The sequence below is a fragment of the Halomonas sp. KM007 genome (assembly GCF_050709225.1).
Classification (GTDB): domain Bacteria; phylum Pseudomonadota; class Gammaproteobacteria; order Pseudomonadales; family Halomonadaceae; genus Vreelandella; species Vreelandella hamiltonii.
The window spans coordinates 1,085,815-1,312,741 of record NZ_CP136131.1 but is presented as its reverse complement, the minus strand read 5'-3'; the positions used below and the strand labels follow the sequence as shown (position 1 = coordinate 1,312,741).

The 226,927-nt window shown below is 61.6% G+C and carries 204 protein-coding genes, 10 tRNA genes and 2 pseudogenes (2 of these 216 running past the window's edge); 124 read left to right on the top strand and 92 right to left on the bottom strand.

Annotated features, from left to right (window positions below):
- The 3 genes in view from radA to mnmH are tightly spaced (at most 58 nt apart) and all read left to right on the top strand, a layout consistent with a single transcriptional unit that may run on beyond the window.
- Positions 1-1,057, top strand: the 3' portion of a protein-coding gene (gene radA / locus RVM27_RS06100) for a DNA repair protein RadA (RefSeq protein ID WP_498957578.1). Its footprint begins 317 nt before the window's first position; only the last 1,057 of its 1,374 coding nucleotides appear in the window; its start codon lies off the left edge, out of view; it ends in the stop codon at positions 1,055-1,057.
- Positions 1,058-1,115: 58 nt separating this feature from the next.
- Positions 1,116-2,153 (top strand): selenide, water dikinase SelD, encoded by a 1,038-nt coding sequence (gene selD / locus RVM27_RS06095; protein WP_039182732.1) that lies wholly within the window; start codon positions 1,116-1,118, stop codon positions 2,151-2,153.
- Complete coding sequence (mnmH, locus tag RVM27_RS06090; protein ID WP_498957577.1) at positions 2,150-3,238, top strand: tRNA 2-selenouridine(34) synthase MnmH; 1,089 nt, start codon at positions 2,150-2,152, stop codon at positions 3,236-3,238. Before selD ends, mnmH begins: the two co-directional genes overlap by 4 nt.
- Before the next feature lie 16 nt (positions 3,239-3,254).
- On the opposite strand, the gene RVM27_RS06085 is transcribed toward mnmH, so the two are convergent.
- Positions 3,255-3,947 (bottom strand): type 1 glutamine amidotransferase, encoded by a 693-nt coding sequence (locus RVM27_RS06085; RefSeq protein ID WP_498957576.1) that lies wholly within the window; start codon positions 3,945-3,947, stop codon positions 3,255-3,257.
- Positions 3,948-4,102: 155 nt separating this feature from the next.
- Here RVM27_RS06085 and RVM27_RS06080 point away from each other — a divergent pair, with 155 nt between their 5' ends.
- Positions 4,103-4,705: a YjaG family protein gene (locus RVM27_RS06080; RefSeq protein WP_039182743.1), complete on the top strand. Its 603-nt coding sequence runs from the start codon at positions 4,103-4,105 to the stop codon at positions 4,703-4,705.
- A gap of 29 nt (positions 4,706-4,734) precedes the next feature.
- Here the strand turns inward: RVM27_RS06080 and RVM27_RS06075 are convergent, their stop codons facing one another.
- Genes RVM27_RS06075 through hisB form a run of 5 tightly spaced genes read right to left on the bottom strand, consistent with a single transcriptional unit; the run spans position 4,735 to position 8,066 of the window.
- Positions 4,735-5,241 (bottom strand): hypothetical protein, encoded by a 507-nt coding sequence (locus RVM27_RS06075; protein WP_287804551.1) that lies wholly within the window; start codon positions 5,239-5,241, stop codon positions 4,735-4,737.
- A gap of 9 nt (positions 5,242-5,250) precedes the next feature.
- Positions 5,251-6,024, bottom strand: coding sequence for an imidazole glycerol phosphate synthase subunit HisF (gene hisF / locus RVM27_RS06070; protein WP_081136412.1), 774 nt, complete (start codon positions 6,022-6,024; stop codon positions 5,251-5,253).
- Complete coding sequence (hisA, locus tag RVM27_RS06065; protein ID WP_016916062.1) at positions 6,021-6,767, bottom strand: 1-(5-phosphoribosyl)-5-[(5-phosphoribosylamino)methylideneamino]imidazole-4-carboxamide isomerase; 747 nt, start codon at positions 6,765-6,767, stop codon at positions 6,021-6,023. Before hisA ends, hisF begins: the two co-directional genes overlap by 4 nt.
- A gap of 11 nt (positions 6,768-6,778) precedes the next feature.
- The gene (hisH, locus tag RVM27_RS06060) at positions 6,779-7,420 is read right to left on the bottom strand and encodes an imidazole glycerol phosphate synthase subunit HisH (RefSeq protein WP_016916063.1); all 642 of its coding nucleotides are present in this window, start codon (positions 7,418-7,420) and stop codon (positions 6,779-6,781) included.
- Between the two features lie 52 nt (positions 7,421-7,472).
- Positions 7,473-8,066 carry an imidazoleglycerol-phosphate dehydratase gene (gene hisB, locus RVM27_RS06055; RefSeq protein ID WP_498940078.1) on the bottom strand — a complete coding sequence of 198 codons (594 nt, stop codon included), beginning with the start codon at positions 8,064-8,066 and terminating at the stop codon, positions 7,473-7,475.
- 173 nt (positions 8,067-8,239) lie between these two features.
- Here hisB and RVM27_RS06050 point away from each other — a divergent pair, with 173 nt between their 5' ends.
- The 9 genes from RVM27_RS06050 (at position 8,240) to RVM27_RS06010 (ending at position 15,114) form a co-directional block, all read left to right on the top strand.
- Positions 8,240-8,722, top strand: coding sequence for an acetyl-CoA sensor PanZ family protein (locus tag RVM27_RS06050; protein ID WP_096923338.1), 483 nt, complete (start codon positions 8,240-8,242; stop codon positions 8,720-8,722).
- Positions 8,722-11,055, top strand: a complete 2,334-nt coding sequence (locus RVM27_RS06045) for an AsmA family protein (protein WP_287804545.1) — start codon at positions 8,722-8,724, stop codon at positions 11,053-11,055. The genes RVM27_RS06050 and RVM27_RS06045 overlap by 1 nt, the downstream gene beginning before the upstream one ends.
- Before the next feature lie 96 nt (positions 11,056-11,151).
- Positions 11,152-12,249, top strand: a complete 1,098-nt coding sequence (mutY, locus tag RVM27_RS06040; RefSeq protein ID WP_498940080.1) for an A/G-specific adenine glycosylase — start codon at positions 11,152-11,154, stop codon at positions 12,247-12,249.
- Positions 12,250-12,293: 44 nt separating this feature from the next.
- Positions 12,294-12,569, top strand: coding sequence for an oxidative damage protection protein (locus RVM27_RS06035; protein ID WP_039182763.1), 276 nt, complete (start codon positions 12,294-12,296; stop codon positions 12,567-12,569).
- Between the two features lie 154 nt (positions 12,570-12,723).
- A tRNA-Phe gene (locus tag RVM27_RS06030) sits at positions 12,724-12,799 on the top strand.
- A gap of 6 nt (positions 12,800-12,805) precedes the next feature.
- Positions 12,806-12,880: transfer RNA gene (locus RVM27_RS06025), tRNA-Gln, on the top strand.
- Between the two features lie 72 nt (positions 12,881-12,952).
- Positions 12,953-13,028: transfer RNA gene (locus RVM27_RS06020), tRNA-Thr, on the top strand.
- Between the two features lie 300 nt (positions 13,029-13,328).
- Positions 13,329-14,309 carry an ectoine hydroxylase gene (gene thpD, locus RVM27_RS06015; protein ID WP_287808363.1) on the top strand — a complete coding sequence of 327 codons (981 nt, stop codon included), beginning with the start codon at positions 13,329-13,331 and terminating at the stop codon, positions 14,307-14,309.
- Positions 14,310-14,448: 139 nt separating this feature from the next.
- Positions 14,449-15,114, top strand: a complete 666-nt coding sequence (locus RVM27_RS06010) for a fumarylacetoacetate hydrolase family protein (protein ID WP_039182787.1) — start codon at positions 14,449-14,451, stop codon at positions 15,112-15,114.
- Positions 15,115-15,225: 111 nt separating this feature from the next.
- Here the strand turns inward: RVM27_RS06010 and speA are convergent, their stop codons facing one another.
- Together speA and RVM27_RS06000 are read right to left on the bottom strand one after the other, a co-directional pair.
- Positions 15,226-17,136 carry a biosynthetic arginine decarboxylase gene (gene speA, locus RVM27_RS06005; protein ID WP_371317415.1) on the bottom strand — a complete coding sequence of 637 codons (1,911 nt, stop codon included), beginning with the start codon at positions 17,134-17,136 and terminating at the stop codon, positions 15,226-15,228.
- A gap of 8 nt (positions 17,137-17,144) precedes the next feature.
- On the bottom strand, positions 17,145-18,101 hold the full coding sequence (locus tag RVM27_RS06000; protein WP_096921507.1) for a homoserine kinase: 957 nt from the start codon (positions 18,099-18,101) through the stop codon (positions 17,145-17,147).
- Between the two features lie 173 nt (positions 18,102-18,274).
- On the opposite strand from RVM27_RS06000, the gene polA reads away from it, so the two are divergent.
- Positions 18,275-21,040: a DNA polymerase I gene (gene polA / locus RVM27_RS05995; RefSeq protein WP_498275206.1), complete on the top strand. Its 2,766-nt coding sequence runs from the start codon at positions 18,275-18,277 to the stop codon at positions 21,038-21,040.
- A 100-nt stretch (positions 21,041-21,140) separates the two neighbouring features.
- On the opposite strand, the gene RVM27_RS05990 is transcribed toward polA, so the two are convergent.
- Positions 21,141-22,166: a Fe(3+) ABC transporter substrate-binding protein gene (locus tag RVM27_RS05990; protein WP_039182799.1), complete on the bottom strand. Its 1,026-nt coding sequence runs from the start codon at positions 22,164-22,166 to the stop codon at positions 21,141-21,143.
- A 215-nt stretch (positions 22,167-22,381) separates the two neighbouring features.
- Between RVM27_RS05990 and RVM27_RS05985 the strand changes: the two genes are divergently transcribed.
- The gene (locus RVM27_RS05985; RefSeq protein WP_498275207.1) at positions 22,382-23,479 is read left to right on the top strand and encodes an ABC transporter ATP-binding protein; all 1,098 of its coding nucleotides are present in this window, start codon (positions 22,382-22,384) and stop codon (positions 23,477-23,479) included.
- A 25-nt stretch (positions 23,480-23,504) separates the two neighbouring features.
- Here RVM27_RS05985 and RVM27_RS05980 read toward each other — a convergent pair whose 3' ends face one another.
- On the bottom strand, positions 23,505-25,205 hold the full coding sequence (locus RVM27_RS05980; protein WP_498275208.1) for an ABC transporter permease: 1,701 nt from the start codon (positions 25,203-25,205) through the stop codon (positions 23,505-23,507).
- A 254-nt stretch (positions 25,206-25,459) separates the two neighbouring features.
- Entirely contained in the window at positions 25,460-26,770 is a 1,311-nt protein-coding gene (gene hisD, locus RVM27_RS05975) for a histidinol dehydrogenase family protein (protein ID WP_498957575.1), read from the bottom strand.
- Positions 26,771-27,000: 230 nt separating this feature from the next.
- Here hisD and RVM27_RS05970 point away from each other — a divergent pair, with 230 nt between their 5' ends.
- Both RVM27_RS05970 and RVM27_RS05965 read left to right on the top strand, forming a co-directional pair.
- Complete coding sequence (locus RVM27_RS05970; RefSeq protein WP_498940105.1) at positions 27,001-27,264, top strand: class I SAM-dependent methyltransferase; 264 nt, start codon at positions 27,001-27,003, stop codon at positions 27,262-27,264.
- 88 nt (positions 27,265-27,352) lie between these two features.
- Entirely contained in the window at positions 27,353-28,381 is a 1,029-nt protein-coding gene (locus RVM27_RS05965; protein WP_039182815.1) for a LacI family DNA-binding transcriptional regulator, read from the top strand.
- Between the two features lie 45 nt (positions 28,382-28,426).
- Here RVM27_RS05965 and RVM27_RS05960 read toward each other — a convergent pair whose 3' ends face one another.
- From RVM27_RS05960 to dctP, 3 genes are all read right to left on the bottom strand, one after another.
- On the bottom strand, positions 28,427-29,758 hold the full coding sequence (locus RVM27_RS05960; RefSeq protein ID WP_144979458.1) for a TRAP transporter large permease: 1,332 nt from the start codon (positions 29,756-29,758) through the stop codon (positions 28,427-28,429).
- On the bottom strand, positions 29,755-30,258 hold the full coding sequence (locus RVM27_RS05955) for a TRAP transporter small permease subunit (RefSeq protein ID WP_039182820.1): 504 nt from the start codon (positions 30,256-30,258) through the stop codon (positions 29,755-29,757). Before RVM27_RS05955 ends, RVM27_RS05960 begins: the two co-directional genes overlap by 4 nt.
- Before the next feature lie 63 nt (positions 30,259-30,321).
- The gene (dctP, locus tag RVM27_RS05950) at positions 30,322-31,425 is read right to left on the bottom strand and encodes a type 2 periplasmic-binding domain-containing protein (RefSeq protein ID WP_498940108.1); all 1,104 of its coding nucleotides are present in this window, start codon (positions 31,423-31,425) and stop codon (positions 30,322-30,324) included.
- Positions 31,426-31,756: 331 nt separating this feature from the next.
- Between dctP and RVM27_RS05945 the strand changes: the two genes are divergently transcribed.
- Together RVM27_RS05945 and RVM27_RS05940 are read left to right on the top strand one after the other, a co-directional pair.
- Positions 31,757-33,967 carry a tRNA(Met) cytidine acetyltransferase TmcA gene (locus RVM27_RS05945; protein WP_498957574.1) on the top strand — a complete coding sequence of 737 codons (2,211 nt, stop codon included), beginning with the start codon at positions 31,757-31,759 and terminating at the stop codon, positions 33,965-33,967.
- A 27-nt stretch (positions 33,968-33,994) separates the two neighbouring features.
- Positions 33,995-35,482: an aminoacyl-histidine dipeptidase gene (locus RVM27_RS05940; RefSeq protein ID WP_189463897.1), complete on the top strand. Its 1,488-nt coding sequence runs from the start codon at positions 33,995-33,997 to the stop codon at positions 35,480-35,482.
- Between the two features lie 93 nt (positions 35,483-35,575).
- On the opposite strand, the gene RVM27_RS05935 is transcribed toward RVM27_RS05940, so the two are convergent.
- Both RVM27_RS05935 and RVM27_RS05930 read right to left on the bottom strand, forming a co-directional pair.
- Entirely contained in the window at positions 35,576-36,052 is a 477-nt protein-coding gene (locus RVM27_RS05935) for a Dps family protein (RefSeq protein ID WP_287805498.1), read from the bottom strand.
- A gap of 185 nt (positions 36,053-36,237) precedes the next feature.
- Positions 36,238-37,368 carry a glycerate kinase gene (locus RVM27_RS05930; protein WP_498957573.1) on the bottom strand — a complete coding sequence of 377 codons (1,131 nt, stop codon included), beginning with the start codon at positions 37,366-37,368 and terminating at the stop codon, positions 36,238-36,240.
- A gap of 117 nt (positions 37,369-37,485) precedes the next feature.
- Between RVM27_RS05930 and RVM27_RS05925 the strand changes: the two genes are divergently transcribed.
- From RVM27_RS05925 to RVM27_RS05910, 4 genes are all read left to right on the top strand, one after another.
- On the top strand, positions 37,486-38,046 hold the full coding sequence (locus tag RVM27_RS05925; RefSeq protein WP_287805502.1) for a hypothetical protein: 561 nt from the start codon (positions 37,486-37,488) through the stop codon (positions 38,044-38,046).
- Positions 38,043-38,408, top strand: coding sequence for a lipoprotein (locus RVM27_RS05920; RefSeq protein WP_081136383.1), 366 nt, complete (start codon positions 38,043-38,045; stop codon positions 38,406-38,408). The genes RVM27_RS05925 and RVM27_RS05920 overlap by 4 nt, the downstream gene beginning before the upstream one ends.
- A gap of 29 nt (positions 38,409-38,437) precedes the next feature.
- Positions 38,438-39,079, top strand: a complete 642-nt coding sequence (locus RVM27_RS05915; RefSeq protein ID WP_287805577.1) for a DUF1007 family protein — start codon at positions 38,438-38,440, stop codon at positions 39,077-39,079.
- 61 nt (positions 39,080-39,140) lie between these two features.
- On the top strand, positions 39,141-40,160 hold the full coding sequence (locus RVM27_RS05910) for a nickel/cobalt transporter (protein WP_498957572.1): 1,020 nt from the start codon (positions 39,141-39,143) through the stop codon (positions 40,158-40,160).
- A gap of 6 nt (positions 40,161-40,166) precedes the next feature.
- Here the strand turns inward: RVM27_RS05910 and RVM27_RS05905 are convergent, their stop codons facing one another.
- A complete protein-coding gene (locus tag RVM27_RS05905) occupies positions 40,167-40,586 on the bottom strand; it encodes an HIT domain-containing protein (RefSeq protein ID WP_287805510.1) in 420 nt (139 codons plus the stop codon).
- A gap of 153 nt (positions 40,587-40,739) precedes the next feature.
- On the opposite strand from RVM27_RS05905, the gene RVM27_RS05900 reads away from it, so the two are divergent.
- Entirely contained in the window at positions 40,740-40,871 is a 132-nt protein-coding gene (locus tag RVM27_RS05900; protein ID WP_039182850.1) for an entericidin A/B family lipoprotein, read from the top strand.
- A gap of 94 nt (positions 40,872-40,965) precedes the next feature.
- Positions 40,966-41,316, top strand: a complete 351-nt coding sequence (locus tag RVM27_RS05895; protein ID WP_498957570.1) for an I78 family peptidase inhibitor — start codon at positions 40,966-40,968, stop codon at positions 41,314-41,316.
- Here RVM27_RS05895 and RVM27_RS05890 read toward each other — a convergent pair.
- Positions 41,313-41,918 (bottom strand): LysE family translocator, encoded by a 606-nt coding sequence (locus tag RVM27_RS05890; protein ID WP_287805514.1) that lies wholly within the window; start codon positions 41,916-41,918, stop codon positions 41,313-41,315. The genes RVM27_RS05895 and RVM27_RS05890 overlap by 4 nt on opposite strands.
- A 95-nt stretch (positions 41,919-42,013) precedes the next feature.
- Between RVM27_RS05890 and RVM27_RS05885 the strand changes: the two genes are divergently transcribed.
- The gene (locus tag RVM27_RS05885) at positions 42,014-43,402 is read left to right on the top strand and encodes an aminotransferase-like domain-containing protein (RefSeq protein WP_498957569.1); all 1,389 of its coding nucleotides are present in this window, start codon (positions 42,014-42,016) and stop codon (positions 43,400-43,402) included.
- 24 nt (positions 43,403-43,426) lie between these two features.
- Here RVM27_RS05885 and RVM27_RS05880 read toward each other — a convergent pair whose 3' ends face one another.
- The 7 genes from RVM27_RS05880 to RVM27_RS05850 form a co-directional block, all read right to left on the bottom strand.
- Entirely contained in the window at positions 43,427-44,431 is a 1,005-nt protein-coding gene (locus RVM27_RS05880; RefSeq protein ID WP_498957568.1) for an ion transporter, read from the bottom strand.
- Between the two features lie 33 nt (positions 44,432-44,464).
- Positions 44,465-44,983 carry an acyl-CoA thioesterase gene (locus RVM27_RS05875; RefSeq protein WP_039182865.1) on the bottom strand — a complete coding sequence of 173 codons (519 nt, stop codon included), beginning with the start codon at positions 44,981-44,983 and terminating at the stop codon, positions 44,465-44,467.
- A gap of 86 nt (positions 44,984-45,069) precedes the next feature.
- Complete coding sequence (locus tag RVM27_RS05870; RefSeq protein WP_039182868.1) at positions 45,070-46,380, bottom strand: short-chain fatty acid transporter; 1,311 nt, start codon at positions 46,378-46,380, stop codon at positions 45,070-45,072.
- Positions 46,381-46,532: 152 nt separating this feature from the next.
- The gene (locus RVM27_RS05865; RefSeq protein WP_498957567.1) at positions 46,533-47,837 is read right to left on the bottom strand and encodes an MATE family efflux transporter; all 1,305 of its coding nucleotides are present in this window, start codon (positions 47,835-47,837) and stop codon (positions 46,533-46,535) included.
- Between the two features lie 3 nt (positions 47,838-47,840).
- Positions 47,841-48,089 (bottom strand): YfhL family 4Fe-4S dicluster ferredoxin, encoded by a 249-nt coding sequence (locus tag RVM27_RS05860; RefSeq protein WP_096921490.1) that lies wholly within the window; start codon positions 48,087-48,089, stop codon positions 47,841-47,843.
- 72 nt (positions 48,090-48,161) lie between these two features.
- On the bottom strand, positions 48,162-48,656 hold the full coding sequence (gene coaD, locus RVM27_RS05855; protein ID WP_039182878.1) for a pantetheine-phosphate adenylyltransferase: 495 nt from the start codon (positions 48,654-48,656) through the stop codon (positions 48,162-48,164).
- Positions 48,653-50,536, bottom strand: coding sequence for a beta-ketoacyl synthase (locus RVM27_RS05850; protein ID WP_039182882.1), 1,884 nt, complete (start codon positions 50,534-50,536; stop codon positions 48,653-48,655). Before RVM27_RS05850 ends, coaD begins: the two co-directional genes overlap by 4 nt.
- A 218-nt stretch (positions 50,537-50,754) precedes the next feature.
- On the opposite strand from RVM27_RS05850, the gene trmB reads away from it, so the two are divergent.
- The 6 genes from trmB (at position 50,755) to RVM27_RS05820 (ending at position 57,748) form a co-directional block, all read left to right on the top strand.
- A complete protein-coding gene (trmB, locus tag RVM27_RS05845) occupies positions 50,755-51,420 on the top strand; it encodes a tRNA (guanine(46)-N(7))-methyltransferase TrmB (RefSeq protein ID WP_287805528.1) in 666 nt (221 codons plus the stop codon).
- Positions 51,417-51,746 (top strand): DMT family transporter, encoded by a 330-nt coding sequence (locus RVM27_RS05840; protein ID WP_039182888.1) that lies wholly within the window; start codon positions 51,417-51,419, stop codon positions 51,744-51,746. The genes trmB and RVM27_RS05840 overlap by 4 nt, the downstream gene beginning before the upstream one ends.
- An 11-nt stretch (positions 51,747-51,757) precedes the next feature.
- Positions 51,758-53,236, top strand: a complete 1,479-nt coding sequence (dacB, locus tag RVM27_RS05835; protein WP_498957566.1) for a D-alanyl-D-alanine carboxypeptidase/D-alanyl-D-alanine-endopeptidase — start codon at positions 51,758-51,760, stop codon at positions 53,234-53,236.
- Between the two features lie 25 nt (positions 53,237-53,261).
- The gene (locus RVM27_RS05830) at positions 53,262-53,633 is read left to right on the top strand and encodes a diacylglycerol kinase (protein WP_016916107.1); all 372 of its coding nucleotides are present in this window, start codon (positions 53,262-53,264) and stop codon (positions 53,631-53,633) included.
- A 110-nt stretch (positions 53,634-53,743) separates the two neighbouring features.
- On the top strand, positions 53,744-56,710 hold the full coding sequence (glnE, locus tag RVM27_RS05825; RefSeq protein ID WP_498957565.1) for a bifunctional [glutamate--ammonia ligase]-adenylyl-L-tyrosine phosphorylase/[glutamate--ammonia-ligase] adenylyltransferase: 2,967 nt from the start codon (positions 53,744-53,746) through the stop codon (positions 56,708-56,710).
- A 144-nt stretch (positions 56,711-56,854) separates the two neighbouring features.
- Entirely contained in the window at positions 56,855-57,748 is an 894-nt protein-coding gene (locus tag RVM27_RS05820) for an AEC family transporter (RefSeq protein ID WP_039182898.1), read from the top strand.
- Positions 57,749-57,776: 28 nt separating this feature from the next.
- Here the strand turns inward: RVM27_RS05820 and RVM27_RS05815 are convergent, their stop codons facing one another.
- Positions 57,777-58,160, bottom strand: coding sequence for a hypothetical protein (locus RVM27_RS05815; RefSeq protein ID WP_498957564.1), 384 nt, complete (start codon positions 58,158-58,160; stop codon positions 57,777-57,779).
- A 207-nt stretch (positions 58,161-58,367) separates the two neighbouring features.
- Between RVM27_RS05815 and RVM27_RS05810 the strand changes: the two genes are divergently transcribed.
- Complete coding sequence (locus RVM27_RS05810; protein ID WP_498957563.1) at positions 58,368-59,990, top strand: BCCT family transporter; 1,623 nt, start codon at positions 58,368-58,370, stop codon at positions 59,988-59,990.
- A gap of 44 nt (positions 59,991-60,034) precedes the next feature.
- The gene (locus RVM27_RS05805) at positions 60,035-60,181 is read left to right on the top strand and encodes a hypothetical protein (protein ID WP_016916112.1); all 147 of its coding nucleotides are present in this window, start codon (positions 60,035-60,037) and stop codon (positions 60,179-60,181) included.
- A 148-nt stretch (positions 60,182-60,329) separates the two neighbouring features.
- On the opposite strand, the gene RVM27_RS05800 is transcribed toward RVM27_RS05805, so the two are convergent.
- Positions 60,330-60,515, bottom strand: a complete 186-nt coding sequence (locus RVM27_RS05800) for a diguanylate cyclase domain-containing protein (RefSeq protein ID WP_287805580.1) — start codon at positions 60,513-60,515, stop codon at positions 60,330-60,332.
- Between the two features lie 74 nt (positions 60,516-60,589).
- On the opposite strand from RVM27_RS05800, the gene RVM27_RS05795 reads away from it, so the two are divergent.
- From RVM27_RS05795 to RVM27_RS05785, 3 genes are all read left to right on the top strand, one after another.
- The gene (locus RVM27_RS05795; RefSeq protein ID WP_287805543.1) at positions 60,590-61,936 is read left to right on the top strand and encodes an MFS transporter; all 1,347 of its coding nucleotides are present in this window, start codon (positions 60,590-60,592) and stop codon (positions 61,934-61,936) included.
- A gap of 16 nt (positions 61,937-61,952) precedes the next feature.
- On the top strand, positions 61,953-62,468 hold the full coding sequence (locus RVM27_RS05790; protein WP_096921480.1) for a retropepsin-like aspartic protease family protein: 516 nt from the start codon (positions 61,953-61,955) through the stop codon (positions 62,466-62,468).
- Positions 62,469-62,539: 71 nt separating this feature from the next.
- Entirely contained in the window at positions 62,540-62,719 is a 180-nt protein-coding gene (locus RVM27_RS05785) for a PLDc N-terminal domain-containing protein (RefSeq protein ID WP_039181690.1), read from the top strand.
- Positions 62,720-62,814: 95 nt separating this feature from the next.
- On the opposite strand, the gene RVM27_RS05780 is transcribed toward RVM27_RS05785, so the two are convergent.
- On the bottom strand, positions 62,815-62,946 hold the full coding sequence (locus RVM27_RS05780) for a hypothetical protein (protein ID WP_016916118.1): 132 nt from the start codon (positions 62,944-62,946) through the stop codon (positions 62,815-62,817).
- A 227-nt stretch (positions 62,947-63,173) separates the two neighbouring features.
- Between RVM27_RS05780 and RVM27_RS05775 the strand changes: the two genes are divergently transcribed.
- Both RVM27_RS05775 and RVM27_RS05770 read left to right on the top strand, forming a co-directional pair.
- The gene (locus tag RVM27_RS05775) at positions 63,174-63,932 is read left to right on the top strand and encodes a winged helix-turn-helix domain-containing protein (protein WP_016916119.1); all 759 of its coding nucleotides are present in this window, start codon (positions 63,174-63,176) and stop codon (positions 63,930-63,932) included.
- A 17-nt stretch (positions 63,933-63,949) separates the two neighbouring features.
- Complete coding sequence (locus RVM27_RS05770) at positions 63,950-65,572, top strand: ATP-binding protein (RefSeq protein ID WP_287805549.1); 1,623 nt, start codon at positions 63,950-63,952, stop codon at positions 65,570-65,572.
- Here RVM27_RS05770 and RVM27_RS05765 read toward each other — a convergent pair.
- Complete coding sequence (locus tag RVM27_RS05765) at positions 65,544-66,473, bottom strand: LysR family transcriptional regulator (RefSeq protein WP_287805550.1); 930 nt, start codon at positions 66,471-66,473, stop codon at positions 65,544-65,546. The genes RVM27_RS05770 and RVM27_RS05765 overlap by 29 nt on opposite strands.
- Before the next feature lie 99 nt (positions 66,474-66,572).
- Here RVM27_RS05765 and metE point away from each other — a divergent pair, with 99 nt between their 5' ends.
- Positions 66,573-68,870 (top strand): 5-methyltetrahydropteroyltriglutamate--homocysteine S-methyltransferase, encoded by a 2,298-nt coding sequence (metE, locus tag RVM27_RS05760; RefSeq protein ID WP_287805553.1) that lies wholly within the window; start codon positions 66,573-66,575, stop codon positions 68,868-68,870.
- Positions 68,871-68,919: 49 nt separating this feature from the next.
- On the opposite strand, the gene ppk1 is transcribed toward metE, so the two are convergent.
- Positions 68,920-71,130: a polyphosphate kinase gene (gene ppk1 / locus RVM27_RS05755; protein WP_498957562.1), complete on the bottom strand. Its 2,211-nt coding sequence runs from the start codon at positions 71,128-71,130 to the stop codon at positions 68,920-68,922.
- 115 nt (positions 71,131-71,245) lie between these two features.
- Entirely contained in the window at positions 71,246-72,253 is a 1,008-nt protein-coding gene (hemB, locus tag RVM27_RS05750; protein ID WP_016916124.1) for a porphobilinogen synthase, read from the bottom strand.
- Positions 72,254-72,438: 185 nt separating this feature from the next.
- On the opposite strand from hemB, the gene elbB reads away from it, so the two are divergent.
- Positions 72,439-73,098 carry an isoprenoid biosynthesis glyoxalase ElbB gene (gene elbB, locus RVM27_RS05745; RefSeq protein ID WP_498957561.1) on the top strand — a complete coding sequence of 220 codons (660 nt, stop codon included), beginning with the start codon at positions 72,439-72,441 and terminating at the stop codon, positions 73,096-73,098.
- 84 nt (positions 73,099-73,182) lie between these two features.
- Here elbB and tatC read toward each other — a convergent pair whose 3' ends face one another.
- The 13 genes from tatC to RVM27_RS05680 form a co-directional block, all read right to left on the bottom strand.
- Positions 73,183-73,974, bottom strand: coding sequence for a twin-arginine translocase subunit TatC (gene tatC, locus RVM27_RS05740; RefSeq protein WP_144979492.1), 792 nt, complete (start codon positions 73,972-73,974; stop codon positions 73,183-73,185).
- Entirely contained in the window at positions 73,971-74,387 is a 417-nt protein-coding gene (gene tatB, locus RVM27_RS05735) for a Sec-independent protein translocase protein TatB (RefSeq protein ID WP_039181667.1), read from the bottom strand. The genes tatC and tatB overlap by 4 nt, the downstream gene beginning before the upstream one ends.
- 3 nt (positions 74,388-74,390) lie before the next feature.
- Positions 74,391-74,672, bottom strand: a complete 282-nt coding sequence (gene tatA, locus RVM27_RS05730) for a Sec-independent protein translocase subunit TatA (RefSeq protein ID WP_039181664.1) — start codon at positions 74,670-74,672, stop codon at positions 74,391-74,393.
- 24 nt (positions 74,673-74,696) lie between these two features.
- The gene (locus tag RVM27_RS05725) at positions 74,697-75,050 is read right to left on the bottom strand and encodes a phosphoribosyl-ATP diphosphatase (RefSeq protein WP_287805562.1); all 354 of its coding nucleotides are present in this window, start codon (positions 75,048-75,050) and stop codon (positions 74,697-74,699) included.
- A 54-nt stretch (positions 75,051-75,104) separates the two neighbouring features.
- Complete coding sequence (gene ubiB / locus RVM27_RS05720) at positions 75,105-76,727, bottom strand: ubiquinone biosynthesis regulatory protein kinase UbiB (protein ID WP_096921474.1); 1,623 nt, start codon at positions 76,725-76,727, stop codon at positions 75,105-75,107.
- Positions 76,724-77,386, bottom strand: a complete 663-nt coding sequence (locus RVM27_RS05715) for a ubiquinone biosynthesis accessory factor UbiJ (RefSeq protein ID WP_498940158.1) — start codon at positions 77,384-77,386, stop codon at positions 76,724-76,726. Before RVM27_RS05715 ends, ubiB begins: the two co-directional genes overlap by 4 nt.
- A gap of 37 nt (positions 77,387-77,423) precedes the next feature.
- Positions 77,424-78,179, bottom strand: coding sequence for a class I SAM-dependent methyltransferase (gene ubiE / locus RVM27_RS05710; RefSeq protein WP_498957560.1), 756 nt, complete (start codon positions 78,177-78,179; stop codon positions 77,424-77,426).
- A 121-nt stretch (positions 78,180-78,300) separates the two neighbouring features.
- Positions 78,301-78,729: a gamma-butyrobetaine hydroxylase family protein gene (locus RVM27_RS05705; protein ID WP_498957753.1), complete on the bottom strand. Its 429-nt coding sequence runs from the start codon at positions 78,727-78,729 to the stop codon at positions 78,301-78,303.
- A gap of 86 nt (positions 78,730-78,815) precedes the next feature.
- The gene (hslU, locus tag RVM27_RS05700; protein WP_039181655.1) at positions 78,816-80,138 is read right to left on the bottom strand and encodes an ATP-dependent protease ATPase subunit HslU; all 1,323 of its coding nucleotides are present in this window, start codon (positions 80,136-80,138) and stop codon (positions 78,816-78,818) included.
- A gap of 9 nt (positions 80,139-80,147) precedes the next feature.
- Entirely contained in the window at positions 80,148-80,681 is a 534-nt protein-coding gene (hslV, locus tag RVM27_RS05695; protein ID WP_039181652.1) for an ATP-dependent protease subunit HslV, read from the bottom strand.
- 168 nt (positions 80,682-80,849) lie between these two features.
- Positions 80,850-81,632: an SPOR domain-containing protein gene (locus RVM27_RS05690; RefSeq protein ID WP_287805570.1), complete on the bottom strand. Its 783-nt coding sequence runs from the start codon at positions 81,630-81,632 to the stop codon at positions 80,850-80,852.
- Positions 81,633-81,635: 3 nt separating this feature from the next.
- Positions 81,636-83,321, bottom strand: coding sequence for an arginine--tRNA ligase (gene argS, locus RVM27_RS05685; protein WP_039181646.1), 1,686 nt, complete (start codon positions 83,319-83,321; stop codon positions 81,636-81,638).
- Between the two features lie 144 nt (positions 83,322-83,465).
- A complete protein-coding gene (locus RVM27_RS05680) occupies positions 83,466-85,721 on the bottom strand; it encodes a primosomal protein N' (RefSeq protein WP_287805574.1) in 2,256 nt (751 codons plus the stop codon).
- Positions 85,722-85,865: 144 nt separating this feature from the next.
- Here RVM27_RS05680 and rpmE point away from each other — a divergent pair, with 144 nt between their 5' ends.
- Positions 85,866-86,081: a 50S ribosomal protein L31 gene (rpmE, locus tag RVM27_RS05675; RefSeq protein ID WP_016916139.1), complete on the top strand. Its 216-nt coding sequence runs from the start codon at positions 85,866-85,868 to the stop codon at positions 86,079-86,081.
- Positions 86,082-86,529: 448 nt separating this feature from the next.
- Positions 86,530-87,801: a malic enzyme family protein gene (locus tag RVM27_RS05670; protein ID WP_498957559.1), complete on the top strand. Its 1,272-nt coding sequence runs from the start codon at positions 86,530-86,532 to the stop codon at positions 87,799-87,801.
- A 105-nt stretch (positions 87,802-87,906) separates the two neighbouring features.
- On the opposite strand, the gene RVM27_RS05665 is transcribed toward RVM27_RS05670, so the two are convergent.
- Positions 87,907-88,728 (bottom strand): acyl-CoA thioesterase, encoded by an 822-nt coding sequence (locus RVM27_RS05665; protein WP_287805132.1) that lies wholly within the window; start codon positions 88,726-88,728, stop codon positions 87,907-87,909.
- Positions 88,729-88,858: 130 nt separating this feature from the next.
- Here RVM27_RS05665 and tadA point away from each other — a divergent pair, with 130 nt between their 5' ends.
- Complete coding sequence (gene tadA, locus RVM27_RS05660; protein WP_498957558.1) at positions 88,859-89,290, top strand: nucleoside deaminase; 432 nt, start codon at positions 88,859-88,861, stop codon at positions 89,288-89,290.
- 14 nt (positions 89,291-89,304) lie between these two features.
- On the opposite strand, the gene mltF is transcribed toward tadA, so the two are convergent.
- Positions 89,305-90,771: a membrane-bound lytic murein transglycosylase MltF gene (gene mltF, locus RVM27_RS05655; protein ID WP_498957557.1), complete on the bottom strand. Its 1,467-nt coding sequence runs from the start codon at positions 90,769-90,771 to the stop codon at positions 89,305-89,307.
- Between the two features lie 175 nt (positions 90,772-90,946).
- Between mltF and purL the strand changes: the two genes are divergently transcribed.
- The 8 genes from purL (at position 90,947) to nadA (ending at position 101,073) form a co-directional block, all read left to right on the top strand.
- Positions 90,947-94,873, top strand: a complete 3,927-nt coding sequence (gene purL, locus RVM27_RS05650; protein ID WP_287805128.1) for a phosphoribosylformylglycinamidine synthase — start codon at positions 90,947-90,949, stop codon at positions 94,871-94,873.
- Between the two features lie 30 nt (positions 94,874-94,903).
- Positions 94,904-96,721, top strand: coding sequence for a DEAD/DEAH box helicase (radD, locus tag RVM27_RS05645; protein WP_498940171.1), 1,818 nt, complete (start codon positions 94,904-94,906; stop codon positions 96,719-96,721).
- A gap of 48 nt (positions 96,722-96,769) precedes the next feature.
- Positions 96,770-97,714: a segregation and condensation protein A gene (locus RVM27_RS05640; RefSeq protein ID WP_498957556.1), complete on the top strand. Its 945-nt coding sequence runs from the start codon at positions 96,770-96,772 to the stop codon at positions 97,712-97,714.
- The gene (gene scpB / locus RVM27_RS05635) at positions 97,711-98,499 is read left to right on the top strand and encodes an SMC-Scp complex subunit ScpB (protein ID WP_287805122.1); all 789 of its coding nucleotides are present in this window, start codon (positions 97,711-97,713) and stop codon (positions 98,497-98,499) included. Before RVM27_RS05640 ends, scpB begins: the two co-directional genes overlap by 4 nt.
- On the top strand, positions 98,486-99,355 hold the full coding sequence (gene rluB / locus RVM27_RS05630; RefSeq protein WP_016916149.1) for a 23S rRNA pseudouridine(2605) synthase RluB: 870 nt from the start codon (positions 98,486-98,488) through the stop codon (positions 99,353-99,355). Before scpB ends, rluB begins: the two co-directional genes overlap by 14 nt.
- Positions 99,356-99,470: 115 nt before the next feature.
- Positions 99,471-99,546: transfer RNA gene (locus tag RVM27_RS05625), tRNA-Lys, on the top strand.
- Between the two features lie 85 nt (positions 99,547-99,631).
- Positions 99,632-99,707, top strand: a tRNA-Lys gene (locus RVM27_RS05620).
- Between the two features lie 337 nt (positions 99,708-100,044).
- Entirely contained in the window at positions 100,045-101,073 is a 1,029-nt protein-coding gene (gene nadA / locus RVM27_RS05615) for a quinolinate synthase (RefSeq protein ID WP_498940173.1), read from the top strand.
- Positions 101,074-101,149: 76 nt separating this feature from the next.
- Here nadA and RVM27_RS05610 read toward each other — a convergent pair whose 3' ends face one another.
- Positions 101,150-102,610, bottom strand: coding sequence for a M48 family metalloprotease (locus RVM27_RS05610; RefSeq protein WP_287805118.1), 1,461 nt, complete (start codon positions 102,608-102,610; stop codon positions 101,150-101,152).
- A gap of 215 nt (positions 102,611-102,825) precedes the next feature.
- Between RVM27_RS05610 and RVM27_RS05605 the strand changes: the two genes are divergently transcribed.
- Complete coding sequence (locus tag RVM27_RS05605) at positions 102,826-103,104, top strand: sulfurtransferase TusA family protein (protein WP_096921464.1); 279 nt, start codon at positions 102,826-102,828, stop codon at positions 103,102-103,104.
- Complete coding sequence (locus RVM27_RS05600) at positions 103,101-104,201, top strand: AI-2E family transporter (RefSeq protein ID WP_287805115.1); 1,101 nt, start codon at positions 103,101-103,103, stop codon at positions 104,199-104,201. Before RVM27_RS05605 ends, RVM27_RS05600 begins: the two co-directional genes overlap by 4 nt.
- A 66-nt stretch (positions 104,202-104,267) precedes the next feature.
- On the opposite strand, the gene RVM27_RS05595 is transcribed toward RVM27_RS05600, so the two are convergent.
- Complete coding sequence (locus RVM27_RS05595) at positions 104,268-104,741, bottom strand: peroxiredoxin (protein ID WP_498957555.1); 474 nt, start codon at positions 104,739-104,741, stop codon at positions 104,268-104,270.
- Between the two features lie 269 nt (positions 104,742-105,010).
- On the opposite strand from RVM27_RS05595, the gene dapA reads away from it, so the two are divergent.
- From dapA to purC, 3 genes are all read left to right on the top strand, one after another.
- Positions 105,011-105,895, top strand: coding sequence for a 4-hydroxy-tetrahydrodipicolinate synthase (gene dapA / locus RVM27_RS05590; RefSeq protein ID WP_287805112.1), 885 nt, complete (start codon positions 105,011-105,013; stop codon positions 105,893-105,895).
- Positions 105,896-105,978: 83 nt separating this feature from the next.
- Positions 105,979-106,959 carry a lipoprotein, NlpB gene (locus RVM27_RS05585; RefSeq protein WP_498957554.1) on the top strand — a complete coding sequence of 327 codons (981 nt, stop codon included), beginning with the start codon at positions 105,979-105,981 and terminating at the stop codon, positions 106,957-106,959.
- A gap of 31 nt (positions 106,960-106,990) precedes the next feature.
- The gene (gene purC / locus RVM27_RS05580) at positions 106,991-107,707 is read left to right on the top strand and encodes a phosphoribosylaminoimidazolesuccinocarboxamide synthase (protein WP_498957553.1); all 717 of its coding nucleotides are present in this window, start codon (positions 106,991-106,993) and stop codon (positions 107,705-107,707) included.
- Positions 107,708-107,747: 40 nt separating this feature from the next.
- Here purC and tsaA read toward each other — a convergent pair whose 3' ends face one another.
- Entirely contained in the window at positions 107,748-108,488 is a 741-nt protein-coding gene (gene tsaA / locus RVM27_RS05575) for a tRNA (N6-threonylcarbamoyladenosine(37)-N6)-methyltransferase (protein ID WP_498957552.1), read from the bottom strand.
- Between the two features lie 191 nt (positions 108,489-108,679).
- Here tsaA and RVM27_RS05570 point away from each other — a divergent pair, with 191 nt between their 5' ends.
- The gene (locus tag RVM27_RS05570; RefSeq protein ID WP_287805106.1) at positions 108,680-109,210 is read left to right on the top strand and encodes a GNAT family N-acetyltransferase; all 531 of its coding nucleotides are present in this window, start codon (positions 108,680-108,682) and stop codon (positions 109,208-109,210) included.
- A gap of 3 nt (positions 109,211-109,213) precedes the next feature.
- On the opposite strand, the gene nadC is transcribed toward RVM27_RS05570, so the two are convergent.
- Entirely contained in the window at positions 109,214-110,068 is an 855-nt protein-coding gene (nadC, locus tag RVM27_RS05565) for a carboxylating nicotinate-nucleotide diphosphorylase (protein WP_287805104.1), read from the bottom strand.
- A gap of 83 nt (positions 110,069-110,151) precedes the next feature.
- Here nadC and ampD point away from each other — a divergent pair, with 83 nt between their 5' ends.
- From ampD to RVM27_RS05530, 7 genes are all read left to right on the top strand, one after another.
- Complete coding sequence (gene ampD, locus RVM27_RS05560) at positions 110,152-110,748, top strand: N-acetylmuramoyl-L-alanine amidase (protein WP_498940182.1); 597 nt, start codon at positions 110,152-110,154, stop codon at positions 110,746-110,748.
- Positions 110,749-111,122: 374 nt separating this feature from the next.
- Positions 111,123-113,795, top strand: a complete 2,673-nt coding sequence (gene aceE / locus RVM27_RS05555; protein WP_498957551.1) for a pyruvate dehydrogenase (acetyl-transferring), homodimeric type — start codon at positions 111,123-111,125, stop codon at positions 113,793-113,795.
- A 58-nt stretch (positions 113,796-113,853) separates the two neighbouring features.
- Positions 113,854-115,848, top strand: a complete 1,995-nt coding sequence (gene aceF / locus RVM27_RS05550) for a pyruvate dehydrogenase complex dihydrolipoyllysine-residue acetyltransferase (protein ID WP_498957550.1) — start codon at positions 113,854-113,856, stop codon at positions 115,846-115,848.
- 247 nt (positions 115,849-116,095) lie between these two features.
- Entirely contained in the window at positions 116,096-116,749 is a 654-nt protein-coding gene (gene adk / locus RVM27_RS05545) for an adenylate kinase (protein ID WP_081136315.1), read from the top strand.
- A gap of 114 nt (positions 116,750-116,863) precedes the next feature.
- Entirely contained in the window at positions 116,864-117,568 is a 705-nt protein-coding gene (gene tsaB / locus RVM27_RS05540; RefSeq protein WP_498957549.1) for a tRNA threonylcarbamoyladenosine biosynthesis protein TsaB, read from the top strand.
- A complete protein-coding gene (locus RVM27_RS05535) occupies positions 117,565-118,275 on the top strand; it encodes a class I SAM-dependent methyltransferase (protein WP_081136312.1) in 711 nt (236 codons plus the stop codon). The genes tsaB and RVM27_RS05535 overlap by 4 nt, the downstream gene beginning before the upstream one ends.
- Before the next feature lie 37 nt (positions 118,276-118,312).
- On the top strand, positions 118,313-119,434 hold the full coding sequence (locus RVM27_RS05530; RefSeq protein WP_498957548.1) for a phospholipase D-like domain-containing protein: 1,122 nt from the start codon (positions 118,313-118,315) through the stop codon (positions 119,432-119,434).
- Between the two features lie 3 nt (positions 119,435-119,437).
- On the opposite strand, the gene RVM27_RS05525 is transcribed toward RVM27_RS05530, so the two are convergent.
- Complete coding sequence (locus RVM27_RS05525) at positions 119,438-120,112, bottom strand: YecA/YgfB family protein (protein WP_081136309.1); 675 nt, start codon at positions 120,110-120,112, stop codon at positions 119,438-119,440.
- 58 nt (positions 120,113-120,170) lie between these two features.
- Here RVM27_RS05525 and RVM27_RS05520 point away from each other — a divergent pair, with 58 nt between their 5' ends.
- From RVM27_RS05520 to RVM27_RS05510, 3 genes are all read left to right on the top strand, one after another.
- On the top strand, positions 120,171-120,707 hold the full coding sequence (locus tag RVM27_RS05520) for a SprT family zinc-dependent metalloprotease (RefSeq protein ID WP_081136307.1): 537 nt from the start codon (positions 120,171-120,173) through the stop codon (positions 120,705-120,707).
- Positions 120,708-120,888: 181 nt separating this feature from the next.
- Positions 120,889-122,838, top strand: coding sequence for an acetate--CoA ligase (acs, locus tag RVM27_RS05515; RefSeq protein WP_498957547.1), 1,950 nt, complete (start codon positions 120,889-120,891; stop codon positions 122,836-122,838).
- Between the two features lie 267 nt (positions 122,839-123,105).
- Positions 123,106-123,768, top strand: coding sequence for a LuxR C-terminal-related transcriptional regulator (locus RVM27_RS05510; protein ID WP_016916171.1), 663 nt, complete (start codon positions 123,106-123,108; stop codon positions 123,766-123,768).
- An 84-nt stretch (positions 123,769-123,852) separates the two neighbouring features.
- Here the strand turns inward: RVM27_RS05510 and RVM27_RS05505 are convergent, their stop codons facing one another.
- The 4 genes from RVM27_RS05505 to RVM27_RS05490 all read right to left on the bottom strand — a co-directional run bounded on the left by RVM27_RS05505 (position 123,853) and on the right by RVM27_RS05490 (position 130,573).
- Positions 123,853-127,794 (bottom strand): hybrid sensor histidine kinase/response regulator, encoded by a 3,942-nt coding sequence (locus RVM27_RS05505; protein WP_498957546.1) that lies wholly within the window; start codon positions 127,792-127,794, stop codon positions 123,853-123,855.
- Positions 127,795-127,884: 90 nt separating this feature from the next.
- Positions 127,885-128,412, bottom strand: coding sequence for a hypothetical protein (locus tag RVM27_RS05500; RefSeq protein ID WP_096921454.1), 528 nt, complete (start codon positions 128,410-128,412; stop codon positions 127,885-127,887).
- 97 nt (positions 128,413-128,509) lie between these two features.
- Positions 128,510-130,306: a sodium:solute symporter family protein gene (locus RVM27_RS05495; protein ID WP_498957545.1), complete on the bottom strand. Its 1,797-nt coding sequence runs from the start codon at positions 130,304-130,306 to the stop codon at positions 128,510-128,512.
- A 6-nt stretch (positions 130,307-130,312) separates the two neighbouring features.
- A complete protein-coding gene (locus tag RVM27_RS05490; protein WP_039181551.1) occupies positions 130,313-130,573 on the bottom strand; it encodes a DUF4212 domain-containing protein in 261 nt (86 codons plus the stop codon).
- A 619-nt stretch (positions 130,574-131,192) separates the two neighbouring features.
- On the opposite strand from RVM27_RS05490, the gene RVM27_RS05485 reads away from it, so the two are divergent.
- The 3 genes from RVM27_RS05485 (at position 131,193) to ttcA (ending at position 134,696) form a co-directional block, all read left to right on the top strand.
- Positions 131,193-133,028: a DUF294 nucleotidyltransferase-like domain-containing protein gene (locus tag RVM27_RS05485; protein WP_287805068.1), complete on the top strand. Its 1,836-nt coding sequence runs from the start codon at positions 131,193-131,195 to the stop codon at positions 133,026-133,028.
- A 59-nt stretch (positions 133,029-133,087) separates the two neighbouring features.
- Positions 133,088-133,669: a 3'-5' exonuclease family protein gene (locus RVM27_RS05480; RefSeq protein WP_287805066.1), complete on the top strand. Its 582-nt coding sequence runs from the start codon at positions 133,088-133,090 to the stop codon at positions 133,667-133,669.
- A gap of 115 nt (positions 133,670-133,784) precedes the next feature.
- Positions 133,785-134,696, top strand: coding sequence for a tRNA 2-thiocytidine(32) synthetase TtcA (ttcA, locus tag RVM27_RS05475; RefSeq protein ID WP_039181541.1), 912 nt, complete (start codon positions 133,785-133,787; stop codon positions 134,694-134,696).
- Here ttcA and fnr read toward each other — a convergent pair.
- From fnr to ccoN, 11 genes are all read right to left on the bottom strand, one after another.
- On the bottom strand, positions 134,683-135,435 hold the full coding sequence (gene fnr / locus RVM27_RS05470) for an FNR family transcription factor (protein WP_498957544.1): 753 nt from the start codon (positions 135,433-135,435) through the stop codon (positions 134,683-134,685). The two genes, ttcA and fnr, sit on opposite strands and share 14 nt — an antisense overlap.
- A 60-nt stretch (positions 135,436-135,495) precedes the next feature.
- Complete coding sequence (gene hemN, locus RVM27_RS05465) at positions 135,496-136,920, bottom strand: oxygen-independent coproporphyrinogen III oxidase (RefSeq protein WP_498957543.1); 1,425 nt, start codon at positions 136,918-136,920, stop codon at positions 135,496-135,498.
- A gap of 110 nt (positions 136,921-137,030) precedes the next feature.
- A complete protein-coding gene (locus RVM27_RS05460) occupies positions 137,031-137,729 on the bottom strand; it encodes a sulfite exporter TauE/SafE family protein (protein ID WP_498957542.1) in 699 nt (232 codons plus the stop codon).
- Entirely contained in the window at positions 137,726-137,944 is a 219-nt protein-coding gene (gene ccoS / locus RVM27_RS05455; RefSeq protein WP_498957541.1) for a cbb3-type cytochrome oxidase assembly protein, read from the bottom strand. The genes RVM27_RS05460 and ccoS overlap by 4 nt, the downstream gene beginning before the upstream one ends.
- Entirely contained in the window at positions 137,941-140,394 is a 2,454-nt protein-coding gene (locus RVM27_RS05450) for a heavy metal translocating P-type ATPase (protein WP_498957540.1), read from the bottom strand. The genes ccoS and RVM27_RS05450 overlap by 4 nt, the downstream gene beginning before the upstream one ends.
- Positions 140,391-140,912 (bottom strand): FixH family protein, encoded by a 522-nt coding sequence (locus tag RVM27_RS05445; RefSeq protein ID WP_096921449.1) that lies wholly within the window; start codon positions 140,910-140,912, stop codon positions 140,391-140,393. The genes RVM27_RS05450 and RVM27_RS05445 overlap by 4 nt, the downstream gene beginning before the upstream one ends.
- A gap of 6 nt (positions 140,913-140,918) precedes the next feature.
- The gene (gene ccoG / locus RVM27_RS05440; protein WP_498957539.1) at positions 140,919-142,355 is read right to left on the bottom strand and encodes an RdxA/RdxB/FixG family protein; all 1,437 of its coding nucleotides are present in this window, start codon (positions 142,353-142,355) and stop codon (positions 140,919-140,921) included.
- 223 nt (positions 142,356-142,578) lie between these two features.
- Positions 142,579-143,508 (bottom strand): cytochrome c family protein, encoded by a 930-nt coding sequence (gene ccoP, locus RVM27_RS05435; protein WP_498957538.1) that lies wholly within the window; start codon positions 143,506-143,508, stop codon positions 142,579-142,581.
- Positions 143,505-143,729: a CcoQ/FixQ family Cbb3-type cytochrome c oxidase assembly chaperone gene (locus RVM27_RS05430; protein WP_039181513.1), complete on the bottom strand. Its 225-nt coding sequence runs from the start codon at positions 143,727-143,729 to the stop codon at positions 143,505-143,507. The genes ccoP and RVM27_RS05430 overlap by 4 nt, the downstream gene beginning before the upstream one ends.
- Positions 143,730-143,732: 3 nt before the next feature.
- Positions 143,733-144,341 (bottom strand): cytochrome-c oxidase, cbb3-type subunit II, encoded by a 609-nt coding sequence (ccoO, locus tag RVM27_RS05425; RefSeq protein WP_016916188.1) that lies wholly within the window; start codon positions 144,339-144,341, stop codon positions 143,733-143,735.
- Positions 144,342-144,360: 19 nt separating this feature from the next.
- A complete protein-coding gene (ccoN, locus tag RVM27_RS05420) occupies positions 144,361-145,785 on the bottom strand; it encodes a cytochrome-c oxidase, cbb3-type subunit I (protein ID WP_039181509.1) in 1,425 nt (474 codons plus the stop codon).
- A 177-nt stretch (positions 145,786-145,962) separates the two neighbouring features.
- Here ccoN and RVM27_RS05415 point away from each other — a divergent pair, with 177 nt between their 5' ends.
- The 6 genes from RVM27_RS05415 (at position 145,963) to RVM27_RS05390 (ending at position 147,370) form a co-directional block, all read left to right on the top strand.
- Positions 145,963-146,718, top strand: a complete 756-nt coding sequence (locus RVM27_RS05415) for an alpha/beta fold hydrolase (RefSeq protein WP_498957536.1) — start codon at positions 145,963-145,965, stop codon at positions 146,716-146,718.
- 70 nt (positions 146,719-146,788) lie between these two features.
- A tRNA-Val gene (locus RVM27_RS05410) sits at positions 146,789-146,864 on the top strand.
- 45 nt (positions 146,865-146,909) lie between these two features.
- Positions 146,910-146,986 (top strand) — tRNA-Asp (locus tag RVM27_RS05405).
- A 36-nt stretch (positions 146,987-147,022) separates the two neighbouring features.
- Positions 147,023-147,099: transfer RNA gene (locus tag RVM27_RS05400), tRNA-Asp, on the top strand.
- Positions 147,100-147,146: 47 nt separating this feature from the next.
- A tRNA-Val gene (locus tag RVM27_RS05395) sits at positions 147,147-147,222 on the top strand.
- A gap of 71 nt (positions 147,223-147,293) precedes the next feature.
- Positions 147,294-147,370, top strand: a tRNA-Asp gene (locus RVM27_RS05390).
- 167 nt (positions 147,371-147,537) lie between these two features.
- Here RVM27_RS05390 and RVM27_RS05385 read toward each other — a convergent pair.
- The 4 genes from RVM27_RS05385 to glcD form a co-directional block, all read right to left on the bottom strand.
- Positions 147,538-147,939, bottom strand: coding sequence for a heme-binding protein (locus RVM27_RS05385; protein WP_039175367.1), 402 nt, complete (start codon positions 147,937-147,939; stop codon positions 147,538-147,540).
- An 81-nt stretch (positions 147,940-148,020) separates the two neighbouring features.
- Complete coding sequence (glcF, locus tag RVM27_RS05380) at positions 148,021-149,253, bottom strand: glycolate oxidase subunit GlcF (RefSeq protein WP_144979582.1); 1,233 nt, start codon at positions 149,251-149,253, stop codon at positions 148,021-148,023.
- 14 nt (positions 149,254-149,267) lie between these two features.
- Entirely contained in the window at positions 149,268-150,365 is a 1,098-nt protein-coding gene (glcE, locus tag RVM27_RS05375) for a glycolate oxidase subunit GlcE (protein WP_096921445.1), read from the bottom strand.
- A gap of 17 nt (positions 150,366-150,382) precedes the next feature.
- Positions 150,383-151,882, bottom strand: coding sequence for an FAD-binding oxidoreductase (glcD, locus tag RVM27_RS05370; protein ID WP_498274749.1), 1,500 nt, complete (start codon positions 151,880-151,882; stop codon positions 150,383-150,385).
- A gap of 212 nt (positions 151,883-152,094) precedes the next feature.
- Here glcD and glcC point away from each other — a divergent pair, with 212 nt between their 5' ends.
- Positions 152,095-152,871, top strand: coding sequence for a transcriptional regulator GlcC (gene glcC / locus RVM27_RS05365; RefSeq protein ID WP_096921444.1), 777 nt, complete (start codon positions 152,095-152,097; stop codon positions 152,869-152,871).
- 48 nt (positions 152,872-152,919) lie between these two features.
- On the top strand, positions 152,920-153,444 hold the full coding sequence (locus RVM27_RS05360; protein WP_498957535.1) for a gamma carbonic anhydrase family protein: 525 nt from the start codon (positions 152,920-152,922) through the stop codon (positions 153,442-153,444).
- Between the two features lie 78 nt (positions 153,445-153,522).
- On the opposite strand, the gene RVM27_RS05355 is transcribed toward RVM27_RS05360, so the two are convergent.
- Positions 153,523-155,214 (bottom strand): L-lactate permease, encoded by a 1,692-nt coding sequence (locus tag RVM27_RS05355; RefSeq protein WP_287808654.1) that lies wholly within the window; start codon positions 155,212-155,214, stop codon positions 153,523-153,525.
- Between the two features lie 375 nt (positions 155,215-155,589).
- Here RVM27_RS05355 and RVM27_RS05350 point away from each other — a divergent pair, with 375 nt between their 5' ends.
- From RVM27_RS05350 to RVM27_RS05340, 3 genes are all read left to right on the top strand, one after another.
- The gene (locus RVM27_RS05350; protein ID WP_287808656.1) at positions 155,590-156,285 is read left to right on the top strand and encodes a glutathione S-transferase N-terminal domain-containing protein; all 696 of its coding nucleotides are present in this window, start codon (positions 155,590-155,592) and stop codon (positions 156,283-156,285) included.
- 88 nt (positions 156,286-156,373) lie between these two features.
- Positions 156,374-157,063 carry a glutathione binding-like protein gene (locus RVM27_RS05345; RefSeq protein ID WP_039175401.1) on the top strand — a complete coding sequence of 230 codons (690 nt, stop codon included), beginning with the start codon at positions 156,374-156,376 and terminating at the stop codon, positions 157,061-157,063.
- 177 nt (positions 157,064-157,240) lie between these two features.
- The gene (locus RVM27_RS05340) at positions 157,241-157,597 is read left to right on the top strand and encodes a phasin family protein (RefSeq protein ID WP_016916200.1); all 357 of its coding nucleotides are present in this window, start codon (positions 157,241-157,243) and stop codon (positions 157,595-157,597) included.
- 62 nt (positions 157,598-157,659) lie between these two features.
- Here RVM27_RS05340 and uraD read toward each other — a convergent pair whose 3' ends face one another.
- On the bottom strand, positions 157,660-158,202 hold the full coding sequence (gene uraD, locus RVM27_RS05335) for a 2-oxo-4-hydroxy-4-carboxy-5-ureidoimidazoline decarboxylase (RefSeq protein ID WP_287808657.1): 543 nt from the start codon (positions 158,200-158,202) through the stop codon (positions 157,660-157,662).
- 124 nt (positions 158,203-158,326) lie between these two features.
- Between uraD and uraH the strand changes: the two genes are divergently transcribed.
- From uraH to RVM27_RS05320, 3 genes are read left to right on the top strand one after another with little or no spacing between them, the layout of a single operon-like run.
- Positions 158,327-158,680 carry a hydroxyisourate hydrolase gene (gene uraH, locus RVM27_RS05330; protein ID WP_081136265.1) on the top strand — a complete coding sequence of 118 codons (354 nt, stop codon included), beginning with the start codon at positions 158,327-158,329 and terminating at the stop codon, positions 158,678-158,680.
- Between the two features lie 11 nt (positions 158,681-158,691).
- Positions 158,692-159,891: a urate hydroxylase PuuD gene (locus RVM27_RS05325; protein ID WP_287808658.1), complete on the top strand. Its 1,200-nt coding sequence runs from the start codon at positions 158,692-158,694 to the stop codon at positions 159,889-159,891.
- 24 nt (positions 159,892-159,915) lie between these two features.
- Positions 159,916-160,632 (top strand): GntR family transcriptional regulator, encoded by a 717-nt coding sequence (locus tag RVM27_RS05320; RefSeq protein WP_498957534.1) that lies wholly within the window; start codon positions 159,916-159,918, stop codon positions 160,630-160,632.
- Positions 160,633-160,775: 143 nt separating this feature from the next.
- On the opposite strand, the pseudogene RVM27_RS05315 reads toward RVM27_RS05320, so the two are convergent.
- The 3 genes and pseudogenes from RVM27_RS05315 to RVM27_RS05305 form a co-directional block, all read right to left on the bottom strand.
- Positions 160,776-161,123 (bottom strand): annotated as a pseudogene (locus RVM27_RS05315) (cytosine permease); the annotation flags it as partial.
- 64 nt (positions 161,124-161,187) lie between these two features.
- The gene (locus RVM27_RS05310; protein WP_498957533.1) at positions 161,188-162,558 is read right to left on the bottom strand and encodes an NCS1 family transporter; all 1,371 of its coding nucleotides are present in this window, start codon (positions 162,556-162,558) and stop codon (positions 161,188-161,190) included.
- Between the two features lie 160 nt (positions 162,559-162,718).
- Positions 162,719-163,477: an aspartate/glutamate racemase family protein gene (locus tag RVM27_RS05305; RefSeq protein ID WP_498957532.1), complete on the bottom strand. Its 759-nt coding sequence runs from the start codon at positions 163,475-163,477 to the stop codon at positions 162,719-162,721.
- A gap of 262 nt (positions 163,478-163,739) precedes the next feature.
- Between RVM27_RS05305 and puuE the strand changes: the two genes are divergently transcribed.
- The 21 genes and pseudogenes from puuE (at position 163,740) to RVM27_RS05200 (ending at position 186,707) form a co-directional block, all read left to right on the top strand.
- Positions 163,740-164,666: a polysaccharide deacetylase family protein gene (puuE, locus tag RVM27_RS05300; RefSeq protein WP_498957531.1), complete on the top strand. Its 927-nt coding sequence runs from the start codon at positions 163,740-163,742 to the stop codon at positions 164,664-164,666.
- Positions 164,667-164,688: 22 nt separating this feature from the next.
- Positions 164,689-165,567 carry a MurR/RpiR family transcriptional regulator gene (locus RVM27_RS05295; RefSeq protein ID WP_016916209.1) on the top strand — a complete coding sequence of 293 codons (879 nt, stop codon included), beginning with the start codon at positions 164,689-164,691 and terminating at the stop codon, positions 165,565-165,567.
- Positions 165,568-165,826: 259 nt separating this feature from the next.
- Positions 165,827-166,297, top strand: a pseudogene (locus RVM27_RS05290) (amino acid ABC transporter ATP-binding protein); the annotation flags it as partial.
- A 201-nt stretch (positions 166,298-166,498) separates the two neighbouring features.
- The gene (locus RVM27_RS05285) at positions 166,499-167,329 is read left to right on the top strand and encodes a bifunctional allantoicase/(S)-ureidoglycine aminohydrolase (RefSeq protein WP_498957530.1); all 831 of its coding nucleotides are present in this window, start codon (positions 166,499-166,501) and stop codon (positions 167,327-167,329) included.
- A 43-nt stretch (positions 167,330-167,372) separates the two neighbouring features.
- Complete coding sequence (locus tag RVM27_RS05280) at positions 167,373-167,864, top strand: ureidoglycolate lyase (RefSeq protein WP_081136249.1); 492 nt, start codon at positions 167,373-167,375, stop codon at positions 167,862-167,864.
- A 98-nt stretch (positions 167,865-167,962) separates the two neighbouring features.
- Positions 167,963-169,447: a pyruvate kinase gene (pyk, locus tag RVM27_RS05275; RefSeq protein ID WP_189462543.1), complete on the top strand. Its 1,485-nt coding sequence runs from the start codon at positions 167,963-167,965 to the stop codon at positions 169,445-169,447.
- A 4-nt stretch (positions 169,448-169,451) separates the two neighbouring features.
- Positions 169,452-170,219 (top strand): molybdate ABC transporter substrate-binding protein, encoded by a 768-nt coding sequence (gene modA / locus RVM27_RS05270; protein ID WP_287808666.1) that lies wholly within the window; start codon positions 169,452-169,454, stop codon positions 170,217-170,219.
- Entirely contained in the window at positions 170,219-170,887 is a 669-nt protein-coding gene (gene modB, locus RVM27_RS05265; RefSeq protein ID WP_016916218.1) for a molybdate ABC transporter permease subunit, read from the top strand. Before modA ends, modB begins: the two co-directional genes overlap by 1 nt.
- Positions 170,880-171,986, top strand: coding sequence for an ABC transporter ATP-binding protein (locus RVM27_RS05260; RefSeq protein WP_287808667.1), 1,107 nt, complete (start codon positions 170,880-170,882; stop codon positions 171,984-171,986). Before modB ends, RVM27_RS05260 begins: the two co-directional genes overlap by 8 nt.
- 16 nt (positions 171,987-172,002) lie before the next feature.
- Complete coding sequence (locus RVM27_RS05255; RefSeq protein ID WP_287808669.1) at positions 172,003-172,524, top strand: DUF192 domain-containing protein; 522 nt, start codon at positions 172,003-172,005, stop codon at positions 172,522-172,524.
- Positions 172,525-172,720: 196 nt separating this feature from the next.
- Positions 172,721-173,731, top strand: a complete 1,011-nt coding sequence (locus RVM27_RS05250) for a DctP family TRAP transporter solute-binding subunit (RefSeq protein ID WP_096921426.1) — start codon at positions 172,721-172,723, stop codon at positions 173,729-173,731.
- Between the two features lie 56 nt (positions 173,732-173,787).
- A complete protein-coding gene (locus RVM27_RS05245; RefSeq protein WP_287808671.1) occupies positions 173,788-174,267 on the top strand; it encodes a TRAP transporter small permease in 480 nt (159 codons plus the stop codon).
- The gene (locus RVM27_RS05240) at positions 174,257-175,558 is read left to right on the top strand and encodes a TRAP transporter large permease (RefSeq protein WP_039175444.1); all 1,302 of its coding nucleotides are present in this window, start codon (positions 174,257-174,259) and stop codon (positions 175,556-175,558) included. Before RVM27_RS05245 ends, RVM27_RS05240 begins: the two co-directional genes overlap by 11 nt.
- A gap of 463 nt (positions 175,559-176,021) precedes the next feature.
- Positions 176,022-177,002 carry a TAXI family TRAP transporter solute-binding subunit gene (locus RVM27_RS05235; RefSeq protein ID WP_096921424.1) on the top strand — a complete coding sequence of 327 codons (981 nt, stop codon included), beginning with the start codon at positions 176,022-176,024 and terminating at the stop codon, positions 177,000-177,002.
- 132 nt (positions 177,003-177,134) lie between these two features.
- Positions 177,135-179,732, top strand: a complete 2,598-nt coding sequence (locus RVM27_RS05230) for a TRAP transporter permease (RefSeq protein ID WP_498940302.1) — start codon at positions 177,135-177,137, stop codon at positions 179,730-179,732.
- Between the two features lie 13 nt (positions 179,733-179,745).
- Positions 179,746-180,174 carry a universal stress protein gene (locus RVM27_RS05225; protein ID WP_039175450.1) on the top strand — a complete coding sequence of 143 codons (429 nt, stop codon included), beginning with the start codon at positions 179,746-179,748 and terminating at the stop codon, positions 180,172-180,174.
- Between the two features lie 285 nt (positions 180,175-180,459).
- On the top strand, positions 180,460-181,275 hold the full coding sequence (locus tag RVM27_RS05220) for a DUF2189 domain-containing protein (RefSeq protein ID WP_498940303.1): 816 nt from the start codon (positions 180,460-180,462) through the stop codon (positions 181,273-181,275).
- A 194-nt stretch (positions 181,276-181,469) separates the two neighbouring features.
- On the top strand, positions 181,470-181,976 hold the full coding sequence (locus RVM27_RS05215; protein ID WP_498941693.1) for a putative pterin-binding protein: 507 nt from the start codon (positions 181,470-181,472) through the stop codon (positions 181,974-181,976).
- Positions 181,963-184,209: an ATP-binding protein gene (locus tag RVM27_RS05210; protein ID WP_498940305.1), complete on the top strand. Its 2,247-nt coding sequence runs from the start codon at positions 181,963-181,965 to the stop codon at positions 184,207-184,209. The genes RVM27_RS05215 and RVM27_RS05210 overlap by 14 nt, the downstream gene beginning before the upstream one ends.
- Entirely contained in the window at positions 184,166-185,347 is a 1,182-nt protein-coding gene (gene nosP, locus RVM27_RS05205) for a nitric oxide-sensing protein NosP (RefSeq protein ID WP_498940307.1), read from the top strand. Before RVM27_RS05210 ends, nosP begins: the two co-directional genes overlap by 44 nt.
- Positions 185,325-186,707 (top strand): hybrid sensor histidine kinase/response regulator, encoded by a 1,383-nt coding sequence (locus RVM27_RS05200; protein ID WP_218314385.1) that lies wholly within the window; start codon positions 185,325-185,327, stop codon positions 186,705-186,707. Before nosP ends, RVM27_RS05200 begins: the two co-directional genes overlap by 23 nt.
- Before the next feature lie 11 nt (positions 186,708-186,718).
- Here RVM27_RS05200 and RVM27_RS05195 read toward each other — a convergent pair whose 3' ends face one another.
- Positions 186,719-187,438 carry a response regulator gene (locus RVM27_RS05195; protein ID WP_218314386.1) on the bottom strand — a complete coding sequence of 240 codons (720 nt, stop codon included), beginning with the start codon at positions 187,436-187,438 and terminating at the stop codon, positions 186,719-186,721.
- A gap of 117 nt (positions 187,439-187,555) precedes the next feature.
- On the opposite strand from RVM27_RS05195, the gene exaC reads away from it, so the two are divergent.
- Complete coding sequence (gene exaC / locus RVM27_RS05190; RefSeq protein WP_498940309.1) at positions 187,556-189,076, top strand: aldehyde dehydrogenase family protein; 1,521 nt, start codon at positions 187,556-187,558, stop codon at positions 189,074-189,076.
- 122 nt (positions 189,077-189,198) lie between these two features.
- The gene (gene adhP, locus RVM27_RS05185) at positions 189,199-190,227 is read left to right on the top strand and encodes an alcohol dehydrogenase AdhP (RefSeq protein ID WP_287808681.1); all 1,029 of its coding nucleotides are present in this window, start codon (positions 189,199-189,201) and stop codon (positions 190,225-190,227) included.
- 71 nt (positions 190,228-190,298) lie between these two features.
- Here the strand turns inward: adhP and dauA are convergent, their stop codons facing one another.
- The 3 genes from dauA to RVM27_RS05170 all read right to left on the bottom strand — a co-directional run bounded on the left by dauA (position 190,299) and on the right by RVM27_RS05170 (position 194,818).
- Positions 190,299-192,035 carry a SulP family inorganic anion transporter gene (gene dauA, locus RVM27_RS05180; RefSeq protein WP_498957529.1) on the bottom strand — a complete coding sequence of 579 codons (1,737 nt, stop codon included), beginning with the start codon at positions 192,033-192,035 and terminating at the stop codon, positions 190,299-190,301.
- A 159-nt stretch (positions 192,036-192,194) separates the two neighbouring features.
- Positions 192,195-194,243 (bottom strand): choline BCCT transporter BetT, encoded by a 2,049-nt coding sequence (betT, locus tag RVM27_RS05175; RefSeq protein WP_287808683.1) that lies wholly within the window; start codon positions 194,241-194,243, stop codon positions 192,195-192,197.
- A gap of 188 nt (positions 194,244-194,431) precedes the next feature.
- Positions 194,432-194,818 carry a hypothetical protein gene (locus tag RVM27_RS05170; protein ID WP_096921413.1) on the bottom strand — a complete coding sequence of 129 codons (387 nt, stop codon included), beginning with the start codon at positions 194,816-194,818 and terminating at the stop codon, positions 194,432-194,434.
- Between the two features lie 158 nt (positions 194,819-194,976).
- On the opposite strand from RVM27_RS05170, the gene RVM27_RS05165 reads away from it, so the two are divergent.
- From RVM27_RS05165 to RVM27_RS05150, 4 genes are all read left to right on the top strand, one after another.
- The gene (locus RVM27_RS05165) at positions 194,977-195,231 is read left to right on the top strand and encodes a hypothetical protein (RefSeq protein ID WP_498940313.1); all 255 of its coding nucleotides are present in this window, start codon (positions 194,977-194,979) and stop codon (positions 195,229-195,231) included.
- 205 nt (positions 195,232-195,436) lie between these two features.
- Positions 195,437-197,188, top strand: a complete 1,752-nt coding sequence (locus RVM27_RS05160; protein ID WP_498940315.1) for an acyl-CoA synthetase family protein — start codon at positions 195,437-195,439, stop codon at positions 197,186-197,188.
- A gap of 35 nt (positions 197,189-197,223) precedes the next feature.
- Positions 197,224-198,120 carry a bile acid:sodium symporter family protein gene (locus tag RVM27_RS05155; RefSeq protein WP_287808686.1) on the top strand — a complete coding sequence of 299 codons (897 nt, stop codon included), beginning with the start codon at positions 197,224-197,226 and terminating at the stop codon, positions 198,118-198,120.
- Between the two features lie 154 nt (positions 198,121-198,274).
- Positions 198,275-198,841, top strand: coding sequence for a Bug family tripartite tricarboxylate transporter substrate binding protein (locus tag RVM27_RS05150; RefSeq protein WP_498940317.1), 567 nt, complete (start codon positions 198,275-198,277; stop codon positions 198,839-198,841).
- Between the two features lie 107 nt (positions 198,842-198,948).
- Here the strand turns inward: RVM27_RS05150 and RVM27_RS05145 are convergent, their stop codons facing one another.
- From RVM27_RS05145 to RVM27_RS05130, 4 genes are read right to left on the bottom strand one after another with little or no spacing between them, the layout of a single operon-like run.
- The gene (locus RVM27_RS05145; RefSeq protein WP_016916247.1) at positions 198,949-199,653 is read right to left on the bottom strand and encodes a response regulator; all 705 of its coding nucleotides are present in this window, start codon (positions 199,651-199,653) and stop codon (positions 198,949-198,951) included.
- Positions 199,654-199,666: 13 nt separating this feature from the next.
- The gene (locus RVM27_RS05140) at positions 199,667-201,097 is read right to left on the bottom strand and encodes a sensor histidine kinase family protein (protein WP_498957528.1); all 1,431 of its coding nucleotides are present in this window, start codon (positions 201,095-201,097) and stop codon (positions 199,667-199,669) included.
- On the bottom strand, positions 201,094-204,195 hold the full coding sequence (locus tag RVM27_RS05135) for an efflux RND transporter permease subunit (RefSeq protein ID WP_498957527.1): 3,102 nt from the start codon (positions 204,193-204,195) through the stop codon (positions 201,094-201,096). The genes RVM27_RS05140 and RVM27_RS05135 overlap by 4 nt, the downstream gene beginning before the upstream one ends.
- A complete protein-coding gene (locus RVM27_RS05130; RefSeq protein ID WP_287808694.1) occupies positions 204,192-205,397 on the bottom strand; it encodes an efflux RND transporter periplasmic adaptor subunit in 1,206 nt (401 codons plus the stop codon). The genes RVM27_RS05135 and RVM27_RS05130 overlap by 4 nt, the downstream gene beginning before the upstream one ends.
- A gap of 191 nt (positions 205,398-205,588) precedes the next feature.
- On the opposite strand from RVM27_RS05130, the gene RVM27_RS05125 reads away from it, so the two are divergent.
- Positions 205,589-206,191, top strand: coding sequence for a TetR/AcrR family transcriptional regulator (locus tag RVM27_RS05125; RefSeq protein ID WP_287808695.1), 603 nt, complete (start codon positions 205,589-205,591; stop codon positions 206,189-206,191).
- Here RVM27_RS05125 and RVM27_RS05120 read toward each other — a convergent pair.
- On the bottom strand, positions 206,188-206,406 hold the full coding sequence (locus RVM27_RS05120) for a hypothetical protein (RefSeq protein WP_498940323.1): 219 nt from the start codon (positions 206,404-206,406) through the stop codon (positions 206,188-206,190). The genes RVM27_RS05125 and RVM27_RS05120 overlap by 4 nt on opposite strands.
- Positions 206,407-206,473: 67 nt before the next feature.
- Positions 206,474-206,668 (bottom strand): hypothetical protein, encoded by a 195-nt coding sequence (locus RVM27_RS05115; RefSeq protein ID WP_498940325.1) that lies wholly within the window; start codon positions 206,666-206,668, stop codon positions 206,474-206,476.
- 23 nt (positions 206,669-206,691) lie between these two features.
- On the opposite strand from RVM27_RS05115, the gene RVM27_RS05110 reads away from it, so the two are divergent.
- Entirely contained in the window at positions 206,692-207,576 is an 885-nt protein-coding gene (locus tag RVM27_RS05110; protein WP_498940326.1) for an alpha/beta fold hydrolase, read from the top strand.
- A gap of 108 nt (positions 207,577-207,684) precedes the next feature.
- The gene (locus RVM27_RS05105; protein WP_498957526.1) at positions 207,685-209,868 is read left to right on the top strand and encodes an OsmC domain/YcaO domain-containing protein; all 2,184 of its coding nucleotides are present in this window, start codon (positions 207,685-207,687) and stop codon (positions 209,866-209,868) included.
- A gap of 166 nt (positions 209,869-210,034) precedes the next feature.
- Here the strand turns inward: RVM27_RS05105 and RVM27_RS05100 are convergent, their stop codons facing one another.
- The 4 genes from RVM27_RS05100 to RVM27_RS05085 form a co-directional block, all read right to left on the bottom strand.
- Complete coding sequence (locus RVM27_RS05100) at positions 210,035-211,264, bottom strand: nucleoside recognition domain-containing protein (RefSeq protein WP_498957525.1); 1,230 nt, start codon at positions 211,262-211,264, stop codon at positions 210,035-210,037.
- A 72-nt stretch (positions 211,265-211,336) separates the two neighbouring features.
- Positions 211,337-212,269 carry a LysO family transporter gene (locus RVM27_RS05095; protein ID WP_096921398.1) on the bottom strand — a complete coding sequence of 311 codons (933 nt, stop codon included), beginning with the start codon at positions 212,267-212,269 and terminating at the stop codon, positions 211,337-211,339.
- A complete protein-coding gene (locus RVM27_RS05090) occupies positions 212,270-212,986 on the bottom strand; it encodes a hypothetical protein (protein WP_498940334.1) in 717 nt (238 codons plus the stop codon).
- A 127-nt stretch (positions 212,987-213,113) separates the two neighbouring features.
- Positions 213,114-214,049: a 2-hydroxyacid dehydrogenase gene (locus tag RVM27_RS05085; RefSeq protein ID WP_498957524.1), complete on the bottom strand. Its 936-nt coding sequence runs from the start codon at positions 214,047-214,049 to the stop codon at positions 213,114-213,116.
- A 296-nt stretch (positions 214,050-214,345) separates the two neighbouring features.
- Here RVM27_RS05085 and doeA point away from each other — a divergent pair, with 296 nt between their 5' ends.
- The 7 genes from doeA to RVM27_RS05050 all read left to right on the top strand — a co-directional run bounded on the left by doeA (position 214,346) and on the right by RVM27_RS05050 (position 221,791).
- Positions 214,346-215,545, top strand: a complete 1,200-nt coding sequence (doeA, locus tag RVM27_RS05080; RefSeq protein ID WP_081136191.1) for an ectoine hydrolase DoeA — start codon at positions 214,346-214,348, stop codon at positions 215,543-215,545.
- 27 nt (positions 215,546-215,572) lie between these two features.
- Positions 215,573-216,604 carry a N(2)-acetyl-L-2,4-diaminobutanoate deacetylase DoeB gene (gene doeB / locus RVM27_RS05075; protein WP_498957523.1) on the top strand — a complete coding sequence of 344 codons (1,032 nt, stop codon included), beginning with the start codon at positions 215,573-215,575 and terminating at the stop codon, positions 216,602-216,604.
- A gap of 8 nt (positions 216,605-216,612) precedes the next feature.
- Entirely contained in the window at positions 216,613-217,089 is a 477-nt protein-coding gene (locus RVM27_RS05070) for an Lrp/AsnC family transcriptional regulator (RefSeq protein ID WP_498957522.1), read from the top strand.
- A gap of 167 nt (positions 217,090-217,256) precedes the next feature.
- Positions 217,257-218,753 carry an NAD-dependent succinate-semialdehyde dehydrogenase gene (locus RVM27_RS05065; RefSeq protein ID WP_498957521.1) on the top strand — a complete coding sequence of 499 codons (1,497 nt, stop codon included), beginning with the start codon at positions 217,257-217,259 and terminating at the stop codon, positions 218,751-218,753.
- Between the two features lie 185 nt (positions 218,754-218,938).
- Positions 218,939-220,372, top strand: a complete 1,434-nt coding sequence (locus RVM27_RS05060) for an aspartate aminotransferase family protein (RefSeq protein WP_498957520.1) — start codon at positions 218,939-218,941, stop codon at positions 220,370-220,372.
- Between the two features lie 549 nt (positions 220,373-220,921).
- Complete coding sequence (locus RVM27_RS05055) at positions 220,922-221,272, top strand: putative quinol monooxygenase (protein WP_498957519.1); 351 nt, start codon at positions 220,922-220,924, stop codon at positions 221,270-221,272.
- A 51-nt stretch (positions 221,273-221,323) separates the two neighbouring features.
- Positions 221,324-221,791 carry an S-ribosylhomocysteine lyase gene (locus RVM27_RS05050; protein WP_081136182.1) on the top strand — a complete coding sequence of 156 codons (468 nt, stop codon included), beginning with the start codon at positions 221,324-221,326 and terminating at the stop codon, positions 221,789-221,791.
- 77 nt (positions 221,792-221,868) lie between these two features.
- On the opposite strand, the gene RVM27_RS05045 is transcribed toward RVM27_RS05050, so the two are convergent.
- From RVM27_RS05045 to RVM27_RS05035, 3 genes are all read right to left on the bottom strand, one after another.
- On the bottom strand, positions 221,869-222,705 hold the full coding sequence (locus RVM27_RS05045; protein WP_218314427.1) for a DUF3037 domain-containing protein: 837 nt from the start codon (positions 222,703-222,705) through the stop codon (positions 221,869-221,871).
- On the bottom strand, positions 222,702-223,448 hold the full coding sequence (locus RVM27_RS05040) for a HipA family kinase (protein ID WP_100732353.1): 747 nt from the start codon (positions 223,446-223,448) through the stop codon (positions 222,702-222,704). The genes RVM27_RS05045 and RVM27_RS05040 overlap by 4 nt, the downstream gene beginning before the upstream one ends.
- A 313-nt stretch (positions 223,449-223,761) precedes the next feature.
- Positions 223,762-223,995 (bottom strand): hypothetical protein, encoded by a 234-nt coding sequence (locus RVM27_RS05035; protein WP_498957518.1) that lies wholly within the window; start codon positions 223,993-223,995, stop codon positions 223,762-223,764.
- Positions 223,996-224,282: 287 nt separating this feature from the next.
- Between RVM27_RS05035 and RVM27_RS05030 the strand changes: the two genes are divergently transcribed.
- Together RVM27_RS05030 and RVM27_RS05025 are read left to right on the top strand one after the other, a co-directional pair.
- Positions 224,283-225,662: an IS1380 family transposase gene (locus tag RVM27_RS05030; RefSeq protein WP_498957517.1), complete on the top strand. Its 1,380-nt coding sequence runs from the start codon at positions 224,283-224,285 to the stop codon at positions 225,660-225,662.
- 236 nt (positions 225,663-225,898) lie between these two features.
- Positions 225,899-226,927: the beginning of a TonB-dependent receptor gene (locus RVM27_RS05025; RefSeq protein WP_498957516.1), read on the top strand. Its footprint extends 1,317 nt past the window's final position; the window shows 1,029 of its 2,346 coding nt (coding positions 1-1,029); the start codon lies at positions 225,899-225,901; its stop codon lies beyond the right edge, outside the window.

The following is a 226,927-nucleotide window of genomic DNA, read 5'->3' as shown; positions in this document are numbered from 1 at the left end:
AGGCAAGTCGACGCTGCTGCTGCAAACGGCCTGCAAGCTGGCTCAGCAACGCCGCATCCTCTATGTGACCGGCGAGGAGTCGCTTTCCCAGGTCGCCATGCGAGCGCATCGCCTGCAGCTTCCCACCAACGGCTTGAAAATGTTGGCGGAAACTAGCGTCGAGACCATTCTGGCCGTTGCCGAGCGTGAAAAGCCCGAGATTCTGGTCATCGACTCCATTCAGACCATGCACCTGGAGGATATCAGCTCGGCGCCCGGCGGCGTGGCGCAGGTGCGCGAGTCTGCCGCAGCGCTGACCCGTTTTGCCAAGCAGACGAACACCGTGCTGCTGCTGGTGGGGCATGTCACCAAGGATGGCACCCTGGCAGGCCCCAAGGTGCTCGAGCACATGATCGATGCCTCGCTACTGCTGGAGGGCGGGGCGGACTCGCGTTTTCGCACCCTGCGTGGCCAGAAGAACCGCTTCGGCGCGGTGAACGAGCTGGGCGTGTTCGCCATGCTGGAGCAGGGCTTGAAGGAAGTGAAAAACCCCAGTGCCATCTTCCTGTCGCGCCAGGAAGAGCAGGCTCCCGGCAGCCTGGTGATGGTGGTATGGGAAGGCACGCGGCCGATACTGGTGGAAGTGCAGGCGCTGGTCGATGAGTCAGCCCTGGGGAACCCGCGCCGGGTCGCCGTCGGGGTCGATCAGAATCGCCTGGCGATGCTGTTGGCGGTATTGAACCGGCATGGTGGGCTATTCACCGGTGACCAGGACGTGTTCTTGAACGTGGTGGGCGGGGTCAAGGTGCTGGAAACCAGTGCCGACCTGGCGGTGCTGCTGGCGGTAGTGTCGAGCCTGCAAAACCGTGCGCTGCCCAAGGAGCTGGTCGTGTTTGGCGAAGTGGGGCTTTCCGGCGAGATTCGCCCCGTGCCCAGCGGGCAGGAGCGTATTACCGAGGCGGCCAAGCATGGCTTCTTGCGCGCCATCGTGCCGCGCGCCAATGCGCCAAAGCAGTCGCCCAAGGGTATGGAGGTCATCCCGGTCGACAAGCTTAGCGATGCCCTTGAGGCGTTGTGACATGGACTATGCTGGATAGCAGAAACGCCAGCCCCGAGCACAGCAAAGGAGAGTCACCATGAGTTCGATTCGATTGACCCAGTACAGCCATGGAGCAGGCTGCGGCTGCAAGATTGCCCCAGACGTGCTGGACGGCATTCTGGCCAAGGCGGGCCCCGCCGCGGGGCATCAGCGCCTGATCGTGGGCAACCAGGGGCGAGAAGACGCCGCGGTGTACGACCTGGGCGATGGGCGGGGCATGATTGCCACCACCGATTTCTTCATGCCCATCGTCGATGACCCCTTCGATTTTGGACGCATTGCGGCCACCAACGCCATCAGTGATGTCTACGCCATGGGCGGCACGCCGGTGATGGCGCTGGGCATTCTGGGCTGGCCACTCGACAAGCTCGCGCCCGAAATAGCCGGAGACGTCGTGGCCGGAGCACAGGCGGTATGCCGCGAGCTGGGCATTGCGCTGGCGGGCGGGCACTCCATCGATGCTCCAGAGCCGATCTTTGGCCTGGCCGTCAATGGCCTGGTGTCGCTTGATCAGCTAAAGCTCAATAGCCAGGCCAAGCCCGGTGACCTGCTGTATCTCACCAAGCCGTTGGGCGTGGGTCTGTTGACCACCGCTGAAAAGCGCGGCCTGCTGGAAGCAGGGCACCAGGGGCTTGCCCGTGAAACCATGCTCAAGCCCAACACCATTGGCGTCGCGCTGGCCGGTGTCAAAGGAGTGAACGCCATGACCGACGTGACCGGCTTCGGGTTGGCAGGCCATCTGGCGGAAATGTGCAGCGCCAGTGGCGTGAAGGCCCACGTGGACTTTCGCCGCTTGCCGCGCCTGGCCGAGGCCGAAGGCTACCGCCGCCAGGGAGCCGTTCCCGGTGGCACCCAGCGCAATCAGCAGGCGCTGGGCAGCGCCCTGCCCGCCATGGACGAAGCCCACTGGCAGTGGCTATGCGACCCGCAAACCTCGGGAGGGCTGCTGCTGAGTGTCGATCCCGCCTGGCAGGACGACGTGGAGCGCATTGGTCGCGAGCACGGCGTCACGCTGGAACCGTTTGGCGAGATGCAGCCTGCCAAGGGCAACGCCGTGATCCAGGTGGTCGGATGACGCTGCCCACGCTGCCTGCTTCTTTGGAGCTGGTGGCGCGTAATACGCCCTTGATCGATGTGCGTGCGCCGGTGGAGTTCGCCCAGGGCAGCCTGCCGGGAGCGGTGAACCTGCCGCTGATGGACGATGAAGAGCGCCGCCAGGTTGGCATTGCCTATAAACAGCAGGGCCAGCAGGCGGCGATTGCGCTGGGTGAACGGCTGGTCAGCGGTGCGGTGAAGCAGTCCCGGGTGCTGGCCTGGCAGGCTCACCTGGCGCGTTATCCTGATGCACTGATCTACTGCTACCGTGGCGGATTGCGCTCCCAAATCAGTCAGCAGTGGCTGGCCGAGGCGGGCCTGCTGCGGCCCCGCATCGAAGGTGGCTGGAAAGCACTGCGGCAAAGGCTCTGCCAGCGCATCGACGAGGCCGCCCACCAGCCGCTGCTGGTGGTGTCTGGCCTGACGGGCTGCGCCAAGACGCCGTTGATCAACCAGTTGCCAAATGGCATCGACCTGGAGGCGTGCGCCCAACACAAGGGTTCCGCGTTTGGGCGTCAGCCGGAGGAGCCCGCCACGCAGATCGATTTTGAGCATGCGCTGGCCCAGCGGCTGATTGGCCAGCCAGGCAAGCTGGTGATGGAGGACGAGTCGCGGCAGATCGGCAATGCCAATATCCCGTTGCCGCTATGGCAGGCACTGCAACAAGCGCCGCGCATCCGCATTGAAATGCCGCTGGACTGGCGGTTGGACCAGCTGCGCCGGGACTATATCGAAGCGCTGGAGAGAGGCTATACGGCCCGCTTTGGCCCCGATGAGGGGCGTCAGCGCATGCAGCGACAGCTCGCAAGCGCCCTGGAACGGCTGGCCAAGCGGCTGGGGCATGCACGGCTACAGCGTTTGCAGCGGCTGCAGGCCATGGCGTTTCGTGCCCACGAGGCGGGCGACGTCCAGGCTCACGAGGCGTGGCTGGCCCCGCTGCTCACCGAGTATTACGACCCGCTCTATCGTTACCACCTGGAGAAGCAGCAGAGCCACCGGCCGCCCGAACTGCACGTGGGGGACTGGGAAAGCTGCCTGGCCGCCGCTCGGCAGTGGAGTGCCTAGCGGCGGCCGATACGCATCAGAGGCTTTTGGGCCACTGGGTCATGACCCGGTCCAGCAGCGGTGCCAGACGCTGAAAGCGCTTGGGATCTGCCTGTATCTGATCGCCGGTTTGCAGGAAGCGCCCGGCGGAAGGGCTCCTGGCCGTGGGGAGCGCCTCGGCATTCAGCAAGGAAGCCGCGCTGGCCTGGGTCATTTCGAGATGGCATAGCAGCGCCACCACGCGACCAGCATCCCAACTGAACCCCTGGAGGGGCGCCGCCGCACTGCCGCCCAGGGGCAGCGCGCCGTCAGGCAGGCTAAATACCAGGCGATGCCACATGAAGGCATCGAACTGCTCGGGCAGGTCAAAGGTGCTCTCTGGCGCCAGGGTGACAGGGTGCCAGCCGGTTTCGGGGTAGGTGCCGGGGGCGATGACGGCGCCCAGGGCTTCGGCGATCCATAGCGCCCCCAGGCCAATGCCCATGACGGGCTTTTGGCCATCGAGGTAGCGGTGGATGAGCTTGCGCTCTGCCTTTTGCCAGGCAGGCGGGGCGCTGAACAGCGCGTCGGGGCCGCTCAGCACGATGAGCGCGTCGCACTCACCAGGGCGCGGGGTCAGCTCCCCTGCGTATAGATGAAAAACGGTGTAACTATGGCCCATGCTCTCCAGCCAGTCTTGCAGGCGAGCGGGTCCATGGTCAGGGCCGTGCTGTAGCAGATGAATATGCATGGTAATCTCCTCGCCGGCCGCACACATCAAGCGCGGCGGAGCTTGCCCGCCGCGAGTGTGGGACGATAACGTATCGCGTCCACTTCACCAATACCGTTTATCAATACCGTTTCATCAATACCCTCTTCATCAACACAGTGACCCAGGACATCAGCATGGTGGCAAAACCCACAGGATTCTATCAGCGTCTGCAACTGCTGCCGCTGCCCGCCCAGCAAGCCTTCATGGCGGCCTTGTGCGAGCGGCTGCTACCCAACTACGCCCTCTACGAGCAAACCACGGGCCACGGTGATGGGCATACCCTGCGTACCGTGCTGAGCCTGGTGTGGGAGCGCTTGAGCGTGCCCAATGCCAGTATCGACTTTGCCCGTCAGGCGGAAAAGCTGGCGGAGTGCGAGCCACCGGCCAACGATGACAGTTTCGGGGCGCGCCGCGCGCTGGACGCCGTGGTCTCGATCTCGGCGCTGCTGGATACCTTGCAGGGTGAGTCGCCGGAAGCGGTGCTGGACGTGAGCCGCACTTCCCGGGCAGGAGTGCGGGCATTCATCGAGCTGACCGAGGGAGAGGTGGATGCACAGGCGCTGGCGCTGATCATCCGCGACCACCCGCTGATGGCCGATGAAAACGACTTTCAGGATGCGGTGCTGGAAGCCGTCAGCGAGCCGCTCACCAAAGCGGCGCTAAAAGAGATTCGCCTGCTGGGGCGCAACAACGGCATCAGCAACCTGGGGCTTTCGCTGGAAGAGGGCGACGAGTAGCCGCCCTTGGGTCTTGCGAACGAACGGCCTTAAAAACGGACGCCCGCTGTGATCATCATGCCCGCCGTGCCGAACACGATCAGGTCCGACTCGACGCGCCCCCACTGAATGCCCACGCTGGGCAGCAGGGCGGGGGCGATTTCGTAGCGGTTGAAGGGGATCTTGTCGCGGAACTCATCCTTGTAGCCCCGCAGCAGCCCGCCGGTGAGCTTGGCGCGCACGTTGATGTTGTCGCCCAACTGCCCTAGCGGAAACTCCCGCCCAGCGTAGAAGTACCAGGTGGGCTGGTCGAAGGAGTTCTTGAACCAGGCGGCACCCGCCAGCCAGCGGTCAGGGTTGTGCAGCTCGACACTCACCAGATCCTGCTGGTTGGTGTGCTCCGGGTCGGGGCTGAAGTGCCGGGTCAACAGGCTGGTTTGCACCAGCGTGTGGTCCAGCTCGAAGGCCGGTGGCCAGTCAGGCATAGAAAAGGCCGAGGCAGATGCGCTCAGCCAGATCATTGCCAGGCCACCTAACCAGGTGCAGGTACGGGGCATGTCACTCTCCTAAAGGCGCATCTCGATGCCGCGCTCGGCCATGTAACGCTTGGCCTCGGGAATCGTGTGCTCGCCAAAATGGAAAATGCTGGCGGCCAATACCGCATCCGCACCGCCTTTCAATACGCCGTCCACCAGATGGTCTAGGTTGCCGACGCCACCCGAGGCAATCACCGGCACGCTGACGGCCTCGGAAATGGCGTGGGTCACGCCCAGATCGAACCCGATTTTGGTGCCGTCGCGGTCCATGCTGGTCAGCAGTAGCTCGCCTGCGCCGAACTCGACCATTTTCCTGGCCCACTCGACGGCATCCAGGCCCGTCGGACGGCGCCCACCGTGGGTGAAGATTTCCCAGCGGTCGGGTTCGCCCTCCTGAGAAACCTTCTTGGCGTCGATGGCCACCACGATGCACTGGCTGCCAAACCGGTCGGCGGCTTCCCGCACGAACTCCGGGTTGGTCACGGCGGCGGTGTTGATCGACACCTTGTCGGCGCCCGCGTTGAGCATGGTGCGAATATCGTCGCAGGTGCGAATGCCACCCCCCACGGTCAGCGGGATGAACACCTCGCCAGCGATCCGCTCGACCATGTCCACGGTGGTGGCGCGGTCTTCGTGGCTGGCGGTGATGTCGAGGAAGGTGATTTCGTCGGCGCCTTGCTGGTTGTAGCGCTGGGCGATCTCCACCGGGTCACCGGCATCGCGGATACCGACGAAGTTCACGCCCTTCACCACGCGCCCGGCATCGACATCCAGGCAGGGAATAATGCGCTTGGCCAGGCTCATGCACGGCCTCCGCTCAGCTCGTCGCTCAGGCGCTGGGCCTCGGCGACATCCAGGCTGCCTTCGTAGATGGCGCGTCCGGTAATCGCCCCCAGAATGCCGCTGTCGGCCACGTCGCACAGCGCGCGAATGTCATCCAGGTTGGTGACGCCACCCGAGGCGATCACCGGCAGGCCGCCTTCGCGGGCCAGCGCCGCGGTGGCTTCCACGTTCACGCCCTGCATCATGCCGTCGCGGGCGATGTCGGTGTAGACGATGCTGGAGACGCCATCGTTGGCGAAGCGCTTGGCAAGCTCGGTAGCCTTCACGGTGGACACCTCGGCCCAGCCGTCGGTGGCCACGAAGCCATCCTTGGCATCCAGGCCCACGATGATGTGGCCCGGGAAGGCGCGGCACATTTCACCGACGAATTCCGGCTCCTTGACCGCCTTGGTACCGATGATCACGTAAGAGACCCCGGCGTTCAGGTAGTGCTCGATGGTGTCCGCCGAGCGGATGCCACCGCCGATCTGAATGGGCAGGTTCGGGTAGGCGCGGGCAATGGCTGTCACCGCGTCGCCATTGACCGGTTTGCCTTCGAAAGCGCCGTTCAGGTCCACCAGATGCAAGCGACGCGCACCGGCTTCTACCCAGCGCGCGGCCATGGCCACCGGGTCGTCGCCGTAGGAAGTGGCTTCGTCCATGCGGCCCTGCTTCAAGCGCACACACTGGCCGTCTTTGAGATCAATCGCGGGAATTACCAACATAGTGAAACCTCTCAGGGCGTCCAGGTGACAAAATTTTCCAGCAGGCGAAGGCCTGCGCGGGAGCTTTTTTCCGGGTGAAACTGCACCGCGAAGGTAGCATCGCGGCCAATCGCCACGTGGGCGCTGACGCGACCGTAGTCCGTCGTGCCGAATACCTGGGCATCGTCGGCGGCATTCACGTAGTAGCTGTGCACGAAATAGAAGTGTTCGCGGTCATCGATGCCGGCCCACAGCGGGTGGTCATGATGCTGGGCGACCAGGTTCCAGCCCATGTGCGGCACTTTCAAACGCTGCTCCTGGGCATCGCGCATGTCCGCCGGGAAGCGGTCGACGCTGCCCTGGAAGAAGCCCAGGCAGTCCACGCCGCCATTCTCTTCGCTGCGCTCCATCAGCATTTGCTGACCCACGCAGATACCCAGCAGCGGCTTGGCCTGGCGGGTCAGAATCTCCTCCACCAGCCCGCGCAGCTCGGTACGCTCCAGCTCGCCCACGCAGTCGCGGATGGCCCCCTGGCCAGGCAGCACCACGCGGGTCGCGCCCAGAATGCGCCGAGGGTCACGGGTAATGATCACGTTCTCATGGGTGACGTGTTCGAGCGCCTTGGCGACCGAGTGCAGGTTGCCCATTCCATAATCGATCACGGCAATGGTCATGAAGCGCTCCTTGTCGAGGTCATCGAGCGATGGCTGATCGCTGCGTTAGGCATTACAGGCACCCTTTGGTGGAGGGCATCTGCCCGGCCATGCGGGGGTCTTCCGACACGGCGATGCGCAGGGCGCGGCCAAAGGCCTTGAAGATGGTTTCTGCCTGGTGGTGGGCGTTGAAGCCCTTGATGTTGTCGATGTGCAGCGTCACCCGAGCATGGTTCACGAAGCCCTGGAAGAACTCCCAGAACAGCTGGGTGTCCATGCTGCCGATGGTATCGCGGGTAAATTCCACGTTCATGAAGAGGCCGGGACGCCCGGAGAAGTCGATGACCACCCGTGAGAGCGCTTCGTCCAGCGGCACGTAGGCGTGGCCGTAACGGTAAATGCCGCGCTTGTCGCCAATCGCCTCATGAAAGGCCTGGCCCAGGGTGATGCCCAGGTCTTCGACGGTGTGGTGGTCGTCGATATGCAGGTCGCCCTTGGCGTCGATATCGAGGTCGACCATTCCGTGCCGAGCCACCTGGTCAAGCATATGGTCCAAGAACGGAACGCCCGTGTGGCAGCGAAGACGGCCTTCACCATCAAGGTTGACGCTGACCGTGATCTGCGTTTCGTTGGTGTCACGGCTAACCGTGGCAATACGCGCTGACATGTTGCATCTCCTGCGCCGAGGCGCACTCTGAGGAATAATCGGCGGGCGGCGGCTGCGGCCAAAACAAGCATTATAGAGAATCGGCCCCCCCATCCGCTACAATGCGTGAAATGTCGCCGCCAATTGCGGCGCTCAAACAGCAGCCTGGCTGCATTGGCAACGAGGATTTCACCATGCCGGTGACACTGCAATACGTCGACCAGGCCCGATGGGACGCCGATGAGCAAGTGCGTATCGACCTCGTGCGTATCTATGAAGACGCACCGCAAGAGCGCATGCCACCCCCCAGGGTCTTGCCCTTCATAGAGCAGCATTTACAAGGGCAGCACGTGTTTGCCTGCGCCCTGTTCAACGACCGCCTGCTGGGAGCCGTGGCGGTGCAGGAGGGCGATGACCGCGCCTGGTGGCTATCCGAGCTGTGCGTGCGCAAGACCACGCGGCGGCGTGGCGTGGGCTCACGGCTGATGGCGCTGATGGGCGAACAGGCCAAGGAAGAGGGCCGCGTACTGCGTATTGCCACCACCACGCTGCCGCTGGCCGACCGCGTGCTGCTATCCAAATTGGGCTATCGGCCCATCGCCGATGCCGAGCCAACGGAACCGGGCCTCCCGGCCACCAGTGATTTTGTAGAGCTAGACCCCCAAGGGAAAGGTTAATGAAACAGCTACTCCGTATTTTACTGGCGGCCATCGGCATTCTTGCCATTGCCGCCGTCGCTGCCGTGGTCTACGTCACCACCTTTCTGGACCCGGAAGACTTCAAGCCCCGGCTGACCGCCGTGGTGGAAGAGCAGACAGGGCTCAATCTGGCGCTGGAAGGCCCGATCAGCTGGTCGTTCTACCCGCGTATCGGTGTCAGCGTCGAGCAGGCCCGTGCCTGGCTGCCCGAACAGTCGGTGGACGAGTCTGCTTTCGCGGCGATCAACCGGGCCGAGGTGAGCGTGGCCTTCGCGCCGCTGCTACGGGGTGAAATCGCCGTGGATGGCCTGACGCTCGACGGCATGCGCCTGAACCTGGTGAAAAACGCCGAAGGCGAGGGCAACTGGGAGCCGCTGCTGGAGCGCCTCTCCGAACACAGCAACGAGTCCGCCGAAACCGTGCTGGCACCTGCAAGCGCAGGCCCCAATGCCGATGCGGGCAACCTCTCGGTGGTGCTGAACATCGCCAGCGTAGAAGTCAAAGGGGCGGATATTCGCTACCGCGACGAACAGAGCCAGGCCCTGTGGCGGGTACAGCCGCTGAACATTTCAGGCACCAACGTCAATCCGGTGCGCTCCTTCCCGCTCAAGGCCATGTTCACGCTCTCCCGGCACAACCGCCTGGATGCCGAAGTGCTGGAGCGCACGCCGGACATGACCAGCGAGGTCAACCTGGAAACTCGCCTGCGCCTTGGCCTGCAGGATGAGCAGATCACTCTGGAAAATACCCAGCTCACCACGCAGACCCGCCCAGGCGCCAACAGCGAGCCCCAGCAGCTCAGCCTGAAAGCGTCTGAAATCGTGGCGCGCATGGGCGAGCAGCAGCTCAGCATTCGCCAGGGCGTGCTGGATGCCGGCCTGCGCCATGCCGACAACTGGCAGGGAAGCCTGGCCCTTTCGCTGGCGTTCGGCCTGGAAGGCGACCTGGCCGCTCAGACCGCCCAGTTGAAGGACCTGCAACTGACCGGGCCGGATGGCCTGCGGGTCAGCGGCCACCTCAACCTCGAACAGCTGCTGGAAGCGCCCCAGTACAGCGGCCAGCTCACCGCAGCCCCCTTTACCCTGCGGCCCTGGATCTCGCGCACCGGCGCAACGCTCAATACCACCAGCGAAGCGGCGCTGAGCGACGTGGCCCTGACCAGCCCGGTCGAAGGTGATCTCTCGCGCATCGCCTTGCCACGCCTGTCGTTGGTCATCGATGACAGCACCTTTACCGGCGACGTGAGTGCTGCTCTGGATGGCAGCCAATTGAGTTTCAACCTGGACGGTGACCAGCTCAACCTGGACCACTACCTGCCGCGGCCTGTCGCCCCCGAGCAAGCCAGCCGGGGCCTGCTGCGCAGCGCCTTTGCCCAGGCCGAAGAAGCCCTGCTGCCCCAGGAGTGGCTCAGCGGCCTGACCCTGCAGGGTGATCTCAGCGTCGGCGAGCTGCAGTTGGCGGGCATGACCTTCAACGACACCCAGCTGGCGCTGCGCGGTGACGAGGGCAACCATCGCCTGACCGGCTTCGAATCGCGTTTCTATGGCGGCGAACTCAACGCCACCGGCGCGCTGGACGCCACCGACAGCGTGATGACCTGGCAATTCGCGCCGCGCATCAGCAATGTGCAAGTGGCCCCGTTGATCGAAACCTTCAGTGACGAAGAGGCCCCGCTGCGCGGCCGGTTCAATCTGGAAGGCGACTTGACGACCCAGGGCAACAGCCGTCAGGTGCTGCTCAGCAACCTCAACGGCGAGCTGGATGCCCGGCTGAACGAAGGCACTATCCTGCGTACCAATATCTCCCGTGAGATGTGCGAGCTGGCGGCGCTGCTGGAAGGCCAGGGCACCACCCGTGAGTGGCATCCCGATACGCGCTTCGAGCGCTTCGACGCCACGTTCCAGGTACGCAACGGCGTCGTGCACAGCGATGACTTGTCGATCACTCTGCCGGGTATCGAAGTGCAAGGCGAAGGCGAGCTCAACCTGACCTCTCAGGACTTCATGACGCTGGCCAATGCGCGGCTGGTCGATACCGCCGACGCCGCCTGCCAGGTGAACCCGCGCCTGGAGCAGCTGCCGCTGCCCATCCGCTGTGAAGGCCACCTGGGGGATGATAAAGCCGAATGGTGCCGCTTCGACCGCACCGCGTTCCAGGCCAGCGTGGTGGATTTGCTGCGCACTGAAGCGGGCGGCCGTCTGGAAGAAGAGCTCGAAGAGCGCCTGGGCACCACCATCGAGCGCATCGACGAGCGCCTGGGCGAGGGCGCGGGCCAGGAGCTGCGCGAAGGTATTCGCCGCCTGTTCAATTGATACGCCTGCCTTCCTATAGAGAAGGAGGCACCACCCCCTGCATGCGCCGGCCTTACCGCCGGCGCTTTTTTCATGGCAAGCACTTCAGGAGTGACCATGGCCGAGATGCCTACGCCGTGCCTGGCGGCCGATGAGTTTCAACACCGTCTACTGCGCTGGTTCGACCAGTATGGCCGCCACGACCTGCCCTGGCAGTCACCCCGCAGCGCCTACCGCGTCTGGGTGTCGGAAATCATGCTGCAGCAAACCCAGGTGGCCACGGTAATTCCCTACTTCGAACGTTTCATGGAGCGCTTCCCCACGCTGGAGGCCCTGGCCTGCGCCCCCCAGGATGAAGTGCTGCACCTCTGGACAGGGCTGGGCTACTACGCCCGCGCCCGCAACCTGCACAAGGCGGCCCAGCTGGCGCTGGCCGAGCATGGCGGCGAGCTGCCCACCCAGAGCGTCGATACGCTGATGACGCTGCCCGGCATCGGCCGTTCCACTGCCGGGGCGATCATTGCCCAAAGCACCGGCCAGCAGGCCGCCATTCTGGATGGCAACGTCAAGCGTTCGCTGACACGGCTGCACGCCGTGGCGGGCTGGCCCGGCCAGCCTGCGGTAGAGCGCTCCCTGTGGGCGCTGGCCGAGTACTTCACCCCCACCACGCGGTTGGCCGACTACACCCAGGCGGTGATGGACTTTGGCGCCACGCTGTGCAAACGCAGCAAGCCCGACTGCTCCATCTGCCCGTTCAACGACGTCTGCCGCGCCTACGCCCAAGGCGAGCCGCAGCGCTTCCCGGAATCGAAGCCCAAAAAAGTTACCCCCACCCGTGAAACCCTCATGCTGATGCTGCAGGACCCCCAAGGGCGCGTGTGGCTGGAACAACGCCCGCCCAGCGGCCTGTGGGGCGGGCTCTGGAGCCTGCCGCAGTTCGAGCGCCACGGCGAGCTGAACCACTGGCTGGAGGATAACGTCGTTGCCGCCCGGCGCCTGGCGCCGCTGCCCGCCTTTACGCATACCTTCAGCCACTTCAAGCTTTTGATCACCCCGCAGCCGGTGAGCTGTGAACGGCTCACCGGAGTACGCGAAAATGGCCTATGGTATGACGTTCACCAGCCACCTGCGTTAGGCTTGGCGGCACCCGTCAAATCGCTGCTGAGCCAGCTGGCGCCGTTTGACCTCGACCCAGCACCGGGGCCAGCGCGCTGACCACTGGCACGATTTTCATTAGGCATCCGCCCAGGAGCTATTCCATGAGCAACACCGTTTTTTGCCGCAAGTACCAAAAAGAGCTGCCCGCGCTACCTTTCCCCCCGCTGCCCGGCAAGCAGGGCCAGGAAATACAGGCCACGGTGTCACAGCCCGCCTGGCAAGAGTGGCAGGCCCTGCAAACCCGCCTGATCAATGAAAAGCACTTGAACATGCTCGACCCCGAAGCACGCGCCTACCTGATGGAGCAGATGGAACGCTTCCTGAACAACGAAGCCACCGACCAAGCCGAAGGGTACGTGCCCCCCAGCCAGGCATAAGCCCCCGCCAGGGTACCGCCGTTACCCGCAAAGGGCGCAGGTGTGGCCGTGGCTCACGCGGCCCAATGTGCCCTAAGCATGTGACGAGAAAGAAAGTTTCACAAAGGTGTTGACGAAAACCGAAGCTTTTGGTTTAATACGCACCGTTGGCAAGGGCCAGATAGCTCAGTTGGTAGAGCAGGGGATTGAAAATCCCCGTGTCGGCGGTTCGATTCCGTCTCTGGCCACCACAACGTTGGGGTATCGCCAAGTGGTAAGGCACCGGTTTTTGGTATCGGCATTCCCAGGTTCGAATCCTGGTACCCCAGCCATTGCCAACAAGATTTCTTGTTGATTGGCTAGCTTAACGGCAAATCAATCAAATTTTCAAGAAAACGCGACGCGCCGACATAGCTCAGTTGGTAGAGCAACTGACTTGTAATCAGTAGGTCCCGGGTTCGACTCCTGGTGTCGGCACCACTAAAAGTGGTTTAAAAGCAAAGCGTTAGAGAACATGATCAAGCCGCCCTTCGGGGCGGCTTTTTCGTTACGATGTTTATCAAACATTGAAATTCGCCCGTAGTCCGCTGTGCGCAGGGTGGTTGCTGCGGTGGGCCTCAACGGGGTGTCCATGAGCATGAAAAAAATGTCATAACGCACGTTATGAGCGGGGTTCCCAAGGGTTGCAAGCCGTCATGCGTGGGCTAGGCTTCTCCCTGCACTGTGTTTCTGAATGAGACACGTTTTAACTGAAATTTAATCATACAAGGAGTGGATTAGATGACAGTCGGCAATACACCTCTCAAAAACCTGACGGCCCACAAGCAGTACAGCGACATGGCAGATACCCCTTCTGCCAGCAATACGCGAGTGGACCTCTATCCTACTCGGCTGGCCACTGCGCCGGCATCATTGACCCAGGCACGCCGTGACGACGTGGTCAAAGGGCGTGCGCTCCCGGGGCCGCTTACCCAGGCGCAGCTGGATGAGTTCGAGCGCAAGGGCTATCTGTTTATTCCAGACCTGATCCATGGCGACGAGCTGGATGCGCTTCGCGATGAAATCGAGTCGTTGATGAGCAACGATGCTTACCGCGAGCGGGAGTTCAGCATCACCGAGCCGGAAAGCCAGGAGATTCGTTCGCTGTTCGCCGTGCACCATCTCTCTTCCCGTCTGGGGGCGCTGGCCAGCGACGAGCGGCTGGCAGGGGCGGCACGTCAGATCATCGGTGACGACCCTTACGTGCATCAGTCGCGTATCAACTACAAGCCTGGCTTTGCAGGCAAGGGGTTCAACTGGCACTCGGATTTCGAGACCTGGCACGCCGAAGACGGTATGCCCAACATGCATGCGGTCAGTGCGTCGCTGATTCTCACCGATAACCACGAGTTCAACGGCCCGCTGATGCTGATTCCAGGGTCGCACAAAGAGTTCGTGCCCTGCCTTGGTGAAACACCCGAGGATAACCACAAAAGCTCGTTGAAAGCCCAGGAGGTCGGGGTGCCAAGCCCGGAGGCACTGCGTTACATGGTCGACCAGTACGGCATCGAAGCGCCGAAGGGGCGAGCAGGGGGCTTGCTGCTGTTCGATTGCAACACCCTGCACGCTTCCAATGCGAACCTGTCACCGGACCCGCGCAGCAATGTCTTTTTCGTGTTCAATCGGCCGGACAACCGCTGCGGTGCGCCGTTTGCCGCCCCCAAACAGCGCCCAGCGTTTCTGGCCCATGGGCCTGACCAGCCTTGGCAGCCGGGCGTTTAAACGTTTACGTGCTTTGGGAACATAAGCCAGGGTGCAAGAAAAGCAGCGGGAAGGTTGTGGAACAAGCGCAAGGGTGAGGTAGACTAGTGCGCCTGTCGTTGCGAATGCGGCACGCATAATGAGAAGGAGAATACCCGCCATGCGTTTTGTTCCACAGTTTACCGATGGCCAGGAGTTTCCCCACGCGCTGGGCAAAGTCGTGTGTGTAGGCCGCAACTACGCCGACCACGCGAAGGAACTGGACAACCCGGTTCCCAGTGAACCGCTGCTGTTCATCAAGCCGGCCACCAGCGTGGTGGATTTGACCAAGCCGCTGGACCCGCCGTTTTCACGCGGTGAAGTGCATTATGAAGTCGAGCTGGCGCTGCTGGTAGGGGAAACCCTGACCCACGCCACTCAGGATGAAGCGGAGCGTGCCATTGCCGGGATCGGCCTGGCGATGGATTTGACGCTGCGCGATGTGCAAACCACGTTGAAAGAGAAAGGCCATCCTTGGGAAATCGCCAAGGCCTTTGATGGGGCTTGCCCGCTGTCACCGTTCCTGCCGTTGAGCCGCGTGCCCAACTGGAACGCGCTGAGCTTCACGCTGGAAATCGACGGCGAGGAGCGCCAGCACGGCGAAGGCTCGGACATGATCTTTGCGATCCCGACGCTGGTCGCGGAAATGAGCCGTCATTTCACCCTGGAGCCCGGCGATGTCATCCTGACCGGCACGCCTGCTGGGGTGGGTGAGCTGACTCGCGGCGCATCACTGCGCTTCACGCTCACCGGCGGGCTGGAGATCAACACCAGCGTGGTCGAATAAACGACCCCATCGGCTGAGCGTCAAAAGCCCCCGCTGCTCTGGGCAGCGGGGGCTTTTTTTATGCTGGAATGTCAGGCGAGAAGGGGGCTCCTGCCCCCTTACCCCAGAGCGTTACTCCAGGTAAGTGTAGCCTTCCAGCCCTTCGGTCAGGCTGGCGGCAAAGTGCGCCTGCTCTTCGGCCGAGAAGCCGCTGGTCACCAGCTGTTCGGTCAGCTTCTGCTTCAGGACGCGGGCATCGAAATTGACGTAAGCCAGCACGTCCGCCACGGTGTCGCCTGCCTGCGGGTTGGAGAGTACCCACTCGCCGTCGGCGCCCAGCGCGGCATCCACCGAGTCGGTATCGCCGAACAGGTTGTGCAGGTCGCCGAGAATCTCCTGGTAGGCACCCACCAGGAAAAAGCCCAGCCAGCGCTCGTCATCGTTGGCCCATTCCGGCAGCGGTAGCGTGCTCTCGACGCCCTGGCCGTCCACGTAGCTGTCAATGCGGCCGTCGGAGTCACAGGTGATGTCCTGAATCACCGCGCGGCGAGTGGGCGCCTTGTCCAGCCCGCTGAGTGGCAGCACCGGGAAAATCTGCTCGATCCCCCAGACATCCGGCACCGACTGGAACAGCGAGAAATTGACGAACAGCTTGTCGGCCAGTTTCTCGGCCAGCTCGTCCATGATTTCCCGGTGGGCACGGTTGCGGGTATCGAGCTTGCCCCGCAGGCGCGCGCAGGCAGCCATGTAGAGGCGTTCGCCTTCGGCGCGGGCGCTGATGCTGCTCAAGCCCAGTACGAAACGATCCTGAAGCTCGCTGACGGCTTGCAGCAGGTCGTGCCAGGCTTCGACCAGCACCCTGGGCTCCTGGTGTTCGGCCAACTGGTCCAGCACGCGCCACAGCTCATCCACCTGGGGGTCGTCGGTAACGCTGCGCACCGGCGGCGTGTGGTCGATACGCTCTTCACCGATCACGTTGGTGATCAGCACCGCATGGTGAGCGGTCAACGAGCGGCCGGATTCACTGATCAGGTGCGGCTGTGGCAAGTCGGCTTCCTGGCACAGCTGAGCGAAGGCGCTGACCACGTTGCGCGCGTACTCCTGCATGGAGTAGTTGGCCGAGCAGTAGCTGCGCGAGCGGGTGCCTTCGTAGTCGATCCCCAGGCCGCCACCCACGTCCACGGTGTCGATGGGGGCGCCCAGCGCCATCAGGTTCTGGTAGAAGCGCGCACATTCGCGCAGGCCGCGCTGAATGTCGCGGATGTTGGCGATCTGGGAGCCCAGGTGGAAGTGCACCAGCTGCAGGCTGGCCAGGGCGTCCTGGGCGCGCAGGGTGTCCACGACTTCCAGGATCTGGCTGGCGGTGAGGCCAAACTTGGACTTTTCGCCACCGGTGTTCTGCCACTTGCCTTTGCCTACCGAGGCCAGGCGCGCGCGCAGGCCGATGCGCGGCGTCACGTCCAGCTCCCGAGCTTCTTCCAGAATCAGATCCAGCTCGGAGAGTTTTTCCACCACCAGATAGACGCGGTGGCCCAGCTTCTCGCCCAACAGCGCCAGACGCACGTATTCACGGTCTTTATAGCCGTTGCAGACGATCAGCGACGAACCGCCGTCGGAGAGCGCCAGGACGGCCAGCAGCTCGGGCTTGCTGCCCGCTTCCAGCCCCACGCGACCGTTGCCACGCTCCGAGGTGGCCAGAATCTCTTCGACCACGCGGCGCTGCTGGTTGACCTTGATCGGGTACACTGCCGTGTAGCCGCCTTCATAGGCCACATCCTGCATGGCGGCGTCGAAGGCGCCACACAGCTGCTCGACGCGGTCGTGAAGAATGTCGCTGAAGCGTACCAGCACCGGTAAGCGCAGGCCGGCCTGCTGCAGCTGGCGAACCAGCGCGCTGATCGGCAGGGCAGGGCCTTCGGCATCGCTGCCCAGGGGGCGCACCAGCGCCTGGCCGTGGTCATCGACATCGAAGTAACCGCTGCCCCACTGGTCCATGTTCCAGGTACGACGGGCGCGTACGGCGGGGCTGCTGGTTGCGGCCATGTCACTCATCAGGAAGCCTCCGGGATAGGGAGTGCCCCCAGCGCGATGCGTGCCTTGAGGATCACGCGGAAACGCTCGGGGTCGTGGGGGGTAAGGTCATGGGCAGGCGGATCCACATACACCACCAGCAGGCGCGACAGCCAGTAGCGCAACGCCGTCAAGCGCAGCATGGTGGGCCACAGGGCCCGCTCGGTGTCGGTCAGTGGGCGGCGTGCCTGGTAGGCGCTCAAAATCGCCTGATAGCGCTCGGCGTTCAGGCTGCCGTCCTCGTTGGAGGCCCAGTCGTTGATGACGATGGCCAGGTCGAACAGCAGGTCGCCGGTGCAGCCATTGTAGAAGTCGATGATGCCGCCCAGGCGGTCGCCTTCATACAGGGTGTTGTCACGGAACAGGTCACCGTGCAGCGCCCCTTGGGGCAGCGCGCCATACTGGCTGAACGCGGTCTCGAAATCATCGACCTCGTTTTTCATCAGGGTCTGGTCGTCGGGGCTGATGTAGGTCAGCACCTTGTGATGCACGGCGCGCAGCCAGTGCAGATCGCGGGGGTTGGGACGATGCCCCGGAAAATGCTGCGAGACCTTGTGCATACGCCCCAGCGCGCTGCCCAGCGCCTGGCACTGGACCAGGTTGGGGGCGGTGGGGTGCTTGCCGGGCAAGCGCGGGAACAGCAGGGCCGGTTTGCCCGCCAGGCTGTGCAGCGCCACCCCTTCGCGGTCATGAATGGTGCCCGGTACGGGCAGGCCGTGTTCATCCAGGTAGTCCAGCAGCTCGACAAAGAACGGCAGCTCTTCGTGCTCGCCTTGTTCGAACAGCGTGAGCACCATCTCGCGGCGCTCGGTGGTCACGAAAAACGTCGAGTTTTCCGTGCCGCCTGCCACGCCCTGAAGGGACACCAGGCTGCCAACATCGAATTTTTCCAGAAACGCGGCGACCTGTGCGTCGCTCAGCGGAGTAAATACAGCCATGAGAATCTCGCCCAGGTTGCTAAGCCGGTCATTGTAGCGGCTTGGCGCGTCAGTTGGCAGCGCTGTGAACGGTGAAGGGTCGCTTTCGCAGTGCTTTTCTGCAGTCGCGCCGCCGAACGCGTATCATTGAAGAATAGACGCTCTTACTGTTCTGCTGACTATGGAATCTGGTTATGGCCCGTGCCCCTATCGTGCTAGTTGATGGCTCTTCGTACCTTTACCGTGCGTTCCACGCGCTGCCGCCGCTGACGAACTCCAACGGCCAGCCCACGGGCGCCGTGAAAGGCGTGCTGAACATGCTCAAGCGGCTGATCAAGGACTACCCCGATAGCCCCATGGCGGTGGTCTTCGATGCGCCAGGCAAGACGTTTCGCGACGACATGTACAGCGATTACAAGTCCCACCGCCCGCCGATGCCCGATGACCTGCGTAGCCAGATCGAACCGCTACACGCCTGCGTGAAAGCGCTGGGGCTACCACTGCTGTGCATCGAAGGCGTCGAAGCCGACGATGTCATCGGCACGCTGGCGCATCACGCCACCCAGGCCGGGCGCGACGCGGTGATCTCCACCGGCGACAAGGACATGGCCCAGCTGGTGAACCGCCATATCACGCTGGTCAATACCATGAAGGAAGAGACCTTGGATGAGGCCGGTGTCGAGGAGAAGTTTGGGCTGCCGCCTGCGCTGATCATCGACTTCCTTGCGCTGATGGGCGACAAGGTGGACAACATTCCTGGCGTGCCCGGCGTAGGAGAAAAAACCGCCATTGGCCTGCTGCAAGGCATGGGTGGCGGGCTGGAGACCATCTATGGCGACCTGGAACGAGTCACCACGCTGGGCTTTCGAGGAGCCAAGACACTCCCCAAGAAACTGGAAGAGCACCGCGAACAGGCGTTTCTCTCCTATCGGCTGGCCACCATCAAGGTCGACTGCGACCTGCCCGTAGGGCTGGACGACCTGGAGATCGCCCACCCGGATCGGGAAGCGCTGGTGGCGCTCTACAAGGAGATGGAGTTCAAGCAGTGGCTGGCGGAGCTGCTGGAGGGCAAGGACGAGGGCGTGGACGACGTCAGCGGCGGCCAGCCAGCCCCGCAGGCCGAGCAGGTGGCGTCGGGCACGGCCCCTGGCCCACGCCACGACCACGTGATCACCGAGCAGGCCGAGCTGGACGCGTGGCTTGAGCGGCTGCGCAGCGCCGAGCGCTTCTGCTTCGACCTGGAAACCACCAGCCTCAACTACATGGACGCCGAGATCGTCGGGGTCGGCCTGGCGCTGGAACCCGGTGAAGCAGCCTATATCCCGCTGGCCCACGACTATCTGGATGCGCCTGCCCAGCTCGACCGCCGCAGCGTTCTCGAGGCGCTCAAGCCGCTGCTGGAAGATCCCGGCAAAACCAAGATCGGCCAGAACCTCAAGTACGATATTTCCGTATTGGCCAACGTGGATATTCACGTCACGGGGCCGTTTGCCGATACCATGCTGGCGTCCTACGTGCTCAACTCCACCGCGACCCGCCACGACATGGACTCGCTGGCCCTCAAGTACCTGGGGGAAAAGACCATCTCCTTCGAGGAGATTGCCGGGAAAGGCGCCAAGCAGCTCACCTTCAACCAGATAGCTCTGGAACAGGCCGCGCCCTACGCCTGCGAAGACGTGGACATTACCCTGCGCCTGCAGCAGACGCTGCGCCCGCAGGTCGAGCAGGAAGGCCGCCTGGCCGAGGTGCTCGATCATCTGGAGCTGCCGCTGATCAAGGTGCTGTCGCGGATCGAGCGTAACGGGGTGGCGCTGGATGCCGAGCGCCTGCACCAGCAGAGCCAGCAGCTGGAGCAGCGTATTCGCGAGCTTGAAAGTGAAGCCTTCGAGCTGGCGGGCCGCGAGTTCAATCTGGGGTCCCCCAAGCAGCTGGGCCAGATTCTGTTCGAAGAGCAGAAGATTCCGGTCATCAAGAAAACGCCCAAGGGCGCGCCTTCCACCGCCGAAGCTGTGCTGGAAGAGCTGGCGCTGGACTACCCCTTGCCCAAGGTGATCATGCAGCACCGTGGCCTGGCCAAGCTGAAGTCCACCTATACCGACAAGCTGCCGCGCCTGTTGAACAAGAAAACTGGCCGCGTGCACACCAGCTATCACCAGGCGGTGACCGCCACCGGGCGGCTCTCCTCGTCGGACCCGAACCTGCAGAACATCCCGATTCGTACCGAAGAGGGACGCAAGATTCGCCAGGCCTTCGTGGCCCGCCCCGGGTATCGCATCGTGGCCGCGGACTACTCGCAGATCGAGCTGCGCATCATGGCCCACCTTTCGGAAGACAAGGGGCTGCTGGAAGCCTTCGAACAGGGCCGCGACATTCATACCGCCACCGCCGCCGAAGTGTTTGGCACCGCGCTGGACAAGGTCACCGCCGACCAGCGCCGCAGTGCCAAGGCGATCAACTTCGGTCTGATCTATGGCATGAGCGCCTGGGGGCTGTCGCGTCAGCTGCATCTCGAACGCCAGCAGGCACAGACCTACATCGACCGCTACTTTGACCGTTACCCTGGCGTTGCCCGCTACATGGACCGCATTCGCAGTCAGGCCGCCGACAACGGCTTCGTCGAGACCGTCATGGGGCGGCGGCTCTACCTGCCCGAGATCCACTCGCAGAACCGCAACCGCCGCCAGGGGGCCGAGCGCACCGCAATCAACGCGCCCATGCAGGGCACGGCGGCAGACATCATCAAGCAGGCGATGATCGACGTGGATGCGTGGCTGGCGGAAGGCGCGTTCGATGCCCTGATGGTCATGCAGGTGCACGACGAACTGGTGTTCGAGGTGGCTGAAGCTCAGGTAGACGCGTTCATCGAGGAGGTTAGTGCACGGATGCAGTCGGCGGCCACACTGAGCGTACCGCTGATCGTGGAAGCCCAGAGCGGCGCCAACTGGGACGAAGCACACTAAAGTAAGAAGCGTACCAGGCGCCGTTCAAACCCTGGCTGACTGGCCATCCACAAAAAACCCCACCTTGCGGTGGGGTTTTGCATACTGCTTGGGTCAGCGCTTAGCGCCAGTTGACGCGGTCAAAAATGCGCACGGCTTCCGGGTTGTTGTTACCCAGCTCGCTGATGTTCACTTCGTCGCGCTGGAAGTCGCCCCAGGACTCCAGAACCGGGTTCTTCTTCACGCCATCGACCACCGGGAACTCGTAGTTACGCTCGGCCAGCACTTCCTGGGCCTGGTCGGAAGCCAGGAACTCGAGGAAGCGGATGCCGTTCTCGGCGTTCTGCGCGTTGGCGACCAGACCTGCACCACCCACGTTGATGTGCGTGCCGCGATCATCCTGGTTCGGGAAGATCACGCCCACTTTACGGGCGGCTTCGCGGTCGGAAGCTTCGCTGGAGTGCAGCAGACGAACATAGTAGTAGTGGTTGGCCACGCCCAGCTCGCATTCGCCGCTGGCCACGCCCAGAATCTGGTCGGTATCACCGCCTTCCGGGTTGCGCGCCAGGTTGTTGACCACGCCCTGTGCCCACTCTTGCGCTTCTTCCGCACCGTGGTGCTCGATCATCGAGGCCAGCAGAGACTGGTTGTAGATGTTGTTGGAAGAGCGGATACAGATCTTGCCTTCGAACTGCGGGTCGGCCAGGTCTTCATAAGTAGCGATCTGGCTCGGGTCGAAGTTCTCACGGTTGTAGAAAATCACCCGTGCGCGCTGGCTGAAGCCAAACCACATGCCTTCGGGATGACGCATGGACTCCGGCAGGCGCTCGTTCAGCACGTCGGAATCCACGGCCTGGAACAGGCCATCCTGCTCGGCACGCCACAGGTTGCCGGCATCCACGGTCAGCATGACGTCGGCAGGGCTGGCCACGCCTTCACGCTGCATACGCTCCATCAACTGATTGGCGTCGCCTTCCAGCACATTCACCTTGATACCCGTTTCTTCGGTGAACGCGTTGTACAGAATCTCGTCTGAGTCGTAGTGGCGAGCGGAGTAGATGTTGACCTCGTTGGCCAGTGTGCTGCTGGCAAATGCCGAGCCAGCCATGACGGCGGCAACAGAGACTGCAAGACGTGCCTTTTTCATAACATACACCCTAAATGTTTATGATAATAAGTTGCATTGGCAAACTGCGCCTATTGAAACGTCTTGTTCCATGGACGTCAAGCGAAATGCTAATGACACGCAACACTTTTTGTGCATGTACGTGCATCTGCCGCCAATAGAAAATAGAATGCAAATAACTTTCAACCGTGTTCGCAGTCAGGCATCTGCGCTGCGCACTAACCATGGGTGAACGAATGACGGCAACGGTGTCATTTTCAGAGGTGGCAGCACCGGCGGCGGCGCTGTCGCTGCGGGGTGTCGAGCACACGTTTGCAGCCAACAAGGTGGTCAAGGGCATCGACCTGGAGATCGGCCAGGGCGAAGTGGTGTGCCTGCTGGGCCCTTCCGGCTGCGGCAAGACCACCCTGCTGCGTATCGCGGCAGGCCTGGAGGTGGTGCAGGAAGGCGAGGTCAGCCTGGACGGGCAGGCCATCGCGGCCCCTGGCAAGCGCCATGTGCCGCCCGAAAAGCGCAACGTGGGCCTGGCGTTCCAGGATTCGGCGCTGTTTCCCCATCTGAGCGTGCTGGAAAACGTCACCTTTGGTCTGAAACAGCTGCCCTCCAGCCAGCGCCGCGCGCGTGCTTTGGAGCTGTTGGACCAGCTGGGCATGGCCGCCTATGCCGAGACTTACCCGCACATGCTGTCGGGAGGCCAGCAGCAGCGTGTCGCGCTGGCCCGCGCGCTGGCGCCTACGCCGCGGCTGATGCTGCTGGACGAGCCCTTTTCCAGCCTGGATGCCCGGCTGCGGGATCGTATCCGAGACGACACGCTGCACGTGTTGAAGAAGCTGGGTTCGGCCACGCTGCTGGTGACCCACGACCCGGAAGAGGCGATGTTCATGGCGGACCGCATCGCACTGATGCGCGATGGCCAGATCGTCCAGACCGGCACGCCTCGCGAGCTTTACTGTGCGCCCATCGACCCCTTCGTGGTGACCTTCTTTGGTGAGGTCAACGAGCTGGCGGGAGTGGTGCAAGGCGGGCGAGTGCAGACCCCCGTGGGCGCGGTGGATGCCAGCTGGCTGCCGGAAGGCAGTGACGTGCAGGTGATGATTCGCCCCGAGGCGCTGCGCATTCAGGAGCGAGACCTGCCAGCCGAAGCGCACAGCCATAGCCACGTGGTCATGGCCAAGCTGCTGGGCCGCACCAGCCTGATCCACCTGTGTGCCCATGGCAACGATGGCCAGGAAGCGCACCTGCATGCCCGGGTACCTGGGGTGTTCCTGCCCCAGGAGGGCCAGCCCATCGACATCGATCTGGACCACTCCCAGGTCTTCATCTTCCCACGCTGAGGCGCGGGAAGACGTGTGTTTGAACTTACTCGGCCTGGCTGCCGGGGCGCGCTCGGCGCATGGCCAGGCTGAGGAGAATCACTGGTAGAATCCCCACCACCACGATGGTCAGCGAGGCCGTGGAGGCCTCCGCCAGCCGCTCGTCCGACGCCAGGTTATGGGCGCGAACCGCCAGCGTATCGAAGTTGAACGGCCGCAGGATGATGGTGGCCGGCAGCTCCTTCATGGCATCGACGAAGACCAGAATCCCCGCCGCCAACAGGCTGCTGCGCATCAGGGGCGTATGAATGCGTCGCAGCGTGCCCCCTGCGGTTTGGCCCAGGGTGCGCGAGGCGGCATCCATGCTGGGGGTGACCTTGCCCAGGCTGGCTTCCACGGCATTGAACGACACCGCCAGAAAGCGCACCACGTAGGCGTAGATCAGAATGAAGGCCGTGCCGCTGAAGACCAGCCCGATAATCTTGCCGTAGTTGGCGTGCAGCCAGGAGTTGAGGGTGTGGTCCAGCCAGGCAAAGGGAATCAGAATGCCGACCGCCACCACGGAGCCCGGAATGGCATAGCCCATGGCCGCAATGCGGGTGAACAGGCGTGCACTGGGTGAGTTGTTGAGGCGTACGCCATAGCTCAGAAGCACCGCCAGCCCCACCGCAATCAGGGCTGCAATGGCCGACAGCGAGAGGCTGTTCAGGGCAAAGCCGATGAAGCGCGTGCCGAACAGGCTGTCGCCAATCCGAATCGCCATGTTCAAGAGCAGGCCGCTGGGCAGCAGGAAGCCGATGGTGATGGGCAGCAGGCAGGCCAGAAACGCGCCGGTGGCCTGCCAGCCGCGCAGACGGTACTCGGGCAACTGCTGGTAACGACTGGAGGTATGGAAGTAGCGCCGCTTGCCCCGCGACCAGCGCTCCAGCAGTACCAGCACGATCACGAAGGTCAGCAGGCAGGCCGCCAGCTGTGCGGCCGCCACCGGCTCGCCCAGTCCGAACCAGGTGCGGTAGATACCAGTGGTGAAGGTATCCACGCCAAAGAATTGCACCGCCCCGAACTCATTGAGGGTTTCCATCAGCACCAGCGACACGCCGCCCACCAGCGCAGGCCGCGCCAGGGGCAGGGCCACGGTGCCAAACAGGTGCCAAGGCCCGCGCCCCAGCGTGCGTCCCACGTCCAGCACGCACACCGACTGCTCCAGAAACGAAGCCCTGGCCAGCAGGTAGACATAGGGGTAGAGCACGAAGGTGATCAGCGTGATGGCGCCCCCCAACGAACGAATGTTGGGAAAGTAGTAGTCGCCCACTCGCCAGTCGAACCACTCCCGCAGCATGCTCTGCAGCGGCCCGGCCACCTGCAGGAAATCCGTGTAGGCATAGGCGATCACGTAGGTGGGAACGGCCAGCGGCAGCAGCAGCGCCCACTCGAAGATGCGCTTGCCGGGAAAGCGGCACATGACCACCAGCCAGGCGGTTCCCGTGCCAATCACCAAGGTACCGAGGCCTACCCACAGCACCAGCCAGAAGGTATTGCTGAGATAGCGGGGCAGGACGGTGCTGGCCAGGTGCTGCCAGATGCCGTCGGTGGGCAGCACGATATGGCCCAGAACCACCAGAATCGGCAGTGCCACGGTCAGCGCGATGAGAAACAGCGCAATAGACCAGGGGGTGAGCGACAGCGCAAAGCGTGAAGCGACCCCTGACAGCAGAGCCGATGATGAGCGGCGAGCGGGCGTGGACACGTCGTGATCTCCTTGGACGAGAGGCTGCGTGGCTCGTCAATGCGAAAAAATAGCGGTTGCAAATAGTATCACCTGCGCCGATGGGGTGCAGCTCATCGGCCGCCCATTAAAAAACCCTGCCCGTGGGGCAGGGTCGAGGCGTGTACCCGTGGGGCTCCGTCAGTGGGCGGTCCAGCCGCCGTTCACCATCAGCGCGCTGCCGGTGACCAGCGCCTGCATGCCGTCCAGCCTGAAGCCGGGGGCCTGGGGCAGGGTCATGCGTCCACCGCCGAGGCGTAGGGCACCTCCTGTTTGCCATAGCGGCGCACGCGCTCGTTGGCCTGTTCGGCGTGGCCTGCAAAGCCTTCCAGAATGCAGAGTCGTGAGCAGTAGCTGCCGATCTCAGCCGAGGCTTCATCGGTCAATACCCGCTGATAGGTGCAAGTCTTCAGGAACTTGCCCACCCACAGGCCACCCGTGTAGCGTGCTGCCTTTTTGGTGGGCAGCGTGTGGTTGGTGCCAATCACCTTGTCCCCATAGGCGACGTTGGTGCGCGGGCCGAGGAACAGCGCGCCGTAGTTGGTCATGCTCTCCAGGTAGAAATCCGGGTCTTCGGTCATGACCTGAACGTGCTCGTAAGCCATCTCGTTGGCCACTTGCAGCATTTCCTCGTGGCTGTCACAGACGATGATTTCTCCATGGCTCTCCCAGGCCTGGCGCGCGATATCGGCGGTAGGCAGTTTCTGCAGCAATTCCTCGATGGCCGCCAGGGTGTCCCGGGCCAGCGCTTCGGAATTGGTCAGCAGGGCGGCGGGGGAGGTCGGGCCATGCTCTGCCTGCCCCAGCAGGTCGGTGGCGCACAGCAAGCCGTCCACGCTCTCGTCGGCAATCACCAGCGTCTCGGTGGGGCCCGCGAACAGGTCGATGCCGACACGGCCATATAGCTGGCGCTTGGCCTCGGCGACGAACGCATTGCCAGGACCCACCAGCATGTCCACTGGCGCGATGGAGTCGCTGCCGATGGCCATGGCGCCCACGGCCTGAACGCCGCCGAGTACCAGAATCTCATCCGCGCCTGCCAGGTGCATGGCTGCCACGATGGCGGGGTGGGGCTTGCCCTTGTAGGGCGGCGCCGCCGCGATGACGCGTTTCACCCCGGCGACCTTGGCCGTCAGGACGCTCATGTGGGCAGACGCCACCATGGGGTAGGAACCCCCGGGGATATAGCAGCCCACCGCGTTCATCGGCAGATGTTTGTGGCCAAGGATGACGCCGGGGCGGGTTTCGATCTCGACCGGCTGCATGGAGGCCAGCTGCGCCTCGGCAAAGCGACGTATCTGGGCCTGGGCAAAGCGGATGTCATCCAGATCACGCTCGGACACTTCGCTCATGGCCTGAGCAATCTCGGCTTCGCTCAAGCGGAAGTTGTCCGGTGACCAGCCATCGAACTTTTCCGACAGCTCGCGAATGGCGGCGTCGCCTCGGGTCTGGATGTCGGCCAGCGTACGCTCGACGGTTTCGCGTACCTGGCGGTCCGCTTCGGCGCGGGTTTCGAGGGAAGCACCGGCTTTGAGGTGGCGAATCATGACGCTCTCCTGAAAAGGATTGTTATTGGGTAGAGTCAGTTGGGTAGGGTCAGCATGATGGAGCAGAATAAGGCTAGGGCCTGTTGCATACGAATGCAAACAATTTTGGAGCATGCTATGTTGAACCGGATGCTGGTCTTGCAGGCCCTATTTGAAATGCGCCTGCCAGGGCGGGTTGCGCCATGGATTCAGCAGGGCAAGAACAATAAAATCACATGAGGTGAGTGGTCATGAGTACACAGGTAGCCGTCATTGGCGCGGGATTGATTGGGCGTGGTTGGGCAATCGTCTTTGCCCGAGCGGGCGTCACGGTAAGGCTTCATGACGTGGACGAGCAGCAGCTGACGCTGGCCAAGGGGCTCGTGATGGCGTCGCTGTTCGACCTGCAGGACGCCGGATTGATCGACCAGCCGGTGTCGTGGACTACGCCTGGCGCAGGAGCGTCGCGAGATATTGTCGGAAGCACAGCTGGCCGAACGCCAGGCCTGGCGTGACCGCCGCCTGATGGCGCTGATGGCCCATCAGCGTCAACACGCCTAGCGCGGCGGGTGCCGGGGCCTTGCGACCAACCAGAGGATGAGCATGAAAAAACGGCCCGTGACGTCACGGCAAGTGGCAGAACTGGCGGGGGTGTCGCAGTCGGCGGTCAGTCGCTGTTTCTCTCCCCACGCCAGCATTGCCCCCCAGACCCGGGAAAAGGTATTGGCGGCGGCCCAGCAGTTGGGCTACCGCCCCAATGCCATCGCCCGCTCCTTGATTACGCGTTCGTCGCGCACCATTGCGGTCGTCATGACCCAACTGGACAACCCGTTCTACGCCCAGATGCTGGAGTATGCCGCGCGGCGGTTTCAGCAGCATGGTTATCACCTGCTGCTGTTCATGAGCAGCAACGAGCAGCAGACGGCGGGCGTCATGGCAGACATTCTGCAGAGCCAGGCAGACGGCATTCTGATGCTGGCAGCGACGCTTTCCTCTTCGCTGGCCAGCGAGTGTCTCGCTCGGGGGATTCCGGTGGTGTTGATCAACCGTACGGTGGCCTTCGAGGGAGTCAGCCAGGTCGCCAGCGATAACTACCGTGGAGGCTATTGGGTGGGGGAGTTTCTGGTCTCTGGCGGTTATCGGCGCATCGCGCTGGTGGCCGGGCTTGCCGACTCTTCTACCAGCAGCCAGCGGCGTGATGGCTTCATGGCGGCACTGGCGGCGCAGGGTGTCAGCTGTTGGGGGGAGGCATGCGGCGACTATGACTTCGCGGCGGCCCAGGCGGCGACCCGCAAGCTGTTCGAGGCGGCGCCCTACCCGGATGCAGTCTTTGCTGCCAATGATCATATGGCCATTGCGGTGATCGATACGCTCAGCGGCGAGCTAGGGCTGCGGGTGCCTGAGGACGTGGCGGTGGTGGGGTTCGACGATATCCCCATGGCGGCCTGGCCGAGCTATCGGCTCACCACGGTTCAACAGCCGGTCGAGCCCATGGTGGACGAGGCGGTGGCTCTGCTGCTGGCGCAAATCGCCAGTGGGCAGGTAGCGGGGGAGCGGAAAGTATTGCCGGTGACGCCCATCGTAAGGGCCAGCGCCCCGGCAACGGGGCGTGGTGTTGCGTCATCTTCATGAAGTTTGCCGCCTTGCCCGGCAAGGCGGCAACGCGAGGGCGTCAGCTTAGCCCAGCAGCATGCGTGGCAGGCCGGTGACCAGCCACGGGAAGAACGACATCAATACGCACGCCAGCAGGATCAGCGCCACGAAGGGAACGACCGCTTTGTAAAGGTCGACGATCTCCACCCCAGGCGGTGAAACCCCTTTCAGATAGAAGAGCGCATAGCCAAACGGTGGCGTGAGGAAGGAGGTTTGCAGCACCACGGCCACCATCACCACGAACCACAGCGGATCGACGCCCATTTGCTGAACGATGGGCAGCATGATCGGGAAGCTGAGCAGGACGATGCCCGTCCAGTCCAGGAACATGCCCAGAATGAACACCAGAAACAGCATCATGATCAGCGCGCCGGTGGTGCCGCCCGGCATGGCCAGCAGCAGGTCCTGAATCACCTGCATGCCGCCACCCCGTGAGAACACCCCGGTGAAGGCCGTCGCGCCCACCAGCACCAGCATGACCATGGTAGTGGTCTTGCCTGCTTCCAGCAGCGTCTTGAAGCAGGTGGAGACCCGGCGGTCACCAAAGATCAAAAACAGGATAAAGGCAATGAACACGCCGATGGCCGAGGCCTCGGTAGCGGTGGCCACGCCGGTGAAAAGCGCGCCGAGTACCCCGAGGATCAGCGACATGGGCGGCACCACGTACTTGCCCAGCATGATCAGCAGTTGCCGAGTGCTGACTTCCGCGCGCTCTTCCTTGGGTACCGGAGGGCCATAGGAGGGCTTGAAGTAGCAGATCAGCAGTACGTAGAGCGCGTACATCACCCCCAGCATCAGCCCGGGAATCATCGCCCCTGCAAACAGGGCGCCTACCGATACCGGCGAGTAGCTGGCCATCAGGATCAGCATGATGCTGGGCGGAATCAGGATGCCCAGACAGCCGCTGGCCATGATGACCCCGGTGCTCAGCTCCTTGTTGTAGCCATACTTGAGCATCGGTACCAGCGCAATCATGCCCATGACGGCAATGGAGGCGCCCACGATACCGGTGGTGGCGGCCAGCAGGACAGAGACGATGACCACGGTCAGTGCCAGCCCGCCCCGCAGGTTGGCCAGCAGCAGGCGCATGGCATCGAACATCTTTTCGGTGACCCCGGAATCGTTGAGAAACCGTGCCATCAGGACGAACAGCGGTATGGCAACCAGCACATAGTTGTCCATGGCGTTGCCGAAGATGTTGTTGATCAGGGTGCCCAGCACCCGCTCGCCAGGGCCGAGAAAAGCGCCGATGACGGCAACGCCGCCGAGCACGAAGGCCAGAGGGTGGCCCATGAACAGGCCGATCAGCAGCCCGCCAAACATCACCAGCGCCAGCAGTTCAGGACTCAGGTTCATGCTGATTTCTCCTCGCGCAACTGCATGATGGCCCGCAGTACGATGGCAATGGCTTGCAGCAGGATGAGGGCAGCCGCCACCACGATAACGCCTTTGATCGGGTAGACGGGAATCGACACCATGCCGTAGGTGGTTTCACCCCGGGTATAGGAGCGTTCGAAGAAGCGCCAGCCGTAGGTCAGCAGCATCCAGATGAAGGGAACGAAGAAAATCACGTAGGCCACGACTTCGATCAGGGCCTGACGCTTGCGTGACAGCAAACGTTTCAACACGTCGACCTCGACATGGGCGTGGTGGCGCAAGCCGTAGGCAGCCATCAGCATGAAGTGGGCACCAAACAGCATCTTGGTAACATCGAACGCCCAGTCGCTGGGGCGGCCGAAGAAAAAGCGTGACGCAATGTCGTACAGGACGATGAGGGTAATGATGGCAATCAATGGCGCGATCAATCGCCCAAACAGCTCATTGATTGCATCGATCGCCTTGGCAATCGCATTCATGGAAGATCTCCGCGGTCAGCACACAAAACCGCCCCGGGCAGCCCGGGGCGGTGCAGAAACGCCTTACAGGCAGGCTTCGATCTCTTCCAGTGAGGGCAGGTTATCCATGGTGCGGCTCATGTTGAAAGGAGCCGAGACGTCACGCCATTTGGCGTAGTCTTCCAGGTAGGTCACCATGGAGTGGTAGACCTTGGCGTGGTCGCTGTTTTCACAGGCGCCGCGCACGATGACCTCGTTGGTGATCTCCTGAATACGGGCCAGGTCTTCGTCAGAGAACTGGTTGATGGTGATGCCTGCATCGATGAACCTTTGGGTGGCATCGGTGGACTCACGCTCGGACCAGGCCAGCGACCAGGCCATGGTGGCGTCGGCGGCGATACGCAGCTTCTGCTGGGTCTCTTCCGACAGCGCGTTCCAGGCGTCGAGGTTGATCATGACACCGAAGACGCTGGCGGACTGGTGCCAGCCAGGCGTGGCCCAGTAGTCGGCCACTTCGGCAAAGCCTGCGTTGTAATCCACGCCGGGGGTGGCGAACTCACCGGCATCGATCACGCCACGTTCGATGGCCTGATAGACTTCGCCACCGGCCAGGGTTACCTGAGAGCCACCCAGGGCTTCCAGCACGCGGCCCTGGTCACGGCCAGAGAGACGCAGACGCTTGCCTTCCAGGTCGGCAATGCTTTCGATGGGCGTACGGCCCATGAAGCCGGACTCGTTGTTGAGCGCGGCATAGGGCAGGTACATCATGTTGTACTGGCCGTAAATCTCTTCGTACAGTTCACGGCCGCCCCACTGCTGAATCCAGTTGATGTAGTCAACGGCGTTGAACAGACTGGTGGTGGTGGCCAGCGGCGAGAACGCGGGGTTCAAGCCTGCCCAATAGCCTGGCCAGTCACCGGCGGCTTCGATACTGCCGGTTTCGGTGGCATCGAACACTTCCGTGCCGGGCATCAGCGTACCGCCCGCGCGGAAGTTGATCTGTACTTCGTCTCCCGCCAGCTGGTTGACCAGCTCGGCCCAGTGCTGATCGAGCTTGATCAGGTCGAGGTTTTCGGGCCAGGTGGAGGTCATGGTCCACTGCTCTTGTGCTTGAGCAGTCGTGGTGAGAGCGGCAAATGCGACACCAGCGGCAAGGCTGGTCAAGGCAAATTTTGTAGTCTTTTTCATTATCAATTTCCTGGTACTTTGGCGGTTGGCGTTATTAGTGTTGATTACCTGAAAGCAGGAAAGCACAGCGAGTAGGGCTGACGTTTACGTAAAGTAAAAGCGGCCAAGGCTGTACCGCTAAGCTAGCACACTCCCCCCGCTGCGGCGCAATATCAGAGTTTACAGGAAGTTAACGCACGCCATGAAACATCGATTGATCTAAAAATTGTTTAAAAACATTTGGTTAGATCATTATTTAAACGGTTGGACAGGTCTGGATGGCGCGTTGAAGCGTTGAAAATGTGTGCCTTGTTGTACCAAAGTTGTAAGCAATCGACCCTTGAGGAGCGTGATGAGCGAAGCAAGTGATGACCGCCGCATATCACTACTGGTGGGCCATGCGCGGCGCTGGCAACGCCGCCGTTGGCGGGGGCTCGTGTGGCTCAGTGGGCCTGCCGAGCACGCTCGCCGACTGGCGCTCACGCTGTGGCACGCCCAGCCGTGGCAAGCGCCATTGTGGGTGGGCGACCCGCAGGAAGCTCCCGTGTCGCCTTGCCTGCCCGCAGCCAAAGCGCGCACGCGACTGGGGGCCGAGCATCAGCTGATCGTCATGGACGTCAGCGGCCGTGACGGGCTGGACCCGGATGCCCTGGGCGCGCTGGCCGGCACGCTGACGGCGGGCGGCATACTGCTGCTGGTGACCCCCGAGCCATGGGGCGAGCGCCCCGACCCGAACTACGCACGCTTTGCCGACCACCCCTGGCACTGGACCGCGCTGAGCAGCTTTTACCTGGCACGCTTGGCACGCCAACTGGGTGCTTCGCCCCAGGTGGTGCGCTGGCCGGTGGCTGGCCCGCTGGTGCTTTCCAGGCTGCCCGCCGGGCAGCCCTCGCCACGCCGCCCTGAAGACCCCGCCTGCCTGACGCCCGATCAGGCCCGTGCGGTCACGGCCCTGAGCAAGCTCAAGCGTCGTCGCCCGCTGGTCATCACGGCCGACCGAGGGCGCGGGAAAAGCGCGGCGCTGGGCATTGCCTGTGCGCGCTTGCTGCAGCAGGGGAGCTACCCGCAGTTGTTGGTCACCGCCCCCAGGGCCAGCGCGGTGGACAGCCTGTTCGAGCGTGTCATGGCGCTGTGCCCTGAGGCGCAGCGCCGCGGCCACGAGATGCAGCTGCCTGCCACGGAAAGCTCGCTGTGCTTCTTGCCGCCAGACGTGCTCGATACCCAGCTGGCTCAGGGCACGTTGGGAGGCAGCGGGGCGCTGCTGCTGGTGGATGAGGCCGCAGCACTCCCGGCGGCCATGCTGGCCCGCTGGCTGGCCGCGTTCCCGCGTATGGCCTTTGCCACGACGGTGCATGGTTACGAGGGCTCTGGCCGGGGCTTTGCGCTGCGTTTTCGGGAGGTGCTCGAGCGCCAGACGCCCCAGTGGCGGGAGCTGACCCTGGAAACCCCGATTCGCTGGGCAGCCAATGACCCTCTGGAAAGCGTCATTCAACAGGCGCTGCTGCTGAACGCGCCGCTGCCTGAGACCCACGCGCATGGCCTCATCGACGCGCAGACCCTCAGCGTGAGCCAGGCACAGCTAGCCGCCAACGAACCGCTGCTGGAGCAGCTGTTTGGCCTGCTGGTGCAGTCGCACTATCGCACCACCCCCAGCGACTTGCGCCAGCTGATGGATGGCCCCGGCACGCAGCTGCGCATGGTGATGGCAAGCCAGGGGCATGCCTCGGCTGCTTCCACGGGGGCCACCGAGGCGGCGCCGCTGGCAGTGTTGGTCACTCGGGAGGAGGGCGGCTTTGACCCGGCGCTGGCCGAACAGGTGGCGCTGGGCCAACGGCGGCCCCAGGGGCATTTGCTGGCCCAGTCCCTGGCGGCTCACGGGGGCCATCGCGAGGCGTTGACCGCCCGCTGGCGCAGGGTGGTGCGCATTGCAGCTCACCCCGAGCGGCGTCGCGAAGGGCTGGGGCGCAGGCTGTTGGCAGCCGATATGGCCAGCGCAGCAGAGCAGGGCGTGGCGCTGTATGGTGCTACCTTCGGGGCAGAGGCGGGGCTGCTGTCATTCTGGCTGGCCCTTGGGTTCACGCCGGTACGTCTGGGCGTGACGCGGGAAGCCGCCACGGGGGAGTATGCCATCATGGTCGCCAAGCCGTTGAACGAGACCGGCCAGGCCGCATTGCAGAGTATGCAGCAAGGTTTTGTGGCGTCTTTGCAGGGGCTATTGGCCTTCGAGCTACGCGATTTGCCCGCGCCGGTGGTAGCGCTGCTGCTGTCCGAGCTGCCTGAACGGCCGCTGAGTGCCGTGGAGCGACAAACGATCCACGACGTGGCCTATGCCCATCGCGACCCCGCCCTGGCGCGGGCTGCCTTGCAGGCGCTGGGGCGAGAGGCCAGCCGTGCGCCGCTGGGAGAGGCTCGGCTAGCGCATCAGCAGCTGGTGGCCTGGGCCTATCAGAATCAGCCGCTGGCCGATGCCCCGCGCGAAGCCACGCAGCAACTGCGCCGAGTGACACAGCAGCTGATGACCGCGTCGGTGCTTTTCTCGGATGGGCAGGAGCGGTTAAAGTAGCCCGGTTATCGATGACGAAGAGTTTCCATGAACGCACATCTAGAAGCGCTCGCGCCCACGTTGGTGTGGCAGCATTTTCGCACGCTGTGTAATACCCCTCGGCCATCGGGCCATGAGGCAGCGCTGGTCGCCAAGCTGGAAGCCTGGGCCGATGGCCTGGGGCTTGCCCATGACCGGGATGCCTTCGGCAACCTGCGTATCCGTAAGCCCGCATCACCGGGGTGTGAGGCAGCGCCGGGCATCATCCTGCAGGGGCACCTGGACATGGTGGCGCAGGCCAACGCTGGCCAGGCCCACGATTTCACGCGGGACCCCATTCGTACGGTGGTCAAGGAGGGGTGGCTGCACGCTGAAGGCACCACGTTGGGGGCCGACAACGGCATGGGCGTGGCTGCCATTCTGGCCGTGCTGGAGGACCCGGAACTGACCCACGGGCCGCTGGAAGCGCTGTTCACCCTGGAGGAAGAAACCTCCATGGGCGGGGCGCTCAATCTGGCCGAGCAGTGGCTCGAGGGCTCACTGCTGCTCAACCTCGATAGTGAAGACCGTGGCCAGGTCTACATCGGCTGCGCGGGCGGTGCCGACGTGGTGGTGGATGCCCAGCTGCCTGGTGCTGCGCTGCAGCCCGATGAGCAGGTCATCTCGCTCTCCTTGACCGGCCTCAAGGGCGGTCATTCGGGCATGGATATCGACAAGCCGCTGGGCAATGCCAACCGACTGCTGGTACGCGTGCTGTGGGCGCTGGAAGCCTTCGATGCGCGGCTGGTGAGCTATCAGGGCGGCACCCTGCGTAATGCCATTCCCCGTGAAGCCTTTGCCCAGGTGGCGCTGCCCGCCGACGATGTCGAGGCCGCGCTGGCCACGGTGGAAACCCTCGCCAGAACGCTCAAGGCGGAGCTGGGCAGCGGTGACCCTGGCCTGGTGCTGACGGCTACGCAAGCGGCCCCTGCCGAGGCCGAACCGCTGACCCGCGACGCCAGCGCCATGCTGCTGGCCGCCTTGCATGCGGCTCCTTGTGGGGTCGAGCGGATGAGCGCCGATGTGCCGGGAGTGGTCGAAACCTCCAACAATCTTGGCGTGCTGAGCGTTGAGCAGGGACGTTTTCACCTCTGTGCACTGGTGCGCTCGCTGCACGACAGCGCAGCGATGGCCATGGCCGGGCGCTTCCAGGCGCTGTTCGGGCTGATGGGCGCCCGCGTAAAGGTCGAAAATGGTTACCCAGGCTGGGCACCCAACCCGGAAAGCCCGCTGCTGGCCACCTTCAATACTCGCCATGCGGCGCTGATGGGGCATGCTCCGGAGGTGAAGGTCATTCATGCCGGGCTGGAGTGCGGGATTCTGGGCAGCAAGTACCCTCATCTGGACATGATCTCGTTCGGGCCCTTGATTCGCGGGGCTCACTCACCGGACGAGCGCGTCGAAATCGCTTCCGTGGCGGAGTTCTGGGCCATGCTGCGTGACCTGATCGAAACCCTGGCCAGGCAAACTGCCGACTCGGCCAGTCGCCAGGTCTGATCAGCCATGCCCGCCCAGCGACATTGGCGGGCAACAAAAACGGCACCGCAAGGGTGCCGTGGGTGGTGTCTCGGCGGTGCGCCGTCGAGAGGCCTACTTGCCCAGGTAGGCGTTGAGCATCCAGACGGTCTTTTCCTGCTCGCGAATGTAATCGCCCGCCTGAGCAGCGGTACCTTCGTCGTCGGCGTCCGAGGCCAGCGACAGCAGCTCGCGCTGCAGCTCGATCAATGTCTGATATCCGCTGAGCACGCCTTTGACGCAAGTTTTGCCGTCGTGGACGTCCTTGTCTTCCTGAATGCGCGACAGGGCGATGTAGTCGCTGTAGGCGTGGACAGGCTTGTGCCCCAGGGTCAGGATGCGTTCGGCGACTTCGTCCACTTTGGTCAGCAGGTCGGTATAGAACTCTTCGAACTTGGCATGCAGCTCGAAAAAGTCGTTACCTTTGACGTTCCAGTGGTAGCCCCGCACGTTCATGTAGAAAATCTGGTAGTTGGCCAGTAGATGATTCAGCTTTTCCGCAAGCTGGCTGGCGCTGCCTTCGTGTAGGCCAATGCTGTTGGTATCTTCCATTGTCTGCTCCTCCATCGTTTCGTTTTTTCCAGCTTAAGGCCCTGGTTGGCCAATGCAAAACAGGTTTTTTGCATCGCCACCATAGCGGCCTGCCATGACCGGCGGTGAGCTGGCGACGGCTGACTCATCGCAACTTATTCAAGAGATGTTGGCGACCCGGCGATTTTTCAAGGGGGACGCCGCCGTCAATGGGCCAGCCACAGCCGGGCTATGCTGTCGCAGCGGTCGCTGAGCAGTTCAGCGGTACGCGGCAGGGCGTCTTCCAGGCCCATGGGGCCATCGGCCAGGGCAAAGGCGGCGGTGACGCCTTCATTCAAGCAGGCCTGCCAGCCATCCCCCAGGCTGCCCGCCAGCACGATGACCGGCTTACCCAGGCGCTGGGCGGCACGGGCCACGCCAATCGGGGTCTTTCCAGAGAGACTCTGGCCATCCAGGCGGCCTTCTCCGGTGATCACCAGATCCGCCTTGGCCAGCAGGCTGCTCACCTGGGCCTGCTGCATGATCATGTCGATACCCGGCGAGAGTCTGGCGTTCAAGAAGCTGCTGGCGGCAAAGCCCATGCCGCCCGCGGCACCCGCGCCTGGCATGTCTCGGTCATCGCGACCCAGGGCTTCTGCGGCGAGCGTGGCAAAGTGCCCCAAAGCGCGGTCGAGGGTGGCCACGTCGTCGGGGCTGGCCCCCTTTTGCGGCCCGAACACGGCGCTGGCACCGCGCTCACCGAGCAGCGGGTTATCCACGTCCACGGCGGCCGTGACGTCCAGGCTGGCCAGCCTCGGGTCCAGGGTGGAGAGGTCCAGCGTGGCCAGCTGCTGCAGGGCAGCCCCGCCGGGAGGCAGCGGCTGGCCATGCTGGTCGAGCAGCCTGGCCCCCAGCGCCTGAAGCATGCCGGCGCCCGCATCGTTGGTGGCGCTACCGCCCAACAGGAGCAGGGCCTGGGTGGCACCGGCGTCCAGGGCCGCCAGGAACAGTTCGCCTACGCCATGGGTGCTGGTGTGCAGGGCGTTGCGCTCGTCGCTGTTCACGTGCTGCAAGCCGCTGGCTTCTGCCAGCTCGATAAATGCGGTACGCTGCTCGCCAAGCCAGCCCCAGCGGGCCTGGCGGGGTCTGCCCAGGGCATCTTGAACGGTGAGCGTGCGACACTCTGCCTGAGTGGCTGCCATCAAGGCATCCAGGCTGCCCTCGCCGCCATCGGCCAGCGGGCAGAGGTGCGTGATGGCCGAGGGTGCCGCCCGTGTAATGCCGTGTGCCATGGCCTGGGCCGCTTGTTCGGCGCTCAGGGCATCCTTAAAACTATCCGGGCAAAGCAGTACATTCATCGCACAACCTCCTTGAAACGTTGTCTCAGCGTATTGTCGTTCTTTTTCGTGTTAGCCAGCGAGCTTAGCGTGCTGCTGGACCGCACACCAGTCGCACAAAGGGCAAGAGGAATTCACATGAAGGTTATCCCGATCAGCATGACCTGCCTGCTGGCCTTGGCCGGCTGCCAGACAGTGCCAGACCGCTTGCCCCAGGCCGAGCCTGGGCCTGCTGCGGCCTGTGCATTCCCGGTCCATCAGGCAGCCGACTCCCTGGCGGCGGTCACTCGTGCTGTCGATGTGCTGGAAGCGTGGGGCTTTAGCCTGGACGCCACCGACACTCGGCTTAGCCTGGTGAGCGCCTCCCGCGAGCGCGAGCTGGTGGGATATTATGACCGTTATGATTATTACTCCCCCTACGGCAGCGGCTTCCGGCTGTTTGGCGGGGTGGGCGTGGGTCGCGGCTCCAGCATCGGCCTGGGCGTGGGCGGGCGTTTTGGTGCGGGCGTCGGTCAAACGCCCACGGAAGTGGAGCGTGTATCGGTGCTGGTCAGTGACGCGCAGCTACGCCTGTCTCGGGACATTCGCCGTTTCGATCACTTCGGTGAGCAGCGCGAGGCCTACAGCGCCAGTAACGATGACTTTTGCGGACGCTTTCAAACAGCCTTTCAACAGGCCCAGGGGCAGGGGGGCTTATGAGCCGTTTCATCAAGTGGGGAGCCGCGCTGGTCACACTGCTGTGGCTGGCCGGATGTGCAACGACGCAGCCGCTGGAAAGCCGCGATTTGCACTACCGTGCCGATACCGAGCAGACGTTCCGTGAGGCCGTCGCGATGATGATCGAACAGGGGTATGTGGTGCGCCATGCCGATATGTCCCTGGGGCGGGCGGAAGCGGTGCTGGCCCGCTGGCCCGGCTACCGGTTGCAGCTTCAAGTGAGCGAATCGGGCGGCGGCACGCGGGTGCGGGTATCTGCGCTCAGCGGCAGTCAGCCGATTCCCCCCTATGTGCTGGACCCGTGGCTGGTGGAGTTACAAAGCAGATTAGGAGAGTTACCGTGACGTGGAAAACAGCCAACCGCTGGAGGTGGATGAAAGGGGTAGCCTTGGGCATGGGGCTTGGGCTGGCCAGTGGTAACGTATGGGCGCACCCCCATGGCTGGATCGATCTCAGCATGCGCGTGATCACCAACGAGGCGGGTGAGGCCACTGGCGTGCATCAAACCTGGCGCATGGATCCGTTTTACAGCCTGGTGGTGTTCGAGGAGCTGCAGCAGGTGCCCGGCGCGTCGCTGGAAGAGGGCCTGGACCAGCTGGGCAGCGATATCCGCGACAATCTGGTGCCCCAGCACTACTTTACCGAGCTGCGTATCAACCGCGAGCGGCTGGCCTTTGGCGAGGTGACGGAGTATACCGCCATGGAGCGGGATGGCCGTTTAACCTTCATGTTCATACTGCCCCTGGAGAGCCCTCAGCCGTTGCAAGGCAACGTGCTGGAGTACCAGGTCTTTGACCCTACCTATTACATCGAAGTGGTGCATGAGGCCGATAACGATGGCCCCAGCAAGGGGGCGCTGGTGTTGAATGGCGAGCCCGCCTGCGAGCTGAGCATCATCGCGGCCGATCCAGACCCCGAACTGGTGCTGCAGGCAGCCCTGCTGGACGTGGACGAAGAGGGTGAGCCGGGCCTGGGGCGCCACTTTGCCGAGACCGGCAGGGTGGATTGCCGCTGACGCAGACGTCTGCTATCGTATGTCAGTTTGTTACTTTATATCTTTTTGCCGTGGAGGGAGGATGCCGGTAACACGACAACAGTTGGCCTGGGCAGCAGGCGGTATTCTGTGTGCCATCCTGTTGGTCTGGGTCGTGCAAAGCAATCTGCAGGGCGTCAGCTACCAGCTGTTGGGCTGGCAGCGCGACTTGCATCGCAGCCTGACGCTGGCCATCACGGAACTCTCCCGCACGCCGTCTACGGGTACGTGGATGACGCTGCTGGGAGTCAGCTTCGCCTATGGCGTGTTTCATGCTGCGGGGCCTGGTCATGGCAAGGCGGTGCTGGCCACTTACCTGGCTTCCCATGGGGGAGCGACCCGGCGTGCACTGGGGCTGTCGTTTGCGGCTTCCTTGCTGCAGGGTGTGACGGCCATCGTCATGGTCGTGGTGCTGGTGCACGGGCTGGGATGGGTCACTCGGCAGGCCATGGGGAGCGTGGTCTGGGTGGAACAGGCGAGCTTTCTGCTGGTGGCGCTGCTGGGCGTCTGGCTATGCTGGCGTGCCATCAGGCAACTGCGCCACGCTCATCGCGCGCAGGCACCGGTGGCCGAGCCCCACCATCATGAGCACAGCCACAGCCACAGCCACAGCCACAGCCACAGCCACGATCATGCCCACTGCTGCGGCGGAGCCCACCATATCGAGCCACAGCAGGCGCTGGAGTGGCGTACCGCGTTGATGACGGTGGGTGCCATTGGCATGCGCCCCTGTACCGGCGCCGTGTTGATGCTGGGGGCTGCCAGCCTGCTGGGGCAGTTCCATGTGGGGGTGGCCTCGGTGCTGGTCATGTCGCTAGGTACCGGCATCACCGTTTCGGCGCTGGCCATGGCCAGTATCGTGGCGCGGGGCTGGGCGACACGGCGGCTGGAACGACAGCAGAGCCAGCAAGTGGTGGAGAAAGTCGCGGGATGGGTCGCCCTCACGGGGGGCGCGCTGATCGTGGCGCTGGGCGTCTCCTTGTCGTTGGCGGGAGCAGCTCAGCCTGCCAGCGGCCCGCTGCTGAGCGAGCCGCCGAGTCGCAGTGTACTGCCCGGCGGCTGAGGCAGCCTAGATGCTCAAGCCATTGATCAGGGCCAGCAGCTGTTCACGCTGTTTTCCCTGGTCCGCAAGCTCATACGGCTCAGGCGTGCCGTTGCCCCATACCGGGGCGGGCCAGCTGGCATCGTCGCGGTAGCGGATCACTACGTGAAGGTGCAGTTGGCTCACCACATTGCCCAAGGTGGCGATATTGAGTTTGTCGCCGTGATAGGCCTCTTTCATGGCCGCTCCCAGAGCCGAAGCTTCTCGCCACAGCTGTGCCTGGTCTGCGTCGCTTAGCTCGAAGACTTCGCTGACATCGTTGACGCGGGGCACCAGCACCACCCAAGGGTAACGGGCATCGTTCATGAGCAGCACACGACACAGGGGCAAGTCGGCCAGTGGGAAAGTGTCTGCTTCCAGGCGAGGGTCGAGAATCAGGTCGGCCAAGTGACGTCTCCAGGTGGGGCTTGATGGCAAGCGTAGGTTCAAGGCTGCAGCATAGCAGGCGAAATACCGAAAATCTGTTACGCTAAGACGGGAGCCGCTTCGTTCTCGACGAAGGGAGGCTCGAAGGCGACATCACTTGTTAAGGAGAACATGATGAAAAAATTACTGGCGACAAGTTTTATCCTGCTGATCACTGCCGGTGCGCTGGCGGGCTGTAATACCGTGGCAGGCGCAGGCCAGGATGTTCAGGAAGGTGGTCGTGCCGTTCAGGATGCCGCTAGCTGATCAAGGCGGGCTTTGAGCAAGCAAGGGTCAGGCAGTCATGCCTGACCCTTGCTTTTAGAGGACGACCATCAAGCGCTTTTCTTGAGGAACACGCATGCCACTTCCCCGTTTCACCTTCCGACATACACGTGCCCTGACGGCGTTGCTGGCTACCTTGCTGCTGGCCGCTTGTTCGTCCCAGGCTCCCAGTGAACCAGCTCCCGAACCTCCCGTGGTCGGCAGCGCGCCGGTGGACGCCGAGGCGGTCTGTGATGCCGATGCCGTGGCCCATGCCATTGGCTCGCCTTTCGACGAAGCCCTTGTCGAAGCGCTGCGCGACGAGAGCGGTTCCCGGCATGTGCGGGTATTGCGGCCTGACAGCGCGGCGACCATGGATTACCGGGAAGATCGTTTGAACATTGTGCTGGGCAGTGACGAGCTGATCGAGGCCGTGCGCTGCGGCTAACGCAGTATCAGCCATACGCAGGCAGCGGTGAGCACCCCCATGGTGATGTTGAAGGCCCGCCATGCCCGGTCGCTCTTGATCCATTGCCCGATGGCGCTGCCAAACGCGGCCCAGAGGGCAATGCAGGGTAGCGCGACCAGTTCGGCAAAGCTTGCCAATACCAGGGCGTTCACCACGGGCTGCCCGCTCTGCGGCAAAAAGCTGGCCATGAGGGCCAGTCCCATCACCCACGCTTTCGGATTGGCGAACTGAAACATGGCAGCCTGCCAGAAGGTGAGCGGCACACTGCGCTGCTGGCGGTTCAGGTTGGGCGGCGGTGCCGTGGCGATCTTCCAGGCCAGGTACAGCAAGTAGCCGCTGCCTGCCCAGCGCAGCAGGTTCTGCACCACGGGAAAGCGTTCGAACAGAACGCCAAGCCCCAGCGCTATGGCCGAGAACAGCAAAAAGCAGCCGCCCAGAATGCCCCACATGTGGGGTAGGGTGCGCCGAAAGCCAAAGTTGGCCCCGGAGGCGGTCAGCATGAGGTTGTTAGGCCCTGGGGTGAGCGTCATGGACAACATGTAAAGCGCTGCCGGGCCCAATACTAGCCATTCACTGTTCATTTTGTACCCATACAATTTTTAGTTTGAGTTGTTTTGCCTGCCTGATTTCCAGCATAATTGCCCCTTGATCACCGTCAAAGGTTTTTATTGTCACCATGACAATTTGGGTGCCACATATCGATTCGCATAGCGGTCCTCGCTATCGCGCCATTGCGCTGGCCATCGGAGAGGCCATCCAGCGGGGTGAGCTGGCGCCCGGTACGCGCTTGCCACCTCAGCGGCATCTGGCCGATGCGCTGGGCGTCACGGTAGGTACGGTCACCCGCGGCTATGCCGAAGCAGAGCACCGCGGCTGGGTCACGGCCCGTGTGGGCAGTGGCACCTATGTCAAGCCGCTCCAAGCTCGCCACGTCTTCGATACGCTCCATGAGCGGGAGAGCGGTTTGACCGACCTCAGCTTGAGCCTGCCGCCGCCCCATCCATTGAGAGCCCAGGCGCTGAGTACGGCGCTGCAGGCCCTGAGCAGCGAACCGGACGTGCTGAAACGCGGAATTACCTACTCCGGGGCGCAAGGGAGCGAGCACCATCGCCAGCTGTTGGCACGCTGGCTGGGCCGGCTTGGCATGGCCCTGGCGGCCGACGAACTGCTGGTGACCCAGGGTGGGCAGCATGCCATCAGCCTGGTGCTGAGCACCCTGCTGCGCCCCGGCGAGCTGGTCGCCGCCGACGCCCTGACTTATCCCGGCGCCATCAGCGCTGCGCAGCAGGCTCATCTGAAAATGGTCGGTATCCCCTTCGACCAGGAGGGCATGAGCATGGCAGCGCTGGAGGCGCAGTGCGCGCGCCAGCCGCCACGGCTGATCTATCTGACCCCCGATCAGAACAACCCGACGGGCACCTGCCTCAGCGAAGAGCGCCGCACCCAGCTGGTGGCGCTAGCCCGGCGATACGATATATGGCTACTGGAAGATGGCGTTCAGTACCTGCCGGTAGAGCAGCGCGGTACGCCGCTCTACCAGCTGGCCCCGGAGCGCACGCTGTTCGTGTTCAGCACGGCCAAGGTGCTGGCGGGTGGTCTGCGTATCGGCGTGCTGCGTGCACCGCCAGCGCTACTGGAGCGGCTTGCGGCGGGGGTGCGGGCGCAAAGCTGGATGGTGCCGCCGCTGATGGTGGATGTTGTCTGCCACTGGATTGCTCAGTCAGCGGCCAGCGAGTTGCTGGCCTGGCAAACCGGTGAGTTGACGGCCCGCCAGATGCTTGCCGAACAGCTCCTGGCAGGCTATGCCCTGGGCCGTCGGCCATCTGGAAGCAATGTGTGGCTGGCGCTGCCCGAGGGCGTGCGTGCCCTGGAGCTGTGTACGCGGCTTCAGCAGGAGGGGGTCAAGGTGGAGAGCGCCGAGCCTTTCTGCGTGGGCAGTGCCCCGGCACCTCAGGCCATACGCATCTGTATCGGTGCAGCACCGGACCGGCCCGCCCTGGCGTCGGCGCTGAACACCGTACGTGCCAGCCTGGCGCAGCCGCCGCTGGCCACCACCACCGTTTGATGCCAGGGCCCGTGGCCAGCCGCCTCACTCGTAGCGATCTTTCCAGCGCTGTCGCGCTACCTGCTCCTTGAGCATCTCCAGAATATCCAGCAGCACCTGCTCGGTTACCTGCTGGCTACTCTGGTCGACCTGCAGCCAGCTATCGAAGCCGCTGTCGGCGGTCTGCTCCAACAGTTGGCGAAAGGCCGGGGAGTGCAGCTGCTGGGCAATCTCGTCCACCAGCCGCTGGGCAACGCCGCTCAGCGACGCTTCCAGAGCGCTGGACGCCGCGTGCCCCATGGGCAGGCGCTGCAGGCGACGGATCTCCGGGCTTTCGCGCAGCGTACGGCTGACCAGCTCGCTGATGGCGGTCTGGATGGCGCTGCGGTTCTGCTGATAGGCCTGCCCTGCGGTGGCTTCCAGGCGCTGGGTGATCTCATGGATCAGTTGACGTTTGCGCGGCATGATGACCCGCTCGATGACCCGCTCCGAGAGGGAGCCGCTGGACGTGATCTGCTGTTGAACGTTGCCCAGCAGGCGCAGAGCGATACGGTCCGAGAGCTCTTCCAGCAGAATGTCGTAATACTTGGCAAAGAAGCGATAGAGCGGCCACTGGGTGACCGTGATGAGGCCAAGCCGATGCAAGCGGTGCAGCAGCGACACCACACGCAGGATGCGCAGCAGCCGGAAACCGCCCACCGGAATACAGCCCAGTACGTCGTACCAGTGGACGAACGGGTAGAAAAACCAGCGGTGATAGCGCCGTTCGGCGATGGCCACCGTCCAGCTCAGCAGGACATCGGCCACGAACAGGCCGACAAACATCAGGTCGATGGTGGTGAAGCGGCTATGGATCGTCGTGTCGTAGGCCGCATGGGCGCTCGGGGCCATGGCGGCGAAGGCTTGATTGAGTGGCTCGATCAGAAACAGCGAGTCGAACAGCAGCAGGCCCAAATTGACGGCCACTGCCGTCAGAATCAGCAAATCCCAGCCGATATGTGCGTATTCGACCCCCTTGGGCAGATGGGGGTAGCGCCGCCTGATGGGCATGGTGACTCCTTGTCATGACGAATAGGGCAGCGACTAGCGCTGCCGGTGATGCTGCTGGGCCCGCTCCTCTTCCTGTTCGGCCTGCTTGCGCAGCTTCTTGCGCAGGGCGGCTTTTTCGAAGCGCAGCTTCTGTAGCGGCGTCTCCAGTGCCAGCGGCGGCACGCGAGCCGGTTTGCCCTGCTCGTCCACGGCCACCATGGTCAGGTAGCAGCTGTTGGTGTGGCGTATCAGCTTGGCGCGAATGTCTTCCGCCACCACTTTGATGCCGATTTCCATGGAGGAGCGGCCAACGTGATTGACGCTGGCCAAAAAGGTGACCAGCTCACCCACATGGATGGGCTGCTTGAACAGGACCTGATCCACCGAGAGCGTCACCACGTAGTGGCCCGAGTAGCGGCTGGCACAGGCATAAGCCACCTCATCCAGCTTCTTCAGGATAGCACCGCCATGCACTTTGCCACTGAAATTGGCCATGTCGGGGGTCATCAGGACCGTCATGGACAGTTCGTGCTGGCCAGGCAGTGGGCTGTGTTCAAGCGTCGTGTCGGTCATGGAGATCACCTTTTGAAAGCCAAAAAATACCCGCCCCCTGGCACGCTGGCCGAGTGGGGCGGGTGGTCAACAGCGTAGCGGGTGGCTTAGAACCAGACCAGCCCTACCGAGATGATCGCGCCGGTAATGAACAGCTGGATCAGGCAGAAGCCCATGATGTCCTTGGCCTTGAGCCCGGCAATGGCCAGTACCGGCAGCGCCCAGAAGGGTTGCAGCAGGTTGGTCCAGGCGTCGCCCCAGGCAACCGCCATGGCGACCCGAGCGATATCCGCTCCGAGTGCTTCGGCCGCCGGTAGCATGACCGGTGCTTGAACGGCCCACTGGCCGCCGCCGGAGGGCACGAACAGGTTGACGATACCGGCGCTGATGAACGACCAGAACGGCAGCGAGTTAGCCGTGGCAAACGAGACCAGCCACTCCGACATGCTCTGCGCCAGGCCCGACTGCACCATGATGGCCATGATCCCCGCATAGAAAGGGAACTGGATGACGATGCCCGCGCCGCCCTTGATGGCTTCGTTCAGGCTGGTAAGCAGGTTGCGCGGCGTGCGGTGCAGCACGATCGCCAGGAACAGGAACATGAAGTTCACCACGTTCAGGTTCAGGCTGCCGCCGCGCAGCAGGAAGTGGTCCAGCAAGAACAGCAGGCCAGGTACACCCACCAGCAGGGCCAGCGGCATGCTGTTTTCGAGCTTTTCGGCAGGACGGGTAATGCGACCGACGGGCTCGGGCTCGTCATCCAGCAGCCTGGGGTCTACATACACGCTGTCCTTTTCATCCGGCAGCATCAGACGATTGACCAGCGGTACGGCAATGAACAGACACACCACGATGGCCAGGTTGAAGAAGGCAAAAATCGTCGAGCTGGTACTGATGACGCCGATCTGATCGGCAGAGAAATGCCCCTCGGTGGCGATGGTGAGCGGCACCGAGCCTGCGAGCCCGCCGTGCCAGACCACGAAGCCGGAGTAGGCGCTGGCCACCAGCAGGCGATAGTCCACCTTGATCAGGCGGGCCAGTTCCTTGGCGAACAGGGCCCCGACGACCAGGCCGAAGCCCCAGTTGATCCAGCTGGCGGCCAGCGAGACCAGCGTGACCAGAATGATGGCCCCGCCCGGCGTTTTGGCGGTACCGGCAATTTTCTGCAGGATGCGCTTGACCGGCGGCGAGCTGGCCAGCATGAAGCCGGTGACCAGCACCAGCAGCATCTGCATGGAGAAGGTCAGCAGGCCCCAGAAGCCATCTCCCCACATGCGCAGTACGGCCAGGGGCGTTTGTCGCTCGACGGCGATGGCCGCTACCGCCGCTACCAGGGTCAGCAGCAGCACAAATATATACGGGTCGGGTAAATAGCGTTCGACCAGCTTGACCGCCGGTTTCGAGATGAGTTTTAGCATGCAGTGCTCTCTTTATTCGTTATTAGGAAGTGCGCGGCTAATATACGGCGGTGCGGCATAATTTTCACCCCTCGACGACTCATGGAGCGGCCCCCTCAAGCTCACGTTAGCGTAATTGGCCAAAGCCGCCCGTTGTGGGCTTCAACGCTAGCTTAGCGAGCTGGATGGTCGCACCACCGGGTGCGCCGGTAGTGGCGGTAATAGAGGATCAGCACCAGCGAACGTGTCACGGTGAACAGGGTGAGTGCCAGCCACAGGCCATGATTGCCAGCATCCTGCAGCCACCACCAGCAGGGCAGGTAGACGGCCAGCCCGGCAAAGATGCTGTTACGCATTTGGCTGACGGCGGTGGTACCAATGAAAACGCCGTCCAGCAGGTAGCTCCACACGGCGATCAACGGCATCAGCACCATCCAGGGTAGATAGACGGCGGCCACCGCGCGCACTTCTTCCAGCCCGGTGAGCAGGGCAATTAGCTGGTTGCCGAACAGAGCAAACAGCAGGGCGGCGGCCCCGGCGGTCCAGAAGGAGAAGCGTGCCGCGGCCCGGACGGTGGCGGCGAATGCTGGCCAATCACGGCGCCCGTAGGCTCTGCCCACCAGCGATTCTGCGGCGTGGGCAAAGCCATCCAGGGCGTAGCTGGTCAGCATGATGAACTGCAGCAGTACGGCGTTGGCGGCCAGCACGGTATCCCCCTGGCGAGCCCCCTGGGCGGTAAAGAATGCCATGGCGAACAGCAGCCCCAGTGTGCGCACGAACAGGTTGGCGTTGACATTGAACAGCGCCGCATAGGCGTTCCGTGCCAGCAGCCGCTGGTGCTGAAAGTGGCCCTCGAGAAGCCCCAGTTGGCGCATCACCAGATAACCGCCAAATGCCAGCGCGCTGTAGTCGGCCAGCACGCTGGCCAGCGCAACGCCGTTACTGGTCATGTCCAGCCCCACCACGAACCAAACGTCCAGAAGGATGTTCACACCGTTGGTCAGCAGCAGGATCATCAGCGTCACTCGGGAATTCTGCTGCCCCAGAAACCAGCCCAGGATGGCATAGTTGGCCAGCACGGCAGGGGCCGACCAGAGTCGGATTTCAGCGTATTCCCGGGCCAGCGGGGTGGCCTCGGCGCTGCCGTCCAGCAGCCACAGCCCCAGCGAGATCAAGGGGGAGCCCAGCAGGATCAGCAGCACGCCAATCCCGGCGGCGATGATCAGCGACTGGCCCAGCAGGTTGCGTACATCGCTGGGCGCATCGCGCCCCATGGCTTGCGCCACCAGGCCAGTGGTGCCCATGCGCAGGAACCCGAAGCCCCAATAGAGAAAGCTGAACAGGGTGGCCCCCAGCGTGACGCCTGCCAGATAGCGAGGGTCGGGCAGGTGGCCCACCACGGCGGTATCCACCAGTCCCAGCAGCGGGACGGTGATGTTGGAGAGGATGATGGGCCAGGCTAACGCCCAGATGCGCACGGGTCAGGCTGCGGTGATGATGCGATACTTCTCCATCAGCTGTTGCTGAGTCTCGGGACGTTCCGGGTCCAGAGGAATACAGTCGACCGGGCAAACCTGCTGGCACTGAGGCTCGTCGAAGTGGCCAACGCACTCGGTGCACAGGTTGGGGTTGATGACATAAATCTCCTCGCCGGGAGAAATGGCATCGTTGGGGCATTCGGGTTCACAGACGTCGCAGTTAATGCATTCGTCAGTAATCATCAGGGCCATGGGCATACCTCACGAATGGCGGAACACTCGGGCGGTGATATACCCGAGTGTTTTACTCAACAATAGCGATGGTTAACCAGTGTAGTGCTTACGCAGCGCCTCTGCGACCTGCGGGTGCACCAGCGCTGAAATATCGCCTCCCAGCTTGGCGATTTCACGCACGATGGTCGAAGAGATGTAGGAGTTTTCCACCGCAGGCGTCAGAAAGACACTTTCCAGCTCGGGGTTCTGGGCGCGATTCATGTTGGCCAGCTGTAGCTCGTACTCGAAATCCGAGACGGCGCGCAGGCCGCGCAGAATGATCGTCGCGCCCTGTTCGTGCATCATGGTGGTGAGCAGCGACGAGAAGCCGATCACCGACACGTTCTCCAGCGAGGCGCACACCTGCTGAGCCAGCGCGATGCGGGTCGGCAGCTCCAGGGCGGGGCGTTTGCCGGGGCTGGCCGCCACGGCGATGACCACCTGATCGAACATGCGCGCACCCCGCTCGATGAGATCGAAGTGGCCATTGGTGATGGGGTCGAAGGTGCCGGGGTAGACCGCGATATTGCGGCGTGGGGCGCTCATGACTGCCCCTCGCCGTTCAGTGAGCCAAACGGGTTGTCGACGTTCAGCGATACCGCCTGGTGGTAGCCAGGAATGTGAATACGGTCTGCCTGGATATCCAGCTCCGGGCCTTCCAGCACGGCTTCGCCAAACTGGTAGCGCGGGGCGTAGTGGCCCTTGTCCGCCTGGCTGAGATACGCGGCGGCCTGGGCACGCACGGTCTCCCGCTTGGCTTTCCAGGCCTCCACGGCAGCGCTGCCATGGCGCTGGAGGAGCAGCCGCTCGGTGACCTGGGGAGACAGCACCACGCCGGTGGCGTTATTGCCACCAAACCCTTTGGCGTTGATGAAGGCGGCATCGGCGCTGAACGCCTGGGGCGTCGTGGAAAAGCGCAGCCGCTCGGCATAGACGTCATCGGCCACTGCATCCAGGGTGGGAATGCCCGGCAGCAGGCCGTGGGCGAAGCTGCCCAGTGCGCTGGCCAGCTGGTCGCCCGCCGCAGAGCCCTGGGAGTGGCCAATGAACGCCTTGATGGCCACCACCGGCCACTGCTCGATTCCGTTCGCACGGGCAATCTCATCGAATACATGGGATTCCGTGGTGCGGTTCTTCGGCGTACTGGTGCCATGGGCATGCAGGTAGGTACGCTCCTTGAGCGCGGTCTCTCCCAGCATGTTCCTGACCAGCGCCGCAGCCTTGCCCAGCGTGATGTAGTTGCCGATCCCCGGCGCCGAAATGGAGCGCTTGAAACCGTCGGCGTTGACGAACACGTCAGGGACGGCTCCCAGAATGTCGGCCCCCAGTTCCAGGGCCAGCGCATCGTCCATCAACAGCACGAACTGGCTGGCTTCGGCCATGGTGAAGCCGCAGTTGCGGGCAAACGGGCGGCAGGCGCGCTGGTAGTCGGCATCGGTGAGCAGGGTCAGGGCGTCCAGGGCTTTCAAGCTGGCGTCGTCTGCCAGCGCGCCCATGGCCCGAAAGCCTTCGATGATCTCGGGGGTGATCGGCGCATCGGCGGTGCCGACCATGACCACTCGGCGGCGTCCGGCGCGAATGTCGTCGATGCCCAGGCGCAGGTTGTAGAGGAAGCTGGCGCAGGCGCCCAGGGCCGCGCCGGTGCCGCCCACGCTGCCCAGCACATAGGCATTGAGGAAATCGGCCGGCATCTGCCCATACCCCAGTGGCATCTGCTTGGACGTTGCGCGCTGCCCGCTGACCAGGCTTTTCAGCAGCCCGCCCCAGCCTTCGTCATCCAATTGGCCAATCGAATTGCCCGCATAGACGGCGATATGGTCAGGGTTGAGCTGCTGGCGCAGGGTCTCCCAGTCAAGGCCACTGGCGCCAAGGCAGTCGCTGGCCCCGAAAATGGCCATGGCCAACCCGCGCGGATGATGCACGCTGCGGTACAGGCTGGCCGGGTCGAACCCGGAGGGCAGCTGTGCGGCGGCCTGAACCTTGGGTTCCTGGGCATCGGGTAGCAGGACCTCCAGCATGCCCGCCGGCAGGGTCACTTCTACCTCTCGTGCATCCAGCTCGCGTACTTCCCAGCCTTCCGGCAGTTGCTCGGGCAGTTGCCGACGGCGCAGGGTGACGCGCACGGGCTCTGCCAACGCCAGTTCTGCACGGCGGTTGGCAGGCAGGCCCGGCGCCTGGAAGCGGGGGTCCTCGTTACGACGGATCAAGGTGTGGTCGAGCACCTGCTCACGCAGCAGGCTGGCAGGCGAGTCAATAGGCTGGCCTGTGCTGTCTTGCCATCCATGGTCGGAGTGCTCGGCAAGACGCATGAGCGCGGCCAAGCCTTCCAGTGTCTGGCGCTGCTGATCGGCTGGTAAAGCATCAAGCACGGTGCGGCGGAAGGCCTGATGGCCCGAGGTTCTGCCGGCGGGATTGATGCCGCCCATGCCGACAATCACCGGTAAGTGTGACAAGCCGGGTTCCTCGTGGTGCGGTGGTGTTTAATGACAGTTATCGTCAGGGGCCCTTTCATAGCGCCTTACCTGAACTTAATAATGAGCTTGAACATCGACTCTGGCGTGATCATAGCACCGGGCGAGCAACGGCGTCATGCCGCGCAGCCGGGAGACTGGTAGAATCACGTTTTTTTCATGCAGGGGATGTCATGCAGCACACCTCACGATCGGTGACTTCCAATCAACCGGGCCCACACCAGGATGTGGTGCGGCGCGTTGAGCGTGCCTTGGCGCATCCGCTGCGCAAACCCATCGCCGACCATACTCGCCTGGCTTTCGAGCAGGCGGAGGCCTGGCGGCGGCAGCATCCCGCACCGTTGATCATCGATGCAGGGTGCGGGGTCGGGCTATCGACCCGCCGTTTGGCGCAGAGGTTCCCTGATCACTGTGTGATCGGCGTTGACCGCAGCGCAGATCGGCTGGGGCGAGATCACGGCGAGCTGCCGGGCAATGCGCTGCTGGTGCGCGCTGACCTGGTGGATTTCTGGCGTTTGGCGCGGGAAGCCCAGTGGGCGCCCGTACGCCACTATCTGCTCTATCCCAACCCTTATCCCAAGTCGTCCCACTTGAAAATGCGCTGGCATGGTCACCCGGTTTTCCCCACACTGTTGGCGCTGGGTGGGCGGCTGGAGCTGCGCTCGAACTGGGACCTCTATGTGGAGGAGTTTGCCCAGGCCGTACAGGTGGTCACCGGTCGCGAGGCGGCGGTGGCCCAGATAACGCCCAGCGGCGATTATCTGACGCCGTTCGAAGCCAAGTATGATCAAAGTGGCCAGGCGCTATGGCGCTTGACCATCGATCTGGAGCAGCCATGACCTTTGTGTATCTCGTGCTTGCAATTGTGGCAGAAGTCGTGGCGACCAGCGCCCTGAAAGCGTCGGAGGGCTTTACGCGTCCTGTGCCGAGCCTGCTGGTGGTGGTGGGTTACGGGGTGGCCTTCTACCTTTTGAGCCTGGTGCTGCGCACGCTGCCGGTGGGTATTGCCTACGCCATCTGGGCGGGGCTGGGTATCGTACTGGTAACGCTGGTCGGTATCGTCGTCTTCGGTGAGAAGCCCGACGTGCCTGCCGTACTGGGTATTACCCTGATCGTGGCTGGCGTGGTCACCTTGCAGGTGTTTTCCAACATGAATGTGCATTGAGGTAGCCCAACGTGACGTGTTTTTTTAACTTACCTGCGCGCTGGCTGCGTGGCAGTGTCGTGGCGGGTATCGCCAGTGCCGCGCTCTGCGCCAGTACCTCCCTGTGGGCGGATTTCACTCGGTTGAGCCAGCTGGAAGCCAAGGGGTTTTCGGTGAGTGCCGAGGCGCGCCTGCTGGAGGGTGGCAGCCCCGGTGACCTGCTGTTGGGAAGCCTGAACCCCGAGCGTCAGCTGTCGCCTGCGTCGGTGACCAAAGCCTATATGGCGGCCGCGCTGCTCAACCGCTTTGGCCCCCAACACCGCTTTACCAGCCAGCTGGTGAGCACCGCGCCCGTGGAGAATGGCGTGCTCCGTGGTGACCTGGTGTTCGAGGGCGGCGGTGACCCCGGACTGACCAGCGAAGACCTCTGGCGGCTGGTGCAGCGCCTGCAGCTGGCCGGCGTCGAGCATGTGGACGGCGCGCTGGTGGTCAGCCAGTGGCGCTTTGGCCCGGTGGAGTGCATCACCACCGACCGCTGCAACGCACGCACGCGGGTCGCCAATGCCTACAGTGCGCCGCTGACCTCGGCGGGGGTCAACTTTGGCACCTGGTGCGTCAACGTGGCGCCCGCCACCACTGCCGGTCAGCCTGCGCGCACGGGCTTGTGCGACAGCACCGCGCCGCTGATCGTGATCGACAATCAGGTCGTCACACGTCCGGCCAATAGCGGTACGGAAATCAGCGCAGAGCGGATCACCGATGAGCGTGGCGACGTCATGCGCCTGACGGGGCAGATTTCCACCAACGCGGCGGCCCGGGATGTCTATCGTGGGGCTGGCGATGCGGCTGAGCAAACGGCACAACTTCTGCTGGCCATGCTGAATCAGGCGGGGGTGACGGTACGTGACCCTTGGCGAGTGGGCTCGACGCGTCCGCCCAGCGAAGCGCGTCGTCTGGCCGCCGTCGACGGTCAGCCGTTGCAGGAGCTGCTGCTGCGGACGATGAACTATTCCAACAACTACATGGCCGATGTGCTGGCGCTGAACCTGGTGGAAACGCCCCAGGCACAGCTGCGTCAGGCGGGCCAGGCCATCGAGGCCTATGCCCAGGGGCTGTCTGGCCACGGCCCGATCACGCTTTCCAGCGGTAGCGGCTTGACCACGGATAATCGCACGTCGGCCCATGGTACCAACGCGATGCTGGAAGACATGTATCGTCAGAGCGCGCTGTTTCCGAGCTTCGTGGCATCGTTTCAGTCGCCTGCCAACGGAGTGATGCGCTTCATCCGCCGCGGTTCGCCCACGTTCCAGAATAACGTCATGCTCAAGACCGGTACGCTGAATCAACCCTTTGCCGTGCGCGCAGTGGCGGGCTATTTCCGCACGGCGCAAGGGCGCTGGGGAGTTTTCAGCGTACTGGTCAACGGCAGCGGCAGTACCCCTTATCTGAGCTGGCCGGAAGTGCTCGACCCGCTCTCCCTGGATCTTGACGCCATGATCCTGGCTCATTAATCAACGTGCAGACGAGACAACGGGCATGAAGCCACAACACACCGGGTTAACCCATCTGGTTCACTCCACGCGCTACTCATGGAAAGGCCTGAAGGCCGCGTTTCGTAACGAAGCCGCCTTCCGTCAAGAGTTGGCCATTGCCGCCGTACTGCTGCCGTTTGCCTGGTGGATCGGCGAGGGCCCGGTCAGCTGGCTGCTGCTGGTGGGCAGCCTGCTGCTGGTACTGATCGTGGAGCTGTTGAACAGCGCCATTGAGAACGTGGTGGACCGTATCGGCACCGAACACCACGAGCTCTCTGGCCGTGCCAAGGATATCGGCTCGGCGGCGGTCATGCTGTCACTCATCATGGCGGGGCTCACCTGGGGCCTGTTAGGCTGGGAGAAGTGGCTGGGCTGACCCGCTCCCATGGCCCAGACAGGCAATGAAAGGCCAGCAATGACAGACCCGTAATGACCGACCAGCACTGAGTCGTGTCACTTCGACGTGCGTTAGGCGCAGAGGTAGATATGCAGACACCGCAGGCTCTCTTTTCCACCACCACGCTGCCTGACGCACTGTCAGGCCCGGCCGCCGATGCTCGGCAGCGTCTCGTGGATGCCTTGGCACAGGCCGACAACCTGGCCTCGATGACCGGCAAGGCACTGCCCTCTGGGCCATGGCATGACCTGCCAGAGGCGCGTCGTGAAGCGCTGGCCCGCGTGGTGACGGTCTCGACGTTCGCATTGGAAACCCTGGCGCGCTTTCCCCACTGGCTGGCCGAGCTGGAGGCTTCCGGGGAGCTGGACCGCGCTCCCGACAAGGCGACGCTCGTGCAGTGGCTGCACGACGCCCTGGCAGGCTGCGAGGAGGAAGAGAGCCTGCAGCGTACCCTGCGCCGCTTTCGCCGTGCCCGCATGCTGGGCATCGTCTGGCGTGACCTGAACCGGCCTGCAGGCGCCACCATGTGGCAGACGGCACAGTCGGTTTCCTGGCTGGCAGAAGTGTGCATCGAGGCGGCACTGGGTTGGCTGGAAAACTTTTACGCCTCCCGGTGGGGGCTGCCTGACGTGCGAAGTGATGGCTCACCCCAGCGGCTGGTGGTGCTGGGCATGGGCAAGCTGGGCGCGGGCGAGCTGAACCTCTCCTCTGATATCGACCTGATCTTTGCTTTTCCCGAAAAAGGCGAAACCCAGGGAGGGCGCAAACCCCTCGAGCATCAGGAGTATTTTACCAAGCTTGGCCAGCGTTTGATTGCTGCCCTGGATGCCATGACGGCCGACGGTTTCGTGTTTCGCGTGGACATGCGTCTGCGCCCGTTGGGCGACGGCGGGCCGCTGGTGGGCAGCTTCTCGATGCTGGACAGCTACTATCAGGATCAGGGACGTGAGTGGGAGCGTTACGCCATGCTCAAGGCGCGCCCCGTGGCAGGGGATATCGACGCTGGGCAGACGTTGCTGGCGAGTCTGCGCCCGTTCGTCTATCGCCGCTATCTGGACTTCGGTGCCATCGAGTCGTTGCGCGAACTCAAGGCGATGATCAACCGGGAAGTCAAACGCAAGGGCATGGAGAGCAATATCAAGCTGGGGCCCGGGGGCATTCGCGAAGTCGAGTTCATCGTGCAGGCGTTTCAATTGATTCGCGGAGGGCGGGATACCGAGCTGCAAGTGACATCGCTGTACGCGGCCCTCAATCGTCTGCCTGAACTGGGCTTGCTGCCCACTGCCGTGGTGGACGAGCTGCTGCCGGATTACGCCTTCTTGCGTGATCTGGAACATGCCATTCAAGCCCTGGAAGATCGCCAGACCCAGCAACTGCCCACCGATGACGATGATCGCGAGCGGGTGGCCTTCGCGCTGGGCTACGACGGCTGGTCATCCCTGCAGGAGCAGTTGAACCGCGTGCGTGAGCGGGTGCGCCGACACTTCGATGCCGTGATTGCCGACCCCGAAGAAGAAGCCGACGCGCCGCAGAGCGAAAACGCCCTGGCGCAGTGGCGCTTGCTGTGGCGCGAAGAGTTGGAGCCCGACGAGGCGCAGGCCTTGCTGGCCGGGGCAGGGTTCCATGAGCCTGAGCGAGCCCACAAGCGGCTGGTCAGCCTCTACCACTCACGGGCAGTGCAGAGCATGCAGCGCATAGGCTTCGAGCGGCTGGACGCCCTGATGCCGCTGCTGCTGGAGGCGTTGGCCAGCAGCGACGCGCCGGACACGGCCTTGGCGCGGGTGCAGCCCTTGATCGAGGCCGTGCTGCGGCGGACGGCCTATCTGGCGCTGCTGCGTGAAAACCCCCATGCGCTGGAGCATCTGATGCGGCTCTGCTGCGCCAGCCCCTGGATTGCCGAGCAGCTGGCCAGATACCCCATCCTGCTCGATGAGCTGCTCACTCCGGACACGCTCTACACACCTGCCGACAAGGCGCGTCTTGCCGACGAGCTACGCCAGACGCTCAATCGCCTGCCCGAGGATGACGAAGAGGCGCAGCTGGAAGCACTGCGGGTATTCAAGCACGCCCAGATGCTGCACGTGGCGGCATCGGATGTAGTCGGTACGCGGCATCTGATGAAAGTGAGCGATTACCTCACCTTCATTGCGGAAGTGATTCTGGAAGCGGTGCTGGCCATGGCCTGGAAGCACTTGGCCCGCAAGCATGGCGTGCCCCCTGGCTGTAATAACCGTGAGCCGGCGTTTCTGATCATTGGCTATGGCAAGCTGGGCGGCATCGAGCTGGGCTACAGCTCGGATCTCGATCTGGTGTTCCTGCACGACAGCGACGGCAAGGGCGCCACCGATGGCCCGCGCCCGCTGGACACCCCGGTCTTTTTTACTCGCCTGGGGCAGCGCATCATTCACCTGCTGACGGCCATCACGCCTGCGGGCAGCCTTTACGAGGTGGATATGCGGCTGAGGCCTTCGGGTAACGCTGGCCTGCTGGTGACATCGCTGGAGGCTTTCGCCGACTATCAGCGTCAGAATGCCTGGACCTGGGAGCACCAGGCGCTGGTGCGGGCCCGGGTAGTGGCGGGCAGTGACGCACTGGCCGCGCGCTTCGAGACGCTGCGTGGTGCGATTCTGGGCGTCGAACGTGCCCAGGACACCTTGCGCAGCGACGTGGTCAACATGCGCCACAAGATGCGTGACCATTTGGGCAGCAAGGGAGCGGCCAATACCGTGAGCACCGAGGGCACCTTCGACTTGAAACACGATGCGGGTGGCATGGTGGACATCGAATTCCTCTGCCAGTATGCCGTGCTGGCCTTTGCCCACCAGACGCCCGCGCTGCTGACCTACAGCGACAATATCCGCATTCTGGAAACCCTGGCCGATAGCGGGCATATCACCCCCAACGAAGCCGAACAGTTGAAAGAGGCTTACCTGGCTTACCGCAGCCGTACACACCGAGCCGCGCTGACCGGCGAAAAGGCAGAAGGAAGTGCCCGCGAGCTGGCGAGCCATCGTCGCGTGGTGGCGGACTTGTGGCAGCGTTTTCTGGGCGCCTGATCCACCAAGGGCTAATGGGCAGCCGCCATGCTGAAAAGATAGGCTGAAAAAGATAGCCTGATAAGCAGTAGCCTGATAACAACAAGGACGACAGGACATGCATGCCACAACCCCAGCGGGCTCGCCGGTTCGGCAGGGCCGCCCATGACTGGCCACATACTCGCCACGCTGCTGCCGGTGTTCCTCATTGCTGGCTGCGGCGCTGCCTACGGGCGCTACCGCAGCCCCGACATTGGCAGCCTGAATACCCTGAACATGGAACTGTTCGTACCGCTGCTGGTATTTGCCGTACTGGCAGACCGCCAAGCGCCGCTGGCCGACTATGCCTGGCTGGCAACGGCGGCTGCCCTGGTGGTGCTGGGTTCCGGCCTGGTGCTGTGGCCAGTGGCCAAGTGGCTCTCGCTGGACATCAAGGTCTTCCTGCCGCCCATGATGTTCAACAACTCCGGCAACATGGGAGTGCCGCTACTGGTGCTTGCCTTTGGGCCCGAGGCGCTGCCCGCTGCCGTGGTGGTGTTCATCATCGAAATGCTGCTGCATTTTTCGGTAGGGCTCTACATGCTGGACCCGCGTACTTCCCTGTGGCGGATGCTGCGCATGCCCATCGTGGCTGCCAGTGTGGCAGGGCTGCTGGTCAATGTGGGGGGAGTGGCACTGCCCAGTTGGCTGTTGGAAGCCATGCACATGTTGGGAGGTATCTGTATCCCGCTGATGCTGTTTGCCTTGGGGGTACGGCTGCTGGAGATCGATTTCAGCGACTGGCGCACAGGGTTGCTGGGCGCCGTGCTGTGCCCGCTGTCGGGGCTGGTGGTTGCCTTGCCCTTGATGTGGCTACTGCCGTTGAACTCGCTGCAGACCGCCGTGCTACTGGTATTTGCAGTGCTACCCCCGGCAGTGCTCAACTATCTGGTCGCGGAACAGTACAAGCTGGAACCCCACAAGGTGGCTTCGCTGGTACTGATCGGTAATCTGGGCAGTCTGGTGGTCATGCCGCTGGCGTTGGCAGCGGCCTTTGCCTGGATACAAGCACCACCCTAGTGACGTGCTAGCCAGGTGACGTGCCGACTCAGTGGCGCGGCTCGTCCTTCACTTCATAGCTGCCTTCCAGAACGTCCTGGTGCGGGCGATGGCCATGAGATGCCTGGTTTTGGGAAGAAGCATGACGTTGAGAGCCATAGCCGCCACCGATATCCTGAGCCTGCTCGGCACGCATCTGTTCCATGCGCTTTTTCATCTTGTGGCGCACGAAGGGCATCATGGCCCAGCCGATCAGCAAAAATATCAGGCCCAGCACCATGCCGACGATCATCAGCGCCCCGAAGGCAAGCCAAGTCAGCAGCAGTTTGACGCTGCCCATGACGCCAGTGGGGCGTGACTGAGCAGCTCGGGCGCGCCACTGGTGCGCAGCTTGCCAGGCAGCATTACGTTGATCGCGATTCATCTGTGGCATATATGCCTCCATCGTTCATTTGCCTTATTGGAACATACCCCGATGGGCAAGTTCACTCTTGTGCTCGCCGTTTATCCGATTTGAAAATCAGTAAAGGCTAATTATGCAGCGTTAAACACCTGGCATGCGGCTGCCCCCGTTGAGTGTTAGGATTTATGAGAACGCACCAGGAGAGTGCCAATCAAGTTCATTAACCAGGGTGGTGATATGACGAATCATGGAGGCAAGTCGGTATTTGTCGCTTCGGCGATCATTATTTTCGGCTTGGTCATTATTGGCGCAGCGTTTCCAGAGGCCTTTGGCAATGCGGCGGAAACGGCACTGGCAACCGTCACGGAACTGTTTGGCTGGTTTTATCTGTTTTCGGTCTTTGGCTTTGTCGTGTTCTTGATTGGTCTTGCACTGAGTAAATACGGCAAAGTGCGCCTTGGGCCACAGGATAGTACGCCCAGCTACAGCTTCTTTTCATGGATCAGTATGTTGCTGGCGGCTGGTTTTGGGGTAGGCCTGGTGTTTTACGGTATGGCCGAACCCATGTCGCACTATATCAACCCTCCCTACGGCGATGTGCCCGCCGAAAGCGAAGCTGCCGCCCGTTATGCCATTCAGTACAGCTATTTCAACTGGGGTATCCACCAGTGGGCGGCGTTTTCGGTCGTGGGCCTGATCATTGCCTATTTTCAGTTTCGCAAGGGCCAGGCGGGGCTGGTGTCGTCGGTTCTCTCTTCGGTCACCGCAAAACATCCACGAGTGCGCCCTTACGCGTCCTGGCTGGATGTGTTTGCGGTCGTGGCTACCGTCATGGGGGTCGCGACCTCGCTGGGGTTGGGCGTACTGCAGATGAACGGCGGCTTGAACGCCGTTTTTGGCTTGCCTGAAAACGGCTGGTGGCAGTTCGTGATCCTGCTGGTGATGTTCTGTGCCTACATGGCCTCCACCTGGTCAGGGCTGGATAAAGGTATCAAGCGGTTATCCAACCTCAACATGGTGCTGTGCATCGGCTTGATGGTCTATGTGCTGGTCACCGGGCCGACGGTGGTCATCCTGGAAACCATCACCTTGGGGATCGGTGATTATCTGCAGAACTTCATTGGTATGAGCCTGCGTATTTCCCCCTATAGTGATAACGAGTGGGCCAGTAACTGGACGATCTTTTACTGGGCCTGGGTGATTGCCTGGTCTCCTTTCGTCGGCACCTTCGTGGCTCGGGTTTCCCGTGGGCGTACGATCAAAGAGTACGTGTTTGGGGTGCTTTTCGTGCCGCCGCTGTTGGCCTGCCTGTGGATCGGGGTGTTTGGCGGTGCCGCTTTGAACCTGGAGCTCAACGGTGATGTGGGGCTGGCGGCGGCCACGGAAGCGAATATCACGGTGGCGCTGTTCGAGATGTTTGCCCTGATGCCGTTTTCCGGTGTGCTGTCGGTCATTGCCATGATGCTGATCTTCATTTTTCTGGTGACCTCGGCAGACTCGGCGTCGTATATCGTGGCGCAAATGACCGATAATGGTTCCATCAATCCGTCGTTGTACAAGCGGATTATCTGGGGCGTGCTGATCGCGGCGATTTGTCTGACGCTGATCGTGGCCGGCGGGCTCTCCGGCCTGCAGTCTGCAGCCGTACTGTCGGCGCTACCGTTTACGTTCATTTTGTATATGATGATTGTCGTCCTGGTGCGGGAGCTGCGTGCTGATCGTAAAGCCATGCTGACCCAGCTGTATCGGCGTCATGGTGAAACCCCAGTGGGAGCCGACGCCTTCGAGGCCGAGCAACTGGGTGAAGAAGAGCGGCTGCGTCGTGCGCCCAGCGTAGTAAACCGGCGTATCAATAGCTAATCAACAGTGTCGATAGAGGACGCACCGATGGAACAGGCGTGCTAATGGCCCGACAGGGACGTCACGGAGCCACGCGAAGGCAGCCCAAAGGCGTTGCCTTCGACCGTTGGCTGGATCGTATCGTAACCGTCGCCGTAGTGACCGCTATGGTGGTGGGACTCTCCGCCGTCCTGGCGCACTGGCTGCTGTAACGAGCCATTTGGCTCTGTGCTGAGTACCATCGAGCAACGCCCGGCTAAGCCGGGCGTTTTTGCGTTGATGCGGTTTCGGCCACGGCGCTTGGCATGGTAGAGCTGCTGGTCGGCGCTGCTGAGCAATTCGTCATGACCCAAGGGATGGTCAGGGGGGCGTTGCAATGCCCATGCTGGCGGTCAAGTGCGAATGCGTGGTGGAATAAGCGTGGGGAATTGCCAAGGCAAGAATGGCCTGAAGCACCTCGGCGACAGCACGCAGCATGTCGTCGCCCATGGCGTGGCCATAGTGATCGTTGAACTCCTTGAAGTTGTCGATATCGATAAAAATCACCGACAAGGACTGATGCTGGCGTGCACCGCGTTGCCACTGCTAATCTTGAGCCTCTTTTCCTGTGAGTCCTTTATATGCTGCCCAGTGCTGCGCCAGTGGTTAAAACGCCTTATGCTTCCCGCCGGGAAATTTTCGGCTGGGCAATGTTCGATTTTGCCAATCAAGCCTACACGTTATTAATTATTACCGTGGTTTTTGGCGAGCTGTTTACCACCGTCATTGTGGGTGACCGCAATGATGGCTATCGGCTCGCCAACTTTCTTTGGAGCCTTGCGCTGGCGATCAGTTATCTGATGGTAGTGGTTAGTGCTCCCTTGTGTGGCGCGATCATGGATTACCGTGCCGAGAAAAAACGCTTTCTGTTCTTCAGCTATCTGGCCACGGTGCTGACCACCGCCATGCTCTATTTCGTGGCGCCGGGCTACGTGGTGCTGGGGTTATTGCTGATCGTGCTGTCGAACTATGCCTACTCCATGGGAGAGTCGTTCATTGCTGCCTTTCTTCCCGAGCTGGGCCCACCGGATGCATTGGGGAGAATTTCCGGGTTTGGCTGGGCGTTAGGCTATGTGGGTGGACTGGTGGCTGCAGGTTTCACGCTGATGGTGCTGGGGGAGGCGACGGCGGATAATTTCGAGCGAATCCGCTGGGTGGGACCCTTCGCAGCCGGGTTCTTCCTGTTGGCGGCAATCCCTACGTTCCTGTGGCTGAAAGAGCGTGGCATACCGCAGCCCGCTGGCGTCCCTTACCGTCAGATTGCTCGGCAGCGGATCATGGGCACCTTTCATGAGCTGCGTTACTTCAAGGACTTGAGCATTTTTCTGGTGTCGCTGCTGTTCTCCATGGCCGGTGTTTACATCATCATCGCCTTTGCCTTCATTTACGGTGCACAGGTCATTGGCTGGGATGAGAGCATACGCAACATCATGTTCATCATCGTCCAGGTGACTGCGGCCACCGGGGCCATCGGTTTTGGCTTTTTGCAGGATCGCCTGGGTGCCAAACGCACTTATCAGATGACCCTTGGGCTATGGGTAGCCGCCATCGTCGCCATATGGGCCACGCCGGAACTCACGGCCTGGTTGAATGGCCGTTTCGGGCTGGAGTGGCAGGCGCAGCATCTCTTCCTGTGGGTAGGCTGCCTGGCGGGCTTGAGCCTGGGCTCCAGTCAGTCCGCCAGCCGCGCCCTGGTGGGGGTCTTTTCCCCGTTGCCCAAATCCGCCGAGTTCTTTGGCTTCTGGGGCCTGGCCAACAAGCTGGCAGGGGTGATGGGCATCGTCATGCTGGGGGTGTTGCAGGCTTTGATAGGCCTGCAGGCTTCCATTCTCCTGTGTGTGGTGCTGTTCATAACGGCTATGCTGATTTGTATGTTCGTGAATGAACGCCGGGGTCGCGATGCTGCGACGGCCTGGAAAAGCTCCTGATGTCGCGAGGTAAAGCATGACGACAGCCAAGTCACAGCGAGGCGGTATCGTCATGATGCTGCTGTTCTGGGTGCTGCTGATCGCCGTGGGCACCTGGTGGATACAGGGGGGGCTCGAGCAGATGCTGTACCCCAATGCCCAGATCATGAATACGTCGCCGGAGAATGGCCCTGTCACGCTCAAGCGCAACCGTGCCGGACATTTCGAAGCGCCTGGTGAGATCAACGGCGAAAGCGTCACGTTCTTGCTGGATACCGGCGCGACCTATGTGGCCGTGCCTGGGGAGCTGGCATCGCAGTTGGGCCTGGAGCCGGGGCGGCGCGCCTGGTTCAATACCGCCAATGGCCGGGTGGAAGGCAGCCTGACCCAGTTGGATGAAGTGGTGCTGGGCGGCATTCGCATGAGTAACGTGCAGGGCTCCATCAGCCCAGGCATGGAGCGAGATACCGTCCTGTTGGGCATGAGTTTTCTGAATCATCTGGCCATCGAGATTCGTGGTGGGGAAATGATTCTGCGTGTGCCAGAACCTTGAACCAAACTTGTGCGCTTGCCTAACATGTGCTTAGCTAAATGCTCACGGATGCAACCCACCAAGGAGAGATCATGGGTATTGAAGTCGGCGGTTTGTTAGGTTTGATTTGGCTCGTCATTGTCGTGTGGGCCATCGTCAAGGTCGCCAAGAGTTCGGCAGGCGGTCTTGCCAAGTTGCTATGGATTATCGTGCTGCTGATGTTCCCGCTGGTGGGCCTGATAGCCTGGTTCCTGCTGGGGCCCAAAGGGTAGCGTGCTCGACGGCTAGTACGACTGAAGGCAAGTATTGAAAAAGGCAGGCCCAATGGGCCTGCCTTTTTGCGATCAATGCGATGGACGCGCTCGAGTCAGCTGTTACTATCGCTGGGTGGGGCCTTGTAATGCCCCGGGATTTTCAACTTCTCACCGTTGGGCAGATCGCGCACTTGGGTGGGTACATAAACACGCTTGATCACACTTTTTGCCTTGCCATTTTCCATGGCGATATCCTCCTGCCACATTGTCGACAGTTGCGCCTTCACATTAGCGCTTGATGGTGGAAGAATCAAGCCACCCACGGAAACGTCAGGGAGATGGGTACTGAACGTTGATCAAAGGGCAGGCGTTACCTCGGTTTTAGGGTATCCTGAAAGCGGTCACAACCTGCGGTTGCAGAGGGGGTGTGCGGGTGACAACACAAACTGCCTAAGCGGAGTGAAGGAAAAGGATGGTGGATCACTTGGAACAGCAATTTCAAGCACTTGGGTCGCAGGAGGCGGTAACGCCCGACTACCCCGACCAGGATCATGTGCTGATTATTGAAGATGATCAGCGCTTGGCGGAGCTCACCCGTGACTACCTGGAAGCCAACGGCTTTCAAGTGACGATCGAGGCGGATGGTGCCAAGGGGGTAGATCGTATCCTGACGCTGCAGCCGGATCTGGTGATTCTGGATCTCATGCTGCCCGGTGAGGATGGCTTGGCCATCTGCCGCCGCGTGCGGCCCAATTTCGCCGGGCCGATCATGATGCTCACCGCGCGCACCGACGACCTGGATCAGGTGCTGGGGCTGGAAATGGGCGCCGATGACTACGTACCGAAGCCGGTACAGCCGAGGGTGCTGCTGGCCCGTATGCGTGCCCTGTTGCGACGTGCCGACGGCCCTGCTCCCGATGGTGAAATGCGCCTGAAGTTCGAGAACCTGGAAATCGACAATGCCACCCGCGAGGCCTGGCTGGCAGGTGATCGGATCGATCTGACCAGCGCCGAATTCGACCTCTTGTGGCTGTTGGCACGTAATGCTGGGCGGGTACTGACGCGTGAAGAGATTTTCAGCGACCTGCGCGGCATCAAGTACGATGGTCAGGATCGCTCGATCGACGTGCGGGTCTCCCGTATCCGACCCAAGATTGGCGATGACCCCAATCAGCCTCACCGGATCAAGACGGTGCGTAGCAAGGGCTATCTGTTCGTCAAGGACAGCTAACCAGGAGAGGTCGCCCAATGCGGCGAGTGCTGAGTCACGGCTCGTTCTTACGTTTTTATCTGCTGCTCGGGCTGGCGCTGTGCGTGGTGTTCCTGATTGCACTGGGGGGACGCTCGTTCATCGAGCAAGTGCGTCGGGAAGATTACCGAGAACAGCTGGCTGCGTTGCCCATGTCGATGATGACTCAGCGCCTGGCCAGCGTGGCAGAGGACGAGCGGGAAGCGCTATTGGGTGAGCTTGCCGAACGGCTTGGCATGCAGTTGGCGCTGCGTCGCATGGCGGATACGCCGCTGGGCTACTTCGAGCGCACACGTATCGAGCGAGGCAACGTGCTGGTGGAGGAGCCCCCCTGGCAGCTGCGCCAGCGCCTGCCAGGATCGTCACGCCAGCACGAGGCATGGGTGCTGGAGGCGAATTTTGCCGCTTGGGGCGAGCGCCAGTGGCAGGGGACCTTGGTAGCGCTGGGCGAGTGGCTGGCAGATATGCCACCCTCAGAGCGTACCCAGGCGCTGGGGCACTTGCGTTCTGGTAGCTGGCCATTGACGCTGCTGAGCGCACCACCAGAAGACCTGACCGCCGAACAGCGCTTTCAGATGACACTGGGGGGTGTCATCACTCGGCTGATGTCCGACAAGCTCGCCATCACGCTGGTCTACCAGCTCCCCGTCCCGCCGGGTGACACGCCCCAGTGGCTACAGGCAGGCCCCGTCACGCGGGGCGATACGCTGCCGCTCAACTTGCATCTCCCCTTGCTGGTCGGCCTGATGGCCGTGCTCAGCCTGATCGTTTATCTGATCATGCGCAGTATCGAATCACGCATGGCGCGACTGGAGCTGGCGGCAACCCGCATCGCCAGTGGCCGCCTGGAAACCCGTGTAAAAGTGGAAAGCGGTGATTTTCTCGGCCGTGTCGGCATGGCTTTCAACGGTATGGCCAATCAGGTACAGAGCTTGCTCCGTGGCCAGCAGGAGATGATCCGCGCGGTCTCCCATGAGCTGCGCACCCCGGTGGCGCGTATCCGCTTTGCCGTGCAGATGGTGGAAGACATGACCGACCAGCCGGCCATTCAGAGGCAGCTACAGGGCATCGATGCCGATATTACCGAGCTGGACGAACTGGTCGATGAGATTCTGACCTATGCCCGGTTGGGGGGAGACACCCTGCACGGTGGCGAGCTTGAAATGAGTCTGGTCGACTGCCGTGCCATGGCCAACCGGGTCATCGATACCCTGGCCCCGCTGCACGCAGGCCTTACGCTTGAGCTCGACCCTGGCCCAGACATCGAACTGCTGGCCGAGCCTCGCTATCTTCAACGGGCGCTACAGAATCTGGTCGGCAATGCCTGTCGTTACAGCAAAACACAGGTGATCATTCGGCTCTGGGATGAGCCCCACCTCGTGCGCATCGATGTGGAAGACGATGGGCCGGGCATACCGCTGGAAGCCCGGGCCGATATCTTCAAGCCGTTTGCCCGGCTGGACGATAGCCGCGCCCGCAGCTCGGGCGGGTATGGCCTCGGGTTGTCCATCGTGCAGAAAATCATGAGTGGTCATGGCGGCAGCGTCACCGTGGACAGCAGCCCAGCGCTGGGCGGCGCCCGCTTTACCCTGCTCATTCCTCGTCGCGATTCGCCGGCCTGATCCCGGAGAGTACCGCAAAGGAGGTCTCCTGAGCCGTGCGTAAAAAGTCCTGCATCCACGGCGCCTCCATGGTCTCTTCACGAATGGCCGCGTACAGCGTGCTCCAGATGCCCTGTTCGCCCAGCTTGACGGCACTGACGTAGTGGCGCTCCAGATACTCGGTCAAGGCCCAGTTGGGCAGCGCGCAAACCCCACGGCCGCTGGCCACCAGCTGCATCATCATGATGGTCAATTCGGCCGTACGAATCTCCTTGGGGCGCACATTAGCGGGCGTCAGGAATTGGGTGAAGACGTCCAGTCGTGACTGCTCCACTGGGTAGGTGATCAACGTCTCTTCGGCCAGCTCGGCGGGCAGAACATAGGCACTGCCCGCCAGGTGATGCTGTCGGGCTACGGCCAACAACCCCTCGTAACGAAACAATGGCTCGTAGTGCACCCCTTCCAGCGGCTGAGGGTCGGCGGTGATGACCAGGTCCAGCTGTTCGCGAGCCAGAGCAGGTAGCGGGTCGAAATGGTGGCCGCTGGGAATGTCGATTTCCACCTCCGGCCAATGGTCACGAAAATAGTCCACGGTGGGCATCAGCCACTGAAAGCAGCTGTGGCATTCGATGGCCATGTGCAGGCGTCCCTGCTCGGTGCCTGCCAAGCGCGCCAGGTCTCGCTCGGCCTTGCGTACTTCGGGCAAAATGTCATCGGCCAGCGCCAACAGGCGCAAACCGGCGCGGGTAAATTCCACGGGGCGCGTCTTGCGCACGAACAGCGCGCTATCGATACGGCCTTCCAGGTCTTTCAACTGGTGGGAAAGCGCTGACTGGGTGAGGTGCACGCGCTCGGCGGCTTCCACCAGCGACCCCGTTTCCCTCAGCGCCAGTAGCGTGCGCAAATGGCGTAGCTCAATCATGGTGAGTAATTTTCATGTTTTATATTAGAATCTTTAGTTTGATTCACTTTTGTGCGGTGAGCAAACTGAGTGACATCATTCGCATGGGAAGGATTCATCATGACAGTGTCTCATATACTCGGCTACCCCCGCATTGGTGCACGACGTGAGCTGAAGAAAATCACCGAGGCTTACTGGCGCGGTGAGGCCGACCGAGAAGCTTTGGAGAGCACCGCTCAGGCGCTACGGCTCCATCATTGGCAAATTCAGCAGGCGGCTGGGCTGGACATGGTCAGCGTCGGTGACTTCGCCTTTTACGACCAGGTGTTGAATGTTTCGGTCATGTTGGGGGCGGTACCCGAGCGCTTTGATGCTGCCGATGAAGTCAGAGACGGCAGGGTAGACCTGGATACCATGTTTCGCATGGCTCGCGGGCGAGCACCTGACGGAAAACCCGCTGCCGCTTGCGAGATGACCAAGTATTTCGATACCAACTATCACTACCTGGTGCCCGAACTTCACCAGGGCCAACGCTTCACACTGGCCTCGGAGTGGCTGTTCGATGAGGTCGATGAAGCGCTGCAGGCAGGGTTCACCCCCAAGGTCACACTGGTAGGGCCTCTGACCTGGTTGTGGCTTGGCAAGACCAAGGGCAGCCGTTTTGATCGACTCACGCTGTTGGATAGCGTGCTGGATGTCTACAGCGATATCCTGGCGCGCTTGGCGACCCAGGGCGTGGAGTGGGTGCAGCTCGATGAGCCTGCTCTGGTGCAGGACTTGCCCGTGGCCTGGCAGCAGGCGTATGAACGCGCTTATCATCGCCTTCAGGCGGCACCGTCTAAACTGTTGCTGGCGACCTATTTTGGCGCCCTGGGCGATAACCTTGCCTTGACCACTCGACTGCCGGTCGCTGGGCTGCATATTGATGCTGTGCGTGCTCCAGAGCAGGTCGAAAGTGTTATCGACCGTTTGAGTCCGCACCAGATTCTTTCGCTCGGTTTGGTCGATGGCCGCAATGTCTGGCGGGCCGATTTGGCCGCCTTGCGTGAACGCCTGCTGCCCATCAAGGTGCGTCTCGGCCGGCGGCTCTGGCTGGCGCCCAGCTGCTCGCTGCTCCATGTGCCCGTGGATTTGGCCCAGGAAGATAGCCTGGACCCGGAGCTGCGATCATGGCTGGCCTTCGCTCGTCAGAAATTGGACGAGGTGGTCAGCCTGGCGCGTCTGATCGACAACCGCGCCACGCCTGCCGATGAGCAGCGCTTGAACGAGGCCACACGTGCGCTGGACACGCGGCGTGAGTCGCGGCGTATCCACCAGCTCGAGGTAAGCACGCGCCTCGCAGGCATCACACCAGCAGATAGCCAGCGACGGTCAGCTTACCCCCAACGCGCGCTGGAACAGCGGCGTGCGCTGGCGCTCCCACTGTTTCCCACCACTACCATTGGCTCCTTCCCGCAAACCAGCGAGATTCGTGAAGCACGACGAGCATTCAGAGCCGGTGAGCTTGGACAGGCCGATTACGACGCGAGAATGGCGCAGGAAATTGCCTATGTCATCGCACGCCAGGATGCTCTGGGGCTGGATGTATTGGTACATGGCGAAGCCGAACGTAACGACATGGTGGAATACTTCGGTGAACAGCTGGACGGCTTTGCCTTTACCCGATTTGGCTGGGTACAAAGCTACGGTTCACGCTGCGTCAAACCGCCGATCATCTATGGTGATGTAGCCCGCCCCGCGCCCATGACGGTGCGTTGGAGTGAGTACGCCCAGTCGCTGACGCAAAAACCGATGAAGGGCATGTTGACCGGCCCGGTGACGATTCTTCAATGGTCCTTCGTGCGTGATGACCAGCCCCGAGCCCTCACCTGTCGCCAGATAGCCCTGGCACTGCGTGATGAAGTTCGTGACCTGGAAAGCGCGGGAATTCGGGTGATCCAGATTGACGAGCCCGCCCTGCGTGAAGGCTTGCCGCTGCGCCAGAGTGAGTGGCAGACCTACCTGGACTGGGCCGTCGAGAGCTTTCAGCTCAGTGCGGCGGGGGTTGCCGACAGTACCCAGATTCACACCCATATGTGTTACTCGGAGTTCAACGATATCATCGGTGCCATTGCGGCCCTGGACGCGGACGTGATCACCATCGAGACATCGCGCTCGGACATGCAGCTGCTGGATGCTTTTCAGGACTTTGCTTACCCTAATGAAATTGGGCCTGGGGTATACGACATTCACACGCCCAACACTCCCGAGGTGAGCTGGATGGCAACGCTCATGGAGAAGGCGTTGGAAAAGATTCCCGCTGAACGGCTATGGGTCAATCCTGACTGCGGGCTGAAAACCCGTGAGTGGGCCGATGTGGAGCCGGCCCTGGCCAATATGGTGAAAGCTGCCCGCCAGCTGCGCCAGCAACACACGTGAGAGGGAAGTGTGCCTGAGCTGCCCCGGCTACCAGGCCAGGGCGGCGGCCTCAGCTCTTTGTGGCGTAAGCGTAGAGCAGCGTTTCCTGGGCGCTGATGGCATCGCCGTGGCCAGGGTCCTGGAGCTGGTAGCTGCCATCGCTCTGCAGTAGCCAGCTCTGGCAGTTATCGACCAGGTAGGTCTCCAGGTCCTTGCGCACCCGCGTGGCGAGTTTCTTGTCCAGCAACGGGAAGCAGGTTTCCACGCGGTGGAACATGTTGCGCGACATGAAGTCGGCGCTGGAGCACCAGATTTCCGGTTTGCCGTCGTTATGGAAGTGAAAGACTCGGGTATGTTCCAGAAAGCGGCCAATGATCGAGCGTACGCGAATGTTGTCCGACACGCCCGGCACGCCGGGTTTCAGGCAGCACATGCCGCGAATGATCAGGTCGCACTCCACGCCCGCCTGAGAGGCTCGGTAAAGCGCCTTGATCAGCTTGGGCTCGGTCAGCGAGTTGCACTTGATGATGATATGGCCACGTTTGCCCTTGCGGGCGATCTGGGCTTCCCGATCGATCATTTCCACCAGCCGCTCGTGCAGCGTGAACGGCGCGTGCAGCAGCGTATCGATCTTACGCGCGCGGCCCATGCCCGAGAGCTGCTGGAAGACCTTGTGCACGTCGGCACACAGCGCCTTGTTGGCAGTCAGCAGGCTGTAGTCGGTATACAGCTTGGCGGTCCTGGCGTGGTAGTTGCCGGTGCCCAGATGTGCATAGTGACGCAGCTCACCCCGCTCACGGCGGACGATATGCAGCATCTTGGCGTGGGTCTTGTAGGCCATGATGCCGTAGATGACGATGGCCCCGGCTTCTTGCAGGCGCGAGGCAAGCTGCAGGTTGTCCGCTTCGTCGAAGCGTGCCCGTAGCTCGATGACCACGGTGACCTCCTTGCCCTGGCTGGCGGCATCCACCAGCGCGCTGACGATGGAGGAGTCGGCACCGGTACGGTAGAGCGTCTGCTTGATGGCCAGCACGTCCGGATCGCGTGCGGCTTCGCGCAGCAGGTCTTCGATGGGGGAGAAGGCCTGGAAGGGGTGGTGCAGCAGAATGTCGTTGTTGGCAATGGCGCTGAACAGGCTGCCGCCCTTCAAGCCCTTGGGCACGCTGGGGGTAAACGGGCGATAGAGCAGCTCGGGGCGGTCCACGTCGCCCAGCACGGCCATCATGCGGGTCAGGTTCACCGGGCCCTGCACACGATACAGGTCGTCGTTGTCCAGCTCGAACTGGCGTAGCAGGAAGTTGATGAGCTCATCCGGGCAGTTATCGGCGACCTCCAGGCGTACGCCGCTGCCATAGCGCCGTGCTAGCAGCTCGCCGCGTAACGCCGATGCCAGGTCTGAGACCTCTTCCGGGTCGACGGTCATGTCCGCATTGCGGGTCAGGCGGAACTGATAGCAGCCGCGCACGCGCATGCCGGGGAACAGCTCTTCGGCATGGGCATGTATGAGCGAAGACAAAAAGACATACTCGGTGTAGCCCTCTGCACACAGCTCTCTGGGCAAGGCCATCAGCCGTGGCAGCGAGCGTGGGGCGGGCAGAATCGCCATGCCGCCAGCACGGCCAAAGGCGTCTTTACCATCGAGCTCGACGATGAAGTTGAGGCTTTTATTGACCAGCCGAGGGAACGGATGCGAGGGGTCCAGGCCGATGGGGCTGATGACCGGCATGATCTCGTTATCGAAAAATTCCCGCACCCAGGCCTTCTGCGCCTCGGTCCATTGATCGCGGCGGCGAAAACGTAGCCCCTGGGCTTCCAGGGCAGGCAGTAGGGTGTCATTGAGGATCGCGTATTGGCGGGCGATTTGCTGGTGGGCAATGGTGGAAATCTCCCCCAGCACGGCCTTGGGTAAACGACCATCGGCGGCGGTGGTGTCATCGCCCAGCGCCATTTGGTGCTTGAGCCCCGCGACCCTGATTTCGAAAAACTCGTCCATGTTGGACGAGAAGATCAGCAGGAACATGAGACGGTTCAGCAGCGGGTGCGCATCGTCCAGCGCCTGCTCCAGCACGCGAATATTGAACTGCAGGTGCGAAAGCTCTCGATTGAAGTAGAGCTGTGGGTCATCCAGGTTGGCTTCCGGGAGTACTTCACGGGCCTGTACTCCTGTCGGTGTACGGTTGACCCGTAAAGGCAGTACCTCGGTACTGTCGCTAACGAAAGTCTCGTTACCGGGCACTGCACTGCTGACATCGGAGTTGGAATCGGCTGAGTTGTCTTCCATGCTGGCCCCCTGCGGTAATGGCGCTTGCCCATGCTGCTTGTTATAACGCGAATTGCGTCAAGTATGCAGGGGGAAGATGACAAACAGGTGTCACCGATTTGTCATCTTGATGGCGTCAGCGCTGCAAAAGACGCGCCGCTTCCAACGCGAAGTAGGTCAATATGCCGTCGGCACCTGCCCGTTTGAAACACATCAGCGATTCGAGAATCACCGGCTCTGCGGCCAGCCAGCCGTTGTCGAAAGCCGCGCGGTGCATGGCGTACTCACCGCTCACCTGATAGGCGAAGGTCGGCACCTGCAGCTCGCTTTTGACACGCCGCACCACGTCAAGGTAAGGCATGCCTGGCTTGACCATCACCATGTCGGCGCCTTCGGCGATGTCCAGCGCCACTTCGTGCAGTGCTTCGTCGCTGTTGGCGGGGTCCATCTGATAGGTGCGTTTGTCGGCCTTGCCCAGGTTGGCGGCGGAGCCGACGGCATCCCGGAAGGGGCCGTAGTAGTTCGACGCGTACTTGGCGCTGTACGCCATGATGCGCACGTTGTGCAGCTGCTCCTGCTCCAGTACCTGGCGAATCGCACCAATCCGGCCATCCATCATGTCGGAGGGGGCCACGACGTCGGCGCCGGCTTCCGCATGAGAAAGAGCCTGCTTGAGCAGCGTGTCCACCGTACGGTCGTTTTGCACGTAGCCCTGGGCATCGAGAATGCCGTCCTGACCGTGGCTGGTGTACGGGTCCAGCGCCACATCGGTGATGATGCCAAGCTCTGGCACGGCTTCCTTGAGGGCACGCACGGTGCGCTGTACCAGGCCACTGGCATTGTAGGCTTCTTCGGCCAGCTCGCTTTTTTGCTCGGCGCCGATCACCGGAAACAGTGCCAGGGCCGGTATGCCCAGGGCATGGGCCTCCTTGGCTTGCTCGATCAGCAGGTCGATGGACAAACGCTCCACGCCGGGCATGGAGGCCACCGCTTCACGCTGATTTTCGCCTTCCAGCACGAACACCGGCAGAATCAGGTCGTTGGGCGTCAGGGTCGACTCCTGCATCAAGCGGCGTGAGAAGTCGTCCCGGCGCATGCGGCGCATTCGGGTGGCGGGGAAGTGGCGCGGGCTTGAGGTGTTCAACGGCTCTCTCCAGACAGTCTCGAAAAGGGTGCCCCACGAGCATTGGCCAACAGCGCGGTCAACTCTCTGGGCGTGGGTTGAGTATATCAGTCATGCCATGCAGCGAAAGCCGCCTTGTGGCCGCAGGGCAGACTGACTAAAGTGAGTCACTCAGCCATTCGCATGGCTTCGACAAGGAGAGAGGTATGACCAAGCAGGTAGCGGTGGTATTAGCCGGCTGTGGCGTGTTCGACGGTTCGGAAATCTACGAAACGACCCTGACACTGCTGCGTCTGGATCAGTTGGGCATAGGGTATCGCTGCTTTGCACCCGATGTAGAGCAGCACCATGTCATCAACCACCTGGATCAGACGCCGGTGGAGGGTGAGCGACGCAATGTGCTGCAGGAGTCGGCTCGTCTGGCGCGTGGCGAGATCAGTCCGATCACCGAGCTGGTGTCCAATGACTTCGATGCGGTGATCGTGCCTGGCGGCTTTGGCGTTGCCAAGAACCTGTCCGACTTTGCTGTGCAAGGCGACGAGATGCAGGTGCTGGAAAGCGTCAAGGAGGCGCTGGCAGGGTTCAAGGAAGACGCCAAACCGATTGGCTTGATGTGCATTGCCCCGGTCATGGTGCCACGGCTGCTGGGGGATGGCATTGCCGTGACGGTAGGGCATGACCCCGGTGTGGCGGGTGCGATCAGCGCCATGGGGGGGCTGCACCGTAGCTGCGGCGTAGAAGAGATCGTCGTGGATCTCGAACATCGCGTGGTCACCACGCCTGCCTATATGCTGGCAACGCGCATCAGTGAAGCCGCCACGGGCATCTTCAAGCTGGTGGACCGTGTCGATGAAATGATGGGCTAGGCTTGCAGGCCCACCCGTAGGGAAAAAGCCTCTGTCATCGTGGGATGACAGAGGCTTTTTAATGGCCGTCAGCATTCACTACGGCTAGTCGGTCTGCTCTTCCTCGGCCTGCGCTTGCTTGGCGTTTCTGGGCTTGCGCACCAGACGGCCGAACAGCAACCCCACTTCGTACAACAAGTACATGGGAATCGCCAGCAGGCTTTGAGAAATCACATCGGGCGGCGTCAGCAGCATACCGACGACAAAGCACCCCAGGATGATATACGGGCGCTTTTTCGACAGGCTTTCCACGGTCGTCGCGCCGGAGAGAATCAGCAGGAACGTGGCGATGGGTATTTCAAAGGCCACGCCAAACGCAAAGAACAGCTTGAGCACGAAATTCAGGTACTGGTTGATGTCGGTCATCACCGCGACATTTTCCGGCCCCGTTTGGGTAAAAAACTCGAACAGCAGCGGAAACACCACGTAATAGGCAAACGCTGCCCCGGCATAAAACAGCGCCACGCTGGAAACGAGAATCGGAATGGCCAGCGCTTTCTCGTTGTCGTAAAGCCCCGGCGCCACGAAGGCCCAGGCCTGGTGCAGCACGAAAGGAATGGCAATGAAGACCGCCACCACCAGCGTCAGCTTGAAGGGTGCCAGGAAGGGCGAGGCGACCTCGGTGGCAATCATCTGGGAGCCTTCGGGCAGCAGTGCCATCAGCGGCTCGGCCACGAAGGTGTAGATATCGTTGGCAAAGGCATAGAGCCCCAGGAAAATCACCAGGATCACCACGACCGCCTTCATCAAGCGCGAACGCAGCTCGATCAGATGCTCGATGAGAGGCGCCTGGCCCTGGTCGTTTTGCGGTGGCTGGGAGTTGCCAGACATGCTCATGAGTGGGGTCTATCCTTTTGATCGGCCGTATCGGTGTCGCTCGGCAGGTCTTCACGCACGGTCTGCAAAGCGTCATCCAGGCGTGCGCTGGCCCTGGCCACCCGCTGTTCGGTGTCTGCCTGAGCGGAAGGCTGGGCAGACGAGGCTGAAGGGGCATCAGCAATGCTCTCGACATCCTGCTTGGCTTTTTTCAGGCTGTCATCGAGCTTTTTCTGCTGCTCATTCAGCTTTTGCCGCAGCTCTTCGGCTTCCAGTTGGGCACTGATTTCACGCTGCATACCGGATACCGTGCGCTTGATCTTGCCGATCCATAGACCCGCCGTGCGCGCCGCCTTGGGCAGGCGTTCCGGGCCCAGCACCAGCAGTGCCACGACGCCGATGAGCATGAGTTCAAGAAAGCCGATATCCAGCATGGGTTATTTGCGCTCTTCGTTGCGGTCGCCAGAGTGAACGTCTGCCGCTGGCTTCTGCTCAGCTTGAACGTCATAGGTGTTGCCGTTCTCTTCGTGGGCGACCTTGGCCTGAGGCTGGTCAGAGGGCTTGTCGCCGTCCTTCTCTTCCTCGTGCATGGCTTTCTTGAAGCCCTTGACCGCGCCGCCCAGGTCGGTGCCCACGTTACGCAGTTTCTTGGTGCCGAAAATCAGGATGATGATGCCCAGAACAATCAGCAGCTGCCAAATACTGATACCACCTAACATATGCGTTTCCTCATGGATGCAGGGTTAACGTTGTGATCGGGACGCTTTTTCGTCGTGACCAGAGATTCCAAACCGTCGCGCAAGCTCGTCCAGTACGGGCTGATGGTCCAGATCCAGATGCGACAGCATGACCAGGCTATGAAACCACAGGTCGGCCGTTTCGGCGATCAACGCTTGACGGGCCTGCTCATCGCCGTGCTCGGCATCCTTGGCGGCCAGCAGCGTTTCGGTGGCCTCTTCGCTCACTTTCTCGAGTATCTTGTTCAAACCCTTATGATGCAAGGAGGCAACATAAGATTCTTCTGGTTGCGCATGGCGACGCTGTTTCAAAACGTCGGCCAGGGCGTCCAGTACGGGGGCTTGGTTGGCATCTGTCATGGTGTTCTCGTTATTCATCGCAATAGAGTGTCATCCGGCACGCACTGGAAAGGCTCACTGCCAGATCAGCAGCAGCAACCCGACCCCGGCAGCTGCCAGAATCGGCCAATCCTGGGTGGCGGCCCAACTGCTCAGCGGCTGCCAGGCAAGCGCGATGGCCACGAGTGCCAAACCGATGCGCAGCCGATGCTGGCGTTTGCCCTGTTGTTTCAACTGGTGGCGCATCTGGCTGAGCGCGGTGACCTGCTGATGCCGCTGGCGGTGTTCATGTTCCATGCGGCTGAGCGCCTGATGTGCCAGCACCGGCAGCTCTGGCAGCTGATGCGAAAGCTCCGGCGCCTGGCGCTTGAGCGATGCCCAGAGCCCGCCGATACCCGCGCGCTCTCTCATCCACTTCTCCAGGTAGGGCTTGGCGGTGCTCCACAGGTCCAGCTCCGGGTAGAGCTGACGCCCCAGCCCTTCGATGTTGAGCAGGGTTTTCTGCAGTAGCACCAGCTGCGGCTGAACTTCCATGTTGAAGCGTCGCGCCGTTTGAAACAGCCCCAGCAGCACCTGCCCAAAGGAAATATCCTTCAGAGGCTTTTCCAGAATCGGTTCGCACACGGTACGAATGGCCGCGGCAAATTCGTTGGCACGGGTGTTCTCGCCCACCCACCCCGACTCGATGTGCAGGGAAGCCACCTCGTAATAGTCCTGATGGAAAAAGGCCAGCAGGTTGCGCGCCAGGTAATCCTGGTCTTCCCGGGTGAGGCTGCCCACGATGCCGCAGTCGATGGCGATGTACTGGGGGTCGTCCGGGTCGTCACAGTTGACGAAGATATTGCCGGGATGCATGTCCGCGTGGAAGAAGTTGTCCCGGAATACCTGGGTGAAGAACAGCTCCACGCCGCGCTCGGCGAGCTTTTTCAGATTGGTGCCGCGGGCCCGCAAGGTCTCCAGGTCGGCCACCGGTACGCCGCGAATGCGCTCCTGTACCATCACGTGTCGCCGCGTGTAGGGCCAGTAGATGGTGGGCACGAAGAGGAGCGGCGAGTCCTTGAAATTACGCTTGAGCTGAGAGGTGTTGGCCGCCTCCTTGTAGAGGTCCAGCTCGTCGAACAGGGTGGCTTCATAGTCGCGAATGACTTCTACCGGGCGCAGGCGTCTGGCTTCGGGCACTTTGGCCAGCAGCTTCGCTACCTGGTACATCAGCCCCATGTCCTGACGCATGATTCGGTCGATGCCGGGGCGAATGATCTTGACCACTACCTCTTCGCCACCGTGCAGGGTGGCGGCATGCACCTGGGCAATGGAGGCCGAGGCGAGGGGCACGCGGTCGAAGGCCGCAAAGGCCTCCACCAGGGTCATGCCCAGCTCTTTCTCTACCCGGGCGGCTGCCAGCTCGCCAGCAAAGGGCGGCACCTGATCCTGCAGGCGTTTCAGCTCGTCGGCAATGTCTTCCGGCAGCAGGTCGCGGCGGGTCGAGAGCATTTGGCCGAATTTGATGAAGATCGGGCCCAGTGCCTCCAGCGCCAGTCGCAGGCGCTCGCCGCGACTTCGGCTGCCCACCGGCACCAGTTGGAGGGGCGAAAAGCGAGTCAGTAGCCGCAGCCAGAGCGGCATGCGCTCGGCAGGTACGAGGGTATCCAGGCGATGCCGAGTCACTACCCAGACGATCTTGAACAGCCGCAGGCTCATTCGCTCGGCTCCTCGGGCGCATTGACCTTGGCCAACTGCGTGAGACGCCGATTCAGGCGCTGCAGTCTGGCATCCAGGCGGTCGGTGGCGATTTCCAGCTCGGTGAGGTGGTCGCGCAGCACGTCGCGCTGCTGGCGGCCCGGCAGCAGGCGTGCCTCTTCGAAGACATACTCCGACACATCCTGCAGTAGCTCGTCCTTGGCGCGTAGCCCCCAGCGTGCCGCGCGGCGCAGCCCTTCGGCCAGCGAATGGGCAGGCATGTCGCCCAGCCAGTGTGCCAGCTCGCCTTCCCAGTCGACCTCCAGGTCCAGCAGCAGCTCTCGGGTAGCTTCCAGTAAGTGGACATGCCCCCGAATGGCCAGCTTGCCCTCGAACATCAGCCGCTCCACGGAGGCGCCGCTGAGCCACTCCGAGAGGGTTTCCGGGGTCAGTTCGACCACCGCATCCACGTCGCTTTCATCGACGTCGTCGCCGTGCTGCAGGTCCAGTCCGGCATTGTGATAGCAAAGCAGCAGCGCCAGCTGTGGCTTTTCCAGACGCACCAGCAGACGGCTGCCCGCCAGTGCGGCCAGCCGCCCAGGGGCAGCCGGGTCACGGGCAAGCAGTGCGTTCAGAGTTCGTTCACAACCGGCCAGCAGCAGGGTCGGGGTGACTAGCATGCGGGCCTCGTCGTCCGGTGGGTCAGCGTGCGAGGCGTCATAGCTTGATGCCGCGGTGCAGGGCGACGATGCCGCCGGTCAGGTTGGTGTACTCCACTCGATCGAGCCCGGCGGTTTCCATCATGCCCTTCAGGGTCTCCTGGTCGGGGTGCATGCGGATCGATTCGGCCAGGTAGCGGTAGCTTTCGCCGTCGCCGGCGACCAGTTCGCCCATTTTGGGCAACAGCCGGAACGAGTACTCATCGTAGGCTTTGGAGAGCAGCGGGTTGTTAGGCTTGGAAAACTCCAGCACCAGCAGGCGGCCGCCGGGCTTGAGTACCCGTGCCATGGAGCGCAGCGCGGCGTCCTTGTCGGTCACGTTGCGCAGGCCAAAGGCGATGGTGATGCAGTCGAAACTGTTGTCCGGGAAGGGCAGACACTCGGCATTGGCCTGGACGTACTCGACGTTGCCACCGACGCCGTTGTCCATCAGCTTGTCGCGGCCTACCTTGAGCATGGAGGCGTTGATGTCGGCCAGAACGACCTTGCCGCGGGGGCCGACCAGACGCGAGAACTTGAGGGTCAGGTCCCCCGTGCCGCCAGCGATGTCCAGCACATGATGGCCGGGGCGAACGCCAGCACGCTCGATGGTGAGGCGCTTCCACACACGGTGGATGCCCAGGGACATCAGGTCGTTCATGACGTCGTAGCGGGCGGCGACCGAGTGGAAAACATCGGCGACGCGTGAGGCTTTTTCGTCGACCGGGACTTCCTGGTAGCCAAAATGGGTGGTGCGTTTTTCCGTGGGGCTCATGGGGCTTCAGCTCCCGAGTTCGAGGCGGTAGTAGTCGACCATAAGGTCATCGCAATCATTGATGGCCAACATTGTAGCCTTCTCGAGCCTGCTTTGTCTGCGCCTCAACTGGGGCGTGGCGTCACAGCTGCTTGAATTGAATGCCCGCAGGCTCGCGAGAGGCGCCTGCTGCTTCCAGCCGCTTGAGGTAGTTGTTCCAGTAGGCGTGTTGATGCGTCGCGAGGTCGTGCAGGTAGTTCCAGCTGTAGAGGCCGCTGTCGTGGCCATCGTCGAAGTGCAGCTTGAGGGCGTAGTTACCCGCTTGGGTGATGTTCTGCAGGCCGACGTCCTTCTTGCCCACTTGCAGTACCGCCGTGTCGCCACCGTGGCCACGCACTTCGGCAGAGGGAGAGTAGACGCGCAGCAGCTCCACGGGCAGCCGGTAGGTGTCCCCCGAGGCGTAGCCGAGTTCCAACTCGCGGGCCTGCTTGTGGTAGTGCACTCGGGTGGGGATCGGGGCATCGGGAGTAGAGGGGGTGTGGGTAGAGGTGTGGGTGTTGGAGGCGTTCATGGTCGGGGCACTCATGGTTGGCGTTACGTCGCTCAGGCACGAGCGACACCTGGCCGGGGTGGCCAGGTGTCGGGGTGCGGCAGAGGTTACAGAATATAGCGGGAGAGATCTTCGTCTACCGCCAGTTCTCCCAACTGCGCGTTAACGTAATCTGCATCGATCACCAGCGGGCTATCCATATCGCCGCCCTTGAACGAGGCCTCTTCCAGCAGCCGCTCCATGACCGTGTGCAGGCGGCGCGCGCCGATGTTCTCGGTGCCTTCGTTGACCTGCCAGGAGATCTCCGCGATGCGTTCGATGCCGTCGGGAGTGAACTCCACGTCCAGCCCTTCGGTGCCCAGCAGTGCCTGATACTGCTTGGTCAGCGAGGCGGAAGGCTCGGTGAGGATGCGCTTGAAGTCTCCGGGAGTGAGTGCGTCCAGCTCCACGCGAATGGGCAAACGACCCTGTAGCTCGGGGATCAGGTCGGAAGGCCGCGCCAGGTGGAAAGCACCGGAGGCGATGAACAGGATATGGTCGGTCTTCACCATGCCATATTTGGTCGACACCGTGGAGCCTTCGATCAGCGGCAGCAGGTCGCGCTGAACGCCCTCGCGTGACACTTCTCCACCGCTGGACTGGCCGCTGCCCTTGGCCACCTTGTCGATCTCGTCCAGGAAGACGATACCGTGCTGTTCGACCGCCTCGACGGCGCGTGCCTTGATCTCCTCTTCGTTGACCAGCTTGCCCGCTTCCTCGTCACGCAGCAGCACCAGGGCTTCCTTGACGGTGACGCGACGCTTTTCACGTTTGTGCTGGCCCATGTTGGAGAACAGGCTCTGCAGCTGGCTGGTCATCTCCTCCATGCCCGGCGGCGTCATGATGTCGATGCCCTGGCTCTGGGCGGTGATTTCGATGTCGATTTCCTTGTCGTCCAGCTGGCCTTCGCGCAGTTTCTTGCGGAACAGCTGGCGCGTGCTGCTATCGTCCCGGGGCTGCTCTTCCTGGCCGCGGGGCGGCGGCAGCAGCGCATCGAGAACGCGGTCTTCGGCGGCATCTTCTGCGCGGTGGCCGACTTCTTCCTTGGCGTGCTCGCGCACCATCTTGATGGCGGCTTCCATCAGGTCGCGGATGATCGACTCCACGTCGCGACCCACGTAGCCCACTTCCGTGAACTTGGTGGCTTCGACCTTGATGAAGGGCGCACGGGCCAGTTTGGCCAGGCGGCGAGCGATTTCGGTTTTACCCACGCCGGTGGGGCCGATCATCAGAATGTTCTTGGGGGTGACTTCCGGGCGCAGGTCATCGTCGAGCTGCATGCGCCGCCAGCGGTTGCGCAGCGCAATGGCGACGGCGCGTTTGGCATCCTGCTGGCCGATGATGTACTGGTCCAGCGCATGGACGATTTCACGGGGTGTCATCTGAGTCATAAAGGGGCCTCAACGGTCGTCGATGTTCAGCTCTTCGAGCGTGACGTGGTGGTTAGTGAATACGCAGATGTCACCCGCGATTTGCAGGGATTTTTCGGTGATTTCACGGGCGGAGAGATCGGTGTTCTCGAGCAGCGCGCGAGCGCTGGCCTGGGCGAAGTTGCCCCCCGAGCCGATGGCGATGATGCCGCGTTCGGGTTCGACCACGTCACCGTTGCCGGTGATGATCAGCGAGGCGCTGTGGTCGGCCACGGCCAGCAGTGCTTCCAGACGGCGCAGGGCGCGGTCGGTGCGCCAATCCTTGGCAAGCTCCACGGCCGCCTTGGTGAGATGGCCCTGATACTTCTCCAGCTGAGCTTCGAAACGTTCGAACAGGGTAAAGGCATCCGCAGTGCCGCCGGCAAAACCGGCCAGTACCTTGCCGCGATACAGGCGGCGAACCTTGCTGGCGTTGCCTTTCATCACGGTGTTGCCCAGCGACACTTGGCCGTCGCCAGCGAGGGCGACCTGGTTACCGCGGCGAACGGAGACAATGGTGGTCATGGAGATAACTCCTTGGGGGAGACGCGCTCCCGATGACTGATCGGCCACGTCGGGTGACCGTAAAAAAGCGATTCCCAACAAAATGCGGGCAGCTGATGAAAAATCAACCGCCCGCTCGAGAAAGCCAGGTGATAAAACCGCGCCTTCAGGCGCGGTCAGGGGGATAGCTCAGTTCTGCAGCTGTATCAGCAGGGGGTCGATCCCTTGGGTGTTCATCAGGTCCTGAGCGCGGTTCAGCTCTCGGGTATCCTCGTAAGGACCTACCTGTACACGGTGCCAGGTGTCGCCATTGGCCTGCACTTCGCTGATCTGAGCCAGCAAGCTCAGGTTGCGCAGCCGGCCGCGCAGCTGCTCGGCGTCGCTGAGGTCGCGAAACGAGGCGGCCTGCAGCACGTAGCGGTTCGGCGTGCTGGCACTGGTGCTGGCGGCGGCAGGCGGCTGGGTAGCTGCCACGGCGGCCTGTTCGTTGGGCCGCGTGTTGGCGGCAATGACCTGAGCAATCGGGTCGTTGGCGCTGCTGCCGGTGTCGCTTGGCGACGTGTCGTCCGCGGCTGCTGGGTCGCTGGCGGCCTCTGCGGCAGTCTCGGCGATTTCCGGCCGAGTGATATTGGCCGGAATGGCGCCGCCCGGAGCGATGACTTCGGTTTCGGGAAGCAGCGTGTAGAACTCGAAGGTGGGCATGGCAGGCTCTGCCGAGGCTGCCTGCCTAGTGCCCTGGGCGTCCCCGCGCTCATCGCTGGAGGGCTTGGGCAGCACCGTGGCCTGGGGCGTGCTGCTCTGCTCCTGCCACGGGGCGGTGCCGTGCTGATGCTGCGCCAGGAAGAAGCCAGCGGCCACTCCGGCCACCCCCCACAGCCAGCCGGGAATACGCCACCCGTCGCCGGAGCGGCGAGCAGATTTACGCTGCGAGGTGGCGCCTCGACGGGACGGCTTGTTACGCGGGCTGGCCATGAATTACATCTCCTCTGGGGCACTGACCCCCATCAGATCCAGCCCGTTGCGCAGCACCTGACGCGTGGCCAGACCGAGCGCCAGGCGGGTGTTGCGCAGCGTGTCGTCTTCGACCATGACCTTGACGGCGTTGTAGCAGGTGTGGAAGTCGCCCGCCAGATCCAGCAGATACTGGGCCACCTGCTGGGGCTCGCGATTGCGGGTCGCATGTTCGACCACTTCCGGGTAGCGGGCCAGGCGGTTGAGCACGGCTTTTTCCTGATCGCTGTCCAGCAGCGCCAGGTTGGCCATTGCCACGCCGTGGTCGAAGGGCTGGCCTGCCTCTTCGGCCTTGCGCAGCATGCTGCATACCCGAGCATGGGCATACTGGATGTAGTACACCGGGTTGTCGTTGGACTGGGAGCGCGCCAGGTCGATATCGAAGGTCAACTGCGAGTCGGCGCGGCGCGCGGCCAGGAAGAAGCGGGTGGCATCGCGGCCGACTTCGTCGATCAGGTCGCGTATGGTGACGTAGCTGCCTGCACGCTTGGACAGTTTCACTTCCACGCCCGACCGGGTCACCATGACCATCTGGTGCAGCACGTAGTCGGGCCAGCCCTGAGGAATGCCCACGCCGAGTGCCTGCAAGCCCGCACGTACGCGGGTAACGGTAGAGTGGTGGTCGGCGCCCTGTTCGTTGATCACGGTCTTGAAGCCGCGCTGCCACTTGTTCAGGTGGTAGGCCACGTCGGGCAGGAAGTAGGTGTAGCCGCCTTCACGCTTGCGCATGACGCGGTCCTTGTCGTCGCCGAAGTCGGTGGTGCGCAGCCACAGCGCGCCATCCTGCTCGTAGGTGTGGCCGTTGGCGACCAGGGACTCGACAGTGGCCTCGACCTTGCCGTCCTCGTAGAGGGATGATTCGAGGAAGTAGACGTCGAATTCGACGCCGAAGGCCTTGAGGTCCAGATCCTGTTCGCGGCGCAGCCAGGCCACGGCGAACGCCTGAATGGCTTCCAGGTCGTCGGCATCGGCCTTGGCCGTCACCTTGCGGTCGTCGGCGGTGACCGTCTTTCCGGCCATGTAATCGTTGGCCACATCGACGATGTATTCACCGCGATAGCCATCGGCAGGCCAGCTCTCATCCTCGGGGCCCAGCCCCTTGGCACGGGCCTGCACGGAGAGCGCGAGGTTGTTGATTTGCGCGCCCGCGTCGTTGTAGTAGAACTCCCGAGTGACGTCATAGCCGCTGGCTTCCAGCAGGCGGCAGAGGCAGTCGCCAATCGCGGCGCCGCGACCGTGGCCCACGTGCAGCGGGCCCGTGGGGTTGGCCGAGACGAACTCCACCTGCACTTTTTCGCCCTTGCCGATCAGGCTGCGACCAAAGGCGTCGCCGCTATCCAGTACCTGAGCAACGATCTGGGCGGCGGCATCGGCGGCGGCGAAGAAGTTGATGAAGCCGGGGCCTGCGATGTCGGTTTTCTGAATGGCGTCGCTGGCGGGCAGGGCGGCTACCAGGGCGTCGGCCAGCTCTCGGGGCTTCATACTGGCGGGTTTGGCCAGCATCAGGGCCAGGTTGGTGGCGTAGTCGCCGTGGGCTTTGTCCTTGGTGGGGTCGACCTTGATGACCGGCTGTACATCGTTGGGCAGCACGCCTTGGTGTTTGAGCGCATCAACGGCGCCTTCGAGCAAAGCAATAATCGTGTCTTTCATGTCAATATCCGGGTGTCTTCGGTGGCGGCGTGTGCAAGCGCCCAAATGGTGCAGCGTCAAAACGGCCATTATCGGCAATTGGCGCGCAGTTTCAAAGCCGTATTCCCGGCCGGGGCAGGCTGGGCGTCGCGGGTGTGGTCATGGCTAGGCCAGTGTTTGTGGGTCGATGTCCACGGACCAGCGCACCTTGCGCGCATCGCGATGAGCTTCCAGCCACTGTACCAGCCAGTGGGCCGCCGTGTGTCGGTGGCTGCGTTTCTGGGCCGTGATCATGACATGCAGATGGTAGCGATTCTGGCGGCGCTCCATGGGGGCTGGCACTGGCCCCAGGCAGCGTACCGGCAGGTTGGCATCCGTGAGCCACTGGCGCAAGGCCTGTGCAGCCTGCTGAGCCAGCGCCATGGCAGCAGGCTCCTGGGGGCTTTCGACGCGCAGTAGCGCCATGAAACAGAACGGGGGGAGCTGTGCCAGCCTTCGTTCTTCCAGCAGGTTGCGGGCCAGGGCGCCATAGCCATGTTCGGCCAGCTGGCCCAGATGGGGGTCGTCGGGGTGCAGGGTCTGCACCAGCACGCGGCCGGGATGAGCGGCCCGCCCGGCTCGGCCAGCCACCTGCTCCAGCAGCTGGGCGCTATGCTCCAGCGCGCGGAAATCGGCGGCATAAAGGCCGCCATCGGCATTGACCACCACCACGAGGGTGACGTGGGGCAAGTGGTGGCCCTTGGCCAGCATTTGCGTGCCCACCAGCAGGCAGGGTTCACCGCGATGGATCTCCTTGAGCACCTGTTCGAAGCTCTCTTTCTTGCGGGTGCTGTCGCGGTCGATGCGGTGCACGACGGTGTCAGGAAAGAGCCCCTGCAGGGTCTCTTCGGTACGTTCGGTGCCGCTCCCCAGTGCGCGCAGGTCGCCGCTGCCGCACTCGGGGCAGGCATCGGGCAGGGCGCGTCGGCTGTCGCAGTGGTGGCAGGCCAGCAGAGGGGGCTGCCTGTGCAGCGTCATGCGGGCATCGCACTGATGGCACTCGGCCAGCCAGCCACAGCTGTGGCACGCCAGGCTAGGGGCAAAGCCACGCCGGTTGATGAAGACCAGCGCCTGCTTGCCAGCTTTCAGCGTCTGGCGGATGGCTTGCAGCGCGCCGGGCAGCAGGCCTCCCTGGCGACGTTGATGGCGCATGTCCAGGAGTTCCAGCTTGGCGGGCGGGTGGCGGCTGGGGCGCTGGGTCAGGCGCAGGTGCCGATAGACGCCCGAGAGCGCTTGCTGAAGGCTTTCCAGCGAAGGGGTGGCGCTGCCCAGCAGCAGTGGGATCTGGTGGTGGTGTGCCCGGGCCACGGCGAGATCCCTGGCGTGGTAACGAAGCCCGTCGTGCTGCTTGTAAGAGCCATCGTGCTCCTCGTCGACGATGATCGCGCCAGGGTTGGCCAGCGGTGTGAAAATGGCCGAGCGGGTGCCGATGATGACCATGGCGCGCCCGCTGGCGGCGGCTTCCCAGACGTCCAGGCGCTCCGGGTCGGTGAGGCCTGAATGCAGGGCCACCACGGGTACCCGGAAGCGGCTCTTGAAACGCGCCAGGGTTTGCGGTGTCAGGCCGATTTCGGGTACCAGCACCAGCGATTGTTTGCCCTTGGCGGCCAGCGCCTCGATCAACTGCAGGTAGACTTCGGTCTTGCCGCTGCCGGTCACGCCCTCCAGCAGGCACGGGTGGTAGTCGTCCAGCTTTTCGTGCAGCGCCGCCAGGGCCGTGGCCTGCTCACGGTTGAGGGGTAATGACGGCGTTGCCAGCAAGCTGCCGGAGACGGGCTGCCCCGCCGTCAGGGTGATCTCCTGGGGTTCGGCCAGGCCCTTTTTTTGCAGCGCCTGGAGCTGTTCACGGGTGAACCCGTGGGCACTGATGGCCCGCCCTGCCAGCCCGTGGGGGTGCTGGCGCAACAAGCGGTAGAGCTCGGCCTGCCGCGGCGCGCGCTGTAGCGGCGTGTCATCGCCCTGACGCGCATGCCACAGGGTTTGCGTGCGGCCCGCCATGGGGTGGCCCTGGCGCAGGCGTGCGGGCATGGCGTGCTGCATGGTGTCGCCCAGGCTGTGCTGGTAATAGCGGGCGGTGAACTGGCACAGCCACTGCCAGTCTTCGGGGAGCGGCGCGTCGTCCAGTGCTTCACTGACCGCGCGCAGCTGGGCGCGGGGCAGTTCGCTGCCGGAAGCCAGAGAGACGACGACCCCCACCACGTCGCGGCGGCCAAACGGTACCCGCACCCGCAGCCCCGGCAGCCAGCCGCAGGCGGGCGCGCGGGGTGCTGGCAGGTAGTCGAACAGGCGACGCAGCGGCGATGGCAGGGCCACTTTCAGCACCTGGAAAGCGCCCGGAGCACGCTCTGCCGTGGCGGGTGGGGAAGAAACAGAATCAGACAATTGGCCTCCGGCGTTTAGTTTGCTAGAATGCGCGGCCGCTCTCAATCTATCGGATCGAGCGGTTAACCGGTTAGCAGTTTTTCACACCCGTATGCGGTGCCTGGCAGCGGATCAGGTGGCGGCATATAGCTCATGAGGCTCAAGATGAAACAAGGTATCCACCCGAATTACAACACGGTCACCGCCAACTGCTCTTGCGGTGCCAGCTTCCAGGTTGGTTCTACTTCTGGTCAGGACTTCTCTCTGGACGTATGCTCCAACTGCCACCCCTTCTACACGGGCAAGCAGAAGCAGGCGAGCACTGGTGGCCGCGTAGAACGCTTCAACAAGCGTTTTGGCGCTGCAGTCAAGCGCGGCTGATCCCGACGGATTCAGCCCATCGCAGGCACGCTATGTGTCCTGTGCAAAAACCCACGCTACGGCGTGGGTTTTTTGTCCCTGCCTTATTTTGCCGCTCCCTGGCGGCACTGGCATCTGAACGCTGGCCGAACGCTGTGTGATGAAGCCAAGGTCCTGAGCCTTCTGTCGCGACGTTGTCCACAGCCGCTATTGCGCGGCGACTGTGGATAAGTCCGTGCGTCGTTTTGGAATCTATTTCCAGCTTATGCTGCAGTGCACCATAACGAAACCGTTATGGGTCAGGGTGCTACGCATAAGTTGCAGCAAATAAAGCTGAAAAGTTCCGAATGGGTGGGAAAAGTCGCGAAAACGCACGTTTCGTGGGTTGGTTGACTAGCTGCTTGAGACGCTTGGGTTTTTTCTATATTCTGATATGACTTTTCTACTTTAGGCTGATTGGACCTTGACCATGATGGATGCAAACAAGCAGGCAGCTCTGGATTATCACGCTAAGCCGATCCCCGGTAAGCTTTCCGTGGAGTTGACCAAGCCCACCGCGACAGCTCGGGATTTGGCGCTAGCGTATAGCCCAGGCGTGGCTGAGCCGGTTCGCGAAATCGCTCGCGAAGCGGAAAATGCGTACCGTTATACCGGCAAGGGTAATCTGGTCGCGGTTATTTCGGACGGCAGTGCGATTCTGGGCCTAGGCAACCTTGGCCCGCTGGCTAGTAAGCCGGTGATGGAAGGTAAAGGCGTGCTGTTCAAGTGCTTTGCGGGCATTAACTCCGTTGATATCGAAGTAGACGCTGAAAGCCCGCAGGCGTTTATCGACACCGTTGCCCGCATTGCCGACACCTGGGGCGGTATCAACCTGGAAGACATCAAGGCCCCCGAGTGTTTCGAAATCGAAAAGGCGCTGATCGAGCGCTGCAGCATTCCCGTGTTTCATGACGACCAGCACGGTACGGCCATCGTCACCGCTGCCGGGATGCTGAATGCCTTGGAAATCGCTGGCAAGCGCATCGAAGACGTGAAGATCGTCTGCATGGGCGCAGGGGCGGCTGCTATTGCCTGCATGCGCCTGCTGATCTCCTGCGGTGCTAAGAAAGAGAACTTAGTGATGCTGGATCGTCGTGGCGTCATTCACACTGAGCGTGACGGCATCAACGAGTACAAAGCGGAGTTCGCCCGTGATACCGACATGCGCACTCTGGACGATGCCATCGACGGTGCCGACGTGTTCATCGGCCTGTCTGGCCCCGGGCTGCTGTCTGCCGAACAGGTGAAGAAGATGGCGGCGGATCCGGTCATTTTTGCCTGCACCAACCCGGACCCGGAAATTCATCCGGATGTGGCTCGGGCAGCGCGCCCGGACGTCATCATGGCCACTGGCCGCTCGGACTTCCCGAACCAGGTCAACAACGTGCTGGGCTTCCCGTTCATCTTCCGTGGTGCCCTGGACGTACGCGCCACGCGCATCAATGAAGCGATGAAGCTGGCCGCTGTGCATGCGCTGAAAGATCTGGCCCGCGAGCCGGTGCCCCAGGAAGTGCTGAACGCCTACGAGCGTACCGAGATGAGTTTTGGTCGTGAGTACATCATCCCCACGCCGGTCGATATTCGCCTGCTGGCGCGTGTTTCCTCGGCGGTGGCCCAAGCAGCGGTGGACTCCGGGGTTGCCCGCAAGCCCTACCCGGCGCACTATCCGCTCAATACCATCAACGATGTCTACGGCGGTTGAGTGCCGCTCGACACGTGATTGGCTGTTCGAGACGTCATGACATCAACGCCCGCTTTCTGCGGGCGTTGCCGTGTGTGGTGTTCGTGTTCATGTAGGTGCCGGGCGTCAGGTGAGCGGGTAGCGCACCAGCCCCTCTTGTGCCGTCGAGGCAATCAGCTGCCCATCGCGGCGATAGATATGGCCTCGCGCCAGCCCTCTGGCACTGCCGCTCCAGGGAGAGTCGATGGCGTACAGCAGCCACTCGTCCAGCCGCGTATCTTCGTGCAGCCACAGCGCGTGGTCGAGGCTGGCGATACGCAGCTTCGGGTCCGTGTACTTGATGCCGTGAGGGATCAACCCGGTGGTCAGCAGGTTGAAGTCCGACGCGTAGGAGAGCAGGTGGCGATGCAGCGCGGGGTCGTCGGGCAGCGGGCCGCCCGCGAACCGGAACCATAGGCACTGCCCGGCAGGCGAGGCGCTGTCCGGATTGTTCTTCAGGTGCAGGAACTCGATGGGGTGGCCCGGGAAACGGGCATGTTTGGCGTCACCGCTCTCCAGCAGCGCTTCGGGCGTGGGCACGTCAGGCATGGCGCGCTGATGGCTGATGCTCTCTTCAGGGCTTTGAAACGAGGCGCTGCAGAAGAAGATGGGCCGCCCCTTTTGAATGGCGGTGACTCGGCGGGTGGTGAAGCTGCCGCCGTCGCGAATGGTATCGACCTGGTAGACCACCGGGCGATGGGGGTCGCCGGGGCGCAGAAAGTAGCCGTGCTGGGAGTGAGGGCGACGCTCCTCGGGGACGGTGTGGGCGGCGGCGGCCAGCGCCTGGCCAAGTACCTGCCCTCCGTACAGCTGGGGAAACCCGAGGTCCTGGCTTTGGCCGCGAAACAGCGTCTCTTCCAGGGGTTCCAGCTCCAGCAAGCTAACCAGTGACTTCAGCGCATCGTTCATTCTCGGTATCCTTGGTGCTGTCTGCTTGATCACTGAGGAGGCCGCCCTCAGCGTTTGGCGATCACGTCATTGAAACGATCGTTTCGCTACCTTAACGGAGTTTGTCTTGATACGCAGCGATGAATTTTACATGCACCGCGCGCTGGACCAGGCGCACCTGGCGATGGCCGCCGGAGAGGTACCGGTGGGGGCCGTGGTGGTAGACGCCGAGGGGGAGATCGTCGGGGTGGGCCACAATGCGCCGCTGTCCAGCTGCGACCCCAGTGGCCATGCGGAAGTGCGTGCGCTGCGCGATGCCGGGCAGCGGCTGGGCAACTACCGTCTGGAGGGCTGTACGCTCTACGTGACCCTGGAGCCCTGCATGATGTGCACCGGCACCATGGTGCATGCCCGCATTCAGCGGCTGGTGTACGCTGCCGCCGAGCCACGGGCGGGAATGGTGGAGTCAAAGGCCAATCTGCTCGCCCAGCCTTGGTTCAATCACCATATCGACGTCACCGGCGGGGTGCTGGCGGCGCAAGCCAAGAAGCTGCTCAAGCAGTTCTTTGCCGACAAGCGCTAGCGCCGTCCCCGGTATCACGGGGTGAGCGGCGGCACGATCTCGAACAGCAGCAGCGGCTCTTCACTGGCCGGCGTCTGCTCCAGTTGGAAAAACTGCTGTCGACTGCGCTCCACGTATTCGATCATTTCGTAGTAGCGGCGAATGTTGCGCACGTAGATCACCGGCTCCCCGCCACGGGCGTACCCGTGGCGCGTCTGGCTATGCCACTCGCGTTGCTGCAGCAGCGGTAGCGCGGCACGCACGTCCTGCCACAGGTTGGGGTTGCCGCCGCGTCGTTCGGCAATGTTGCGGGCATCATAAAGGTGGCCAAGCCCCACGTTATAAGCAGCCATGGCCATATAGAGGCGGTCTTCGCCGGTGATGCTGTCCGGTAAGCGGTCCTTGATGCTGCGCAGATAGCGGGCTCCGCCGTCGATGCTCTGGGCGGCATCGGTGCGGTCCGAAACGCCCATCTCGCTGGCTGTAGGGTTGGTCAGCATCATCAGGCCCCGCACCCCCGTGGGGGAGACGGCGTTAGGGTCCCAGTGGGATTCCTGGTAGCCCACGGCGGCCAGCAGTTTCCAGTCGAACCCCGTGTCTCGGGCGGCCTGCTTGAAGAGCTCGGTGTAGCGGGGCAGGCGTTCATCCAGGTGGTCCAGAAACGTGCGCGTGCCCACGTACTCCAGGTAATCGTCATGGCCAAAATAGCGGCTGATCAGGCGGTCCAGGGTGCCGTTTTCATGCAGCTCCTGCAGGAACTGGTTGGCCGCGCCGAGTAGACCCAGCCCTCGGCCGCTGGGCAGCGCCCAGACCAGCGAGAGGGGCTCGCCCAGATAGAAACCGCGTTCGACATTGGGAAAGAACAGCCGGTTCAGGCGGAACTGGTGGTCGAAGATGATGGCCGCATCCAGGGTGCCATTCTCTACCTTGGCCATCAATTCGGCTACTTCCAGTTCGTTGGACTCCTTCCAGCTCAGGTTGGGATAGTCGCTTTGCAGGGCTTTCAGAGCATCGCTGGTGCCCGCTTCGCTCAGCGTGCCGATGGACAAGCCGACGAGGTCTTCGGGTGCGTTGATGCCATACAGGCCGCGCCGATAGACCACCAGTGGCTGCATCTCGATGATCGGGCGCGTGTAGTGAATGCCGGGGGTATCGGCCATCAGCGGCAGCGCGGCTGCCCCCAGGTCACCCTGTTCGCGCACGGCAGGCAAGACGCCGTCCGGGTGGTGGCTGGCATTCAGATTGAGGCTGACCCCGAGGGAGTCCGCAAAGCGGTGCATCAGTTCGTATTCGAACCCGGTTGGCCCCTGGCGGCCTTCGTAGTAGGTGGTGGGCGTATTGCGGGTATGTACGGTGATGAAGTCTTTGGCCAGCACGTGGGTGAGGTGTTCGCCGTCGGGAAAGGTCGATGGGCGCGGGATCAAAACCAGCAACAAAGTCGCGATCATCGCGAAATATGCCCGATAAAAGGCGCTAAAATGTCGGCAAATCAATGTCGGCATGATGTCTTGTCGGCGTGGAACGAGCTGCCACGATACCCAGCCTTTATCGCCGTGTCACCTTGTTGATTTCGTGTGGCCGCCGCTTTCCAGTATCATAGTGCGCAGTCCGTGTGTCGGTCGCTTAGCGGCCCGGTGATTTCCTGCTCGACTCTTCCTGCTTTAGAGGCTCCCAGATATGCTCGAACTTCGAGGCGCGCCCGCCCTTTCTGCCTTCCGTCATGAACGGCTGCTAACGGTGTTGCGTGAATGTGTTCCAGAGGTGGAAGCGCTGTCCGCCCACTACGTCCACTTCATTGACCACCACGAAGAGCTCGATACCGCCTCCCAGGAACGGCTGGCCAGGCTGCTCGATTACGGCAGCCAAGCCGCCCAGGAACCCCTCGAACAAGCCCTGCGTTTTCTGGTGGTGCCGCGCCTGGGCACCCAGTCGCCCTGGTCTTCCAAAGCCACGGACATCGCCCATAACTGCGGGCTGAGCCAGATCCAGCGCATCGAGCGCGGCGTCGACTACCGTGTTGCATTGCGTGGCACGGCCACGGCAGAGCAGTGGGACGCCATCGGCGCACTGCTCCACGACCGCATGACCGAAAACGTGCTGGCCGACACGGCGGCGGCCAGCCAGCTGTTTGCCCACCACTCACCGGCACCACTGGGCAGCGTGGATATTCTGGAGGGCGGGCGTGCCGCGCTGGAAGTCGCCAACCGGGAGCTGGGCCTGGCGCTGGCAGACGACGAGATCGACTATCTGGTGGCGGCCTTCGTCGAGCTGGGGCGCAACCCCAGCGACGTGGAGCTGATGATGTTTGCCCAGGCGAACTCGGAGCACTGCCGCCACAAGATTTTCAACGCGGACTGGATCATCGACGGCGAAGCCCAGAGCCATTCGCTGTTCAAAATGATCAAGAACACCTTTGCGACCTCACCGGACAACGTGCTGTCGGCCTACAGTGACAACGCGGCGGTGATCAAGGGCAGCCACGGCGGTCGCTTCTTCCCCACGCCGCTGACCGGTGCAGAGGGTGAACGCGCTCTCTACGATGCTCATCAGGAGCCCATCCATATCCTGATGAAGGTGGAAACCCACAACCACCCCACGGCGATTGCGCCTTTCCCGGGGGCGGCCACCGGCTCCGGCGGCGAGATTCGCGATGAAGGCGCCACCGGTATGGGCGGCAAGCCGAAGGCGGGCCTGGCGGGTTTCACCGTTTCAAACCTGCGTATCCCCGAGTTCGTGCAGCCCTGGGAGGCCTTCGATTACGGCAAGCCCGAGCGCATGCAGTCGGCGCTCAACATCATGCTGGAAGGCCCGATTGGTGGCGCGGCCTTCAATAACGAGTTCGGCCGCCCCAACCTGACCGGCTACTTCCGCACCTACGAGCAGGATGCCCTCAGTGCCAATGGCATCGAGCGTCGCGGTTACCACAAGCCGATCATGATTGCCGGTGGGTACGGCAACATTCGTGCCCAGCACGTCCAGAAGGGCGAGATTCCGGTAGGCGGCAAGCTGATCGTCATGGGCGGCCCGGCGATGCTGATCGGTCTGGGCGGCGGTGCGGCGTCCAGCATGGCGTCGGGGGAATCGAGCGCCGATCTGGATTTCGCCTCGGTGCAGCGGGAAAACCCGGAAATCGAGCGCCGCGCCCAGGAAGTGATCGACCGCTGCTGGGCAATGGGTGAGAAAAACCCCATTCGCTTCATCCACGACGTGGGTGCCGGTGGCCTCTCCAATGCGTTGCCGGAGCTGGTCAAGGACGGTAACCGTGGCGGCCTGTTCGACCTGCGTGCGGTGCCCAACGCCGAGCCGGGCATGAGCCCGCTGGAAATCTGGTGCAACGAAGCCCAGGAACGTTACGTGCTGGCCGTGGCCCCGGAAGACCTCGATACCTTCGATGCGCTGTGCAAACGCGAGCGCTGCCCCTACGCGGTAGTGGGCGAAGCCCAGGCAGAGCACCATCTGGAAGTGCGCGATGGCCACTTCGAAACCAAACCCGTCGATTTGCCCATGAGCGTGCTGTTCGGCAAGCCGCCGAAGATGACCCGCTCGTTCGAGCGTCAGACGCCCGAGCTTTCCGGCGTGATGCTCGATAACCTGGACCTGCGCGAAGCCATGGACCGGGTGCTGCGCTTGCCCACGGTGGCCTCGAAAAGCTTTTTGATCACCATCGGCGACCGTTCGATCACAGGCCAGGTGGCGCGTGATCAGATGGTCGGCCCCTGGCAGGTGCCGGTCGCCGACGTGGCAGTGACCACCGCCAGCTTCGATACCCATGCCGGTGAAGCCATGGCCATGGGCGAGCGCCCGCCGGTGGCGCTGATCGACCCGGCTGCCAGCGCCCGTTTGGCGGTGGCAGAGGCGATTACCAACCTGGCCGCCGCGCCGATCGCCAAGCTCTCGGACATCAAGCTCTCCGCCAACTGGATGAGCGCCGCTGATCACCCCGGTGAAAACCAGGCGCTGTATGACGCCGTTCATGCCGTGGGCATGGAGCTATGCCCGGCACTCGGCATCGCCGTGCCAGTGGGCAAGGACTCCATGTCGATGCGTACCGCCTGGCAGGAGGGCGATGATGCCGAAGAGAAGAGCATCACCTCGCCGCTGTCGCTGGTGGTCACTGGCTTTGCACCGGTCACCGATGCGCTGGCCACGCTGACCCCACAGATCAACCTGGAGCAGGATGAGTCTGATCTGATTTTGATCGACCTGGGCAACGGCCAGAATCGCCTTGGCGGCTCGGCGCTGGCGCAGGTGTATGGTCAGGTGGGCGACGAATGCCCCGACGTGGACGACCCGGAAGACCTGAAAGCGTTCTTCGAGGTCATTCAGGGCCTGAACCGGGATGGCAAGCTGCTGGCCTACCACGACCGTAGCGACGGCGGCCTGCTGGTGACGCTGCTGGAAATGGCCTTTGCAGGTCATGCCGGTCTCGAAATCAAGCTCGACTGGCTGATCGACGAGCCGGTAGAAGCCTTCAACGCGCTGTTCTCTGAAGAGCTGGGGGCGGTGATCCAGGTAAGCCGTGAGCACACTGAAGAGGTGCTGACCCAGTTCGCCATGGCCGGTGTCGAAACCTGCGGCGTGATTGCCCGCCCGCGCTACGACGATCAGGTACGCGTGACGCTGTTCGAAGAGCCGCTGCTGGAAACCACCCGTCAGCTGACCCAGCGCACCTGGGCCGAGACCAGCTACCGGTTGCAGGCGCTGCGCGATAACCCCGAATGCGCCAAGAACGAATTCGACAACCTGCTCGACGTGCGTGACCCCGGTCTCAGCGCGGCGCCCACCTTCGATGTCAATGACGACATCAGTGCGCCTTACGTCAACACTGCCAAGCCAGCGGTGGCCGTCCTGCGTGAGCAGGGGGTCAATGGCCAGGTGGAAATGGCCTGGGCCTTCCACAAGGCCGGGTTCGATGCGGTGGATGTGCACATGAGCGACATCCTGGAAGGTCGTGTCTCGCTGGATACCTTCCAGGGCTTGGTGGCCTGTGGGGGCTTTTCCTATGGTGACGTGCTGGGGGCAGGCGGCGGCTGGGCCAAGTCGGTGCTGTTCAACGAACGCGCCCGCGAGCAGTTTGCAGCGTTCTTCACCCGGGATGACAGCTTCTCGCTGGGGGTGTGCAATGGCTGCCAGATGCTGTCTCAGCTCAAGACGCTGATCCCGGGCGCCGAAAACTGGCCCAGCTTCGTGCGCAACGAATCCGAGCAGTTCGAAGCCCGCGTGGCCATGGTGCGGGTAGAGAAAAGCCCCTCGATTCTGCTGGCCGGCATGGAAGGCTCGACGCTGCCCATCGCCGTGGCCCACGGCGAAGGGCGTGCCGAGTTCCGCGATACGGCGCACCTGCGCAGCATGCAGTCGAGCAGCCAAATTGCCCTGCGGTACATCGACAATTACGGTCAGGTCACCACTCGCTATCCGGCCAACCCCAATGGTTCCCCGTCGGGTATCACGGGGCTGACCACGCCGGATGGCCGTGTGACCATCATGATGCCTCACCCGGAACGGGTGACGCGGGCAGTGACCAACTCCTGGCGTCCGGCAGAGTGGACCGAGGATGGCGCCTGGCTGCGGCTGTTCCGCAATGCGCGGGTATGGCTGGGTTGATGGGCAGGCGCATCATGGCGATGGTGTGCCATGACATACCCTGAAAAGGCGGCCTCCGGGCCGCCTTTCTCGCCTGATGCGCCGCCGCAGCTGCGCGCCTACCAGCAGGAAACGGTCAAGCGGGTGGTTCACCACTTTCGCGCCACCAGCGACCCGGCGGTGGTCGTGCTGCCCACGGGCAGCGGCAAGTCGCTGGTGATTGCCGAGCTGGCGAGGCTGGCTCGTGGGCGGGTGCTGGTGCTGGCCCACGTTCGCGAGCTGGTGGAGCAGAACCACGCCAAGTACCAGGCCTATGGCCTGGTCGCGGATATCTTCAGCGCCGGGTTGAAGCGCAAGGAGGCCAGTCGGCAGGTGGTGTTTGGCTCGGTGCAGTCGGTGGTGCGCAACCTGGCGCAGTTCAACGACGCCAGCTTCACGCTGCTGGTAATCGACGAGTGCCATCGGGTGTCGTTGGAGGAGGATTCCAGCTACCGCCAGGTGATCGACCATCTGCAGCGCCAAAACCCGCAGCTGAAGATTCTCGGCCTCACCGCTACGCCCTTTCGGCTGGGCCAGGGATTTATCTATCACCGCCACTACCACGGCATGGTGCGCGGGGGAGAAGAGAGTTTCTTCACCGACTGCGTGTTCGAACAGCCGCTGCGCCTGATGGTCAAGCAGGGCTTTCTGGCCGCCCCTCGGCGGCTGGACATGGCCATTGAGGGGTACGACTTCTCGGCGCTTGCTCCCTCTTCCAACGGACTGTTTCGGGAAGAAGAGCTGAATCGGGTGGTGGCCGGAAGCCGTGCCACGCCGGGCATCATTGCCCAAGTGGTCGAGCAGGCGGCCGACTGCCAGGGCGTGATGATTTTTGCCGCGACGGTCGCCCACGCCGAAGAGATCATGGGGTATCTGCCTGCCGACCAATCCGCGCTGATCACCGGCGCGACGGCCTCCGCCGAGCGCACCGTGCTGATCGATGCGTTCAAGGCGCGCAAGCTCAAGTATCTGGTCAACGTGGCGGTATTGACCACCGGGTTCGATGCCCCGCATGTGGATCTGATCGCGATCCTGCGCCCCACCGAGTCGGTGAGTCTCTATCAGCAGATCGTGGGGCGCGGACTGCGCCTCTCGCCAGGCAAGGAGGCGTGCCTGATCCTGGATTATGCGGGCAACCCCTGGGACCTCTATGCCCCTGAGGTAGGCGAGCCGCGTCCCGACAGCGATAGCGAGCCGGTGCAGGTCGAGTGCCCCGAGTGTGGGCATGCCAACCTGTTCTGGGGCAAGCGCGACGGCGAGCTGGTGATCGAGCATTTTGGCCGCCGCTGCCAGGGGCTGGTGGAGGACGACGCCGGACGCCGTAGCCAGTGCACCTTTCGCTTTCGCTTCAAGGTCTGCGATGCGTGTGGGGCAGAGAACGATATCGCTGCCCGCCGCTGCCATGGCTGCGAGAAGCTGCTGGTGGATGCCGATGACAAGCTCAAGGAAGCGCTGCGGCTCAAGGACGCCAGAGTGCTGCGGGTGAGCGGCATGCAGCTGGAGGCGACCACCAACGGGCGCGGCCTGCCGCGTCTCAAAGTGACCTACCATGACGAAGACGGTGCCAGCCTGAGCGAATGGTTTGCCCTGGAGACTACCGCCCAGCGCCGCGCCTTTTATGCGGTCTTCTTGCGCGCCCACCTGCGCGCGCCGGGCGTGCCGTGGCAGCCAGCAACGCCAGACGACGTGGTGGCTGCCCAGTCCCGCCTGCGCCATCCCGACTTTGTGGTGGGCAGAAAGGTAGGCCGCCACTTTCAAATCCGCGACAAGCTGTTCGACTATCAGGGCCGCTATCGTAAAGCCGCCGAGGCGGCCGAGATGCCGCATTGATGGAGCGCTGTTACACTGCCATTTTCAACTGACAAGGACTCGACCCGCGTGAGCGAGACGCCCAGCGCCGTGCCGGATCAAGACGAGATGCCCTCTACGGTGGAGCCCACCGTGGAGGCCCTTGGGCGCCTGTTCGATGAACCCATTACGCAGCTGCCGGAAGATCTCTATATTCCCCCCGAGGCGCTCCGGGTCTTCCTGGAAGCGTTCGAGGGGCCGCTGGATCTGCTGCTGTATCTGATTCGTCGGCAGAATCTCGACATTCTGAGTGTCAACGTGGCGGTGATCACCCATCAGTACATCGAGTACGTGGAGATGATGAAGGCCATGGAGATCGAGCTGGCCGGCGAGTACCTGTTGATGGCGGCCATGCTGGCCGAGATAAAATCACGCACGCTGCTGCCGCGCCCCCCCAAGGCGGAAGGCGAGGAAGAAGAGGACCCCCGGGCGGAGCTGATACGCCGCCTGCAGGAGTACGAGCGTCTCAAGGAGGCCGCTGAAGCGCTGGATGCCCTGCCCAGGGTGGGCCGGGACTGGTTCAGTGTGCAGGCGGGCCTGCCACCGCTGGAAACCCGCGTGATTCATCCCGATGTCGAGCTGGACGAACTGCTGGGCGCGCTGTCGGACATTCTCAAGCGGGCCGAGCTGGCCCAGGCCCATCAGATCAGCCGAGAGGTGCTCTCGACCCGGGAGCGCATGCTGAAGATCATGGAGCGCTTGCACGAAGATGGCACCCATGGGCGCTATACCCCCTTCGAAGCGCTGTTCTCCCTGGAGGAGGGGCGGGCAGGGGTCGTCGTGACGTTCATGGCCATTCTGGAGCTGGCCAAGGAGTCGATGATCGAAATCGTCCAGAACGCGCCGCTGTCGCCGATCCATGTGCGTGCTCGGCAGGCGGCGCTGGCCGATGGGGACGAGGACCCCTTTGCGCGGGAAAGTGATGACCCTGCGGACGAAGAGTCTGCCTTCGAACCTGACGAGGAGTCACGGTGAGAGACACCACGTTGGACGATATTGTCGAAGCCGCGCTGCTGGCGGCCGGAGAACCGCTGCCCGTGGAGCGGCTGGAGACGCTGTTTCTGGAGGATGAGTGCCCGTCTCGCAAGGCGCTGCGCGACGCCCTCGCGCGGTTGGCCCGGCGCCACGAGGACGGGGCGCTGGAACTGGTCGAAACGGCCTCGGGTTTTCAGCTGCGCATTCGCCCACGCTTAGCTCACTGGGTCTCGCGGCTGTGGGACGAGCGGCCCCAGCGCTATTCGCGAGCGTTGCTGGAAACCCTTGCGCTGATCGCTTACCGTCAACCGGTGACTCGGGGTGATATCGAAGATGTGCGGGGCGTGAGCGTCAGCAGTTCGATCATTCGCACGCTGATGGAGCGCGGCTGGATACGCGTGGTGGGTCACCGGGACGTGCCGGGTCGCCCGGCGGTGTATGCCACCACGCGCAGTTTTCTGGACGATTTCGGGCTCAAGACGCTGGATGCCTTGCCGCCCATGCACACGCTGGTGGCCGCCGACGAAGAAGCATTGGCTGAGGAACCGCCCGCGGCGACGCATGTCGCACTGGACGAAGCCGTCGAAACCGTGCAGGATGCGCCACCCCAGCAAGATCAGAACACGTCGGCAGCGAGTGCCGACCCCCACGCCGAGACGGCGTTAACCCAGCCGCTGAGCTTTGCCGATCTGGAGGCACGGCTTGCGGCACGTGCCCAGCGTCGAGATGAGGACGCGGGCACGCAGACCAACGATGTGAGGTCAGACGACCATGAGTCAGAGTAACAACACCACGCCGCCCACCAGCGAAAAACTGCAGAAAGTGCTGGCCCGTGCGGGCCTTGGCTCCCGCCGTGAAATGGAAACCGCGATTGCCGATGGCCGGGTGAAGGTGAACAGTCAGGTGGCCAAGCTGGGTGACCGCGTGGAAGCCCGCGACAAGGTCAGCTTCGATGACCGCCCGGTCACGCTGCGCCCGGAAGAAGAAGTGCCGCGTCGGGTCATCATGTACAACAAGCCGGAAGGCGAGCTGTGTACCCGCAAGGACCCGGAAGGCCGTCGCACGGTCTTCGAGCGTCTGCCGCGCCTGAAAGGCGAGCGCTGGATTGCCATCGGGCGGCTGGATATCAATACCAGCGGCCTGCTGCTGTTCACCACCGACGGTGAACTGGCCAACCGCTTGATGCACCCCTCCACCCAGGTGGAGCGTGAGTACGCGGTGCGGGTCATGGGCGACGTCAAGCGAGAGCATATCGTCGCCATGGTAGATGGCGTCATGCTGGAAGACGGCCCCGCCCGTTTCACCGACGTGCAGGAGTTTGGTGGCGAAGGTATCAACACCTGGTTCCACGTGGTGATTCTGGAAGGCCGCAACCGCGAAGTGCGCCGCTTGTGGGAGTCCCAGGGGCTCACCGTCAGCCGCCTGAAGCGCGTGCGCTACGGTAATATCTTCCTCGACAAGCGTGCCAAGGCGGGCGAGTGGGTAGAGCTTTCCCAGGACGAAGTCGACGATCTGGCGACCCTGGCGCACCTGGAAACCCGCAAGGTGCCCGAGCTGACGCCGGACGAGAAAAACCGCTGGAGTCGCGACAAGCACAAGCGTCGCCCGGTTCAGGCCATGCGCAAGCCCAAGCGTCGTTAAGCGATGCTCGCCGCGCGGTGTGGGGACACCGAGCACCGCGCGGTTTTTTTAGACGAAAGACAAAAAAGGCTTGCTATTGTCGGGTGTGATCCGTACTATATGCATCCGTTCGGACGGGTCGTTAGCTCAGTTGGTAGAGCAGTTGACTTTTAATCAATTGGTCGTAGGTTCGAATCCTACACGACCCACCATTCGAGCAGCGGCGATGTTACCAGGCGATGCACTATGGTAACGCCGTACAGAGCGGCGAAAGCCCTCAGAAAAGCAGCAGGATTTGGGTCGTTAGCTCAGTTGGTAGAGCAGTTGACTTTTAATCAATTGGTCGTAGGTTCGAATCCTACACGACCCACCAAATTCAACGCCCCTGGTAGCTTGCTGCCAGGGGCGTTCTGCTATGCGCGTTCTGGACTGGCGATGGGCAGGGTGCATCGGCAAACCATGCCGCACTGCAGCGTGCGGTTCTGCTTGCAGCAGGCAATACTTGTCCACCACAATGGACCTGTAACGATGTGTGGATTTGGCTGTCGATCATGCTCGGCAGCGCTGGCCCGCAGTAGCAGGCCAGATCGGCAACCGGCGAGTGCGACAGACGCAGCGGCCAGTTGCCCCGAGGGCGGCGCATGCGGAGCGCATACGTCGCAACTGGTGTTTAACGGGGGGATTCCCTGTTCGTCACAGTGGTAGACACGATGACTATTCTGACTTCTCAAGTGGCGCTGGAGGCACCGCTTCCCAGCCCGTACTGCCCAACGCGCATCCCGGCGGAAGACGAAGCGCGAGTGGCTGAGATCAAGCAGTTGCTCAAGGCGAACAACGCCGTGCTTGTGGCGCATTACTATACCGACGACGCCATTCAGCAGTTGGCCGAAGAGACCGGTGGCTGTGTGGCAGACTCCCTCGAAATGGCCCGGTTTGGCGCTCGTCACGACGCCACCACTCTGGTGGTGGCCGGGGTGCGCTTCATGGGTGAGACGGCCAAGATCCTCTCCCCGGAAAAGCGGGTGCTGATGCCCACTCTGGAGGCCACCTGCTCACTGGATATCGGCTGCCCCATCGACGAATTCAGCGCGTTTTGCGACGCCCACCCGGATCGCACGGTGGTGGTCTACGCCAACACTTCGGCGGCCGTCAAGGCGCGTGCCGACTGGGTCGTGACCTCCTCGATCGCCGTCGAAGTGATCGAACACCTGCAGGCCAACGGGGAAAAAATTCTCTGGGCACCCGACAAGCATCTGGGGGGCTACATCCAGAAAAAAACCGGCGCCGACATGTTGATGTGGGACGGTGCCTGCATCGTGCACGAGGAGTTCAAGGCGAGAGGTATCGAGGATCTAAAGCGCCTCTACCCAGATGCCGCCGTGCTGGTGCACCCGGAGTCGCCGGAGGCCGTCGTCAAGCTGGCCGATGTGGCGGGTTCCACCTCGCAACTGATCAAGGCGGCGAAAACCCTGCCCAACGAAAAGCTGATCGTGGCCACCGACCGCGGCATCTTCTTCAAGATGCAGCAGGCCGTGCCGGGCAAGACGCTGTTCGAAGCGCCGACCGCAGGCAATGGGGCCACCTGCCGTAGCTGTGCTCACTGCCCGTGGATGGCGATGAACGCGCTGGATAACCTGGCGGGCGCGCTGCGGGAAGGCAGCGGCGAAATTTTCGTCGATGCGGCCTTGCGTCAGCAGGCGCTCAAGCCGCTGGAGCGGATGCTGAACTTCAACGCATAGGCTCTGCCTGGCGTGAATGCACTAGGCCCGGCGCCCTTTGGCGCCGGGCCTAGTCGTATTTGGCTGGGCAGCGCGGCTAAAACCTTTCCAGCGCCTCTCGGTATTCGATGAACGCCTCGCGGCGCTGCTCGATGCGCGCCAGCGCCTGCTGGTCGTTCTCCTGCTGGGCAGCGTCTCGGGCGATGCCCAGTTGGCGAATACCGCTATCCATTCTGCCGGTGAGCTGCAAATGCTCGGCGCGGGCCAGGTGCCCCCAGGCATTGTGGCCACTGCGGCCAGCCGCTTCCGCCAGCAGGTTGAACCCCTGAGGGTTGTCCGGGTGGCGCGCCGTGACCTCTCGCAACAGCGTGTAGGCTGCCTGGGGGTCGCGTTGCAGCTGCGCTTCTGCCAGGGTGAGCTGGGCGGGGAGGTAGTTGGGCATCAGTCGCAGCAGCCGCTGACTGCGCTGGATGGCATCGTCGTAGCGCTGGGCCTGCAGGGCTACCTGGGCGGCCGAGGCGGGCAGCATGGCGTAGTCCGGCAGCTCGCTGGCCAACCGATCCAGGGTCTGGAGCGCCTGATCGGTCTGGCCGTTTTGCGCATCGATCAGGGCCGAGACGTAGCGCAGGGCGGGCTCCTCGGCGCCCTCTTGCGTGAGGCGAGAAGCTGCTTGTTGAGGGCTGTTACGATGAATGCTGAGCAGTGCCCGGGCGCGCATCATGTCGTACAGCGTGTCGCTGGTATAACGGTTGGCGACGCTGAGCTGTGCTGCCCGTGCCTGAGCATCGCTCAAGCGGCTGTCGGAGACCGGGTGGGTCAGCAGAAATTCCGGGGGCGTGCCGCCCTGCAGGCGCGCCATGCGCTGCATGGCACCAAACATGCGCACCATGGCTTCGGGGTCGTAACCGGCGGCGGCCATGGCTTGCAGGCCCACACGGTCGGCTTCCTGCTCGAAGCGCCGCGAATAGCTGAGCTGGTCCTGAATCAGTGCCGCCTGGGAGCCCATGGCGGTGGCGATACCGGCATCGCCACCGCCGCTGGCGGCAATCAGCATGCCCGCCAGCATGGCGGCCATGGCGGGCAGTTGCGTCTGTTCTGCCCGGGCGCTGCCGCGCGCAAAGTGGCGCTGGGAGAGGTGCCCCAGCTCGTGGGCGATGACGGAAATGAAGGCGCCTTCATCCTCGGCAAAGGCAAATAGCCCCGAGTTGATACCTACCACACCACCGGGCACGGCAAAGGCGTTGAGCGAGCGGTTATCGACCATTACGGTGGTCGTCTGCAGACTGCCCAGCTGACTATGGGGCGCCAGCCTGGCCACCAGGCTTTCCAGGTAGTCGTTGACGATGGGGTCCTGCCACTGGGGTGCATGGGCCCTGAACTGGCGCAGCCAGGCACGGCCCAGGCGATACTCCTCGTTGCTCACCGAGGTAGAGGTCCCTCCCAAAGTGGGCAGCTGGTAGCTGTCGCTGCTATGCGCTGGCGCGCTGAGGCCAGCAGTGCCCAGCAGCAGGGCCAGTACGCAGGCCAGGCGTGGCGTAGCAGTCTTAAGGTGCGCCATGGCATCCCTCGTGGTGGTTGGTTGCTGCAGTTGTTGCAGCAGTTGTTGCAAATGCGTCGCTGCAAACACAGCGTGTGACATTGATTCGGGCAAGGAAGTGCCGTTAAATCGAGTCAGGTTGGTCATCGTCCGAACAGTGTATGCAACAATACGGCGGTTATGTAGCGATGAGCTGTTTTCGTCATGTGTGATAGCGCTTTCACTAGGGAGAGGGTATGTCTGAGCAAATAGCATCCGCGCTGGCCGAGGGGGTAGAGCCCGATGCGGTACTGGACGCTACCGGGCTGCACTGCCCGTTGCCGCTGTTGAAAGCCAAGCAGGCGCTGGCTGGCTTGTCTGCCGGGCAGCTGCTGGAGATTCGTGCCACCGATGCGGGCTCCTGGCGCGACGTCGCTTCCTTCGCCGAGCTGAGTGACCATCGATTGGAAGCCAGAGCCCAGCAGGGCGAGATCTACGTGTTCTGGCTACGCAAAGCCGGGGTGGCTTGCTCATGACCATGCGCGCCATTCTCAGGAGCTGGATCGAACGCTATTTTTCCGATGAAGAAGCACTGGTTCTGCTGGTGGTGCTGATCGCAGGGTTGGCGGCCATCATCATGTTTGGACGCATGCTGGCGCCGTTCTTCACCTCATTGGTGCTGGCGTTTTTGCTACAGGGGCTGGTCAACGGGCTGACTCGGCGAGGTGTGCCTCACCTGTTGGCGGTCATCATCGTGTTCGTGGCCTTCGTCAGCGTGTTGCTGACCATGGCGTTCATCCTGATGCCGTTGATATGGAACCAGCTGGTGGGGCTGGTGCAGGAGACGCCACGCATGTTTGCCACGGCGCAGATATGGCTGGATGAGCTGCAGGCGCGCTTCCCCAACCTGGTCACGCCTGATCAGATGCAGAGCTGGATCGGGGTGGCCGGACGCGAGATCAGCCAGGTAGGGCAGCGCGTCTTGACGCTGTCGCTGTCGTCGCTGGGTAACGTGATGTTGTTGATCATTTATCTGGTGCTGGTGCCCATTCTGGTGTTTTTCATGCTCAAGGATCGCGAGGCGCTGGTGGGGTTTGCGCTCTCGCTGCTGCCGCAAAAGCGCTCGCTGTTGACGCGTATCTGGCAGGAGATGGATCGCCAGATCGCCAACTACATCCGAGGCAAGGCCATCGAAATCGTCATTGTCGGTACGGTCTCGTACCTGACCTTTTCCTTGTTTGGGCTGCCTTATACGGCGCTGTTGGCCGTGCTGGTGGGCTTGTCCGTGCTGGTGCCTTACATCGGCGCTGCGGTGGCCACCATTCCCGTGGCGGCGGTGGCGGTCTTCCACTTCGGCGTGAGCGAGCAGTTTGCCTACGTGCTGCTGGCCTACGGCATCATCCAGGCCCTGGATGGCAACGTGCTGGCGCCGGTGCTGTTTTCCGAGACCAATAACATCCACCCGGTCTCGATCATCGTGGCCGTGCTGTTCTTTGGCGGCATCTGGGGGTTTTGGGGGGTCTTTTTCGCCATTCCGTTGGCGACTCTGCTCAAGGCGCTGGTCTTTGCCTGGCCCAGAGGGCTGGAGGAGCATCAGGAGCTGCGTGAGCAGATAGAGCTGAAGGCCGATTGACGAGGGCTTGCCAAGTGGCACCGGATGCTGTCCCGGTGCCATGGCTCAACGAGCCTTCAGGGCCGGTTATTCGGCGTGCAGTGCTTGAGCTGCTGCCAGCACCTCTTCCGCATGACCGGGCACCTTGACGCCACGCCACGCTTTGGCCAGCTTGCCGTCCTTGTCGATGAGAAACGTGCTGCGCTCGACGCCCAGGTGCTCCTTGCCGTACATCTTCTTCAGCTTGATGACGTCAAACAGCTGACAGACCGCTTCGCCCTTGTCCGAGATCAGCGCAAAATTGAAGTCCTGCTTCGCCTTGAAATTCTCCTGGGCGCGCAGGCCGTCTCGAGAAACGCCGATGACTACGGTGTTCGCGGCATCGAAGGCCGCCTTGCGATCACGAAAGTCGCCACCTTCGGTGGTGCAGCCCGGTGTGCTGGCCTTGGGATAGAAAAATATCACCACCTGCTGGCCGCGCAGTTCGGACAGCGTAATGGTGGTTTCGCCAGTGGCGCTGGCCGAAAAGTCGGGAACGGGTTGGCCAATTTCGAGTGACATACAAGCTCCTCACAGATAGGGGTTCACCAAGATTACACGCATGCGCCGCCGTGCTGTCAAAGCGAATCGTTCTGGTTTGGCAAGTCTCGGTGGTAAACTCTACGTGCTTTACGCTGTACAGGCTCGAATCGCCTGAGTACCATTTGCTTTTTACAGGCGGGGTCATCGTGTCCTTCGAGGTATCCGCGCCGCGTCTTTTACTCGATCATGGACCATGCCACCCCGCTTGGCCGGTCGAGCTCCACTTTTTGCAGGTGAGGAAAATACGGATGATCACAGGCAGCATTGTCGCCCTGGCGACGCCGATGAAGGTCAATGGCGACATCGACTGGGAGGCGCTTCGTCGCCTGGTGAACTTCCATCTCGAGAACGGTACCGACGCTATCGTGGCCGCTGGCACCACCGGTGAGCCCACCACCATGTCGTTTGCCGAGCACTTCGATGTGATCCGTAGCGTCGTGGAAGAGGTCAATGGGCGTATTCCGGTCATTGCCGGTACCGGCGCGAATGCCACCTCCGAAGCGGTCGAGCTGGCGCGCTATGCCAGCGAAGTAGGCGCCGACTACTGCCTCTCCGTGTGCCCTTACTATAACAAGCCTACTCAGGAAGGCCTGTACCAGCACTTCAAGGCGGTGGCCAAGGGCAGCAAACTACCGGTCATTCTTTATAACGTGCCGGGGCGCACCTGCTCGGATCTCTACAACGAAACCGTGATTCGCCTGGCCGAGGTGGACAACATCATCGGCTTGAAGGATGCCACCGGGAACCTTGAGCGCGCCGAGGATCTAATCTCTCGCCTGAAAGGCAGCGGCTTCATGCTCTACTCCGGTGACGATGCCACGGCTTGTGATTTCATGCTGATGGGCGGACATGGCGACATTTCGGTCACCGCCAATGTGGCGCCCAAGGCGATGCACGAGCTGTGTGTCGCCGCGGTGGCGGGGGATGCCGACAAGGCCCATCAGATCAATACGCGCCTGATGCCGCTGCATACCAATCTGGGTGTCGAGTCCAACCCGATCCCCGTCAAATGGGCCCTGAACCGTATGGGGTACATGGAGCAGGGCATTCGTCTGCCGCTGACCTGGCTGTCCGAAAAGTATCACGGTACGGTAAACGAAGCGCTGCAACTGGCGGGTGTGATCAAGGAGTAACCCCAGGCGCTGCGAACGCATTTGCTACCCGGTGACAAGGTGCCTTGCCGGGTAAATGACCTGTTGACTGTTAAGGTGGCTTGATGAGCTCTGTGCTAGAAAAACGTGCGCTGAAATGGATTCCGCTGGCGCTGGCCGCAACCGTCACGCTGGCGGGCTGTGCGCGTGACGGTTACTACCACGACCGCAACCTGGACTACACCGAAGCCGCCCCAGCGCCGCCTCTCGTTTTGCCGGAAACGCGCAATGCTCAGCGTTATCGTGATGCCATGCCGATTCCTCAGGCGGGGCTTCAAGGTGCTCGTGTCGATGAAGCAGCGCGTATTGGGCCTCCTCAGTCGCTGGCACTGGGCAGTGGGCTGGAGCCTGAGTACGTCGAGCGTCGCCAGGCGGGTGATCAGGTATGGTTGGTAGTCGCGGCGGATACGGGCGCGGTATGGCCGCAGCTCGAGGCATTCGTGCGCAGTCGCCAGTTGGGCGTTCAGGAAAGCAGCGCTACTCAGGGCGTCATCGTCACGCCTCAAGCCACGTTGCGCTTGCAGAGCGCACTGCGTGCCGGCAGCAGCGAAGTGCGCTGTGAGCAGGGTGGCCAGAGTGTCGAGAGCTGTGTGGCCGCGTTGGAGCAGTACCTCGGTGCGCGTAGCGCAACGGCCAGCGCATCCTCCTGGACCGCTCAACGTCTTGCCAGTGAGCAAACGTTGCAAATGCGTCAGCAGGGCGATGAGTGGGAAGTGCTGATTCCGCAGCCCATCGAGCGCGTGTGGGCCGAAATGAACCATTACCTGGCACTGGACTTCACTCAGGAAGGTCAGCGTGACCTGCTTGAGGCCTCGGCTGATGACTACGAGTTCCTGGTCGAGTACATGACCGAGACCGAGCGTGGGCGTAACCCGCTGCAGATCGTGTTCAGTCAGGACGTGCGCCGCATGTCTCAGAATATTCGCCTCGTGCTCCAGCCGGAGGGCAACCAGACCGTACTGCGTGCCATCAACGCCAGCGAGCGTAGTTTTAGCGCTGACGATCAGCGCGAGTTGCTTGAGCGTGTCTCCGGCTACTTACGTTAACTCTTAGACCTCGATTTTAGACGGAGCCCCCATGGAAAAGCGCCAGGAACTCTACGCCGGTAAGGCAAAATCCGTATACACCACTGACGACCCTGACTTGCTGGTACTGCACTTTCGTGACGATACCAGTGCCTTCGATGGCAAGAAGAAAGAGGCGCTCGCCCGTAAAGGCATGGTGAACAACATTTTCAATGCCTACATCATGCAGCGTCTGGAAGAGGGCGGCATTCCCACCCACTTCGAAAAGCAGATTTCCGATACCGAAAGTCTGGTCAAGAAGATGGAGATGATTCCCGTCGAGTGTGTCGTGCGTAATATCGCTGCGGGTGGACTGGTGAAGCGTCTGGGCGTGGAAGAGGGCATTGCGCTCAATCCGCCTACCTTCGAACTGTTCCTGAAGAACGACGAAAAGGGCGACCCAATGATCAACGAGTCGCTGGCTGAAACCTTTGGCTGGGCCACGCCGGAACAGCTGAGCAAGATGAAGGCGCTCACCTTCAAGGTGAACCACATCCTCAAGCAGCTGTTCGCCGAGGGCGACATGCTGCTGGTGGACTACAAGCTGGAGTTCGGTCTCTTCAAGGGCGAAGTCGTGCTGGGCGACGAGTTCTCCCCGGATGGCTGCCGCCTGTGGGATGCCAATACCCGTGAGAAGCTCGATAAGGACCGCTTCCGTCAGGGGTTGGGCGGGGTCATCGAGGCCTATGAAGAAGTCGGCCGTCGCCTGGGTATCACCTTCCCCGCCTGATCCGTCAGGCTTGCCATGGGGCCGCTCGCTGGCGCCATGGTCACTTGCGGTCTTCGGGCTCTATCGCCACCACCTCCAGGGTGGTGGTGTCGTTTTCGGCGGCGGTCAGCGCCCGAAAGCGCACATCGACATTGCGCAGGCGCACCCCGTAAAGACGTTCGGCCTGTCCGCCCCGCTGATAGGCGGGGCGTGGGTCTTGGCCAAGCACCTGCTCGATCAGCGCCCGCAGCGACGTGCCATCTTGCCGCTCGGACAGTGCGCCGTGAGCCTCTGGCGAGAACACCACGGCCACCGTTTCCGGCGGTTGGGGGGCAAATCCCGCCTGAGCGCTGGGGACGGCCTCTGCCCAGGGCAGATAGGGCTTGATGTCCACCACGGGGGTGCCGCTGACCAGATCACAGCCCGCCAGGTGAAGCGTCACGCCGGGCCCGGTCTCGATGCCGGAGAGTGCAACCAGCGACAACCCCAGCCGATTGGGGCGATGGGTGCTGCGGCTGGCGAAGACGCCCACTTTGCGGTTCCCCCCCAGCCTGGGCGGGCGTACCAGGGGCGACCAGCGCTCGGGACTTTGGTGAAAGATGAACGATACCCACAGGTGGCTGAAGTCTTCCAGTCCGCGCACGGTCAGTGGGTCGTCGAAAGGGTGGGCCAGTACCAGGCGAGCATTGGCGGCCGGGGCCAGGCCAGGCTGGCGAGGCACGCCGAACTTGTCCGAGTAGTCGCTGATGATATGGCCAATGGGCGTGATCGAAAACGGCCCAAGGCCCCGAGGATCGTGCATGGCACTCCCTTTTGCGTGTGAGCGCACTGTTGCGTGTGAGCGCACTGTTGCGTGGTGACATGGCGCCGCACGTTCGATGAATTCAAGCTCGGCTGGCATGGGTTGCCCGCCAGGGCGATGAGTATAGACTAGCCAACGGAACCGACACAGCGCTGCGCTTGACGGCCAGCGTCATCCCATTGAGGCAACGCATGTCAAACATCGATCCTTCTTCACCGGCGGCCACGCCAACGGCCCGCGTCACGTATCGCGCGGCGCTGGCCAAGGACGCCGCCGACCAGGCCGAGGTGTTCTATCACGCCGTCATGCAAGGCGCGGCCAATCATTATGGGCTGGCCGAGCGGCGTGCCTGGGCGCAAGCACTGCCCCGTGAAGCCACTGCCTGGGCGGCGCGTCAGACGCTCTACACAACGCTGGTGGCCGCCTGCGATGGCCGCTGCGTTGGCTTTCTCGAGCTGGACGTGAGCGGCGGGCGCATTGAAACGCTCTACGTCTGGCCATCACTGGCGGGGCGTGGCATCGGCACCACGCTGTTGATCCATGCCGAGCGCATTCTGCTGGAGCATAGCGTTTCGCAGGTAGAGATCGAAGCCAGCCGGATGCTGCTCGAACGACTGCAGCGCCGTGGCTACGATAACCTCGGCGAGCAGTGGGTCGAGCGCAGCGGTGAAATGCTTCAGCGCTACCGGTTGGTGAAGCAGCTCAGCGCGGTGGAAACCTGACGATCAAACGTTGAAGGTCTGGGTGATGCGCATCGACAGGTCGACGGAGGCCACATCCTTGGTGAGCGCGCCGCTGGAAATGCAGTCCACCCCGGTGTCGGCAATGGCTTTCAGCGTTGTGTCATCGACGTTGCCGGAGGCTTCCAGGGTGGCGCGTCCCCCATTGATCTCTACCGCTACGTGCAGGTCTTCGATGTCGAAATTGTCCAGCATGACGATATCGGCGCCCGCTGCCAGCGCCTGGTCCAGCTCTTCGAAGGTTTCGACTTCCACTTCCACCGGTACGTCGCTGGCCAGTTTGCGGGCCTGCGCCACGGCGGCCTGAATGCCACCACAGGCTGCGATGTGATTCTCCTTGATCAAGAAGGCATCCCACAGGCCCAGGCGGTGATTATGGCCACCGCCACAGGTGACCGCGTACTTTTGTGCCAAGCGTAGCCCCGGCAGCGTTTTGCGGGTGTCCAGCAGGCGTACGCCGGTGCCTTCGATCAGGTCTACATAGCGGCGAGTGGCGGTGGCCGTGGCAGACAGCGTCTGCAGAATGTTCAGCGCAGCGCGCTCGCCGGTCAGCAGGCTGCGGGCGGGGCCTTCGAGCTCCAGAAAACACTGCTGGGCCTCCAGCATGTCGCCATCGCTGGCCTGCCAGCGCAGCGTGACGCGCTCGTCCAGACAGCGGAAAATTTCCTCGACCCAGGCAACACCACAGAGTACCGCCGGTTCGCGGGTGATCACCTTGGCGGTGGCCCACTGGCTCTCAGGGATCAGCAGTGCAGTGATGTCCCCGGTGCCCAGGTCTTCCGCCAGCCAGCGGGGAACGCAGGTGCGAATCTCTTCATCAAGCGCGGTTTGATAATGCATAGCAGTGGGTTCTCGAAGCGTGATCTTGGGTGAAAGGCATTATAGTGAAACACAACGCTAACGTAGAGGAGCAAGTAAGCCGAATGAACCAACTCGCATCCCGCGGCCAGTGGGCCAAAGCTCGGCAGGTCGTGTCACCCAACCAGGATGCGCGGCCCGAGCACGAAGTGTCGCTGCTGTTGCTTCACGCGATCAGCCTGCCCCCCGGGCAATTCTCGGGTCACGCCATCGAGGCGCTGTTCACCAATCGGCTGGTGCCCGACGCACACCCTTTCTTCGCCACTATTGCGCACCTGCGGGTGTCGGCGCATCTGCTGATTCGCCGCGATGGCGAGTGCGTTCAGTTCGTCGACGTCGACCAGCGCGCCTGGCACGCCGGGCAATCGCGCTGGTGGGACCCGGCTACGCAGGCATGGCGGACACGCTTGAACGACTTCTCCGTGGGAATCGAGCTGGAAGGCGATGACCAGACACCGTTCAGCAAGGCGCAGTATGCGTCACTGGTCGAGGCCACGCACTGGCTGATGGCGTGTTACCCGGCATTGACCGCTGAGCGGATCACCAGCCATGCCCATGTAGCACCTTTGCGCAAGACCGACCCCGGCCCCGCCTTCGACTGGGCCTATTTCCGCCAGCGCTTGATGGCGGCCACCCATGACACGGTGAAACGTGGCGAATAAGTGGTTCTTTTAGCAACAAATGAAACGGTAGTTTGGTTACACGAAGGTATCCTAAGTCGTAGCGACCAAGGTCCTATAAAGCGCTTATGTTGCAGTGCAATAGTTTGTTTTCGATGGCTTTTTGCGGCGTGCCGGAATTGGCAGCGTGGCGACTTTGCGGTATCTTCGCATATACAAAAGGCTAATTTTTACCAAATACCTGTAGCTTAACTACATTCATGAAAGCGTAGCTCATTGAATGTAGGGTGAAAATCCCCTGCTCGATGCATCGCGTCGGCTATTCACAGGCCTGTGGTGGCCAAACACCGCAGCCGCCCCAGGCCCGAAGGGTTGGCGGGGCTCATTGTCATTTATCGTCATTCGGAGAGACCTCTATGAGTCTGGAGACAAGAGAAGATCTCGATCCGGTCGAAACCACGGAGTGGCTGGAATCCCTGGAATCGGTACTGGATCGTGAGGGCGAAGATCGCGCCCGCTACCTGATGACCCGCTTGGCGGATCGCCTGCGCCGGGACGGGATGAAGGTGCCCTTCTCGGTGACAACCCCCCACCGCAACACGATACCGGTTCATCGCGAAGCCCCGATGCCTGGCGATCTGTTCATGGAGCGTCGCATTCGCTCCCTGATCCGTTACAACGCCATTGCTCAGGTCATTCGAAACAACCGTGCCAATCCTGGGCTGGGTGGTCACATTGCAAGTTTCATGTCGTCGGCCACGCTGTACGATGTGGGCTTCAACCACTTCTTCCGCGCCCCCAAGGGTGATTTCGAAGGCGACCTGATCTATATCCAGGGCCACGTGGCACCGGGTATCTACGCACGTTCCTACCTGGAAGGCCGTCTGACCGAAGAGCAGATGGACAAGTTTCGTCGTGAAGTGGATGGTGACGGCCTGTCGTCTTACCCCCACCCCTGGCTGATGCCTGACTACTGGCAGTTCCCCACGGTATCCATGGGTCTTGGCCCGATTCAGGCCATCTATCAGGCTCACGTGATGAAGTACCTGCATCACCGTGAACTGAAAGACATGAAAGACCGCAAGATCTGGTGCTTCATGGGCGACGGCGAGTGCGACGAGCCGGAATCGCTGGGTGCCATCTCGCTGGCTGGCCGCGAAAACCTGGACAACCTGATCTTCGTCATCAACTGCAACCTGCAGCGTCTGGACGGCCCGGTACGCGGCAACTCCCGCGTCATGGACGAGTTCGAAGGCGTCTTCCGCGGTGCCGGCTGGAACGTCATCAAGGTGGTGTGGGGTCGTCACTGGGATCCGCTGTTCGAGAAGGACAAGAAAGGTATCCTTCAGAAGCGCATGGACGAAGCGGTCGACGGCGAGTACCAGAACTACAAGGCCAACGGTGGCGCTTACACCCGCGAGCATTTCTTCGGCAAGTACCCGGAAACCGAAGCGATGGTCAAGGACCTCACCGACGAAGACATCTGGAAGCTCAACCGTGGCGGTCACGACCCGTTCAAGGTCTATGCGGCCTATCACGAGGCGGTCAACACCACCAACGGCAAGCCCACGGTGATCCTGGCACATACCGTCAAAGGTTACGGTATGGGCAGCGGCGATGGCGAAGCGGCCAACGAAGCGCACCAGGTCAAGAGCATGGAATACGAAGCGCTGAAGAAATTCCGCGACCGCTTCGGCATTCCGCTGACCGACGAACAGCTCAAGGAGGTCCCGTACTACAAGCCGGAAGAAGACTCTCCCGAGCTCAAGTACATGCACCTGCAGCGCGAGCGTCTCAACGGCTACCTGCCGAGCCGCCGCAGCGATTTCGAAGCGCTGGAAATCCCCAGCCTGGAAGACAAGACGTTTGCTTCCCAGATGGGCGGTTCCAAAGGCCGCGAAATCTCTACCACCATGGCCTTCGTGCGTATCCTGAACGGCCTGGTGAAGGACAAGCAGCTGGGCAAGCAGGTCGTACCGATCATCCCCGACGAAGCGCGTACCTTCGGTATGGAAGGCATGTTCCGTCAGCTGGGTATCTACACCTCGGAAGGTCAGAAGTACGAGCCGGTCGATAAAGGCCAGATCATGTACTACCGCGAGGACCAGAAAGGTCAGGTTCTCGAAGAGGGTATCTCCGAAGCTGGCGCCATGTCCGCGTGGATTGCGGCCGCCACTTCCTACAGCAACAACAACGTCACGCTGCTGCCGTTCTACATCTACTACTCGATGTTCGGCTTCCAGCGTATCGGTGACCTGGCCTGGGCCGCAGGCGACCTGCAGGCACGCGGCTTCATGGTCGGCGGTACCGCCGGGCGCACCACGCTGAACGGCGAAGGTCTGCAGCACCAGGATGGTCACAGCCTGATCCAGGCGTCTACCATCCCCAACTGCCGCAGCTACGACCCGACTTATGCTCACGAAGTCTCGGTCATCGTGCAGGATGGTCTGAAGCGCATGTTCACGGACAAAGAGAAGTGCTTCTACTACCTCACCGTCATGAACGAGAACTACGAGCACCCCGAGCTCGAGAACGTCCCCGTCGACGATATCGTCAAGGGCATGTATCTGCTCAAGGAGACTCAGGGTGACAAAGGCCGCGTTCAGCTGCTGGGGTCGGGCACCATCCTGCGTGAAGTCGAAGCCGCTGCCGAACTGCTGACCAACGACTGGGGCATCGGGGCCGATATCTGGAGCGTCACCAGCTTCAACGAGCTGCGCCGCGAAGCGCTGCTGCTGGAGCGCGAAGCCTTCCTGAACCCGGACGCCGAGGCCAGCAAGCCTCACGTCACCCAGTGCCTGGAAGGTCGTGATGGCCCGGTGATTGCCTCTACCGACTACATGAAGCTGTATGCGGACCAGGTACGCGCCTGGGTACCCAGCGACTACACCGTGTTGGGCACCGATGGCTTTGGCCGTTCCGATACCCGCGAGAAGCTGCGCCACTTCTTCGAAGTGGATCGCTACTTCGTGACCGTTGCGGCGCTGCGCGCGCTGGCCGATCGCGGTGAGATTGATCGCAAGCACGTTGGTGAAGCGCTGAAGAAGTACGGCATCGATGCCAACAAGCCGAACCCGCTGACCAGCTAAACCGCTGCCCGGCGGGCCACTGCCCGCCGGCTCGATCCGATTTGGAAGGAGCGCGACCTTGAGTAGCGAAATCATCAAAGTTCCCGATATCGGTGGCGATACCGATGTCGAAATCATCGAGATTGCGGTGTCAGAAGGCGACGTCATTGAAGCGGAAGACACCCTGATCACTCTGGAATCCGACAAAGCCAGCATGGATGTACCGGCCCCGACAGGCGGCAAGGTGGTCAAAGTGTTGGTGAAAGAGGGCGACAAGGTCTCCGAGGGCGACGATATCGTCGAGCTGGAAGTGGAAGGTAGCGGCGATGCCGAACCGGAAGCCAAGGCTGACAGTGCCGCCGAGGAAGCGCCTGCGCCCAGGCAGGAAAAGGCCCCTGCACCGGCAGCGAAAAAAGCCAGTGGTGGCAAGCAGACCGTTGATATCAAGGTGCCTGACCTGGGTGGTTCCGACAACGTCGAGATCATCGAAGTGGCCGTTGGCGAAGGCGACGACGTCAACGCCGAAGACACGCTGATCACGCTGGAGTCCGACAAGGCTTCCATGGACGTGCCCAGCCCGCATAGCGGAAAAATCGTCTCCTTGACCGTCAAGGAAGGCGATACCGTGTCGGAAGGCGATGTCATCGGCAAGATGGAAATCGCCGGTGGCGATGACGCTGCCGACGAAGAGCCTGCCAAGGCCGAACAGCCTGCCCCTGCCAGCGAACCCGCCGAAGAAGAAGCGGCTGAAGAAGAGAGTGGCAGCGGTGAGCCAGAGCGCAAGGAGATCCGCGTGCCGGATCTTTCCGGCTCTGCAGACGTGCCCATCATCGAGATTGGCGTGTCGGTAGGCGACGAAGTCGACGTCGAAGACCCGCTGATCACCCTGGAGTCCGACAAGGCTTCCATGGACGTGCCCAGCCCTTACAAGGGCAAACTCGTCGAGCTGACCGTCAAGGAGGGCGATACCGTCTCTGAAGGCGACGTGATTGGCTACATGGAAGTGGCGGGCGCCAAGAAGGCCGCGCCGAAGAAAGCGGCGCCTGAAAAGGCATCGCAAAGCAGTGCCAGCCCGGCCAGCGCCAAGCCTGCGGCCAGTGGCGGCACGCCGAGCCCAGAAGCGCAAATGGCAGCGCACAAGCCCCGTGACGGCAAGCTGGTACATGCTGGCCCGGCGGTACGCATGCTGGCCCGCGAGCTGGGTGTCGACCTGGGGCTGGTGAAGCCCAGCGGCCCGAAAGAGCGCGTGCTCAAGGAAGACGTGCAGGCCTACGTCAAGCAGGTGATAGCCAACCAGGGCAGCGCCCAGGCCGCCGCACCAGCAGCGTCAGGTGGCGCGGGTATTCCTGCCGTGCCGGAAGTCGACTTCAGCCAGTTCGGTGAAGTGGAAGAGAAGCCGATGGGCCGCCTGCTCAAGATGGGGGCGACCAATCTGCATCGCAGTTGGCTCAACGTGCCTCACGTCACCCAGTTCGACGAAGCCGATATCACCGAGCTGGAAGACTTCCGCAAGGCGATGAAGGCCGAGGCCGAAGCCCAGGGGGCGAAGCTCACGCCGCTGCCGTTTTTGGTCAAGGCGTGTGCCTTTGCACTGCGCAAGTACCCGCAGTTCAACGTCAGCCTGAAAGGCGACGGCGATACGCTGGTCTGGAAGAAGTACGTGCATATCGGTATCGCGGTGGATACGCCGGATGGCCTGATGGTGCCCGTACTGCGCGATGCCGACAAGAAATCCTTGATCGAGATTGCCAAGGAAATGGCAGAGCTGGGCAAGAAAGCGCAGACCAAGAAGCTCAAGCGCGACGAGATGACCGGTGGCTGCTTCACCATTTCGAGCCTGGGCTCGATCGGTGGCACGGCCTTCACGCCTATCGTCAATGCGCCTGAAGTGGCGATCCTGGGCGTGTCGAAAGCGCAAATGAAGCCGGTGTGGGATGGCAGTGCCTTCCAGCCGCGCTTGATGATGCCGCTGTCGCTCTCCTATGACCACCGGGCGATCAACGGTGCCGATGCGGCACGCTTCACTGCCTTCCTGGCAGACGTGCTCACCGATATCCGTCGTCTGTTGCTGTAATCAGACCACGAGCAAGCCACAAGCGGCGCCCCCATGGGCGCCGCTTGTGTTTCTATGGCGTCAGCAGTAAACCAGCGTGACCAAAGTACTAGCCATCGCCACTTTGCTGTTTTCGCTTGAAAAAACGCAAAATAATCGGCCTTTCAGGCTTTTGGGGAGTTGTGTCGCCTGAACGGCACGGTTATTGTCGATTCATTGATTTATTCGATCACCACCAATCAAGTACGAACATTCAAGGAGCAGTGCCATGCGTTTAATCCTGTTGGGTGCCCCCGGCGCGGGGAAGGGGACTCAAGCTCAGTTTATTTGTGAGCAGTTCAAGATTCCCCAAATTTCCACCGGGGATATGCTGCGCACCGCCATCAAGGACGGCACTGAGCTGGGGCTCAAGGTCAAGGAGATCATGAACAGTGGTGGGCTGGTGTCCGACGAAATCATCATCGACCTGGTCAAGGAGCGCATCAGCCAGCCGGACTGCGCCAACGGCTTCCTGTTTGATGGGTTCCCCCGCACCATTCCCCAGGCCGATGCCATGAAAGAAGGCGGCGTGAAGCTCGATCACGTGCTGGAAATCGCCGTGCCGGACGAAGAGATCGTCAGCCGTCTGGCCGGACGCCGCGTTCACCCCGCCTCGGGCCGTGTCTACCACATTGACCACAATCCGCCCAAAGAGCCGGGCAAGGACGATGTCACCGGGGAAGCCCTGATCCAGCGGGAAGACGATCAGGAGTCTACCGTGCGCAACCGTCTGTCGGTGTACCACGAGCAAACGGCTCCGTTGGTGGAGTACTACCAGCAGTGGGCCAAAGAGGACCCGGCCGCTGCACCTCAATACCACCGCGTGGAAGGGGTGGGCAGCGTGGCCGATATCACCCGCCAGGTGAAAGAAGCGCTGAGCTGAGCCTGGCAAAGACTGCTCGACTGACGATGGCCCGCAGGTTCCCTGCGGGCCATCGTCGTCAAGGCCGCTAGACGGTATACTGGCGGCCTATTTTTTTCGGAGTGCCACACGGTTATGTCGTCGCGATATCTTCTGGCATTGGATGCCTCCTCCAGTGCCTGCTCTGCCGCGCTGCTGCGTCAGGAGAGTGATCAGTCCGAGTGCCTGGCGCGTTACGAAATGACGCCGCGCGCCCATACCAAACGCTTGATGCCGATGGTCGACGAGCTGCTGGCTACCGCCGCCATTGTGCCCGGGCAGCTGGACGCCGTCGCGTTTGGCCGTGGGCCGGGCTCCTTTACCGGCCTGCGCATTGCCGCCGGAGCGGCCCAGGGGTTGGCCTTCGGCCTGGAGCGCCCGCTGCTGGGTATCTCGACGTTGGAGTCCCTGGCCCTGCAGGTGCATCGCCGCTATCACTTTCGCCATGTGGTGACCGCGCTGGATGCCCGAATGGGTGAAATTTACGTGGCCAGCTGGCACTGCCTGAATGACGTGGTCAGCCCGCAAAGCGATGAGCGAGTACTGGCCCCAGGCGCTTTTAGGCTGCCATCCGATGAAACCGACTGGGTCGGGGTCGGCTCGGGCTTTGCGCTTTGGGACGCTTTCGATGTGGCAGTGCATGTGGGCATGACCCAGCACCTCAGCGACGACCTGGAGCCGCGCGCCGAAGAGATGGCCTGGCTGGCCGCGCGGGACCTGGACGCAGGGTTGGGTGTCGCCGCCCATGAAGCGCAGCCCGTCTACCTGCGTAACGACGTGGCCTGGAAAAAGCCGACATGAGCTCGGCGCGCCCACCGATAGCGCTGCCCGCGGGGCTGACGCTGGAAGAGCGCGATGGCCGATTGGCGCTGGTCGGTGACGAGCGCCAGTACGGCAAGCCCTTGAGCGTCGATTTCGTGTCCGGCAAGGCGGCCCATCGGCGTCAGTTTGGCGGTGGGCGCGGCCAGCTGGTGGCCAAGGCGTGCGGGCTTTCCAAAGGCGTGACGCCAAGCATCGTGGATGCCACGGCAGGGCTCGGGCGTGACGCGTTCGTGTTGGCCAGCCTGGGTGCCGAGGTGCTGATGGTCGAACGCGTGCAGGCCATTGCCGCGCTGCTGGAGGATGGCCTGGCCCGGGCGGCCAGGGACGCCGAGACGGCGCCCATCACCGCGCGCATGCAGCTGCGTCATGGCGATGCCTGTGAGGCGCTGGCGGCGCTGGTGGCCAGCGCCGAGTTCACCCCGCAGGTCGTGCATCTGGACCCCATGTTTCCCCATCGCGAGAAATCGGCGCTGGTGAAGAAGGAAATGCGCTTGTTTCGTGAACTGGCCGGAACGGACGATGACGCCCCGCGCTTGCTGGAAGCGGCGCTGGCGGTGGCCACTCACCGGGTGGTGGTCAAGCGCCCGCGCAAGGCACCGCCTATTGCAGGTCCTGCGCCACAGCATACAATCGAAGGCAAAACCAGCCGCTATGACCTGTACGTTCACCGCTCCTTGAGCCGCTGAGGCGGCCTGCAGGCATGGCGCAAGAGAAGGAGTCTCTATGCAGTACGCGTGGCGAGAAGGTAACCGTGTGATTCTGCTGCCGGAAGCATCGCGCTTTCTGCCAGCCATGTTCGATGCGGTCCATCAGGCCCAGCACTATGTTTTCGTAGAGCTTTATCTGATGGAGTCGGGTGAGTTGGCCGACCAGATGATCAATGTGCTGGTGGCTGCGGCCGCGCGTGGCGTGCAGGTGTATGTACTGCTGGATGGCTATGGCGCCATGGGGCTGGACCGCGAAGATCGTGAGCGGCTGCAGGAGGCAGGTGTGGCCTTGCAGCTGTTCAACCCGATTGGCTTCCACTCGCTGGCACGCAACCTGAGTCGTGACCATCGCAAGATCGTGGTGGTGGATGGCGAGGTAGCCTTCACGGGCGGGTTTGGCGCGGTGGATGAATTCCTGGAGGCCTGGTACGAAATCGCCGCCCGGATCCAGGGGCCCGTGGTGGCCGATTGGGAGGCGCTGTTTCGTCGCTTGTGGCGTTCGCGGCTGACCCGCTATGCGTCCCCGCAAGGGCCGCGTCTGGCACTGCCGGAGGCGCGGGTAGCCGAGCCGCACGAAGTGGGTGTCAGGGGCAGGGTCATCTCGGGTCGTGGCTATCGCTACCAGGCCATTCGGCACTCACTCTACGCGCGGGTCCACCAGTCTCGCCAACGGCTGTGGCTATGTACGCCCTATTTCGTGCCGACCTTTTCGCTGCGTCGGCGGCTGGTGCGCGCGGCCAAACGCGGGGTGGACGTTCGCCTGCTGCTACCCGGTGCCAAGCATGACCACCCCGGCGTGCGTTACGCAGGCCAACGCTTTTACCACAGCTTGCTGAAAGCAGGCGTGCGCATCTTCGAATTCAAGCCAACCTTCATTCATGCCAAGTTTGCTTTGGCAGACGACTGGGTGAGCCTGGGCTCCTGCAACTTTGACCACTGGAACCTGCACTGGAACCTGGAGGCCAATCAGGAGGTGGAAGATGCTGCCTTCGCCAACGACGTGCGCGAGCTGTTCGAGCGCAATTTTGCTGCCAGTGACGAGGTGGATGCCCAGGCCTGGGCCGCGCGGCCCTGGTGGCAGCGCGCCCGGGAGTGGGTGTATGGCGCGCTGGATGGCCTGGTGACGCGGCTCAAGTAGCGGCTACTTGCGTTTTTTGCCCTTGGCAGGGGTTTTCTTGCGGGGCTTGGGTTTGGGCGTCTCGGGGGGCACGCGGTAGTGCAGGTAGAGGTCGAGCACCAGTTCGGGTAGCTGGGCCACCAGCGCTTCCTGATTGGCCTGGTCGCTGGCCATCTCGGCCATGTCGGGTTCGTCATCAAACAGACCCGAGAGCAGCATGAAGGGCAGCAGCAGGGTGGCCGCAGCCTCTTCGTCCTCCTGGAACCAGGCGCTTTCGTCGCTGAACACGCCTTCCATGAAGCCTGCGCACCAGTCTCCGATGGGGGTCTCTTCGGCGGGCAGGCCATCCAGGGTCAGCTCGAAGGGCAGCTCTGGTAGACCGCCTTGCTCCAGCACCGCCATGGCGTTATCACGCAGCAGGCAGAGGAGGTGCGTGACCTCGTCGCGTTCGGCGTCGTTCTGGTAGTTGGGCTCGCCCTGAAAGAGCTCGGCAAGCCACGCATCGCGGGGCTGTTCGCTGGGCGCCACGGCCAGGGCCACCAGGAAGCCATGGGCCGAGATCAGGTCCAGGGCATCTTCGCCCACGCGGTCCGAATCGAGAAAGTCGTCCAGCCTGTCCAGCTGCTCATCTTCCAGCAGCGGCTGGGGTGGCACGCTGTCGGAAGCGGTTGCGGGGGGCTCGTTGTTGCGCTCTGCCATGAAAAGCCTCATCGGGTATCTTGAATCGAACAACATCTTGACGGTTAGTTTATCACTAATGAACACCACACCACTGCCTTCCTGGCCTGCTGATGAGCTGGAAGCGTTGTCACCACCCGCGCTGGCTTCCGCCGCCCGTGAACGGGTCGCGGAAGCGCTGGCCCGCTGTCGGGAAGTGTATCCGACGCTACCGACCCCCGGGGTCTGGTTCGACCTGAAGGGCGCAGGGGCTGGGCAGGCCCACTGGGGCAGACAAGGGCTGCGCTTCAATCCCGTGCTGATGGCGGCCAACCGCATGGCCTTCTTCGACGAGGTGATCCCCCATGAAATGGCCCACTGGCTGGTCTTTCACTTGGCCAACGGCACCCGTTTGAAACCCCATGGCCGGGAGTGGCAGACCGTCATGCGTGACCTGTTTGGGCTGGAACCCCGGGTTACCCACCGTTTCGATATCGGCCAGGCGCAGTCGCGCCCCTACCGCTACCAGTGCGCCTGCCAGACCCACGCCTTTACGGCCAGGCGTCATGCCTTAGTGGTAAAAGGGCAGCGGTATCGCTGCCGACATTGTCATCAGACCTTGGTCTACAGTGCTTGATGAATCCTGGAAACATGTTTTAAGTGCATGTTTTTTAAAATAAAAATGTTAATACCAATGTCTAAGGGGAAGCCGTCATCGGGAGGTTTATGCTAGGTAAAGATTAGCCGGGTCGGTGCCACCAATAACAAGACCGACACAACTTCCACGAGAGTGCATTTTCACGGACAGAGGCAATTTCATGAGCGAGCATCAGAACGTCTATCCAGTGCGCGATAGCATCGCAGCCAAGGCATGGGCCGACAAAGACAAGTATGCGGCAATGTATCAGCAGTCCATGGAGGACCCTGAAGGCTTCTGGGCCGAGCAAGCCAAGCGTCTCGACTGGATCAAGCCCCCCAGCAAGATCAAGAACACCTCGTTCGCCCGCGACAACGTCGATATTCGCTGGTTCGAAGATGGCGAGCTGAACGTCAGCGCCAACTGCCTGGACCGCCATTTGGCCACGCGTGGCGACCAGACGGCGATCATCTGGGAAGGCGATGATCCCAGCGAATCCAAACACATCACCTACCGTGAGCTGTACGAGCGTACCAACCAGCTGGCCAATGGCCTGAAATCGCTGGGTATCCAGAAAGGCGATACGGTCACGCTGTATATGCCAATGATTCCCGAAGCCGCCATGGCCATGTTGGCCTGTGCGCGGATCGGCGCAGTGCACTCGGTGGTCTTTGGTGGCTTCTCCCCGGATGCCGTGGCTCAGCGCGTCATTGGTGCGGACTCCAAGCTGGTGATCACCGCCGATGAATCAGTGCGCGGTGGCAAGCATGTGCCGCTGAAAGAGAACGTCGACTCGGCGCTGACCCGTGATGGCACCGACGTGTGCAAGAACGTGCTGGTCGTCAAACGCACCGGGGGCGATATTGACTGGCAGGCAGGCCGTGACCTGTGGTTCGACGAGCTGGTCGATCAGCAGTCGACCGAGTGCCCGGCCGAACCCATGAACGCAGAAGATCCGCTGTTCATTCTGTATACCTCAGGCTCTACCGGCGCGCCGAAAGGGCTGAAGCATACCACGGGCGGATACCTGACCTATGCCGCCATGACCCATCAATATATTTTCGACTACCAGGAAGGTGAGATCTACTGGTGTACCGCCGACGTGGGCTGGGTCACCGGGCATAGCTATATTGTGTACGGGCCGCTGGCCAACGGCGCCACGACGCTGATGTTCGAAGGCGTGCCCAGCTATCCGACCCATGGCCGGATGGGCGACATCGTCGACAAGCACCAGGTCAACATCCTCTATACCGCGCCGACCGCCATTCGTGCACTGATGGCCCATGGTGACCGCGTGATGGATTCCAGCAAACGTGACTCGCTGCGCCTGCTGGGCTCGGTGGGTGAGCCAATCAACCCGGAAGCCTGGGAGTGGTTCTACCGGGTCATCGGCAACGAGAAGTGCCCCATCGTGGATACCTGGTGGCAAACCGAGACGGGCGGCATCATGATTGCGCCGCTGCCGGGGGCCACCGACCTGAAACCAGGCTCGGCGACCACGCCTTTCTTTGGCGTCAAACCTGCCCTGGTCGATAACGAAGGCCACCAACTCGAAGGAGCCACCGAGGGCAACCTGGTGATTCTAGACTCCTGGCCGGGGCAAGCGCGCTCTATTTGGGGCGATCATGAGCGCTTCGTTCAGACCTATTTCTCTACCTACGACGGCATGTACTTCACGGGCGACGGCTGCCGTCGTGATGAGGATGGCTACTACTGGATCACCGGCCGGGTGGACGACGTGCTGAACGTCTCCGGCCACCGCATGGGCACCGCCGAGATCGAGTCGTCTCTGGTGGCGCACTCTGCCGTGGCCGAAGCGGCTGTAGTGGGCTTCCCCCACGATATCAAAGGCCAGGGCATCTACATCTACGTGACCCTGAACGACGGTATCGACCCCACGGACGAGCTAAAGAAAGAGCTGACCCAGTGGGTGCGTAAGGATATCGGCCCCATTGCGTCGCCGGATGTCATCCAGTGGGCGCCGGGGCTGCCCAAGACCCGTTCGGGCAAGATCATGCGACGCATCCTGCGCAAGATCGCGGCCAACGAGTGTGATGGGCTGGGCGATACCAGTACGCTGGCAGACCCGTCGGTGGTCGATGATCTGATCGAACATCGTGCCAACCAGTAAGGGAAGCACCCCCATGAATCGTCTTGTGGGGGCTGCTTTCAATGACCAGCGTCACGCCTGGATTTATTAAATCAGGGCAAACTGCGTTAGTCTGTTGCGGTGCTTAGCCATGAGCACCGCTGTTTCTGTTTGAATGACGTTCCAATGACAAATTGTGCATGTGATGCTTGGGCATGATGAAGCCCATGGGGTACCATGCCTCAACCGTATGAGCCTAGCGTCGCGGCGGCAGGCAACCCCGCTGCTCGAGGAACCGGAGGAAAATCCATGGCAGTAGCCCATAAGTTTATCGTCGCTGACGACCATCCGCTGTTTCGCGCAGCGCTTACCCAAGCGTTGCGCCAGTTGGCCCCCCAGGCCGAGATCGTCGAAGCCGACACCATGGAAGCCACCACAGAGGTCGTCAACCGACATCCCGATGCGGATTTGATCCTGCTGGATCTGCACATGCCGGGAGCCCACGGCTTTTCGGGGTTGATTCAGCTGCGCGGGCAGATGCCCGATATTCCCGTTGCCGTGGTGTCCGGCAGCGATGAGCCTTACGTGGTGCGGCGCGCCATCGACTACGGGGCGTCCGGGTTCATCCCCAAATCCTCCTCACTGCAGCTGATTGCCGAAGCCGTGGGCGAAATTCTGCAGGGGGAAGTCTGGTTGCCTGAAGCGCTGGCCAACGTACTGGAAGAGACCAGCGAAGAGGAGTCGCGTTTTGCCGAAGCGATTGCGTCGCTGACTCCCCAGCAGTTCCGGGTATTGAACATGCTCACCGAAGGTCTGCTCAACAAGCAGATTGCCTATGAGCTGAATGTCTCGGAAGCCACGATCAAGGCGCACGTCACGGCAATTCTGCGCAAGCTGGGCGTTCACTCGCGCACCCAGGCGGTCATCGCCGCGCAAAAGCTGGAAGTGGAGCCGCCCAAAGTCGAGTCCTGATCGCGACGGTAGGCAACCAAAACGCCGCGCCTGGAATTCTCCAAGCGCGGCGTTTTGTTAGCTATGGCTTTGTCAGGGGCAGGGTCAGAGTTTGGCCCGACTGGCCTGCAGGGTGCGTGTCAGCAGAGCACGCAGGGCGGCGGGTTTCACGGGTTTCAGGAGCATGTGGTACCCCGCCCGCTTGATCTCCTCGGCCACGGTTTCGGTGCGGTCAGCGGTGATCACGATGCCCGGTACGGCCCCTTCGAAGCGCTCGCTGAGGGCTTCCAGAGCCATCAGGCCGGTGACTTCGTTATCCAGATGGTAATCCGCCAGGATGGCATCCGGGTCGCCATCCATGTTGCGCAGAATCGACTTGGCCCCTCCGATACTGGTGGCGGTGAAGACCTCACAGCCCCAGCCGCTCAGCATGGCGGTCATGCCCTCCAGAATCAGGGTTTCATTGTCGATACAGACGATGCGGGTGCCCACCAGCTTGTTGCCACTGCGGCGATGGCCAGCCTCTTGCTCTATCGGCGCCATCTCCTTGGCCGCCACGATGGGCACGCTCACCGAAAAGACCGTCCCGACGCCTTCCCAGGAGCGTACCTTGATGGGGTGGTCCAGCACACGACTCATGCGGTCGGCGATGGACAGGCCCAGCCCCAGCCCTTTTTCGCTCTCCTTGTGACGCGACACCTGATCGAGACGACGAAACTCCTGGAAAATCTCGGTGAGCTTGGACTCGGGAATGCCGGGGCCGCTATCCCATACCTCGATCAGCAGCCGTTCGCTCTGGCGGCGGCAGCCCAGCAGCACGCGCCCTTCCTGAGTGTAGCGAATGGCGTTGGAGAGGAAGTTCTGCACGATACGGCGCAGCATTTGCGGGTCAGAGTCGACCCACTTCTGGGTGGGAACGACGTCCAGGTCCAGACCGCGGTCGTCGGCCATGACTTCGAACTCGGCCCGCAGCGGGCGGAAGATGTCGGCTAGCGCGAAGTGGCTGCGGCGTGGGGTCAGCGCGCCCGCATCCAGCTTGGAGATATCCAGCAGCGTACCCAGCAGCTCTTCGGCGGCCTGAAGCGAGTTGTCGATATGCCCAATGGTGCGCTGGGTATCGCTGGCGGTGACGTTTTGCATCAGCGCCGAGGTAAACAGGCGCGCAGCGTTCAGCGGCTGCAGCAGATCGTGGCTGGCGGCGGCCAAAAAGCGCGTTTTCGAGGCGTTGGCATCCTCGGCCAGCTGCTTGGCCTGGCGCAGCGCTTGCTCCGCTTCTGCGCGCACCCGGTTCTCCTGGCGCAGAGCGGCGTTGGCCTCTGAAAGCGCCTGGGTGCGCTCCCTGACGCGCTCCTCCAGGGTTTCATTGGTCTCCTTGAGCGCAATCTCGGCCTGGCGGCGTTCGGTAATATCCTGATACAGCGCAAAAAAGCCTAAAATCGACTGGCTGTCGCCAAAGTGGGGCGTATAGGTCACCAGCATGTAGCGCATGGCGTCATTGACGCGCATGGAGACTTCGAAGCTGACACGCTCACCGGCCAGCGTTCGCTGTACCCAGGGCAGCCGCTCTTCGGCCTGCTTGACCGGCAGGACGTCTTCATAGCGACGCCCGATGACCGCGTTACGATCGATGCTGAAGGCCTGCTCGTAGGCGCGGTTGGTGAACAGGTAGCGGCTCTCCTTATCGAAGTAGGCAATCAGCGCCGGTACGTTATCGGTGTAGATACGGATATTGTTTTCAGAGCGAATCAGCGCCTCTTCGATGCGCTTTTGCTGGGTAATGTCCTGATAGGTATAGACGAAGCCGCCCCCGGGCATGGGATTGCCCTGCACTTCCAGCACGCTGCCATCCTGGCGGTAACGCACGTAGCGGTGGGGCTGGCCTGCCCGAATATTGTCGATCAGCAGCTGGACATGCTCCTCCGTGTCGCCGGGGCCATACTCGCCATTATGGGCGTTGTAACGGAAGATGCGATCCATGGGGGCGCCGACCCGAATCAGGTGGTCGGGGAAGCGGAACAGCTCCAGATAGCGCTGGTTCCAGACCACCAGCCGCAGATTCTGGTCGACCACGCTGATGCCCTGATTGATGTTTTCGATGGTGGCCTGCAGCAAAGCGCGGTTGAACTCCAGCACCTGGGAGGCTTCATCGACGATGGAGATCACATCGGAAATGCCGATGCCGCGCCCCTGCAGCGCCGAGTTCACCACAATACGGGCCGACGAGGCGCCCAGCACCGATGCCAGGAAGCGTTCGGTGAACTGGATGACGTCGATGGAGGCGCGGGCGCCATCGTCCAGCGGTTTGCCCACGCGACGGGCGTAGTCTTCGAAGGCGCGGTCCACCTGGCCTGCACCGAGGAAGCGCTCACACAGTACCTTCAAGTCGCCTACCGTGGTCGCGCCCGTCCAGGGGCGGTTCACCGAGGTCTGGCGGGTCTCGACGCTATCGACGAACAGCGACGCCTGAATGCGCTCGACCACGCGCTGGGAGGTGATCTGCGAGACGAAGATATAGCAGAACAGATTGATCCCCAGCGAGAGCATTACCCCGTGGGTGAACGGGTCGCCCAGGTTGAGGCCGAACAGGGCCGTGGGCGAGAGCCACGAGATGCCCAGTGGCCCGCCGAACAGCCATGCCTGGGGCAGCACGCCGGCGTTGATCATGGCCGGCATCAGCAGGCTGTAGGCCCAGATGGCAAAGCCGGCATTCATGCCGATGACGACGCCCAGCCGGTTACCGCGCTTCCAGTACAGCCCGCCGATCAAGGCAGGCGCAAATTGCCCAGCCGCGGCAAACGAGAGCATGCCGATGGAGGCCAGCGAGGTGAACTCGCCAATCAGCTGATAGAAACCGTAGGCCATGGCCAGCACGGCGATGATGGTCAGGCGGCGAGCGCGCAGCACCAGCCGTCCGTAGTCTCGGGCCTTGGTGTCGAACCAGCGCAGCCGGAACAGGGCCGGAATGACGATTTCATTGGAGATCATGATGGACACCGCCACCGCGGCCACGATGACCATGCCGGTGGCTGCGGAAAAGCCGCCAATGAAGGTCAGCAGGATCAGCCACTGCTGGCCTGAAGCCATGGAGAGCGCCAGCACGTAAGTGTCGGGCTCGACGCCGCTTTCCGAGAACAGCATCAGCCCTGCGGCGGCCAGCGGTACCACGAAGAAGGCAATGGCCAGCAGGTAGAGCGGGAATAGCCAGCGCGACTTGCTGGCGTCGTCCGGGTGAATGTTCTCGACTACCGCTACGTGGAACTGACGTGGCAGGCAGAGGATGGCCAGCATGGCCAGTAGCGTTTGTGCCCAGAAGCTCTGGCCGAAATCCTGGTTGGCCAACTGGCGCTGCAGCTCCAGCTGGCTTTCCGCATGGCCCATCAACTCTCCCAGCCCGCCGAACATGCCCCAGGTGACGAAGGCCCCCAGCACCAGGAAGGCCAGCAGTTTGACCAGTGACTCGAAGGCGACCGCGTGAATCAGCCCCTCATGGTGCTCGGTGGCATCGGTATGGCGTGTGCCAAACAGGATGGCAAAGATCGCCATGACGATAGCCACATAAAACGCCGTATCGGCAAACAGCGGGGTGTGAGTGATGTCCTGTGCATCGGTCAGCACGCTGAAACTGGTCGAGACGGCTTTTAGCTGCAGGGCGATATAGGGCAGCGTACCGATCAGCGCCACCAGGCTGGCAAAGGCGGCCAGCGACTGCGTCTTGCCGTAACGCGACGCAATGAAGTCGGCGATGGAGGTGACGTTCTGGTGCTTGGCAACGCGAATCATCTTGGCCAGTACCGGCCAGAACAGCAGAAACGTCAGAATTGGCCCGACGAAAATGCTGGCAAACGACCAGCCTGCCGTGGCGGCCTGGCCCACCGCGCCGTAAAACGTCCAGGACGTACAGTAGATCGCCAGCGCCAGGCTGTAGATGATGGGGCGGCGGCGGCTGGCGCCATGGGTCCGCGCTCGGCGGTCGCCGTACCAGGCAATGCCGAACAGCACGGCAATATAGAGTAGTGATACGGCTACCAGCAGCCCGCCGTGAAACATGCTTCTCTCCCTGTCTTGTTATCTGCGCCCCATGCGGCGGTGCGTTCGGTGAGGCTCCATTCTAGGGGAATTGCCCTGCAGCGCCAGTGCTCAAGATGAATGAGCAGGCTCGGCGCAGGCTTGTTCGAGCAGCGTGGAGGAGGTGCGCAACGTGCGGATGCCGGTGATGTCCGGCGAACGGGTGTCGATATCCACCGGCACCAGCTCACGGCTGCTGCAGTTCAATAGGTAGGCCTGGGGAATCACCAGGTCCGTATGGTGGCGCTCGAAGTGGTAGAGCATGAACTCGGCAAGCAGGGCGCCCTCGTGCTGGGTGCTCTGCAGGCTATCGCGGTCGAGCACGCTGAAGCGCGTGGTCATGGGAAACACGAAGGTCCAGGGGCGCCATACTTCGGTGCCGGTACTGCTGTCCACGACCACCGCCGAGGCGGGCAACTGCTGCTGCTTGTGATCGAACCAGGAGTACTCCACGTGAATCTGGTAGCTCAGCATGCCGAGTCCGGCAAAGACCGGCACGATCCATTTGGGCAGACGGCGTCCTGACAGGTGGCGCAGTATCAGGGCAATACCCGCCGCCGCCAGGGCGGCGAAGACAGCGGCAATCAAGTGCCAGATCATAACGATGCTTCCTAAAACAGCTCGGGCTTCCCATGGGAAGCCCGATGCGTGATGGGTTCCAGGGCTAGCCCGTTGGCTAGCCAGGAACGATTATGGCTTAGTGATCGACAGCGGCACCAGCCCCTTTCGGGTAACGCACGCTCTCGACAAGCTCCTGAATCTCCTTGGGCGGTGCTGCCGTGACGCTGGAGACAGCGAAGGCGACCGCAAAGTTGATCAGCGCGCCGACGGCACCGAAGGAGAGCGGGGAAATGCCGAGGAACCAGTTGTCAGGCGTGTTCGGCAGCATGTTGGTACCGGGGATGAAGAACCAGCCCAGGTAGGTGAAGATGTACAGCAGGGTAGCCACGAGGCCCGCCAGCATGCCGCAGATTGCGCCAGCGCTGTTCATGCGGGTGGAGAAGATACCCATCATCAGCACGGGGAACAGCGAGGCTGCCGCGATACCGAAGGCCAGGGCGACCGTCTGTGCCGCAAACCCGGGTGGGTTCAAGCCCAGATAGGTAGCCAGCAGAATGGCACCCCCCATCGAGATCCGTGCCGCCAGCATCTCGTTTTTCTCGGAAATGTTGGGGTTGATGGTGTTCTTGATCAAGTCATGACTGATGGCCGAGGAGATCGCCAGCAGCAAGCCCGCAGCTGTGGACAGGGCGGCAGCGATACCCCCCGCGGCGATCAGGCCGACCACCCAGCCGGGCAGGTTGGCAATCTCCGGGTTGGCCAGTACCAGAATGTCATTGTTGACGTTCAGCTCGTTGCCTTCCCAGCCGCGCGATTCGGCGGTGGCTGCGAATGTTGTGTCGGCGTCGTTGTAGAACTGGATACGGCCATCGTTGTTCAGGTCATTGAAGGTGATGAGGCCGGTATCTTCCCAGGTTCTGAACCAGGTGGGACGGTCTTCATACAGCAGAGGCTCGGCCGCTGCCATTTCGTAATCCTCTACCTGCCCGGTCATTTCGGGATAGACGGTGGTCATCAGGTTCAAGCGCGCCATGGAGGCCACCGCAGGTGCGGTGAGGTAAAGCAGAGCGATGAACACCAGCGCCCAGCCGGCAGACCAGCGAGCGTCAGCCACCTTGGGTACCGTGAAGAAGCGAATGATGACGTGGGGCAGGCCCGCCGTACCGATCATCAGCGACAGGGTGAACAGCACCATGTTCAGCTTGTTGTCCACATCTGCGGTGTAGTCGCGGAAGCCCAGCGCGTTGACGACGTCATCCAGCTTTTGCAGCAACGGAACGCCCGACTCGGTGTGGGTGCTGAACATGCCGAACATCGGGATCGGATTGCCGGTCAGCTGCATGGCGATGAATACCGCAGGAATGGTGTAGGCCACGATCAGTACGATGTACTGGGCCACCTGGGTGTAGGTAATGCCTTTCATGCCACCAAATACGGCGTACAAGAACACGATGGCAGCGGCGATCCAGATGCCCCAGGTACTGGGCACTTCGAGGAAGCGAGAGAACGCCACCCCGGCACCGGTCATCTGGCCGATGACGTAGGTCACCGATGCGATGATCAGACACACCACCGCCACCACGCGGGCGGTACGGCTGTAGAAGCGCTCACCGATGAAGTCCGGCACGGTAAACTTGCCGAACTTGCGCAGGTAAGGTGCCAGCAGCATCGCCAGAATAACGAAGCCGCCTGTCCAGCCCATCAGGAAGGTGGAGTTGGCGTAGCCGCCCGAGGCAATCAGGCCCGCCATGGAGATGAACGACGCGGCAGACATCCAGTCGGCAGCCGTGGCCATACCGTTGGTAATGGGGTGAACACCGCCCCCCGCCACGTAGAAGTCTTTGGTAGACCCGGCCCGTGCCCATATCGCAATGCCGATATAGAGCGCGAACGACGCGCCTACGAACAAAAGGTTAATGGCAAATTGGCTCATGCTTGCTTACTCCCCCAGGCCAAATTTCTTGTCGAGCTGATTCATTCTCCAGGCATAGAAGAAGATCAGGCCGATAAAGGTGAGAATGGAGCCTTGCTGAGCGAACCAGAAACCCAGGTCCGTACCGCCAACGGAAATGCTGGCCAGCAGTGGGCGGAACAGGATGGCGCATCCGTAAGAGACGAAGGCCCAGACGATCATGCACCCGAAGATCAGGCGTACGTTGGCCTTCCAGTACTCAGCAGCATTGGTCTTGTCGTCTGCCATTGTGTTGCTCTCCAGTTGTGATTTTTAGGGTTGGAAAGTGAACTCAAGATAGCGTGTGATCCATCAGGGCAACGCAGACAAGAGATACCGACGGTGGTGGACTCATTGAATGGCGTTACCAGGCACGTCACCTTATTGTTGTTAAGCCGTCAGCGTTGAGGTGTTCTCGAGTTGTTGTCAGCGGCTCTGGATACATGGCTAGGGTGGTGTGCTTTAATCCTGTATGACTCGCTAATAATACTGGGCAATAAATGCAAAAAATAAATCCCAGACTTTGGTATCACGCCCCTTGAGCGGCTTTTTATGGCCTGGATTTTGTTTTATATCTTACTGTTTTTTAGGGAATAAGCGATCTTTTCCGCAGGGTGAGGCATGACGATAGGACAATGGTCTATGGCTCTGGCTAAACCAATGTTTGCTACCTTGGTAAAAGTGACCAAACAGCGTTAAAGAGGAAATGGAAAAGCGAGACTTTAGTCGCTAAACCAAGGTCGTTAAGACGTTAGCGTTATAGCGTAAAGTAGCAGGTTGCAAAGCAGGTCAAAGAGGGTAACAGGTCAACAATAATCACAATAGCCATTGCGTGGCGCGATACAAGGCGCTTGATCGAGGTTGCTACATGGTAGAAGTAGAGCTGTCTCAACTGCCATTTACCCTGCTGGACGAGGATGGCCGAGATCACGTGCGTCGGGGCATGGACCTGGCGTTTTTCGAGCGTGACGAAATCATTCTGGAAATGGGCCAGCCGGGCGTTTCGGTGTTCTTGATCCACAAGGGCGAAGTGGCCGAGCTGGATCCGACGCTGCCTGCCGCCAGCGCCCGTATCGGTCACTATACGGCGGGCGACCTGTTCGGCGCGATCAGCATTTTGAATGGCAAGAGCCGCTACCGTTTTCAGGCTGAAGACGAATGTCTGTGTTATGTCATGCCCAAGGCGCTGTTCAGCCAGCTGTGCCGACACTACCCGGCGTTCGAGCAGTTTTTCAAGCAGTCGCTGTCTCACAAGGCACGCCTGCTGACCGAGAAGCGTGCCGATGGGGGAGTCACCATGGCGGGGTTCATGCTGGCCCGCGTCAGCGAGTGCATGCGTCAACCGCTGATGATGGATGCCCAGGCTTCCATTCAACAGGCCGTCCGACAGTTGAATGAAAGTCATGCCGACAGCCTGCTGGTGGCCACCGAACGCGGCCCAGGCATGGTCACCAAAACGGATTTGCTCAACGGTCTGGTCCTCGATAGCGCTTCATTGGACACCCCGGTGGCTGCGTTGGCCAACCTTGCACTCGTCACTGTTGCCCCCGGGCAATATCTGTTCGAAGCCTTGATCACCATGACCCGCCATCAGGTATCACGCGTCGTGGTGATGGAGGAGGGCAGGGTGCAAGGGGTCGTAGAGCTGACGGACGTACTGGGGTTCTTCTCCAGCCGTAGCTATGTGGTCAGCTTGCAAGTGGAGCAAGCCGATAGCTTGCCTGCCCTGGCATCGGCCAGTCAGCGCACGCCCGAGCTGGTCAAGGCGCTCATGGCCCAGGGCGTCAAGCTGCGTTTTGCCATGGACCTGCTGGCCGCGTTGAATGGCCGCATCATGAGCAAGGCGTGGGCCTTGACCGTACCCGAGCAGTATCACCCGCAAAGCTGCCTGATGGTCATGGGCAGCGAGGGCCGTGGCGAGCAGATTCTCAAGACCGACCAGGACAACGGGTTGATTCTGGCCGACGACTGCCAGTGGCCGGACGTGGCCGAGTGCATGAACACCCTGTCAGAGACGCTGGTGCAGCTGGGCTACCCGCCGTGCCCTGGCAACATCATGGTGTGTAACCCTGAGTGGGTGGGCACGGTGTCGACGTGGGAGTCGAACATCGCCAGGTGGGTGTCGGCCCGGGATGGCGACAGCCTGATGAAGCTGGCCATTTTGCTGGATGCTCACGGCGTCGCGGGCAACCCCGCGCTGCTGGACCGTGTGCGTGAGGCGCTGTTTGCGCGCTGTTCCCATGATGAGCTGCTGCTCTCCTATTTCGCCCGCGCAGCGCTGCGTTTCTCGACGCCGTTGACGCTGTTTGGCTCGCTGAAAAAGCCCCAGCACGGCATCGATATCAAGAAAGGCGGCATTTTTCCGATTGTTCACGGGGTGCGCACCATGGCGTTGGAGCGGCGCATCAAGGCGACCTCTACGCTGGACCGGCTCGACGCCCTGGCCGCCGACGGCCGCCTGGACCGCCGCTTTGCCGACGACCTGGGTGAGGCGCTGGCGCTGTTTACCGAATTGCGTCTTAAGCAGCAGTTGCAGGAGCTGAAAAGCGCGGGCGCCCGCGATGCCGATACCGGCAAGCGCACCAACCGAGTCGTGGTTCAGGAACTATCGTCGCTGGAGCGCGACCTGCTGCGCGAGGCGCTGCACATCGTCAAGGACTTCAAGCAGCGGCTGTCCCATCGTTATCATCTGGAGTATTCGTGAGTGGAATGCGGCTATTGGATAGGCACGTGGGTCTCTTGAGCGGCTCACTGAGAACGTTGGTGCAGCGTGAAAGCGATCGACGGCGGTTCGCGGATACGCCGCATGGCTGGCTGTTTCAGCCTTATATGGGCGAAGAAGCGGTGGCGTTGGCGTGCCGTGAAAGCCAGGCTCGCCCGGGCGAGCTGCGCATGGCCGCTGTCGTATTGACGCCGCGCCGGGTGTTGACCAGCCATGCCTGGAGCGACACGCTGACCATGAAAGGCGAATACATGCCTTATCGTCAGGAGCGAGACGACGCACCTGCTTCGTCAGTTGACTCGGGAGCCCGGGTCGAAGCGTTGGCGGAGTTCATCGGCAATCGGCCAGTGGTGGGGTGGCAGCTGGATACCTTGCTGGCGCCGCTTGGTCGGATGTTCAAAGCCACGCTGGGGTTTGGGCTACCCAATGCCCAAGTCGATCTGGCCAGGCTGCACGCTCGTCAGCTACGCCGCTTGCATCCCCAGGCAGAGGTCGGCCCGAGCATCAACGAAGCGCTGTCATGCTGGTCTTTGCCGCTGGCCTGGCCCTCGGTGCAAAGCGAGGCCACGGCGGCGGCGCTGCTCTATCAGCGCCTGCAGAGTGAGCGCCTTTTCACGGTGTGAGCCGACGCGCTGCCGCTCGGTGTGGCCAGAGGCCGACGATGGGTTTGTATTGGGTCGCGCCTGCGAGTCTTGTAGAATAGCCGCTGCTCCTTCACCCATCGGCAGTACAACGACCATGTTATCACCTGACTTTTTCGACCCCTCCTCGGCGACGCGTGCCACCAATGCGGCGTCTGAACAGCAGCCTGAACTTCAGGATGCCAAACAGAAGCGCGAATTCAACAAGTTGCAGAAGCGTCTTCGTCGTGAAGTGGGCAACGCCATCATCGATTACAACATGATCGATGAGGGGGATCGGGTCATGGTATGCCTGTCGGGTGGCAAGGACAGCTACACCATGCTGGAAATCCTGCGCAATCTGCAGCGCAATGCGCCGGTCAATTTTTCCCTGGTGGCGGTCAATCTCGACCAGAAACAGCCGGGCTTTCCCGAGCACGTGTTGCCCCGTTACCTTGATAAGCTGGGTGTGGAGTACCACATTCTGGAGCGGGATACCTATTCGGTGGTGAAGGAGAAAACCCCGGAAGGCAAGACCACCTGCGCGCTCTGCTCGCGGCTGCGTCGCGGGTCACTTTACGGGTTTGCCGAGGAGATCGGCGCCAACAAGATTGCCCTGGGCCACCACCGGGAAGACATCCTCGAGACGCTGTTTCTCAACATGTTCTTTGGCGGGACCTTGAAGGCCATGCCGCCCAAGCTGCTGTCCGACGACGGCAAGAACATCGTGATCCGCCCCCTGGCCTACTGCAAGGAAGCGGACATTGCCGAATTCTCACGGCTGATGGAGTTTCCGATCATTCCCTGCAACCTGTGCGGGTCGCAGCCCAACATGCAGCGTCAGATCGTCAAGGACATGCTGGCCGAATGGGACAAGAAGCACCCGGGTCGCTTGGAAAGCATGTTCAAGGCCGTCACCAATGTGGCGCCTTCCCAATTGGCCGACCGGGCGCTGTTCGACTTCGTCGGGCTGGAAGCCAAACAGGCGGCGTTGATGGAAGGGCGCATTCAGGCGTTCAACGTGAGCTGATTGCCTGCTCTTCCTCTTCGGCCAGGGTGATGAGCCGTTGCAGGTCGAGAATATTGACCTCTCGACCCGAGACGGCCACCACGTTCTGCTGCTGAAAGCGGCTCAGGATGCGGCTGACGGTTTCGACGGCCAGGCCCAGGTAGTTCCCCATATCGGCGCGGGACATGGAGAGCCGGAAGCTGTAGGGCGAGTAGCCGCGTCGCCGGAAGCGATCAGAGAGGGTAATCAGGAAGCTGGCCAGCCGCTGGTCGGCGGTCTTGCGCGATAGCAGGCGCATCATGCGCCGATCATCACGCAGTTCCTTGCTCATGCTGCGGTAAAGCTGGCCACGCAGCTCCGGCAGCTCTTGCGATAGGGTGTCCAGGCGGTCGAAAGGAATCTCGCACACCGTGGTGGTTTCCAGGGCGATCACGCTGCCGGGATACTGCTCTTCATCGATACCATCCAACCCCACCAGCTCGCTGGGCAGATAGAAGTTGGTCAACTGATCGTTGCCGTTGCCTTCGCTGGTCACCTGTTTCAGGCTGCCGGAACGTACCGCATAGACGCTGGTGAACGCATCGCCCTGGCGAAACAGCGGTTCGCCCTTCTTGAGCGGTGCGCGGCGGCGGATGATGGCGTCGAACTGGCTCATATCCTCCAGCTCCAGGGCGAGCGGTAGGCACAGCGAGCTGAGGCTGCAGGTCTGGCAGCGCGCCCCTTGCAGCAGTGAACGTCGTTGGCTGGCAGGATATGGCATGTTGTTCTCCCTTTTCATTAGCCATCATAGGGTCAGGGGGTGGATGTCTCAAGGTGCCGTTTATACGATCTTCGAGTAGCGTTGCGATGACTGCCCCGGCAGGCGCGCATCGAATGCCATGGCCAGGTGGCGAATCAGCAGCCGCCCGGTCGGTGTTGCCCGCAGGCGGGTCCCTTCGCGCTGCAGCAGGCCATCCCGCTCGGCAGGCTGCAGATGCTCCAGCGCACTGGCGAAGTAGACGGGCGCATCGATGTGCCAGCGCTGGCCAACGCTGGCCAGGTCAATTTCCATATCGCACATCAGGCGCTCGATGACGTCTCTTCGTATTAGATCATCCTTATTTAAACGTATCCCTTTGACGGTTGCCAGCCGACCTTCATCCAATGCCGCTTCGTAGGCTGCCAGTTGGGTGGGGTTCTGGGCATACAGGTCATCGATACGGGAAATGGCCGAGACACCCAAGCCAATCAGGTCGCATTGGGCGTGGCTGGAGTAGCCCTGAAAGTTGCGCTGCAGGGTGCCTTGGCGCTGTGCCTGGGCGAGGCTGTCGTCCGGGCGGGCGAAGTGGTCCATGCCGATATGCACGTAGCCTGCCTGAGTGAGCATCTCGATGGTGGTTCGCAGGATCGCCAGCTTCTCGTCGGCGCTGGGCAGGTCTGTTTCGCTGATGCGCCGCTGGGGGGCAAAGCGGCTGGGCATGTGGGCGTAATTGAACACCGACAAGCGGGCCGGGTTGAGGTCGATGACCTGGGCAAGCGTGTCGGCAAAGCTCTGCTCGGTCTGAAACGGTAGCCCGTAAATCAGATCCAGATTGAGGGAGCGAAAGCCCAGCCGATGTGCTTCGTCCATCAGGGTTTCGGTCATGACCTTGGGCTGCACGCGGTTGATGGCCGCCTGTACCCTAGGGTTCAGGTCCTGGACGCCCAGACTGAGGCGATTGAAACCCAGCGACTGCAGGTGGCGCAGGGTAAAGACATCTGCTTCACGGGGGTCGATCTCGATGGCGTAATCGCGGTCAGGAGCGTTGGAGAGCCCAAACCTCGCGTCCAACCTGTCTACCAGGTCGCTCATTTGCGCCAGGGTCAGGAACGTTGGGGTGCCACCGCCCCAGTGCAGTTGCTGCACGGGCCGCCGAGTATCCAGATGGCGCGAGGTCAACACCATTTCACGATCGAGGCGCGATAGGTAGGGTTCGGCCAGCTGGGTATTCTTGGTGGCGATCTTGTTGCAGGCGCAGTAGAAGCAGATCTTGCGGCAAAAGGGCACGTGCACGTACAGGGAGAGCGGCCGTTGGCTGGCATTGCTGCGCGCCAGGGCTTCAGTGACGTCGTCGGCACCGATGTCTGCGTCAAAGGAGAGTGCCGTAGGGTAGGACGTATAGCGTGGGCCGCTGGTGTCGTAACGGCGCAGCAGGGCCTCGTCCCAGGCAGGGGTCTCGGCCGCTGCGAGGTGAGGAGGTACGGTGGCAGCAGAGGCAAGGGGCATGAAGAGACGCTCCGTGGTAACAGGGCAAAGTAGCCAGGTGGTGGGCCACCGGCCGACATATGCCTGCATGCTAAGGCATCGAAGCGGGCAAAGCGTTGAGCTATATCAAGCTATGGGTGGAGGGCCGTCGGCAGCAGCGACCACAGTTGCCACAGGGCAAAGCCGATGATGGTCAAGGCAGCCACGGTACGCGTGGCGGGGTGGCGAATGAGGTGGCCCATCTGGCGAGCCGCCAGGCCGGTGGCCAGCAGCGCGGGCAGCGTGCCCAGTCCGAAGGCGCCCATCAGCAAAGCGCCTTGCAGCGGGTCGGCCGTGGCCAGGCTCCAGGCCAGCATGGAGTACACCAGCCCACAGGGTAGCCAGCCCCAGATGGCGCCCAGGGCAAACGCTTGGGGCAGGTGCACGACGGGCATCAACCGTCGGCCCAGAGGTTCGAGATAGCGCCACAGGTAGCGCCCGGCGGCCTCGACTCGGAGCAGTCCTTTCCACCAGTTGGCGATGTACAGCGCCATCAGAATCAGCATGACCGCCGCTACCACCTGCAGGCCCACTCGGGCGGCCGGGGAGAGCGAGACCAGCGTGCCCAGCGCGGCCACCAGCGCACCGGCCACCATGTAGCTGAGAATACGCCCCAGGTTGTAGCTCATCAGCAGCCCGCCCAGGCGAGCAGGGTGGCGCATGCTGGGCGGCACGGCGAAGGTGAGGGCGCTCATGATGCCACCGCACATGCCGATGCAGTGCGCCCCGCCCATGAGGCCAAATACCCAGGCCGCCAGCAGCGGCGGCAGGTCCAGCCCGGTCGGGTTCATGGCGGGGGCTCTTGGTCGCGAGGCGGCCTGGCCCTGTTTTTTCGCTCGGCGCGCTGTTCGGGGGGCAGGTCGTTGTCGTCGTCATCGAACAGGATGCGGTGGGCAGGGCCTTCCAGATCTTCGAACTGGTCGTGCTTCACCGCCCAGAAGAAGGCCCAGACCGCGAGGCCGAGCAGGATCAGCGATAGCGGAATCAACAGGTACAGAATGCTCATGCAGTCACCGGTGTGGCGGGGGCGATGCTGGGGGGTGGAGCACTGCGCCAACGCGATAGACGCAGGGCGTTGCCCACCACCACCAGCGAACTCAGCGACATGCCGATGGCGGCCAGCCAGGGCGGAATGAGCCCCATGGCGGCCAGCGGCAAGGCCGAGAAGTTGTAGCATACCGACCAGATCATGTTTTGACGCATGATGCGGCGGGTGGCCTGGGCAATATCCACGGCATCGTGGATGCGCATCAGGCGTGGGCTCATCAGCACCGCATCGGCGCGGGTACGCGCCAGGTCGGTGGCACCGTTCATGGCAATCGCGACATCGGCCCCGGCCAGCACGGGCACATCGTTGATGCCATCACCAATCATCACCACCCGTTCGCCCTGGGTCTGCAGCTCGCGCAGCCGGTTCAGCTTGTCCTCGGGGGACTGGCCCGCGTGCCAGGTCTCGATATTGAGCTGATCGGCCAGGCTTTCCACGGCTTCCCGGGTATCCCCGGAGAGCAGCTCCACCGCCAGACCGCGTGCTTGCAGGGCCGCCACGGTTTGCGCGGCGTCTTCCCGAATGCCGTCATGCAGCTTGAACCAGGCGCGCGGCTGGTGATCTTCGCTCAGCAGCAGCCACTGTCCGCTGCCCGGCACCGCGATGCTTTGCTGGCTGGCGAAGTCGGGCTTGCCCAACCGCCAGACGGCACCATCAAGAGTACCCTCGAGGCCGCTACCGGTATGGCTCTTCACATGTCGGGCCTGAAGCGTGGCATCCCGGAAGGGGCGGAAGGCGCGGGCGATAGGATGCTCGGAGTGGGCTTCCAGCGCGGCGGCAATGGCGCGTAGATGCTCGCTATCGTGATGTCCCAGCGGTTGGGTCTGGGTGAGCTGCATTTCACCGCGGGTCAGCGTGCCGGTCTTGTCGAAGATGACGCGGGTAACGTTGGACAGCGACTCGATGGCATCGGCGCGGGTAATCAGCACGCCCCGCTGGCGCAGCTGGCCGTGGCCGGCGGTCAGCGCCGTGGGCGTGGCCAGAGCCAGTGCACAGGGGCAGGTGACCACCAGTACCGACAGCATGATCCAGAGCACTCTCGACGGGTCGATGATCCACCAGGTGATGGTGACACAGGCCGTCACCAGCAGTAGCCGAAGGACGAACAGGTGGGCCATGCGGGCGGCCATTTGCGCCAGGCGGGGGCGGCTGGCAAAGGCGCGATCGGTCAGGTCGACGATGCCTGCTACCCGAGCCGTATTGCCGGGGTGGGTGACGCGCATGGTCAGCGGGTTTTCCATGTTCTGGCTGCCGCCCACCACGCTATCGCCGATACGCCGGGTCACCGGCAAGTACTCGCCGGTCAGCATGGATTCGTCGAGGCTGGATTCGCCCTCTTCGATCACGCCATCGGCAGGGACGCCGTGGCCCGGCTTGATCAATACGCGGTCGCCTACCGTCAGTTCGCTGGCCGGCAGAATACGCTCACTGCCATCCGCCTCCAGACGAATGGCCGAGACCGGCAGTACGCCGCTCAGCGCATTGCCGCTGTGGCCGCTACGGCGCCGCGCGCGGCCTTCCACGTAGCGGCCAAACAGCAGAAAGAAGGTGAACATGGCCACGGAGTCGAAATATACCTCGCCGACATCGAACAGCACCGCATAGCTGCTGGCCAGGTAAGCGCCGCCAATGGCCAGCGAGACCGGCACGTCCATGCCCAGCACGCCGCTTTTCAGGTCGCGCAGGGCATTGCGGAAAAAGGGCTGTGCCGAAAACAGCACCACTGGCGTTGCCAGCGCAAACGATAGCCAGTGGAACAGGGCATAGAAGTCGGCGCTCAGCTCCCCGGGGTCCGACACATAGATCGGTATCGAGAACATCATCACTTGCATCATGCCCACGGCGGCTACGATCAGGCGCCGCACGTTCATGCGCTCTTCGTGTTGCAGGCGTGCCTGGGCCTGATCGGGCTCGTAGGGTTGGGCGTCGTAGCCAATGCTGGCCAGCTCGGCAAACAGTTGGGAGAGCTTGATACGTGTCGGGTCCCAGCATATGCGCAGGCGGTGGTGCGACAGGTTGACCGCGCTGGAGCTGACGCCTTCCAGGGTGTTCAGGCGGTGTTCGATGAGCCAGGCGCAGGCGGCGCAGGTGATCCCTTCTACGGCCAGGGTTGCCCGCAGGTGGCCTTCATCCCCTGCCGGGTGAGTGAACTGGGCCTGCAGCGCGGGGTCGTCGAACACCGACCAGGTGTCTGATTTGCTGGCCTGACGCTCGTCGGGGCGCTCCGGTAGCTCGGTGCGGTAGCGATAGTAGCTCTCCAGGCCGCCTTCCACGATGGCGTGGGCAACCGCTTCGCAGCCGGGGCAGCAAAGCGGCTGGGGCGCTTCGTCGATGATGATCTTCCATGGTGCCCCATCAGGCACCGCGCTGCCGCAGTGGTAACAGCTGGCTAGAGATGCAGTACTCATTCGCTCTGCGTGCGGCCTCCGGGTAGAAGGGCGACACTCTCTTCATTGGGGAAGCGCGCCTCACCGATCAGCCGCCAGTCGGCGTCGGTTTGCTGGGGCTGCAGCTGAATGTACCAGCGGTAGCGCAGATTGTCTGGGCCCTGGGTGATGTAGCGGCCTTCGCGCACGTGCTGCAGCACGAACTCCTGATCACGGTCATCCTGGGTCGGGAAGATCAGCGTCAGGTAGAGGGTCTCCGGGCGGTCGTCGCCGGTCAGGTCCAGCACGATATCGCTGGTGAGCGGATCGATGCGCAGCTCTGCAGAAAGCCCCAGCTCATTGGCACGCTCCTGTTTGGCCAGCACCATGTTGATGGCTTTGCCGTGTTCGTAGTAGTCCTCCTGGACCACCATGCCGTCGGCAGTCTTGATCGACAGGACCGCAAAAGTGATGCTGACCACGATGGACGAGGAGAGCAGCGCCAGCAGGAACCATGGCCAGAACTGCTTGTACCAGGGTTGAATCGGGGTGTCGGACATGGGGACTTATCTCCTAACGTCGCCCAGGAAGCGCGTTTCACGCTCCGAGCGAATGGTGTCGTCTTGCTGAGACTGCAAGATGAAAGTGATCGGTTGGCTGGGCTGTTGCAGCTCAGTCGGGTCGGCCAGGACGGTCACGATCTGGGTGCGTGTCTCACCAGCAGGCACTTCTATCGACGTGCGGTCCAGGGTGAGTGTCTCGAGCCCGGTCGCGCTCAGTCGATAGGTATGGGCCGTATTGTCCAGATTGCGAATCGTCAGGTTATAGACGTTGCTGACCTGACCCTCTCGCGTGATCTGGTAAAGCTGTGTGCGCTCTCGCTCTGCCTCGAAGCCCAGCGGCATGCGCTCATTCACCGCCCAGGCGAACGTGGCGATCATGATCAGCAGCGCGGCCAGATAGCCCAGCAGGCGGGGGCGCAACACATGACTCTTCTTGCCTTCGAGCGCATTTTCCGTGGTATAGCGAACCAGCCCGCGCGGGTAGCCCATGCGATCCATGACGCTGTCGCAGGCATCGATACAGGCGGCGCAGGTGATGCATTCGTACTGAAGGCCGTCGCGAATATCGATCCCCGTGGGGCACACCTGCACGCACAGCTCGCAGTCGATACAGTCACCGTATCCTGCCGCCTGAGCCTGGGAATGGGTGAGGGCTTTCTTGCGGCTGCCGCGCGGCTCTCCCCGGGTGGCGTCGTAAGAAACGATCAGCGTATCACGGTCGAACATGACCGACTGAAAGCGGGCGTAGGGGCACATGTAGATGCACACCTGCTCACGCAGCCAGCCCGCATTCAGGTAAGTGAACACCAGGAAGAAGCCGACCCAGAAGTAGGACCAGCCGTGGGCCTCCAGTGTGGGCAGTTCGACCACCAGTGAACGAATGGGCGTGAAATAGCCCACGAAGGTCACGCCGGTGGCCAGAGCGATCAGCAGCCAGGCGCTGTGCTTGGCGGTCTTGCGCCACGCCTTGCTGGCGTCCATGGCCTGTTTGTCCAGCTTGATGCGCTGATGGCGGCTGCCTTCGATACGGTGTTCCAGCCAGATGAACAGGAAGGTCCAGACGCTCTGCGGGCAGGTATAGCCGCACCAGACACGACCAGCAAACACCGTGATGAAAAACAGCCCAAAGGCACAGATGATCAATAGCCACGAGAGCAGCACGAACTCTTGCGGGTAGAAAGTCGCCGCAAAGATATGAAACTCACGCCCCGGCAGGTCGAACCATACGGCAGGTCGATCCCCCCAGTTCAACCAGGGAAGCAGAAAGAAGGCCATCATCAGTGCCCAGTTGGCGCTGCGCCGAACCTTTTGGAACAGACCTTTGATTTCACGCACGTAGATGTGCCGCCGCTTGGCGTACATCTCCTGGGTCTCGTTCTGGCCAGGCGTGTGGTGCCCAACGGTTGGCGGCGTAATATCGTGGCTAGGTATTTTTTCCATGGCGGTGATCGCAGCTCAGTGAGGCAGACGTGGGCGGCAGCCGAAGGGTGGTCGCTGGCGTAGTAGCGTTATGCCGTGTCGCTAAACCTGTGTCGATAAACCTGTTTCGATAAACAATAGTGTAACGGATCGCCGAGCGGCTGAGCGGTTGCTGGATGTAGAAAGGGTGCGGTATGAAACCGCACCCTTGGTGCACACTGGCGTCAAACGCCTGACAACGAGATCAGTCGCGGAAGCGCAGGCTGTACACGTAAGCGGCCACCAGGTGGACGCGCTCTTCACCGATGTACGCCGCCTGGGCAGGCATGTGGCCGTTACGGCCGTTGCGCAGCGTTTGGCGTACAGAGTCGGCAACGCTCTGCCCCGGTGCCTGATACAGCCAGATATCGTTGGTCAGGTTGGGGGCGCCGAGTGCCGTGTTGCCGGTGCCGCTAGGCGTGTGACAGGCGGCACAGGCGGCCAGGAAGGTGCTTTCACCGCTGGCTGCGCGCTCCTCGTCGTGCTCCAGGTTGGAGAGCGACAGCACGTACTGGGTCAGGTTCTCGATGTTGTTCTCACCGAGCTGCTGCCAGGAGGGCATCAGACCATTCCGACCGTTGTTCAGGGTCGCGAGAATGTTCTCGGGTTCGCCGCCGTACAGCCAGTCGTCATCGGTCAGGTTCGGGAAGCCGTAGCCGCCCTGGGCGTTGGAGCCGTGGCACACCGCGCAGTTGTTCAGGTAAATGCGCTCGGCCACCTGCATGGCCTCGGCATCACGCGCCAGTTCGGGAATCGGCACTTCCTGGTACTGAGCAAAGATCGGTGTGAAGCGCTCGTTGGCCTGCGCCACTTCTTCTTCCCACTGACTTTCCTGAGACCAGCCCAGCACGCCCGCGTAGTTGCCCAGACCTGGGTACAGCACCAGATAGCCCAGCGCAAAGACCACGGTCAGGATGAAGAGCTTGAACCACCACTGGGGCAGGGGGTTATCGTACTCTTCGATGCCATCAGCCGCGTGGCCAGTGGTCTCTACATTACCATCAGCATCCGGGGTCTTGTCGGTGCGGCGGTTGGAGATCAGGATCCAAACGCTCAGCGCAATCGTGCCCAGAGTGATGACGATGATCCAGGCGCTCCAGAAGCTGGATAGGGAGTCACCCCATAAGTTATTCATCTATTCTTATCTCCCCTGTCGTGGCGGGAATCCGCTTCGCCCTCTGGCGAAGCATGCTTGTCACGGGTCGGTTGCTTATCGTTTTCATCGTCGGCAAAGGGCAGGTTGGCCGCTTCATCGAAGTCGGGTTTGCGCCGCTTGGAGTAGGCCCAGAAGAAGATGCCTACGAAAGCGACAATGAGAATGAACGTGATAAGTCCGCGGAAAGTTCCCGTATCCATAACTTAACGAGTGCCCTCGAGCACGGTTCCTAACTGTTGCAGATAGGCCACCAGTGCAGTGATTTCCTGCTGGCCGCGTACTTCGGCGGTGGCGTTGGCGATATCTTCATCGGTGTAGGGAACGCCCAGCTGACGCAGCACACGCATCTTGCGCGGTGTCGCTTCGCCATCCAGGGTGCGCTCGAACAGCCAGGGGTAAGCCGGCATGATGGACTCGGGCACGACATCGCGCGGGTTGTACATGTGGGCGCGGTGCCAGTCATCGCTGTAGCGGCCGCCTACGCGCGCCAGGTCTGGCCCCGTACGCTTGGACCCCCACAGGAAGTTGTGCTCGTACACCTGTTCACCAGCCACGTTGTAGTGGCCGTAGCGCTCGGTTTCCGCACGGAACGGGCGAATCATCTGGGAGTGGCAGCCCACACAGCCTTCGCGGCGGTAGATGTCCCGGCCTTCGAGCTCCAGTGCACTCAGCGGGCGCAGCCCCTCCACGGGCTCTGTCGTATCCTTTTGAAAGAACAGTGGCACGACTTCGGCCAAGCCGCCGAAGCTGATCGCAACCAGGATCAAGACGGCGAGTAGGCCAACGTTCTTTTCGACAATCTCATGTTTCATTGGTCTGAACTTCCCCGGTTTAAGCGGCTTGTGGTGCCGAGTAGCTGATGGCTTCACGACGCTTGACGGTCATGTACACGTTGAACGCCATGATCAGCATGCCGACTACCCAGAACAGGCCGCCTATCAGACGAACGAAGTAGCCTGGGCCACTGGCTTCGACAGACTCAACGAAGGTGTACATCAGCGTGCCGTCGGCGTTGATGGCGCGCCACATCAGGCCTTGCATGATGCCATTGACCCACATCGCCGCGATGTACAGTACGGTACCGATGGTGGCCAGCCAGAAGTGCACGGCGATCAGGCTGACGGAGTACATTTCGGTGCGGCCGAAGACCCGCGGAATCAGGTGGTACATGGAGCCAATGGTGATCATCGCTACCCAGCCCAGCGCCCCGGAGTGCACGTGGCCGATGGTCCAGTCGGTGTAGTGAGACAGCGCGTTGACGGTCTTGATGGCCATCATCGGGCCTTCGAAGGTCGACATGCCGTAGAACGACAGAGCCACGACCAGAAAGCGCAGGGTCGGGTCGGTGCGCAGCTTATGCCAGGCGCCCGACAGGGTCATCATGCCGTTGATCATGCCGCCCCAGGAAGGTGCCAGCAGGATGATCGACATGATCATGCCCAGCGACTGCGCCCAGTTGGGCAGTGCGGTGTAATGCAGGTGGTGCGGGCCTGCCCACATGTAGATCATGATCAGCGCCCAGAAGTGGACGATGGACAGACGGTAGGAGTAGATCGGACGCTCGGCCTGTTTGGGTACGAAGTAGTACATCATGCCCAAAAAGCCTGCCGTCAGGAAGAAGCCCACCGCGTTGTGGCCGTACCACCACTGCACCATGGCATCCACGGCACCGGCATAGATCGAGGTGGAGTACATCATGGTGACAGGAATGGCGGCGTTGTTGACGATGTGCAGCACGGCCACGGTCAGGATGAACGCAGCAAAGAACCAGTTGGCCACATAGATGTGGGACGTGGCGCGCTTCTTGATCGTCATCAGGAACACGATGGCGTAGCTGATCCAGACAACGGCAATCAGGATGTTGATTGGCCATTCCAGCTCTGCGTACTCTTTCGTGGTGGTATACCCCAATGGCAGGCTGACCACGGCAGAAAGGATGACCGCCTGCCAACCCCAGAAGGTGAACGCGGCGAGCTTGTCAGAGAACAGACGTGTCTGACAGGTACGCTGAACGACGTAATACGACGTCGCGAACAGCGCTGAGCCACCGAAGGCAAAGATGACGGCGTTAGTGTGTAACGGACGAAGACGCCCGAAGCTAGTCCAAGGTAAGCCGAGGTTCAGTTGCGGCCAAACCAGCTGGGAGGCGAGGATGACGCCAATCGTCATGCCCACGATGCCCCACACAACGGTCATGATCGCGAACTGCCGAACTACCTTGTAATTGTAGGTCGGGTGTTCCAGTGCTGTGCTCATTTCATGTTCCCATCGAACGCGGTTAGGGGGTAACCCGTAGCATTGTGCATTAGCATTTTGCCTGGGTGCGGCCACCCGCTTGATGATGCAGGTCAAGATCCGGCCTAGATTCTATCGCAGCCGAGGCTTAAGCTGAACACGCCAATGGATGTAACGCTGAATTAGCAGGAGTCGACGTTGTCCTATTACGCTGGCCTGGGGTTCGAGCCGCTTGCGCCACAGGCACTGTTCAAGGGTATTGCCAGCCCCGCTGTTCAGCGCTTTTACGTGGAAGGATATGGGCCGGTGAGTGTTTCCGGCATGCCCCGGCAGGGGCGCTTGCTGCTGCTGCACGGTGCGGGAGCAGGGCACCTGAGCGATTTTATGCGGCAATTTGCCGCGACGCTGGCGGCGCATGACATACAGGTATGGGCTATCGATTTGCCCTACATGCAGCAGATGCACGAGCAGGGCAAGCGTCGCCCGCCACCACCCGTGCTGAAAAGTGTGGCCTGTGTCGCTGACTGGTACTCCCTGATCGAGCCGTTGGGCCCACTTCCTTTATGGGTGGGGGGCAAGTCCATGGGCGGGCGCCTGGCGTCGTTATTTGCCAGTGAGCGGACGTGCCCAGGCGTGATCGCCGTGGGGTATCCGTTCCATCCTCCTAAAAAGCCGGACGTGCTGCGAACGGAGCACTTTGCGTCGTTGTCCTGCCCGACGTTGATCATCCAGGGCGAGCGAGATCCTTTTGGCACCCGTGCTGAGGTAGAGAGCTACCGACTACCGAGGCGCGTGCAGGTGGAATGGCTTGCCTATGGGGACCATGATTTCAAGCCACGGAAATTATCCGGCCTGAATCAAAAGGTTTTGATTGACGAGGCTGCCCGGATTGCGGCATCCTTCGTCCGCGCTCAAGGAGCGGAAGTCGGTGATACGTGCAGCACACTGGTTTAAATGCAGAATTTAAACGCTTCGTGTTGACATTTGAACAGGCTTCTGTAGAATGCAGCGCCACGTGACCAGCGGGTGGTTAGCTCAGTTGGGAGAGCACCAGCCTTACAAGCTGGGGGTCACTGGTTCGAACCCAGTACCACCCACCATTGACATGGTGCCCTGGAAACGTAAGCAGCAAGTGATGCATTTGTGGACCGGTAGTTCAGTCGGTTAGAATGCCGGCCTGTCACGCCGGAGGTCGCGAGTTCGAGTCTCGTCCGGTCCGCCATCATCGCTCAATGTTGCACATCAGTTATCGTAATTCGGACCGGTAGTTCAGTCGGTTAGAATGCCGGCCTGTCACGCCGGAGGTCGCGAGTTCGAGTCTCGTCCGGTCCGCCACGATAACCTGAAGCAGTCGATTGATCAGCCATTGGCTGTCAATGATCGGGTGGTTAGCTCAGTTGGGAGAGCACCAGCCTTACAAGCTGGGGGTCACTGGTTCGAACCCAGTACCACCCACCATTCAAGTAGCGTGCATAGCGACTGAACCGCTTTGATAACGCCCTTGCAATGGTCTTGAAGTGTCTTAACGTGGACCGGTAGTTCAGTCGGTTAGAATGCCGGCCTGTCACGCCGGAGGTCGCGAGTTCGAGTCTCGTCCGGTCCGCCATTAAGCACTTATCGGTTATGCATGTGCATGCAAGCACGTCGATAAAACCGAACACATTCCAAAAGCCCGGATCTTCGATCCGGGCTTTTTTGTCGTTTCTATTTCCAGATGCTTATGTTTAGGCGCGCATGACGCCGTTTGTCACGGCGTCATGCGGTGCTCGGTGGTCAGGCGATAGCGCTGACACCGGCTTTGGCGATCTGGACATCCTGGTCCGGCTTGACGCCAGAAATCCCCACGGCACCCACGACCTGGCCATCCACGATGATCGGTACGCCGCCGGACAGCAGCCCCTGCAGTGGTGCCGAGACAAACGCCGTACGGCCACCGTTGATCATCTCCTCGAAGATTTGCGTCTCTTTGCGGCCGAGCGCTGCGCTGCGCGCTTTTTGGGTCGCTACTTCGGCGCTGAACGGAGCAGCGCCATCCAGCCGACGCAGGGCCAGCAGGTGGCCGCCATCGTCGGTGACGGCAATGGTCACGGGCCAGCTGTTGTTGTCGGCTTCTTGCTGTGCGGCGTCCAGTACTTGAATGACGTCGGCTTGGCCCAGAACGGCTTTGGTTTGCATCAAAGTATCCTTCTTATCATGGGGGGTGAGGCGCGGCGCCTGACGGGCAAGGCGTGATGCCAGGGGCCGCGAGTATCGAGGTTATACCAGGGCAGCGTCGACGACTTCTACCCAGTGGCGGACTGGCGTGCGATTGGCACTGGCCAGATGCGTCTGACAGCCGATATTGGCGGTCACGATCACTTCGGGGTTACCTGCTTCCAGAGCATTGAGTTTGTTGTCGCGCAGCTGGGTGGCGAGCTCCGGCTGCGTCACCGAGTAGGTGCCTGCCGAACCGCAGCACAGGTGGGCATCCTTGACCGGAGCCAGCGTAAAGCCGAGTTTGCCCAGCACGCTTTCCACCGCGCCGTTGAGCTTCTGGGCATGCTGCAACGTACAGGGGCAGTGGAATGCCAGACGCTGATGCTCCTTGAGCTGCAGGGCCTCCAAAGGCTCGTCGCGCAGAATCTCGACGATATCCTTGGCCAGTGCGCTGACACGCTGGGCCTTTGCCGCGTAGACAGGGTCGTCCTTGAGCATGTCGGCATACTCTTTGACGAAGGCGCCGCAGCCGCTGGCGGTTTGCACGATGGCTTCGGCCCCTTGCTCGATTTGCGGCCACCAGGCGTCGATATTGGCGCGCATGCGCTGGCGACCGGCTTCCTGTGCATTGAGGTGGAAGTCGATGGCACCGCAGCACCCCGCTTCACTGATCGGTGTGACGCTGATGCCCAGGCGGTCGAGCAAGCGAGCCGTCGCCGCATTGGTGTTGGGCGAGAGACCAGGCTGCACACAGCCTTCCAGGATCAATACCTTGCGCGTATGGCGCTGGCTGTCGGGACGTTGACCTGCATCCACCGGAGCGGGCGGCATTTTGCTGCGCAGCTTGCCAGGCACCAGCGGTTTGAAGGTTTGCCCCAGACTCAGCAGCGCCTTGAAGCGCTTGGGGTCCACCAGCATTTTACGCAGGGCGTAGCGTTGGGCGCGTTCGGCGGCCGAGCGGGGCACGCGGCGCTCGATCTCGGCGCGTCCTATATCCAGCAGCTTGTGATACTCGACGCCCGAGGGGCAGGTGGTTTCACAGTTGCGGCAGGTCAGGCAGCGGTCGAGGTGCAGGCGAGTCTCTTCGGTGACCTGGTCATCGTCATCGCGGCTCTCCAGCAGCTCTTTCATCAGGTAGATACGCCCGCGTGGCCCGTCTCGCTCATCGCCCAGCAGCTGGTAAGTGGGGCAGGTGGCGTTACAAAAGCCGCAGTGTACGCAGGTGCGCAGAATGCGCTCGGCTTCCTGAATATGCGGTTTCTGGCGGTCGGCATCGGTAAAGTGCGTCTGCATGTCAGCTCTCCTGATTAAAATGCCGCATAAAGACGACCAGGATTGAAAATGCCGTGGGCATCCAGTTCGGCCTTCAGGTTGCGATGATACTTTTCCACGACTGAATTCAGTGGCGTGAACGGTGACTCCGCACCGCCCTGATGATGCGGGGTGTAGCAGGTGGCGTGGCCGCCTGCCTGCTGGCAGGCATCGCGCAGGGTTTGCGCGGGCAGTGGGGTTTTCACCCAGCGCTGGCTGCCGCCCCAGTCGTAGAAGATATCGCTTTCATCGACGGCCAGTGCCAACGGCGGTGTATGGGGTGGTAGCGACAGGCGCCACAGAGCTTGGCCCTCGGCCAGGTTGAAAAAGGCGTGCTGCAGGTCGCGTAGCTGCTGCCAGAAGTCTGCCGAGAGGGCGTCGCCGCCCAGCCGCTCTTTGGTCGCCTTGACCGAGCTTTCGCCGCCTTCCAGGCGAATGAACAGCTCGCCCGCGTGCCAGGCCGCGGCGGTGATCGGCAGCGGCTGGCGGCCCAGCTCGGAGAGCTTCGCCAGGGCGTCTTCCAGACCCATGGAGAGGCGCAGGCTATGGCTGGCGGTGGGAATCGGCAGCACCTTGAAAGAGATATCGGCCAGTACGCCCAGCGTGCCCTGGGCGCCGGTCATCATGCGGGAGAGATCGTAGCCCGCCACGTTCTTCATGACTTCGCCGCCAAAGCGCAGCAGTTTGCCTTCCTGGGTGATCACCCGGGTGCCCAGCACGAAATCCCTGGCAGCCCCGGCCCAGGGGCGACGGGGGCCGGACATGCCGGTGGCGACAGCACCGCCAATGGTGCTGGCTTCGCCAAAGATCGGTGGCTCGAAAGGCAGCATCTGATGCTTCTCGGCAAGTGCTGCGTTCAGCGCGTCAAGCCGTGTGCCGGCCCGCACGGTCACCACCAGCTCCACGGGGTCGTAGGAGACGATGCCGCGATGGGCCGCGACATTGAGCTCCGCGCCTTCTACCGGGCGGCCATAGAAAGCCCGAGTGTTTCCCGCCACGATGCGTAGCGGGGTGCGCTCGGCGTAGGCGCTGCGCACCTGTTCGCACAGTTCAGCGGCGATATCCTGGTCAGCGTGTATCGCTAGTTCGGTCATGGTCGGTCCTTGTGGCATCAGAAGCGTGGCAGCTCCGGATGCGGTAACTCGTTGTTATGTACATGCATGGCGCCAAATTCGGCGCAGCGCGCCAGGGTCGGAATGTTCTTCCCCGGGTTGAGCAGCCGTTGCGGGTCGAAGGCCGCTTTCAGAGCGTGAAAGACCGTCAGTTCGTCGGGCTGAAACTGGCTGCACATCTGATTGATCTTCTCGCGCCCTACGCCGTGCTCGCCGGTAATCGAGCCTCCTGCGGCAACGCACAGCTCCAGAATCTTGCCACCGACGTCTTCCGCCAGGGCCAGCTCACCCTCTTTGTTGGCATCGAACAGAATCAGCGGGTGCATATTGCCATCGCCCGCGTGAAACACGTTGGCCACAGCCAGGCCACTCTCCTCGGAAAGCGCGGCAATGCCCTTGAGTACCCGGGGCAGCTCGCGGCGGGGAATGGTGCCATCCATGCAGTAGTAGTCCGGTGACATGCGGCCTACCGCCGGGAAGGCGTTCTTGCGCCCGGCCCAGAATTTGGCGCGCTCGGCTTCGTCCCGGGCCTGTTGAATATGGGTGGCCCCGGCCGCTTCCAGTACGCGGCGAACGGTCTCGCAGTCGTCGTCCACGTCTGCTTCGACGCCGTCCAGCTCGCAGAGCAGAATGGCTTCGGCATCCACCGGGTAGCCCGCCTTGATGAAGTCTTCTGCGGCCTGAATGGCGAGCTTGTCCATCATTTCCAGGCCACCGGGAATGATCCCTGCGGCAATGATGTCACCCACTGCACGGCCTGCCTTTTCGATATCGTCGAAGCTGGCCATGAGGACCTTGGCGGTTTCCGGCTTGGGCAACAGCTTGACGGTAATCTCCGTGACCACCCCCAGCATGCCTTCGGAGCCATTCATCAGCGCGAGCAGATCAAAGCCTGGCGCATCCAGCGCTTCGGAGCCCAGCGTCATGTGCTCGCCTTCGATGGTCAGTACGTCCACGCGCAGCACGTTGTGAACGGTCAGGCCATACTTGAGGCAGTGCACGCCACCGGCATTTTCGGCGACGTTACCGCCAATGGAGCAGGCAATCTGGGAAGACGGGTCGGGCGCGTAATACAGGCCATAGGGCGCCGCCGCCTCGGAAATCGCCAGGTTGCGAACGCCAGGTTGTACCCTGGCCAGACGGGCATCGGGGTCGACGCTGATGATCTGATTGAAGCGCGACATGACCAGCAGCACGCCTTGTTCCAGGGGCAGGGCGCCGCCGGAAAGTCCGGTGCCTGCGCCGCGGGTCACCACCGGTACGCCCAGGGCGTGACAGCGCTTGAGCAGGCCTTCCACCTGGGCCAGCGTTTCCGGCAGGGCGACCAGCATGGGCAGCACCCGATAAGCCGCCAGGCCATCGCATTCGAATGGGCGCAGGTCTTCTTCGCGGTGCAGCAGGGTCAAGGTAGGCACAGCGCTTTGCAGGTCGCTGAGCACCTCGGCTTTATCACGGTGGACGAGCTCGCCATCGAGGCGCTCGTCGAACAGGATATTCATCGCGACATCCTTCATTTTTATCGTTGAACAGAGCAGCAGGTCGCCGCCGCATGACGCCAATCTGAGCTTTTTTCAGGCGCCTGTCCAGCCTGTGGTGCAGTGGTCTGACCAGTAATTGGTCGATAGTCGAAAGGTTCGTGGCATACTCACCCCAGGCAGCTACTTGGTCTTACCGCCAGGAGGCGTTGTGGCTCAAGCAGAGAGGAGGGCAAGTGGTACTCAACAACGATGACATCGCCATGGGCAAACGCACGCCCGAGCACGTGGCGGCCAGGCTGGAAGAGCTGATTCTCGAGGGAGTCTTTCGACCGGGGCAACTGCTGCCTTCCGAGCGGCGGCTATGTGAGCGTCTGGGCGTTTCTCGTGCTTCCCTGCGTGAGGGGCTGAGGATCTTGCGCAGCAAGGGCATCATCAACACTCGCCAGGGCCATGGTTCCACCGTGGCGTCGCTGTTGCCGAGCCAACACCAGAGTCCGCTGATGCATCTGTTCCGCGACCATCCGCGGACGCTGTTCGACCTGCTGGAAGTGCGCGCGCTGCTGGAGGGCGAGTCTGCCTATCTGGCGGCTCGGCGTGGTACGTCCATGGACCGCGTGCTGATCACACGCCGCTATCGTGAGATGGCTGAATACGCTGCCCAGACGGATACCCTGGAAGTCGAGCAGTTGGCGCGACTGGACCACGCGTTTCATCTGGCCATCTCCCAGGCCTCCCACAACCCCGTGCTGGTGCATACGCTGCAGGGGCTGACCGATCTGCTGCTCAGCTCGGTCTTTGCATCGGTCAAGCACCTCTACCACCGGCCCGGGCCCAGAGAAATGATCAATCAGCAGCACGCACGCCTGCATGACTCGGTAGTCAGCGGCCACGCCGAGCAGGCGCGGCAGATTGCGCTGGAGCACCTCACCAGCATCAGTGAACTGCTGAGAGAGCTGGAGGCGGAGCACGATCGCCTGGAGCGCTCCGCCATGCGTCTGGAACAGTGGTAGTAATCATGACACTCTCCATGAGCGAATAACCAACAAAAGGAGCGTTACGTGGCCATCTATCAATTTGGCGAGCATCGGCCCGCTATTCATGAAGATGTATACATTGCCGACACGGCGGACGTCATCGGTCAGGTTGCCCTGAAGGCTCGCGCCAGCGTGTGGTATCAGGCCGTACTGCGCGGCGACAGCGACCATCTGGAAATCGGTGAAGAGAGCAACATTCAGGATGGCGCCGTGCTGCACGCGGATCCCGGCTACCCGCTGAAGGTGGGAAAAGGGGTGACCGTCGGGCACCAGGCGATGCTGCATGGCTGTACCGTGGGGGATGGCTGCTTGATCGGCATTCAGGCGGTCGTGCTCAACGGCGCCGTGATTGGCGAGAACAGCCTGGTAGGCGCGGGGGCCTTCATCAAGGAAGGGGCGGTCTTTCCGCCAAACTCGCTGATTGTCGGTTCACCTGCCAAAGTGGTCAGGGAGCTGTCGGCAGAGGCGGTGGAAGCGCTGAAGCTGAATGCACAAAGCTATGTGATACGGGGCAAGCAGCACGCTGACTCGCTCAAGCGCATCGATTGAGCCTGCCTGTACCTGAAAACGCCCACCCCCAGGCGTGGCCCGGGGGTGGGAGAGGGTGTCTGAGCCCAGCTGAGATTGTTACATCAGCGGATCAGTGATACCCAGCACATAGAATGCGACCAGCGCGATGATACCGGTGAATACCAGGTAGTAGATGGTCGGAATGATCGTTTTACGAATCGTGGTGCCTTCGCGACCCAGCAGGCCAACGGTTGCCGAGGCGGCGACCACGTTGTGAATCGCGATCATGTTACCCGCTGCAGCACCCACCGCTTGAAGGGCGACCATGACGGCGGTTGAGAGCCCCAGGGTTTGCGCAATGCTGAACTGGAACTCGGCCAGCATCAGGTTGGAAACCGTGTTGGAACCGGCGATGAAAGCACCCATGGCACCCACGGCGGGCGCAAAGAAGGGATAGACACCACCCACGCCGTTGGCGACGGCCTGGGCCATCATGACGGGCATGGAGACCAGGTCTGCGCCATTGACGCCCGAGTTGATCAGTATGCGCACCATCGGCACGGTGAAGATGAGTACGAAACCCGCACCAAAAATGGTCTTGGTGGACTCTGAAACCGCAGCGCTCATCTGACGCGGATTCATCTTGTGCAGGAAGTAGGTCACGAACACCACGGCTAGAATGATGCCGCCCGGCAGGTAGAGCGGCTGGAGGCCGCCGCTGACGCCGGTTTCACCGAAAATGTTGGTCCAGTTCAGGTTCACGGAAGTCAGTGCCACACGCAGGGGCTCGACGGTACGGGAGGCCACCAGGAAGATCGCCAGCAGTACATAGGGAATCCAGCCTTTGAGCGTCGAAATCGGTGTCTTGCCTACCACGTCATCCAGCTTGATCTGCAGATTGCCGATCCACTCATCCGGCCAGGAGGTGGATTCCGGGAAGTCCCAGGTGTCTTTCGGCAGCAGGAATCCTTTACGCGCGGCGGGTACGACAATGGCCAGACCGACCATGGCACCGATCATCGAGGGGAACTCTGGTCCCAGGAAGACGCCTACCAGCATGTAAGGTACGACGAACGCGATGCCCGTGAAAATGGCGAACGGAGCAATGGACAGCCCCTCTTTCCAGGAGCGGTTGGCGCCAAAGAAGCGCACCATGATCAGCACCAGAATCAGCGGCATGAGAATACCCACGATGCCGTGAGTGATTGCCGTGGTGCTGGTGACCTGCTGGAAGAACGCTTCCCAGGTGGAGCCGTTGGCTTCCAGTTGCGCCGTGATGCCGGCACGGTCGAGGCCGCTGCCCACGCCCACCACAATCGGGGTGCCCACTGCGCCAAACGATACCGGGGTCGACTGAATCATCATGCCTACCACGACGGCCGCCAGCGCCGGGAAGCCCAAGGCGACCATCAGCGGTGCAGCCACCGCAGCGGGGGTGCCAAAGCCTGAGGCGCCTTCGATAAAGCAGCCAAACAGCCACGCTACGATCAGCGCCTGCACGCGGCGGTCCGGGCTGATGCCTGAAAAGCCGTTACGGATGGCCGTGATGCCACCGGAGTGCTTGAGGGTGTTCAGCAGCAGGATGGCGCCAAAGATGATCCACAGCAGGCCAGCGGTCTGGATCAACCCTTGAACGGTAGATGCCGCGACACGGCTGAACGACATGTCCCATGCAGTCAGGCCGATAATGGCAGCGGTGAGGAAAACGATCGGCATCGCTATCTTGGCGGGAATCTTAAAGCCTATGAGCAATATCCCGGCCAGCAACAGCGGCAGAAATGCCAGAAGAGCTAGTATATTTTCATTCATGGGAGGAACGGCCCCTTGTTATTGATTTGGTGTGCTCCGCGAAAGCCAACGCATCATTTTCAATGATAGTTGGGACAGCGTGAAAGATACGGTCAGGCGCCTGGAATGACTATATTGGAAAATTGGTCTTACCAGTAAAAGGGGCTTTTTCGGCCGCGTATCGAGGCGTTTTTTTAATATCAAGTGACTGTTATTCATTGCTTTTTTAGCGCTACAAAGAAGCGTCGAGTCGACACCGTTATTAGACTAATAGACAGTTCAGTCAAGGAGAAGAAAGGCAGTACACAGAGGAGGGATGTTCTAGGCCTATCGCGTATGCTGTGACGACGTATAGTGTAGGTGCACTCTTTACCTCTTTTCAGGAGTCGTTCGACCATGGCCATCACGCTTTATGATTTGTGCGGTCGCGATGATCGCTTGAGATTTTCCCCCTATTGCTGGCGCGTGCGCATGGCGCTGGCCCACAAAGGGCTGGCATACACTACCGTGGCTTGGCGGTTTCAGCAGAAAGAGGCGCTGGCATTTGCCCACTACGACAAGGTGCCGGTGTTGACCGATGGTGACACGGTGGTCACCGACAGCTTCGATATCCTGCGCTACCTGGATACCACTTACCCTGAGGCGCCGGTGCTGGGCGATGGGCTGGGCTTGCAGCGTGTCACGTTGTTCAAGCAACTGGTGGATCGCAGCATTACGCCTGCGCTGTTTCGTATCGTGGTGCTGGATCTGCTGGAAGCCATCCACCCGGAGGATCGGGAGTACTTCCGCACCACCCGTGAAGCGCGCTTTGGGGCCAGCCTCGAGGCGGTTCACGACCCCGATAAAGGCCGCCAGCAGCTGCATCAGGCGCTGGTACCCGTCAGTGCGCAACTCAAGGAAACCCCTTTCCTCGATGGTGACTCCCCCGCTGGGGCAGATTACCTGCTGTTCGGCAGCATGATGTGGGCCTATAGCGTCTCGACCGAAACGCTGGTGGAGGAGCGTGACCCCGTGGCCGGATGGTTCCAGCGCATGCTGGCGGTGCACGATGGCGTGGCGGGCAAGGCCATGACCATTCGTGATCTATACTAGGCTAAGCGGTACTCGCCGCTGACACTCACAGGCAACATGAAGGGGCAGGCCCTGTATGGGGACGCCCTTCATGGACAAGGAGATGGCAATGATTGACCTGTATTACTGGACAACGCCCAACGGCCACAAAGTCTCCATCATGCTTGAAGAAGCCAAGCTCGCTTATCGCGTAAAGCCCATCAATATCGGGCGTGGCGAGCAGTTCGACCCCGAGTTCCTGGCCATTGCGCCCAATAATCGCATTCCTGCCATCGTCGACCATGCCCCGCGCGACGGGGGGCAGCCCATGGCGCTGTTCGAGTCAGGGGCGATTCTGGAGTACCTGGCAGACAAGAGTGGCCAGTTCCTGCCAGCAGAAGGGCGCGAGCGTTATGTGGTACTGCAGTGGCTGCACTGGCAGATGGGTGGGCTAGGCCCCATGGCCGGGCAAAATCATCACTTCTGCCACTATGCGCCCCACAAGATCGACTACGCCATCGAGCGCTACGTGCGTGAAACCAATCGGCTTTATAGCGTGCTGGACCAGCGTCTTTCCCAGCAGCACTATGTGGGCGGCGACCGTTACTCGATTGCCGACATGGCCATCTACCCATGGATCGTGCCCTGGGAAAAACAGCGCCAGACCCTGGAGGAGTTTCCCGACCTGGAGCGCTGGTTCGAAGAGCTTTCTCAGCGTCCCGCCATTCGCAAAGCCTATGCATTGGTCGAGGATGTGAACCCCCAGGCAGGTGCGCCCATGGATGACCTGGCGCGTAAGCACTTGTTCGGAAACCGCTAATAATGATTGACCGCGAGTGAGTCATCGATAATGGCGATGCAGCGTGCATGAAGGTGAAAAAAATCATGTTGCGCTGCACAAAAAGCGCTGCTAGCTTTGATATTAGCAATGGCAACCGCCTATCAAGATGCGCCGTCGAGCGCATCGTACCGCTAGCTCACTCAAGGAGATTTAGTGATGAACAAGACAGCAGAAAAAACCAGCCAGCAGTTCGAATCCGTGTTTGTTTCCCCCATGCGCTCTTACACACTGGCAGCGCTGGACTACTACGAGCAGCTGGTCGGCGCTCAAATGGATGCTGCACGCGCCTATTCCGATATGACCATCGCCCAGGCGCGCACCTGGCTCGACGTCAAGGACGCCGATAGCTTCAAGAAAGCCATGGAAAGCCAGCAGAAAGCGGCCAGCGACATGATGGAGCGCATGAAAGGTGACTCCGAAAAAGTGACCTCTATCAGCCAGGGCTTCCTGCAGGAAAGTCAGAAAATGGCGGAAGAGACCACCAAGAAAGCAGCCGATACTGCCAAATCGTAACGGTTGCTCCATGAAAATGCCGCGCCCTGAAGCGCGGCATTTTTTTATCCAGAGAACGGGCGTTAGGTGGCGTCGCCTGCACGCGCTCTCAGCCGAAACCGTGCAATCCTGATGATTTGCTCGATGGCCGTTTTTCTTTCTTGTGCCGGATCGTTGTTCAACCGCTTTTCAAAGGCCTCCAGAATGGCATAGCGGTCCAGGCCCTTGACGGCAATCACGAAGGGAAAGCCAAACTTTTCCTGATAGGCGGCGTTCAACTGCTCGAAGCGGGCAAACTCTTCCGGTGAACACTGATCGAGCCCAGCTCCGGCCTGTTCGCTGGTAGAGTCGTGGGTCATCTCCCCGGCCAACGCGGCTTTGCCGGCCAGGTCAGGGTGTGCCTGAATGACGGCCGTCTGCTGCTCGGGGGATGCCTGTTGAAGCATCTTGCCCATCAGTTCGGCCAGCGCATCCGGGGCGTCGTGAGCCTCTTCCAGGCCGTGTTGCCAGGCAGCCTTGGCCACCCACGGAGAGTGTTCATAGACATCGCCATAGTGTGCCACGAAGGTTTCCAGGCTGCTTTGGCTCGGGGCAGGGGACAGTCGCAAAGGCGTTTCAGTCGGCACAAGGGTTCTCCAAGCGTGCGAAAAGGGAATTGCTGTATACAATAAATAGCATCAACGGTACTCTTTGACCAATAGGTCAAACCTGCCAACAACACCAATAACCCTGCCAATATGAGGAGTGACGATGGGACGCTTGACTACCCACGTGCTGGATACCGCCAAAGGGCAGCCCGGTCAGGGCATCATCATCGAGGTCTTTCGGTTGACCGGTGGCCAGCGCGAGCCGTTAGCGACCACCGTCACCAACAGCGACGGCCGCTGTGATGCGCCGCTGTTGGAAGGCGAGGCGCTGACCGCTGGTGAATATGAGCTAGTGTTCCATGCGGGAGACTATCTACGCCAGCAGGGGGTCGAGGCTGCCGAGCCCCGCTTCCTGGACGTCATCCCGCTGCGCTTTGGCGTGGCCGATGCCAGCCAGCATTACCACGTACCGCTGCTGCTCTCGCCGTATGGCTACTCGACCTATCGCGGTAGCTGAGGGGGCTTCACATGCAAGCGTATACTATCGAATTTGCCAACCTGCTGCTGCGCTGGCTCCACGTGATCGCCGCCATTGCCTGGATCGGAGAGTCGATCTATTTCGTCATGCTGGATAACAGCCTGCGCACGCCCAAGGCTCAGGAAGATCGTGACAAGGGTGTGTTTGGTGAGATGTGGGCGGTGCATGGCGGTGGTTTCTATCATAACCAGAAATACGCCACGGCCCCTGCCAAACTCCCCAACGACCTGCACTGGTCGTTCTGGAAAGCCTACACCACATGGCTCTCTGGCTTTGCGCTGTTCGTCATTCTTTATATGGTCAATCCGGGTTTCTACCTGGTCAACCCCAACAGCAACTGGGCCTGGGCGGCCAACCTCACCGGATGGCAAGCCAACCTGCTGGCATTGAGCTTCCTGCTGGGCGGCTGGGTGGTCTATAACGAGCTCTGCAAGCGTATCAGCCCGGATATGCAACGTGACGGCCTGCTGAGCATTGCCGTGGCGGTGATGATGGTGGTCGTGGCGTATTTGAGCACCCAGATGTTCACCGGGCGGGCAGCCTTTCTGCTCACCGGGGCCGTCATGGCCACGGCCATGTCGGCCAACGTCTTCTTCTGGATCATTCCCGGCCAGCGCCGCATGGTCAAGGCCATGAAAGCCGGAGAGGCCCCCAACCCGCTAGATGGCAAGCGCGGCAAGCAGCGCTCGGTGCACAACACCTACTTCACGCTGCCGGTGGTACTGCTGATGGTGAGTAATCACTACTCTTTTCTTTACTCCCATGAGCAGGCCTGGATCGTCATGGCCCTGTTCATCTTTGCTGGCGCGTTGATTCGTCAGTTCTTCGTGCTGATGCATGCGGGCAAGGTTCAGCCTGCCTATCCTGCGATAGGCGTAGGGCTCATTCTGCTGGCGTTCTGGGTAGCAGCCCCCAGCCCGCGCGCCACCTTGGAAAGTACCAGCGCGGCCCCCGACCAGGCCCAGATCACCGCTCTGGTGGAGCAGCACTGCACCCTGTGTCATGCGCGTAACCCTGAGCACGCCGGGTTCTCCGCGCCGCCTGCGGGCTACGCCTTCGATAACTGGGAAGAGATACTGGGCCACAAGGCGCAGATTCAGCGGGTCGTCGCCACTCGCTACATGCCGCTGGGCAATATCACCAACATGAGTGACGAAGAGCGCGATATCATAGCGGCCTGGGAGGAGTAAAACGGTTCGCAGAGAGGAGACCCCATGAGCGAAGCGCAGACGGCGTTGAAACGGCGGCCCACGGAAAAAGAGGGTGACGAGCGCCACGAAGCCATTTACCGAGCAGTGAGCGATGCCATCGTGGAGCAACGCCTCAAGCCGGGTGCTCGGCTGCGCGAAGATGCCCTGGCAGAGGTGTTTGGCATCAGCCGCACGGGGATCCGTAAAATCCTGCAGCGGCTGGCGCTGGAGCAACTGGTGACCCTGACCCCGCGCCGTGGGGCCAGCGTGACGCGCCCTACTGCCGATGAAGCCAAGGACGTGTTCGATGCACGCCAGCTCATTGAGTGCGGCTTGATGCCGGACGTGGCAAGGCGCATGGATGCGAAGGCGGCTGTCGAGCTGCGAGACATGGCCAAGCAGGAGCGACAGGCCCTGCGCAGCGGCCAGCAAAGCGTGGCCATCCGTCTCTCGGCCGATTTCCACGTGCGCCTGGCGCAGCTCTCCGGCAATGCCACCCTGGCGGAATTCGTCGAGCGCCTCTGCTCGCGCTCTTCACTGATCCTCGCCGTATATGGTCATCGCGGCCACCTGGGCTGCGAGTCCCACGACCATGACGATCTGATCGGCTACCTGGAAGCAGGCAATGGCGAACGCGCCAAGGCCTTCATGAGCCGTCACCTCAAGGCTATCGAAGCGTCGCTGTCCATGGTCGAAGAGGAAGAAAATGTGCCGGACTTGCAGCAGATTTTTGGCGCATAGAGACGATAGTGCACAGCTCGATTGCCGCCAGCAGAAAAAACGCCACCGGAGACGATCCGGTGGCGTTGCTGAGACAGGCGCTCCTGCCGCGCAGGCGGACCGGCTTAATGGGCCCGCTGCTCAGCCAGCGTCGGCGCTGCCTTGAACTGCTTCATTAGCCCGTAGTAGAACACTCCCCCCAGGCCTGCACCAATCAACCACCCGAAGCCGTCGAGGCCGCTCAGGGCGGGCACGATGACCAGAAACATCACGATGACACCGGCCAGAATAATGGCGGCCATCACTGCCCAGCCGTTCAATCCATAGGTAAGGAATAGCGATGCCGCTAGGGTGTAGCCAAACAGGCTCTGGATATCGTTGGACCAGACGTTAAAAATTTCAAACGACCCCCAGGTGCGGTGCTGTGGTTTTAGCGGGGCCAGGTCGTCGTTATAAAGGGTGGGGTCGATCTGCTCGATGTTCAGGTCGCTTGAGGTGGGTTGCTCATTCATGGCAAGACTCGTGATCGGGTAATGGTCGCCCGCCACACAAGGTGGCAGGCAAGGGCAGGGCGGATTACTGAGTGAAGCGCTGGCAAGCGGGCCAGTGCTTCATCAGCAGGTAGTAGGTCAGCCCGGCGGGGATCAGGCTGGCGTACCAGGAGACCGATGAGAAAGCGAGGGCGGCTGCGATGCCGACGACCGTGGCGATCAGTGCGGCCTGGTTGATGCCCTGATAAGGGCCGTTTTCATCGTAGAGTTTGCCGATGTCCAGCGTGCGGCGACGGATGACGTAGTAGTCCACGACCAGGATGGCGAAGATGGGGCCGAGGAAGGCCGAGTAGGTTTGCACGAACAGCTGCAGGCCTGCGGCCGACTCCGGCTGCACCAGCTTCCAGGGGAAAGTCGCAAAGGCCAGCAGCCCGACGATCACGGTGGCCACCGGAAATTTGAGCTTGAAGACGTCCATCAGCACGTAGGTGGGCGGCACCACGTTGTTCAGCACGTTGGTGGTCACCTGGGCAAAGGCGATGAAGAGCAGGGTGATCATCAACAGCGGGGTGTTATCCACGGCGTTGGCGAATACCTGAATGGGGTCAGCGGTGCCGGTGGCCTGGGACACCATGTAGCCGATCAAACCCATGAACAGCGTGCAGGGCAGAATCGACATGGCGTAAATGGTGGTCAATAGCCCTTGTCCGGTGCCTTTTTTATGTTCACGTGAGTAATCGCTTACATTCAGCATCATGGTGCTGTAAATGCCCAGAAACAGCATGGTGGCGCTCCAGAAGGGCATGCCCCAGGAGCCTTCCATGGTCAGCAGGCTGGCCGACAGCTCATCGCCATAGCGCTGCACGGTGGCGTAGAACATGTACATCAGCGAGCAGAGAATAAAAGCGCTGCCGATATTCTCCAGCCACTTGATGCCCTGAAAGCCGAGCACCGAGAGGCCGATCTGCAAAAACTGAAAGGTGATGAAGTAGAAGATCAGGTTGTCGAAGCCGAACAGCGTCGCCGACACCATGTTGAGGGCACCGGCCCCAATCCAGCTCTGGAAGCCATACCACACGATGGCAGGCACGGCGCGCACCAGCCCGGGGATACGCGTTCCGGTGAACCCAAAGGCACTGCGCGCCTGCACCATGAACGGAATGCCGTACTTGTAACCGGCGGCGCCATTGATGGCCAGCGCCACGCCGATTACAAAGCAGCCGATGGCGATGGCCAGCGTGGCTTGCAGCAAGTTGAGCGTGCCCACCACGCTGGAGCCCATGGCGAAGGTGCCAATCGACACGCAGCCACCAAACCAGGCAAGAAAGTAGGAGGTGCGCCCCATGATACGGGGGCTTTGCGGCGCCAGGCTTTCTGCGCCGACGGCTTTGCTGGCGGCTGACGGCGCCGCGTTGGGGGCTTCTTCTGAGGTAAGAGCAGAGGTAGAAGTGCTCATGTTACCGTCCTCGCAAGATTATCGATGTTATTGGTAACCCGGGCAGTAGGCTGCCCGGGAGACGCTTGCGGCGTGGCGTGCTGATGCTGATATTCGTCGTGTTGTTATGATTTTTTTGTAGGCGTGCTTTCTTTTACGGCCGGTTGCTGGTGTCAGCTCTTCACTGGCGCGTGGGTGGCAGCGTCAGGTCGGAAAAACCTGAAAACTTGCCGGTAAAGGTTTTGCGGCGCGGGTAATCTAGGTCGCCATATTTACTGGTCTGCAAGCCCAGCCCGACGAGCGACTCGGCCAGTTTCAGCGCGGCGCTCACCCCTTCCACCACGGGCAGGCCGACCTCGTGGCTAATGGCCTGGGTCAGGTTGGCCATGCCCCCGCAGCCCAGCACGATGGCGCCAATGCCATCTTCGTCGCGGGCATGGCAGCACTCCTGCACGATACGGCTGAACGCCGCGTCCGGATGATCTTCCAGATCCAGTACGGGGATCTCGGCGGCGCGGATGCGGCGGCAGTGGTGGCGAAAGCCGTACTGCTCCAGCAGGTGCTCGGCGATGATGCCGGTGCGTCCCAGCGTCGTCACAATGGAGAAGCGAGTGCTGATCAGCGTGGCTATATGAAAGGCGGCTTCGGCAATGCCGATCACCGGAGCGCGAGTCAGCTCGCGGGCGGCCAGCAGGCCAGGGTCGCCAAAGCAGGCCACCACGTACGCATCGATACCGCCTTCGCGTTCGCCTTTCAGAACTTCTTCGGCAACGCCTACTGCGCTCACCGCTTCATCGAAGTGGCTTTCGATGGAGACCGGGCCAGCCTCGGGTTGCGTCGCGCTGATGAGGGTCCCCGGTGCTGCCAGCTTGTCGGCGGCTTGACGAATGGTTTCCGTCATGGCCGCCGTGGTATTGGGGTTGATCAGACGTATATGCACGTTCGGATACTCTTGTGTGAACAATATTTTCTATCTTGTATACAAAAATAGGGCGGTTTTTAGCCAAGTGCAAGGGGCTGATGCACTTGATGCTCTCGATATGGGTTGACCAATCGTTCAGGTTTCAATAGCTTGGCTCAGCAGGGGCCGTCAAAGCGTCGAGAACTCAAATGATTAGCCCTGCGCTGCATTGCAGGCGCCGGTTAAAATGACTATTTTGTATACAAACTAAAATGCGCTGCCTCGCTAAAGGAGCCCGACCATGTCTTCCCATTACCCGCGTGACCTGATTGGCTACGGCCCAACGCCCCCTCATGCCCAGTGGCCCAACGGCGCCAAAATAGCCGTGCAGTTCGTACTCAACTACGAAGAGGGCGCGGAGAATTGCGTGCTTCACGGGGATGCGGGGTCCGAGCAGTTCCTTTCCGAGATCATCGGGGCAGCCAGCTATCCGGACCGCCACCTGAGCATGGAGTCCATCTACGAGTACGGCTCGCGAGCTGGCGTGTGGCGCATTCTGCGCGAATTTGAGCGTCGTGGGCTGCCGCTCACCGTGTTTGGGGTGGCCATGGCGCTGGAGCGCCACCCGGAGGTGGCGCAGGCATTCAAGGAGCTGGGCCATGAAGTGGCCTGTCACGGCTACCGCTGGATTCACTATCAGGAAACGCCCGAGCACGTAGAGCGCGAGCACCTGCAAAAAGCCATGGAGATTTTCCAGCGTCTGTATGGTGAGAAGCCACAAGGCTGGTACACCGGCCGCGATAGCCCCAATACGCGGCGCCTGATATTGGATGAAGGCGGGTTTCTCTACGACAGCGATTACTACGGCGACGACCTGCCCTTCTGGACCCGCGTGAGCGACAGCCAGGGCGCCGAGCACCAGCATCTGGTGGTGCCCTACACCCTGGATACCAATGACATGCGTTTTGCGGCGCCGCAGGGGTTCAATACCGCCGACCACTTCTTTACCTACCTGCGCGACGCCTTTGATGTACTGTATGCCGAAGGGGAGGAGGCGCCGAAAATGCTCTCGATTGGCATGCACTGCCGGTTGCTGGGCCGCCCGGGCCGTTTCCGTGCGCTTCAGCGCTTTCTGGATCATCTCGAAGCGCATGATCGAGTATGGGTCGCCCGTCGGGTCGATATCGCTCGTCACTGGGCCGAACACCACCCCGCACCGACTCAGTAACCCAAGGATGCGATAGGACACCATGACGCCCCACATAGGACAACGGATTGCCGCCCAATTCGATGCGCTGACGGCCCAGGAGCAGCGGGTCGCCACGTTCATTCTCGACCATTTCGATGACCTGGCGGTCTACAGCGCCGCCGATCTGGCGCGACTGACGGGGGTATCCAAGTCCACGGTGAGCCGTCTGTTCAAGCGGCTGGGGTTCGAGAGCTTTCGCACGGTCAAGACCCACGCGCGGCAGCTGCGCAATTTGGGGGTGCCGCTGGTCATCGATGACGATGCCATGCAGGAGGAGGGCGGTGCACCGTTTCAGCGCCACCTGCAGCGTGAACAGGAGAATCTGCAGCGCTGCCTGGCCAGCCTGCCCCCCGCCACGTTTGCCGACTGCGTCGATGCGCTGGCGGCTGCCCAGCAGATCGTGGTCATGGGGTTCCGCAACAGCTATCCGCTGGCGTTACATCTGCGCCAGCAGTTGATTCAGGCGCGTGGGCGAGTACGCCTGGCGCCTCAGCCCAACCAGTCGCTGGCGGAAGAGATCGTCGATTTGACCGAGCAGGACACCATCGTGCTGTTCGGCTTTCGTCGTCGGCCCACGGCCTTTGCGGCACTGGTGACGGCCCTGGAGCGTTCGCCCGCCAGGGTGCTGCTGATCGCCGACCCCACCGCCGCCACTTTTGCACCGCAAGTGTCGTGGTTCATGGAAGTGCCTCTGGAGAGCTTGTCGGCCTTCGACAGCTACGCCACAGCCAATAGCCTGATTTGCCTGCTGGCCAATGCGGTGCTGCATCACAACCTGAGTGATGGCCGAGAGCGCATCAGTGACATCAGCGACCAGTACGAGGCGCTGAGTGAGCTGGCAGCGCCAGTGATGAGCGTGGATTGGGACGCTCACCAATAATGGTGCGTGCTGGTTCTTGATGCACCAAACACGAACGTTGAGGCCTGAAAAGCTCTCAACCTGCTGTTATCCATGTGCTTTGTGCCTGAGTGGCCCTGTAATTGCTCTGCTGAGGATGTGAAACAAAAGTTTCGGACTGTACTTGCTTGCAACGAAGCTTTCATCACGGCGCTATTCATACGCGACTGTCGCACTCGCTGGCTTGGCCAATCGCATAACTGCAGGAGAGCATCATGGGCACGACCCCTCAGGGCTTTACAGCTTCAACCTGTTCCCCCACAAAACGGTGGGGGAAAACGTGTGCCTGGCCCCCGTCGTGGTGCGCGGGGAAAAGCGCGACGAGGTCGAAAAAATCGCCCGTGAAGTGCTGAGCAAGGTCGGCCTGGCCGACAAGTACGATGCCTACCCGGCACAGCTGTCCGGTGGCCAGCAACAGCGGGTGGCCATTGCTCGGGCGCTGGCCATGCGGCCCAAGGTGCTGCTCTGCGACGAAGTGACCTCGGCCCTGGACCCAGAGCTGGTGGGGGAGGTGCTGCGCGTGCTGGAGGCGCTGGCGGCGGAAGGCATGACGTTGATACTGGTCACCCATGAAATGGGCTTCGCCAGAGACGTGGCAGATCGCGTGGTATTCATGCACCAGGGGCGCATCCATGAAGAGGGCGAGCCGGGCGAACTGTTCAGCCACCCCCAGACCGCCGAGCTTAAGCAGTTTATCTCGGCGGTGCTGTAGGAATCGAGGCCTCGGCGTTAGCGGCCTCAGGGGCAGATTGGGAGCCCGGTATTGCCTGCCCTAAGGGGTTGAGCCGTGCTATTTTTATGAAACCAAGGTTTCTATATTTATCGTATTTGGGAGCTTTGTTTCATGCGTGGCTCGGTATAAGCTTCCGGTCAGTGCCATATTCTCGTATACAAAAACGTCAGGGAGGCCCCCATGCCAGCCAATTACTATGCGCCCACCGGCGGACACCCGCCGCAAACTCAGTTGACCGCCGACCGTGCCGTTTTCACGGAAGCCTATGCGCTGATCCCCAAAGGGGTGATGCGCGATATCGTGACCAGCAACCTGCCTTTCTGGGAAGGCACGCGGCTGTGGGTATTGGCGCGTCCGCTGTCCGGGTTTGCAGAGACGTTCTCTCAATACATCATGGAAGTGCAGCCCGAGGGCGGCAGCGACAAGCCTGAGCTTGACCCTCAGGCAGAAGGGGTGCTGTTCATCGTGGAAGGAGAGCTGACGCTGACATTGGCTGGCGAGCGTCATCTCATGGGCCCTGGCGGCTACGCCTTCATTCCCCCCGGCAGCTACTGGCAGGTTCGCAACGAGTCCCGCGAGCCGGTGCGCTTCCATTGGGTGCGCAAGGCCTATGAGTTCGTCGAGGGGCTGGACGTACCGCCGGCCTTCGTCACCAACGAGCAGGAGATCGCACCGATCGAGATGCCGGGCACGGAAGGGCGCTGGGCAACGACGCGCTTTGTCGAACCTGGCGATGTGCGCCACGACATGCACGTCAACATCGTGACGTTCCAGCCCGGTGGCGTGATTCCGTTCGACGAAACCCACGTGATGGAGCACGGGCTCTACGTGCTGGAAGGCAAGGCGGTCTATCACCTCAACCAGCAGTGGGTAGAAGTGGAAGCGGGGGACTTCATGTGGCTACGGGCGTTCTGCCCTCAAGCCTGTTATGCGGGTGGGCCTGGCCCGTTCCGTTACCTGCTGTACAAGGATGTGAATCGTCACGCGGCGCTGCGCCTTGGCGCTCGCTGACGCTGGCGCTGGCGCACAAGCACACTGACCACCAGGAGCCATCATGCTGACACTCGAAGCAAAACCCCTGACACAAGCAGCATTTGAACCATTTGGCGAGGTGCTCGATGCGCGTACCTCGCCATCGTTTCCGATCAACGCAGGGCGTACCCAGCGGCATCACGATCTGGCGCGAGTCGAGACGCTGGGCGACAACCCGCGCACCCTGGTGAGCATCTTTGTCAGCCAGCCGGTGTCGCTGCCGTTGACGCTGACGTTTCTGGAACGCCACCCGCTGGGCAGCCAGGCCTTCATGCCGCTGCACGAAGAGCGTTTCATCGTGGTGGTCGCCCCGCCCGGCGACACCATCGCGCCCCAGGACGTTCGGGCCTTCGTGACGGATGGCCGCCAGGGGGTGAACTACCGAGCAGGCACCTGGCACGCCATTCAGTCGGTGCTGGAGCGTGAAGGCGAGTTTCTCGTGGTGGACCGCGGTGGAGATGGCAACAACTGTGACGAGTACCCGCTGTCCTTGTGCGTGCACGTGGCGCCGTAATCGCCGACATTGGCCGTTGCAACAAGTACATGCGAGTGTCATCTTGCTTGGGGTATGCTGATACGCGAACATTTCCTCTTTTACTGGTCAGGACATTTATGAGCACAAACACCCATATCCCCCTTCGTCGTACCAAGATCGTCGCTACCCTTGGCCCTGCCAGTGACCGCGAGGGCGTACTGGAGGCCATGCTGAAGGCAGGGGTGGATGTGGTGCGCTTGAACTTTTCGCACGGCACGGCCGACGACCATCGACGTCGCCTGGCCCGAGTGCGTGAGATTGCTGCCCAACTGGGCCGCAGCGTAGCGGCGCTGGGCGATCTGCAAGGCCCCAAGATCCGCGTTGCCCGTTTCAAGGAGGGCGCCGTGTATCTGGAAGAGGGCCAGGACTTCGTGCTCGACATGGCCATGGACAGCGATGCCGGTACTCAGCAGGGCGTCGGTTGCGACTACAAGACCCTGGCCGATGACGTCACGGCCGGCGACCGCCTGCTGCTGGACGATGGCCGCGTGGTGCTGGACGTGACCCGTGTCGAAGGCAAGCAGGTACATACCCAGGTGGTCGTGGGGGGCAAACTCTCCAACCACAAGGGGATCAACAAGCAGGGGGGAGGCCTCTCCGCGCCGGCCTTGACCGAAAAAGACAAGGCCGACCTGAAAACGGCGGTGGAGATCGGCGTCGATTACCTGGCGATTTCGTTCCCGCGCTCGGCAGAAGACATGCGTGAAGCGCGTCGGCTGCTGGGCGAGGAAGGCAAGGAGATTGGCCTGGTGGCCAAGGTCGAGCGTGCCGAGGCCGTGGCCGACGAGGCGACGCTGGATGGCATCATCGAAGCCTCTGAAGCGGTCATGGTGGCGCGTGGTGACCTGGGCGTGGAAATTGGCGATGCCAAGCTGGTCGGCGTGCAGAAGCGCATGATCAAGCGCGCCCGTTCGCTCAACCGGGCCGTGATCACGGCGACCCAAATGATGGAAAGCATGATTTCTGCGCCGCTGCCCACCCGAGCAGAAGTGTTCGACGTGGCCAACGCCGTGCTGGATGGCAGCGATGCCGTGATGCTGTCGGCAGAAACGGCGGCGGGCGACTACCCGCTGGAAACCGTCGAGGCCATGGCGCGCGTGTGCCTGGGAGCCGAGCGGGAGCGGGTGGCGCAAGAGTCCGGGCACCGTATTCATGAAGGCTTTACCCGTCCGGATGAAACCATTGCGCTGTCGGCCATGTACGCCGCCAACCACATGACAGGGGTAGCGGCGATTGCCTGCATGACGGCGTCTGGCTATACGCCGCTCATCGCATCGCGGATTCGCTCCGGTCTGCCCATCGTGGGCCTGGCACACAACCCCATCGCCCAGCGTCGCATGGCGCTTTATCGCGGCGTGGTATCGCTGCCTTTCGATACCTCCGAGATGAGCGCCACCGAGCTGAATGACCAAGCGTTGACCCTGCTGGTCAAGCAAGGGGTCGCCAAGCTGGGTGACCACGTCATCCTCACCCGCGGCGACCACATGAATGCTCACGGTGGCACCAACACCATGAAGGTGATGGTGATTAACGAGCAGCATGTGGAAAGTGCTCAGGCCTAAGCGCATGCGTTGGCTGCTGTGCCTTGGTTGCCTGCTGCTGGGTGCGCCTGCCATGGCAGGCGCACCCATCGTAGCGGCGGCCTCCAGTCTGCACTTCTTTTTGGAAGAGGCTTCTGAACGGTTTACCCAGCAAACCGGGCATCGGCTACGCCTCAACCTGGGCTCTTCCGGTAACTTCCGCCGTCAGATCGCCCAGGGGGCGCCCTTCGAGCTGTTTCTTTCCGCCGATGAGGGCTTCGTGCAAGCGCTCTACCGGGAAGGGCACGTCGTGGATGAAGGCGTGATCTATGCACGTGGGCGGCTGGCCTGGGTACAGCCTGCCGGCCGCTATCCTCCGCCCGATGAACAGGCGCCCTTGGCCGGCGTGGAAGACGCCGTGGCCGCGTTGCAGAATGGCCAGCGCCTGCGGATTGCCATTGCCAGCCCCGAGCACGCACCGTATGGCGTGGCCGCCCAGCAAGTGCTGGAAAGGGCAGGGCTCTGGGAGGGTAGTCGCCCGCTGCGCATACAGGGGGAAAACGTTTCCCAGGCGATGCAGTTTGCGCTGTCCGACGACGCAAGGGGCGGGCTGGTGGCCTATTCGCTGGTGCTGGCGCCTGGGCTGGCGGCCCGTAGCGAAAGCGTGCTGATCCCCGAAGCGTGGCACACGCCGCTGACTCAGCGCATGGTGCTGACCCCTCACGCCGGAGAAGCCGCCCAGGCCTTCTATGCCTGGCTGCAACAGCCCGAGGCCCAGGCCCTCTTTCGCGCCTACGGCTTCAGTACCGAGTGATGGACTGGACGGCGCTGGGGGTCTCGCTGCGGCTGGCGGCGTTGACGAGCCTGCTGCTGGTGCCACTGGGCATCTGGTGCGGGCGGTGGCTGGCCACGGCCCGGTTTCGTGGCAAGGGCGTCTGCGAAGCGCTGATTGCTCTGCCTCTGGTGCTGCCGCCCACGGTGCTGGGCTTCTATCTGCTGCAGCAGTTTGGACGCGATGCGCCGCTGGGCAGCGCCTGGGCGGCGCTCACCGGCAGCGGCCTCAACTTTACCTTCACCGGGATTCTGCTGGCCTCTTTGATTGCCAACCTGCCGTTTGCCATTCAGCCCATTCAGCGGGCCTTCGAGCATGTGCCCGTGCATTTGCGCGAAGCGGCCTGGTGTAGCGGGCTCAGCCCCTGGCAGACCCTGTGGCGTATCGAACTGCCGCTGGTGTGGCCAGGCATCCTGTCGGCGACCGCGTTGACCTTTGCCCATACGCTGGGGGAGTTTGGCGTGATTCTGCTGGTGGGCGGCGCCATCGATGGCGAAACCCGAACGCTCTCCATTGCCATTTATGACCGAGTACAGGCCTTCGACGAGCAGGGCGCGGCCACCATGTCGGCGCTGCTGCTGGCCATCTCGCTGGCGACGTTGGGGCTGGTCTATGGGTTGGCGGGCAGGCGCAGGTGGGCACGTGGCTGATTTGACGGTGTCCGTGCATCAGGCGGGGCCCATCCCCTTGAACGCCAGCTTCCGCTGCGCGCCGGGGGAGTTGCTGGCGCTGGTGGGACCATCGGGCAGCGGCAAGACCACGCTGTTGCGCGCCATTGCCGGGCTCTACCATCCTGCCCAGGGCCACATCAGCTGCGCCGGTGAGCGGTGGCTTTCGGCCGGGCAGGGGGCGCGCCAGGTACTTACACCCCAGCAGCGCAAGGTGGGCATGGTCTTTCAGGACTATGCGCTGTTCCCGCACCTGACTGCGCAGCAGAACGTCCAGGTCGCCATGGGTCACCTCCCCCCAGTGGCAAGACCCGCACGCGCCGCGCAATGGCTGGCCCAGGTGCGCCTGGAAGGGCTGGAGAACCGCTACCCCAGCCAGCTTTCGGGAGGGCAGCGTCAGCGGGTTGCCCTGGCGCGGGCACTGGCACGAGAGCCCCGCGTGCTGCTGCTGGACGAACCCTTCTCTGCGGTCGATCAGGTCACTCGGCGCCGCTTGCAGCAGGAGCTTGCGCTGTTGCGTCAGCAAATTGCCATCCCCATCGTGCTGGTCACCCACGACCTCGAAGAAGCGACGGCCTTGGCCGACCAGATCTGTGTGCTGCACAACGGCACCAGCTTGCAGCAGGGCGGCCCGGAGCGGCTGTTTCGCCAGCCTGACACGCCCCTGGTGGCGCGTTTGCTCGACCGCCACAATGTCTTTCAGGGGCAGATGGTCAACACGGCCAGCGGGCCACGGCTGCAGTGGGGGGAGTGGTGGCTGGAAGTCGCTCGCGGCCTCGAACACTGCTCGGCGGGGGAGACCGTGACCTGGTATCTGCCGCCGTCGGATATCATCTTGCACCGACGCGGGCGGCCCTCCCAGGGGGAGCGCGAAAACCCGGTGACGGCCACAGTGAGTGAAATGGTGGTGCTGGGCAGCATGACCTCGGTTTCGCTGCGCGTTTCGCATGGGGATATGCTACGTTTCGATATCGCTACCCACGCGGCCAAACGCAACCAGCTGGCGTTGGGGGAGCCTGTGACCGTCTCGCTGCTGGCCGAGGGAATTCACCTCATGACCTCGCCGCAGGCCACTGTATAGGAAGAAGGAATCTGTCATGACCCTGTCCCGCCGCCAACTGCTGAAAACCACCCTGGGGGTCTCCCTGGCGAGCTGCCTGCCACTGTCGCTCGTGACCGCCATGGCCGCCGAGTCGGCCATGGTCGATACCCTGCCGCTGGCGATTCACAGCGAGGGCGGGCCGCATCGTCTGGAAGTGGAAGTGGCCGAAACGGTTGCCCAGCGTCAGCGTGGGCTGATGGGACGTGAGCACTTGCCAACCTCACGCGGCATGCTGTTCCGCTTCGAGAGCGAACAGCCTGCAGGCAATGCGTTCTGGATGTATCGCACGCTGATCCCGCTGGATATCGCTTACATCGATGACGACGGCCGCATCGTGGCGATCAATACCATGCAGCCCTGTGAGTCCAGCACCCCGCGTGAGTGCCCCTCCTATCCTGCAGGCGTGGCCTACCATGCCGCCCTGGAAGTAAACGCTGGCTACTTTGCCGAGCGTGGCATCCAGGTAGGCGACTGCGTTTCCGTGCCTGCGCTGGCCGGCTTCTGCCGCCCGGAGTAACCCCGCATACCCGCCAGCAGTGAGTGAAGACGCTGCGGCGAAAGTCGATGGCCAAAAGCAGCGGCCAGCGCTTCCCTTCACTCGGTGAGCGCCTACAATGGGGTGTCGCTGGCGGGGCTTTCCCGTATGGCGCGGAGCGCCCGCCAGATCACGGCGTTCTTCACGACTCATAAAAATGAAAAAAGGATCGATAACAATGACGCTGACACGCTCCATGGCTCGTTTGACCGCTGGCTTGGCCGGTGCTGCACTCCTTTCCGCTGCTTTTTCTGCACAGGCGCGTGAACTCTCTGTCTCCACCGTGCTGTCCGATGCCTTCCCTTGGGGGCAGGCCGCCGAAAAATGGGCAGAGCTGGTGGAAGAGCGCAGTGGCGGTGAACTGACGCTGCGGGTATACCCCAACTCCCAGCTGGTCTCCGGTGACCAGACCCGCGAGTTTTCCGCCATGCGCTCCGGGCTGATCGATGCGGCCGTCGGTTCGACCATCAACTGGTCGCCGCAAGTGCCGGAGCTCAATCTGTTCTCCTTGCCGTTCCTGATTCCTGACGAAGCCGCCGTGGACGCCGTGACTGGCGGTGAAGCGGGTGACATGGTCTTCGAGGCCATCGAGTCGCGTGGCGTCATGCCGTTGGCCTGGGGGGAAAACGGCTTTCGTCAGGTGTCCAACTCCCGTGGCCCCATCAGCCAGCCGGATGATCTCGACGGCCTGAAAATTCGCGTGGTGGGCTCGCCCCTGTTCCAGGACACGTTCTCGGCACTGGGCGCAGACCCGACCCAAATGAGCTGGACCGACGCTCAGCCTGCGTTGACCACCGGCGCGGTCGATGGCCAGGAAAATCCGCTGTCGGTGTTCGACGTGGCGCGCATCGACCAGGTGGGCCAGGCGCATTTGACGCTGTGGAACTACATGAACGACCCGCTGATTTTTGCGGTGAACCAGCAAGTGTGGCGTACGCTCAGTGAAGAGCAGCAGACGATGCTGCGTGAAACCGCGCAGGAAGCCGGAGCGTGGGAGATCGCCATGACCCGCGAGCAGGAGCATGAGCGGCTGGCCGCCATCCAGGAACGCGGGGTCACCGTGACCGAGCTGACCGACGAGCAGTACCAGGCGTTCGTGGAGGCGACCCAGTCCGTCCATGAAAAGTGGGTGCCCCGCATCGGCGAAGCCTTGGTAGAGGCTGCGCAAGCGGCAATCGACGCACGCTGATATTTCGCTAGCCGCTGCCGCCGCTCCCGAGCGGCGGCTATTTGTGTGAGGTTGCCATGAAAGGCCTTCCTGATGCCCGGCCCGAACGCTGGCTGGGCGCCCTGGCGTTGATCATCATCTCGCTGATCAGCCTGGGGAACGTCATCACGCGTTACATTACCGGCGGTTCTTTCTCGTTTACCGAAGAGTTCTCGGTGTTTCTGCTGGTGGTGCTGACCTTTGCGGGCGCCTCCGCCGCCTTGCGCCACGACCGGCATATTCGCCTGGGCTTTCTGGAGCGCGTCTTGCCTCCAAAGTGGCGGGGTGTCCTGATCCTGTTCCAGGCGCTGTGTGGCTTGACGGTGCTTGCGTTGATTACCTGGTACGCTGGCAAGCTGGCCTGGCAGGAACGAGAGTGGCAATCGCTTTCTCCCGGGTTGGGGTTGCCTCAATGGTGGTACTTGGCCTGGTTGCCAGTACTGACGCTGGCCATGAGCTGGCGATTGGTGCAACAGACCCGGGCGCGCTTGAAAGGGGAGTTTCCTCATGACGCCTGATATCTGGATGATTCTGGCGTTCGCGGGCCTGTTGATCGCCGGTGTGCCGGTGGCCTTCTCACTGGCGCTGGCCGGTTCTGTGGGCATTGTCGCGGGGCTCTCGCCCGACATGCTGGCGACCCTGGGCACCAACACCTATAACAGCATCGCCAAGTACCCGCTGATCGCCATTCCGCTGTTCATATTGACCGGGCTCATTTTTGAGCGGGCAGGGGTCGCGCTGCGTCTGGTGCGCTTTGCTCAGGCCTTGATTGGCCCGCGCCATGGCGGCCTGGCGCTGGTGGCCGTGCTGGTATGCATGATCATGGGCGGCATGAGCGGCTCGGGCCCGGCCGATGCTGCCGCCGTGGCCATGGTCATGCTGCCCAGCATGACCAAAGCGGGCTACCCGAAGCCGTTTTCTGCCACGCTGATTGCGGCCTCTGCGTCGACCGCGATTCTGATCCCGCCCTCGGTAGCGCTGATTCTTTACTCCATCGTCGTGCCGGGAGTGGACCTGCGGGCACTCTTTGCCGCTGGCCTTTTTCCAGGCGTGCTGGCCGGGTTGGCACTGCTGGTCCCCGCCATGCTGGTCGCCAAGCGCTACGGCTGGGAGGGCACCCCGGTGGAGGGAGCCGAGCAACTGACCGTGCGCGGCACCTTTCGTGACGCCTTGCCTGCCCTGTTTGCGCCGATCTTGATACTTGGTGGCCTGCGTTCAGGCTTGTTCACGCCTACCGAGGCCGCCGTCGTGGCCGTGGCCTACGGGGCGCTGGTGGGGCTGCTGCTGACCCGTGAGCTGACGCTGCGTGATTTATGGGAGCTGCTGGGCGAAGCCGCGATCATTTCGGGGGTGGTCATGCTGATCATTGCCCTGGCCGGTATCTTCGCCTGGGCAGGCACCATGCTGGGCACGTTCCGGCACATGGCCGAGTGGATCATCGGTTTGACGGATAACGGCGTCCTGCTGCTGATACTGGTGATGCTGGCCGTCCTGGTGGCGGGCATGCTGCTGGATGCGATCTCCATTTATCTGATCATGATGCCGATTCTGATTCCGGTAATGCAGCATTTCGAGTGGAACCCGGTATGGTTCGGCATTCTGCTGGCCATGAATATCGCCATTGGTCAGTTCACTCCGCCTGTGGCGGTCAACCTCATGGTGACCACCGAAGTCGCCAAGATTCGTCTGGAGCATACGATAGGCTGGGCCATGCTGTTCGTGCTGGCCATGGGCTGTGCGCTGGCACTGGTGGCCATTTTCCCGAGTATTGCCCTGTGGCTACCCCAGGTGCTGGGCTACAACGTTTGATGCATGGGTAATCGGGTCAGCCGGGTTGGGATACCCTATGCAAAAATGGTATGGCTGAGGGAGGCATGTTTAACGGTGACTAAACGTTACATATGCACAAACCCCGCTAAACTTATTCCTCAGTGGCGTCTCGTGGCAACGCGTAGCAGCCCAGCCTTCGAGGGAGGCACTCGCTGCAGGGTTGCCCTCGACATCCAGGGGGTGACTACTTGCGCGGCATGCTCAGCGGGTGCGTAGGGGCGGAAAAAACGTCTCCTGTAGCCGCAGCGGCAAGCATGAAATAGCGGCGAGCTTCGCCAAGTGGTTTTTTTTTCGCTAAAGTAGTCACCGTCGGCAGTAATTGCCGAGGTCGATAACAGACTGTCTTGACAACGTTTTGCAACCGTAGCACCTGAAGGGAACCGTTCTGCAGGTGGTTGCAAGGCGCATAACGCTCACAACATCAAGATAAAGAGGTGTATTCATGAAACGCCATGTATTTTCTACTGCGGCCTTCTCGGGCGCGTTCATTGCTGCGGCTTCCTTCGCTTCTCCGGCGGTAGCTCAGGATCGCTACATCACCATCGGTACCGGTGGCCAAACGGGCGTTTACTACGTCGTCGGTCAGTCGGTGTGCCGTATGGTCAACCGTGGCAGCGATGAGCACAACATTCGTTGTAACGCACCGTCCACCGGCGGCTCCGTTGCCAACGTCAACGGCATGAAGAGCGGCGAGCTGGACATGGGCGTTGTCCAGTCGGACGTTCAGTACCGTGCTTACAACGGTGAAGCCAACTTCGAAGAAGAAGGCGCGTGGGAAGACATGCGTGCGCTCTTCACCATGCATGGCGAGCCGCTGACCGTGGTTGCCCGTGCCGACTCCGGCATTCAAAGCATCACCGACTTCCCCGGCAAGCGCGTCAACATCGGTAACCCCGGTTCAGGCCAGCGCAATACCATGGACGTGGTGATGGATGCGTTTGGCTGGGACGAGAGCACCTTCGCTCTGGCCTCGCAGCTGGACGCTGCCGAGCAGGCGGCTGCACTGTCTGACAACAACATCGATGCCATGGTGTACGTGGTAGGCCACCCGAACGGCTCTATCCAAGAAGCGACCACCACCATTGATGCGCGTCTGGTCTCTGTGACTGGCGAAGAGATCGACGGTCTGATCGAAGAGTACCCCTACTACACGCGTTCTGTGATTCCGGGTGGCCTTTACCGTGGTAACGACGAAGATGTCGAAACTTTCGGTGTGGCGGCAACCTTCGTTTCTTCCACCGCTGTTGATGAAGACATTGTTTACGAAACGGTGAAAGCAGTATTCGAGAACTTCGATCGCTTCAAGCGCCTGCACCCGGCATTCGAAAACCTGAACGAAGAAGACATGATCTCCGACGGTCTGACGGCGCCGCTGCACGATGGCGCAGCACGTTACTACCGTGAGCGTGGCTGGATCGAATAAGTCTTGAAAAGCGATGCTGCTGGCTAAGGTGAGCAGCCTCGCGATGAGTGATAAAGCGCGGGCACCTTGGGTGTCCGCGCTTCTTGTTGAAAGTACTGATTCACAGTGCTGACCATTAGGCAGGGCAAGCGTATGCGTGATGACAAACAACCTTCGGCAGCCGCGGAAAGCGACCTGGAGGATATGGTCGCTTCCAGCGATACAGGGGCAAGGAAGCCCCTGGGCGTGCCGGGTAAGCTGCTGGTAAGTATTGCAGCTGCCTGGTCGCTATTTCAGCTATGGATTGCATCGCCACTTCCTTTCATGCTCGGGTTCGGCGTTTTCAACTCTACGGAAGCGCGCTCCATTCACCTGGCATTTGCGCTGTTTCTGGCCTTCATGGCCTATCCTGCGTTCAAGCGCTCGCCGCGTGATCGCGTGCCGCTGCTGGATTGGGGATTGGCTGCGGTTGCCGCCTTCTGCGGCGCCTATCTGTTTCTGTTCTTTGGCGATTTGGCTCAGCGTCCGGGCAGGCCCATCACCCAGGACGTGGTGGTCGGCGTCGTCGGCATTGTGCTGCTGCTGGAAGCCGCCCGCCGTGCGTTAGGGCCACCGCTGATGATCGTGGCCGGGGTGTTTATCGCCTACTCCCTGTTTGGGCCTTATATGCCGGGTATTCTGGCGCATCGCGGAGTCAGCCTGAACGGTTTGATCAACCACCAGTGGCTGGGCACGCAAGGGGTGTTCGGCATTGCAGTCGGCGTCTCTACCAGCTTCGTTTTTCTGTTCGTACTGTTTGGCGCCTTGCTGGATAAGGCAGGGGCCGGTAACTATTTCATCAAAGTGGCCTTCTCGATGCTGGGGCACTTCAAGGGCGGTCCGGCCAAGGCAGCGGTGGTGGCCTCGGGCATGACGGGACTGATTTCGGGCTCTTCGATTGCCAATACGGTCACCACCGGTACCTTTACCATCCCCATGATGAAACGCGTTGGCTTCAGCTCGGAGAAAGCGGGCGCGGTGGAAGTCGCTTCTTCGGTGAATGGCCAGATCATGCCGCCGGTCATGGGGGCTGCCGCCTTCCTGATGGTGGAGTATGTCGGCATTCCCTATGTGGAAGTCATCAAGCATGCGTTCCTGCCGGCCATCATTTCCTACATTGCGTTGATCTATATCGTCCACCTCGAGGCACTGAAGGCGAACATGACCGGTCTGCCGTCCAGCAACCCGGCACGCCCGTTGATCAACAAGGTGCTGGGCTTCCTGACCGGTCTGATTCTGATCATGGCTCTCTCGTTTGCGGTCTATTATGGCCTGGGGTGGCTGAAACCGCTGTTGGGTGATGCGACTCCCTGGGTCGTCGCGGTGCTGCTGGCAGTGGCCTACGTGGGCCTGCTGAAAATCGGGGCGGGCTACCCTGAGCTGGAGATGGACGACCCCAACTCCAAGGTCGTCACGCTGCCTCAGACGCGTCCCACGGTCATGGTCGGGCTGCACTACATCCTGCCGGTCGTGGTGCTGGTCTGGTGCTTGATGGTCGAACGGCTCTCGCCGGGGCTGTCTGCCTTCTGGGCAACCGTGTTCATGATCTTCATCATGGTTACCCAGCGGCCAATCACCGCTCTGTTCCGTGGCCGTAGCAAAATGGCCGCCGACATCAAGGAGGGTTTCCTTGACCTCTGGGATGGTCTGGTAGCCGGTGCTCGCAACATGATTGGGATCGGTATCGCCACGGCCACCGCCGGGATCGTGGTGGGTGCGGTATCCCAGACTGGCGTAGGCCTGGTGCTGGCCGACGTGGTCGAAGTGCTGTCGGGCGGCAATCTGATGATGATTCTGCTGCTGACGGCGCTGCTGAGCCTGATTCTGGGTATGGGGCTGCCGACCACTGCCAACTACATCGTGGTGTCGGCGCTGATGGCCCCCGTCATCGTCCTGTTGGGCCAGCAGAACGGCTTGATCGTGCCGCTGATTGCCGTGCACCTGTTCGTGTTCTACTTCGGTATCATGGCCGACGTGACGCCCCCGGTGGGCCTGGCGTCGTTTGCGGCGGCTGCGGTGTCGGGGGGCGATCCTCTGCGGACGGGCTTCCAGGCGTTCTATTACAGCCTGCGCACGGCGGCCCTGCCGTTCCTGTTCATCTTCAATACCGACCTGCTGCTGATCGACGTTTCGTTCCTGCAGGGGATCGTGGTGTTCATCATCGCGACCATTGCCATGTTGATCTTCGCGGCGGGAACCCAAGGCTACATGCTGGTTCGCAGCCGCTGGTACGAGTCGCTGCTGCTGCTACTGGTTGCCTTTACCCTGTTCCGCCCCGGTTATTGGATGGACCGCATCCATGATCCGTACGAGTCGGTGCCGCCAGCACAGTTTGCAGAAGCACTTGGGCAAGTCGAAGATGGCAGTAACCTGCGCGTGCAAATCGCGGGAGAAGACAACTTCGGCGACCCCATGACCACGTATATTCTGGTGCCTGTACCGCGTGGCGATTCCGCTGAAGAACGCATGGAGCGTCTGGGCATGGAGCTGTGGGTAGACGGTGATCAGGCCACGGTCGACTTCGTGCAGTTCGGCGGCCTGGCGCAGGATCTGGGCTTCGATTTCGATCAGGAAATCATCGAAGTGCTGGCGCCCGTCGACCGCTGGGCAAAAGAGTGGATGTGGATTCCCGGGTTCGTCCTCTTTGCCTTTGTCGTCATGCTGCAGCGCCGTCGTCGCGAGAAAGAGCGTGCGGCCATGGCCAACACCTGAGGAGACCACGATCATGTATCAGAAGATCCTGCTGCCGGTGGACCTGAACGAAGAAGCGTCATGGAAGAAGGCGCTGCCCACGGCAGTGACATTGTGCCAGACCTTTGGAGCATCGCTACATATCGTGACGGTACTGCCAGAGTTCAAGATGCCCATGGTGGGGGCCTACTTTCCGAAAAATTTCTCGGAAAAAGCCCACTCTGCCATCAAGGAGGCGCAGCATACGTTCATCAAGGAGCAGGTGCCTGAAGGGATCAAGACCCAAAGCGTGATCGTTGATGGCTCGCCCTGGGAGGCCATCATCAAGGTCGGCAAGAAAATCGATGCCGACCTGATCGTGATGGCCTCGCATACCAAGCGCAAGTTCGTCGATTATGTGCTGGGCCCCAACGCCGAGCACGTCGTGCATCATGCCAAAGTGTCGGTCATGATCGTGCGCTAACTGCTCGCTTCGAAAGTACCCAAGCAACGCGCCAGGCATCTAGCCTGGCGCGTTTTTTTGCATATTACCCAGCGCTAATGCATCGAATTATTCGTTGGTAATGGACCCTCTTGAGGATTTTTTGTACGTGACTCCATGAAAGCGCTTTGCCTGGAAACAACTCAACTACATTAAAAGAGCATTAAGCCATTAACGTGGAATTAATGGTGTCATCACACAGGGGAAGCATTTGCCTGAGTGTTTGGTGCGACAACGCCATCTGGGGTAAATCACGGGAGTTACGCCATGAATGTAACAACAAAAACACAGCCAGTGGCAGGTGTGCCCAACGTCAAGATCACTATCAACAAGGTAGGCATGGACAGGCCAAGAGCCTGGCTGGCCGCTGGCGTAGAAGATTTTCGTCGCGCGTCCGCCATCAGTCTGGCGTACGGACTGTTCTGGGTGGGCTTGAGTATTGCCATTACGGCTGGGGCCTTCACGCTGGGTTACTGGTACTGGCTGCTGCCCATGATTGCCGGGTTCATGTTCGTGGGGCCGTTAGTGGCCGTTGGGTCTTACGGTATCAGCCGTGCCCTTGAGCAGGGGCGCGCGCCCAACCTGGGCGATGCGTTTGGCAGTTGGAAGCCCCATGCGGGTCAGTTGGCCATGATGGGCGTGATGATGATGATTTTCTTCCTCGCCTGGATTCGCTTGGCCACACTGCTGTTCGCGCTATTCTTCGGTTTTGAAGTGCCGAGCCCCGCTACGCTGTATACCGCGCTGCTCACTACGCCCGAGGGGTTGGGAATGTTGGCCGTTGGCACAGTGGCAGGAGGAGTGCTTGCCTTTGGCGCGTTTGCGATCAGCGTGGTGGCCATTCCGACGCTGATGGATCAAGACCTGACCTTCATGGAAGGCATCGAAGCCAGCGTGCGCTGCGTGGCACGCAATTTCCGCCCGATGTTGCTGTGGGCCGCCATCCTGACTGGTTGTGTGCTGGTGGGTGTCATGACGTTCTATATCGGCTTGGCGCTGATTCTGCCCGTGCTTGGGCATGCCAGCTGGCACGCCTACGAAGAGCTGGTGCGCTTTGAGCCCATCGAGCAGCTGAAGACCTGATGATACGTTGATGCAATGTCACCTCGGTAGGAGGATGTCATTCGCGACGGGCCAGAAACATCGTAATTAGCCTGACCTGTGAATCGAGATGGCGTACCCTAGGCGCCATCTCTTTTTATTTTATTCCTGTCGCAAGGCTTGATTCGCGTGGTGCGCTCAGGGCAATACGATACGAGGGCATAGTAGTGAAAGCGATGTTATTGGGGTGGATCATGCTGGCGTTCAGCATTCCTCATGCAGTGCTGGCAGAGACGACAAAACCGCTGGAAGCGCCTGAAGGGCCTGTCATTCTCACGGTCGACGGTGGCATCGGAGCCACCAACGCAGAGCATGAGGCACAATTCGACCATGAGATGCTGCTGGCGTTGCCGCAGCACTCGTTTACCACGGGGACACCGTGGACAGAAGGCAAAAGCCACTACCGTGGGCCGTTGATGCGCACGCTGCTGGAGTTCCTGGAGAGCGAGGGAGATACCGTCAACGTTGCCGCGCTGAATGGTTACGAGGCGGAAATCCCGATCAGTGACTTTTACGACTACGATGTCATTCTCGCGCTGGAGCGCGATGATCAAGCCATCCCGATTCGTGAGTATGGCCCGCTATGGGTGCTTTACCCTTTCGATCATGACGAAGCACTGCTGAGCGAGCGCATGCGCTTCAGGGCAGTCTGGCAGGCAATGCATATCAATGTCCGCCAGTGAGTCTACGCCTCGGGCACCTCGCTTGCTGCGTTACCCTCGGCGTCTCAAGCTGCTGGCCATCATCACGGTGCTGCTGTTTGCCGCCGCACTGGTGGTGGCAGGGCTCTCCGCATGGCGCCAAGACAACCTGACCCAGAGCTTGCGTGAAGATACGGCCTGGGTGGTCTATAAACTCGATCGCGATGCCGTTCAGCTATTGAATCATCTGCTGGCAGAAACGCGTACTTCGCTCTCTCCCACCGCTCAAGACGCGCTCAACCTGAGGTTCGAGCTGCTCTACAGCCGCATCACGCTGCTGCGAGAAGGCGAGGTGAGTTCGCTATTGCAGAGTATCAGTGCGGCGAGGGAGCTATTGGCGTCGATTCAACAACAACTGGATCGGCTTGACCCCATGTTCGAGCCCTATGCCGTGCTGACCCCACTGCCCATCACGGAACTGGAAACAGAGCTGCAGGCCCTCACTCGCCTGACCGAACGTTTCGTGATTGCGATCAATGGCTATCTCGCCGAATCGGCAACAGAAGAGCGCGCCTTGTTGAGCGCGCTGTACAAGCTGCTCATTACGCTGCTGTTCGGAATGAGCGTGGCCGTCTTGCTGGTCATTGCGTTTTTGGTGCGTGAAATGCGGGAAAGCGCGGCCGCGCGCCGTGAACAGGAGCAGCTGGGCAAACAGCTTCAGGTGACCGCTCGCCAGGCGCAAGCGGCCAACCATGCCAAATCCGATTTCCTGGCCATGGTCAGCCATGAAATTCGTACGCCTCTGAACGGCGTGATCGGGATGAGCGAACTGCTGCGTGAGCCTGCCAGCCCTGCTCAGGTAGAAGATTACGCCCGAACGATCCACGAGAGCGCCAATCAGCTGCTGGCCATGATCAACGAGATTCTCGACTTCTCCAAGATCGAGGCAGGTCATTTGACGTTGGAAACGATCCCCACGGCGCTCCCCCCCTTGGTGGAAGGCGTCATGGCACTGTTCGAACCCAGGGCTCAGGCCAAGGGCGTGCAGCTCTCGCTGTATATCGATGCGCTGGTGCCCGCCTGGGTCATGATCGATGCTGGTCGGCTGCGCCAGATTCTGCTCAATCTGATCGCCAACGCCATCAAGTTCACCGATCATGGCAGCGTCACCATCCGCGTCAGTTCTACCGTCAACGTACTGGTATTTGAAATCCGCGATACCGGGTGCGGCATCCACCCTGAACAGCAGGCATCCTTGTTCGAACCCTTTCAGCAGGCCGACGAGAGCGTCGCCAGGCGCTACGGGGGTACCGGGCTGGGGCTGGCGATTTGCAAGCGCTTGTGCGAAGCCATGCAGGGCCGCATGGGAGTGAACAGCGAGCCTGGTCAGGGCAGTACGTTCTGGTGTGAGCTGCCTTTGGTCGAAGCAAGCCCGATCGATGCTCCCTTGCCCGTCGTTCCTTCCAAGGATTTTGCGGGGTTCTCGCTACTGCTGGTGGAAGATAATGCCGTCAATCGGAAAGTGGCCGTGGGCTTGCTCTCGCGACTGGGGTGTGAAGTGGTGTGTGCCGAAAATGGTCATGAAGCGCTGAACATGGTCAAGCGTCAGCCAGTACACCTGGTGTTCATGGATATCCAGCTGCCCGATATGAGCGGCATCGAGGTCACGCGTCGACTGCGCCAACAGGCAGGCTGGTGTCAGCAGGTGCCCATCATCGCCATGACCGCGGGCGGTGCAGACGATGACCGTCAGCGCTGTCTGGCCGCCGGGATGAACGATTACATCACCAAGCCGCTATCGCTGCTGGCATTGAGCAATGTGCTGGCACTGCACCTGACCGAACAGCACGGGCAGCTTCTACCCAGCATGCCTGAGACACGGGAAGAGCATGATGACGCGTGCCTGTTGGACGAGACCGCACTGCAAACGCTGTTGGCCTCGTTGGGTAGCGAGAGTGTGACCCAACTGATCGTGCTTTATCACCAGCAAGTCAGCGACTATACCGCGCAGCTAGCCGGCTACTTCTCCCGTGAAGGGCACGTGGGCAGCGAACAGGCACTGCAAGTGAAGCGGCTAGCGCACCAGCTGCGCGGCGAGTCGTTGAGCATCGGAGCCGAGCGGTTGGCTGCCGAGGCCAAGCGCCTGGAGCTGATGGCCGATATGCCTGCGCCCGAAGGTGAGCAACTGATGCGTGCATTCAGCAGCGTACGCCACTGCGCAGGTCGTACTCATGCAGCGCTGGAGAAATGGCGTCGTGACCATCAACTCTACTGACAGCGGTATTCGTACGGCTGCAAGTCGCCATGCCGACCCCGCTCAGGCGGCCGCAGAGCTGGCTTCCCAACTGCACCACCCCAATGCGGGATTTTTGCTGTTCTTTTGCAGCGCGGGGTACCCATTGGAGGCATTGGCAACGGCGCTTGGTGAGGCCTTTGGTGAGCTGCCCATCTGCGGTTGTACCACGGCAGGTGAGCTGACTCCGCAAGGTTACGAGCGAGGGTCCATTGTCGCCATATGTCTCGATCAGCGGTTTTTCGCCGTCGAAACGGCATTGATCGACGATCTCGAAGGTTTTGATCTCGCCGTGGCTCAGTCACTGGTCGACACCTTGCTGGATCATTGTCGGCAGCAGGCGGTGGCGCCCGTCAATGAACACAGCTTTGCGCTCACGCTGCTGGATGGCTTGTCGAGCCGAGAAGAGCAGGTGCTGGCCACGCTGGATGCCGCGCTGGGGCGCATTCCCAGCTTCGGAGGCTCGGCCGGTGACGACAATCACTTGTCCCATACCCATGTCTACGCGAATGGCCGCTTTCACACCCAGGCTGCCGTGGTGGTGATGATCAATACTCAGCTGCCGTTCGAGGTGTTTTCCACGCATCATTTGCGACCCTTGGCGCACAAGCTGGTGGTGACGGCGGTCGACCATGAGCAGCGGCGGGTACATGAGCTGAATGGGTTGCCCGCGGCCCAGCTCTATGCCGAACTGGTAGGGCGTCCGGTGGCGGCACTGGACCCCGTGGTGTTTGCCCAGCACCCGCTGGCCGTGCGATTGGGAGGCCAGCACTACATTCGCTCCATCCAGCGCGTCAATGACGACGACAGCCTGAGCTTTTACTGTGCCGTTGAAAACGGCATCGTCCTCACCGCCATGCAGCCGGCCCCCTTGTTGGAGAACCTGGCGACCATGCTGGCACGTGTGGAAGCTCGCCTGGGGGCGCCAGTGGCTATCCTTGGCTGTGACTGCTTTTTGCGGCGCATGGCGCTCGAGTCGTTGGGGCAGCTGGCTCAGGCCTCGACGCTGCTGCGCCATGCCAACGTGGTCGGTTTCAATACCTACGGTGAGCAGCATCATGGCATGCACGTCAATCAGACCTTTACGGGGGTGGCCTTTGGCGCTCTTCCAGCCGCCTGAGCAACACGGTGAACAGCCGACTCTGGCAACGCTGCAGGAGGAAAATCGCCGTTTGCGCAAAGTATGCCAGGCGTTGATGGCGCGCGTGGAGTCAGGCGGCAGCCCCAGTGGCGCCCCGTATGCCGCGTTCGAGCGCTCGGTACTGCTGTCCGAGCAGGTGCGTGAGCGCACCGATGCCCTGCACCGTGCGCTGGACGAACTGGGGCGCGTGAATGCTCGGCTGTTGGCGGCCAATGCCCAGGCCGAAGCTGCCAACCTCTCCAAGACCCGCTTTCTGGCGGCGGTCAGCCATGACTTGCTGCAGCCCTTGAACGCCGCGCGGCTGTTTGCCAGTGCGCTGGAATCTCACACCCTGCCCGATGCCTCGCAGGCGTTGGTGGGGCATATCGGCCGCTCCTTGAAGGATGTCGAAGGCTTGCTGGGCACGCTGGTGGACATTTCACGGCTGGACGCCGGGGTGCTCCACGCCGACAAGGCACCCTTTGCCGTGAGTACCCTGCTGGATGCGCTGGCCGAGGAGTATCGTCAGGTGGCTGCCGTGCGCGGCTTGTCGTTTCACTACGTGGCGTCTCGGGCCTGGGTGGACTCGGATCTGGCGCTGCTGGCGCGAGTGGTGCGCAACTTCCTGAGTAACGCCGTGCGCTACACCGAACAGGGGCACCTGTTGTTGGGATGTCGGCGGCGAACCAACGGGCTCGAGATCATGGTGGGAGATACGGGCACCGGTATTCCTGAAGCGCAGCGGCAGGCGATCTTTCTCGAATTTCGGCGTGCCAGCCAGCCTCAGGGAGACCACAGCCGCGGGCTTGGGCTGGGCCTGGCCATCGTCGACCGTATCAGCGCCATGCTGGAGCACCCGATTGCGCTTACGTCGCGCCCCGGGCGCGGCTCCCTGTTCTCCGTTCTCGTGCCCTATGCGGGATCGGCCGGTGCCGCGTCTGCAAGTGGTGTGGGCGCTGGTTGGTGGCACGAAGACCCTCTACAGGGCTGCGTGGTGTGGGTGGTGGATGATGACCCGGACATCCTCGCGGGCATGCAGGCACTGCTCGGCGGTTGGGGTTGCCGCGTGCGTGCTGCCGCCACGGTGAGTGCGCTGGAGGCGGCCAGTGACGGGGAGCGACCTGCGGTTCTGCTGGTGGATTATCACCTGGGTGAGCATCGTGAGAATGGTATCGATCTGGCCGCGCGACTGCGGCGGCGTTACCCCGGCCTGGCGACCGTCGTCATTACCGCCAACCACGAAGCTGCGGTCAAGCGCGCCTCTCGGGAAGCAGGCCTGCACTACTTGCTGAAGCCTCTGAAGCCCCTGCGGCTCAAGATGCTGCTGGGAACGCTACTGGAGAACCATCCGCCAGGATAGGGCGCGTTGGCTCAAGGGGAGGGCTTGCCCGGCAGACCGGCAGTGCGCTGGGCAATATGGCTGCTCAGATCCTCTTCGCTGGCCAGCACGATGGCATGCACACGGCTGGACGCGCCCAGTTTGCGCAGGATGGCGGAAACATGGGTCTTGACGGTGGTTTCGGCAATCGTCAGTTCCCGCGCGATCTGCTTGTTCGACATCCCCTGGCTCATGCAGCTCAATACATCCAACTGCTTGTCGGTCAAGCGCGGTAGGCGCCCGGGTCGTTCGACGTCCTGGAGGGCGGTCGACGAGGAGACACTGGCCGCGACAGGGGCGCGCTGGGCAGGAGGGCGGCGCATGATATCGGCAGGCAGATACAGCTGGCCCTGGAGTATCTGCTCCAGCGCCGACAATAGCTGCTCGCCAGGGGTGGACTTGGGGATATAGCCCACCGCGCCCTGGGTGATGGCATCCAGCACCAGTTGGCGCTCCTGATGCGCCGAGACAATGGCCACCGGCAGCCAGGGAAAGGCGCTGCGCAACGTTTTCAACCCTTCCAGGCCGTCGGCATCCGGCAGGCTCAAATCCAGTAGCAGCAAGTCCAGCGTGTCGTGTGCCTCGATATGCGCCATGGCTGCCGCCAGGCTGTCAGCCTCCAACAGCTGCGTGTCGGCCAGCCCGCCGCGGATGACCGCTTGAAGCGCGTCGCGAAACAGCGGGTGGTCATCGGCCACTAGTAGCGAATACATAGCATCTCCTACCAAGGAATGAGGGTGCATCCTGCCATTGGGCGATACCGGGATTGCCTTCGGTGACCAACACTGAATAGGCACCTTTTAATAATCATAATACTCAGGAGCAGTACCATGATCTACGCCAACCCAGGTGAATCGGGCTCAGTCGTCTCGTTCGAAAAACGCTATGGCAACTACATCGGCGGTGAGTTCGTACCTCCGGTGAAGGGCCAATACTTCGACAACATTAGCCCAGTCAATGGCAAAGTGTTCTGTGAAATTCCCCGCTCCAGCGCCGAAGACATCGAAAAAGCGCTGGATGCCGCCCATCAGGCAGCGCCTGCCTGGGGCAAGACCTCCGCGCAAGAGCGCAGCAACATTCTGCTCAAGATCGCCGACCGCATAGAGCAAAACCTCGAAATGCTGGCCGTGGCCGAAACGTGGGATAACGGCAAGGCCGTGCGGGAAACGCTCAATGCCGACATTCCGCTGGCGGTCGACCATTTCCGTTACTTCGCGGGCTGCCTGCGGTCCCAGGAGGGCACCGCGGCCGACATTGACGCCAATACCGTGGCCTATCACTTTCACGAGCCGCTGGGGGTCGTCGGGCAAATTATCCCCTGGAACTTCCCCATTCTGATGGCTGCCTGGAAGCTTGGCCCCGCGCTGGCTGCCGGGAACTGCGTGGTGCTCAAGCCCGCCGAGCAGACGCCCGCTTCCATTTTGAAAGTGGTCGAGGTGATCGGTGACCTGCTGCCGCCTGGCGTGCTCAATATCGTCAACGGTTTCGGCGCGGAAGCCGGTCAGGCGCTGGCCACCAGCAAGCGTATTGCCAAGATTGCCTTTACCGGCTCGACGCCCGTAGGGTCGCATATTCTCAAGTGTGCGGCCGAGAACATCATTCCCTCTACTGTCGAGCTGGGCGGCAAGTCGCCCAATATCTACTTCGCCGATATCATGCAGGCCGAACCGTCCTTCATCGATAAGGCGGTCGAGGGCCTGGTACTGGCCTTTTTCAACCAGGGCGAAGTGTGTACCTGCCCGTCGCGTGCGCTGATTCAGGAGAGCATGTACGACGAGTTCATGGCCAAAGTGCTCGAACGCACCAAAACCATCAAGCGCGGCAACCCGCTGGATACCGATGTCCAGGTAGGCGCTCAGGCCTCCCAGGAGCAGTTCGACAAGATCATGTCCTACATGGACATCGCCCGTGACGAGGGCGCGGAGTTCCTCACTGGGGGTGACAAGGAGACCCTCGACGACAGCATCAACAGCGGTTACTACATTCAGCCCACGCTGCTGAAAGGCAATAACCAGATGCGCGTGTTCCAGGAAGAGATCTTTGGCCCGGTGGTGGCCGTCACGACCTTCAAGGACGAAGAGGAAGCGCTGGCCATCGCCAACGACACCGAGTTTGGCCTGGGGGCAGGCGTGTGGAGCCGCGACATCAACGTGGCCTTCCGCATGGGGCGTGGCATTCAGGCAGGCCGCGTGTGGACCAACTGCTACCACCAGTACCCGGCCCATGCGGCCTTCGGTGGCTACAAGAAGTCCGGGGTTGGCCGTGAAACCCACAAGGTCGCGCTGGAACATTACCAGCAGACCAAAAACCTGCTGGTCAGCTACGACATCAACCCGCTGGGCTTTTTCTAGCCTGCATCTATGTATAACGCCGCCCGGCAGCTGCCGGGCGGTATTGTCAGCCCCCCTGACGCTGACTCTATCGATAAGAGCCGTTTTCAAATGGCCGTATCGACCATCAAGAGGAGTTGCACATGGATAGCACAATGCGCGCGGCAGTGGTTCGCGAGTTTGGCCAGCCGCTGGTCATCGAAGAAGTCGATGTACCGCGCCCTAAGCAGGGCGAAGTACTGATGAAAGTGGCGGCCTCTGGGGTTTGCCATACCGATTTACACGCCGCACACGGCGATTGGCCGGTCAAGCCTTCGCCACCGTTCATTCCTGGGCATGAGGGCGTCGGCTACATCGTGGCCGTTGGAGAGGGCGTCTCCCATGTCAAAGAGGGGGACCGCATTGGTGTTCCCTGGCTCTACTCCGCCTGTGGCTACTGCGAGCACTGCCTGGGCGGGTGGGAGACGCTGTGCGAATCTCAGCAAAACACCGGCTATAGCGTCAACGGCGGCTTTGCCGACTATACATTGGCAGATGCAGGCTATGTGGGGCGCCTGCCGGAGTCAGTGGATTTCATCGATATCGCTCCGGTGCTGTGCGCTGGGGTGACGGTCTATAAAGGCTTGAAGATGACCGACACTCGCCCGGGCCAGTGGGTGGTGATCTCCGGGATTGGTGGGCTGGGGCACATGGCCGTGCAGTATGCCAAGGCCATGGGGCTGAACGTCGCAGCGGTGGATATCGATGACGGCAAACTTGCCCTGGCCGAACGTCTGGGGGCGACGGTGACGGTCAACGCCATGAAAACCGACCCGGCGGCCTATCTGAAGAAGACCATTGGCGGTGCTCATGGGGCATTGGTCACGGCCGTTTCACCGAAGGCTTTCGATCAGGCGCAAAACATGCTGCGTCGCGGTGGCACGCTGGTGCTGAATGGGCTGCCGCCCGGCGATTTTCCGCTGCCGATCTTCAACACGGTACTCAACGGCATTACCATTCGCGGGTCCATCGTCGGCACACGCAGCGACCTGCAGGAAGCGCTGGACTTCGCTGCCGAAGGCAAGGTGAAGGCCACGGTAGCGACAGATACGCTAGATAATATCAACGATGTCTTCCAGCGCATGATCGACGGCAAGATCGAAGGTCGCATCGTGTTGGACATGGCGAGCTAATAGCCAGTGAATGGCATCACCTCAGGGGAAGGCTACTTCCCCTATTTTAGTACTTCACACCCCCAGGTTCGCTATCGGCCACCACCTAGCCAGCGGCGAGACATACGCTCCGCGTGAGCAAGCGTACGGACGACCGCCAGTTTGCCTGTTTCACGCTTGATGCCTGCGCGCTTCAGTTTCAACGCCAGGCGTGGCGGTAGCCCCACGAAGATGATCCCTACGCCTTGCTCGCCCAGCTCTCGGCGCAGCGACGCCAGTGCCACGATGGCGGTGGTGTCCAGGCTGGGCACCTCGTGCATGTCTAGCACGACCATACGAACGTCGGAGTCCACGATGCGTAGCGTGGCGATGGCCTTTTCGGCGGCGCCAAAAAACAGCGGGCCGCTCATCCTGTAGAGTGCGGCCTCTGGTGGAAAGCACTCTCCTGTAGAGGGTGAGTCCAGGCGCTGAGTATGGGTCAGTTGAGCCATTCGGCGGATGAACAGGGCGGCTGCCAGCCCGATACCGACGGCCACCGCGATGACCATATCGAAAATCACCGTCAGCCCGAAGCAGATGAGCAGCACCGCCACATCGCTGGCGGGGGCGCTTTTCAGCGTATGCATGAAGTGGCGCGCCTCGCTCATGTTCCAGGCAATGATGAACAGCAGCGCCGCCAGAGAGGCCATGGGAACAAACCCCAACAGGCCTGCCAACGCCACCACGGCCAGCAACACCACCAGCGAATGCACCACGGCAGCGATAGGTGAAAAGGCACCGCTCTTGACGTTGGTGGCAGTCCGAGCCAAGGCCGCCGTGGCGGTAATGCCACCAAAAAAAGGCACCACCATGTTGCCCAGGCCTTGGCCAATGAGCTCGGCATTGGGGTCGTGGCGGGTGCGTGTCAAACCATCCGCTACAACGGCACACAGTAGCGACTCGATGGCGGCCAGTAGCGCGATGGCCAGGGCGGGGCCCAGCAGCGTCTGAATCAAGGCAAAGTCGATCACCAGTGGCTGACCATCGGCGCCGGGAAAATGCCACGGGGCGATCAGCCCAGGGGCGAAAGGGGGAATGCCGTTGCCGTGTTCACCGCCAAGCTCCCAACTGAAGCGAGACGCAATGGTGTCCACTTCTATTCCGCCCCACAGTAACAGCGTGGCGGCCAACGTACCGATGGCCAGGCCTGCCAGCGGCGCGGGGAGGGGAGTGTGCAAGCGTGGCCAAATCAATAGAACGGCCAGCGTGACCATCCCCACGCTGAGCTCTTCCAGCGACAGGCTCGGCAGTGCCTGGCCAATCAACAGCAGGTTGTGCAGGGTACTGTCGCCGAGCGTAATGCCGCTCAAACCCAGAAAGTCAGGCAGCTGCAGCAGCGCAATCACCACGCCGATGCCCGCTGTAAAGCCCAGAATGACCGGGTAGGGCACGTATTGGATCAGGCTGCCCAGCCTGGAAAGCCCGAGGGCCACCAGGATGACGCCCGCCATGAACGTGGCAATGAGCAGCCCGCCGAGACCATGGTGGGCGACGATAGGAAAGAGGATGACCACGAACGCTGCCGTTGGGCCGGAGATGTTGAACCGCGACCCACCGGTCAAGGCAATGATGGCACCGGCGACGATGGCGGTGTAAAGCCCGTGTTGTGGGGGCACCCCCGTAGCTACGGCCAAGGCCATGGAGAGGGGCACCGCGACCACGCCGATGGTCAATCCCGCCAGAACATCGCGCTTCAACCGATCCAGCGTATAGCCTTCACGCCACGCCTGTAACAGAGCACTACCAGGCATCGGGAATACATATCCCGACGTGCGAGCGTCACGAGACATGGGAAAGCCTCCTCAACGATAAGCCAAACAAGCTCTTACGCTACGCCTGAGCCTGCGTTCTCACAACAAGGCGTTAGTCTCGACCGTTCGTCTCGAACAGGCATAAAAAAATCCCGGCACGGTGGCCGGGATAGAGATTGCAGGGAGAACATGCTGACGCTACATCTGGGCGTCTTCTGGTGGCTCGCCGATGGTGCCGGGCATGGCTTGCACATGGCCCATCTGCTCCCCGGCCAGGGTCAGGAAGTGCAGGTGGCGTTCGTACTCGGCCACCAGATCGCCAATCACCTGACCACGGGTATAGCCGTTGAGGTCTTTATCCTGGCCGCCTTCGGCCAGATAGACATCCAGGCGCACATAGAAGTCATCGTCTGCCGGGATGAAGCTCGGGGTGCGCATGCGGTGCGGGCAGACCTGATAGACAAAGCTGGTGGCTTCGCCAAAGTCGACCTGCAGCGTCAAGGTGGGCAGCGACTCGCCTTCCACCTGCTCTTCGGTCACGTTGGCGGTTTGGCCACGGCTTTCGAGCTCCTGGGCAAACTGGGTCATGGCGGGACGGATCGCGTGCTCGATGGTGGCCGCTGCCCCGGCACGGTTGGAGGTATCCAGCGCACGGTCCAGGCGCTCGCGCCAATCGCCGCCAGGCGCACTACCTGCAATCATGCGGCGTGCATCGGCCTTGCTGCCTTCCAGCTTCAAGGCTTTGTAGGTGCCTACCATGATGGCAAAAATCACCACCGAGAACGGCAGGGCGGTGATCACCACGGCGCTTTGCAGTGCGTTCAGTCCGCCTGCCATCAGCAGTGCCACGGTAATCAGGCCGATCACGGCCGACCAGAAAATGCGCAGCTTCACCGGGGCATCATGGTTCACGTCGCTCAGAATCGAGGTGAAGTTGGCCAGTACCAAAGCGCCGGAGTCGGCAGAAGTAATGAAGAACACAATGCCCAGCACGGTGACCACAGCGGCGGTGATACCGACGTAGGGGTAGTACTCCAGCAGCGTGTAGAGGGTGGTTTGCGGCGAGTTCAACGCCTGTTCGCCCAGCTCGGCGACGCCTTGATTGGCGACCAGCTCGATACCGCTGTTACCGAAAATGGACATCCACACCATCATGAACGACAGCGGAATGAACAGCGCACCGGCGACGAATTGGCGAATAGTGCGGCCACGAGAAATACGCGCCAGGAACAGGCCCACGAAAGGCGTCCAGGCAATCCACCAGCCCCAGAAGAAAATGGTCCACCACATTTTCCACTCCTGGGCGCCTTCGTCGGCAAACGCGTAGGTATCGAAGCTGGCAGCGACAAACCCGGAGAGATAGTCACCGGCGTTGTTCACCACCTTGTCGAGCAGGGTCAGGGTATCGCCGGAAAACAGCACGAACAGCATCAGCGCCAGCGCCAATAGCATGTTGAACTCGGAGAGGCGGCGAATGCCCTTCTCGACCCCGGTCACCACGGAAATGGTGGCCAGCACCACGACCAGACCAATCAGAATGATCTGTACCGTCAACGTCTCGGGAACGTCGAACATGTAGTTGAGGCCGTAATTGAGCTGCAGAACGCCAATCCCAAGACTGGTGGCGATACCGAACACGGTGGAAATGACCGCCGTGATATCCACGGCATTACCGATGGGGCCGTGGATGCGCTTGCCCAGCAGTGGGTAGAGGGCGCTGCGGATCGCCAGTGGCAAGCGGTGGCGGTAGCTGAAGTAGGCGAGTGCCATGCCCATCAGCACGTAGAGCCCCCATCCCGAAAGCCCCCAGTGCAGGTAAGTCTGAACGACAGCGTTGCGCATGGCCTCTTGGCTTTCAGGCGTCAGGTCCGGCGGGGCCAGGTAGTGGGCCACCGGCTCTGCCACGCTGAAAAACAACAGGTCAATGCCAATGCCGGCAGCAAACAGCATGGCGGACCAGGAGAGCAGCGAGAACTCCGGGCGTGAATGGTCCGGGCCCAGGCGTATGCTGCCGAAGCGCGACATGCCGATCAGCACCACGAACACCAGGTAGGCGACGATGGCGAGCATGTAGTACCAGCCGAAGGTGGTACTGACCCAGGCCAGGCCCGCGTCGAAAAAAGCGCCTGCCTGCTCGGTAAACAGCATGGTCATCACCAGAAAGATGAGTATACCGGCGACGCTGCCGTGGAAAACCACGGGGTTGAGTCGATCCCGCGAGGGGAGGGTCGAGTTGTCTTTCGCCATGGAGGCGGACTCCTGTTGTTAAGACAAGGGAAGAATTATTTTTGAATGAACGTTCAAATAAAATACGCGGTTTGCTACGCCAGTTCAAGTGACGAGCCAACCACGTAAAATGTTGAAACAGGAGTATAGATAGCCCTGCGCCCAGCAGAGCTGGGCGCAGGGTGGCAGGACGAACGTTAAATCAACGCTTATTCAGCATTGGCCTGATCACCGTGGCGGCCACCACGCTTGCCGTGCTCCTGACGGTATTCGGCGTGCACCTCGTGCATGGCATCCCGCAGTGCCTGCTGCTCTTCATCTGACAGAATGTCTGCAACGCGGGCCTGATGCTCCTCACGCAGCGCCATGACCGCTTCACGATGCTCGGCATGGGCCTGATTCAGTGCGGTTTGCTGCTCTTCGCTCAGCTCGGCGCGCTGGTAAACTTCCTGGCGGCGCTCTTCCATGCGCTCGTGCATGGCTTCACGGTCCATGCCACGGTGCTCATGTTGCTCGGCCTGTGCGGTGAACGCCAGGGGCATCAGGGCAATGGCCAGAAAGGCAGGAGCAAAACGTTGGCTAAGAGACATTTTCATGGCATACCTCATGGGTCATTAATGGGCTAATGTTGACCATGGCAGTATCCAGGGGCTTGGTGTAAATCGGTTGCAGGAAGTGTGCAACAACCGTGGTCTTATGCGGAGGGGCAAGGATCACGCCACAGGGTGAGGGGCACAGGAAACAGGAGAACACCATGCCAGAACTTGGATTCATTGGCCGCTATGCGCGCCTGGGCGCGCTGGTAGCGCTGCTCAGTGGCTGTGGCGCCACCCATCAGGCCAGCCAGGGTGAACCGGCCATCGAACGCCAGGGCCTGCGGGAGGCGCTGCCGTTCACGGCGCTGGTCCAGCAGCGCTATACCCCGGACGACTGGCCCGAGCCGCTGGTGGCCGATGTGCTGCTCCCCCGCACCGAGGGCGCGGGAACTAGATGTCAGAGGGTTGTGTGAGGGCCGAGCTGACGGGGCCAGTGCGTCTTGCGCTTGGCCCATTTTTTTATTTGACGCCCCACCTGGCGAAAGCAAAAATTAAAACGGTTGACTTAAACTCAGCGGCTGCGTTATTCCATGGAGAGCCTGTGCGGTAGAAAAACATGTAGAAAGCTAATAAAAACAATGGCCCCTTCATGAAAGGGCCCCAACGAAGAGAATGTGCATGTCAAATGATCACTTCTATGACAGCGCGCCGTGGGCACATCTTTATGGCACCCACCATCACGCAATAGGTGACCAGCCGCAGCCGCGCTTTGCCAGTATTCCCGCGATGGTCACTGCGGCAGCCCAGCAGTTTGGCTCCCACACCGCGTTCACCACCTGCATGCCCAACGGCATGAATGGCACGCTTGCTTATCGGCAGACGGATACTCTCTCCGATGCGTTTGCGGTTTACCTGCGTGACACCCTGGGACTTGCCAAAGGCGACCGCGTTGCGGTGCAAATGCCCAACTGTCTCGCGCTTCCGGTGGCCATTTTCGGCGTTTTGAAAGCGGGCTGTGTGCTGGTGAACGTCAATCCGCTCTATACGCGTCGAGAAATGGAGCATCAGTTCAATGATGCTGGCGTCAAGACGCTTGTCATCATGGATATGTTTGCCGACAAGCTGGAGGACGTGCTCCCCAACACTGGCATTCAGCACGTCGTACTCACGTCGCTTTCGCAATGGTTTTCACCAGTCGTACGCACGGTATTGGATGCCGTACTGAAATATTGGAACAAAGCCATCCCCAGGCACTCGCTGAACGCCGTGACGTTGAGCCAGGCCATTCAAACGGGTAGCGAACGGCAAGCCGAACAAGGCATTGACGTGGCGCGCTACTGGCAGGCTACCGCGCGTGAAGACACCGCGCTGTTGCAGTACACCGGCGGCACCACCGGCGTCAGTAAAGGCGCAGAGCTGACGCACGGCAATCTGCTGAGCAATTTAGAACAGGTCGATCTGGTGGTTGACAGCCACATAGAGGTTGGCAAAGAGTGCGTTCTCACCGCACTGCCCATCTACCATATCTTCGCGTTTACGGTGAACCTGCTGGCGTTCTACAGCAAAGGGGCGCACAACGTGCTCGTGCCCAGCCCGCGGCCTATCCAGAACTGCCAGCGCGCTTTTGATAACTACCCGATCTCCTGGATTTCAGGCGTCAATACGCTGTTCAACGCGCTGCTCAACGAAGAGTGGTTCACCGTGTACCCGCCTAAAAACATGAAAGTGGCGATGGCGGGCGGCACCGCGCTACATAAATCCGTCGCTGAGCGCTGGCGCGCGGTGGTCGGCACACCGATTGCCGAAGGCTACGGGCTGACAGAAAGCTCTCCGGTGATCTGCTTCAACCCGATTGGGCATGAGCGTGCTGACAGCATCGGCATTCCCGCGCCGTTTACCCAGGTGCGCATCGTCGATGAACAGGGCGTGACGGTTGCCCCGGGCGAGCCTGGCGAGATTATCGCGCGCGGCCCACAAATCATGAAAGGTTACTGGAACAACCCGGAAGAGACTGCCAAAACGCTGAAAGGTGGCTGGCTTTACACCGGCGATGTGGGAACCATGTCAGAGGATGGTCACTTTCAAATCGTCGACCGTAAAAAAGATATGATTCTGGTCAGTGGATTTAACGTTTACCCCAACGAAGTAGAAGACAGCATTGCACGCTTACCTCAAGTGCAAGAGTCCGCCGTCATTGGTGTCCCCGACGATCAGACAGGCGAAGCGGTTCACGCCTACGTCGTGCTGCGTGAACAGGGGCTAAGCGCCAAGGACGTTATCCGGCACTGTAAAACAGAGCTTGCCGCCTACAAGGTTCCCAAAAAAGTGGTGTTCTGGGATGAGCTGCCCAAAACCCCTGTTGGCAAGGTGCTGCGCAAAGAAGTGCGTGCCATCGTGCAGGGCAGTCACGCCGAGACTCAACAACAATAACCGCAAACAGCGGCAGGCTACGGAGTTACAGCACCATGCTAAGCCCATTGGAAGAAAGCTTACTGTCGATCATGATGGTGATCATCATGTTCGGCATGGGGGCATCGCTCACCTTCAAGGACTTCAAACTCTCCATGCGCCACCCCCAGGCCATTGGGGTTGGCTTCTCATCGCAGTATCTGCTGATGCCTTTTATCGCCTTTGCCCTGGCGCGCCTTCTCGACCTGTCGGTTGAACATACCGTGGGGCTAGTGCTGATGGGGTGCATGCCGGGCGGCACGACCTCCAATATTTTTGCCTACTTCTCACGAAGCCTGCTCAGCCTCAGCATCATGATGACCATCTGCTCCACGCTGGCGGGCTTTGTTCTGGTGCCGCTGTGGATGGCGTTTTATACCCAGGGGATCGATGACGCCTTCCGCATACCGCCCGACCAAATTGGCCGCTTGCTGTTCGTACTGCTGATTCCAACGCTGTTGGGCATGTGGATACGCCGTAAAAATGCCAACCTTGGCGCCGTCATTGAGCTGGTAGGTGGCGTGTTGGGGGCTATCGTGATCGTGTTTCTGGTGGTGACGTGGGCACCGCGCAACTGGCGCTTGCTGATGGAGACCAGCTGGCAGGTATATGCAGCGGTGATTCTGCTCGGTTTGGTGGGTTTTCTGTTCGGTTATTTATTCTCCCGCGTGCTCAAACTCAACCCGCAAAAAGCCCGCACGGTATCTCTTGAAACGGGGATTCAAAACGGCCCGCTGGCCGCATTGATCGTCATCATGACGTTCAGTGGCGAAACACAGCAGCTGATTCTGCTCATACCCGTCATGTATTCGCTGTTTATCGTGCTGAATTCCACGGCCGTAGCAGTGTTTTACCGCAAGCTAACGAAAAAGGAGGAATTGGCCCGCGATCAAGCCAAGGTCGAACCTGCGTAGGTCGGTCGGAAGGTTCAGCCGGAGGGCAGGTGCGGGGACTAGACTTTAGTTGGTTTTGATCCCCGTGCAAGGTTGATGACAGTTTCGTGGGATAGCGTTGTTCTCTACAGGCAGCCGCCTGATTCTAACAACACGCACAACAAGAGACATCGCTATGCTCAAGCAACCTGTCAGCTCGTTTCCTCGCGCGCTCAAATCCCTGCTGGTGGGCGCCACCGTCACGGTAGCGTCACTGGCCATGGTGCTGCCTGCTGCAGCAGACAGCTACCCGGAACGCCCGCTCAACATGGTCGTCGGGTTTGGTACCGGCGGCAGCGCCGATCGGTTGGCCCGCTTGATGTCGGGATACATCTCCGAAGAGATTGGCGTACCCATTCAAGTCACCAACCGCCCCGGGGCGGGTACTCAGGTCGCTTCCAACTACGTGCTGAACGTACCGGACGACGCCTACACCGTTTATGCCTCCACCTTCGCCCCTTACCTGACCAACTCGATTCTGACGGGTGGGGCCAATTTCAGCGTGGATGACTTCTCTTACATCAATTTTCAGTGGTTCGACCTCGACCTGATCGCAGCCAACAAGGACAGCGGTTACGACGACCTGCCTTCGCTTTTGGAGGCGATTCGTGAGCAGCGCGGCCAGGTGCGCGGTGCCGTGGTACAAGGCTCGGCGGGCCACCTGATGGTGCGGTTGCTGCTGGAAGAAGCCGGTATCCCCTAACGTCGAGGCAATCGAGCGCGCAAGATTGTCGTTATCTTCTACGATGAGCGCTTTCATGGTGCATTGACCCGTAGCGGTGCCCAAGTGCGCCTGTCGATCTGCCAGGCTTACCCTTCGGGCTGATATTTGTAACCCACACCATACACCGAGCGAATGATTTCCTGCTCGGGCAGGGCTTCGGTGATCTTTTTGCGCAGCTTCTTGATATGGCTGTCGACGGTACGTTCGGACACGATACGGTTGTCGCGATACATGTGGTCCATCAACTGCTCGCGGCTGAAAATACGCCCCGGCGACTGCATCATAACGCGTAATAGCTGAAACTCCACGGCGGTGAGCCCCAGGTCCTGGCCATTGACGAGGGCCTGCCAGCCCTCTTCATCCAGGGTGACCGGCGCTTGCCGTGTGGTCGGGGTGTGGCCGGTGGCCTCGGCAATGGCCTGGCTGCGGCGCAGCACGGCCTTGACCCTGGCCACCACCTCGCGGGGGCTGAACGGCTTGCAGATGTAGTCATCGGCGCCCAGCTCCAGCCCCAGCAGCCGGTCCACCTCCTCGACCTTGGCCGTTACCATGATGATGGGCAGCAGCGGCCACTGCTGGCGTATTTCCCGGCACAGGGTGAGGCCATCCTTGCCGGGCAGCATGACGTCCAGCAGTACCAGCGCCGGTGAGTGCTGGGTGAGCCAGGGCATCACGTCGCTGCCATGGCCGATGATGGTGGGGGCGAAGTTATGGCTGCCAAGGTAGTCCGCCATGAGCCTGGCAATTTTGGGTTCGTCTTCGACGATCAGCAGGGATGCTTCCTGGGTCATGGTCAACTCGCATTCAGTAAGGGTCAGAAGAAATCAGCGGAAAGCGCAGTGTCCAGGCCAGCCCGCCCAATGTCGAGGCGCTGGCTTCCATGGTGCCCCCGTGAGCACTCACCAGGGCGCTGGCAATCGACAGGCCCAGGCCGCTACCGCCGCTGGCACGGTTACGCGACCCCTCGACCCGATACAGCCGCTCGGTGAGCCGCCCCAGCTCGCTGTCGGGGACACCGGGGGAGCTGTCCTGCCAGACGATGACGGCCTGACCGCGCGCGCAGCCGAGCGTGACGCGCAGCGCCCCAGGCGATTGCGTATAGGCACAGCTATTGTCCAGCAGATTGCTCCACAGCTGGCGCAGGCGTTGGGCATCGCCGCGAATCATGATGTCTTCTTCCAGCTGGCAGGTCAGGCTCAGGCCGCTCTGCTCAAGCCAGCGGTCGGCGTCGGTCAGGCGGCTGCCCAGGCTGTCGCTCAGGTTCAGCGGGGCCAGCTGGATGTCCAGCGCTCCCGCATCGCTTTGCGAGAGCAGCCGCAAGTCGGAGACCAGGCGCTCCAGCTGAGCCACTTCCTGGGCCAGCGAGCTCAGGTTTTCCTGATTCAGCGGGCGAATACCATCCTGCATGGCTTCGATTTCACCGCGCAGTACGGCCAGCGGGGTGCGCAGCTCATGGGCCGTGTCCGACACCCAGCGTGCCCGGGCCTCACGGCTGGCTTCCAGGGTGGCCGCCAGCACGTTGAAATCCCGGGCCAGGCGAGACAGCTCATCGCGGCCGCGTTCGGGCAAACGGGTATGGTAGTCGCCTTCGGTGAGCCGCAGGGTGGCACCGGCCAGCGCCCGCGTGCGTCGGCCCAGCCACCAGGAGAGCCCGCCAGCCAGCAGCAGCGAGGCCAGGCCCAGCGAGACCACGATCAGGATCAGGTTGCGCTGCTGGCGCTCCAGAAAGCGGCTCTCCATGCGCTCCATCATCTCCTGGGGCGGGCGAAAGCCGAGGGCGCCAATGGCTTCACGCTGGCCATTGGGCGCCAGGTCGCTGTAGAGGGTCATCCAGTGCCAGTTGCGGGAGCCCCGTGGAGTATCGCTGGGGGGAATGATGGCGTGGCCATCGGCATCCTGCAGAGCGAAATCCTGCGCTTCCCCCAAGGGAGATGGCCGATCACGATGCTCCTGGCCCAGTTCGAAGCGTACGATGTAGGGCCAGCGGTCGGGGGCCTCTTCCAGCCACGCCCAGCTGTTCTGAGTTTCCCAACGGGTAATCAGGCCGTCGGCCAGCAGCGTGGCACGGCGCTCCTGGGCCTGGTTCAGGTAGTCGAGAAAGCCGCGATCGATACTGTAGGTGACCGCCAGAAACACACTGGCAGCAATGGCCACATTGACGCTCAGGATGGCCGCGAACAGCTTCATGCCCAGCCGCGAGGGGCGCCATTGGCGCAGGCTATGAAACGCCTTCATGGATTGGCTCTCTCGGGTTCGGGTGGCTGTGGTGCGCTGAGGCGTTCGCGCAGATTCTCCAGGCTGAGATAGAGGCAGGGCACCATGATCAGCAGAATCAGCGTGGCGAACAGCATGCCAAAGCCCAGAGAGATGGCCATGGGAATCATGAAGCGTGCCTGTCGCGAGGTTTCCAGAATCATCGGTGCCAGCCCCAGGAAGGTCGTCAGTGTGGTCATCATGATTGGCCGCAACCGGCGTGTGGCAGCGGCCACGATGGCTTCCCGAGGCGCCATGCCTTCGCGCCGCTTGCGGTTGGCGTAGTCGATCAGCACCAGGGCATCGTTGATGACCACGCCGGACAGCGCCAGCATGCCCAGCAGGCTGATGATCGACAAGCCAAAGCCCATCAGCAGATGGCCCCCAATGGCCCCTACGATACCAAACGGAATGGCGGCCATCACCAGCAGCGGCTGCAAGTAGCTTCGGAAGGGAATCGCCAGCAGGGCATAGAGTGCCGCAATCATCAGCCACATGGCCTTGCGCAGCGTGGCCAGGTTGTCGGCGGTATCCTGCTGGCGGCCACCCATGCTGACTTCGAGGCCCGGCCAGGTATTGCTGAGGGTGGGGAAGACATCCTCCTGCAAGGTGGCGAGCACCTGATTGATGGCCTGGTCGCCCTCGGAGTCGGCGGTGACGGTGATGATGCGTCGGCCGTTGATGCGTTGCAGGCTGCTGGACGCCTGGCTGAGGGTGATGTCGGCCACCCGCGACAGCGGCACGCTGAGCCCCTCGGGGGTGCGTACGGGAAGCCGGTACAGCTCACTGAGGCTATCGCGAGAGGCTTCCGGTAAACGCACTTCGACGCTGACCTCTCGGCGGCCGATGAACTGCTCGACAGCGGTGGCGCCTTGCAGCGGACCACGCAGGGCCTGTGCCAGGTCACTGCCGGTCAGCCCCAGCGAGCGGCCTTCGGCCGACAGGCGCATTTCCAGCTGTGGCTTGCCGTCGCCCAGGCCGCTGTCGATGTCCGTCAGCCCGTACTCCGCCAGCTGTTCGGCCAATCGTGTGGCGGCTGCCTCCAGCACCTGGGTATTGGGGTGCGAAAGCCGCAGGCTCAGCGCGGCGCCGCTGCCGGGGCCGCCAAAGTCGGATTCGAAGCGGACCGATTGTGCGCCCAGCAGGTCGCCGGTCAGTTCACGCCACTCGCGGGCAATGCGTGAGGGTGGCCAGCTCTCCAGGCTTTCCGAAGCGATGTCGAGGCGTACGGAGAGGCTTTCGCCATCCAGGCTGCTACGGGTGCTGGTGAAGCTCAACCCCTCTTCACGCTTGCTCAGGGCCGTGGCGGCGTCCAGCAATTGCTGGCTCAATTCGCGGCTGACGCTGATGTGGCTACCAATCGGCAGGGTGACGCTGGCCTGAACCTGGTCGGATTCCACCCGGGGCATCAACGAGAAGCCCAATCGGCCGCTCATGGCCCATGCCAGGGTGATCGCCAGCAGCGCCACGCCCAGCGAGACGGTCAGCAGACGCTGGTTCAGTGCACCCTGCAGAAAGGGCTCGAAGCGCCGGTAGGTGAAATGGTGCAGCCCCTGCTGCATGCGTAGCCGCACGGCCTCCAGAGGGCGCTGCCAGGCTGGCGTTTGCCTCGGTTTGCTGGCGTGGGCCAGGTGTGCGGGCAGGATCAGCAGCGCTTCCACCAGCGAGATCACGAAGACCGTGATCACCACGACCGGCACCGTGGCAAAGATCAGCCCCAAAAAGCCGGGCAGGAACAGCAGGGGCAGGAAGGCCACGATGTTCGACAGGATCGCAAAGGTGAGCGGCGTGGCAATTTCCTGGGCGCCCTTGACCGCCGCATCGCGCAACGAGTAACCCTCCTCGCGATAGCTGTAGATGTTCTCGCCCACCATGATGGCGTCATCGACGACGATACCCAGCGCAATGATGAATGCGAACATCGACATCATGTTGAGCGAGACGCCTATCCAGGGCAGGAACAGCATGGCCCCCAGAAACGCCGTGGGAATGCCCAGCGTCACCCAGAACGCCAGTCGCGCTTCGAGAAACAGCGCCATCAGCACCAGCACCAGCGCCAGGCCCATCCAGGCGTTCTTGAGCAGCAGACCGAGCCGGTCTTCGTAGACCTCCGAGCTGTCCCGGGCGATGTCCAGGCTCACGCCGTCGGGCAGGTTGGCGCGCAGCCGTTCCAGCTCGCCGCGTACTGCGCTGGAAATGCTGGTCGGGGTCTGGCCGCCGATCTGGTACACATCCACCGAGATGCCCGGCTGGCCGTTGTAGAACTCCTCCCGGTCGGTTTCGGCAAAGCCTTCACTGACCTGGGCAATGTCGCGCAACAGCACCGGCGAGCCCTGGGCCGTGGTCAGAATGGGCAGCTCGGCGAACTCTTCGGCGCTATTGCGGCGCCCCTGGTAGCGGATCAGCCATTCGCCCTCGGCGGTGGTCAACTGGCCGCTGGCCAGATCCAGTGCTTCGGCGGCGATGCGGCTGGCCAACTGCTGATGGTCGAGCCCGTAGCGCTCGATGGCTTCATCGTCCAGGTGCACCTGGATTTCCCGGTCCCGGTTGCCGGAGAGCTCTGCCCGGGAGATGCCGCTGGTGGCCTGTAACTCGGCCCGCACGTTCTCGGCGGCGTCATGCAGGGCTTCCTGGCCCACCCTGCCGTACACCTGCAGGCTGACCACGCTGCGCGAGCGGCCTGCCAGGGTAATGCGGGGCGGGTCGGCGGCGGCGGGCAGGGTGGTAATGGCATTCACGGCCTGTTGGATGTCCTGGTAGGCGCGCATCACATCCACGCCGTCGATCAGCGTTGCGCTGACCACGCCGCTGCCTTCGCTGGCGCTGGCGGTCATCTCGTCGATGCCTTCCACGTTGGCGATGGCGGCTTCCATCGGCAGCAGCAGGCTTTGCTCGATATCTTCCGGGGTGGCGCCGGGGTAGCTGATGGAGACCTGGACGATTTCCGTTTCGAACTCCGGAAAGACCTCTTTCTTGATGGCCATCGAGGCCATCAGGCCACCCACGATGAACAGCACCATCATCAAGTTGGGGGCAACGCCGTGATCCACCATCCACGCCAACGGGCCTTTACGCATCATTGAGCGCTCTCCTGATCACGTGCCGGGGTGTCGCCGCGTTGGCGCAGGCGAACTTCCTGCCCCTCGCGGGGCTGCGCCAGACCTGCAACGACCACGCGCTGGCCCGCCTCCAGGCCCTCCCGGATCAGTACGTCATCCTGGCCGCGATAAGCGAGAGTGACGCGGGTACTGCGCAAGCGGTTGTCGTCGTCCACCCACCAGACCTGCTCGCCGGGGCGCAGCGCGGCAGAGGGTAGCCTGATCAGTGGCTCCTGAGCGCGTGTGTGGAAGGTGAGCCGCATGACGTCGCCCAGCCGCAGGGCGGGACCCTCATGATTCAGGGCCAATGGGTCGTTCACGGCAATCAGCAACTGGGCCTGCAGGCCGTTCTCTTCCAGGTTGGGCAGCACGGAGAGCAGCTCGCCCTCCCGTTCGGCCTGATCGGGCCAGCCCTGGCTGGTGAGCGTGACGCGACCGCCACTCTCCAGCCAGGCCAACGTATCGCCGGGCAGCGACGCGCGTACCCAGAACTGCTCGACACCCACCAGGCTGAGCACTTCGGTGCCTTGGCTCAGCAGGCTGCCAGCCCCCACCAGGCGCTCCTGAACCATGGCGCGCCAGGGCGCCGTGAGGGTGGCTCGTTCCAGGTTTAGCGCCGCCTGGTCGCGGACCACGCGCGCCTGGGTCAGCTGCGCCTGGGCCTGGCGCAGCTGGGGTTCACGCAGCACCAGCGCACGCCGTTCGGCGCTGAGCTGCCTGCCGAACGACTCGTACTCACTGCGGGCGCGCTGCTGTTCGGCCTGCTCCAGGGCCAGCTGGGCTTCGGCGTTTGCCAGTTGAGCCTGGGCATCCTCCAGTGCCAGCTGCAGGTCGGCCTGGTCGATGTAAGCCACCGGTGCTCCCTGCTCGACCACACGGCCGGGCAGTACGCCTTCGGCAAAACGTTCCAGCTGCCCGGCCACGCGGCTGGCCAGCAGCGTCGACTGTTCCGCTTCGACACGACCAAAGCCACTCAGGGTAGGCGACTGTAGGCGCTGTTCGACGGTCGTCACGTCGACCACCGGGGGCACGGGCGGCGGCGGCGGCCTGCGCTCTACTCTGGGTGGCTGGCTGATGATCCACCAGGCCACGGCAAGGCCGCCTGCCAGTACCAGCAAGGCGGCCAGGGCACCCAGGCCCAGGCGGCCTTGCTGTGAGGAGGCAAAAGAGCGAGGTGGAGTCATGGCCGGGGGGTATCCATTGGCTGAAGGCAAAAATGCCCGAGAAGTGGCAAGATCATGCTAGCATCACCGATTCCTACGCAGCGATTAGGCAAGCATTGTGCAAATAGCGTGCAACCCAAACGCTGACGCGGTTTCCGATACCTGTCATCATCGACGTGAAAAACCATAGACTTCCTGGTCTGCATGACGCTATGAAAAACACCGCCACGCGCGATAAGTTGATTGATACCGGCGCTGAGCTGATTGCCCAGCAGGGCTATAACGCCACGGGTATCAATGCCGTTCTAAAAACCTGCGGTGTACCCAAGGGTTCGTTTTACCACTATTTTGCCAGTAAAGAGGACTTTGGTCTGGCGGTGATCGAGCGGTTTGCCAGCCAATACGATGCCAATCTGGCCACCTTGATGGAAGATTCGGCCGTGCCACCTCTCGAACGCCTGCGTCGCTACTTCGCGGCAGGCCGGGCGCATATGCTCGACTGTGACCACTCCACGGGCTGCCTGATCGGCAACCTGGGGCAGGAGCTGGCGGGCCAGAACGACACCTTCCGCGATGCCCTCAGCGTGGTCTTCCAGCGCTGGGAAAAACGCCTGGTCACGTGCTTGAGCCAGGCGCAGGCAGAAGGCAGCGTGCCGGAAGGGTTGTCACCTGACACGCTGGCCAGCTTCATTCTCTCGGGGTGGGAAGGTGCCATCCTGCGCGCCAAGACGCTCAAGTCCCTGGCTCCCATGGAGCAGTTCGAAGCCATTCTGTTTTCCCACGTGCTGGCGACTGCGACACCACCGCCTCGTTAATGGCGCGCACGAAAATGGTACTCCCCTGCGGCGATATCGTTCTGAATGGCGGCCAGTAGCGCCGCATCCAGGGATGGGTCGTCCAGTGCCAGTAGCCCGCACTGGGCGAGTGCTTCGCGCAGACTGGTCTGCTCATCCAGCCGCTGATAGACCACTCTCACACAGCAGGGCATGCGCTCGCTGTTGTCCGCCACGCCCATCTTCAGCCCCGTCAATCGCGTTACCTGGCTTTGAAAGCTGGGGAACAAAATGGTTTGAGTGATCTCGTGGCCGTTCAGGGTTTCAGCGCCCGCTCAAGTAGCGGTTGAACTGTGCCCGGTTGATGGGCAAACGACGACACACGTCGGCAATAGAGGGGTAGTAGCTGCACAGCAGGCGCAAATTGGCCACAAATTCATCGTGCATGGGCGTGACTCGAGGCTCTTGGGCGGTGGCGGCTAATGTGCCGCCTTGTGTCGGCAAGTGCAATGCTTTCATCTGTTTCCATCAAGGGGCATAAGATGTTCGAAGGCTTTGAAAAACACACGCGCCATGTGAATGGCATCGATATCCACTACCGCCTGGGGGGCAGTGGCCCGGCGTTGCTGCTGCTTCACGGGCACCCGCAGACCCATATGATCTGGCACAAAGTGGCGGCCAAGCTTGCCCAGCACTTCACGGTGATTGCCGCCGACCTGCGCGGCTACGGCGACAGCGGCAAGCCGAACGATGACGCAGAGCATCTCAATTACGCCAAGCGCACCATGGCCGCCGATATGGCCGAGCTGATGAGCGCGCTGGGCTTTGAGCGGTTTAAAGTACTGGCCCACGACCGCGGCGCGCGGGTGGCGCATCGTTTAGGCGTTGATTACGCCGAGCGGGTTGAGCGCATGGTGCTTTTAGATATCGCCCCCACGCTGGCGATGTATCGCGGCACCAATGAAGCGTTTGCCCGCAGCTACTGGCACTGGTTCTTTCTGATTCGCCCTCAGCCGCTGCCGGAAATGCTGATTCAAGCCGACCCCGCTCAGTATCTACAAAGCGTGATGGGCGCCCGCAGCGCAGGTATGGCACCGTTCGCCCCGGAAGCGCTGGCGGAGTACGAGCGCTGCCTGTCGCTTCCCGGTACGGCCACGGGCATCTGTGGCGACTACCGCGCCAGCGCCACCATCGATCTGGAGCACGACCAGGCGGATATCGACGCGGGGGTGAAACTCACCTGCCCGATCAACGTGATGTGGGGTGCCGAAGGTGCGATTGAAGCCTGCTTCGATGCGCTGGGCGAGTGGCGCAAGGTAGCGACCCAGGTAGAGGGCAAGGCGCTGCCCTGCGGGCACTACATTGCGGAGGAGATTCCTGACCTGCTGCTGGAGGAGGCGCTGCCGTTCTTGCTGGATCCGCAATAAGTGATTCACGCGACTGCCCAAGACGAAGCGGGCAAAAAACTGGATAATGGCCGCCATTCGCCTGATGCGTTGGTGCTCAGGCACACTCATTACTCCGGACGCCCGCTTATGGAAATCAAAGTTAACTATCTCGACAACCTCCGCCTGGAGTCCAGGTTCGACGATTTTACGGTCATCTCCGACCAGCCGATTCGCTACAAGGGCGACGGCTCGGCCCCTGGCCCGTTCGACTACTTCCTGGCGTCGTCGGCCATGTGTGCCGCCTACTTCGTCAAGGTGTACTGCAACGCGCGCAATATTCCCACCGAGAACATTCGCCTGTCGCAAAACAACATCGTCGACCCGGAAAACCGCTACAAGCAGATCTTCAAGATTCAGGTAGAGCTGCCGGAAGATATCTCGGAAAAGGATCGTGAAGGCATCCTGCGCTCCATCGACCGCTGCACGGTGAAGAAGGTTGTTCAGACCGGCCCCGAGTTCCAGATTGAAGTGGTCGAGAACATCGACGAGGACGCTCAGGCGCTGCTGATGGGCGCGCCGGAAGGGAGCAGCACCTACATCGAAGGCAAAGATCTGCCGCTGGAGCAGACCATTGCCAACATGAGCGGCATTTTGGCCGACCTTGGCATGAAGATCGAGATTGCCTCCTGGCGCAATATCGTGCCCCACGTGTGGTCGCTGCATATCCGCGATGCGGCCTCGCCCATGTGCTTTACCAACGGCAAAGGCGCGACCAAAGAGAGCGCGCTGTGCTCGGCGCTGGGCGAGTTTATCGAGCGCCTGAGCTGCAACTTCTTCTACAACGATCAGTTCTTGGGTGAAGAGATCGCGAACAGCGAATTCGTGCACTACCCCAATGAGAAGTGGTTCAAGCCGGGCCCGAATGACGAGCTGCCCGCCGAAATTCTCGACGAGCACTGCCTGGCGATTTACAACCCTGAAGGCGAGCTGGGTGGCTCCAACCTGATCGATACCAACTCGGGTCGTGAAGACCGGGGCATCGTTTCGCTGCCCTTTGTGCGCCAAAGCGATGGCGAAACGGTCTACTTCCCCTCCAACCTGATCGAAAACCTGTTCCTCAGCAACGGCATGAGCGCGGGCAACACCCTGGTGGAAGCCCAGGTGCAGTGCCTCTCAGAAATTTTCGAGCGGGCGGTGAAGCGGGAGATCCTCGAACAGGAGCTGACGCTGCCCGACGTGCCGCAAGAAGTGCTGGCCAAGTACCCGAGCATTGTCGAGGGCATCAATGCCTTGGAAGCCCAAGGCTTCCCGGTGCTGGTGAAGGATGCCTCCATGGGCGGGCAATTCCCGGTCATGTGCGTGACGCTGATGAACCCGCGTACCGGCGGGGTATTCGCTTCCTTTGGTGCCCACCCAAGTTTTGAAGTAGCGCTGGAGCGCAGCCTGACCGAACTGCTGCAGGGGCGCAGTTTCGAAGGCCTGAACGACCTGCCGCTGCCAACTTTCAACTCGCAGACTGTCTCTGAGCCGAACAACTTCGTCGAGCACTTCATCGACTCGGTAGGCGTAGTCTCCTGGCGCTTCTTCAGTGCCAAGCCCGACTTCGAGTTCAGCGAGTGGGACTTCTCTGGCAGCAACGAGGAAGAAGCCGAGACCTTGTTCGGTATTTTCGAAGAGCTGGGCGCGGAAGTGTACATGGCAGTGCGCGAAGACCTGGGCGCGCCGGTATGCCGCATTCTGGTACCTGGCTACTCCGAGGTGTACCCCATCGAAGACTTGATTTGGGACAACACCAACAAGGCGCTGGACTACCGCGAAGATATTCTCAATCTGCATCGCCTGGATGACGAGCAGCTCACCGATCTCGTCGAGCGCTTGGAAGAGAGCCAGATGGACGACCACGCCGATATCATCACGCTAATTGGTATCGAGTTCGACGAGAACACCGTGTGGGGCCAGCTAACCATTCTGGAGCTGAAACTGCTGGTTTACCTGGCACTTGGCCGCCATGAAGAGGCGCTGGACTGCGTGCAGATGTTCCTCCAGTACAACGACAACACCGTTGAGCGCGGCCTGTTCTATCAGGCGGTCAACGCGGTGCTGGAAATTGCCCTGGACGACGAATTGGAGCTGGACGACTACCTGCCCAACTTCAAGCGCATGTTCGGCGAAGCGACTATGGAGGCGGTCGTGGGTTCAGTAGACGGCACTGTACGCTTCCACGGCCTCACGCCCACCAATATGCAGTTAGAGGGTTTGGATCGCCACCAGCGCCTGATCGAAAGTTACAAGAAGCTTCACGCAGCGCGAGCGGCAAAAGCGGGTCTCTAACGGCGTTTATCGGTGAGTAACGACAGCGGTGCGCGGCCCCTTGGCCCGCACCGTTTTTTTATGTGATGCACTCTGGTGCAGCAATTGGCGCAGTGAGTGCAACCAACTGCACCGCTGCGCCAAATTTCATGGCAGGCTTGGCTTGGTACAACACTCTTCGCGCAATTCAGCCAAAGAACCAGTAGCACACCAGAATGGCGGTGGTGATGCCTGCTACATCGGCGACCAGGGCGCATCCCAGCCCATGACGAATGCGGCTAATGCCCACGGCGCCAAAGTAAACCGCCAACACATAAAAGGTGGTTTCAGTACTGCCCTGAAACGTGGCAGCCAGTAGCCCTGGGAAGCTATCGACACCAAAGGTGTTCATGGTCTCGATCATCATGGCGCGGGAGCCGCTGCCGGAGAGTGGTTTCACAAAGGCGGTGGGTAGTGCATCCACAAAGCGAGTATCCCAGCCGATGCTCTCTACCAGCCAGCGAATGCCGCCAAGCCCGGCATCCAGCACGCCGCTGGCGCGCAGCACCCCGACGGCCACCAGCATGGCCACCAGGTAGGGCAGCAGGGTGATGGTAAAGCTCAGGCCTTCTTTGGCACCCTCGATAAAGGCGTCATACACCTTCACGCCACGCAGTGCCCCCACGACCAGGAACATGATTACAATGCTGAACAGCGTGAGGTTGCCAACCAGCGTGGAAGCCGCAGCCAGCGCTTGAGCCGACATCCCCGCCAGTGTGGTGATCAAAAGCCCCAGGGCCAGCGCAGCGGCCAGCAAGTACCCCAGCACCACCGGTTGCCAAAGCTTCAGACGCTGCATGATGGCCACCGCCAGCAGTCCGGCGAGGCTGGATGCACTGGTCGCCAGCAGAATCGGCAGGAACACCAGCGTCGGCTCTGCCGCCCCTTGCTGGGCGCGGTACATGAAGATCGTGACGGGCAGCAGGGTCAGCGATGAGGTATTCAGTACCAGAAACAGGATTTGCGCATTGCTGGCGGTATCGCGGCTGGGGTTAAGGGTTTGCAGCGAATGCATCGCTTTGATACCGATCGGCGTCGCAGCGTTGTCCAGCCCCAGGATGTTGGCGGCAAAGTTCATGCTAATCAGCCCCATGGCCGGGTGGCCGCGGGGCACTTCGGGCATCAAGCGGCTAAAAAGCGGGTCGAGTACCCGCCCCAGTAGTCGTATCAACCCTGCCTTTTCGGCAATGGAAAGAAACCCCAGCCACAGCGTCATGGTGCCCAGCAGCACCAGAATGATATCGACGCTGACCCTTGCCATATCGAACAGCGACTGCACCAGGCGGGCAAACACTTCGCTATCGCCACCCACCAGCCACTGCCAGAGAGATGCCGCAAAGGCGGCAATAAAGAAGCTTAACCAGATTCCGTTGAGCATGGTGGGTGGGCGTCCTTGATGATCGAAGCAATACGCTAGCTGCGTATCCTACCCAAGGAGCGCCCGCTCACGCTAACCCGACAGCGAAAGAAAGAACAGAATCAGCGGCGGGGAGAGTAACGAGAGGATAAAGCCGCTGACCACGGCAATGGGCACGCAGGCCACGCCGCCATGCTGCTGAATCACGGGCAGGGTGAAGTCCATGGAGGTGGCCCCGCCATAGCCAATCGCCAGCGCGGTGTGGCGATGGATGACCAGCGGAATCAGTATGAATGCCAGCAGCTCGCGGGTCAGGTCGTTGAAGAACGCCACGCCGCCCATCAGCGGGCCGAGCTGGTCGCCAATCAGAATGGCCGACAGCGAATACCAGCCAAACCCGGAGGCCATGGCCAGGCCTTCGTTCCAGCGCAATGAGAGCAAGGGGGCGGCGGCCAAGCCTGCCAACAGCGAGCTGAGCGCCAGGGTGACCGCAATGGCGAGCCCCAGGCGGTTGAGCAGAATCTGCTTGAGCGGCATGCCCGAATTGCGCAGCTGGCAGCCAATCAACACCAGCAGCACGTAGAGCACCCACTCTGCCAGCCAGTCCGCCGTGGTATACAACGTTTCCCCCAGCACAGGGCCGAGCAGCAGCCCCAGCGCCACGCCACCCGCTACCACGGCAACGAGCATCAGCGAGCCGCCCATGGCCGCCAGTTTGCTGGTGGGGGCGTCCTTGACCACGGGAGAGTTCCCCGCGCTCAGGCGTACGCGCCTGGAAAGCCACCAGAGGGCGGCAAGATTGAAGAGGGTGGTGATACTGAACAGCAGCAGGGCGTTGCCCCCGAGGCGAGACAGCTGGCTACCCAGGTTTTCAAGCCCTGCCAGGCTCACTCCCATGAACAGCAGTATCAAGTATACCGAGCCGCTGACGGCTCGGTTGATGAGGTTCAGCCACCACGTGGAACGAACGCGAACCAGATAGCCCAGAAACAGCGGCAACAGTACGATCAATAAGCCAGAGAGCATCTAGAGTTCTTTACCCTCGGCAGGCGTGAAGCGTGTCATGGTGATGGCGGTCTGGCGACTGCCTTCCTTCTGGTACTCCGCAGAGAGGATCAGCCCGGGCCAGTCAGGGTGGAAATTGATTACCAGGTGACGGTCGGGTTTCTCGGCATCTACCAAGGTGACCTGCTTGGCGTCGAACTCCCCAGCGGGGACGCTGACGCTGGCAGGGGGGTTCAGGTAGTACTGGAAGTGCTCGTCTCGACCTCGGTGGTCCACGAACGAGATATCGCAAGGCGCTTCTTGGGTGCAGTCTTCATGGCCGACCCGCCGTGACAGGTCGAACAAAGCCGTCTGGCGGTCCAGCGAGTGGATATCGGCTTCGTTCAACTGGTAGCTATCGCCCACGCCGAATAGCGAGTAGCTGCTGTGGTAGAGCAGCGAGCGTGTGGTGTCATCGTCCACCGCAAAGCGGCTACGCTCTTGTCCGCGCGCCACGGCCACAGAGAAGCTCATGTCGCTGAGCCAGTGCAGGCCTTCGTTGGATAGGGTGTGGGTGATGGTCGCGCCGGGCCAACCACGAATCTCCAGCCGATACTGAGCTTCGAACGGTTGGGGCGCTGCCCACGGGGAGTCTTCGATGGGTTGCTCTGCGAGGGCGGCTGTCATGCCAGACACGCTCAGGGCACCCACAGTGATGCTCAGCCAGCGGCGAGCCGCAGTTACGTTGACGTGACGCAAAGGCCATTCCTCCATTGAATATATGATTCTCAGAACCCTTGTGTCAGCCCTTGGTTCCACAGCGTCGCTGGCCCGTTCTCAGCAAACGATCACGCTTGGCAAAGTATAACGTGCCAAGCCAGGGGCGTCAGTAGCCCGCATCGGGGTTGACGGTGGCGAGAGGCTCACCGGCATCGAAGGCATGCAGATAGGAAATGACCTGATCGATGGCATCGTTCAGCGGAGTCGGGGCCGCCATATGCGGCGTCACGATGACCTTGGGGTGTTGCCACAGCGGGTGATTGGCAGGCAGCGGCTCTTCGTGGAAGACGTCCAGCAGCGCACCGCGCAGGTGGCCTGGCTGCTGTTCCGTGCCAAGGGCTTTCAACAGGGCTTGTTCGTCGATCAGACTCCCGCGCCCAGGGTTGATCACACTTGCCCCTGGCGGAAGTTGCGCCAGCCGGGCGGCGTTCAGGATATGCCGAGTGGCCGGGGTGTCGGGCAGGATGGTCACGACGCTCTGCACCTTGCTTAACAGCTGGTCCAGGCCCTCGTCACCGTGCAGGCAGCGTACCCCGCTGATCTGTTTGGCAGAGCGGCTCCATCCCCAAACCGGAAACCCTGCCTGCTGTAGCGCACTGGCCACGTAGCCACCAATGGCCCCGAGCCCCAGCACGCCCACCGGCCAGTCGGCCTTGCCGGCGACTGGCTGTGGCGTCCACTGGGCGTGGGTCTGCTGTTGGCGATAGCGGTCCATGCTGCGGTAGAAGTGCAGCACGCCGTATAGTACGTAGTCGGCCATCAGTTCGCTCATGCCCGCGTCGCGCAGTTTGACGATGGGCACGCCGTCAGGAAGGCCCGGCGTATTGAGCAAGTGGTCGACGCCTGCCCCGAGATTGATGATGCCCTTCAGGTGCGTTTGCTCCTGCAGCAAATGGGCCGGTGCCTTCCAGACGGCCAGGTAATCAGCGTCGAGCCGCTCGCTGGCCGGGGCGTCGCTGGTCAATACCGTGGCCTGGGGCAATGCGTCGGCAATAGCGGCCTGCCACTGTGCGGCATTGTCGATATGGACGACAATTTTCATGAAGGCTCCTTAGCTGCGGCTTCTGGGGGAAGCTTTATCATGAGCGAGAGAACCCGAAGACCGCAACCCATGCGAGGCGCGTCGCTTCGCGGTCAACGCCTCGCTAGAAGCGATGTTAACGGTCTAGCAATTTTTGCCATAAAGGCTTTGACCGCTGACCAAGGAGGGGTGCTAGTATCGGGGCAAGGCGACATTGGCGGGCCAGCAGCGGCGGTGACCAGGTCGATCCTGTGGCCCAGTGCCGCGACTTACCGCGGGCGCTGGTTCTAAGTGATCTTTTATTGGCGAGTTGCCCGATGACAGAGGTTTCCCTGCCTTTCACCCGTGAAGAGTACGCCAGCCGTTTATGGAAAGTGCGTGCTGAAATGGCCGGTCGCGGCATCGATGTGTTGATCGTCAGCGACCCTTCCAACATGGCGTGGCTGACCGGCTACGACGGCTGGTCATTTTATGTGCACCAGTGCGTGCTGGTGGGGTTGGAGGGTGAGCCGGTGTGGTTTGGTCGCCGGATGGATGCCAATGGCGCGCTGCGCACCTGCTGGATTCACCCCGATAACATCACCTATTACCCGGATTACTACGTCCAGAACCCCGACATGCACCCGATGGAGTATCTGGCGCAGTCGATCATGCCCGACCGTGGCTGGCACACCGGCGTGGTGGGCATGGAAATGGACAACTACTACTTTTCTGCCAAGGCTTACCAAAGCCTGCTCAAGGAGCTTCCCCACGCGCACTTCATGGATGCCAATGCGCTGGTGAACTGGTGCCGGGCGATCAAGTCTCCCCAGGAAATTGCCTATATGCGGGTCGCCGCCAGGATTGTCGAAGGCATGCACTCGCGCATTCTGGAAGTGATCGAGCCGGGGTTGCCCAAGAGCAAGCTGGTGTCTGAAATCTATCGCGTGGGCATCGAAGGGTTCATCGACGAAAACGGCAAGGTGTTTGGCGGTGATTACCCGGCCATCGTGCCCATGCTGCCTACGGGCAAGGATGCAGCGGCGCCACACCTGACCTGGGACGATACGCCGTTCCGCAGTGGTGAAGGCACCTTCTTCGAAATTGCCGGGGTGTTCAAGCGCTACCATGCGCCCATGTCGCGCACTGTGTTCCTCGGCACGCCGCCCACCGACTTCATCCGCGCCGAATCGGCCTTGCTGGAAGGCATCGAAAACGGCTTGGCCGTTGCCAAGCCCGGCAATCGCACGGCCGACATCGCCATGGCGCTGGGGGCGGCCATGGACAAGTATGGTTTTGACCGCGGTGGCGCGCGCTGTGGCTACCCGATTGGCATCTCTTACCCCCCCGACTGGGGCGAGCGCACCATGAGCCTGCGCCCCTCGGACGAGACGATTCTGCAGCCCGGCATGACCTTTCACTTCATGCCGGGCCTGTGGGTCGATGACTGGGGGCTGGAAATTACCGAAAGCATACTGATTACCGAAGACGGCTGCGAAACGCTGGCAAACTTCCCCCGCCAGCTGTTCGTGAAATAGCCGCACGTTCAATAAAAAGGATTCACCATGACGCTTCAACCGAACTCACTGCGGCCCAGCCCCATCTCTGCCACCGTCGACTTCGACGCCGACGGCGTGCAGCACGGCTTCTTGAAGCTGCCGATCTCCACCGATGAATCCGCCTGGGGGGCGGTGATGATTCCCGTAACCGTGGTGAAGAACGGCGAAGGCCCCACGGCCCTGTTGACGGGGGGCAACCATGGTGACGAGTACGAGGGCATAACGTCGCTGCTCAAGCTCTCCTCGGCGCTCAAGGCCGAGGAGGTAACTGGCCGCGTGATCATCGTGCCCTGCATGAATACCCCGGCGGTGATGGCTGGCAAGCGCACCTCACCGATGGATAAAGGCAACCTGAACCGCAGCTTTCCCGGCGACCCTAACGGCACGGTGACCTCACAAATTGCCGACTACTTCACCCGCGTGCTGGTGCCCATGAGTGATGTGGTGCTCGACCTGCACTCTGGCGGCCGCACGCTGGATATTCTGCCGTTTGGCGCTTCCCACGTGCTGGATGACAAAGCTCAACAGCAGGCCGCCCTGGAAGGGGCTAAAGCGTTTGGTGCGCCTTACGCCATGGTGATGTTTGAGCTGGATGCCGAAAAACTCTTCGACACCGCCTGCGAGCGCCAAGGCAAGGTGTTTGTGGCGACCGAACTGGGCGGCGGCGGCACCTCTACGCCGCAAAGCATTGCCATTGCCGAACGTGGCGTGCGCAACTTCTTGATTCATTATGGTTTAGTAGAGGGCAGTCTAGAAATGCCCGAAGGCGGGCAAATGTACCTGGATATGCCGGACGCCAGCTGCTACGTGCAGAGCCAGCACGCCGGTGTGTTGGAGCTGCTGGTGGCACTGGGCGACGAAGTGAAGAAGGGCCAGACCATTGCCTACGTTTATGACATGACCCGCAGCGGGTCGGCGCCAGTGGCGTACCAGGCCGAGCGCGACGGCATTCTGATGGCGCGCCGGGCCCCTTCGCTGATCAATATGGGCGACACCCTGGCGGTGATTGCCGACGTTGTCGAACGCCTGGAGGCGTAGCCCCCGGTATGATGAAACTGGATCGCTATGATTTAAAAATCCTCGATATCCTCTCCCGGGACGGGCGGATCACCAAGTCGAAGCTGGCCGAAGCGATCAATCTCTCGGTCAGCCCCTGTTGGGAGCGGGTGAAGCGCCTGGAGAAGGCGGGTGTGATCGAAGGCTACACGGCACGCATCAATGTGAACGTACTGGTGCCGCGCAACCCCGTATGGGTGCAGATCGAGCTCAAACAGCACAACGCCGAAAGCTTTGCCCGTTTTGAAGCACTCGTGATGGCTACCCCCGAGGTCACCGAATGTGTGGCCGTGGGCGGTGGCGTTGATTACCTGGTGAAGTTCGAGGCCCGCACCATCGACAGCTACCAGCGGCTGATGGACAAGTGGCTGATATCGGAGGCGGGGATCGAACGCTATTTCACCTATATCGTCACCAAAACCGTCAAGCAAGCGCCCATCGGAATCGATATCGACAGCGCCCAGTAGCCGCGCTGCCGAAAAAACCCACGCTCACGCCGCATTTTGCAAAAAAAGCGCAGGGTTTGCCGGTCGCTTTCAAAAACACTTCGTGGCCACTCTCCGTTAACCTGAAGGCATTCGATAGCCGGGCGGATCTGCCTGGCTGACCATGCTGTTCAGGAGGGGGAGGTGCCATGACCATACTATCGGCCACGCTAGTAAAACGCCTGGAAGATCCGCGCCTGTTTCGCCAGTACGCGTATGTGAACGGTAAGTGGGTCCATGGAGAGGGCGGCCGTGAGGAAGCGGTGGTTGACCCCGCGACGGGTGACGTCATCGGCCATATTCCCCTGCTGGAAGCCGAACAAATTACCGCCGCAGTGGATGCCGCCGAAGCGGCATTCGTTCACTGGCGGGCGCTGCGCGCCGATGAGCGCTACGAGCGCCTGCTGGCGTGGTACGACCTGATTCAAGCCAACCGCGAAGACTTGGCCACCATCATGACGCTCGAGCAGGGTAAGCCGCTGCCGGATGCCCGTGGCGAGGTCGAGTATGGCGCCAGCTTCGTGCGCTGGTTCGCGGAGGAGGGCAAGCGCACCTACGGCGAGACCATTCCCAGCCACATTCCCAACGCATCGCTCGGCACCATCAAGGAGCCGGTGGGCATTGCGGCGATGATCACGCCCTGGAACTTCCCGCTGGCGATGATCACGCGTAAAGCCGCCGCTGCGCTGGCGGCTGGCTGCCCGGTGATTGTGAAACCGGCCAACGAAACGCCATTTTCGGCGCTGGCGCTGGCTGAACTCGCCGAGCGTGCGGGCATTCCAGAAGGTATCTTCAACGTCGTGCTGGGCGAGCCTGCGGAAGTCTCGAAAATTCTGTGCGGAGAGCCGCGCATCCGGGCGCTTTCATTCACTGGTTCCACCCGTGTTGGCCGCTTGCTCATCGAGCAGAGCGCCAACACCGTAAAGCGGCTTTCGCTGGAGCTGGGCGGCAACGCCCCCTTTATCGTCGGGCCGGATATGGACCCCAAAGAAGCGGCCTACGCCGCCGTGGCCGCGAAGTTCCAAACCTCCGGGCAGGACTGCCTTGCCGCGAATCGTATTCTGGTACACGAATCCATTCACGATGAGTTCGTTGCCCGGTTCACCGAGCGCATGGCGGCACTCACCGTAGGCAACGGCCTGCACGGCGAAGTGGATCTTGGTCCTCTGATTCACCGCCAAGCGGTCGAAAAAGCGGCTGCGATTGTGGACGATGCCATCTCTAAAGGGGCCACCCTGATCGCGGGTGACCAAAGCCAAGCGCCGGGCGACAACTTCTTCATGCCGGTACTGCTGATCGGTGTGACGCCAAAAATGAAGGTATGGCGGGAAGAGAACTTTGCCCCGGTGGCCGGCATTACCGCTTATAGTAGCGACGACGAAGTCATCGAAATGGCCAACGACACCGAGTACGGCCTGGCGGCGTATATCTACACCCATGATATACGCCGCATCTGGAAGCTGATGCGTGCATTGGAGTACGGCATGGTGAGCGTCAACTCGGTGAAAATGACCGGGCCGCCCGTGCCTTTCGGCGGCGTCAAACAGTCCGGCCTTGGCCGTGAAGGTGGCGCGACGGGGATCGATGAGTATCTGGAAACGAAGTACTACTGCCTGGGCGCGCTGGGATCGGTATCGGGGAGCTAGCGCGGATAGTGTCGCAGTCGAGGCTGGTTAAGCACTAAGCGAACCGTCTTTTTCAGGGATGAAAAAGCCGAGCGCCCAGGGACGGGTTTACAGCGTGTTCGCGTGTGCTTAACCAGCCGTTCAGCCCGCAATATTTTAAGTGCCGCCCCGCTGATCGGGGAGGTTTATCGTACAGAGAGAGCATTATGAGCTTGCATCAGGATCTGATTGAACGCGACCGCAAAGTCACCTTCCACGCCTCTACCCATCTGCGTGATTTTGCCCATGGCGATGCGCCGGGCCGCGTGATTACCGGCGGTAAAGGCATCCACATCGTGGACAAGGATGGCCGCGAGTTCATCGATGGTTTTGCGGGTCTTTACTGCGTCAACATCGGCTATGGCCGCACCGAAGTGGCGGAAGCGATTTACAAGCAGGCGCTGGAACTCTCCTACTATCACACCTACGTGGGCCACTCCAACGAGCCGCAAATCGAGCTTTCCGAGCGCGTGTTGAAAATCGCAGGCCTCAACATGTCCAAGGTCTACTACGGCATGTCGGGTTCTGATGCCAACGAAACCCAGCTCAAGATCGTGCGTTACTACAACAACGTGCTGGGCCGCCCGCAGAAGAAAAAGGTCATCTCGCGCATGCGCGGTTACCACGGCTCAGGCATCGCGTCTGGCTCGCTGACTGGCCTGAAGGCGTTCCACGACCACTTCGACCTGCCCATCGATACCATTCGCCATACCGAAGCGCCGCACTACTACCTGCGCGCCGCCGAGCAGCACGGCATGACCGAGCTCGAATTTTCTGCCTACTGCGCGGACAAGTTGGAAGCCATGATTCTGGAGGAAGGGCCGGACACCGTGGCTGCCTTCATCGGCGAGCCGGTGCTCGGTACTGGCGGTATCGTGCCCCCGCCGGAAGGCTATTGGGAAGCGATTCAGCCGATACTGGACAAGTACGACGTGCTGCTGATTGCCGACGAAGTGGTGTGTGGATTTGGCCGTACCGGCTCCGACTTCGGCAGCCACCACTACAACATGAAGCCTGACCTGATCACCATCGCCAAAGGCCTGACCAGCGCCTATCAGCCTCTTTCAGGTGTGATCGTTGGCGACAAGGTGTGGAAAGTGCTGGAGCAAGGCACCGGCGAATTCGGCCCCATCGGCCACGGCTGGACCTACTCCGGCCACGCCCTGGGCTGTGCTGCTGGCCTGGCCAACCTGGATATCATCGAGCGTGAAAACCTGGTGGGCAACGCGGCAGAAACCGGCGCTTACTTCCAGCAGCAGCTGAAAGCGACCTTCGAGGGTCACCCGCTGCTGGGCGACGTGCGCGGCGTTGGCCTGATGGCGGCGCTGGAGTTTTCACCGGATGCCAAACAGCGCCTGCACTTCGACCCCGTGCTGAAAGTCGGCCCGCGCGTCGCGGCGGCGGCCATGGAGGAGAACCTGATTGCCCGCGCCATGCCCCAGGGCGACATCCTCGGCTTTGCGCCGCCGCTGACCATCAACCGTGGCGAAGTGGACGAGATGATTGGCCGTGCCAAGCGTGCCATCGACCGAGTCACTGATGAACTGGTGCGCTCTGGCGATCTGAAAACCGGCCAGCAGGAAGCCGCCTTTACCGTATAAGTTCAGGCCTGCATTGCTTAAACACCGCTGCCTATGGCAGCGGCGTTTTGGTTTGAATAGCCGCGTTGGGCCAAAACTGGCTCAGGACGACAGGGCGATAAACTCGCTAAGCTGTAGCAGTGCGCCAGGAGATGGATTGAACCAGGACTGTCGTTAGCGCATGAGCACACGCTTGACATCCTCCCCTCCCTCAGCTTGCGCTGCCGTCTAGCGACGGAAAGGAAGGGGATTCCCAGGTTGTTACCTTCCTGGTTTCTGCTTCCAAGACGATTGCCCGAGGGAATGGCTTGGTTATCGCCGTAAAAGTCCCACAGTGGGGATTTTTACGGTGGCGAACCAACTCATATCCCCCAGGTCTCACATCGTCTCCACAGACGTAACTTTCCGAGTGCCCCTCGGTAGGTCGTGTCGACGTGAGTAGTATAGCACTGTGCAAATCATCAGCAAGGGCATCCTGCGGATGCCGCGCTATCCATCCGCTCACTAAAAGTAAGCGGTTTTTCGCGCTGATTGATAATGGTCGTTGTTCCATCATCAGGATGCTTGATCATGTCGAAGAAAATCTACTGTACCGCCAGCTTCAAACCCAAGCCCGGCAAAGAAGAAGCGGTCTTCAAGGCGCTGCAAAGTCTTGAGCCCAACGCCCATCGTGAAGATGCTTGCCTGCTGTACACGGTGACTCGCCAGATCGATAACCCGTTTGCCCAAGGCACCAGCTACCCCATCGTGTTTCATGAAATCTGGGCCAGCCGTGAGGAGTTTGAAGCGCATTGCCAGCGTAAAGAGATCCAGGAGTTTTTCGCTCAGCACGTCGAGTCGCCGGATGGCGACATCGAAGACGCCAACGTATGTGTCTACACCGATGAGCCGTGGAATTTCGACGCCCCCAAGGTGTTATGAGTGCACAACGTGTAGAATAGCCCCGCGAACGAGAGCGACTACGGAGCCAACATGACCGAAAAAAAGATGAACGTCGAAAGCTTTAACCTGGACCACACCAAAGTGAAGGCACCCTATGTGCGTCTGGCCGATATCAAGGAAGGCCAGCACGGCGACCGTATCCACAAATACGACCTGCGTATCTGCCAGCCCAACAAGGAGCACATGGAGATGCCCGCGCTGCACTCCCTGGAGCACCTGATGGCGGAGTTGTCGCGCAATCATACCGATAAAGTCGTCGATATCAGCCCGATGGGCTGCCAGACCGGCTTCTATATCGCGTTGATCAACCACGACGATTACGACGACGTACTGTCGATCATCGAGCAGACGCTCAACGACGTCTTGACCGCTACCGAAGTGCCTGCCTGCAACGAAATACAGTGCGGCTGGGCCGCCAGCCACAGCCTGGAAGGTGCCCAGGAACTGGCGCGTAACCTGCTGGCCAAGCGCGGTGAGTGGACTGAGGTGTTTGCTTAAGCAGCCTTGAGTCGACTCAGCATGCAGAGCGCCCCATCTGGGGGCGTTCTAGTGTGAGTTTGAGAAGCTGAGGGCAACTAGCGATGGGTTGATGAAAATGGGGTTGAAACGGCCTTGAGAATGATGTGCTGCCCCAGTTGCTCTGGCAGTACCCGAGCTGAGTAGTCGCCCTCTATTTCTTGACAGATCTCTCGATATGCGTGCAATTTAGGACCTTTTTGTACCTTCGGAGCCTGACTAATAAACACCATATCGTCAGGGTTATGGCCAGAAGCTTTAAGGCGGCGTAAATGCGCTAGCCACTTATCGCCCTTCTCAATAATTTTGCTGGCATCATCCAAATCAAAGCTGATGGGTTTAATGGCCTGCCGTATGTGCGCGCCTTCCTGCCAGACAAACGGCAACTTTACACGCACGATATCATTTCCTAGCGTTTGCTCTGTGTAATGACGGTTCAACGATTTTAGCCATTGCGTGACATCTTTGGTGAGCTGCTCTTCTGGTGATGCTACGTGCTTAAAATCATGATGAACATAGCGGTTGAATAGTTCATCTAGCGCTGCTTGTGGATCCTTTGCGGCTAGCGTGCCAGGCCTGCTAAAGCGAAACATGGCTTCACGAGGCTCTATCAAATCTTTGAAAATGCGCAGCTGCACCTCAGGTTGGGCTTGGTGTTGATTGGCTAGATCAACCGTCCTCTTGAGCTCTGTGACGAAATGTTGGCGTGCCTGAGTAAACACTTTCGCTGGCAGTTTATCGAAAAATTGTGTGATGCGTTTTCGAGCAACGGTTTCAACGCGTTGCAGGAACACACCGTTATTGCAGAGCATGATGACTCCCAAGTTCGCGAACTCGCCCGTGTCCAGGTAGGGCTGAAAGCGCAGCACTGCATAATTACAAATAATGGCGCTCATATCAGGCTCCAAAAGGAAGGGTCGCGTAACCGTGCTAATAGATTGAAGCGCTCTGCCAGTGAGGGATATATCTCTGAGGTGGCATCGTCTATGTCGTAATAGATCCACTCTAGAGGAATCGAATCAATGATCATATCCCAATCGTTCAGGGCCGCGTCAAGCACCGCCTCGTGGCGTGCCCGCACCTCCAGGTCCGCAAAACAGGCACGCTGATGGCTAAATACATGATTTTCAAAATCGCCGTTAGCGTCGATAGGATCGAAAGCTAGATTATGATCAATCACCACCAAACCGCTCATTGAGCTCCATAGCAGGTTGACGTTGCCACCTTGAGCGCTCAGGCGACGATCCTCATTGTTAACCCACATATCGAATAGCAAAAGCCGCTGCTGTGTCACTTCATCGACTTCTGAGATTTGTGAAAAAAGCAGATCCTGACTATGCGAAGCGACCTTGGAGGCAAATGCCAGCCCACCCTTCAGGTCGTCGGCGCGAGGTTCCATGGAAAAATCTAGCATGCCTGCCGGAAATCGCATCAAAGCGTACTCAGCGATGGGTAATTCACACCGCCGTGCCAATTCAGCGCAAATAAGCTCAGCGACCAATGACGGCTGGCCAACGCCATTGATGCCTTTGACCACGTACTGTTCGTCCATGACATCACGCACAATAAATGGCTGCGTGCGGCCTTGAGTTGATTGGCGCAGAATTTCCTTGGCTTCTACGATGCGGGGCTTTTCCATCATCACCTCACCAGCCGCCAGTGTTCGTTTTCTTGCTGTGCCTGGCCGAGTGTATCGCGTGGCACGCGACTCGGGTGGCAAGGACTCTGGGCCAAGCGGTTTTAATCTTGGGGGCTGTTGGAATGCTTACCTCAGCTCCAGTGCTTAGCAGCTTGATTTGGGCACGAGAGGTTTCCGTGTCAAACATCAGCAAGCATCCTTTCAGGCAGGGGTTTAACCACGTTAAGTGGGGTTAGATAGTAGCATGCTTGAAGGCTGATAAAAGAAGTATGACGCGAGGGGGTGCACGTCCCTGTGCATGAAAACGTTCTACTCAAATATGCGTGTCAGCAGCCAGTTGCTCGATGGAGTAGGCGACATCGCGGGCGTCTTGCAGGATCTTGTTGACGATAGCATCGATTTCGCTGACGCTGGATTGACTGGCTTTGCCTTGCTGAATCACCTGCTGCATAGCTTGGGTCGTGCGCTCTACCAACTGGCTGTTCTCCTTCAAGACACGGGTAATTTGTTCGGTCGTTTTCTTGGCCTCGTGAACTCTTCCAGTCATCGTTTTTCTCATTAATTCAAGCGCATAGTTAGTATGCTACCAATGAGAATGTTAATGCTTATTGTTTACATAGTGTTTGTTATTTGGTATTTTGTTGCAAATAACAAAACGCCCTATCCCTTCTAGTGGAACGCAAAGGGCTGGCACACGACGACTTAACACCTGCCAAGGGAACGCATCATCCCGGCTTATTCATGAGGCAGGCCTGAAAACGAAGATAGCGGATGGTATTCTCTATAAAAATCAGTGCATTCCGCCAAGAATCTGATTCAAGAGGACCATCCGCTATGGGTGAAAGCATATCTCCCTGGATTCCGACCTGCAACGGATCTATACGCGTTGAGCTCGACGGCCAACGCACCACCAGCGACAGCGGCGCTTTGCTGCTGCGTGAAGCCCTCGACAACAGCGGCCTGATCGACGCGCTGGAGGATAACTTGGTCGATAGACGCAACCCACTACGTATCCGTCACTCCCTGGCCAGTCAGCTGCGAACGCTGGTGCTGCAGCGCGCGATGGGCTGGATCGACCTCAGCGATACCGACACGCTGCGCCGTGACCCGCTCTGGCAACTAGCCTGCAGCGATGCGCGCGGCATGACGCCATTGGCTCAAGATCGGCCCTCTCAAGCCACATTATCGCGGCTGCTGAGCTGCCTCGGTCGTAACGACAATATCGATGCCGTGCACGAAGGCCTGCTGCGACTGGTGGTCTGGCGTCTGACCTCGCTGGAGAAGGGCAAACGCCCTCATCAGCTGACACTGGACATCGATGGTCTGCCGATTGAGGCTCACGGTCACCAGGGCGGCTCGGCCTTTCATGGTCATTACGGTGCGCGGATCTACTCACCGCTGGTCGCCTCGCTAGCCGAAACCGGCGATATGGTCGGCGGGCTACTGCGAGAGGGTAACGCTGGCCCGGCAGAGAACGCCGACACCTGGATCCCGCATCTGGTGCGGCGACTCAACGAGAGCACCGGCGCCCAGGTGCGAGTGCGCATCGACGCTGGCTTCACTGACAATGCGACATTGGAGGCCTTGGAAGAGCGCGACATCGAGTACCTGGGTCGGCTGCGTAGCCATACAGGTCTGCAGAAGCTGGCAGCGCCCTATCTCAAGCGACCGAGTGGCCGACCACCTGAGCAGCCTCGTGAATGGTGCCATGACCTGGCGTACCAAGCCGGCACCTGGCCGACGCCAAGGCGCGTGGTACTGGTGGTCCAAGAACGTCCCGATGACCTACTGCTGCATGCCTTCTTCCTGGTCACCAACCTCGGCAAGTTCGACTGGCCGCCGGAGAAGGTCCTGGCGCTCTACCGCAAGCGCGGCAGCGCCGAGGCGCACATGGGCGAGGTGAAGTCGGCGCTCGACCTGCACCTCTCGTCGACCGATCGCGGCGCCTCCACCGTTCAGAACGTGATGGCCCGCAACGAGGTGAGCCTGCTGCTCAGCCTCTACGCCTACCAGGTCCTGCATGGCCTGCGCTGCCTGCTGGAGCGGCAGACCCGGCAAGGCTGGAGCCTGAGCCGGATGCGCGAGCAGGTGCTCAAGGTCGCCGCCACGCTGAGGCTGCACGCTCGGCGAATCACCGTTCATCTGGGTGCCGCCGCCGACAAGTGGTGGCCAACGCTGCTGAAGGGGTTGCCGAAGCTGACCGCACTGAGCTGATACACGGTTGATATCACAGCCGATCCAAGCGCAAGGCGGCCATCACGATGGCTGGCGATCACGGCTGCCCTGATGGCCGGAATCGATTACTGAAGGTTATATAGCAACAAAGAAACCGTACTATTTGGGTATATATCGGCAGGTACTCACACCGCAAATACGGCTGCTGGGAGTCGGTGCCAGCAACCTGGGGCTTCGCGATGCTCAATCAGCATACTCATGAATAAGGCGGGATCATGCTAACGACCAGAAAAAAGACGCTCTCCAGCGCTATTCATATTCACGCCGAAGGTGGCTCTCGGCAGCGTGGCTCGCTGCACTTGCGCAAATGGCTGACGGCCAGCGCTTGCCTGCTGGCCACGGTGGGTAGCCATGCTCAAGCGCAAAGTAGCGAATCAGCGACGTCGGCGCTCGATACGGTGACCGTGACCGGTTATCGAGGCACCTTCATGGATAGCGTCCAGTATCAGCGGAGCATTCAGGAAACCCCACGCATCGTGACGGTATTGACCAGTGATCTGCTGGAAGATCAGAACGTGACAGACCTGCGAGATGCGCTGCGAAACGTGTCGGGCATCAGTCTTCAAGCAGGGGAGGGAAATCCCCCGGGCGGTGATCAGTTAAAGATTCGCGGCTTCAACGCGCGTGATGACCTCAATGTGAATGGCAGTCGCGACCTGGGAAACTACTTCCGTGATCCTTTCTATGTAGAGCAAATAGAAGTGATCAAGGGGCCGAACTCCGCCTTCTCCGGGCGTGGTTCGGCAGGGGGCACCATCAACTTCGTGACCAAGCAGCCTCTCATGGAGGACCGCAATCGTATTGAAACGTCCGTGGGCACGGATGACCTGTTTCGTCTGACAGGTGACTTCAATCGGCGTATCGATGATAACAGCGCGCTGCGCCTGAACCTGATGCACCACACCCAGGATGGGCATGGGCGCGACGTGGTCGAACAGGACCGCCATGGCGTCTATGCCGCTTACGTCTGGGGCTTGCAAGAGGATACGCAGGTCGCAGTGGATTTCTTGCACACACGCCAGAACAATATTCCTGATCAGGGCATCCCCATCGACCGTGAAGGCTACAGTGGTGACCCTGCCAACCTGGCGAGTAATGGCCGCACGCCCAGTGGTCAGCGCGCTGGCGATGGTTACTATACCGGCAGGGTGCCGCCGGGGCTCGACTACAGCAATTTCTATGGGCATGTCGACGACTATCAGAAGATCAATGTCGATCAGCTAGGCGTGGCGGTGGAGCACTAT

Bases quoted from the DNA above. Each gene is read 5' to 3' on its own strand.
- selD (WP_039182732.1), top strand. From the start codon at position 1,116: ATGAGTTCGATTCGATTGACCCAGTACAGCCATGGAGCAGGCTGCGGC.
- mnmH (WP_498957577.1), top strand. From the start codon at position 2,150: ATGACGCTGCCCACGCTGCCTGCTTCTTTGGAGCTGGTGGCGCGTAAT.
- RVM27_RS06085 (WP_498957576.1), bottom strand. From the start codon at position 3,947: ATGCATATTCATCTGCTACAGCACGGCCCTGACCATGGACCCGCTCGC.
- RVM27_RS06080 (WP_039182743.1), top strand. From the start codon at position 4,103: ATGGTGGCAAAACCCACAGGATTCTATCAGCGTCTGCAACTGCTGCCG.
- RVM27_RS06075 (WP_287804551.1), bottom strand. From the start codon at position 5,241: ATGCCCCGTACCTGCACCTGGTTAGGTGGCCTGGCAATGATCTGGCTG.
- hisF (WP_081136412.1), bottom strand. From the start codon at position 6,024: ATGAGCCTGGCCAAGCGCATTATTCCCTGCCTGGATGTCGATGCCGGG.
- hisA (WP_016916062.1), bottom strand. From the start codon at position 6,767: ATGTTGGTAATTCCCGCGATTGATCTCAAAGACGGCCAGTGTGTGCGC.
- hisH (WP_016916063.1), bottom strand. From the start codon at position 7,420: ATGACCATTGCCGTGATCGATTATGGAATGGGCAACCTGCACTCGGTC.
- hisB (WP_498940078.1), bottom strand. From the start codon at position 8,066: ATGTCAGCGCGTATTGCCACGGTTAGCCGTGACACCAACGAAACGCAG.
- RVM27_RS06050 (WP_096923338.1), top strand. From the start codon at position 8,240: ATGCCGGTGACACTGCAATACGTCGACCAGGCCCGATGGGACGCCGAT.
- RVM27_RS06045 (WP_287804545.1), top strand. From the start codon at position 8,722: ATGAAACAGCTACTCCGTATTTTACTGGCGGCCATCGGCATTCTTGCC.
- mutY (WP_498940080.1), top strand. From the start codon at position 11,152: ATGGCCGAGATGCCTACGCCGTGCCTGGCGGCCGATGAGTTTCAACAC.
- RVM27_RS06035 (WP_039182763.1), top strand. From the start codon at position 12,294: ATGAGCAACACCGTTTTTTGCCGCAAGTACCAAAAAGAGCTGCCCGCG.
- thpD (WP_287808363.1), top strand. From the start codon at position 13,329: ATGACAGTCGGCAATACACCTCTCAAAAACCTGACGGCCCACAAGCAG.
- RVM27_RS06010 (WP_039182787.1), top strand. From the start codon at position 14,449: ATGCGTTTTGTTCCACAGTTTACCGATGGCCAGGAGTTTCCCCACGCG.
- speA (WP_371317415.1), bottom strand. From the start codon at position 17,136: ATGGCCGCAACCAGCAGCCCCGCCGTACGCGCCCGTCGTACCTGGAAC.
- RVM27_RS06000 (WP_096921507.1), bottom strand. From the start codon at position 18,101: ATGGCTGTATTTACTCCGCTGAGCGACGCACAGGTCGCCGCGTTTCTG.
- polA (WP_498275206.1), top strand. From the start codon at position 18,275: ATGGCCCGTGCCCCTATCGTGCTAGTTGATGGCTCTTCGTACCTTTAC.
- RVM27_RS05990 (WP_039182799.1), bottom strand. From the start codon at position 22,166: ATGAAAAAGGCACGTCTTGCAGTCTCTGTTGCCGCCGTCATGGCTGGC.
- RVM27_RS05985 (WP_498275207.1), top strand. From the start codon at position 22,382: ATGACGGCAACGGTGTCATTTTCAGAGGTGGCAGCACCGGCGGCGGCG.
- hisD (WP_498957575.1), bottom strand. From the start codon at position 26,770: ATGATTCGCCACCTCAAAGCCGGTGCTTCCCTCGAAACCCGCGCCGAA.
- RVM27_RS05970 (WP_498940105.1), top strand. From the start codon at position 27,001: ATGAGTACACAGGTAGCCGTCATTGGCGCGGGATTGATTGGGCGTGGT.
- RVM27_RS05965 (WP_039182815.1), top strand. From the start codon at position 27,353: ATGAAAAAACGGCCCGTGACGTCACGGCAAGTGGCAGAACTGGCGGGG.
- RVM27_RS05960 (WP_144979458.1), bottom strand. From the start codon at position 29,758: ATGAACCTGAGTCCTGAACTGCTGGCGCTGGTGATGTTTGGCGGGCTG.
- RVM27_RS05955 (WP_039182820.1), bottom strand. From the start codon at position 30,258: ATGAATGCGATTGCCAAGGCGATCGATGCAATCAATGAGCTGTTTGGG.
- dctP (WP_498940108.1), bottom strand. From the start codon at position 31,425: ATGAAAAAGACTACAAAATTTGCCTTGACCAGCCTTGCCGCTGGTGTC.
- RVM27_RS05945 (WP_498957574.1), top strand. From the start codon at position 31,757: ATGAGCGAAGCAAGTGATGACCGCCGCATATCACTACTGGTGGGCCAT.
- RVM27_RS05940 (WP_189463897.1), top strand. From the start codon at position 33,995: ATGAACGCACATCTAGAAGCGCTCGCGCCCACGTTGGTGTGGCAGCAT.
- RVM27_RS05935 (WP_287805498.1), bottom strand. From the start codon at position 36,052: ATGGAAGATACCAACAGCATTGGCCTACACGAAGGCAGCGCCAGCCAG.
- RVM27_RS05930 (WP_498957573.1), bottom strand. From the start codon at position 37,368: ATGAATGTACTGCTTTGCCCGGATAGTTTTAAGGATGCCCTGAGCGCC.
- RVM27_RS05925 (WP_287805502.1), top strand. From the start codon at position 37,486: ATGAAGGTTATCCCGATCAGCATGACCTGCCTGCTGGCCTTGGCCGGC.
- RVM27_RS05920 (WP_081136383.1), top strand. From the start codon at position 38,043: ATGAGCCGTTTCATCAAGTGGGGAGCCGCGCTGGTCACACTGCTGTGG.
- RVM27_RS05915 (WP_287805577.1), top strand. From the start codon at position 38,438: ATGAAAGGGGTAGCCTTGGGCATGGGGCTTGGGCTGGCCAGTGGTAAC.
- RVM27_RS05910 (WP_498957572.1), top strand. From the start codon at position 39,141: ATGCCGGTAACACGACAACAGTTGGCCTGGGCAGCAGGCGGTATTCTG.
- RVM27_RS05900 (WP_039182850.1), top strand. From the start codon at position 40,740: ATGAAAAAATTACTGGCGACAAGTTTTATCCTGCTGATCACTGCCGGT.
- RVM27_RS05895 (WP_498957570.1), top strand. From the start codon at position 40,966: ATGCCACTTCCCCGTTTCACCTTCCGACATACACGTGCCCTGACGGCG.
- RVM27_RS05890 (WP_287805514.1), bottom strand. From the start codon at position 41,918: ATGAACAGTGAATGGCTAGTATTGGGCCCGGCAGCGCTTTACATGTTG.
- RVM27_RS05885 (WP_498957569.1), top strand. From the start codon at position 42,014: ATGACAATTTGGGTGCCACATATCGATTCGCATAGCGGTCCTCGCTAT.
- RVM27_RS05880 (WP_498957568.1), bottom strand. From the start codon at position 44,431: ATGCCCATCAGGCGGCGCTACCCCCATCTGCCCAAGGGGGTCGAATAC.
- RVM27_RS05875 (WP_039182865.1), bottom strand. From the start codon at position 44,983: ATGACCGACACGACGCTTGAACACAGCCCACTGCCTGGCCAGCACGAA.
- RVM27_RS05870 (WP_039182868.1), bottom strand. From the start codon at position 46,380: ATGCTAAAACTCATCTCGAAACCGGCGGTCAAGCTGGTCGAACGCTAT.
- RVM27_RS05860 (WP_096921490.1), bottom strand. From the start codon at position 48,089: ATGGCCCTGATGATTACTGACGAATGCATTAACTGCGACGTCTGTGAA.
- coaD (WP_039182878.1), bottom strand. From the start codon at position 48,656: ATGAGCGCCCCACGCCGCAATATCGCGGTCTACCCCGGCACCTTCGAC.
- RVM27_RS05850 (WP_039182882.1), bottom strand. From the start codon at position 50,536: ATGGGCGGCATCAATCCCGCCGGCAGAACCTCGGGCCATCAGGCCTTC.
- trmB (WP_287805528.1), top strand. From the start codon at position 50,755: ATGCAGCACACCTCACGATCGGTGACTTCCAATCAACCGGGCCCACAC.
- RVM27_RS05840 (WP_039182888.1), top strand. From the start codon at position 51,417: ATGACCTTTGTGTATCTCGTGCTTGCAATTGTGGCAGAAGTCGTGGCG.
- RVM27_RS05830 (WP_016916107.1), top strand. From the start codon at position 53,262: ATGAAGCCACAACACACCGGGTTAACCCATCTGGTTCACTCCACGCGC.
- glnE (WP_498957565.1), top strand. From the start codon at position 53,744: ATGCAGACACCGCAGGCTCTCTTTTCCACCACCACGCTGCCTGACGCA.
- RVM27_RS05820 (WP_039182898.1), top strand. From the start codon at position 56,855: ATGACTGGCCACATACTCGCCACGCTGCTGCCGGTGTTCCTCATTGCT.
- RVM27_RS05815 (WP_498957564.1), bottom strand. From the start codon at position 58,160: ATGCCACAGATGAATCGCGATCAACGTAATGCTGCCTGGCAAGCTGCG.
- RVM27_RS05810 (WP_498957563.1), top strand. From the start codon at position 58,368: ATGACGAATCATGGAGGCAAGTCGGTATTTGTCGCTTCGGCGATCATT.
- RVM27_RS05805 (WP_016916112.1), top strand. From the start codon at position 60,035: ATGGCCCGACAGGGACGTCACGGAGCCACGCGAAGGCAGCCCAAAGGC.
- RVM27_RS05795 (WP_287805543.1), top strand. From the start codon at position 60,590: ATGCTGCCCAGTGCTGCGCCAGTGGTTAAAACGCCTTATGCTTCCCGC.
- RVM27_RS05790 (WP_096921480.1), top strand. From the start codon at position 61,953: ATGACGACAGCCAAGTCACAGCGAGGCGGTATCGTCATGATGCTGCTG.
- RVM27_RS05785 (WP_039181690.1), top strand. From the start codon at position 62,540: ATGGGTATTGAAGTCGGCGGTTTGTTAGGTTTGATTTGGCTCGTCATT.
- RVM27_RS05780 (WP_016916118.1), bottom strand. From the start codon at position 62,946: ATGGAAAATGGCAAGGCAAAAAGTGTGATCAAGCGTGTTTATGTACCC.
- RVM27_RS05775 (WP_016916119.1), top strand. From the start codon at position 63,174: ATGGTGGATCACTTGGAACAGCAATTTCAAGCACTTGGGTCGCAGGAG.
- RVM27_RS05770 (WP_287805549.1), top strand. From the start codon at position 63,950: ATGCGGCGAGTGCTGAGTCACGGCTCGTTCTTACGTTTTTATCTGCTG.
- RVM27_RS05765 (WP_287805550.1), bottom strand. From the start codon at position 66,473: ATGATTGAGCTACGCCATTTGCGCACGCTACTGGCGCTGAGGGAAACG.
- metE (WP_287805553.1), top strand. From the start codon at position 66,573: ATGACAGTGTCTCATATACTCGGCTACCCCCGCATTGGTGCACGACGT.
- ppk1 (WP_498957562.1), bottom strand. From the start codon at position 71,130: ATGGAAGACAACTCAGCCGATTCCAACTCCGATGTCAGCAGTGCAGTG.
- elbB (WP_498957561.1), top strand. From the start codon at position 72,439: ATGACCAAGCAGGTAGCGGTGGTATTAGCCGGCTGTGGCGTGTTCGAC.
- tatC (WP_144979492.1), bottom strand. From the start codon at position 73,974: ATGAGCATGTCTGGCAACTCCCAGCCACCGCAAAACGACCAGGGCCAG.
- tatB (WP_039181667.1), bottom strand. From the start codon at position 74,387: ATGCTGGATATCGGCTTTCTTGAACTCATGCTCATCGGCGTCGTGGCA.
- tatA (WP_039181664.1), bottom strand. From the start codon at position 74,672: ATGTTAGGTGGTATCAGTATTTGGCAGCTGCTGATTGTTCTGGGCATC.
- RVM27_RS05725 (WP_287805562.1), bottom strand. From the start codon at position 75,050: ATGACAGATGCCAACCAAGCCCCCGTACTGGACGCCCTGGCCGACGTT.
- ubiB (WP_096921474.1), bottom strand. From the start codon at position 76,727: ATGAGCCTGCGGCTGTTCAAGATCGTCTGGGTAGTGACTCGGCATCGC.
- RVM27_RS05715 (WP_498940158.1), bottom strand. From the start codon at position 77,386: ATGCTAGTCACCCCGACCCTGCTGCTGGCCGGTTGTGAACGAACTCTG.
- ubiE (WP_498957560.1), bottom strand. From the start codon at position 78,179: ATGAGCCCCACGGAAAAACGCACCACCCATTTTGGCTACCAGGAAGTC.
- RVM27_RS05705 (WP_498957753.1), bottom strand. From the start codon at position 78,729: ATGAACGCCTCCAACACCCACACCTCTACCCACACCCCCTCTACTCCC.
- hslU (WP_039181655.1), bottom strand. From the start codon at position 80,138: ATGACTCAGATGACACCCCGTGAAATCGTCCATGCGCTGGACCAGTAC.
- hslV (WP_039181652.1), bottom strand. From the start codon at position 80,681: ATGACCACCATTGTCTCCGTTCGCCGCGGTAACCAGGTCGCCCTCGCT.
- RVM27_RS05690 (WP_287805570.1), bottom strand. From the start codon at position 81,632: ATGGCCAGCCCGCGTAACAAGCCGTCCCGTCGAGGCGCCACCTCGCAG.
- argS (WP_039181646.1), bottom strand. From the start codon at position 83,321: ATGAAAGACACGATTATTGCTTTGCTCGAAGGCGCCGTTGATGCGCTC.
- rpmE (WP_016916139.1), top strand. From the start codon at position 85,866: ATGAAACAAGGTATCCACCCGAATTACAACACGGTCACCGCCAACTGC.
- RVM27_RS05670 (WP_498957559.1), top strand. From the start codon at position 86,530: ATGATGGATGCAAACAAGCAGGCAGCTCTGGATTATCACGCTAAGCCG.
- RVM27_RS05665 (WP_287805132.1), bottom strand. From the start codon at position 88,728: ATGAACGATGCGCTGAAGTCACTGGTTAGCTTGCTGGAGCTGGAACCC.
- tadA (WP_498957558.1), top strand. From the start codon at position 88,859: ATGCACCGCGCGCTGGACCAGGCGCACCTGGCGATGGCCGCCGGAGAG.
- mltF (WP_498957557.1), bottom strand. From the start codon at position 90,771: ATGCCGACATTGATTTGCCGACATTTTAGCGCCTTTTATCGGGCATAT.
- purL (WP_287805128.1), top strand. From the start codon at position 90,947: ATGCTCGAACTTCGAGGCGCGCCCGCCCTTTCTGCCTTCCGTCATGAA.
- radD (WP_498940171.1), top strand. From the start codon at position 94,904: ATGACATACCCTGAAAAGGCGGCCTCCGGGCCGCCTTTCTCGCCTGAT.
- rluB (WP_016916149.1), top strand. From the start codon at position 98,486: ATGAGTCAGAGTAACAACACCACGCCGCCCACCAGCGAAAAACTGCAG.
- nadA (WP_498940173.1), top strand. From the start codon at position 100,045: ATGACTATTCTGACTTCTCAAGTGGCGCTGGAGGCACCGCTTCCCAGC.
- RVM27_RS05610 (WP_287805118.1), bottom strand. From the start codon at position 102,610: ATGGCGCACCTTAAGACTGCTACGCCACGCCTGGCCTGCGTACTGGCC.
- RVM27_RS05605 (WP_096921464.1), top strand. From the start codon at position 102,826: ATGTCTGAGCAAATAGCATCCGCGCTGGCCGAGGGGGTAGAGCCCGAT.
- RVM27_RS05600 (WP_287805115.1), top strand. From the start codon at position 103,101: ATGACCATGCGCGCCATTCTCAGGAGCTGGATCGAACGCTATTTTTCC.
- RVM27_RS05595 (WP_498957555.1), bottom strand. From the start codon at position 104,741: ATGTCACTCGAAATTGGCCAACCCGTTCCCGACTTTTCGGCCAGCGCC.
- dapA (WP_287805112.1), top strand. From the start codon at position 105,011: ATGATCACAGGCAGCATTGTCGCCCTGGCGACGCCGATGAAGGTCAAT.
- RVM27_RS05585 (WP_498957554.1), top strand. From the start codon at position 105,979: ATGAGCTCTGTGCTAGAAAAACGTGCGCTGAAATGGATTCCGCTGGCG.
- purC (WP_498957553.1), top strand. From the start codon at position 106,991: ATGGAAAAGCGCCAGGAACTCTACGCCGGTAAGGCAAAATCCGTATAC.
- tsaA (WP_498957552.1), bottom strand. From the start codon at position 108,488: ATGCACGATCCTCGGGGCCTTGGGCCGTTTTCGATCACGCCCATTGGC.
- RVM27_RS05570 (WP_287805106.1), top strand. From the start codon at position 108,680: ATGTCAAACATCGATCCTTCTTCACCGGCGGCCACGCCAACGGCCCGC.
- nadC (WP_287805104.1), bottom strand. From the start codon at position 110,068: ATGCATTATCAAACCGCGCTTGATGAAGAGATTCGCACCTGCGTTCCC.
- ampD (WP_498940182.1), top strand. From the start codon at position 110,152: ATGAACCAACTCGCATCCCGCGGCCAGTGGGCCAAAGCTCGGCAGGTC.
- aceE (WP_498957551.1), top strand. From the start codon at position 111,123: ATGAGTCTGGAGACAAGAGAAGATCTCGATCCGGTCGAAACCACGGAG.
- adk (WP_081136315.1), top strand. From the start codon at position 116,096: ATGCGTTTAATCCTGTTGGGTGCCCCCGGCGCGGGGAAGGGGACTCAA.
- tsaB (WP_498957549.1), top strand. From the start codon at position 116,864: ATGTCGTCGCGATATCTTCTGGCATTGGATGCCTCCTCCAGTGCCTGC.
- RVM27_RS05535 (WP_081136312.1), top strand. From the start codon at position 117,565: ATGAGCTCGGCGCGCCCACCGATAGCGCTGCCCGCGGGGCTGACGCTG.
- RVM27_RS05530 (WP_498957548.1), top strand. From the start codon at position 118,313: ATGCAGTACGCGTGGCGAGAAGGTAACCGTGTGATTCTGCTGCCGGAA.
- RVM27_RS05525 (WP_081136309.1), bottom strand. From the start codon at position 120,112: ATGGCAGAGCGCAACAACGAGCCCCCCGCAACCGCTTCCGACAGCGTG.
- RVM27_RS05520 (WP_081136307.1), top strand. From the start codon at position 120,171: ATGAACACCACACCACTGCCTTCCTGGCCTGCTGATGAGCTGGAAGCG.
- acs (WP_498957547.1), top strand. From the start codon at position 120,889: ATGAGCGAGCATCAGAACGTCTATCCAGTGCGCGATAGCATCGCAGCC.
- RVM27_RS05510 (WP_016916171.1), top strand. From the start codon at position 123,106: ATGGCAGTAGCCCATAAGTTTATCGTCGCTGACGACCATCCGCTGTTT.
- RVM27_RS05505 (WP_498957546.1), bottom strand. From the start codon at position 127,794: ATGTTTCACGGCGGGCTGCTGGTAGCCGTATCACTACTCTATATTGCC.
- RVM27_RS05500 (WP_096921454.1), bottom strand. From the start codon at position 128,412: ATGATCTGGCACTTGATTGCCGCTGTCTTCGCCGCCCTGGCGGCGGCG.
- RVM27_RS05495 (WP_498957545.1), bottom strand. From the start codon at position 130,306: ATGAGCCAATTTGCCATTAACCTTTTGTTCGTAGGCGCGTCGTTCGCG.
- RVM27_RS05490 (WP_039181551.1), bottom strand. From the start codon at position 130,573: ATGGCAGACGACAAGACCAATGCTGCTGAGTACTGGAAGGCCAACGTA.
- RVM27_RS05485 (WP_287805068.1), top strand. From the start codon at position 131,193: ATGGTAGAAGTAGAGCTGTCTCAACTGCCATTTACCCTGCTGGACGAG.
- ttcA (WP_039181541.1), top strand. From the start codon at position 133,785: ATGTTATCACCTGACTTTTTCGACCCCTCCTCGGCGACGCGTGCCACC.
- fnr (WP_498957544.1), bottom strand. From the start codon at position 135,435: ATGCCATATCCTGCCAGCCAACGACGTTCACTGCTGCAAGGGGCGCGC.
- hemN (WP_498957543.1), bottom strand. From the start codon at position 136,920: ATGCCCCTTGCCTCTGCTGCCACCGTACCTCCTCACCTCGCAGCGGCC.
- RVM27_RS05460 (WP_498957542.1), bottom strand. From the start codon at position 137,729: ATGAACCCGACCGGGCTGGACCTGCCGCCGCTGCTGGCGGCCTGGGTA.
- ccoS (WP_498957541.1), bottom strand. From the start codon at position 137,944: ATGAGCATTCTGTACCTGTTGATTCCGCTATCGCTGATCCTGCTCGGC.
- RVM27_RS05450 (WP_498957540.1), bottom strand. From the start codon at position 140,394: ATGAGTACTGCATCTCTAGCCAGCTGTTACCACTGCGGCAGCGCGGTG.
- RVM27_RS05445 (WP_096921449.1), bottom strand. From the start codon at position 140,912: ATGTCCGACACCCCGATTCAACCCTGGTACAAGCAGTTCTGGCCATGG.
- ccoG (WP_498957539.1), bottom strand. From the start codon at position 142,355: ATGGAAAAAATACCTAGCCACGATATTACGCCGCCAACCGTTGGGCAC.
- ccoP (WP_498957538.1), bottom strand. From the start codon at position 143,508: ATGAATAACTTATGGGGTGACTCCCTATCCAGCTTCTGGAGCGCCTGG.
- RVM27_RS05430 (WP_039181513.1), bottom strand. From the start codon at position 143,729: ATGGATACGGGAACTTTCCGCGGACTTATCACGTTCATTCTCATTGTC.
- ccoO (WP_016916188.1), bottom strand. From the start codon at position 144,341: ATGAAACATGAGATTGTCGAAAAGAACGTTGGCCTACTCGCCGTCTTG.
- ccoN (WP_039181509.1), bottom strand. From the start codon at position 145,785: ATGAGCACAGCACTGGAACACCCGACCTACAATTACAAGGTAGTTCGG.
- RVM27_RS05385 (WP_039175367.1), bottom strand. From the start codon at position 147,939: ATGCAAACCAAAGCCGTTCTGGGCCAAGCCGACGTCATTCAAGTACTG.
- glcF (WP_144979582.1), bottom strand. From the start codon at position 149,253: ATGCAGACGCACTTTACCGATGCCGACCGCCAGAAACCGCATATTCAG.
- glcE (WP_096921445.1), bottom strand. From the start codon at position 150,365: ATGACCGAACTAGCGATACACGCTGACCAGGATATCGCCGCTGAACTG.
- glcD (WP_498274749.1), bottom strand. From the start codon at position 151,882: ATGAATATCCTGTTCGACGAGCGCCTCGATGGCGAGCTCGTCCACCGT.
- RVM27_RS05355 (WP_287808654.1), bottom strand. From the start codon at position 155,214: ATGAATGAAAATATACTAGCTCTTCTGGCATTTCTGCCGCTGTTGCTG.
- RVM27_RS05350 (WP_287808656.1), top strand. From the start codon at position 155,590: ATGGCCATCACGCTTTATGATTTGTGCGGTCGCGATGATCGCTTGAGA.
- RVM27_RS05345 (WP_039175401.1), top strand. From the start codon at position 156,374: ATGATTGACCTGTATTACTGGACAACGCCCAACGGCCACAAAGTCTCC.
- RVM27_RS05340 (WP_016916200.1), top strand. From the start codon at position 157,241: ATGAACAAGACAGCAGAAAAAACCAGCCAGCAGTTCGAATCCGTGTTT.
- uraH (WP_081136265.1), top strand. From the start codon at position 158,327: ATGGGACGCTTGACTACCCACGTGCTGGATACCGCCAAAGGGCAGCCC.
- RVM27_RS05325 (WP_287808658.1), top strand. From the start codon at position 158,692: ATGCAAGCGTATACTATCGAATTTGCCAACCTGCTGCTGCGCTGGCTC.
- RVM27_RS05320 (WP_498957534.1), top strand. From the start codon at position 159,916: ATGAGCGAAGCGCAGACGGCGTTGAAACGGCGGCCCACGGAAAAAGAG.
- RVM27_RS05310 (WP_498957533.1), bottom strand. From the start codon at position 162,558: ATGAGCACTTCTACCTCTGCTCTTACCTCAGAAGAAGCCCCCAACGCG.
- puuE (WP_498957531.1), top strand. From the start codon at position 163,740: ATGTCTTCCCATTACCCGCGTGACCTGATTGGCTACGGCCCAACGCCC.
- RVM27_RS05295 (WP_016916209.1), top strand. From the start codon at position 164,689: ATGACGCCCCACATAGGACAACGGATTGCCGCCCAATTCGATGCGCTG.
- RVM27_RS05285 (WP_498957530.1), top strand. From the start codon at position 166,499: ATGCCAGCCAATTACTATGCGCCCACCGGCGGACACCCGCCGCAAACT.
- RVM27_RS05280 (WP_081136249.1), top strand. From the start codon at position 167,373: ATGCTGACACTCGAAGCAAAACCCCTGACACAAGCAGCATTTGAACCA.
- pyk (WP_189462543.1), top strand. From the start codon at position 167,963: ATGAGCACAAACACCCATATCCCCCTTCGTCGTACCAAGATCGTCGCT.
- modA (WP_287808666.1), top strand. From the start codon at position 169,452: ATGCGTTGGCTGCTGTGCCTTGGTTGCCTGCTGCTGGGTGCGCCTGCC.
- modB (WP_016916218.1), top strand. From the start codon at position 170,219: ATGGACTGGACGGCGCTGGGGGTCTCGCTGCGGCTGGCGGCGTTGACG.
- RVM27_RS05255 (WP_287808669.1), top strand. From the start codon at position 172,003: ATGACCCTGTCCCGCCGCCAACTGCTGAAAACCACCCTGGGGGTCTCC.
- RVM27_RS05250 (WP_096921426.1), top strand. From the start codon at position 172,721: ATGACGCTGACACGCTCCATGGCTCGTTTGACCGCTGGCTTGGCCGGT.
- RVM27_RS05245 (WP_287808671.1), top strand. From the start codon at position 173,788: ATGAAAGGCCTTCCTGATGCCCGGCCCGAACGCTGGCTGGGCGCCCTG.
- RVM27_RS05240 (WP_039175444.1), top strand. From the start codon at position 174,257: ATGACGCCTGATATCTGGATGATTCTGGCGTTCGCGGGCCTGTTGATC.
- RVM27_RS05235 (WP_096921424.1), top strand. From the start codon at position 176,022: ATGAAACGCCATGTATTTTCTACTGCGGCCTTCTCGGGCGCGTTCATT.
- RVM27_RS05230 (WP_498940302.1), top strand. From the start codon at position 177,135: ATGCGTGATGACAAACAACCTTCGGCAGCCGCGGAAAGCGACCTGGAG.
- RVM27_RS05225 (WP_039175450.1), top strand. From the start codon at position 179,746: ATGTATCAGAAGATCCTGCTGCCGGTGGACCTGAACGAAGAAGCGTCA.
- RVM27_RS05220 (WP_498940303.1), top strand. From the start codon at position 180,460: ATGAATGTAACAACAAAAACACAGCCAGTGGCAGGTGTGCCCAACGTC.
- RVM27_RS05215 (WP_498941693.1), top strand. From the start codon at position 181,470: ATGTTATTGGGGTGGATCATGCTGGCGTTCAGCATTCCTCATGCAGTG.
- RVM27_RS05210 (WP_498940305.1), top strand. From the start codon at position 181,963: ATGTCCGCCAGTGAGTCTACGCCTCGGGCACCTCGCTTGCTGCGTTAC.
- nosP (WP_498940307.1), top strand. From the start codon at position 184,166: ATGCAGCGCTGGAGAAATGGCGTCGTGACCATCAACTCTACTGACAGC.
- RVM27_RS05195 (WP_218314386.1), bottom strand. From the start codon at position 187,438: ATGTATTCGCTACTAGTGGCCGATGACCACCCGCTGTTTCGCGACGCG.
- exaC (WP_498940309.1), top strand. From the start codon at position 187,556: ATGATCTACGCCAACCCAGGTGAATCGGGCTCAGTCGTCTCGTTCGAA.
- adhP (WP_287808681.1), top strand. From the start codon at position 189,199: ATGGATAGCACAATGCGCGCGGCAGTGGTTCGCGAGTTTGGCCAGCCG.
- dauA (WP_498957529.1), bottom strand. From the start codon at position 192,035: ATGTCTCGTGACGCTCGCACGTCGGGATATGTATTCCCGATGCCTGGT.
- betT (WP_287808683.1), bottom strand. From the start codon at position 194,243: ATGGCGAAAGACAACTCGACCCTCCCCTCGCGGGATCGACTCAACCCC.
- RVM27_RS05170 (WP_096921413.1), bottom strand. From the start codon at position 194,818: ATGAAAATGTCTCTTAGCCAACGTTTTGCTCCTGCCTTTCTGGCCATT.
- RVM27_RS05165 (WP_498940313.1), top strand. From the start codon at position 194,977: ATGCCAGAACTTGGATTCATTGGCCGCTATGCGCGCCTGGGCGCGCTG.
- RVM27_RS05160 (WP_498940315.1), top strand. From the start codon at position 195,437: ATGTCAAATGATCACTTCTATGACAGCGCGCCGTGGGCACATCTTTAT.
- RVM27_RS05155 (WP_287808686.1), top strand. From the start codon at position 197,224: ATGCTAAGCCCATTGGAAGAAAGCTTACTGTCGATCATGATGGTGATC.
- RVM27_RS05150 (WP_498940317.1), top strand. From the start codon at position 198,275: ATGCTCAAGCAACCTGTCAGCTCGTTTCCTCGCGCGCTCAAATCCCTG.
- RVM27_RS05145 (WP_016916247.1), bottom strand. From the start codon at position 199,653: ATGACCCAGGAAGCATCCCTGCTGATCGTCGAAGACGAACCCAAAATT.
- RVM27_RS05140 (WP_498957528.1), bottom strand. From the start codon at position 201,097: ATGAAGGCGTTTCATAGCCTGCGCCAATGGCGCCCCTCGCGGCTGGGC.
- RVM27_RS05135 (WP_498957527.1), bottom strand. From the start codon at position 204,195: ATGATGCGTAAAGGCCCGTTGGCGTGGATGGTGGATCACGGCGTTGCC.
- RVM27_RS05130 (WP_287808694.1), bottom strand. From the start codon at position 205,397: ATGACTCCACCTCGCTCTTTTGCCTCCTCACAGCAAGGCCGCCTGGGC.
- RVM27_RS05125 (WP_287808695.1), top strand. From the start codon at position 205,589: ATGAAAAACACCGCCACGCGCGATAAGTTGATTGATACCGGCGCTGAG.
- RVM27_RS05115 (WP_498940325.1), bottom strand. From the start codon at position 206,668: ATGAAAGCATTGCACTTGCCGACACAAGGCGGCACATTAGCCGCCACC.
- RVM27_RS05110 (WP_498940326.1), top strand. From the start codon at position 206,692: ATGTTCGAAGGCTTTGAAAAACACACGCGCCATGTGAATGGCATCGAT.
- RVM27_RS05105 (WP_498957526.1), top strand. From the start codon at position 207,685: ATGGAAATCAAAGTTAACTATCTCGACAACCTCCGCCTGGAGTCCAGG.
- RVM27_RS05100 (WP_498957525.1), bottom strand. From the start codon at position 211,264: ATGCTCAACGGAATCTGGTTAAGCTTCTTTATTGCCGCCTTTGCGGCA.
- RVM27_RS05095 (WP_096921398.1), bottom strand. From the start codon at position 212,269: ATGCTCTCTGGCTTATTGATCGTACTGTTGCCGCTGTTTCTGGGCTAT.
- RVM27_RS05085 (WP_498957524.1), bottom strand. From the start codon at position 214,049: ATGAAAATTGTCGTCCATATCGACAATGCCGCACAGTGGCAGGCCGCT.
- doeA (WP_081136191.1), top strand. From the start codon at position 214,346: ATGACAGAGGTTTCCCTGCCTTTCACCCGTGAAGAGTACGCCAGCCGT.
- doeB (WP_498957523.1), top strand. From the start codon at position 215,573: ATGACGCTTCAACCGAACTCACTGCGGCCCAGCCCCATCTCTGCCACC.
- RVM27_RS05070 (WP_498957522.1), top strand. From the start codon at position 216,613: ATGATGAAACTGGATCGCTATGATTTAAAAATCCTCGATATCCTCTCC.
- RVM27_RS05065 (WP_498957521.1), top strand. From the start codon at position 217,257: ATGACCATACTATCGGCCACGCTAGTAAAACGCCTGGAAGATCCGCGC.
- RVM27_RS05060 (WP_498957520.1), top strand. From the start codon at position 218,939: ATGAGCTTGCATCAGGATCTGATTGAACGCGACCGCAAAGTCACCTTC.
- RVM27_RS05055 (WP_498957519.1), top strand. From the start codon at position 220,922: ATGTCGAAGAAAATCTACTGTACCGCCAGCTTCAAACCCAAGCCCGGC.
- RVM27_RS05050 (WP_081136182.1), top strand. From the start codon at position 221,324: ATGACCGAAAAAAAGATGAACGTCGAAAGCTTTAACCTGGACCACACC.
- RVM27_RS05045 (WP_218314427.1), bottom strand. From the start codon at position 222,705: ATGAGCGCCATTATTTGTAATTATGCAGTGCTGCGCTTTCAGCCCTAC.
- RVM27_RS05040 (WP_100732353.1), bottom strand. From the start codon at position 223,448: ATGGAAAAGCCCCGCATCGTAGAAGCCAAGGAAATTCTGCGCCAATCA.
- RVM27_RS05035 (WP_498957518.1), bottom strand. From the start codon at position 223,995: ATGACTGGAAGAGTTCACGAGGCCAAGAAAACGACCGAACAAATTACC.
- RVM27_RS05030 (WP_498957517.1), top strand. From the start codon at position 224,283: ATGGGTGAAAGCATATCTCCCTGGATTCCGACCTGCAACGGATCTATA.